The sequence below is a fragment of the Cyanobium gracile UHCC 0139 genome, assembly GCF_034931325.1.
Classification (GTDB): Bacteria; Cyanobacteriota; Cyanobacteriia; order PCC-6307; family Cyanobiaceae; genus Cyanobium; species Cyanobium gracile_B.
The window spans coordinates 388,355-608,291 of sequence record NZ_JAYGHX010000001.1; the positions used below are offsets into that span (position 1 = coordinate 388,355).

227 protein-coding genes, 2 tRNA genes and 1 pseudogene (1 of these 230 only partly in view) are annotated in these 219,937 nt (G+C 69.4%); 128 read left to right on the top strand and 102 right to left on the bottom strand.

Annotation, left to right across the window (positions count from 1 at the left end; translation table 11 throughout):
- The first annotated feature begins 58 nt into the window (after window positions 1-58).
- The 3 genes from urtC to urtE all read left to right on the top strand — a co-directional run bounded on the left by urtC (window position 59) and on the right by urtE (window position 2,739).
- Complete coding sequence (gene urtC / locus VB738_RS01895; RefSeq protein ID WP_323304125.1) at window positions 59-1,165, top strand: urea ABC transporter permease subunit UrtC; 1,107 nt, start codon at window positions 59-61, stop codon at window positions 1,163-1,165.
- 70 nt (window positions 1,166-1,235) lie between these two features.
- Window positions 1,236-1,982, top strand: coding sequence for an urea ABC transporter ATP-binding protein UrtD (gene urtD / locus VB738_RS01900; RefSeq protein ID WP_323304126.1), 747 nt, complete (start codon window positions 1,236-1,238; stop codon window positions 1,980-1,982).
- Window positions 1,983-2,013: 31 nt separating this feature from the next.
- On the top strand, window positions 2,014-2,739 hold the full coding sequence (gene urtE / locus VB738_RS01905; protein ID WP_323304127.1) for an urea ABC transporter ATP-binding subunit UrtE: 726 nt from the start codon (window positions 2,014-2,016) through the stop codon (window positions 2,737-2,739).
- 79 nt (window positions 2,740-2,818) lie between these two features.
- Here the strand turns inward: urtE and VB738_RS01910 are convergent, their stop codons facing one another.
- From VB738_RS01910 to queC, 6 genes are all read right to left on the bottom strand, one after another.
- The gene (locus VB738_RS01910) at window positions 2,819-3,091 is read right to left on the bottom strand and encodes an FmdB family zinc ribbon protein (protein WP_323304128.1); all 273 of its coding nucleotides are present in this window, start codon (window positions 3,089-3,091) and stop codon (window positions 2,819-2,821) included.
- Between the two features lie 104 nt (window positions 3,092-3,195).
- A complete protein-coding gene (gene fmdA / locus VB738_RS01915) occupies window positions 3,196-4,401 on the bottom strand; it encodes a formamidase (RefSeq protein ID WP_323304129.1) in 1,206 nt (401 codons plus the stop codon).
- 165 nt (window positions 4,402-4,566) lie between these two features.
- Entirely contained in the window at window positions 4,567-4,962 is a 396-nt protein-coding gene (locus VB738_RS01920; RefSeq protein ID WP_323304130.1) for a hypothetical protein, read from the bottom strand.
- A 128-nt stretch (window positions 4,963-5,090) separates the two neighbouring features.
- Window positions 5,091-5,963 carry an aminotransferase class IV gene (locus VB738_RS01925; protein WP_323304131.1) on the bottom strand — a complete coding sequence of 291 codons (873 nt, stop codon included), beginning with the start codon at window positions 5,961-5,963 and terminating at the stop codon, window positions 5,091-5,093.
- A complete protein-coding gene (locus tag VB738_RS01930; protein WP_323304132.1) occupies window positions 5,960-7,276 on the bottom strand; it encodes an anthranilate synthase component I family protein in 1,317 nt (438 codons plus the stop codon). The genes VB738_RS01925 and VB738_RS01930 overlap by 4 nt, the downstream gene beginning before the upstream one ends.
- Window positions 7,273-8,109 carry a 7-cyano-7-deazaguanine synthase QueC gene (gene queC / locus VB738_RS01935; protein WP_323304133.1) on the bottom strand — a complete coding sequence of 279 codons (837 nt, stop codon included), beginning with the start codon at window positions 8,107-8,109 and terminating at the stop codon, window positions 7,273-7,275. The genes VB738_RS01930 and queC overlap by 4 nt, the downstream gene beginning before the upstream one ends.
- Before the next feature lie 39 nt (window positions 8,110-8,148).
- Between queC and VB738_RS01940 the strand changes: the two genes are divergently transcribed.
- Entirely contained in the window at window positions 8,149-8,685 is a 537-nt protein-coding gene (locus VB738_RS01940; protein ID WP_323304134.1) for an ecotin family protein, read from the top strand.
- 30 nt (window positions 8,686-8,715) lie between these two features.
- Here VB738_RS01940 and VB738_RS01945 read toward each other — a convergent pair whose 3' ends face one another.
- The 5 genes from VB738_RS01945 to gcvT form a co-directional block, all read right to left on the bottom strand.
- The gene (locus VB738_RS01945; RefSeq protein WP_323304135.1) at window positions 8,716-9,363 is read right to left on the bottom strand and encodes a 7-carboxy-7-deazaguanine synthase QueE; all 648 of its coding nucleotides are present in this window, start codon (window positions 9,361-9,363) and stop codon (window positions 8,716-8,718) included.
- Window positions 9,338-11,017: a CTP synthase gene (locus tag VB738_RS01950; protein WP_323304136.1), complete on the bottom strand. Its 1,680-nt coding sequence runs from the start codon at window positions 11,015-11,017 to the stop codon at window positions 9,338-9,340. The genes VB738_RS01945 and VB738_RS01950 overlap by 26 nt, the downstream gene beginning before the upstream one ends.
- Window positions 11,018-11,198: 181 nt before the next feature.
- Entirely contained in the window at window positions 11,199-11,684 is a 486-nt protein-coding gene (locus VB738_RS01955) for a Dps family protein (protein ID WP_323304137.1), read from the bottom strand.
- An 89-nt stretch (window positions 11,685-11,773) separates the two neighbouring features.
- Complete coding sequence (gene aspS / locus VB738_RS01960; RefSeq protein WP_323304138.1) at window positions 11,774-13,597, bottom strand: aspartate--tRNA ligase; 1,824 nt, start codon at window positions 13,595-13,597, stop codon at window positions 11,774-11,776.
- 85 nt (window positions 13,598-13,682) lie between these two features.
- Complete coding sequence (gene gcvT, locus VB738_RS01965; RefSeq protein ID WP_323304139.1) at window positions 13,683-14,798, bottom strand: glycine cleavage system aminomethyltransferase GcvT; 1,116 nt, start codon at window positions 14,796-14,798, stop codon at window positions 13,683-13,685.
- Window positions 14,799-14,975: 177 nt separating this feature from the next.
- Here gcvT and VB738_RS01970 point away from each other — a divergent pair, with 177 nt between their 5' ends.
- Complete coding sequence (locus VB738_RS01970) at window positions 14,976-15,215, top strand: hypothetical protein (RefSeq protein WP_323304140.1); 240 nt, start codon at window positions 14,976-14,978, stop codon at window positions 15,213-15,215.
- A gap of 184 nt (window positions 15,216-15,399) precedes the next feature.
- The gene (locus VB738_RS01975) at window positions 15,400-15,759 is read left to right on the top strand and encodes a cyclic nucleotide-binding domain-containing protein (protein WP_043325820.1); all 360 of its coding nucleotides are present in this window, start codon (window positions 15,400-15,402) and stop codon (window positions 15,757-15,759) included.
- Here the strand turns inward: VB738_RS01975 and speB are convergent.
- Window positions 15,753-16,616 carry an agmatinase gene (gene speB, locus VB738_RS01980; protein WP_323304141.1) on the bottom strand — a complete coding sequence of 288 codons (864 nt, stop codon included), beginning with the start codon at window positions 16,614-16,616 and terminating at the stop codon, window positions 15,753-15,755. The genes VB738_RS01975 and speB overlap by 7 nt on opposite strands.
- Window positions 16,613-17,509, bottom strand: coding sequence for a polyamine aminopropyltransferase (speE, locus tag VB738_RS01985; protein ID WP_323304142.1), 897 nt, complete (start codon window positions 17,507-17,509; stop codon window positions 16,613-16,615). Before speE ends, speB begins: the two co-directional genes overlap by 4 nt.
- Window positions 17,510-17,596: 87 nt before the next feature.
- Here speE and VB738_RS01990 point away from each other — a divergent pair, with 87 nt between their 5' ends.
- Both VB738_RS01990 and arfB read left to right on the top strand, forming a co-directional pair.
- Window positions 17,597-18,322 carry a carbonic anhydrase gene (locus VB738_RS01990; RefSeq protein WP_323304143.1) on the top strand — a complete coding sequence of 242 codons (726 nt, stop codon included), beginning with the start codon at window positions 17,597-17,599 and terminating at the stop codon, window positions 18,320-18,322.
- Entirely contained in the window at window positions 18,319-18,753 is a 435-nt protein-coding gene (gene arfB, locus VB738_RS01995; protein WP_323304144.1) for an alternative ribosome rescue aminoacyl-tRNA hydrolase ArfB, read from the top strand. Before VB738_RS01990 ends, arfB begins: the two co-directional genes overlap by 4 nt.
- Here arfB and mazG read toward each other — a convergent pair.
- Together mazG and VB738_RS02005 are read right to left on the bottom strand one after the other, a co-directional pair.
- The gene (gene mazG, locus VB738_RS02000; RefSeq protein ID WP_323304145.1) at window positions 18,713-19,606 is read right to left on the bottom strand and encodes a nucleoside triphosphate pyrophosphohydrolase; all 894 of its coding nucleotides are present in this window, start codon (window positions 19,604-19,606) and stop codon (window positions 18,713-18,715) included. The genes arfB and mazG overlap by 41 nt on opposite strands.
- A 54-nt stretch (window positions 19,607-19,660) precedes the next feature.
- Window positions 19,661-21,364, bottom strand: coding sequence for a SulP family inorganic anion transporter (locus VB738_RS02005; RefSeq protein WP_323304146.1), 1,704 nt, complete (start codon window positions 21,362-21,364; stop codon window positions 19,661-19,663).
- A 637-nt stretch (window positions 21,365-22,001) separates the two neighbouring features.
- Between VB738_RS02005 and VB738_RS02010 the strand changes: the two genes are divergently transcribed.
- The 4 genes from VB738_RS02010 to arsS all read left to right on the top strand — a co-directional run bounded on the left by VB738_RS02010 (window position 22,002) and on the right by arsS (window position 26,032).
- Complete coding sequence (locus VB738_RS02010) at window positions 22,002-23,009, top strand: sodium-dependent bicarbonate transport family permease (RefSeq protein ID WP_323304147.1); 1,008 nt, start codon at window positions 22,002-22,004, stop codon at window positions 23,007-23,009.
- A gap of 34 nt (window positions 23,010-23,043) precedes the next feature.
- Window positions 23,044-23,358 (top strand): P-II family nitrogen regulator, encoded by a 315-nt coding sequence (locus VB738_RS02015; RefSeq protein ID WP_323304148.1) that lies wholly within the window; start codon window positions 23,044-23,046, stop codon window positions 23,356-23,358.
- 289 nt (window positions 23,359-23,647) lie between these two features.
- Window positions 23,648-24,988, top strand: coding sequence for a cation:proton antiporter (locus tag VB738_RS02020; RefSeq protein WP_323304149.1), 1,341 nt, complete (start codon window positions 23,648-23,650; stop codon window positions 24,986-24,988).
- A 69-nt stretch (window positions 24,989-25,057) separates the two neighbouring features.
- Window positions 25,058-26,032: an arsenosugar biosynthesis radical SAM (seleno)protein ArsS gene (gene arsS / locus VB738_RS02025; RefSeq protein ID WP_323304150.1), complete on the top strand. Its 975-nt coding sequence runs from the start codon at window positions 25,058-25,060 to the stop codon at window positions 26,030-26,032.
- Between the two features lie 3 nt (window positions 26,033-26,035).
- On the opposite strand, the gene VB738_RS02030 is transcribed toward arsS, so the two are convergent.
- From VB738_RS02030 to VB738_RS02055, 6 genes are read right to left on the bottom strand one after another with little or no spacing between them, the layout of a single operon-like run.
- On the bottom strand, window positions 26,036-26,812 hold the full coding sequence (locus VB738_RS02030; RefSeq protein WP_323304151.1) for a phosphate ABC transporter ATP-binding protein: 777 nt from the start codon (window positions 26,810-26,812) through the stop codon (window positions 26,036-26,038).
- A gap of 2 nt (window positions 26,813-26,814) precedes the next feature.
- Window positions 26,815-27,684 (bottom strand): phosphate ABC transporter permease PstA, encoded by an 870-nt coding sequence (gene pstA, locus VB738_RS02035; protein ID WP_323304152.1) that lies wholly within the window; start codon window positions 27,682-27,684, stop codon window positions 26,815-26,817.
- Window positions 27,677-28,558: a phosphate ABC transporter permease subunit PstC gene (gene pstC / locus VB738_RS02040; protein ID WP_323304153.1), complete on the bottom strand. Its 882-nt coding sequence runs from the start codon at window positions 28,556-28,558 to the stop codon at window positions 27,677-27,679. The genes pstA and pstC overlap by 8 nt, the downstream gene beginning before the upstream one ends.
- Complete coding sequence (locus tag VB738_RS02045) at window positions 28,524-29,369, bottom strand: phosphate ABC transporter substrate-binding protein (protein ID WP_323304154.1); 846 nt, start codon at window positions 29,367-29,369, stop codon at window positions 28,524-28,526. Before VB738_RS02045 ends, pstC begins: the two co-directional genes overlap by 35 nt.
- A 41-nt stretch (window positions 29,370-29,410) precedes the next feature.
- Window positions 29,411-29,938 carry a TVP38/TMEM64 family protein gene (locus VB738_RS02050; RefSeq protein WP_323304155.1) on the bottom strand — a complete coding sequence of 176 codons (528 nt, stop codon included), beginning with the start codon at window positions 29,936-29,938 and terminating at the stop codon, window positions 29,411-29,413.
- Entirely contained in the window at window positions 29,904-30,629 is a 726-nt protein-coding gene (locus VB738_RS02055; RefSeq protein ID WP_323304156.1) for a DUF6969 family protein, read from the bottom strand. Before VB738_RS02055 ends, VB738_RS02050 begins: the two co-directional genes overlap by 35 nt.
- A gap of 955 nt (window positions 30,630-31,584) precedes the next feature.
- Between VB738_RS02055 and VB738_RS02060 the strand changes: the two genes are divergently transcribed.
- The 3 genes from VB738_RS02060 (at window position 31,585) to VB738_RS02070 (ending at window position 33,529) form a co-directional block, all read left to right on the top strand.
- Window positions 31,585-32,157: a sigma-70 family RNA polymerase sigma factor gene (locus VB738_RS02060; protein ID WP_323304157.1), complete on the top strand. Its 573-nt coding sequence runs from the start codon at window positions 31,585-31,587 to the stop codon at window positions 32,155-32,157.
- 4 nt (window positions 32,158-32,161) lie between these two features.
- Complete coding sequence (locus VB738_RS02065) at window positions 32,162-32,896, top strand: anti-sigma factor (RefSeq protein WP_323304158.1); 735 nt, start codon at window positions 32,162-32,164, stop codon at window positions 32,894-32,896.
- 192 nt (window positions 32,897-33,088) lie between these two features.
- Window positions 33,089-33,529, top strand: a complete 441-nt coding sequence (locus VB738_RS02070; RefSeq protein WP_323304159.1) for an arsenate reductase ArsC — start codon at window positions 33,089-33,091, stop codon at window positions 33,527-33,529.
- A gap of 204 nt (window positions 33,530-33,733) precedes the next feature.
- On the opposite strand, the gene VB738_RS02075 is transcribed toward VB738_RS02070, so the two are convergent.
- From VB738_RS02075 to VB738_RS02085, 3 genes are read right to left on the bottom strand one after another with little or no spacing between them, the layout of a single operon-like run.
- Window positions 33,734-34,603: a DUF547 domain-containing protein gene (locus VB738_RS02075; RefSeq protein WP_323304160.1), complete on the bottom strand. Its 870-nt coding sequence runs from the start codon at window positions 34,601-34,603 to the stop codon at window positions 33,734-33,736.
- A 25-nt stretch (window positions 34,604-34,628) separates the two neighbouring features.
- Window positions 34,629-35,921: a hypothetical protein gene (locus VB738_RS02080; RefSeq protein WP_323304161.1), complete on the bottom strand. Its 1,293-nt coding sequence runs from the start codon at window positions 35,919-35,921 to the stop codon at window positions 34,629-34,631.
- Entirely contained in the window at window positions 35,918-36,652 is a 735-nt protein-coding gene (locus VB738_RS02085) for a glycosyltransferase family 2 protein (protein ID WP_323304162.1), read from the bottom strand. The genes VB738_RS02080 and VB738_RS02085 overlap by 4 nt, the downstream gene beginning before the upstream one ends.
- 116 nt (window positions 36,653-36,768) lie before the next feature.
- On the opposite strand from VB738_RS02085, the gene VB738_RS02090 reads away from it, so the two are divergent.
- A complete protein-coding gene (locus tag VB738_RS02090; protein ID WP_323304163.1) occupies window positions 36,769-38,958 on the top strand; it encodes an FAD-dependent oxidoreductase in 2,190 nt (729 codons plus the stop codon).
- A 42-nt stretch (window positions 38,959-39,000) separates the two neighbouring features.
- Window positions 39,001-40,092 (top strand): methyltransferase domain-containing protein, encoded by a 1,092-nt coding sequence (locus VB738_RS02095; protein WP_323304164.1) that lies wholly within the window; start codon window positions 39,001-39,003, stop codon window positions 40,090-40,092.
- Here VB738_RS02095 and VB738_RS02100 read toward each other — a convergent pair.
- Window positions 40,034-40,600: a metal-binding protein gene (locus tag VB738_RS02100; protein WP_323304165.1), complete on the bottom strand. Its 567-nt coding sequence runs from the start codon at window positions 40,598-40,600 to the stop codon at window positions 40,034-40,036. The genes VB738_RS02095 and VB738_RS02100 overlap by 59 nt on opposite strands.
- 89 nt (window positions 40,601-40,689) lie before the next feature.
- On the opposite strand from VB738_RS02100, the gene VB738_RS02105 reads away from it, so the two are divergent.
- The 6 genes from VB738_RS02105 (at window position 40,690) to VB738_RS02130 (ending at window position 43,596) form a co-directional block, all read left to right on the top strand.
- Window positions 40,690-40,761: transfer RNA gene (locus VB738_RS02105), tRNA-Val, on the top strand.
- Window positions 40,762-41,051: 290 nt separating this feature from the next.
- Window positions 41,052-41,474 carry a type II toxin-antitoxin system death-on-curing family toxin gene (locus VB738_RS02110; protein WP_323304166.1) on the top strand — a complete coding sequence of 141 codons (423 nt, stop codon included), beginning with the start codon at window positions 41,052-41,054 and terminating at the stop codon, window positions 41,472-41,474.
- Window positions 41,475-41,644: 170 nt separating this feature from the next.
- A complete protein-coding gene (locus VB738_RS02115) occupies window positions 41,645-41,881 on the top strand; it encodes a type II toxin-antitoxin system Phd/YefM family antitoxin (RefSeq protein ID WP_254972064.1) in 237 nt (78 codons plus the stop codon).
- Entirely contained in the window at window positions 41,881-42,309 is a 429-nt protein-coding gene (locus VB738_RS02120; RefSeq protein WP_323304167.1) for a type II toxin-antitoxin system VapC family toxin, read from the top strand. Before VB738_RS02115 ends, VB738_RS02120 begins: the two co-directional genes overlap by 1 nt.
- Before the next feature lie 92 nt (window positions 42,310-42,401).
- Entirely contained in the window at window positions 42,402-43,112 is a 711-nt protein-coding gene (locus VB738_RS02125) for a response regulator transcription factor (protein ID WP_323304168.1), read from the top strand.
- Window positions 43,113-43,248: 136 nt separating this feature from the next.
- Window positions 43,249-43,596, top strand: a complete 348-nt coding sequence (locus VB738_RS02130; protein ID WP_323304169.1) for a hypothetical protein — start codon at window positions 43,249-43,251, stop codon at window positions 43,594-43,596.
- On the opposite strand, the gene VB738_RS02135 is transcribed toward VB738_RS02130, so the two are convergent.
- Window positions 43,572-44,213 carry an isochorismatase family cysteine hydrolase gene (locus VB738_RS02135; protein WP_323304170.1) on the bottom strand — a complete coding sequence of 214 codons (642 nt, stop codon included), beginning with the start codon at window positions 44,211-44,213 and terminating at the stop codon, window positions 43,572-43,574. The genes VB738_RS02130 and VB738_RS02135 overlap by 25 nt on opposite strands.
- Before the next feature lie 50 nt (window positions 44,214-44,263).
- Here VB738_RS02135 and VB738_RS02140 point away from each other — a divergent pair, with 50 nt between their 5' ends.
- On the top strand, window positions 44,264-45,616 hold the full coding sequence (locus VB738_RS02140) for a glutamine synthetase (RefSeq protein ID WP_323304171.1): 1,353 nt from the start codon (window positions 44,264-44,266) through the stop codon (window positions 45,614-45,616).
- A 231-nt stretch (window positions 45,617-45,847) separates the two neighbouring features.
- Window positions 45,848-46,648, top strand: a complete 801-nt coding sequence (locus tag VB738_RS02145) for a DUF1036 domain-containing protein (RefSeq protein WP_323304172.1) — start codon at window positions 45,848-45,850, stop codon at window positions 46,646-46,648.
- Window positions 46,649-46,802: 154 nt separating this feature from the next.
- On the opposite strand, the gene VB738_RS02150 is transcribed toward VB738_RS02145, so the two are convergent.
- Complete coding sequence (locus tag VB738_RS02150) at window positions 46,803-47,627, bottom strand: GGDEF domain-containing protein (RefSeq protein ID WP_323304173.1); 825 nt, start codon at window positions 47,625-47,627, stop codon at window positions 46,803-46,805.
- Between the two features lie 138 nt (window positions 47,628-47,765).
- On the opposite strand from VB738_RS02150, the gene VB738_RS02155 reads away from it, so the two are divergent.
- The 3 genes from VB738_RS02155 (at window position 47,766) to VB738_RS02165 (ending at window position 49,609) form a co-directional block, all read left to right on the top strand.
- Window positions 47,766-48,197, top strand: coding sequence for an NUDIX hydrolase (locus VB738_RS02155; protein ID WP_323304174.1), 432 nt, complete (start codon window positions 47,766-47,768; stop codon window positions 48,195-48,197).
- Between the two features lie 184 nt (window positions 48,198-48,381).
- On the top strand, window positions 48,382-49,404 hold the full coding sequence (locus VB738_RS02160; RefSeq protein ID WP_323304175.1) for a restriction endonuclease: 1,023 nt from the start codon (window positions 48,382-48,384) through the stop codon (window positions 49,402-49,404).
- Window positions 49,405-49,423: 19 nt separating this feature from the next.
- On the top strand, window positions 49,424-49,609 hold the full coding sequence (locus VB738_RS02165) for a hypothetical protein (RefSeq protein WP_323304176.1): 186 nt from the start codon (window positions 49,424-49,426) through the stop codon (window positions 49,607-49,609).
- 26 nt (window positions 49,610-49,635) lie between these two features.
- Here the strand turns inward: VB738_RS02165 and VB738_RS02170 are convergent, their stop codons facing one another.
- Complete coding sequence (locus tag VB738_RS02170; protein WP_323304177.1) at window positions 49,636-50,061, bottom strand: hypothetical protein; 426 nt, start codon at window positions 50,059-50,061, stop codon at window positions 49,636-49,638.
- Window positions 50,062-50,168: 107 nt separating this feature from the next.
- On the opposite strand from VB738_RS02170, the gene VB738_RS02175 reads away from it, so the two are divergent.
- A complete protein-coding gene (locus VB738_RS02175) occupies window positions 50,169-50,996 on the top strand; it encodes an MOSC domain-containing protein (protein WP_323304178.1) in 828 nt (275 codons plus the stop codon).
- 15 nt (window positions 50,997-51,011) lie between these two features.
- Here VB738_RS02175 and VB738_RS02180 read toward each other — a convergent pair whose 3' ends face one another.
- The gene (locus VB738_RS02180) at window positions 51,012-52,202 is read right to left on the bottom strand and encodes a pyridoxal phosphate-dependent aminotransferase (RefSeq protein WP_323304179.1); all 1,191 of its coding nucleotides are present in this window, start codon (window positions 52,200-52,202) and stop codon (window positions 51,012-51,014) included.
- Complete coding sequence (locus VB738_RS02185) at window positions 52,199-53,275, bottom strand: NAD(P)/FAD-dependent oxidoreductase (RefSeq protein ID WP_323304180.1); 1,077 nt, start codon at window positions 53,273-53,275, stop codon at window positions 52,199-52,201. Before VB738_RS02185 ends, VB738_RS02180 begins: the two co-directional genes overlap by 4 nt.
- A 384-nt stretch (window positions 53,276-53,659) precedes the next feature.
- On the opposite strand from VB738_RS02185, the gene VB738_RS02190 reads away from it, so the two are divergent.
- Genes VB738_RS02190 through VB738_RS02205 form a run of 4 tightly spaced genes read left to right on the top strand, consistent with a single transcriptional unit; the run spans window position 53,660 to window position 58,241 of the window.
- Window positions 53,660-56,857 (top strand): GGDEF domain-containing protein, encoded by a 3,198-nt coding sequence (locus tag VB738_RS02190; RefSeq protein WP_323304181.1) that lies wholly within the window; start codon window positions 53,660-53,662, stop codon window positions 56,855-56,857.
- 4 nt (window positions 56,858-56,861) lie between these two features.
- Window positions 56,862-57,149, top strand: a complete 288-nt coding sequence (locus VB738_RS02195; RefSeq protein ID WP_323304182.1) for a MoaD/ThiS family protein — start codon at window positions 56,862-56,864, stop codon at window positions 57,147-57,149.
- Between the two features lie 3 nt (window positions 57,150-57,152).
- Window positions 57,153-57,638: a molybdenum cofactor biosynthesis protein MoaE gene (locus VB738_RS02200; RefSeq protein WP_323304183.1), complete on the top strand. Its 486-nt coding sequence runs from the start codon at window positions 57,153-57,155 to the stop codon at window positions 57,636-57,638.
- A 21-nt stretch (window positions 57,639-57,659) separates the two neighbouring features.
- The gene (locus tag VB738_RS02205; RefSeq protein ID WP_323304184.1) at window positions 57,660-58,241 is read left to right on the top strand and encodes a pyridoxamine 5'-phosphate oxidase family protein; all 582 of its coding nucleotides are present in this window, start codon (window positions 57,660-57,662) and stop codon (window positions 58,239-58,241) included.
- Window position 58,242: 1 nt separating this feature from the next.
- Here the strand turns inward: VB738_RS02205 and VB738_RS02210 are convergent, their stop codons facing one another.
- Genes VB738_RS02210 through VB738_RS02240 form a run of 7 tightly spaced genes read right to left on the bottom strand, consistent with a single transcriptional unit; the run spans window position 58,243 to window position 65,051 of the window.
- Window positions 58,243-59,499 (bottom strand): molybdopterin molybdotransferase MoeA, encoded by a 1,257-nt coding sequence (locus VB738_RS02210; RefSeq protein WP_323304185.1) that lies wholly within the window; start codon window positions 59,497-59,499, stop codon window positions 58,243-58,245.
- Window positions 59,492-60,007, bottom strand: coding sequence for a cyclic pyranopterin monophosphate synthase MoaC (gene moaC / locus VB738_RS02215; RefSeq protein ID WP_323304186.1), 516 nt, complete (start codon window positions 60,005-60,007; stop codon window positions 59,492-59,494). Before moaC ends, VB738_RS02210 begins: the two co-directional genes overlap by 8 nt.
- A 41-nt stretch (window positions 60,008-60,048) precedes the next feature.
- Entirely contained in the window at window positions 60,049-61,911 is a 1,863-nt protein-coding gene (gene modB, locus VB738_RS02220; RefSeq protein WP_323304187.1) for a molybdate ABC transporter permease subunit, read from the bottom strand.
- A complete protein-coding gene (modA, locus tag VB738_RS02225) occupies window positions 61,911-62,729 on the bottom strand; it encodes a molybdate ABC transporter substrate-binding protein (RefSeq protein WP_323304188.1) in 819 nt (272 codons plus the stop codon). Before modA ends, modB begins: the two co-directional genes overlap by 1 nt.
- Window positions 62,730-62,749: 20 nt before the next feature.
- Window positions 62,750-63,559 (bottom strand): uroporphyrinogen-III C-methyltransferase, encoded by an 810-nt coding sequence (gene cobA / locus VB738_RS02230; RefSeq protein ID WP_323304189.1) that lies wholly within the window; start codon window positions 63,557-63,559, stop codon window positions 62,750-62,752.
- 18 nt (window positions 63,560-63,577) lie between these two features.
- Window positions 63,578-64,234: a sirohydrochlorin chelatase gene (locus tag VB738_RS02235; protein ID WP_323304190.1), complete on the bottom strand. Its 657-nt coding sequence runs from the start codon at window positions 64,232-64,234 to the stop codon at window positions 63,578-63,580.
- A 58-nt stretch (window positions 64,235-64,292) separates the two neighbouring features.
- Complete coding sequence (locus VB738_RS02240) at window positions 64,293-65,051, bottom strand: type 1 glutamine amidotransferase (RefSeq protein WP_323304191.1); 759 nt, start codon at window positions 65,049-65,051, stop codon at window positions 64,293-64,295.
- A gap of 63 nt (window positions 65,052-65,114) precedes the next feature.
- On the opposite strand from VB738_RS02240, the gene VB738_RS02245 reads away from it, so the two are divergent.
- The 5 genes from VB738_RS02245 to VB738_RS02265 are packed head-to-tail and all read left to right on the top strand — an operon-like array spanning window position 65,115 to window position 69,977.
- The gene (locus VB738_RS02245; protein ID WP_323304192.1) at window positions 65,115-65,336 is read left to right on the top strand and encodes a hypothetical protein; all 222 of its coding nucleotides are present in this window, start codon (window positions 65,115-65,117) and stop codon (window positions 65,334-65,336) included.
- Between the two features lie 3 nt (window positions 65,337-65,339).
- Window positions 65,340-65,885 carry a DUF924 family protein gene (locus VB738_RS02250; RefSeq protein ID WP_323304193.1) on the top strand — a complete coding sequence of 182 codons (546 nt, stop codon included), beginning with the start codon at window positions 65,340-65,342 and terminating at the stop codon, window positions 65,883-65,885.
- 8 nt (window positions 65,886-65,893) lie between these two features.
- Window positions 65,894-66,982, top strand: a complete 1,089-nt coding sequence (locus tag VB738_RS02255) for an oxygenase MpaB family protein (protein WP_323304194.1) — start codon at window positions 65,894-65,896, stop codon at window positions 66,980-66,982.
- 38 nt (window positions 66,983-67,020) lie between these two features.
- Window positions 67,021-68,379, top strand: coding sequence for an APC family permease (locus VB738_RS02260; RefSeq protein WP_323304195.1), 1,359 nt, complete (start codon window positions 67,021-67,023; stop codon window positions 68,377-68,379).
- Window positions 68,376-69,977 (top strand): glycine betaine ABC transporter substrate-binding protein, encoded by a 1,602-nt coding sequence (locus VB738_RS02265; RefSeq protein ID WP_323304196.1) that lies wholly within the window; start codon window positions 68,376-68,378, stop codon window positions 69,975-69,977. Before VB738_RS02260 ends, VB738_RS02265 begins: the two co-directional genes overlap by 4 nt.
- On the opposite strand, the gene VB738_RS02270 is transcribed toward VB738_RS02265, so the two are convergent.
- The 3 genes from VB738_RS02270 to VB738_RS02280 are packed head-to-tail and all read right to left on the bottom strand — an operon-like array spanning window position 69,938 to window position 72,806.
- The gene (locus VB738_RS02270; RefSeq protein WP_323304197.1) at window positions 69,938-70,456 is read right to left on the bottom strand and encodes a universal stress protein; all 519 of its coding nucleotides are present in this window, start codon (window positions 70,454-70,456) and stop codon (window positions 69,938-69,940) included. The genes VB738_RS02265 and VB738_RS02270 overlap by 40 nt on opposite strands.
- A 30-nt stretch (window positions 70,457-70,486) precedes the next feature.
- Window positions 70,487-71,179: a hypothetical protein gene (locus tag VB738_RS02275; RefSeq protein WP_323304198.1), complete on the bottom strand. Its 693-nt coding sequence runs from the start codon at window positions 71,177-71,179 to the stop codon at window positions 70,487-70,489.
- Window positions 71,180-71,186: 7 nt separating this feature from the next.
- Window positions 71,187-72,806 (bottom strand): ferredoxin--nitrite reductase, encoded by a 1,620-nt coding sequence (locus VB738_RS02280; RefSeq protein ID WP_323304199.1) that lies wholly within the window; start codon window positions 72,804-72,806, stop codon window positions 71,187-71,189.
- 232 nt (window positions 72,807-73,038) lie between these two features.
- On the opposite strand from VB738_RS02280, the gene VB738_RS02285 reads away from it, so the two are divergent.
- The 5 genes from VB738_RS02285 to VB738_RS02305 all read left to right on the top strand — a co-directional run bounded on the left by VB738_RS02285 (window position 73,039) and on the right by VB738_RS02305 (window position 79,508).
- Entirely contained in the window at window positions 73,039-74,181 is a 1,143-nt protein-coding gene (locus tag VB738_RS02285) for an anthranilate phosphoribosyltransferase (RefSeq protein ID WP_323304200.1), read from the top strand.
- A 219-nt stretch (window positions 74,182-74,400) separates the two neighbouring features.
- Window positions 74,401-75,714, top strand: a complete 1,314-nt coding sequence (locus VB738_RS02290; RefSeq protein WP_323304393.1) for a CmpA/NrtA family ABC transporter substrate-binding protein — start codon at window positions 74,401-74,403, stop codon at window positions 75,712-75,714.
- A gap of 43 nt (window positions 75,715-75,757) precedes the next feature.
- Window positions 75,758-76,591, top strand: a complete 834-nt coding sequence (gene ntrB, locus VB738_RS02295) for a nitrate ABC transporter permease (protein ID WP_323304201.1) — start codon at window positions 75,758-75,760, stop codon at window positions 76,589-76,591.
- Window positions 76,592-76,593: 2 nt separating this feature from the next.
- Complete coding sequence (locus tag VB738_RS02300; RefSeq protein ID WP_323304202.1) at window positions 76,594-78,636, top strand: nitrate ABC transporter ATP-binding protein; 2,043 nt, start codon at window positions 76,594-76,596, stop codon at window positions 78,634-78,636.
- A 38-nt stretch (window positions 78,637-78,674) separates the two neighbouring features.
- Window positions 78,675-79,508, top strand: coding sequence for a nitrate ABC transporter ATP-binding protein (locus VB738_RS02305; RefSeq protein WP_323304203.1), 834 nt, complete (start codon window positions 78,675-78,677; stop codon window positions 79,506-79,508).
- Between the two features lie 29 nt (window positions 79,509-79,537).
- Here the strand turns inward: VB738_RS02305 and VB738_RS02310 are convergent, their stop codons facing one another.
- Window positions 79,538-81,706, bottom strand: coding sequence for a nitrate reductase (locus tag VB738_RS02310; protein ID WP_323304204.1), 2,169 nt, complete (start codon window positions 81,704-81,706; stop codon window positions 79,538-79,540).
- Window positions 81,707-81,833: 127 nt separating this feature from the next.
- Between VB738_RS02310 and VB738_RS02315 the strand changes: the two genes are divergently transcribed.
- From VB738_RS02315 to VB738_RS02325, 3 genes are all read left to right on the top strand, one after another.
- On the top strand, window positions 81,834-82,442 hold the full coding sequence (locus VB738_RS02315) for a histidine phosphatase family protein (RefSeq protein ID WP_323304205.1): 609 nt from the start codon (window positions 81,834-81,836) through the stop codon (window positions 82,440-82,442).
- Between the two features lie 110 nt (window positions 82,443-82,552).
- Window positions 82,553-84,985 carry a phosphoketolase family protein gene (locus tag VB738_RS02320; protein ID WP_323304206.1) on the top strand — a complete coding sequence of 811 codons (2,433 nt, stop codon included), beginning with the start codon at window positions 82,553-82,555 and terminating at the stop codon, window positions 84,983-84,985.
- Window positions 84,982-86,073 (top strand): acetate kinase, encoded by a 1,092-nt coding sequence (locus tag VB738_RS02325; RefSeq protein WP_323304207.1) that lies wholly within the window; start codon window positions 84,982-84,984, stop codon window positions 86,071-86,073. The genes VB738_RS02320 and VB738_RS02325 overlap by 4 nt, the downstream gene beginning before the upstream one ends.
- 4 nt (window positions 86,074-86,077) lie before the next feature.
- On the opposite strand, the gene VB738_RS02330 is transcribed toward VB738_RS02325, so the two are convergent.
- Window positions 86,078-86,821: a succinate dehydrogenase/fumarate reductase iron-sulfur subunit gene (locus VB738_RS02330; RefSeq protein WP_323304208.1), complete on the bottom strand. Its 744-nt coding sequence runs from the start codon at window positions 86,819-86,821 to the stop codon at window positions 86,078-86,080.
- Between the two features lie 221 nt (window positions 86,822-87,042).
- Here VB738_RS02330 and VB738_RS02335 point away from each other — a divergent pair, with 221 nt between their 5' ends.
- Window positions 87,043-88,836, top strand: coding sequence for a putative bifunctional diguanylate cyclase/phosphodiesterase (locus tag VB738_RS02335; RefSeq protein ID WP_323304209.1), 1,794 nt, complete (start codon window positions 87,043-87,045; stop codon window positions 88,834-88,836).
- Here the strand turns inward: VB738_RS02335 and VB738_RS02340 are convergent.
- On the bottom strand, window positions 88,793-90,703 hold the full coding sequence (locus VB738_RS02340; RefSeq protein WP_323304210.1) for a fumarate reductase/succinate dehydrogenase flavoprotein subunit: 1,911 nt from the start codon (window positions 90,701-90,703) through the stop codon (window positions 88,793-88,795). The genes VB738_RS02335 and VB738_RS02340 overlap by 44 nt on opposite strands.
- A gap of 8 nt (window positions 90,704-90,711) precedes the next feature.
- Window positions 90,712-91,359 carry a succinate dehydrogenase gene (locus VB738_RS02345; RefSeq protein ID WP_323304211.1) on the bottom strand — a complete coding sequence of 216 codons (648 nt, stop codon included), beginning with the start codon at window positions 91,357-91,359 and terminating at the stop codon, window positions 90,712-90,714.
- Window positions 91,360-91,461: 102 nt separating this feature from the next.
- On the opposite strand from VB738_RS02345, the gene VB738_RS02350 reads away from it, so the two are divergent.
- The 7 genes from VB738_RS02350 (at window position 91,462) to VB738_RS02380 (ending at window position 100,606) form a co-directional block, all read left to right on the top strand.
- Window positions 91,462-92,454, top strand: coding sequence for a glycosyltransferase family 2 protein (locus tag VB738_RS02350; protein WP_323304212.1), 993 nt, complete (start codon window positions 91,462-91,464; stop codon window positions 92,452-92,454).
- A 64-nt stretch (window positions 92,455-92,518) separates the two neighbouring features.
- Window positions 92,519-93,823: a glycosyltransferase family 4 protein gene (locus VB738_RS02355; RefSeq protein ID WP_323304213.1), complete on the top strand. Its 1,305-nt coding sequence runs from the start codon at window positions 92,519-92,521 to the stop codon at window positions 93,821-93,823.
- Window positions 93,824-93,830: 7 nt separating this feature from the next.
- Window positions 93,831-95,111 carry an MFS transporter gene (locus VB738_RS02360; protein WP_323304214.1) on the top strand — a complete coding sequence of 427 codons (1,281 nt, stop codon included), beginning with the start codon at window positions 93,831-93,833 and terminating at the stop codon, window positions 95,109-95,111.
- A gap of 55 nt (window positions 95,112-95,166) precedes the next feature.
- The gene (gene ppk1, locus VB738_RS02365; protein ID WP_323304215.1) at window positions 95,167-97,308 is read left to right on the top strand and encodes a polyphosphate kinase 1; all 2,142 of its coding nucleotides are present in this window, start codon (window positions 95,167-95,169) and stop codon (window positions 97,306-97,308) included.
- A gap of 117 nt (window positions 97,309-97,425) precedes the next feature.
- Window positions 97,426-98,451, top strand: coding sequence for a sigma-70 family RNA polymerase sigma factor (locus VB738_RS02370; protein WP_323304216.1), 1,026 nt, complete (start codon window positions 97,426-97,428; stop codon window positions 98,449-98,451).
- A 20-nt stretch (window positions 98,452-98,471) separates the two neighbouring features.
- On the top strand, window positions 98,472-99,143 hold the full coding sequence (locus tag VB738_RS02375; protein ID WP_323304217.1) for a dolichol kinase: 672 nt from the start codon (window positions 98,472-98,474) through the stop codon (window positions 99,141-99,143).
- Window positions 99,143-100,606, top strand: coding sequence for a mechanosensitive ion channel family protein (locus tag VB738_RS02380; RefSeq protein ID WP_323304218.1), 1,464 nt, complete (start codon window positions 99,143-99,145; stop codon window positions 100,604-100,606). The genes VB738_RS02375 and VB738_RS02380 overlap by 1 nt, the downstream gene beginning before the upstream one ends.
- A 16-nt stretch (window positions 100,607-100,622) precedes the next feature.
- Here VB738_RS02380 and VB738_RS02385 read toward each other — a convergent pair whose 3' ends face one another.
- Together VB738_RS02385 and VB738_RS02390 are read right to left on the bottom strand one after the other, a co-directional pair.
- The gene (locus tag VB738_RS02385) at window positions 100,623-100,979 is read right to left on the bottom strand and encodes a hypothetical protein (protein ID WP_106219721.1); all 357 of its coding nucleotides are present in this window, start codon (window positions 100,977-100,979) and stop codon (window positions 100,623-100,625) included.
- A 149-nt stretch (window positions 100,980-101,128) separates the two neighbouring features.
- Complete coding sequence (locus VB738_RS02390; protein ID WP_323304219.1) at window positions 101,129-102,202, bottom strand: 3-deoxy-7-phosphoheptulonate synthase; 1,074 nt, start codon at window positions 102,200-102,202, stop codon at window positions 101,129-101,131.
- Window positions 102,203-102,348: 146 nt separating this feature from the next.
- Between VB738_RS02390 and acnB the strand changes: the two genes are divergently transcribed.
- Entirely contained in the window at window positions 102,349-104,991 is a 2,643-nt protein-coding gene (gene acnB / locus VB738_RS02395; protein WP_323304220.1) for a bifunctional aconitate hydratase 2/2-methylisocitrate dehydratase, read from the top strand.
- Between the two features lie 22 nt (window positions 104,992-105,013).
- On the opposite strand, the gene VB738_RS02400 is transcribed toward acnB, so the two are convergent.
- From VB738_RS02400 to VB738_RS02425, 6 genes are all read right to left on the bottom strand, one after another.
- Window positions 105,014-105,433 carry a hypothetical protein gene (locus VB738_RS02400; RefSeq protein WP_323304221.1) on the bottom strand — a complete coding sequence of 140 codons (420 nt, stop codon included), beginning with the start codon at window positions 105,431-105,433 and terminating at the stop codon, window positions 105,014-105,016.
- 172 nt (window positions 105,434-105,605) lie between these two features.
- On the bottom strand, window positions 105,606-105,839 hold the full coding sequence (locus tag VB738_RS02405; RefSeq protein WP_323304222.1) for a hypothetical protein: 234 nt from the start codon (window positions 105,837-105,839) through the stop codon (window positions 105,606-105,608).
- A gap of 307 nt (window positions 105,840-106,146) precedes the next feature.
- Window positions 106,147-108,579, bottom strand: a complete 2,433-nt coding sequence (locus tag VB738_RS02410; protein WP_323304223.1) for a tetratricopeptide repeat protein — start codon at window positions 108,577-108,579, stop codon at window positions 106,147-106,149.
- A gap of 312 nt (window positions 108,580-108,891) precedes the next feature.
- Window positions 108,892-109,263 (bottom strand): HEPN domain-containing protein, encoded by a 372-nt coding sequence (locus VB738_RS02415; protein WP_323304224.1) that lies wholly within the window; start codon window positions 109,261-109,263, stop codon window positions 108,892-108,894.
- Entirely contained in the window at window positions 109,250-109,669 is a 420-nt protein-coding gene (locus tag VB738_RS02420) for a nucleotidyltransferase domain-containing protein (RefSeq protein ID WP_323304225.1), read from the bottom strand. The genes VB738_RS02415 and VB738_RS02420 overlap by 14 nt, the downstream gene beginning before the upstream one ends.
- Before the next feature lie 68 nt (window positions 109,670-109,737).
- Window positions 109,738-110,832 carry a calcium/sodium antiporter gene (locus VB738_RS02425; RefSeq protein WP_323304226.1) on the bottom strand — a complete coding sequence of 365 codons (1,095 nt, stop codon included), beginning with the start codon at window positions 110,830-110,832 and terminating at the stop codon, window positions 109,738-109,740.
- Between the two features lie 147 nt (window positions 110,833-110,979).
- Between VB738_RS02425 and VB738_RS02430 the strand changes: the two genes are divergently transcribed.
- A complete protein-coding gene (locus VB738_RS02430) occupies window positions 110,980-112,593 on the top strand; it encodes a radical SAM protein (protein ID WP_323304394.1) in 1,614 nt (537 codons plus the stop codon).
- Here the strand turns inward: VB738_RS02430 and VB738_RS02435 are convergent.
- Together VB738_RS02435 and purU are read right to left on the bottom strand one after the other, a co-directional pair.
- Window positions 112,520-113,800 (bottom strand): O-antigen ligase family protein, encoded by a 1,281-nt coding sequence (locus VB738_RS02435; RefSeq protein ID WP_323304227.1) that lies wholly within the window; start codon window positions 113,798-113,800, stop codon window positions 112,520-112,522. The genes VB738_RS02430 and VB738_RS02435 overlap by 74 nt on opposite strands.
- Before the next feature lie 49 nt (window positions 113,801-113,849).
- A complete protein-coding gene (gene purU / locus VB738_RS02440; RefSeq protein WP_323304228.1) occupies window positions 113,850-114,704 on the bottom strand; it encodes a formyltetrahydrofolate deformylase in 855 nt (284 codons plus the stop codon).
- A 124-nt stretch (window positions 114,705-114,828) separates the two neighbouring features.
- Between purU and psbQ the strand changes: the two are divergent.
- Together psbQ and VB738_RS02450 are read left to right on the top strand one after the other, a co-directional pair.
- A pseudogene (psbQ, locus tag VB738_RS02445) lies at window positions 114,829-115,284 on the top strand (photosystem II protein PsbQ); the annotation flags it as partial.
- Window positions 115,285-115,469: 185 nt separating this feature from the next.
- Window positions 115,470-116,606: an FAD-dependent oxidoreductase gene (locus VB738_RS02450; protein ID WP_323304229.1), complete on the top strand. Its 1,137-nt coding sequence runs from the start codon at window positions 115,470-115,472 to the stop codon at window positions 116,604-116,606.
- A gap of 77 nt (window positions 116,607-116,683) precedes the next feature.
- On the opposite strand, the gene dnaK is transcribed toward VB738_RS02450, so the two are convergent.
- Window positions 116,684-118,588, bottom strand: a complete 1,905-nt coding sequence (dnaK, locus tag VB738_RS02455) for a molecular chaperone DnaK (protein WP_323304230.1) — start codon at window positions 118,586-118,588, stop codon at window positions 116,684-116,686.
- Window positions 118,589-118,764: 176 nt separating this feature from the next.
- Here dnaK and VB738_RS02460 point away from each other — a divergent pair, with 176 nt between their 5' ends.
- The 4 genes from VB738_RS02460 to VB738_RS02475 all read left to right on the top strand — a co-directional run bounded on the left by VB738_RS02460 (window position 118,765) and on the right by VB738_RS02475 (window position 121,427).
- Window positions 118,765-119,679: a shikimate dehydrogenase gene (locus VB738_RS02460; RefSeq protein ID WP_323304231.1), complete on the top strand. Its 915-nt coding sequence runs from the start codon at window positions 118,765-118,767 to the stop codon at window positions 119,677-119,679.
- A 36-nt stretch (window positions 119,680-119,715) separates the two neighbouring features.
- Complete coding sequence (locus VB738_RS02465) at window positions 119,716-120,183, top strand: Tic20 family protein (RefSeq protein WP_323304232.1); 468 nt, start codon at window positions 119,716-119,718, stop codon at window positions 120,181-120,183.
- Between the two features lie 80 nt (window positions 120,184-120,263).
- On the top strand, window positions 120,264-120,626 hold the full coding sequence (rpsF, locus tag VB738_RS02470) for a 30S ribosomal protein S6 (RefSeq protein ID WP_323304233.1): 363 nt from the start codon (window positions 120,264-120,266) through the stop codon (window positions 120,624-120,626).
- A 57-nt stretch (window positions 120,627-120,683) separates the two neighbouring features.
- Window positions 120,684-121,427, top strand: a complete 744-nt coding sequence (locus VB738_RS02475; RefSeq protein WP_323304234.1) for a hypothetical protein — start codon at window positions 120,684-120,686, stop codon at window positions 121,425-121,427.
- Here VB738_RS02475 and VB738_RS02480 read toward each other — a convergent pair.
- Both VB738_RS02480 and VB738_RS02485 read right to left on the bottom strand, forming a co-directional pair.
- On the bottom strand, window positions 121,390-122,646 hold the full coding sequence (locus tag VB738_RS02480; protein WP_323304235.1) for an argininosuccinate synthase: 1,257 nt from the start codon (window positions 122,644-122,646) through the stop codon (window positions 121,390-121,392). The genes VB738_RS02475 and VB738_RS02480 overlap by 38 nt on opposite strands.
- Before the next feature lie 45 nt (window positions 122,647-122,691).
- A complete protein-coding gene (locus VB738_RS02485) occupies window positions 122,692-122,904 on the bottom strand; it encodes a hypothetical protein (protein ID WP_323304236.1) in 213 nt (70 codons plus the stop codon).
- A 53-nt stretch (window positions 122,905-122,957) separates the two neighbouring features.
- Here VB738_RS02485 and VB738_RS02490 point away from each other — a divergent pair, with 53 nt between their 5' ends.
- The 3 genes from VB738_RS02490 to VB738_RS02500 all read left to right on the top strand — a co-directional run bounded on the left by VB738_RS02490 (window position 122,958) and on the right by VB738_RS02500 (window position 124,630).
- Complete coding sequence (locus tag VB738_RS02490) at window positions 122,958-123,209, top strand: DUF3134 family protein (RefSeq protein WP_216907275.1); 252 nt, start codon at window positions 122,958-122,960, stop codon at window positions 123,207-123,209.
- Between the two features lie 34 nt (window positions 123,210-123,243).
- The gene (gene mraY / locus VB738_RS02495) at window positions 123,244-124,320 is read left to right on the top strand and encodes a phospho-N-acetylmuramoyl-pentapeptide-transferase (protein WP_323304237.1); all 1,077 of its coding nucleotides are present in this window, start codon (window positions 123,244-123,246) and stop codon (window positions 124,318-124,320) included.
- A 61-nt stretch (window positions 124,321-124,381) separates the two neighbouring features.
- The gene (locus VB738_RS02500; RefSeq protein ID WP_323304238.1) at window positions 124,382-124,630 is read left to right on the top strand and encodes a hypothetical protein; all 249 of its coding nucleotides are present in this window, start codon (window positions 124,382-124,384) and stop codon (window positions 124,628-124,630) included.
- Here the strand turns inward: VB738_RS02500 and VB738_RS02505 are convergent, their stop codons facing one another.
- Entirely contained in the window at window positions 124,631-124,837 is a 207-nt protein-coding gene (locus tag VB738_RS02505) for a 5'-phosphoribosylglycinamide transformylase (RefSeq protein ID WP_323304239.1), read from the bottom strand.
- A gap of 61 nt (window positions 124,838-124,898) precedes the next feature.
- On the opposite strand from VB738_RS02505, the gene purT reads away from it, so the two are divergent.
- Together purT and VB738_RS02515 are read left to right on the top strand one after the other, a co-directional pair.
- Complete coding sequence (gene purT / locus VB738_RS02510) at window positions 124,899-126,104, top strand: formate-dependent phosphoribosylglycinamide formyltransferase (RefSeq protein WP_323304240.1); 1,206 nt, start codon at window positions 124,899-124,901, stop codon at window positions 126,102-126,104.
- 135 nt (window positions 126,105-126,239) lie between these two features.
- The gene (locus VB738_RS02515) at window positions 126,240-127,169 is read left to right on the top strand and encodes an LCP family protein (protein WP_323304241.1); all 930 of its coding nucleotides are present in this window, start codon (window positions 126,240-126,242) and stop codon (window positions 127,167-127,169) included.
- 4 nt (window positions 127,170-127,173) lie between these two features.
- On the opposite strand, the gene VB738_RS02520 is transcribed toward VB738_RS02515, so the two are convergent.
- From VB738_RS02520 to VB738_RS02535, 4 genes are all read right to left on the bottom strand, one after another.
- Complete coding sequence (locus tag VB738_RS02520; protein WP_323304242.1) at window positions 127,174-127,668, bottom strand: hypothetical protein; 495 nt, start codon at window positions 127,666-127,668, stop codon at window positions 127,174-127,176.
- 3 nt (window positions 127,669-127,671) lie between these two features.
- Window positions 127,672-130,698 (bottom strand): excinuclease ABC subunit UvrA, encoded by a 3,027-nt coding sequence (gene uvrA, locus VB738_RS02525; RefSeq protein ID WP_323304243.1) that lies wholly within the window; start codon window positions 130,696-130,698, stop codon window positions 127,672-127,674.
- Window positions 130,699-130,749: 51 nt separating this feature from the next.
- On the bottom strand, window positions 130,750-131,685 hold the full coding sequence (locus VB738_RS02530; protein WP_323304244.1) for an oxidoreductase: 936 nt from the start codon (window positions 131,683-131,685) through the stop codon (window positions 130,750-130,752).
- A 71-nt stretch (window positions 131,686-131,756) separates the two neighbouring features.
- Window positions 131,757-132,344: a DUF4334 domain-containing protein gene (locus tag VB738_RS02535; protein WP_323304245.1), complete on the bottom strand. Its 588-nt coding sequence runs from the start codon at window positions 132,342-132,344 to the stop codon at window positions 131,757-131,759.
- Between the two features lie 48 nt (window positions 132,345-132,392).
- On the opposite strand from VB738_RS02535, the gene VB738_RS02540 reads away from it, so the two are divergent.
- Together VB738_RS02540 and VB738_RS02545 are read left to right on the top strand one after the other, a co-directional pair.
- On the top strand, window positions 132,393-133,460 hold the full coding sequence (locus VB738_RS02540) for a sulfotransferase family 2 domain-containing protein (protein ID WP_323304246.1): 1,068 nt from the start codon (window positions 132,393-132,395) through the stop codon (window positions 133,458-133,460).
- A complete protein-coding gene (locus VB738_RS02545; RefSeq protein ID WP_323304247.1) occupies window positions 133,457-134,854 on the top strand; it encodes a glutamate decarboxylase in 1,398 nt (465 codons plus the stop codon). The genes VB738_RS02540 and VB738_RS02545 overlap by 4 nt, the downstream gene beginning before the upstream one ends.
- On the opposite strand, the gene recN is transcribed toward VB738_RS02545, so the two are convergent.
- Window positions 134,820-136,544, bottom strand: a complete 1,725-nt coding sequence (gene recN, locus VB738_RS02550; protein WP_323304248.1) for a DNA repair protein RecN — start codon at window positions 136,542-136,544, stop codon at window positions 134,820-134,822. The genes VB738_RS02545 and recN overlap by 35 nt on opposite strands.
- Before the next feature lie 104 nt (window positions 136,545-136,648).
- Between recN and VB738_RS02555 the strand changes: the two genes are divergently transcribed.
- The 8 genes from VB738_RS02555 to VB738_RS02590 all read left to right on the top strand — a co-directional run bounded on the left by VB738_RS02555 (window position 136,649) and on the right by VB738_RS02590 (window position 147,895).
- Complete coding sequence (locus tag VB738_RS02555) at window positions 136,649-138,589, top strand: AarF/ABC1/UbiB kinase family protein (protein ID WP_323304249.1); 1,941 nt, start codon at window positions 136,649-136,651, stop codon at window positions 138,587-138,589.
- Between the two features lie 36 nt (window positions 138,590-138,625).
- Window positions 138,626-139,246, top strand: a complete 621-nt coding sequence (locus VB738_RS02560; protein ID WP_323304250.1) for an alpha/beta hydrolase — start codon at window positions 138,626-138,628, stop codon at window positions 139,244-139,246.
- A 95-nt stretch (window positions 139,247-139,341) separates the two neighbouring features.
- Window positions 139,342-140,400, top strand: a complete 1,059-nt coding sequence (gene thrC / locus VB738_RS02565) for a threonine synthase (RefSeq protein WP_323304395.1) — start codon at window positions 139,342-139,344, stop codon at window positions 140,398-140,400.
- A gap of 394 nt (window positions 140,401-140,794) precedes the next feature.
- Entirely contained in the window at window positions 140,795-141,952 is a 1,158-nt protein-coding gene (dnaN, locus tag VB738_RS02570; protein WP_323304396.1) for a DNA polymerase III subunit beta, read from the top strand.
- 4 nt (window positions 141,953-141,956) lie between these two features.
- Window positions 141,957-142,859, top strand: a complete 903-nt coding sequence (locus tag VB738_RS02575; protein ID WP_323304251.1) for an RNA methyltransferase — start codon at window positions 141,957-141,959, stop codon at window positions 142,857-142,859.
- A gap of 28 nt (window positions 142,860-142,887) precedes the next feature.
- Window positions 142,888-145,257: a phosphoribosylformylglycinamidine synthase subunit PurL gene (gene purL / locus VB738_RS02580; protein ID WP_323304252.1), complete on the top strand. Its 2,370-nt coding sequence runs from the start codon at window positions 142,888-142,890 to the stop codon at window positions 145,255-145,257.
- The gene (purF, locus tag VB738_RS02585) at window positions 145,257-146,789 is read left to right on the top strand and encodes an amidophosphoribosyltransferase (protein ID WP_323304253.1); all 1,533 of its coding nucleotides are present in this window, start codon (window positions 145,257-145,259) and stop codon (window positions 146,787-146,789) included. Before purL ends, purF begins: the two co-directional genes overlap by 1 nt.
- A 20-nt stretch (window positions 146,790-146,809) precedes the next feature.
- Window positions 146,810-147,895 carry a glycosyltransferase family 4 protein gene (locus tag VB738_RS02590; RefSeq protein WP_323304254.1) on the top strand — a complete coding sequence of 362 codons (1,086 nt, stop codon included), beginning with the start codon at window positions 146,810-146,812 and terminating at the stop codon, window positions 147,893-147,895.
- Here VB738_RS02590 and VB738_RS02595 read toward each other — a convergent pair.
- From VB738_RS02595 to VB738_RS02615, 5 genes are all read right to left on the bottom strand, one after another.
- Window positions 147,828-148,583: a phytochelatin synthase family protein gene (locus VB738_RS02595; protein WP_323304255.1), complete on the bottom strand. Its 756-nt coding sequence runs from the start codon at window positions 148,581-148,583 to the stop codon at window positions 147,828-147,830. The genes VB738_RS02590 and VB738_RS02595 overlap by 68 nt on opposite strands.
- A 117-nt stretch (window positions 148,584-148,700) precedes the next feature.
- Window positions 148,701-149,033 carry a type II toxin-antitoxin system HicB family antitoxin gene (locus tag VB738_RS02600; RefSeq protein ID WP_323304256.1) on the bottom strand — a complete coding sequence of 111 codons (333 nt, stop codon included), beginning with the start codon at window positions 149,031-149,033 and terminating at the stop codon, window positions 148,701-148,703.
- 249 nt (window positions 149,034-149,282) lie between these two features.
- Window positions 149,283-150,188 carry a GNAT family N-acetyltransferase gene (locus tag VB738_RS02605; RefSeq protein WP_323304257.1) on the bottom strand — a complete coding sequence of 302 codons (906 nt, stop codon included), beginning with the start codon at window positions 150,186-150,188 and terminating at the stop codon, window positions 149,283-149,285.
- Window positions 150,185-150,586 carry a type II toxin-antitoxin system VapC family toxin gene (locus VB738_RS02610; RefSeq protein ID WP_323304258.1) on the bottom strand — a complete coding sequence of 134 codons (402 nt, stop codon included), beginning with the start codon at window positions 150,584-150,586 and terminating at the stop codon, window positions 150,185-150,187. The genes VB738_RS02605 and VB738_RS02610 overlap by 4 nt, the downstream gene beginning before the upstream one ends.
- Complete coding sequence (locus VB738_RS02615; RefSeq protein ID WP_323304259.1) at window positions 150,570-150,824, bottom strand: type II toxin-antitoxin system prevent-host-death family antitoxin; 255 nt, start codon at window positions 150,822-150,824, stop codon at window positions 150,570-150,572. Before VB738_RS02615 ends, VB738_RS02610 begins: the two co-directional genes overlap by 17 nt.
- 102 nt (window positions 150,825-150,926) lie before the next feature.
- Here VB738_RS02615 and VB738_RS02620 point away from each other — a divergent pair, with 102 nt between their 5' ends.
- The 10 genes from VB738_RS02620 (at window position 150,927) to VB738_RS02660 (ending at window position 158,927) form a co-directional block, all read left to right on the top strand.
- Window positions 150,927-151,898, top strand: coding sequence for an integron integrase (locus tag VB738_RS02620; protein WP_323304260.1), 972 nt, complete (start codon window positions 150,927-150,929; stop codon window positions 151,896-151,898).
- Window positions 151,899-152,160: 262 nt separating this feature from the next.
- Window positions 152,161-152,787: a transglutaminase family protein gene (locus VB738_RS02625; RefSeq protein WP_323304261.1), complete on the top strand. Its 627-nt coding sequence runs from the start codon at window positions 152,161-152,163 to the stop codon at window positions 152,785-152,787.
- A gap of 111 nt (window positions 152,788-152,898) precedes the next feature.
- The gene (locus VB738_RS02630; RefSeq protein ID WP_323304262.1) at window positions 152,899-153,777 is read left to right on the top strand and encodes a hypothetical protein; all 879 of its coding nucleotides are present in this window, start codon (window positions 152,899-152,901) and stop codon (window positions 153,775-153,777) included.
- 120 nt (window positions 153,778-153,897) lie between these two features.
- A complete protein-coding gene (locus VB738_RS02635; protein ID WP_323304263.1) occupies window positions 153,898-154,785 on the top strand; it encodes a hypothetical protein in 888 nt (295 codons plus the stop codon).
- A gap of 182 nt (window positions 154,786-154,967) precedes the next feature.
- Window positions 154,968-155,684, top strand: a complete 717-nt coding sequence (locus VB738_RS02640) for a GIY-YIG nuclease family protein (RefSeq protein WP_323304264.1) — start codon at window positions 154,968-154,970, stop codon at window positions 155,682-155,684.
- Window positions 155,685-156,111: 427 nt separating this feature from the next.
- Entirely contained in the window at window positions 156,112-156,510 is a 399-nt protein-coding gene (locus VB738_RS02645) for a YybH family protein (RefSeq protein ID WP_323304265.1), read from the top strand.
- Between the two features lie 131 nt (window positions 156,511-156,641).
- Window positions 156,642-157,010 carry a bleomycin resistance protein gene (locus VB738_RS16425; protein WP_416233139.1) on the top strand — a complete coding sequence of 123 codons (369 nt, stop codon included), beginning with the start codon at window positions 156,642-156,644 and terminating at the stop codon, window positions 157,008-157,010.
- A gap of 102 nt (window positions 157,011-157,112) precedes the next feature.
- The gene (locus VB738_RS02650) at window positions 157,113-157,634 is read left to right on the top strand and encodes a GNAT family N-acetyltransferase (protein WP_323304266.1); all 522 of its coding nucleotides are present in this window, start codon (window positions 157,113-157,115) and stop codon (window positions 157,632-157,634) included.
- A 415-nt stretch (window positions 157,635-158,049) separates the two neighbouring features.
- Window positions 158,050-158,466 (top strand): DUF3592 domain-containing protein, encoded by a 417-nt coding sequence (locus tag VB738_RS02655; protein ID WP_323304267.1) that lies wholly within the window; start codon window positions 158,050-158,052, stop codon window positions 158,464-158,466.
- Window positions 158,463-158,927: an AAC(3)-I family aminoglycoside N-acetyltransferase gene (locus VB738_RS02660; protein ID WP_323304268.1), complete on the top strand. Its 465-nt coding sequence runs from the start codon at window positions 158,463-158,465 to the stop codon at window positions 158,925-158,927. Before VB738_RS02655 ends, VB738_RS02660 begins: the two co-directional genes overlap by 4 nt.
- Here VB738_RS02660 and VB738_RS02665 read toward each other — a convergent pair.
- The 5 genes from VB738_RS02665 to VB738_RS02685 are packed head-to-tail and all read right to left on the bottom strand — an operon-like array spanning window position 158,903 to window position 161,995.
- On the bottom strand, window positions 158,903-159,487 hold the full coding sequence (locus VB738_RS02665) for a DUF1349 domain-containing protein (protein WP_323304269.1): 585 nt from the start codon (window positions 159,485-159,487) through the stop codon (window positions 158,903-158,905). The two genes, VB738_RS02660 and VB738_RS02665, sit on opposite strands and share 25 nt — an antisense overlap.
- Window positions 159,484-159,927, bottom strand: coding sequence for a VOC family protein (locus VB738_RS02670; protein ID WP_323304270.1), 444 nt, complete (start codon window positions 159,925-159,927; stop codon window positions 159,484-159,486). Before VB738_RS02670 ends, VB738_RS02665 begins: the two co-directional genes overlap by 4 nt.
- A complete protein-coding gene (locus VB738_RS02675) occupies window positions 159,899-161,053 on the bottom strand; it encodes an MFS transporter (RefSeq protein ID WP_323304271.1) in 1,155 nt (384 codons plus the stop codon). The genes VB738_RS02670 and VB738_RS02675 overlap by 29 nt, the downstream gene beginning before the upstream one ends.
- Entirely contained in the window at window positions 161,046-161,495 is a 450-nt protein-coding gene (locus tag VB738_RS02680) for a DMT family transporter (protein ID WP_254971955.1), read from the bottom strand. Before VB738_RS02680 ends, VB738_RS02675 begins: the two co-directional genes overlap by 8 nt.
- The gene (locus VB738_RS02685) at window positions 161,492-161,995 is read right to left on the bottom strand and encodes a DMT family transporter (protein WP_323304272.1); all 504 of its coding nucleotides are present in this window, start codon (window positions 161,993-161,995) and stop codon (window positions 161,492-161,494) included. Before VB738_RS02685 ends, VB738_RS02680 begins: the two co-directional genes overlap by 4 nt.
- 67 nt (window positions 161,996-162,062) lie before the next feature.
- On the opposite strand from VB738_RS02685, the gene VB738_RS02690 reads away from it, so the two are divergent.
- From VB738_RS02690 to VB738_RS02710, 5 genes are all read left to right on the top strand, one after another.
- On the top strand, window positions 162,063-162,563 hold the full coding sequence (locus tag VB738_RS02690) for a MarR family winged helix-turn-helix transcriptional regulator (protein ID WP_094586312.1): 501 nt from the start codon (window positions 162,063-162,065) through the stop codon (window positions 162,561-162,563).
- A 15-nt stretch (window positions 162,564-162,578) separates the two neighbouring features.
- Window positions 162,579-163,109, top strand: a complete 531-nt coding sequence (locus tag VB738_RS02695; protein ID WP_323304273.1) for a GNAT family N-acetyltransferase — start codon at window positions 162,579-162,581, stop codon at window positions 163,107-163,109.
- Window positions 163,110-163,148: 39 nt separating this feature from the next.
- Entirely contained in the window at window positions 163,149-163,739 is a 591-nt protein-coding gene (locus tag VB738_RS02700) for a GrpB family protein (protein ID WP_094586316.1), read from the top strand.
- Between the two features lie 107 nt (window positions 163,740-163,846).
- The gene (locus VB738_RS02705; RefSeq protein ID WP_198960140.1) at window positions 163,847-164,908 is read left to right on the top strand and encodes a dihydrofolate reductase family protein; all 1,062 of its coding nucleotides are present in this window, start codon (window positions 163,847-163,849) and stop codon (window positions 164,906-164,908) included.
- Window positions 164,908-165,213, top strand: a complete 306-nt coding sequence (locus VB738_RS02710; protein WP_094586318.1) for a hypothetical protein — start codon at window positions 164,908-164,910, stop codon at window positions 165,211-165,213. Before VB738_RS02705 ends, VB738_RS02710 begins: the two co-directional genes overlap by 1 nt.
- A 45-nt stretch (window positions 165,214-165,258) precedes the next feature.
- On the opposite strand, the gene VB738_RS02715 is transcribed toward VB738_RS02710, so the two are convergent.
- Window positions 165,259-165,798, bottom strand: coding sequence for a DUF3592 domain-containing protein (locus VB738_RS02715; RefSeq protein ID WP_216915689.1), 540 nt, complete (start codon window positions 165,796-165,798; stop codon window positions 165,259-165,261).
- Between the two features lie 231 nt (window positions 165,799-166,029).
- On the opposite strand from VB738_RS02715, the gene VB738_RS02720 reads away from it, so the two are divergent.
- From VB738_RS02720 to VB738_RS02755, 8 genes are all read left to right on the top strand, one after another.
- Window positions 166,030-166,608, top strand: coding sequence for an O-methyltransferase (locus tag VB738_RS02720; protein WP_190612031.1), 579 nt, complete (start codon window positions 166,030-166,032; stop codon window positions 166,606-166,608).
- Between the two features lie 257 nt (window positions 166,609-166,865).
- Window positions 166,866-167,486, top strand: a complete 621-nt coding sequence (locus VB738_RS02725) for an FMN-dependent NADH-azoreductase (RefSeq protein WP_323304397.1) — start codon at window positions 166,866-166,868, stop codon at window positions 167,484-167,486.
- Window positions 167,487-167,576: 90 nt separating this feature from the next.
- Window positions 167,577-167,885 (top strand): NIPSNAP family protein, encoded by a 309-nt coding sequence (locus tag VB738_RS02730; RefSeq protein WP_106222216.1) that lies wholly within the window; start codon window positions 167,577-167,579, stop codon window positions 167,883-167,885.
- Between the two features lie 49 nt (window positions 167,886-167,934).
- Window positions 167,935-168,150, top strand: coding sequence for a 4-oxalocrotonate tautomerase family protein (locus tag VB738_RS02735; protein WP_323304274.1), 216 nt, complete (start codon window positions 167,935-167,937; stop codon window positions 168,148-168,150).
- A 116-nt stretch (window positions 168,151-168,266) separates the two neighbouring features.
- Window positions 168,267-168,905, top strand: coding sequence for a TetR/AcrR family transcriptional regulator (locus VB738_RS02740; RefSeq protein WP_323304275.1), 639 nt, complete (start codon window positions 168,267-168,269; stop codon window positions 168,903-168,905).
- A gap of 5 nt (window positions 168,906-168,910) precedes the next feature.
- A complete protein-coding gene (locus tag VB738_RS02745; protein WP_323304276.1) occupies window positions 168,911-170,191 on the top strand; it encodes a 4Fe-4S dicluster domain-containing protein in 1,281 nt (426 codons plus the stop codon).
- 36 nt (window positions 170,192-170,227) lie between these two features.
- Complete coding sequence (locus tag VB738_RS02750) at window positions 170,228-170,716, top strand: GNAT family N-acetyltransferase (RefSeq protein ID WP_323304277.1); 489 nt, start codon at window positions 170,228-170,230, stop codon at window positions 170,714-170,716.
- A gap of 78 nt (window positions 170,717-170,794) precedes the next feature.
- Window positions 170,795-170,977, top strand: coding sequence for a DUF4177 domain-containing protein (locus VB738_RS02755; protein WP_094586332.1), 183 nt, complete (start codon window positions 170,795-170,797; stop codon window positions 170,975-170,977).
- On the opposite strand, the gene VB738_RS02760 is transcribed toward VB738_RS02755, so the two are convergent.
- From VB738_RS02760 to queG, 3 genes are all read right to left on the bottom strand, one after another.
- On the bottom strand, window positions 170,974-173,442 hold the full coding sequence (locus VB738_RS02760; RefSeq protein ID WP_323304278.1) for a DNA topoisomerase (ATP-hydrolyzing): 2,469 nt from the start codon (window positions 173,440-173,442) through the stop codon (window positions 170,974-170,976). The two genes, VB738_RS02755 and VB738_RS02760, sit on opposite strands and share 4 nt — an antisense overlap.
- Window positions 173,443-173,506: 64 nt before the next feature.
- The gene (locus tag VB738_RS02765) at window positions 173,507-174,421 is read right to left on the bottom strand and encodes a tetratricopeptide repeat protein (protein WP_323304279.1); all 915 of its coding nucleotides are present in this window, start codon (window positions 174,419-174,421) and stop codon (window positions 173,507-173,509) included.
- A gap of 24 nt (window positions 174,422-174,445) precedes the next feature.
- Window positions 174,446-175,417, bottom strand: coding sequence for a tRNA epoxyqueuosine(34) reductase QueG (gene queG / locus VB738_RS02770; protein ID WP_323304280.1), 972 nt, complete (start codon window positions 175,415-175,417; stop codon window positions 174,446-174,448).
- Window positions 175,418-175,456: 39 nt separating this feature from the next.
- Here queG and VB738_RS02775 point away from each other — a divergent pair, with 39 nt between their 5' ends.
- From VB738_RS02775 to VB738_RS02805, 7 genes are all read left to right on the top strand, one after another.
- Window positions 175,457-176,107, top strand: a complete 651-nt coding sequence (locus VB738_RS02775; protein ID WP_323304281.1) for an HpsJ family protein — start codon at window positions 175,457-175,459, stop codon at window positions 176,105-176,107.
- 51 nt (window positions 176,108-176,158) lie between these two features.
- The gene (locus VB738_RS02780; RefSeq protein WP_254947056.1) at window positions 176,159-176,890 is read left to right on the top strand and encodes a DUF502 domain-containing protein; all 732 of its coding nucleotides are present in this window, start codon (window positions 176,159-176,161) and stop codon (window positions 176,888-176,890) included.
- Complete coding sequence (gene nusB, locus VB738_RS02785; protein WP_323304282.1) at window positions 176,890-177,516, top strand: transcription antitermination factor NusB; 627 nt, start codon at window positions 176,890-176,892, stop codon at window positions 177,514-177,516. Before VB738_RS02780 ends, nusB begins: the two co-directional genes overlap by 1 nt.
- An 11-nt stretch (window positions 177,517-177,527) precedes the next feature.
- Window positions 177,528-179,174, top strand: a complete 1,647-nt coding sequence (ftsY, locus tag VB738_RS02790) for a signal recognition particle-docking protein FtsY (RefSeq protein WP_323304283.1) — start codon at window positions 177,528-177,530, stop codon at window positions 179,172-179,174.
- 45 nt (window positions 179,175-179,219) lie between these two features.
- Window positions 179,220-180,629 (top strand): PP2C family protein-serine/threonine phosphatase, encoded by a 1,410-nt coding sequence (locus VB738_RS02795; RefSeq protein ID WP_416233140.1) that lies wholly within the window; start codon window positions 179,220-179,222, stop codon window positions 180,627-180,629.
- A gap of 38 nt (window positions 180,630-180,667) precedes the next feature.
- Complete coding sequence (gene argH / locus VB738_RS02800; protein ID WP_323304284.1) at window positions 180,668-182,068, top strand: argininosuccinate lyase; 1,401 nt, start codon at window positions 180,668-180,670, stop codon at window positions 182,066-182,068.
- Between the two features lie 93 nt (window positions 182,069-182,161).
- Window positions 182,162-182,722, top strand: coding sequence for an RNA-binding protein (locus tag VB738_RS02805; protein ID WP_323304285.1), 561 nt, complete (start codon window positions 182,162-182,164; stop codon window positions 182,720-182,722).
- Between the two features lie 6 nt (window positions 182,723-182,728).
- Here VB738_RS02805 and dusA read toward each other — a convergent pair whose 3' ends face one another.
- The gene (gene dusA / locus VB738_RS02810; protein WP_323304286.1) at window positions 182,729-183,751 is read right to left on the bottom strand and encodes a tRNA dihydrouridine(20/20a) synthase DusA; all 1,023 of its coding nucleotides are present in this window, start codon (window positions 183,749-183,751) and stop codon (window positions 182,729-182,731) included.
- 6 nt (window positions 183,752-183,757) lie between these two features.
- On the opposite strand from dusA, the gene VB738_RS02815 reads away from it, so the two are divergent.
- Window positions 183,758-185,065, top strand: coding sequence for an NAD(P)/FAD-dependent oxidoreductase (locus tag VB738_RS02815; RefSeq protein ID WP_323304287.1), 1,308 nt, complete (start codon window positions 183,758-183,760; stop codon window positions 185,063-185,065).
- 3 nt (window positions 185,066-185,068) lie between these two features.
- Here VB738_RS02815 and VB738_RS02820 read toward each other — a convergent pair whose 3' ends face one another.
- From VB738_RS02820 to VB738_RS02830, 3 genes are read right to left on the bottom strand one after another with little or no spacing between them, the layout of a single operon-like run.
- Entirely contained in the window at window positions 185,069-186,322 is a 1,254-nt protein-coding gene (locus tag VB738_RS02820; protein ID WP_323304288.1) for a type II secretion system F family protein, read from the bottom strand.
- An 8-nt stretch (window positions 186,323-186,330) separates the two neighbouring features.
- Entirely contained in the window at window positions 186,331-187,410 is a 1,080-nt protein-coding gene (locus tag VB738_RS02825) for a type IV pilus twitching motility protein PilT (RefSeq protein ID WP_323304289.1), read from the bottom strand.
- Between the two features lie 5 nt (window positions 187,411-187,415).
- On the bottom strand, window positions 187,416-188,873 hold the full coding sequence (locus VB738_RS02830) for a GspE/PulE family protein (RefSeq protein WP_323304290.1): 1,458 nt from the start codon (window positions 188,871-188,873) through the stop codon (window positions 187,416-187,418).
- A gap of 135 nt (window positions 188,874-189,008) precedes the next feature.
- Here VB738_RS02830 and grpE point away from each other — a divergent pair, with 135 nt between their 5' ends.
- Genes grpE through rsgA form a run of 4 tightly spaced genes read left to right on the top strand, consistent with a single transcriptional unit; the run spans window position 189,009 to window position 192,226 of the window.
- A complete protein-coding gene (gene grpE, locus VB738_RS02835) occupies window positions 189,009-189,746 on the top strand; it encodes a nucleotide exchange factor GrpE (RefSeq protein WP_323304291.1) in 738 nt (245 codons plus the stop codon).
- Window positions 189,746-190,870 (top strand): molecular chaperone DnaJ, encoded by a 1,125-nt coding sequence (gene dnaJ / locus VB738_RS02840; RefSeq protein WP_323304292.1) that lies wholly within the window; start codon window positions 189,746-189,748, stop codon window positions 190,868-190,870. The genes grpE and dnaJ overlap by 1 nt, the downstream gene beginning before the upstream one ends.
- Window positions 190,871-190,875: 5 nt before the next feature.
- Window positions 190,876-191,124: a sulfurtransferase TusA family protein gene (locus VB738_RS02845; protein WP_323304293.1), complete on the top strand. Its 249-nt coding sequence runs from the start codon at window positions 190,876-190,878 to the stop codon at window positions 191,122-191,124.
- Window positions 191,114-192,226 (top strand): ribosome small subunit-dependent GTPase A, encoded by a 1,113-nt coding sequence (gene rsgA / locus VB738_RS02850; protein ID WP_323304294.1) that lies wholly within the window; start codon window positions 191,114-191,116, stop codon window positions 192,224-192,226. The genes VB738_RS02845 and rsgA overlap by 11 nt, the downstream gene beginning before the upstream one ends.
- On the opposite strand, the gene VB738_RS02855 is transcribed toward rsgA, so the two are convergent.
- Genes VB738_RS02855 through murC form a run of 3 tightly spaced genes read right to left on the bottom strand, consistent with a single transcriptional unit; the run spans window position 192,183 to window position 194,922 of the window.
- On the bottom strand, window positions 192,183-192,524 hold the full coding sequence (locus VB738_RS02855) for a YbaB/EbfC family nucleoid-associated protein (protein WP_094587050.1): 342 nt from the start codon (window positions 192,522-192,524) through the stop codon (window positions 192,183-192,185). The genes rsgA and VB738_RS02855 overlap by 44 nt on opposite strands.
- A gap of 27 nt (window positions 192,525-192,551) precedes the next feature.
- Window positions 192,552-193,445, bottom strand: coding sequence for a UDP-N-acetylmuramate dehydrogenase (gene murB / locus VB738_RS02860; protein WP_323304295.1), 894 nt, complete (start codon window positions 193,443-193,445; stop codon window positions 192,552-192,554).
- Window positions 193,446-193,449: 4 nt separating this feature from the next.
- A complete protein-coding gene (gene murC, locus VB738_RS02865; protein ID WP_323304399.1) occupies window positions 193,450-194,922 on the bottom strand; it encodes a UDP-N-acetylmuramate--L-alanine ligase in 1,473 nt (490 codons plus the stop codon).
- Between the two features lie 181 nt (window positions 194,923-195,103).
- Here murC and VB738_RS02870 point away from each other — a divergent pair, with 181 nt between their 5' ends.
- The gene (locus tag VB738_RS02870) at window positions 195,104-196,126 is read left to right on the top strand and encodes a type I glyceraldehyde-3-phosphate dehydrogenase (protein WP_323304296.1); all 1,023 of its coding nucleotides are present in this window, start codon (window positions 195,104-195,106) and stop codon (window positions 196,124-196,126) included.
- Window positions 196,127-196,141: 15 nt separating this feature from the next.
- Here VB738_RS02870 and thiL read toward each other — a convergent pair whose 3' ends face one another.
- Complete coding sequence (thiL, locus tag VB738_RS02875) at window positions 196,142-197,161, bottom strand: thiamine-phosphate kinase (RefSeq protein WP_323304297.1); 1,020 nt, start codon at window positions 197,159-197,161, stop codon at window positions 196,142-196,144.
- A complete protein-coding gene (locus tag VB738_RS02880) occupies window positions 197,154-198,257 on the bottom strand; it encodes a peptidylprolyl isomerase (RefSeq protein ID WP_323304298.1) in 1,104 nt (367 codons plus the stop codon). Before VB738_RS02880 ends, thiL begins: the two co-directional genes overlap by 8 nt.
- A 111-nt stretch (window positions 198,258-198,368) precedes the next feature.
- Here VB738_RS02880 and efp point away from each other — a divergent pair, with 111 nt between their 5' ends.
- Together efp and accB are read left to right on the top strand one after the other, a co-directional pair.
- Window positions 198,369-198,929, top strand: a complete 561-nt coding sequence (gene efp / locus VB738_RS02885; protein WP_015109877.1) for an elongation factor P — start codon at window positions 198,369-198,371, stop codon at window positions 198,927-198,929.
- 5 nt (window positions 198,930-198,934) lie between these two features.
- A complete protein-coding gene (gene accB / locus VB738_RS02890) occupies window positions 198,935-199,429 on the top strand; it encodes an acetyl-CoA carboxylase biotin carboxyl carrier protein (RefSeq protein ID WP_323304299.1) in 495 nt (164 codons plus the stop codon).
- Here the strand turns inward: accB and pdxA are convergent.
- Window positions 199,416-200,444 (bottom strand): 4-hydroxythreonine-4-phosphate dehydrogenase PdxA, encoded by a 1,029-nt coding sequence (gene pdxA / locus VB738_RS02895; protein ID WP_323304300.1) that lies wholly within the window; start codon window positions 200,442-200,444, stop codon window positions 199,416-199,418. The two genes, accB and pdxA, sit on opposite strands and share 14 nt — an antisense overlap.
- Window positions 200,445-200,471: 27 nt before the next feature.
- Here pdxA and VB738_RS02900 point away from each other — a divergent pair, with 27 nt between their 5' ends.
- Window positions 200,472-200,654 (top strand): hypothetical protein, encoded by a 183-nt coding sequence (locus VB738_RS02900; RefSeq protein ID WP_323304301.1) that lies wholly within the window; start codon window positions 200,472-200,474, stop codon window positions 200,652-200,654.
- Here VB738_RS02900 and VB738_RS02905 read toward each other — a convergent pair.
- A complete protein-coding gene (locus tag VB738_RS02905; protein ID WP_323304302.1) occupies window positions 200,612-201,547 on the bottom strand; it encodes an SDR family oxidoreductase in 936 nt (311 codons plus the stop codon). The two genes, VB738_RS02900 and VB738_RS02905, sit on opposite strands and share 43 nt — an antisense overlap.
- Before the next feature lie 35 nt (window positions 201,548-201,582).
- Between VB738_RS02905 and VB738_RS02910 the strand changes: the two genes are divergently transcribed.
- Complete coding sequence (locus tag VB738_RS02910) at window positions 201,583-201,834, top strand: serine protease inhibitor (RefSeq protein ID WP_323304303.1); 252 nt, start codon at window positions 201,583-201,585, stop codon at window positions 201,832-201,834.
- Here VB738_RS02910 and VB738_RS02915 read toward each other — a convergent pair.
- On the bottom strand, window positions 201,780-202,217 hold the full coding sequence (locus VB738_RS02915; protein WP_323304304.1) for an HNH endonuclease: 438 nt from the start codon (window positions 202,215-202,217) through the stop codon (window positions 201,780-201,782). The two genes, VB738_RS02910 and VB738_RS02915, sit on opposite strands and share 55 nt — an antisense overlap.
- Window positions 202,218-202,313: 96 nt before the next feature.
- On the opposite strand from VB738_RS02915, the gene VB738_RS02920 reads away from it, so the two are divergent.
- Complete coding sequence (locus tag VB738_RS02920; RefSeq protein WP_323304400.1) at window positions 202,314-203,900, top strand: DEAD/DEAH box helicase; 1,587 nt, start codon at window positions 202,314-202,316, stop codon at window positions 203,898-203,900.
- Between the two features lie 15 nt (window positions 203,901-203,915).
- On the opposite strand, the gene VB738_RS02925 is transcribed toward VB738_RS02920, so the two are convergent.
- From VB738_RS02925 to VB738_RS02935, 3 genes are all read right to left on the bottom strand, one after another.
- A complete protein-coding gene (locus VB738_RS02925) occupies window positions 203,916-204,317 on the bottom strand; it encodes a hypothetical protein (RefSeq protein ID WP_323304305.1) in 402 nt (133 codons plus the stop codon).
- Window positions 204,301-204,753 carry a DUF6554 family protein gene (locus VB738_RS02930; RefSeq protein WP_323304306.1) on the bottom strand — a complete coding sequence of 151 codons (453 nt, stop codon included), beginning with the start codon at window positions 204,751-204,753 and terminating at the stop codon, window positions 204,301-204,303. The genes VB738_RS02925 and VB738_RS02930 overlap by 17 nt, the downstream gene beginning before the upstream one ends.
- Window positions 204,754-204,816: 63 nt before the next feature.
- Window positions 204,817-205,338: an AbrB family transcriptional regulator gene (locus VB738_RS02935; protein WP_323304307.1), complete on the bottom strand. Its 522-nt coding sequence runs from the start codon at window positions 205,336-205,338 to the stop codon at window positions 204,817-204,819.
- 112 nt (window positions 205,339-205,450) lie between these two features.
- Between VB738_RS02935 and VB738_RS02940 the strand changes: the two genes are divergently transcribed.
- From VB738_RS02940 to VB738_RS02950, 3 genes are all read left to right on the top strand, one after another.
- Window positions 205,451-205,735, top strand: coding sequence for a hypothetical protein (locus VB738_RS02940; protein WP_323304308.1), 285 nt, complete (start codon window positions 205,451-205,453; stop codon window positions 205,733-205,735).
- A 48-nt stretch (window positions 205,736-205,783) separates the two neighbouring features.
- Complete coding sequence (locus VB738_RS02945; protein WP_323304309.1) at window positions 205,784-206,035, top strand: hypothetical protein; 252 nt, start codon at window positions 205,784-205,786, stop codon at window positions 206,033-206,035.
- A 263-nt stretch (window positions 206,036-206,298) separates the two neighbouring features.
- Complete coding sequence (locus VB738_RS02950; RefSeq protein WP_323304310.1) at window positions 206,299-206,496, top strand: hypothetical protein; 198 nt, start codon at window positions 206,299-206,301, stop codon at window positions 206,494-206,496.
- Between the two features lie 189 nt (window positions 206,497-206,685).
- Here VB738_RS02950 and VB738_RS02955 read toward each other — a convergent pair.
- From VB738_RS02955 to VB738_RS02965, 3 genes are all read right to left on the bottom strand, one after another.
- Window positions 206,686-206,757 (bottom strand) — tRNA-Gly (locus tag VB738_RS02955).
- A 76-nt stretch (window positions 206,758-206,833) separates the two neighbouring features.
- Window positions 206,834-207,301 carry a hypothetical protein gene (locus VB738_RS02960; protein WP_323304311.1) on the bottom strand — a complete coding sequence of 156 codons (468 nt, stop codon included), beginning with the start codon at window positions 207,299-207,301 and terminating at the stop codon, window positions 206,834-206,836.
- Window positions 207,302-207,361: 60 nt separating this feature from the next.
- The gene (locus tag VB738_RS02965) at window positions 207,362-208,513 is read right to left on the bottom strand and encodes an alanine--glyoxylate aminotransferase family protein (RefSeq protein WP_323304401.1); all 1,152 of its coding nucleotides are present in this window, start codon (window positions 208,511-208,513) and stop codon (window positions 207,362-207,364) included.
- 89 nt (window positions 208,514-208,602) lie between these two features.
- On the opposite strand from VB738_RS02965, the gene cbiD reads away from it, so the two are divergent.
- From cbiD to mrdA, 5 genes are all read left to right on the top strand, one after another.
- Complete coding sequence (cbiD, locus tag VB738_RS02970) at window positions 208,603-209,727, top strand: cobalt-precorrin-5B (C(1))-methyltransferase CbiD (RefSeq protein ID WP_323304402.1); 1,125 nt, start codon at window positions 208,603-208,605, stop codon at window positions 209,725-209,727.
- Window positions 209,728-209,775: 48 nt separating this feature from the next.
- Window positions 209,776-211,395 carry a glutamine-hydrolyzing GMP synthase gene (gene guaA, locus VB738_RS02975; RefSeq protein WP_323304312.1) on the top strand — a complete coding sequence of 540 codons (1,620 nt, stop codon included), beginning with the start codon at window positions 209,776-209,778 and terminating at the stop codon, window positions 211,393-211,395.
- A 65-nt stretch (window positions 211,396-211,460) separates the two neighbouring features.
- A complete protein-coding gene (locus tag VB738_RS02980) occupies window positions 211,461-212,102 on the top strand; it encodes a hypothetical protein (RefSeq protein WP_323304313.1) in 642 nt (213 codons plus the stop codon).
- Window positions 212,103-212,154: 52 nt separating this feature from the next.
- Window positions 212,155-212,565, top strand: coding sequence for a hypothetical protein (locus VB738_RS02985; protein ID WP_323304314.1), 411 nt, complete (start codon window positions 212,155-212,157; stop codon window positions 212,563-212,565).
- The gene (gene mrdA, locus VB738_RS02990; protein WP_323304315.1) at window positions 212,565-214,346 is read left to right on the top strand and encodes a penicillin-binding protein 2; all 1,782 of its coding nucleotides are present in this window, start codon (window positions 212,565-212,567) and stop codon (window positions 214,344-214,346) included. Before VB738_RS02985 ends, mrdA begins: the two co-directional genes overlap by 1 nt.
- Window positions 214,347-214,352: 6 nt before the next feature.
- Here the strand turns inward: mrdA and VB738_RS02995 are convergent, their stop codons facing one another.
- From VB738_RS02995 to VB738_RS03010, 4 genes are all read right to left on the bottom strand, one after another.
- Window positions 214,353-215,489, bottom strand: a complete 1,137-nt coding sequence (locus tag VB738_RS02995; RefSeq protein WP_323304316.1) for a glycosyltransferase family 1 protein — start codon at window positions 215,487-215,489, stop codon at window positions 214,353-214,355.
- Window positions 215,490-215,499: 10 nt separating this feature from the next.
- The gene (locus tag VB738_RS03000) at window positions 215,500-216,696 is read right to left on the bottom strand and encodes an NAD-dependent epimerase/dehydratase family protein (RefSeq protein ID WP_323304317.1); all 1,197 of its coding nucleotides are present in this window, start codon (window positions 216,694-216,696) and stop codon (window positions 215,500-215,502) included.
- Between the two features lie 68 nt (window positions 216,697-216,764).
- Window positions 216,765-216,929, bottom strand: coding sequence for a photosystem II assembly protein Psb34 (psb34, locus tag VB738_RS03005; protein ID WP_323304318.1), 165 nt, complete (start codon window positions 216,927-216,929; stop codon window positions 216,765-216,767).
- A gap of 57 nt (window positions 216,930-216,986) precedes the next feature.
- On the bottom strand, window positions 216,987-217,808 hold the full coding sequence (locus VB738_RS03010; protein WP_416233141.1) for a thiazole synthase: 822 nt from the start codon (window positions 217,806-217,808) through the stop codon (window positions 216,987-216,989).
- A gap of 66 nt (window positions 217,809-217,874) precedes the next feature.
- Here VB738_RS03010 and VB738_RS03015 point away from each other — a divergent pair, with 66 nt between their 5' ends.
- Entirely contained in the window at window positions 217,875-218,462 is a 588-nt protein-coding gene (locus VB738_RS03015) for a hypothetical protein (RefSeq protein ID WP_323304319.1), read from the top strand.
- An 18-nt stretch (window positions 218,463-218,480) separates the two neighbouring features.
- On the opposite strand, the gene VB738_RS03020 is transcribed toward VB738_RS03015, so the two are convergent.
- From VB738_RS03020 to rpmI, 3 genes are all read right to left on the bottom strand, one after another.
- Complete coding sequence (locus VB738_RS03020; RefSeq protein ID WP_323304320.1) at window positions 218,481-219,044, bottom strand: tetratricopeptide repeat protein; 564 nt, start codon at window positions 219,042-219,044, stop codon at window positions 218,481-218,483.
- 37 nt (window positions 219,045-219,081) lie between these two features.
- A complete protein-coding gene (gene rplT, locus VB738_RS03025) occupies window positions 219,082-219,429 on the bottom strand; it encodes a 50S ribosomal protein L20 (protein WP_323304321.1) in 348 nt (115 codons plus the stop codon).
- A gap of 74 nt (window positions 219,430-219,503) precedes the next feature.
- On the bottom strand, window positions 219,504-219,704 hold the full coding sequence (gene rpmI / locus VB738_RS03030; protein ID WP_015109851.1) for a 50S ribosomal protein L35: 201 nt from the start codon (window positions 219,702-219,704) through the stop codon (window positions 219,504-219,506).
- Window positions 219,705-219,775: 71 nt separating this feature from the next.
- On the opposite strand from rpmI, the gene VB738_RS03035 reads away from it, so the two are divergent.
- Window positions 219,776-219,937, top strand: the 5' end (the start) of a protein-coding gene (locus tag VB738_RS03035) for a SpoIID/LytB domain-containing protein (RefSeq protein WP_323304322.1). Its footprint extends 1,428 nt past the window's final position; 162 of the gene's 1,590 nt are visible here — the first part of the coding sequence; the start codon lies at window positions 219,776-219,778; its stop codon lies off the right edge, out of view.

Genomic DNA, 219,937 nt, shown 5'->3' on the forward strand with positions numbered 1-219,937 from the left:
CGATCAGTCCCACCCTCTGCAGATTCCCGTTCCATCTCCCCACCAGGAGGCCCTACCTGTGAAACTCTTCCAACGACTCGTCCCCTGGATTCTGCTGGCGATCGCCCTGTTCATCCTGCCGGCTGCGCTGGATGATTTCCGTCTCAACCTCTTCGGCCGTTATTTCTCGCTGGCGATCACGGCCCTGGCGATCGACCTTATCTGGGGATTCACCGGTCTTTTGAGCCTGGGACAGGGCATCTTCTTTGCCCTCGGGGGCTATGCCGTGGCCATGTACCTGATGCTCAACACCAAGAGCCTCGCCGGTGGCAACGGGATTCCCAAGTTCTTCGAAAACTACGGCGTCGACCAGCTGCCGTTCTTCTGGCAACCCTTCTGGTCGCCTGTGTTCACCCTGATCGCCATATGGGTGATTCCGGCGGTGGTGGCGGGCCTGGTGGGTTGGCTGATCTTCCGAAACCGCATCAAGGGGGTGTACTTCTCGATCATCACCCAGGCGGCTCTGATGGTCTTCTTCCACTTCTTCAACGGCCAGCAGAAACTTTTCGACGGCACCAACGGCCTCAAGACCAGCACCAGCGAACTGTTCGGCCAGCTGGTGGGCTCCCCCGACATGCAGGTGTGGTTCTACCGCCTCACCGTGGTGATGCTGCCTCTGGCGTTTCTGGTCTGCCGCTACTTCACCAATGGTCGCTTCGGCGATGCCCTGATCGCCATCCGCGACGATGAGAGCCGCCTGCGCTTCGCCGGCTTCAACCCCGTCCCGTTCAAGACCATCGTCTTCCTGGTGGCTGGAGCCCTGTGCGGCATCTCCGGAGCCCTCTACACCGTCCAGACCGGCATCGTCTCGCCCCAGTACATGTCGATCTCCTTCTCGATCGAGATGGTGATCTGGGTGGCCGTGGGCGGCCGGGGGACCCTGGTGGGCCCGATCATCGGCGCCACCCTGGTCAACTACCTGCGCAGTCTGGTGAGCGAAGCCCTGCCCGAAGCCTGGCTGTTCGTACAGGGGGCGCTGTTCATCTTCGTGGTGGTTCTGATGCCTGATGGCATCTACGGCTGGATCACCAAGGGAGGTTTCCGCACCTTCCTGGCCGCCTTCGGCATCGCCCAAAAGGCCAAGACCTACCCCCAGCTCGACAAGGAGGCCGTTCCTGTCGATTAGTCCTCCAGGAAGCTGCTTCCTGGCCCGTCTGCTGTGACCGCTCCTCTGATTCCGCACCCTTCCGAAGTCCATGTCCGAACCTCTACTTGAGCTCAATGACGTCAGCGTGAGTTTCGACGGCTTCTATGCCCTCACCGACCTCAGCCTGAAGCTCTACAAGGGTGAGCTGAAGTCCATCATCGGCCCCAACGGTGCCGGCAAGACCACCTTCCTGGATGTCATCACCGGCAAGGTGCGGCCCACGAAAGGGTCGGTGACCTTCAAGGGCAAATCGCTGCTGGGCGTCTCCGAGCAGCAGATCTCGCGCGATGGCATCGGTCGCAAGTTCCAGACCCCGCGGGTGTTTGAGAATCTCACCGTGCTGCGGAACCTCGAACTCTCCGCCTCACCGTTCAAAAACGCCTTCAGCCTGCTGGGTTCCGGCCTGCCCCAGTCCTCCAAGGACGAGGTGCATCGGATCATGAACTACGTGGGTCTGACGCCCTTCGCCACCGTCAAGGCGGGCTCCCTTTCCCACGGCCAGAAGCAATGGCTGGCCATTGCCTCCCTGGTGGCCCAGGCTCCCGAGGTGCTGCTGCTGGATGAGCCCGTGGCCGGCCTCACCGATGAGGAAACCCTGCGCACGGCCGAGCTGATCAAGTCGCTCGCCGGTGACCACACGGTGGTGGTGATCGAGCACGACATGGAGTTCATCCGCGATCTCGGCTTCGATGTCACCGTGCTGCACCAGGGACAGGTGCTGACCGAAGGTCCGCTGGAGAAGGTCAAAGCCGACCCGCGGGTGATCGAGGTCTACCTGGGGCCGCCCGAACAGTAATCGCTACCCGACCATCACCCACCGCGAGCCCATGTCCACCACCAGCGCCCAGCCCCTGCTTCAGGTCTCCGACCTCAATGTGTATTACGGGGAGAGCCACATTCTCCGCAACGTGGATCTGACCATCCACGAAGGCAAGATGGTCTGCCTGATCGGCCGCAACGGCGTCGGCAAGACCACCTTTCTCAAGACCATCATCGGCCTGTTGCAGCAGCGATCCGGGACGATCGCCTACCAGGACGGCCAGCTCACCAACCAGCCGCCCTACAAGCGGGCCCGAGCCGGCATCGGCTATGTGTCCCAGGGCCGGGACATCATTCCCCAGGTATCGGTCAAGGAGAATCTGCTGCTGGGCATGGAAGCCCTGCCCGGAGGTCTGGAAAAGAACCGCCACATCGATCCGCTGATCTTCGATCTTTTCCCGATTCTCGAGAAGTTCCTCAAGCGTAAAGGTGGCGACCTCAGTGGTGGCCAGCAGCAGCAGCTCGCCATCGCCCGCGCCCTGCTGGGCAAACCCAAGCTGCTGCTCCTCGATGAACCCACCGAAGGCATCCAACCCTCCATCATCCTCGACATCGAACATGCGGTGCAGCGGATCATGAAGGAGACCGGCATCAGCGTGCTGCTGGTGGAGCAGCACCTGCACTTCGTGCGCCAGTCCGACTTCTACTACGCCATGCAACGCGGCGGCATCGTCTCCAGCGGCCAGACCGACCAGCTCTCCGACGACGTGATCAAGGAATTCCTCACCGTCTGAGGACTCCGGCGCAACAGCAAGTCCCGAACCGATGCCACCTGCGGTGGCGCGGCCCGGGACTTTTGCTTTGGTATCGCGCTCAGCAGCCGCGATTGAGCATCCAGGGTCGGGTGCCGCTTTCCTTGAGCCGCGGCTTGCCGGTGACTTCCTTGGTTTCCTTGCGAACCAGTCGCGGTTCGGACTGCTCCTGTTTCAGGCGAAAGGGGCCACTGAGTGACATGACCGGCGTGAACACGCGGACGCCCTCGGCGGTGCAGGTGGGGCAGTTGGTTTCCTTGTGGCGCTCATCGATGCTGCGCCAGACCTCATAGTTCTCGCAGCCATTGCTGCAGCTGTATTCGTAAACAGGCATCAGAAGACGAGGGGGAACGACGGGGGCGAAAATGGGGCCGGCAGCAAAAGCGAAAGGCAAGAAAAAGGGGCCTGGTGTCCAGGCCCCTCCCTCCAGCCGGCCGATCAGCAGGGCAGGATGTCCTTGTCGAAGATCCCGGTCGGGATGGCCAGGGTGCAGCAGGCGTTGGGGATGTCGACGATGCCGCTGATCCTGCCCTCCACCGGTGCACAGCTCAACAGCAGGTAGGCCTGCTCGCCGGTGTAGCCGAACTTCTTGAGGTACTCGATGGCGTTGAGGCAGGCACGCCGGTAGGCGATGTGGACGTCCATGTAGTACTGCTTGCCCTCGAATTCATCCACAGAGATGCCTTCGAACACCAGGTAGTCGGTGTAATGGGGTTCCACCGGGCTGGTCTTGAACATGGGGTTGACCATCCCATACTTCGCCATGCCGCCCTTGATGATCTCGACGTGGAGGTCGAGGTAGCCGGACATTTCGATGGCGCCACAGAAGGAGATTTCCCCATCCCCCTGGGAGAAGTGGATATCGCCCATCGAGAGCTTGGCCCCTTCGACATAGACCGGGAAATAGATCCGGGTGCCCTTGGTGAGGTTCTTGATGTCGCAGTTGCCGCCGTGCTCCCGGGGCGGCACCGTGCGGGCCGCTTCATTGGCCACCCGCTCGAACTCACTGGCGGGGAGGGTGCCCAGGATGGCGCTGTTGGGATTGGGCAGGGCCGCCAGCACCGGCTCGCTGCCGGAGAGGCCGGCACCGTAGGTGCGTCGGTCGGGAGCGGTCTTCACCAGTTCCGTCTCACGACGGTTCCACTCATTCAGCAACTCCTGGGAGGGGGCGCAGCCGATCAGGCCGGGGTGGGTGATGCCGGCGAAACGAACGCCGGGAATGTGACGGGAGGAGGTGTAGATGCCCTCCAGATCCCAGATGGCTTTGGCGGCCTTGGGGTAGTGATCGGTGAGGAAACCGCCACCGTTCTCCTTGGCGAAGATGCCCGTGAACCCCCACTCATCCCCCTGCAGCGCACCGACATCAAGGATGTCCACCACCAGGATGTCGCCGGGCTGGGCACCGTTGACCCAGATCGGGCCGCTGAGAACGTGAACGACCTCGAGATTCACATCCTCGATGTCCTTCGGGTCGTCGTTGTTCTTGATCTGGCCGTCGGTCCAGTCCTTGCATTCGATCCGGAAGACGTCACCAGGATTCACCGATGCCACGGCAGGAATGTCCGGATGCCAGCGGTTGTGCCCGGGCATGTCCTGCTGATCCATCGGCTTGGTGAGATCGACGGAGAAGAGTGTTTTGGGCATCGAGGAACCGAGACGCAATTTCCCATCCATCCAAAAGGATGGCCTGCGGCTCGAAAGTGTCGATTGCTACAGGAAACTGGCGGCCCATCTCCGCTTCAATGAATGGAACTAGGAATCATTCTCAAGACAGGATCTGCGTTTCCCTGCCCGTGGACTGCCTAGCGATCAGGTGTCGTCGAAATCCCCTTTTCGGCAGAGATTGTCCTTCAATCGCGAAACCCAGACGCTGGGATCCAGCTTGCCGATCTGTTCCGTGCGGCCATCAAAATGGAACAGAAACTGCCAGCGATCCTTGACAGGGAATGTTCTCTTCGCATTGAGATCGCTGATCGGATCTCCGAAGACGTTGTCATAGGTTTGCCAGCCCGGCTCTCCCTTGACGCTGCAGATTGCCGTGGTTTCGTACATCTGTCCCTTGGCATCCCCACCACCTGATGTGACCTTCACCACCCCCTTGTGCAGTCCGTTGGCAACGCCCGGGGTGAACGCCCGCACCAGCTCCACCCGGCTGCCATCCACCTCCACCAGCAGGTCACCCGGTTTGGCGTTCTGAATCGCCACTTCCTTCGGGGCGGAGCCGCAACCGGCCAGGGCGAGGCCCGCACAGGCCAGCAGTCTTGCCAGGTGCTTCCGGGACACCAGGCCCCCCACAGCGTCGGACAACGTGATCGATCGACTCTGGGGCCAACCTATGACGACGCCAGCAGATGCCCCCAGAGGTCCCCGGCCCCGGCCGGCACGGTCAGGTCGGTGGCGCCGCAGCGCCGGATCGGCCGGCAGCCCAGGCTGTTGATCAGCAGGGCCGCCTCGCTCGCCAGCAGGTTCGCCACAGACAGCCGCTCCTCCCGCACCAGCCCCAGGGCCAGGCCGCGGCCCCGCATCACCCCCGGCAGGCAGCCACTCTCCAGGGGCGGTGTGATCCAGGCGCCCCGCCGGCGCAGCAACAGGTTTGCGCTGGTGCCGCAGCAGAGGTCGCCGCCGCTGCCGAGCAGCAGGGCGTCATCGGCACCGGCGGCCCGGGCCTCCCGCAAGGCCGCGATGGCGCCTCCGTAGGCGAAGGTCTTGCAGCGGCTGACCAGGCTGCCTGCGTTCCGCCGCTCCACCCCGCTGACGATCACCGCCACCGGCGTGGAGACGGGCGTCCAGGGGCTCAGCTGCAGCCAGAAGCGGGGGCGGCCCTGGGGTTCATCCGGCCCCGGCAGCGCCAGGCCCCGGCCGGCGCCGCTGCCCCGGCTCCAGTTGAGCCGCAGGGCCCCGGTGCCGGTCAGGCCGCTGCGGGCCACGGCCTCGGCCAGCAGCGGCCGCACCCGATCGGCCCCAGGCGGTGGCGCCATGCCCAGGCTGGCGGCCGAGACGCGCCAGCGCTCCAGGTGCTCCGCCAGCAGCCGGGGCGTCCCCGCTTCGATCAGCACCGTTTCAAAGAGGCCATCGGCCAGCAGCAGACCCCGGTCGCTCAGGGGCAGGCAGAGCCGCTCCGGATCCCCCCAGGTTCCCGGCGGCGTCGGCCCGTCGATCCAGGCGATGGCCGATCCGGCCGGGTGCCTGCCGCCGCCACCGCTCATGCCAGGGCCTCCAGCAGCGGCTCGATCTTCCATCCCATCTCCCGGGCTTCCCCGGCCGGGTCGGAGTCGGCCACGATGCCGCCGCCGGCATGGAGCCGCAGGCGCCGGCCCTTCTGCAGCAGGGTGCGGATCAGGATGCTGCTGTCGAAGCCACCGTCGGCGCCCAGGTGGAAGAGGGATCCGCAGTAGGGCCCCCGCGGCACCGGCTCCAGCTGGTTGAGGCGCCGGCAGGCCCGCACCTTGGGGGCGCCGGTGATGGAGCCCCCCGGCCAGCCGGCCCGCAGCAGGTCGACCAGGCCGCGGCCGCCGGCGAGCCGGCCCATCACCACCGAGGTGAGATGGTGCACGTGGGCGTAGCTCTCCAGCCCCAGCAGCTGGGGCACGTGCACCGACCCCGGCACGCAGACCCGGCCCAGGTCGTTGCGCAGCAGGTCGACGATCATCACGTTCTCGGCGCGGTCCTTGGGGTCGCAGATCAGCTCGGCGGCACTGGCGGCATCGGCGTCGGGATCGATCCGGCGGGGCCGGGTGCCCTTGATCGGCCGCGTTTCCACCTGGCCGTCAGGGTGCAGGCGCAGGAAGCGCTCCGGAGAGGCCGAGATCACCGCCTCCCCGCCGGCGACCGCCAGCCCGGCGAAGGGGGCCGGACCGTGGCCCACCAGGCGGCCGTACAGCACCAGCGGGTCGGGCGGCTCCGGCCGCAGGCTCTCGCAGCAGGCGGTGAGGTTGGCCTGGAACAGATCACCGGCGGCGATCCACTCCCGCAGGATCCCCACCTGGGCGGCATAGGTGTCCGGGGGGGTGTGCCAGTGCCAGTCGTCCCGGGCGATGCCGGCCCCATCGGCCGACCGCACCTCGGCCCCGGCCACCGCCGCCCCTGTGGCGGGATCCTGCAGCAGCCGCAGCATGGCCGCGAACCGGGCCGGGGCCTGGCCCTCCAGCCACAGCCGCCCCTCCCCCCGGTCGAAGTGGATCAGGGGGTCGTGGCGGGCCGCCCACAGGGTGGCCATGTCGGAGGCCTGCCAGTGCTCGGCCGGCTCCACCCAGGCCCCGGCCTCGTAGCCGAGCCAGCCCAGCCACGGCCCCCCCTGGCGCTCCAGGTCCGCCAGGACGTCGAAAGGGTCGGCCGCCCCCGGGTCGCCCGGCAGCCCCCGGCAGGACACGGTGGCCACCGGATCCACCCCGAGCACGCCGCGGCAGCCGAGGGGGCTGCCGTCGCCGTCGAGCAGCACCAGCCCGTCCCGGCCGAAGCGTTCCGCCAGGACCCGGGCCAGGGCCCGGGGCTCCAGCCAGGGAAGCGGGTCGCTCCTCAACAGTCGGCTCCGGCGCGGGGGGCGGCTCCGGCGCGCACGGCGGCGCTGGTCAGGTCGGGCCGGCCCGCGGCGACCAGGGCGGCATCGCGGATGCGGCAGCTGTCGCAGCGGCCGCAGGGGAGATCCTCGCCGCTGTAGCAGCTCCAGGTGGCCGCGATCGGCACCCCCAGCCGCAGGGCCTCGCGCACGATGGTGGCCTTGTCCCAGGCCACCAGGGGGGCCCAGAGGCGGGCCCCACGGCCCTGGCGCCCCGCCTTGGTGGCCAGGTCGGCCAGGCTCTGGAAGGCGGCCAGATAGTCGGGGCGGCAGTCGGGATAACCGGAGTAATCCACCGCGTTGACCCCGAGCACGAGGCTGCCGGCGCCGCGGGCTTCGGCCAGGCTCAGCCCCAGGGCGATGAACACCGTGTTGCGGCCGGGCACGTAGGTGGTGGGGATCACCCCCTCGACCACGCCGCCGTCGGGGACGGGGATGGCCGGATCGGTGAGGGCCGAGCCGCCCCACGCCGCCAGGTTCACGGCGATCACGTGGTGCTCCTCGAGGGCCAGGGCACCGGCCACCGCGGCGGCGGCGGCCAGCTCGCGCCGGTGGCGCTGGCCGTAGTCGAAGGAGAGGCCGATCACCCGGTGGCTCGCCTCGATCGCCAGGGCCGCGGCGGTGGCCGAATCCAGGCCGCCGGAGAGCAGGGCGATGGCGAGCGGCCTGGCTGGGGGGGCCGTGGCTGGAGAGGCCGTGGCAGGGGGGCGCGTGATGGGACGGACTGTCGCGACGGCCCCTCCATTGTGGAAGCGGCCGGAGGGCACGCAGGGATCGGAAGCGACGGAGGATGCCATGGTGGTTCCTCCGGATTCCGGTCCCTTCCGAGGTTCCCCATGGCCCATGCCCTGCGCCGCGCCACGGCGGTCGCGGCCGCCCTCAGCCTGCCGTCCCTGCTGGCACTCGCGCTGGCGCCGGCCCGGGCCATCCCCCGGCTGGACCTGACGCCTTACCCGAAGCCCACCGCCGCCCAGACCCGCTGGGTGATCCAGCTGAGCGGGGTGCTGCCGCCCACGGCCGATCCGCGCCTCTCCCCCAACCCGAGCGACTGGAGGGTGCAGCTGATCGCCGGCCGCGAGGTGGAGGCCGACTGCAACCAACAGGCCTTCCGCGGCCGCTTCCGCGCCAGCAAGGTGAAGGGCCCGGGCGTCAGCGTCTACACGGTGAGCGATGTCGGGCCGATGGTGTCAACCCTGATGGCCTGCCCCCCCGGCCAGGCGACACGCAAGGTGTTCATCCCGATGGGCAGCAAGCCCTTCGTGGTGCCCTACGACGCCAGCCGGCCAATCGTGGTGTACACGCCGAAGGATCTCCAGCTGCGCTGGCGGCTCTGGAAGGCGGAGAAGGTGCAGCAGCCGGCCCTTGCCCTCTGAGGCCCAGCGGTGAGGGTCCGCACCGGGGCCTCATCGCACCCCGAGCCACTTGTGGCTCTGCAGGCTGAGGCGCCAGTCGGGGTGGGCGCGCACGTAGGCCACCGCCAGCTCCCGGGCGGCCGGCTCGTCCCAGACCGGCTGGAGCAGCCGCGCCGGGCCGGGGGTGGCGGGCGGACGCAGGCGAACAGCCTCGGCGGCCATGGCTTCGGCGAAGTCCAGGTCGGCCGGGGAGGTCACCACCACCTTGAGCTCATCGCAGCGGGCCAGGAGGTCGGCGGCCGGGGGGCGGTGGGGCTTGGGCGAGAGGGTGACCCAGTCGAAGCGGCCGCTGGGCTGCCCCACGCCACTGGTTTCCAGGTGCAGCGGCAGGCCCGCCGCCGCCAGGGCCGCGCACAGGGCATCCAGGGGCTGCTGCAGGGGCTCGCCGCCGGTGATCACCACGAAGGCGGCACCGGCGGCGGCGGCGGCGCTGGCCGCGGCCGCCAGTTCGCCCAGGGGGCGCAGGGGATGGGCCGCCTGGGGCCAGGAGTGCTTGGTGTCGCACCACGAACAGCCCACATCGCAGCCCGCCAGGCGGATGAAGAAGGCGCTGCGGCCGGCATGGAGCCCCTCCCCCTGCAGGGAGTGGAAGGTTTCCACCACCGCCGGGCCGTCAGCCGTAGATGGGGCTGGCGACACGGTCCACGGCCTCGCTGGGGGAACCGGGCAGCCGCTGCTGGGCCGCCTCGATCAGGCCCCGGAAGAGTGGATGGGGCTTGCCGGGACGGGAGAGGAATTCCGGGTGGTACTGGCAGGCGGTGAAGAAGGGGTGGTCCTTCAGTTCGATCAGCTCCACCAGGCGGCCGTCGGGGGAGGTGCCGCTGATCTCGTAGCCCGATTCCAGGAACAGGGAGCGGTAGGCGTTGTTGAACTCGTAGCGGTGGCGGTGGCGCTCGTAGACCACCTCCTCGCCGTACAGGCGCTGGGCCATGGTGCCCGCCGTCAGCCGGCAGGGGTAGACGCCCAGGCGCATGGTGCCGCCCAGATCCACCACGTCCTGCTGCTCGGGGAGCAGGTGGATGACGGGGTGCGGCGTGGCGTTGTCCAGCTCGGCGCTGGTGGCCCCCTCCAGGCCGGCCTGGTGGCGGGCCCACTCGATCACGGCGCACTGCATGCCGAGGCAGAGCCCCAGGAACGGCACCCGCTGCTCGCGGGCCCAGCGGATCGCCGCCACCTTGCCGTCGACACCGCGGTGGCCGAAGCCGCCGGGCACCACCACCGCATCCATGCCCCGCAGCAGGACGTCGGCGCCCTGGCTCTCGATCTGCTCGGCGCAGACCCAGTGGAGGTCGAGGGAGGCGTCCCGCTCCAGGCAGGCATGGCGCAGGGCCTCCACCACCGAGAGGTAGGCGTCGTTGAGCTGCACGTACTTGCCCACCAGGGCCACCTTCACCGCCGGGCCGGGGTGGCGCAGCTTCTCCACCAGATCCGCCCAGCGCGCCATGTCGCTGTCGTGGTCGACCAGGGAGAGGACATCGAGCACCTGACGGCAGAGGCCCTCGCTCTCCATCGCCAGGGGCACGGCGTAGATGCTGTCGGCATCGAGGGCCTGGATCACGGCGCTCGCCGGCACGCCGCAGAAGCCGCCGATCTTGGCCTTGAGGTCGGTGCTGATGGGCCGGTCGCTGCGACAGACGAGCACGTCAGGCTGGATGCCGATCGAACGCAGCTCCTTGACCGAGTGCTGTGTGGGCTTGGTCTTGAGTTCGCCGGAGGTGCCGATGTAGGGCAGCAGGGTCACGTGCACGTAGGCCAGGTCCTGGCGGCCGACGTCACCACGGAACTCGCGGATGGCCTCCAGGAACGGCAGCGACTCGATGTCCCCCACCGTGCCGCCGATCTCGGTGATCACCACGTCGGCGCCGCTGTTGGCCGCCACCCGGTGGATGCGCTCGCGGATCTCGCCGGTGATGTGGGGAATCACCTGAACGGTGCCGCCGTTGTAGTCGCCGCGGCGCTCCTTGTTGATCACCGCCTGGTAGATCGAACCGGTGGTCACGCTGTTGAGGCGCGACATGGCCGTGTCGGTGAAGCGTTCGTAGTGGCCCAGGTCCAGGTCGGTCTCGGCGCCGTCCTCGGTGACGAACACCTCGCCGTGCTGGTAGGGGCTCATCGTGCCCGGATCCACGTTGAGGTAGGGATCCAGCTTCAGGATCGAGACGCTGTAACCGCGGGATTTCAGCAGCCGCCCGAGGCTGGCGGCCACGATTCCCTTGCCGATGCTGGACACCACCCCGCCGGTGACGAAGACGAACTTCGCGGCATGGCCCCGCGGGGCGGACGGTGCGGTCATCGGGGGCAGCGCTGATCCCCCAATCTACCGACCCCTTCCAGTCCGCCCGCCCTCAGGGACCTCTGTCCCAACACGCCCACCCCCCGCGCCCAGCCTCCTTGGGGGGGCGTCAGCGGGGCGGCCGAAGCCGGCCGTTGCCCGCACCGCGGGCGCGGAACGGCGCAGGCCGCCCCGCTGACGCTCACCCCTCCAGGAGGCTCCGGAGCATCCAGGCCGTCTTCTCGTGGATCTGGAGCCTCTGGGTGAGCAGGTCGGCGGTGGGCTGGTCGTTGGCCTCGTCGGCCAGGGTGAACACGGAGCGGATCGTGCGGGCCACGGCCTCATGGCCCTCCACCAGCTCCCGCACCATGGCCAGGGCCGCGGGGACACCTTCCGCCTCGGGGATCGAGGAGAGGCCGGCATAGAGGGTGCCGCCGTAGGGGGCAGGACAGCCAAGGGCCCGGATGCGCTCGGCGATCAGGTCGAGGGCGGTCCAGAGCTCGGTGTACTGGTCCATGAACATCAGGTGGAGCGTGTTGAACATCGGTCCGGTCACGTTCCAGTGGAAGCCGTGGGTCTTGGCATAGAGCACGGTGCTGTCGGCCAGCACGCGGCCGAGTCCCTCGGCGATCTGCAGGCGCTGGTCCGCCGGGATGCCGATGTCGATGGGGGGAGCGGTGATGGCCATGGCGGGGGAGCGGAAGTCGCCATTCTAAGGCGAAGTGATTCCGCTTAATGGCGGCATCATGGCGGTAACGGCGCGGCAGCGGCGGCCCCTCAGCCCTCCTCGTCGCTCCAGGTGCTGGCCACGTGCAGCTCCTCCAGCTGCTTGGGCGCCACGTCGGCCGGGGCCTGGGTCATCAGGCAGCGGGCCTGCTGGGTTTTCGGGAAGGCGATCGTGTCGCGGATCGATTCCTCCCCCGCCAGCAGCATCACCAGCCGGTCCATGCCGAAGGCGATGCCGCCGTGGGGCGGGGCGCCCATGTCGAGGGCCTCCATCAGGAAGCCGAACTGGCGCTCGGCCTCCTCCAGCGGCAGGCCGATGGTCTGCAGCACCTGGCGCTGCAGGGCGGAATCGTGGATGCGCAGCGAGCCACCGCCCAGCTCCAGACCGTTGAGCACCAGGTCGTAGGCCTGGGCCCGGGCCGTGGGGAGTGTGCCGGCCCAGGCGGCCGGATCGCTGCCCAGATCCCCGGCGTTGGGGGCGCAGAAGGGGTGGTGCAGGGCTTCGAGGCGGTTTTCGCCGGCGTTGAACTCGAACATCGGGAAGTCCACCACCCAGAGGAAGTTCCACTGGTCGTTGTCCCGCTCGGCCGGCACCAGGCCCAGTTCGCGGGCCAGGTACTGGCGCACCCGGTCGAGGGCCTTGTGGACGGTGGCGGTGTCGCCGGCACCGAACAGCAGCAGGGTGCCTTCCGTGGCGCCGGTGCGCTCCAGCAGTTCCGCCTTCATCTCGGCCGTGAGGTTGTCCTTGATGGCGCCGATCGTGTCGATCTCGCCGCCGGCCCGCACCCGGATGAAGGCCAGGCCGCCGGCTCCCGCCTTCTGGGCCTCGCTGAACACATCCCCACCGGGCTTGATGCGCACGTTGCTGACGGCCTCGTTGCCGCCGGCCACGGCGATGCACTTCACCGAGCCCCCGGCCGCCACGGCGCCGGAGAACACCTTGAAGCCCATGTCCCGGACGATGTCCGAGGCGTCGGTGAGCTCCATGCCGTAGCGGGTGTCAGGCCGGTCGGTGCCGTAGCGCGCCATCGCCTCCTGCCAGGTGAGGCGGGGGAACGGCCGCGGCAGCTCGATGCCCTTCACCTGCTTCCAGATGGCGGCGATCAGGCCCTCGTTGAGCGCCAGGATCTCCTCCTGGTCCATGAAGCTCATCTCCATGTCCAGCTGGGTGAACTCCGGCTGGCGGTCGGCCCGCAGGTCCTCGTCACGGAAGCAGCGGGCCAGCTGGTAGTACCGCTCGATGCCCCCCACCATCAGCAGCTGCTTGAACAGCTGGGGCGACTGGGGCAGGGCGAACCACTCACCGCCGCAGACCCGGGAGGGCACCAGGTAATCGCGGGCGCCCTCGGGGGTGGAGCGGGTGAGCACCGGTGTCTCCACTTCGATGAAACCCTCCCCCTCCAGATAGCCGCGGGCAGCCTTGACGGTGGCGTGGCGCAGCCGCAGGTTGCGACCCATGCGCTCGCGGCGCAGGTCGAGGTAGCGGTGCCGCAGGCGCAGTTCCTCGCGGGTGTTCTCCTCGTCGTGCACCGACACCGGGAAGGGCAGGTTGCCGCGCACCTCGTTGAGCACGGTGATGCCGGCCGCGAGCACCTCGATGGCACCGGTGGCCAGGCGTTCGTTGAGGGACGCGGCCGGCCGGGCCCGCACCTTGCCCTCCACCCGCAGCACCGTCTCGTTGCGCAGCCGCTCGGCCACGGCGAAGGCGGCGGGGGCCAGGTCGGGATCCACCGTGATCTGCACGGTGCCGCTGCGGTCGCGCAGGTCGATGAAGATCACCCCGCCGTGGTCACGGCGCCGGTCGACCCAGCCGCCCAGCTGAACGGCCTCGCCGATGGCGTCGTTGCGCAGATCGCCGCACCCGTGGCTGCGCATGGTGGCAAGCAGAACGAATCCGCGAGTTTCCCACAGGGCGCCTGCGGGTGGTTCCGGAGGGGCTGGGCCAGGGCCGGAAGGGCGTTCAGCCGCGCCGGTAGAACGGCCGCTTGACCACCACGGCCGGCTCGGCCCGCCCGCGGATCTCCACCGCCAGCACGGTGCCGGGCTTCGCCGCCGCCGCCGGCACGTAGGCCAGGGCCACCGCTTCCCCAAGTGTTGGGGACCAGGTGCCGCTGGTGACCTCGCCCACCGGCTCACCATCGAGGAGCACCGGATAGCCGTGGCGGGCGATGGCCCGGCCCTGCAGCTTCAGGCCCACCAGCTTGCGGCCCACCCCCTCGGCGGTCTGGCGCTCCAGGGCGGCGCGGCCGATGAAGTCGGCGGGCATCTCCAGGTGCACCAGCCAGCCCAGGCCCGCCTCCAGGGGGGTGGTGGCCGCGTCCATCTCGTTGCCGTAGAGGTGCATCGCCGCCTCCAGCCGCAGGGTGTCGCGGGCGCCGAGGCCGCAGGGGGTGACCCCCTCGGCCAGCAGCCGCTGCCACAGCGCCACGCCGGCCTCGCGGCCCAGCAGCAGCTCGAAGCCGTCCTCACCGGTGTAGCCGGTGCGGCCCACGAACACCGGCGCGCCGTCGATGGCCAGCTCCCGGTGGCCGAAGCGGGGCAGTCCCGCCAGGCTCGTGCCCACCAGGGCCTCGAGGCGGGCGGGGGCCTCCGGGCCCTGCAGGGCCAGCAGCACCCCGTCGCCCTTGCGGTCGGAGATGGTGATCCCCTCGGGCTCCAGCTGGCTGGTGATCCAGGCCGTGTCGGCCTCGGCGCAGGCGGCGTTGATCACCAACACCACTTCATCGCGCTCCCCCTCGGGGCCACTGACGCGCCCGCGGTCGTAGACGATCAGGTCGTCGCGGATGCCGCCCGCATCATTGAGCAGCACCGTGTAGCAGGCCTCACCGGGGCCGATGCGGAACAGGTCGGTGGGGACCAGCCGCTGCAGGGCGTCCTTGGTGCCCTGCCCGCGCAGGGTGAGCACGCCCATGTGGGAGATGTCGAAGAGGCCGCAGTGCTGCCGCACGGCGTTGTGCTCCTGCACCAGGCCGGCGAACTGGATCGCCATCTGCCAGCCGGCGAAGGGCACCATGCGGGCCCCGGCTTCGGTGGCGGCGGCGTCCAGGGGGGTGCGGCGCAAGGGGGTGGGATCCATCGGAAGCGACCGGCCGGCCAGGGGGACGCCGGAGCAGGGTGGCGCGATCCTATGGACTGAGCGCCGCCAACCCTGGAGGTGGGGCCGCCAATACCGAAGAAAGCCTGTGATTCGGCTTCCACCCCTATCACACCGGCGAGGAAATGCGTACCTTGAATGGCCCAATGGGTCAAGAGGATGGGCAACCGTCCCAACTGCCGCAGCTGCCGCCACTGCACCCCTCCCACCGGGGTGGAGATGGGATGGTGCCAGCTGCGTCAGCTCCCGATCCACCCCGAGCTGGTGGCCGAGCTCTGGTGCCACCACTGGACGGCGCGCCCGCCCCGGCTGCCGGTGGTGTCGCCTGAGGCCCTTCTGAGGCAGGCTCGCCTTCCGGTGGCCAGCCAGCAGCTGAGCCTGGCCCCAGGGCTATCCTGAAATCTGTTGTTCAGTGGAAATGGGTGACGGATGCTTCCGTTTCGCCTTTCTTCTGCCTATTCTCCCTGCCTTCCAGTAGCGGAACGGTCCGTTTGGCCCTAGGAAGGCAGGACCCCGTCCACCCCGACCACGGAGGTCCCCTGCATTGATCAGAACCGCCACATCCCCATCACCCCTCGAGCTGATGGCCGTTCATGTGGACTGTGAAACCTTCACCCTCCCCACGGGAGCCCACGTCTTCAGCCGCGGCGCCAGCGCCAACGCCATCTATGCCGTGCGTCGCGGCATCGTCGAGCTGGTGGGCGAGCAGGGCGAAAAAACCTGCTACCGCCCCGGTGAGCTGTTCAGCTACCAGGACATCACCTGGCGCGAACTGAGCCACCGCAGCGACGCCTTCGCCCGCACGCCCGTGGAGGTGCTGCGCCTCGATCGGCTCCGTTTCCTCAACCTGCTGCACAACCACCCCACCCTGGCCGTGCAGCTGATCGGGCAGCAGCACACCCGCCTGCGGGAGCAGCGGGCCAGCGGCACCTGCTGCTACTGAGCCCGCCCCAGCAGCAGCAGCAGGCTGCGGGTCACCTTGGCGGCGAGCACGGCGCTGACGCCGCTGGGGTCGAGCTGGGGGGCCAGCTCCACCACGTCGGCGGCCACGAGCCGGTGCTGGCGCAGCTCCTCCACCAGCTCAGCGAACCGGGGCCAGTGGAAGCCGCCGGGTTCGGGCGTGCCCGTGCCCGGCAGCACCGCCGGATCGAACCAGTCGAGGTCGACGGTGAGGTAGATGGGGCGGCCCCGCAGCGGTGCCAGCGCCGCCGCCATGGCGTCGATCGGCACCAGCCGGCCGGTGGCGTGCAGCTCCTGGAATTCCTCGCGGGTGCCGCTGCGGATGGCGATCTGGCGCAGTTCGCCGCTGGGCAGCACCTCCAGACAGCGGCGCATGGCGCAGGCGTGGCTGTGGCGGGCGCCGAGCCACTCCTGCCGCAGGTCGGCGTGGGCATCGAGCTGCACCAGCACCAGATCCGGATGGCGCCGCGCCACCGCCGCCACCGCCCCGCTGCTGATCGAGTGTTCGCCGCCCAGCATCAGCGGCGCCAGGCCCAGGTCCAGCACCACCTCGGTGGACCGGCCCACGGCCGCCACCACCGGCTCGGGGGCGCCGAAGGGGATCGCCACGGCCCCGAGGTCGGCGAAGGCCAGGTCCTCGAGGTCGAGGTCGAGCTGGGGGTCGTAGCTTTCCAGGCCGCTGCTCACGTCCCGGATCGCCGCCGGGCCGAAGCGGGCACCGGGGCGGAAGGAGGTGGTGCCGTCGTAGGGAACACCGAACAGGCCCACGGCGCAGCCCGTGGGCTCACGGCGGGCGCCCATGTAGATCGCCCCTTCGGTGTCGAACAGCTCCGGGGTCATGGCTGGGCCGCCGCATCGGCCAGGGCGCGCTCCACGAAGGCCGGCACCGCCTCGAAGGCCCCCCGCTGCCAGCGGGGCGACCAGATGCTGCAGCCCGGCGCCACCGCCGCGGCCCGCTCCGGCAGAGGCTCGCGGTAGCGGGGGCCGTCGGGGCAGGCGAAGGTCCAGCTCCACCAGCCGCTCGGGTACATCGGCACCCAGCCGTACATCGGATCGGCGTGAGCGAACACCTCGCGCAGCAGCCGCACGGTGTCGATGTGCACCTGGCGGAAGGCCTCGGGGGATTCGCTCTGGGTGGCAAAGACGCCGCCGGGGCGCAGCAGCCGGCGGCAGTGCTGGAAGAAGGTGCGGTTGAACAGGCCCTCGGCCGGCCCGGCCGGATCGGAGCCGTCCACCAGCACCACGTCGTAGCTGGCATCGGGGGCACTGGCTGCCCAGGCGATGCCGTCGCCGACGGTGAGGTGGAAGCGCGGGTCGCTCCAGGCGTCGCCGCCCAGGCTGGGCAGGTGCCGGCGGGAGAGCTCCACCACCAGCCCGTCGATCTCCACCATGTCGAGGTGGGCGACACCGGGGTGGCGCAGGCACTCCCGGGCGGTGCCGCCGTCGCCGCCGCCGATCACCAGCACCCGCTCGATGGCGGCGGCGGCGCAGAGGGCGGGATGGACCAGCGGTTCGTGGTAGTGCCGCTCCTGTCGTTCGGCCGTCATCCAGCAGCCGTCGAGCAGCAGCCCCTTGCCGTAGGTCTGGCTGTCGATGATGGTGATCCGCTGGTAGGGGCTGGTGCGCTCCTCCACCACGGTGGCGGCCAGGCCGTAGCGCACCCCGCCCAGCTCCTCATCCACCCAGGCGCCCGGGGGGCAGGCGTCATCGGCCGGTGGCTGTTGCGGTCCCATGCGGTTGGCTCGTGGCTTTCCAGCTAAACCTTCGGCAGGACCCCTTGTCACGGCGCCATGGCACATTCCAGACGCCACCTGCTGAGGATGCTCGCTCTGGCAGGCGCCGGGGTGGCCCTGGACACCCTGGGACCCCGGCCGGCGGTGGCCGCGGAGGCGGCGGCGGAGACGGAGGGCACCCTGGTGGAGCGGCTCTCGGTGTGCCGCCCCGGCGGCGACCCTCTCCAGGAGCTGCTGCGCCGCAACCGGGACTTCTGCCGCACCTGGCAGGCGGCCGAGCGCAGCGAAAATCCCCTGGACCGGGCCACCCTGCTGCACGACACCTGGCCGCTGCACTGCCAGGTGCGGCCCGATGCCCTGGCGGCCGGCCAGCGGCCCTGGGCCTCGGTGCTCTGCTGCGCCGATTCGCGGGTGGCACCGGAGTGGATCTTCGCCTGCGGTGCCGGGGAGCTGTTCGAGGTGCGCAGCGCCGGCAACACGGCCTTCGCTGCAGGGGTGGCCTCGCTGGAGTACGCCGTGGCGGAGCTGGCGGTGCCCCTGATCCTGGTGATGGGCCACAGCGGCTGCGGCGCGGTGACCGCCGCCATGGCCAGCAACCCGCTCACGCCCCTGCTGGAGGAGCTGGTGGCACCGATCCGCGCCAGCCTGGAGCCGGGTGCCGACCTCGCCCAGGCGGTGCGCCGCAACGCCGCCGCCGCCGCTGCCGCCCTGCCCCGACGCAGCGCCCTGCTGAGCCAGGCGGTGACGGAGGGGCGGCTGGCCATCCAGGCCGCCTACTTCGACATCGGCAGCGGCGAAGTGAGCCTGGTGTGAGCGGCGATCTGCCCCTGGGGAACGGCCTGGTGATCCCGGCGGCCGAGCTGGGCTGGCGCTTCTCGCGCGCCTCCGGCCCCGGGGGCCAGGGGGTGAACACCACCGACTCCCGGGTGGAGCTGGTGTACGACCTGGTCGCCAGCAACGCCCTGCCCCCCGCCCTGCAGGAGCGGGCCCTGCGGCGGCTGGCCGCCCGGCTCACCCCGGCCGGGCTGGTGGTCGTGGCGGCGGAACACCGCTCCCAGTGGCAGAACCGTCAGGCGGCGCAGAAGCGCCTGGCGGAGCTGATCCAGGCGGCGATCGCGCCACCGCCACCGCCCCGCCGTTCCACCAAACCCAGCCGGGGCTCGGTGGAACGGCGGCTGAAGGCCAAACGGCAGCGGGGGTCGCTCAAGAGCCGCCGCCGGCAGGGTCCGCCGGAGGAGTCGTAGGACCGGGATCCTGCTCGGCGCGGATCTGTGCCTTGGCCGCCTGCCAGTGACCCTCCAGCTCGGCGATGCCGCGGCCGCCCAGATCGCCGCCCAGAGCCGCCTCCACCCGGGAGAAGCGGTCGAGGAAGCGGCGGTTGGTGCCGGCCAGGCCCTCCTCCGGGTCGAGGCCGCACCAGCGGGCCACGTTCACCAGGGTGAACAGCACATCACCCAGTTCCTCCTGGGCGTGGGCCCGGTCGCCGCTGGCCACGGCCTCCCGCAGCTCGTCCATTTCCTCCTGCACCTTGGCCCACACCCCCTCGATGGCGTCCCACTCGAAACCGGCGGCGGCGGCCTTGCGGGAGATGGTCATGGCGCCGGCCAGGGCGGGCTGGCCGCGCACCTTCTCCGCCAGCCGGTCGCTGAGGGGGCTCGTGGTGGCTGGCGCCTGGCGCTCAGCGGCCTTGATCGCCTCCCAGCTGCGGCGCACGGCCTCCGGATCGTCGGCCCGCTCCGCCTCCGGATCGAACACGTGCGGGTGGCGGCGCACCAGTTTGGCCGCGATGACGCGGGCGACGGCGGCCAGATCGAAGCGTCCCGCCTCGCCGGCAATGCGGGCGTGCAGGACCACCTGCAGCAGCAGGTCGCCCAGCTCTTCGGCCAGATGATCGTCGTCGCCCCGGCGGATCGCATCGGCCACCTCATGGGCCTCCTCGATCACATAGGGGATCAGGGTGCTGTGGGTCTGGGCCAGGTCCCAGGGACAACCGTCCCGGGGATCCCGCAGTCGGTCCACGATCGCCACCAGCTCGGCCAGGGCCTCCAGCGCGGCCCCATCGGCATCAGAAGCGGAAAGCGGCCGGGGACCGGACATCGCAGGGAAGGAGCACCACGGGGACCATCCTTGGTGATGGGGCCCGGAACGGGGTCAGGCCAGGGCAGCGACGGCCTGTTGGAGGGCGTCGTGGCGGCTGAGGGTGGTGCGCTCCAGCGGCAGCTTGGCGTACAGACCGAGCTTCTCGAGGCGCTGGCGGGTGGTGCCGCTGGCGCCGACCACGAACACCTGGCGGCCCTTTTCGATCGCCTCCTCGACGGCCAGCTCCACCGCCAGTGCTGCCGTGACACCCAGGTGGGAGACCTCGGTGAGGTCGAAGACCACCGCCTTGCAGACGCCGATGGCGTTGTGCTCGCGGCCGATGGCCTTGGCCACGCCGAAGATCATGGCCCCGGTGAGCTGGAACAGCAGCACCTCGCCCTTGCCCTGGTCCAGCAGGGTGCGCTCCTCCGGGTTGAGCAGCAGATCACCGTCGCCGGTGGATACCGACTTGACCGACTTGCTCTGCAGCGCGCTCATCTTGTCGATCGTGAGGATATTGGCGATGAACACGCCGATGCCGACGGCGGCGATCAGATCCACCAGCACGGTGAGGGCGATCACCAGATACATGATCAGCGCCCCGGTGATCGAGATGCGGTGGGCGCGCTTGAGGAAACCCCAGTCGACGATGTCGAAGCCCACCTTCAGGGCGATGCCGGCCAGCACGGCCTGGGGGATCTGGCTGGCCAGCCGGGCGCCTGCCAGGATCACGAGCATCAGGATCAGGGCGCGGCTGATGCCGGAAAGGGCACTGCGTCCCCCCGCCTGGATGTTGACCACGGTTCCCATGGTGGCGCCGGCACCGGCGATGCCGCCGAAGAGCCCGGAGGCCAGGTTCCCCAGGCCCTGGCCGATCAGTTCCTTGTTGGAATCGTGCTCGGTGCGGGTGATGCTGTCGGCGATCACGGCGGTGAGCAGGGCATCGATGCAGCCGAGCATGCCCAGCACGGCCGCGTCGATCAGCATCACCCGGAGCTGGGGCAAGGCGAAATGCGGCAACTGAAGGGTGGGGAAACCGGAGGCGATCTCACCGATGCGGCGGATGCCCTCGCCACCGGCTTCAACTCCGGCACCGCCGGTGAGCAGGGTGAGGGAGAGGACCGTGCCCAGCACCAGGGCGATCAGCTGGGGCGGGGCCACCTTCTTGACCTTGCCCGGCGTGAACCAGAGGATCGCCAGGGTGACCACCGCCAGCGTGACCTCCGTCGGGCGGGCGTTGGCGAACAGGGAGGGCAGGGTGGTGAGGGTGCCCATGACACCCCCCTTGGGGATGGCCTGGCCGAGAAAGGGGCCCAGCTGCAGCACCATCAGGATGATGCCGATGCCGCTCATGAAGCCCGAGATCACCGTGTAGGGCATCTGGGTGATGTACCGACCCAGCTTCAGCAGCCCGAAGATGATCTGGAACACCCCGGCCAGCATCACCACCGTGAAGGCCATCGCCAGACCGTTCTCCGGATCCTGGGCCGTGAGGCTGGCGATGACGGCCGTCATCACCACCGTCATCGGTCCGGTCGGCTCGGAGATGAGGGTGGGGGTTCCGCCGAACAGGGCGGCGAACAGACCGACCAGCACCGCCCCCCAGAGGCCGGCGGCGGCACCCGCACCGGAGGCCACACCAAAGGCCAGGGCCATCGGCAGGGCGATCACGGCCGCCGTGACCCCACCGAACAGGTCCCCCTTGATGTTGCTGGTGCTGATGTGGTTGAGCAGGCGGAAGCTGGGCGGCCGAGGGGCCGCCGAATCGGTTGCCATCACTACAGACAGGTGTGGTGGGCGTAACCATAGGTGTTACTCACGCCCTCTGGGTGTCCTCGACCGTTTCAGGGCCAGGGCCGACGGGAATCGCAATCTTCAGTCGGCAGCGTCCGCTCTCCCTGCCGACAAGTTCCCGCCTGTCTCCACCGACAGGCCTGCCGCCAGGGTCGCACAGCGCCGCTCCTGATGGCGGACGATCCGGGAGAGCGCAAGCCTCCCTATTCGAGCCCAGCAAACGATCGTCCTTTCATGTCATTCCTGGGGCTGAAGCAGGCCCCATCTACGGCCAGAGACACTGGTATGACTAGGGTCATGGGCCCAGAAGGAGGACCACTCCAGATCGGGGCCAGCCTCACTTCACCCCGTCTCGGAGAGGATGCACAGCAGACCTGGAGAGGCACCGGATCGATCTCCTGATTCCCCCTGTTGTCGGAACAGCCAGGGTTATCCCATCCCAGAGCTCAGCAACACGATGACGATCCAGAGTGGGCGCATTTCTGTTGAGTGACTTGTTCGCCTTTTGTTAGCCTGAGGGAAGCCGATAACAATGACTTATGGCTGTGATTGCCCAGACATCGCCTGTCCGAGCCTGCTAACTTCCTCGGACCAATTCAAGGAGCTTCAACTTCACAACGTGACATTCCTCTCCGACTTCCTGCCGCTCTTCCTGAAGCAGCTTCAGTCCCCCACCCTCGGATTCCTGATCGGGGGGATCGTCGTCGCCGCGCTGGGCAGCCAGCTGGCCATCCCCGATTCGATCTACAAGTTCATCAGCTTCTTCCTGCTGATGAAGATCGGCCTGACCGGCGGGATTGCCATCCGCAATTCCAACCCTGCCGAGATTTTCCTGCCGGCCCTTGCGGCCGTGTTGGTTGGCATCGTCATCGTCTTCATCGCGCGCTACACCCTCGGGAAAATGCCGGGCATCTCCGTGCCGGACGCCCTGGCCACCGGTGGCCTGTTCGGCGCGGTGAGCGGCTCGACTCTGGCGGCAGTGCTGCCACAGCTTGACTCCGCCAAGATTCCCTACGAGGCCTGGTCGGCGGCCCTCTACCCATTCATGGACATCCCGGCGCTGGTGACGGCGATCGTCGTGGCCAGTGTCTATCTCAGCAAAAAGTCAGGACACACGTCCGAAAAAGTCGAGATCTGGCCGATCATCAAAGAAAGCATCCAGAGCTCGGCCGTCACCTCGCTGCTCTTGGGCGTGGCCCTCGGCATCCTCACCAAGCCCGAGCCCGTCTACGAGAGCTTCTTCGACCCGCTGTTCCGCGGCTTCCTGTCGATTCTGATGATCATCATGGGCATGGAAGCCGCCCAGCGGATGAATGAGCTGCGCAAGGTGGCCCAGTGGTTTGCCATCTATGCCTTCATTTCCCCGATCCTGCACGGTTTCCTGGCCTTCGGTCTCGGCCTGATCATTCACAAGATCACCGGCTTCAGCATCGGTGGAGCCGTGGTGTTGGCGGTGATCGCCGCCTCCAGCTCGGACATCTCGGGCCCGCCAACCCTGCGCGCCGGGATCCCCTCGGCGAATCCCTCGGCGTACATCGGTGCCTCCACGGCCATCGGAACACCCGTGGCAATCGCCATCTGCATCCCGCTGTTCATCGGGATTGCCGAGGTGATGCTGGCTCAATAAAGTACACAATCACAAACCTTCGGAGCCCAAGAACATGAGTCAACAGGTCTGGAAACTGGTGATCGTTGCAGAGGAAATCCTCTCCAAGAAACTCATCAAGCTGATCAAAGCAGCCGGTGCCACGGGTTACACCGTCAACGCCGCCGGTGGCGAAGGTAGCCGCAATGTGCGCTCCACAGGTGAGCCCAGCGTCTCCCACACCCTCGCGAACGTGAAGATCGAGGTCCTCACCGGCACCCGCGAGCTGGCGGACACCATCACCCGTGAGATCGAAGCCAAGTACTACGCCGACTTCTCGATCATTACCTACATCTACCCGGTAGAAGCCCTGCGCGATCACAAGTTCTGATCCACCCGTGTGACTGAGCCGTCCCTCCCTACCCGGAAGGACGGCTCCACCTTGTTCCAGGCCACAGGCCGCCGCGACAGCCTGCGGCTCCCACGCCGATGGGGTTCCTGGCCCCAGAGCGCTGACGGGGCCCGTCAGCGAACCTGCTAAGGGGCCTGTCAGGGCCCTTACAGGCCAATGATCACAACTGCTGATCGAAGCAATCACCGAAACCTGTGGATTCGGACGTGTCCCAGGCAACCGATCGCTCTGGATTCCACTAAAACTGCTGCCACTCCTCCCCCCCTTAATGGATTTCTTGCCAACGCTGCTGATGGAAGTCGGCAGCCACCAGGTTGAAGTGACGGAAACCCTGATCGGGGTTGGCCGTTTTCTCGTGATTTTCGTGGCGGCCCGCTTCATGGCGGAGCTGATGGTGCGTCTGCAGCTGCCCACCATCCTCGGCGAACTGGTCGCCGGGGTGATCATCGGCGCCTCCGGTCTGCATCTGGTGGTGCCCCCGGAGGCCCAGGCCCAGCTGAGCGGCGCCCTCCTCGGGCTGGTGGGCTCCCTGGGCGGTGTGACGCCCGACACCGTCTCCTCCCTCTACAACGAGACCTTCTCCAGCCTGCAAGTGGTGGCCGAGATCGGCCTGTTCTCCCTGCTCTTCCTCACCGGCCTTGAAAGCGAGCTCGACGAGCTGGTGGCCGTCGGCATCCAGGCCGGCACCGTGGCGTTCACCGGGGTGGTGCTTCCCTTCGCCCTCGGCACCGCCGGTCTCTACTACGTCTTCCATGTGCCGTTCATCCCGGCCGTGTTCGCCGGTGCCGCCATGACGGCCACCTCGATCGGGATCACGGCGAGCGTGTTCGGGGAGCTGCAGTGGCTCAAGCGCAAGGAGGGCCAGATCGTCATCGGCGCCGCCGTGCTCGACGACATCCTGGGCATCGTCATCCTGGCGGTGGTGGTCTCCCTGGCCGGTGGTGGTTCCTTCACCCTCGGGCCGGTCGTGAAGCTGTGCGTCGCGGCGGTGATCTTCGTGGCCGTCGCCCTGGTGCTCAGCCGTTTCGCCGCCCCCGCCTTCGACTGGGTGGTCGACCACCTCAAGGCCCCCGGCGATGTGGCGGTGGCCAGCTTCGTGGTGCTCACCCTCTGCTGCTTCGCTGCCCAGGCCATCGGCCTGGAGGCCGCCCTGGGCGCCTTCGCCGCCGGCCTGATCCTCAGCGCCTCCAAGCACACCCACGACATCGAAGCCGCCGTCAAACCCCTGGTGGCGCTGTTCGCCACGGTGTTCTTCGTGCTGATCGGCACCGGCATGGACCTCTCGGTGCTCAACCCCTTCGATCCCGCCAACCGCGAGGGACTGGTGGTGGCCCTGTTCCTGCTGGTGGTGGCCGTGGCCGGCAAGGTGGCCGCCGGCTGGACCTACACCAGCAAGGAACCCACCAACCGGCTGGTGGTGGGTCTGGGGATGATGCCCCGTGGGGAGGTGGGTCTGATCTTCCTGGGACTCGGCACCCAGGCCGGCATCCTCACCCCGGCCCTGGAAGCCGCCATCCTGTTGATGGTGATCGGCACCACCTTCCTGGCCCCGGTTCTGCTGCGGCTCGTGATCGGTGGTCAGGCGGAGCCCGCGGCCCAGACCACCTGAGCCGTCCAGCCTCCAGGCCCATCCGATTCGCCGCCCTGCCGGTAACTCCGGTATCCATCCCCTCCATCCATGGGCGTTGCCGATCTGAACGGCCCCACCACCACCCTGGCCCCGCCGTTCCCGGCCCTGCGCCGCGGCCGGCTCGACACCCTCCAGGTGAACCTGGGCTACCGCTGCAACCAGAGCTGCAGCCACTGCCATGTGAACGCCGGCCCCAGCCGCACCGAGATGATGGATCCGGCCACCATCGCCCTGGTGCCGGCGGTGCTGCGGGCCCGGGCGATCGCCAGCCTCGATCTCACCGGCGGCGCGCCGGAGCTGCACCCCGGCTTCCGTGACCTGGTGCGCCAGGCCCGGGTGCTGGGGGTGGCGGTGATCGACCGCTGCAACCTCACCATTCTCAGTGAACCCGGCCAGGCGGACCTGGCCGCCTTCCTGGCCCAGCAGGGGGTGAAGGTGGTGGCCTCCCTGCCCTGCTACCTCGCCGACAACGTCGACCGGCAGCGCGGTGATGGGGTGTTCGAGCGCAGCCTCGCGGGCCTGCGCCAGCTCAACGCCCTCGGCTACGGCGATCCGGACGCAGGGCTGGAGCTGGATCTGGTGTACAACCCGCAGGGCCCCCGCCTGCCGCCGCCCCAGGCCGCCCTGGAGGCCGACTACCGGCGGGAGCTGGCCGATCGTTTCGGCCTCCGCTTCAACCGCCTGTTCACGATCACCAACATGCCCATCCAGCGCTTTGCGGCGGTGCTGCGGCAGCAGGGGCAGCTGGAGGGCTACATGACGCTGCTGCGCCAGCACCACAACCCGGCCAACCTGGCCCAGGTGATGTGCCGCAGCACCCTCAGCGTCGACTGGCAGGGCTTCCTCTACAACTGCGACTTCAACCAGATGCTCGGCCTGCCCATCGGCCAGGGCAGCCCCCGGGCCCACCTGCGCCAGTTGCTGGAGCGGGAACCCGATGGGGAGCCGATCGCCGTGGCCGACCACTGCTTCGGCTGCACCGCCGGCGCCGGCTCCAGCTGCGGGGGGGCTTTGAGCAGCTGAACCTCAGCCCCGGGCCCCAGCCAGGTAGGCAGCGGTGATCAGGGAGCAGGGCGCGGCGAACACCGCATCGGCGCTGCCCTGCTCCTCCAGATAACCCACGCCGTCCCGGTTCCAGAACACGGCCACGTCGTCGGCCAGGCGGCGGGCCTGGGCCAGGTTGTGGGTCACGATCAGGATCGTGACGTTGCCCCGCAGCGACGCCACCAGCTCCTCCACCACGGCGCTGGCGAGCGGATCGAGGGCACTGCAGGGTTCGTCGAGCAGCAGCACCTCCGGCTCCAGCACCAGGGCCCGGGCCAGGCAGAGGCGCTGCTGCTGTCCCCCGGAGAGTTCGCTGGCCGGCCGGCCCAGGCGATCCTTCACCTCCTCCCACAGGCCCACCCGCTGCAGGGCCCGCCGGGCGGCGTCCTGGCGATCGACGCGGCGGCCCATGCCGTGGTGGCGCAGGGGAAAGGTGAGGTTGCGACCGATCGAGAGCGGCAGCGAATTGGGCCGTTGCGCGATCAGGCCGACGCGGCGGCGCAGGGCGAGCACGTCGAGCCCTGGGCGCAGGATCTCCTGGCCATCGAGGCGGATGCTGCCCCGCAGCTCGCAGGCGGGGTTGAGGTCGTGCAGGCGGTTGAAGCAGGCCAGCACGGTGCTCTTGCCGCAGCCCGATGGCCCCACGATCGCCAGAATCCGCCCCCGCCGGGCCCGGAGGCCCACGCCGCTGACGGCCAGCCGGCCGCCGTAGCGCACCGACAGGTCGCACGCTTCCAGGCAGATCTGCGGGTCGGTCATGGTCAGAACGTGGTGGAGTGGAGGGAGCCAAGCCAGCGGCGGGCCGCCCAGCCGGTGAACGCGTTGATCAGCAGCACCAGGGCCACCAGCACCAGGGCCGTGGCCGAGGCCTGGGAAGCACCGCCCGGCACGTTCATGGCCAGGTCGAAGATGTGCACCGACAGGGCCCGGCCCGAGTCGAGCAGGGAGTCGGGTAGCCGGTCCACATAGCCACTGGTGAACAGCAGGGCAGCGGTCTCGGCCAGGGCGCGGCCGATGCCCAGCACCAGCCCCACCGCCAGGCCGGGCGCGGCCGCCGGCAGCACGATGTGCAGCAGCGACACGTGCTGGGGCAGGCCGAGGGCGGCGGTGGCCAGACGGTGCTCGGCCGGCACGGCGCGCAGGGCCGTCTCCATGCTGCGGATCAGGAGCGGCAGCACCATGCAGGCCAGGGTGAGCCCGCCCGAGAGGATCGAGAAGCCCAGCCCCAGGGTGATGCTGAAGAAGGCATTGCCGAACAGGCCGAACACGATCGACGGCACCCCGGCGAGGGTGTCGAGCGAATAGCGCACCAGCGGCCCGAAGCCCCGATGGCCGCGCTGGAACTCCGCCAGGAACACGGCCGTGGCCAGGCCGATCGGCACGCTCCCCGCCAGGCACACGCCCAGGATCAGCAGGGTGGAGATGAGGATCGGCCGGATGCCGCCGCTGCGGCCGGCGTCGCCAGGCAGCTCGACGAGAAAGGCCCAGCTCAGCCGCGGCAGGCCCTGGCGCAGCAGGTCGGCCACGATCCAGCCGACCATCCCCACCACCAGCAGGGCCACCAGCCAGGCCAGCAGGGCCAGGGCGGTGTCGATCACCCGGTCGCAGCGGGCGGAGCCGCACCTAGCCATGGCCGGGGCTGCTCCGCAGGCCGGCCGCCAGGGCCATCACCACCGCCACCACCCCCATCAGCACCAGCCCACCCACAAACAGCACCGCGCGGTGCAGGTCGAGGGCATAGCCGAGCTCGAGGGCGATGTTGGCCGTGAGCGTGCGCACCGGATCGAACAAGGAGGCCGGTACCTGAATCACGTTGCCGGCCACCATCAGCACGGCCATGGTTTCCCCCAGGGCCCGGCCACTGGCCAGCACCACCGCACTGAGCAGCCCGCCCCGGGCGACGGGCAGCACCACCCCCTCCAGTGTGGCGCGGCGCGACAGCCCCAGGGCGGCAGCGGCCTGCAGCGAGGCGGCGGGCACCTCTCGCAGGGCCTGCTCGCTGAGCAGGGCGGTGGTGGGCAGGATCATCACCGTCAGGCAGAGAATGCCGGCCAGCAGGCTCTGGCCGGGCGGATGCCACTGGCGGATCAGGGGGGTGAGCACCACCAGCCCCCAGAACCCCACCACCACCGAGGGGATGCCGCCCAGCAGCTGGAGCAGCTGCCGGTGCGGCCCGCGCAGCCTGGGTGGGCCATAGCTGGTGGCGAACAGGGCCGAGCCCAGACCCAGGGGCGCGGCCAGCAGCACGGCCCCGCCGCTGGAGAGCAGGGTGCCGGCCAGCATCGGCAGCAGGCCGTAGCCTGCCTCGCCATCCCCGCTGGCGGGATGCCAGCCGGGATCGCGCAGGAAGCGCGTCGGCCCGAGCTGCCCCAGGGCGGGCCAGGCCTCGCGCAGCACGAACAGCAGGATCAGGGCCACGATCAGGGCCGCCAGCGCCGAGAGCAGCCTCAGGGTCCACAGCAGTGGCCGATCAGCGTGCCGGTGGAACGAAGAACTGGGCTTCAACAAGATCGCGGACCTCAGGGGTGCGGGCAAAGGCAAGGAAGTCGGCCACCCCGGCTGCCACCGGCGGCTGGATCACCAGATTCAGGGGGCGGGAGAGCGGATAGCGCCCGGAGCGCACGTTCTCCAGGCTGGGGGCGACGCCGGCCAGAGGCAGCAGCCGGATGGCCGTCCCCGCCTTCGCCTCCTGGCTGGCGGTGCCGATCGACACGTAACCGAGGGCGTGGGGATCGCCAGCCACCGTAAGGAGGCCCTGCTGGTTGTCGCCGATCACCACCGACGCCTTGATCCGGCGGTTGTCGAGCCGGAAGTGCTCAAGGAACAGCTCCAGGGTGGAGCGCCCCTCCGCCTTGGTCACCACCGTGATCGCCGCATCCGCACCGCCCAGCTGCCGCCAGTTGGTGATGGCCCCGGTGTACACGGCCCGGACCTGGTCGTCGCTGAGGCTGCGCACCGGATTGGCACCGTTGACGATCAGGGCGATCCCGTCGATGGCGATCGTGGTGGCCTGCAGATCCGCCTCCTGCGGCTTGAGCGCCCTCGACACCAGACCGATCTGGGCGGTGCCGCTACGCGCGTCGGCGATCCCCCGGGAGGAGCCGCCGGCCTGCACATCGACGCGGATGCCGGGATGGCGGGCCTCATAGCGCTTGGCGATCTCGGCGGCCAGGGGGGCCACCGTGCTGGATCCGCTGAGGCTGAGCTTCTGATCAGGGACGGTGCCGCAGCCGGTGACTGCGACGGTGAGTCCCATGGCCAGCACCAGGAGCCATGGAGGATCCCCGGGAGGTTGCCGCGCAGGGCGTGGTGCCATGGCCCGTCGCTGAATGGTGCTGGAAGCTGGTGGTGGAAGCGTCACGGCTGGCCCGGCGGCTGAGGGGATCTGAGGGCGGGCAGCAGCCTGCGAGCCAACAACAGAGCGCAGGCGAGCGTGGCCAGCAGTCCGACCATCTGAAACCCCGTGACATCAGAACCGGAAACGGCCGTGCCCAGGCCCACATACAGCACGGCGCCGGGCACGATGCCAACCAGGCCAACAGCGAAGGTGAGGGGTCGGATGTCGCTCAGTCCGTAAGCCACATTGAGAAGATTGAAAGGAAGCACCGGCGAAAGGCGAGCCAGCACCATCACCCGCAGGCCTTCCTGGCTCACCACCAGTTGCAGGGCCTCCAGGTGCCTGGACCGTTCCAGCCAGTGGCTGGCCTGGGGGCGGAGCCAGCGGCGCGTCATCACGAACACCGCAATGGCGCCAAGGGAAGCTCCCAGCACCACCAGTGCGGACCCCAGCACAAGGCCATAGAAACGTCCTGCCAGGAGGGTGGCCGGTGCCGCTGGAAGCAGGAATGCCTCAGCGATCGCGTAGGTCAGCACAAACAGCACCATCCCGGCTGGGTGATGCAACAGTGCCGGATCGAAGCTTCTCCCCATGGGATCGCCATTGCTGTTGAACGTCATCCAGATCGGCGCCCCAGTCGATGGGCAACTGGCTGGGAATCTCCAGGTCCCGGTTCTCGAGCGCCTGCTCTAGGGAGCAGCCGGAATCCGCCAGGACCCGGTCGCGATCCAGCAGCAGGTGCCAGATCATTGGCCTGTAGAAGCGCAGGAACTGATCCAGCCAGGCGCTGGCGTGCCGATCGGCATCGCTGGCCGCGAGGCTGAACCTCTGGACCAGCGCAAAGGTGGGCTCTGCCGCTAGCCAGGCGTCGTTAGCGACCCAGCGGTTCAGCGTGAACAGGCTGAGTGGCAACCCCCGGGGGTCGAGGCCGATACCCAGCAGATGGGTCAGCTCGGCACCGGGCTCCGCGGGCATGAACAGATGCAGGTGGCCGTGCTCGTCGCCCGGGCGGTGGCAGTGGTAGTAAGCCTGGCCACCGCTGAGCAGATCGCGCCAATCGTCCTCGGGGTAATGGCGCTCGGCCAGCACCACCGAATCGCCGGTGCAGGCGCGCACCAGCGATCCATGCCGCTGGTTCACCAGGAGCCAGTGGCGAAGGCTGCGGCAGCCCGCCTGGTAGCGCTGGCGCAGGAGCATCAGCGAGCAGCGCAGCAGCCAGCAGGCTTGGAGGCGCCGCACCCTTTCGGCTTGGCGGCGCCACAACCCCCAGGCTTGGCGGCACCGCAGCCACCGGACCGCAGGAGCTGCTTCTTGCTGCCACAACAACCTCCGCGCGGGCCACAGCCCGCGGCGTAGGCCGGCAGGCTGAGAGCGGCCGCCGTGATGGCGGCGACTCCGAGACCGGCGCGAAGGCGGGAAGAGAGGGAAGGCATGGATCGATCCAAAGCGGACAGAGGACGTACCTGCAGCCCTGGTGATTGGATTGCCTGGCAGCGTCGCCAGCAGCGGAAGCAGCAGAGTCCCTATGCGGGCACTGATGAGAGCCCCGGGAATGGCACGGGAACGGTGGCGAGATGAAGACCTGGCGCCAGGGTGCATTCGATCTGAGCGCCGGCGATCGGCGAGCGGCACAGCCAACGGCTACAGCCAGGAGTCAGTCGGCCAGCAACGGCGGGTTGGGTCTGGATGGTGCCCCCGTCTCATGACGACGGAGATCCCTGCGCATGCCACGGCACTCACGCACTGAGGAGTGGGGCGGAGGCCGGATCGCCGCGCCTGGGCACCCGCCCATCCACCGAAGAAAGCCGCCGGGGATCCCAACCGATCCAGCGATGCATTGAAGTGCCAGCCGATCGTGCTGGGATCCAGCCTCTCGACACCGGAAACCACGGTATGGGCAGCCACGCAGTAGGGACAGGAATTCTGGGCACTGGAAACCAGCAACGACAGCTGTTGCTCGGCCGGTGAGAACCCAGATGCACCGACCAGCTCCGTGCAGCGAGCTGGGGTGGCGTCGTTCCGCCGATTCACCAGGCCACCTGCGTCCGGTGGCCTGGTGAATCGGCCGACGGGAGGCTCCCAGGATGCAGTCGTGCCTGCAACGCCCGGGGGCCGGCAACCCTCGAAGGCGGAACGCCTCGGCAATCCGTTTCTGCCGCCCGCCGGTAGTGGCTGCATGGTCGCCCACCAACCGATGGACCTCGACGTCCCAGACCCCTCTCCGCCGCCCCGCGATCTGGGCGGGCTGTATGACGCCTACAGCCCAGCGGTCTACCGGCTTGCCCTGCGGCTGTGCGGGGACCGCAGCAGTGCTGAGGATCTCCTGCAGGACGTGTTTCTGCGCTACTGGCACCAGGACCGCTATGACCCGCAGCGCGGGCCGGTGCTGGCCTACCTGCTTTTGCTCACCCGATCGATGGCCATCAACCGGATTCAGCAGCAGCGCAACCGCTGGCAGCTCCTGCAGAAGTGGTCGAGTCAGCTGCTGGGCCGTGATGAACACGGCCCTCAGCACTGGGCTGAAGTCGGTGACCTGGGTGACCGTATGCGGCGGGCGCTGGCCGAGATCCACCCCAACCAACGGACGGTGCTCGAGTTGGCGTACTACGAGGGAATGAGCCAGTCAACCATCGCCGAACACCTACAGATCCCTCTGGGCACCGTGAAAACCCGCTCGCGACAGGGCTTGCTTGCCCTGCGCCGGCACATGATCGACTTCACCCATTCGCCTCTCGCTTCCTCCTTCTGCCCCGGCCTTCAGCCGTAATGCCATGACCCCCGCTGATCAACCCTCACTCGATGAACTTCTGGCCGGACATGTGCTCGGCGATCTTGAGGAAGCAGAGCAGCAGCGCTTCCGTGCCGCCTTGGCCGACGACCCCTCCCTCCAGGCCCATATCGAAGAACTACAGGTGACGCTGAACTTGCTGCCTCTGGCCATCCCCGCAGGTGTAGCACCGCCGCCCCGTTTGCGAGACGCGCTGATGCAGAAGGTGGATGGGCGCCGGCGGCAGGCCACGGAGGCTCGCAAGCCCTGGATACGCGATGGCACGCAGGTAGGGATGGCGGCAATGGCCTGCGCTGTGCTTGTGATGGGTCTGCAGGTTGTGCAACTGCGCGGCGAACTCGCGAAGCAGAAGGGCAGCGCCCCTGCCATGGCCGGGCTGACCGCTGACATGAAGGCCAGCCGCACCCTGCTGCTGCATGGAAGTGGTGGGCAGCAGGGGCTCTCCGGCCAGGTGGTGGTGAATGCCGGCATGGGCTACAACCTTCTGCTGATCAAAGGACTCCCGCCGGCGCCACCCAACCATGTGTACCGCCTGTGGGCCGAGGTGGGCGGTCAATCGGTGGGCTGTGTGCGGTTCGTCCCGAATGCCGACGGCATCGTTTCCATGCCCATTCCGTCAGAGCCCTCCAGCCACGCCAAATCCCTCAGCATCAACATCGAGAGCCTGCGTGCCGATGACGCCGGACCGGATGGTCCCCAGGTCCTCACCAGCGTGTAGGGACGCCTGCAAGCAGCACCCCCTGGCGCTGACGCGCGGCCTCGGCGTCCCCGGCCTGATCGGCAGCACCTCTTGCGGCGGGACCCCTTGGGGAACCCGATGGCGACTGGTGCTCACTGCTGATGACCTGAATTACCTGTGGAACCGCCTCTCCCAGCAATGACGAACCAGTTCCCAACCAGCACCATGAACATGAGAACCAGAAAGCGGGTCCTGGTGGTGTGCACCGGCAACTCGGCGCGCAGCATCATGGCCGAGGCCCTCCTCCAGACCCTCTCTCAAGGGGCCTTGGAGGTCGCCAGCGCCGGCAGCGCCCCGACCGGACGGGTCCATCCGCTGGCGTTGGAGCAGATCAGCCGACTGCCGGTGGATCCCAGCCAGTACACCAGCAAGAGTCTGGCGGCGGTCCTGACGACGGCAGCGACCCCTTTCGATCTGGTGATCACGGTGTGCGACCACGCAGCGCAGCACTGCGGCCCTCTCCCCGAGAACGCGGCACGGCTCCATTGGGGACTGCCCGATCCGGCCGCCCATCAGGAGGTCGAGGAGGCCCGTCGAGCCTTCGCCGCCTGCTTCGACGATCTGGCTGAACGGATCAGTGACCTGCTCGAAGCCAACTTGAAACTGGCTTGATCACGACATGGCCACCATCGTGGCTGGAAGGGTCATCAACGCAGCCGATGCAAACAGACGGCTCAACGATGGGCCCTCAGCAGATCTCCAGTCCATGGCGATCATCGGAAGGTCGCGCTGCGGTTCCAGGGCCGCGAGATCCAGGATCGCCGTGGGAAGGGCCGAACTTGTGAGCGGTCCAAAGGCCATCACCACGTCGGCGCCTCAAGGGCTCTGGCGATTCAGGTCCCAGTTGTAGGGGAGGTAGGCGAAGCGGTAGTCGCCGCCCAGGATCAGGTCGCGCTCCGCGGCGGGGCGGTAGCGGGCGATGAAGCGCAGCACGGCGCTCTGCTTCGCGTGGCCCGGCACAGGCGCCGCCTGCGGATCGGCCCGCGGCCAGTCCTCGGCGAACCACTGGAAGATCTGGGAGATCCGCACCGTGCCGGCGGCCCGGTCGATCGCCAGGCCCACGGGGCTGGCCAGCCAGCGGGTCGTCTGATCCTCCAGCTGCCGCTCCAGCGCCGCCCCCGTGAAGGCCTCCTGCCGCAACGGCGGGCAGCTGATGGCGGCGCACACCAGGGCCGCGTGGATGCGGGGTTCGTTGTACTCGCGCCGCAGGATCTCGTGCTCGATGCCATCGAGGGTGAGGCCGCGGCCCATCAGCTGGTGGCGGCGGAACTTCCAGACGCCGGGAATCGCCTTGATGCTGGGCCGGATCGGATCGTTGTCGATGATCGCGCGCAGGGTGAAGGCGTTGTAGGCGTTGATCAGCAGGGCGATCTGCTCCGCCTCCGGCCAGGAGGCGAAGCGCTCGGGGGCCAGGGCACCCAGCGCCTTGATGTAGCGATCGAGCTGGGCCGGATCCCGCTGCAGGGCGGCGTAATCCACCAGACCCTGGCCATCCACCACCGACCGCAGCACCGCGTTGTAGGGGCCGGGATCGAGGGGCGGCTGGGGGGCGGTGGCCACCATGGACGAACGGCTGGCCTCGGCCGCCGTCCACGGGGCCGGCCCGCCGCTGCAGCCCGTGGCGGTGATCAGCACCAGGCCGCAGGCCAGCAGCAGCAGCGGGGTGCGGGAGCGGACACGGACCATGGCGCAACGGAGGAACACCAGGGGTTTACCGGCCAGGGGCCGATTCGGTTCGATCCCGGGCGCTGAGCAGCAGCCCCAGCAGCAGGGGCAGCCACAGCAGCAGCCGCTCCGGGGTGGTGAGCTGCCAGTCCGGCAGGCGCGAGGGGAGCACGAAATAGACGAACGCCGAAAGGCTCACCAGCCGCGCCCCCCAATTCTGGCTGGGCACGGCGAAGGGCATCAGCCAGATGAAGTACCAGGCGTGCACCACCGGGGAGAGCAGCAGCAGGGCCAGCAGGTAGCGCCAGGCGAAAACGCCCAGCCGGGCGCTGGTGACCAGCAGCACCAGGAGCACCGGCAGCAGCAGCCACCCATGCACCGCATTGGTCTGCAGGGTCCAGGGCCAGAGCTGGCCGATCCAGTGCGGCAGCCACTCGGCGCTGCGGCCGTGGCGGATGAAGCTGGAGCCGGTGGGCAGCAGCGGGCAGCTGCGCAGGCCGCAGAACAGGGAGGCCCCCAGCAGCAGCGGTGCCAACCCCAGCAGCAGGGTGCTGAGCAAGGGCCAGGGCCGCCGGAACCGGCGCCAGCGGCTCCAGGCCCGCTGCAGCAGCAGCGGCAGGGTGATCCACTTGAGAGCCACGCTCAGGCCCAGCAGCAGGTCGATGCAGGCCTGGGGGCGTTGGCCCTGGGGCGGGGGCTCCCGCTCGGCCAGCAGCCAGCCGGCCACCAGCGGCAGCAGGAACCAGCTGTCGTAGTGCCCGCCGCCGCTGAGGCCAACGATCACCAGGGGGTTCCAGGCGTAGAGCGCCGCCCGCGCCGTTCCGAAGCGGGCGGCGAGCAGGCCGGCGATGGCCAGGTCGGCGGCCGTGAACGACAGCTTGAACAGCAGCACCTGCTGGGCCACGGCGGCATGCAGCCGGAACAGCAGCTGCGTCAGGGGCGGGTAGATGGCGGTGGTGTCGGGGTGGTTGATCAGGGGCCACCAGGACGTGCGCAACCCCTCCAGCGCCGCCGCGTCCGGGGGCAGCGCATAGGGGCTGAAGCCATGCAGCTGGATCCCCCCCTCCCAGATGTATCGCCAGATGTCGTCGCCGGGCTCCATCGCCAGCAGGGCCAGCCGCGTCAGCACCGCCACGGCCCAGAACAGGGCGCCGGGGATGGTGGGCAGCGACCAGGAGAGGGCGAAACCCAGCCCCATCACGGCGGCCGCCCGCCAGAACGGCAGCAGCTGGGCGGCGTCGAACAGGTCGCCGTGGGAGCGCATCAGCAACGCCCCGCCGATCAGCAGCAGGGCACTGGCCGGCAGCTGCAGGCGCCGCAACCGGGACGTCACCGTCATCGCCGCTGCCCCCGCCGCAGCACTCGCCGCATCCACAGCCCGCCGAGGGTGGTGAGGATCACCCATCCGGCCCGGAGGCTGGCCCCCCAGCGCCCGGAAATCTTCGAGGCGCCGGCCAGGCGCGGGCGATGGGAGATCGGCACCTCGCGGATGCGCAGGGCCAGCTCGATGGCCCGCACCTGCATCTCCAGGGTCCAGCCATAGCCCCGGTCGCGCAGGGCCATCGCCGCGAAGGCCTCACGCCGCACCAGCCGCAGCGGCCCCATGTCGCGGTAGCGGAAGCCCCAGCCCAGGCCGATCAACGTCGTGGCCAGCCGGTTGCCGCCCCGCTGCAGGGGCGTGAGCGAGGCGCGGCCCACGGCGGTGGCGGTGCGGTCGCCGAGCAGCAGGTCGTGGTCGTCGATCAGCTCCAGGAAGCGGGGCAGTTCCTCGAGCGGGTCACCGCCATCGCCATCGCAGAACAGCAGCCAGTCCACGTCGGGGGCGAGATCGAGGCACCCCAGCCAGCAGGCCCGGCCGTACCCGGGGCGGGGTTCCCTGAGCACCTCCGCCCCCAGCTGGCGGGCGATGGTGGCGGTGCCATCGCGGCTGCCGTTGTCGACCACCCGGATGCGGTCGAGCCCCTGGCGGCGCAGCTGGCCGATCACGTGGCCGATCGTCTCGCGCTCGTCGCGCGCCGGAATGACCACCTGGATGGCCCCCATCGCCATGGCCGATCCCGGGTTGGGCATGGACGTCCCCTGTTGATGAACGTACCGGCGAATCGGGCGAATGGATGGCCGCCCCCCTGGGGCCGGGGCCATCCGAACCGCCGGTTCGCCGGTAGGAGGGGGGAACGGCTTCCCCCATGGCCCCACCACTCTCCCCGTCCCGCTGGCGCCAGCTGCTGCTGATCGCCGCCATCGCCCTGGTGGTGGTCCTGTTCTTCGCGCTGGGCCTGCACCGCCAGCTCACCCTGGAGGCCCTGCAGGCGGCCCATGGCGCCCTGCTGGAGCAGCGCCGCCAGGCCCCCCTGCTGGTGGCCGGCGCCTACCTGATCCTCTACGTGCTGGTGGCGGCCTTGTCGCTGCCGGGGGCCGCGGTGCTCACCCTGGCCGGCGGGGCGCTGTTCGGCGTCGGGCTCGGCACCCTGCTGGTGTCGTTCGCCTCCAGCATCGGCGCCCTGCTGGCCTTCCTGGTGGCCCGCACCCTGCTGCGGGGTCCGGTGCGGCGACGGTTCGCCCGCCAACTGGCGCCGATCGAGGCCGGGGTGGCCCGCGACGGGGTGCTCTACCTGCTCAGCCTGCGGCTGGCGCCGGTGTTCCCCTTCTTCCTGGTCAACCTGCTGATGGCGCTGACGCCGATCCGGGCCGCCAGCTTCTACCTCACCAGCCAGATCGGCATGCTTCCAGGCACTTTCGTCTACGTGAACGCCGGCACCCAGCTGGCCCAGCTGCGCGGGATCGGCGGCATCCTCAGCCCGCCGCTGCTGGGGTCCCTGCTGCTGCTGGCCCTGTTCCCCTGGCTGGCCAAGGCGGCCCTGGGCCGCTGGCAGACCTGGCGGCTGTACCGCCGCTGGCCGCGGCCGCGCCGCTTCGATCGCAACCTGATCGTGATCGGCGCCGGAGCGGCGGGGCTGGTCACGTCGTACATCGCCGCCACCGTCAAGGCGCGGGTGACCCTGGTGGAGCGCGGCGCCATGGGCGGCGACTGCCTCAACACCGGCTGCGTGCCCAGCAAGGCCCTGATCAGCTCGGCGCGGCTGGCGGCGCGCCTGCGCCGGGCCGACCGCTACGGACTCGAACCGCAGGAGCCGCGGCTGAACCTGCGCCGGGTGCTGGAGCGGGTGGCCGCCAAGGTGGCGGCCGTGGCCCCCCACGACAGCGTCGAGCGCTACGAGGGCCTGGGGGTGGAGGTGCTGCGCGGCCAGGCCCGTCTGCTCGATCCCTGGACGGTGGCGATCCGCAGCGATGCGGGCAGCGAGCAGCGGCTCACGGCCCGGGCGATCGTGCTGGCCACCGGCGCCGAACCGGTGCGGCCCGACTGGCCGGGCAGCGAGGCGGTCCCCCTGCTCACCAGCGAAACCGTCTGGGACTGGCTGGCCCAGTGTCCGCTGGAGCGGCCGCGGCTGGCGGTGCTGGGGGGCGGGCCGATCGCCTGCGAACTGGCCCAGGCCCTGGCCCAGCTGGGCCTGCCGATCACCCAGATCCAGCGCAGCGACCGCCTGCTGCGCAAGGAGGACGCCGATGTGGCCGCCGAGGTGCGCCAGGCCCTGGAGGAGGACGGCGTGACCCTGCACCTGGACACCGAGGTGCTCGGCTTCGAGCGGGATCCCGCCCCCGGCGGGGCGGTGACGGTGCTGGTGCGGCAGGGGGAGCGGCGGGAGCGGATCGCCTGCGACGCCGTGCTCTGCGCCCTGGGCCGCCGTGCCCGGCTGCAGGGCTACGGCCTCGAGGAGCTGGGGATTCCCACCGGCGCCACGATCACCACCAACGCCTTCCTGCAGACGCTCTACCCGAACATCTACGCCGCCGGCGACGTGGCCGGGCCGTTCCAGTTCACCCACACCGCCGCCCACCAGGCCTGGTATGCGGCGGTCAACGCCCTGTTCGGCCAGCTGCGCTCCTTCCAGGTGGACAACCGCGTCATCCCGCGCACCACGTTCACCGACCCGGAGGTGGCCACGGTGGGGCTCACCGAAGCCGAGGCGTCGGCGCGGGGGCTGGCGGTGGAGGTGACCCGCTTCCCCCTGCACGAGCTCGATCGCGCCATTGTCGAGAGCGCCGAGCGGGGGTTCGTGAAAGTGCTCACATCACCCGGCAGCGACCGGATCCTGGGCGCCACGATCGTGGGCGAGCATGCCGGCGAACTGCTGGCCGAGATCGTGCTGGCCATGAAATGGGGCCTGGGACTGGGCAAGATCTTCGGGACGATCCACGCCTACCCCACCCTGGCCGAGGCCAGCAAATACACCGCCGCCGCCTGGAAGAAGCAACGGGTGCCCCAGCACCTGCTGCCCTGGCTGCGCCGCTATCACGCCTGGCGGCGCCGCGGCTGAGCCCGACACCGTCCCCACCACCCCCCCTGCGACCCCTCCCCGATGACCAGCGCCGCCGATCTGCACCGCAGCGTTCAGGAGTACTACGGCTCCACCCTCAGCAGCAGCGACGACCTGCGCACCAGCGCCTGCTGCGATGCCAGCAGCGTGCCGCCGGCGCTGCGGCCCCTGCTGGCCCGGATCCACCCCGAGGTGCTGAGCCGCTACTACGGCTGCGGCCTGGTGGCGCCGCCGCTGCTGGAGGGCCTGCGGGTGCTCGACCTGGGCTGCGGCAGCGGCCGCGATGTGTACCTGCTGGCCCAGCTGGTGGGGGCCGGCGGCGCAGTGGTGGGCGTCGACATGACGCCGGAGCAGCTGGCGGTGGCCCGGCGCCACGTCGACCACCACGCCGAGGTGTTCGGTTTCGGCAATGTGCAATTCCTGGAGGGCCGCATCGAGCAGCTGGAGGCCCTGCCCCTGGAGCCCGGCAGCTTCGATCTGGTGATCTCCAACTGCGTGGTCAACCTCTCGGCCGACAAGCTGGCGGTGCTGAACGGGGTGCGGCGGCTGCTGAAGCCCGGCGGTGAGCTCTTCTTCGCCGACGTCTACGCCGACCGGCGCGTGCCCGAGGCCCTGCGCCACGACCCGGTGCTGCACGGCGAATGCCTCAGCGGTGCCCTCTACTGGAACGACTTCCTGCGGCTGGCGCGCCAGGCCGGCTTCGCCGATCCGCGCCTCGTGGCCGACAGGCCCCTGGAGATCACCGACCCGGAGCTGGCCGCCCGCACCGGCGCGATCCGCTTCTTCTCAGCCACCTACCGGCTGTTCCAGATCGAGGCCCTGGAGGACGCCTGCGAGGACCATGGCCAGGCGGTGGTCTACCGCGGCAGCATCGCCGGCCACCCCGACGCCCTGCCCTTCGACAAGCACCACCACATCGAGACGGGGCGGGTGTTTCCGGTCTGCGGCAACACCTTCCGCATGCTGGCCGAAAGCCGCCTGGCGCCCCACTTCGAGTTCCTCGGCGATTTCAGCCGCCACTACGGCCTGTTCGAGGGCTGCGGCAGCGCCCTGCCCTTCGACGGGGGGGTCGCCCCTACCGCCGACGCCCCCGCCGCCGCGCCGGCCCCAGCGAGCGGCGGCTCCTGCTGCTGAGGCGGCTGAGCCGGCGCCCCAGGGCGCGAAGGGGCCGGGGCAGTCGCGGGATCGGATCGCCGTCCTGGAGCAGGTGCAGCCAGCTGCTGGCCTCCAGGCCCACGAAGGCCGCCAGCAGCAGGGGGCGCTGGGAGCCCCAGAGCTCCCGGCCCCGCTGCAGCAGCTCGGCCGGCGCTGGGGCGCCCAAGGGACCGAGGGCGGCACAGGCCGCCAGCACCAGCGCCGCCAGCCACAGCAGCCGCAGGCTGGTGCCCAGCAGGGGGCTGTGGGAGAGCAGGGAGCGGTGGCTGAGCAGGCGCCGGTAGGGCCACCAGAGCAGCCGCAGGGGACCCCAGCGGCGGGTGGCGTTGGAGCGGGTGTCGAGGTCGGGGGAGAGCCAGAGGCCGCCCAGCAGGAAGGCGCCGCTGGCGACGGCCACCCCCGCCGGCCCCAGGGCCGGCCCCCAGAGCAGCCCGAAGGGCAGCGCCAGCCAGCGGGTGGCGCGATCGTGGCGGCGGCCGCTGGCCATGGCCGGGCTCCGGACGCTGCCGGCAAGGTACCGGCCGGCGGCCCCCGATGGCCGGGCCGCGCCGCCCCCTCCGCCAGAATGAGCCCACCGCCCGATTAGCTCAGCGGTAGAGCGCCTGCCTTACAAGCAGGATGTCGCTGGTTCGAAACCGGCATCGGGCATCGCTCAGATCCCAGCAAAGGCGGGGATCCATGTCACTACGGCCACCAGGAAGGTTGACGATCATGGCTAGTGTCAATCCACTTAAACCTGAACTACCAGCAGTGGCTACCGATGCCTCCCCGATCTGGAAGAGCAAGGTTGCCGGTCAGAGCAGCGTGCCTTCTGTTGAGCCTCCCCGGCCAGGCGCTCTCCCGCCCCTGACGACGCGGAATGGAGTGCGCCCGGAACTCATCGATGACGCTCTGGCGTTCATGGATGAGTACGACGACGTGTTCCGTTCGCTGGCTCAGTGAGGATTGCGCCTGGGACCCTGATCCTCCCAGGCCCTTTTGAGATTGCACGGGTCCATGCGGCGACGATCAACAGGCATGGTGTTCTCCAGGTAACGCCGGATCTACGCAAGATCGAAACCGCTCTGGCGGAAGTCCTGGCATTCCACACCTTCAGGCCTGAGGCGGACATCGCTCTTCTGGCTGCTGTTGTGGCCTACGCCTTCGCCAAGGGCCACCCCTTACCCGATGGCAACAAGCGGGTGGCGTTTTTCTCTGTGAAGATGGTGCTGCGGGCGAATGGGTTTGAGTGGAAGCCCCGCCATGAAGAGGCGGAGCAGCGCATGTGGCGGCTCGCAGAAACCTCCCCTCCACAGCGTGATCAGGTGCTTGAAGAACTCTCGATCTGGATACGGCAAAGCTGCACGCCGCTGTCCAGCTGATCTCGCCATTTTTGCGCTGGCAGAGGCAAGGGCAGCATCTCCTCTCCGACCCTGCCGCTGGCGCGGCTGGTGGCCTGAGGGGGCATAAACAGACGGCGCACGTTGGCCACTTCTGCCGGGGCGCCGTCCCACGGACCCGCTTAAAGTTGGTCATCTCGATGACCAACACCATGCGACAGGTCACGGTGGCGGAGGCCAAAGCCCAGCTGTCGAGCCTGCTCGACGCAGTGGAGCAAGGCCAGCCGGTGGTGATCACCCGCCGCGGCAAAGCCATCGCTGAGCTGGTTCCGCGGCAGGCCGTGCGCGATCTCCTGCCCCAGCTCCAGGCACTGCGGGACTCCCTGCCCCATCAGGCCACCAGCGGCGTGGAGACGATGCGCGCCCTGCGGGATGACGTCGGCTCCTGATGCTGTATGTGGACACTTGCGTGCTGCTGGCGGCCCTCACACCGGAAGCCCACTCCGACGCCGCCGCGACCTTTCTCGAGCAGGCCCCTGCGCCACTGGCGATCAGCCCCTGGTGTGCCACCGAGCTCCATTCCGCTCTCGGGCTGAAGGTGCGCACCGGGGCCCTGAGTCCCTCGCAGGCCGAGGCGGTGCTCGATGGCTTCGAACGCAGCCTGGCCCCAGGGTTCCTGATGCTGGAAGTGCAACCCCTGGACTTCCGCAATGCCGACGCCTGTCTGCGCGGCTGGACCACGGCCCTGCGGGCGGCCGATGCCCTGCACCTGGCCATCGCCGCCGGACGGGGCGCCATCCTCTGCAGCCTTGATGGGCCCTTTGTGATGGCCGCCCGGCAACTGGGACTAGCGGCCCAGCTGATCGGGGCTGCCTGACGCCTATCGGGCGGCACACCCCGCCGCGAAGGACCTGCAGGCCCAGACGGACCCAGTGCCAGCCATCATGGGCGCCGGACGCTCCTCAAGCCGTGGACCTCACGGATCTCATCCCCGGGATCCCCGCCCTGCTGGAGGAGCTGGAGGGGATCCTGGCCGGGCTGACCACGGTGGCCTGCCTGGAGCACATGAAATGGCTGGGGGCCTTCATGTGCATCACCCCGGTCCAGAGGAGCCTGGTGGGGGCCGCCACGACGGAGGAGGAGGGCTTCCGGCTGGTGGAGCGGCAGCGGCCGTCCCTGCTGGTGGTCAGCCAGAGGCTGCAGGAGGGCACCGGGCTCTCGCTGGTGGAGCGCACGGAAGCGCTGGACCCGGCCATCCGGACCCTGCTGATCGCCGACGACGCCAACGAGGACCTGGTGCGGGAGGCCCTGGCGCGGGGCTGCAACGGCATCTGCTTCGAATCGGGCCTGTTCATGCCGGCGCTGCGGGTGGTGGCCGGCGGCGGCATCTACTACCCCGAGCCGGTGGCGGCGGTGCTGCGGCAGCAGCCGCCCGTGGCCCTGATCGAGCCGCTGACCGAGCGCGAACGGGTGGTGCTCAACCATCTGATGCTGGGCCTGACCGACCAGCGGATCAGCCAGGAGCTGGTGGTCAGCCCCGAGACCGTGCGGACCCACGTGAAGCACATCTTCCAGAAGCTCCAGGTGGACAACCGCACCAAGGCGGTCGTCAAGTCGATCGCCGCCGGGCTGATCAACCTGGAATCGGCCCTGGAGGGTCGCACCCCGGTCGCCGGCTGAGCCGCCGGGTCAGCCGCAATCCCCTGTTCTGGGGATGCGGACCGAGGGGCCTCCACGGGAAGGTGGACGTGTCAGGGGATGACCCGAGCAGCCTCCCGGCACCCCCCGCACGACCCCAGAAGCAGATCAGCGCACCATGGCCGTCCACCTCAGCTTCGCCGCGGCCGGGCACTCCCGTGTGTCCGAGGTCATCCTGGCCGGCCGCACCGGCTACTGGCTGTGCGACCCGGACCGGGTCCTGGCCCATGGCGTCGTCAAGCTCTACGAGCGCCACCCTGAAGGCGGCGACTTCGATCTCAACGACGACGTCGTGGGCCCCTGGGTGGCCACCCTGACGGTCACCGGCGCCGACCGGGTGCAGTGGCTCGACCGGACCCGGACGATCATCGCCTTCGACCCCGCCAGCCTGACAACGGAGTACGTGACCAGCGTGCCCCCGTTCAACGCCTCCGGCGTCTACTACGACCCGGAGCCGATCGCCTGAGGGCGGGGCTCTGCGTTGAGTACCGCCACGAACTCCCCACAGCTGATCTGCTCGCCATAGCCGGCGAAGCAGGCCAGGGCGGCGGCATGGCGTTCCGGGGTCACCGCCTGGCAGGCGTCATGGACGCACACCACCCGGTAGCCGCGGTCGGCGGCGTCCTTGACGGTGTGGTCGATGCATTGGTCGGTGAGCAGGCCGATCACCACCAGGGTGCGGACGCCCAGGTTGCGCAGCAGGTAGTCGAGGACGGTGGAGCTGAAGGGCGAGGAGGAGCTCTTGGGGAGCACCAGCTCATCGGCCAACGGCGCCAGCTCGGCGATCACCTCGGCGGCGCGGCTGCCGGGCGGGAAGCCCATGCCGCAGCGCTTGTAGTCGACGCTGCGGTCGCGCCCGTCGGCGGTGAGGTTGGCGATCACGGTGTGGATCACCTCCAGCCCGCCGCGGCGCGCCGCCGCCAGCACCCGCTGGGCGTTCGGCAGGGTGGTGGCGCGGAATCGGCGATCAAATTCCAGATCCGGCCGGGGCTGGGCGTCACCGCAGGTGCCCTGCTGCAGATCCACCAGCAGCAGCGCGGTGCCGCCGGGGTGGAGCCACTCCGCGGGTGAGCTCGACGGCATGCAGGCCCCGGCGATCCGTCCAATCATGGCGGCAGACGCTTGCCGGGCCCGTGTCCATTCCCCCCGCCCCCATGGCCGCGGCGCTGGCCGCCCAGGGGATCCGCTGGGTGGCGATCACCTGGGTGAACCACGCCGGGGCGCCGCTGGTGAAGGTGGTGCCCCTGGCTGGTTTCGAGGCGGCGGTGGCGGTGGGGTTGGGCTTCTCACCGGTGTCCGATGCTTTCGGCACCGACGGCGGCATCGCTGCCGGCCATCGCCTGGCCCGGCCCGACGGCGACCTGCGCCTGCGGGCGGATCCGGCGGCCCTGGCGCCACTGGAACCGGCCAGCGGCTGGGCCTGGGCGCCGGGGGAGCGCTTCGAGCGCAGCGGCGTGCCCTACGCCGGCGACCAGCGCCACCTGTGCCGCCGCCAGATGGAGCAGCTGCGGCGGGCCGGGGTGGAACTGCGGGCCGGCTTCGAGCTGGAGTGGCTGGTGGCGACCCCCGCTACCGATGGCACGCCGGCGCCCGCGATTCCCGGGGGGCCCTACGGGGCCGATCGGCTGGTGGAGGGCCTCGACTACGCCACCGCCCTGCTGGAGGCCCTGGAGGCGGCCGGCCTGCCCTGGCTGCAGTTCCACCCGGAGTACGGCGCCAGCCAGTTCGAGCTGTCCCTGGCACCGGGCTCGGCCCTGGAGGCCGCCGACCGGCTGGTGCAGGCGAAGTTGCTGATTCAGCGGCTGACACGCCGCTTCGGCTGGCGCTGCAGCTTCAGCCCCAAGCCCAGCCTGGGGCGGGTGGGCAACGGCGGCCACCTGCACCTGAGCGTCCGGCAAGGCGGGACGGCGCTGCTGGAGGGCGGCGATGGGGAGGCCGGCCTCAGCGACGCGGGCGCCGGGGTGCTGGCGGCCCTCCTGGAGGAACTGCCGGCCCTGCTGGCCCTGGCCTGCCCCCTGGCGGTCTCCTACCGGCGGCTGGCCCCGGGCTCCTGGTCGGCCCCGTTCCAGGTGTGGGGCGTGGAGAACCGGGAGGCGGCCCTGCGCCTGGTGCCCGCCGCGGCCGATGGAGCCCCGGCCCACCTGGAGCTGAAGGTGGCGGACCTGGCCGCCAACCCCTACCTGCTGCTGGGGGCCGTTCAGGCCGTGGTGGCCGACGGCCTGGCCCGCGCCCGGCCCCTGCCGCCACCGGTGAGCGGCGATCCGTCCCTGCTGCCCACCGGGACGGCGGCGCCCCTGCCCGCCAGCCTGGCGGCGGCCGCGGCCGCCTTCGCCGCCAGCGACCTGCTGCGCCAGGCCCTGGGGGAAGCCCTGCACGGCTCCCTGTGCGACAGCCAGGCGGCGGAGGTGCGGCGGGCGGCGGGCTGCAGCGAGGCGGAGCTGGTGGCGGCCGCGGCCTGGTGGCCGGTGGTGGGGGGGATCGACTGAGGGGCTGCGGAGCTTCACCGAAGCAGCCTTCGGTAGCTCACACCGATGGCCCCATCGGCCATTCCTGGTCAAGTGAAGACTGCCAATCCGTTGGACCAAGGTGCCCATCCCTTCGCAACAGGCGCCGCCAGTACCACGGGAGGGGAAAGCTGATCAGAATGGGCAGGAGAACGGACAAGGACTTCCATGGACCCTTCTGGCCAGGGGCTCCACAGGGTTACGCCCCAGGCCATGGGGCTGTTGCTGTCACTCGGGGTGGGGGGCAGCCTCCTGTGGGCCGCTCCAGCTTCCGCCGTCGACGGGGTCTTCTGCATCGTCAATCGGGCCAACAGGTCGTTTCAGATCGTGCGCGGATCGAAGTTCGAAACAGTGGCTCCCGGACGCCAAGCCTGCTGTCAGTCGAATTGTCGTTCTCCCGTCGCGATTGGCATCGACGTCTCGAGGGATCCAGACCTCAAGGAGATCCTGTTGAAGCTGGGGCTCAAGCTGGCCAGCCGCGGACGCAGCCTCGTACCCGGCCAGCCCAGCGGCGTTGGCAACTGGATTTCGATCTGCCGGGCCAACTGGCGACGGGGCGACAAGATTGAGGTCTACGCCCCAAACGGCAAGTGGCGGTGCGACGTGGTGGATGCACGCGGCAACCTCAGGGAGACGATCGCCGCCAGTGGGCAGCAGCGTCCAGCCCAGACGGCCCTGCGCGTCTGCAACAGAGCCGGCGACGGATCGGCCTATGTCGCCAAGGCATTGACAGACAGAAATGGCCGCCTGACCAGTAAAGGCTGGTATGAGGTTGCCCCGGGTGAGTGCGACAGTCTGACGCTTCCCCCAGGCTACCGAGGCAGAGTCTATGTCTATGCCGAAACCAGGAATCTATCCTGGAAAGGGACAAGGCGAGTTTGTGTCGACCCTGAACAGAAGTTTGAGATCCCCGATGCTGGTCGAGGGAGCTGCGGTTGGCGCTATCAGCACTATCTTTTCCTCGATCGGAACGTGGATGGTCGCGGGGCCAGCATCACGCTCACCCCTCAATGAGCCGATGTTTTGTCTGACGTGCTGCCTTGGATTTACACGCTCGTCATCGGAGGGCCTCGCTCAAGTGGCACCCTCAAGATTGGGCACCCAGGCGTTGGCGCGAATTGGGCAAGGATCCGTCCATGCACCACCGCTCCCGGGTTCCCCCCGCCCCTCAGCCCGCCACCATCACCCGGTTACGACCGGCGGCCTTGGCGGCGTAGAGGGCGCCGTCGGCGTTGCGCAGGCCGCTCTCCAGCGCCACAAGGCCCGTGCCCTGCACCACCGCCACGCCGGCGGAGAGGGTGACGCGCTGCCCCGGCGCCCCGGGATGCGGCACTGACGCAGCGGCCGCCCGCAGCCGCTCCAGCAGGGGCCCGGCCCCCCTCGCATCGACACCGGGCAGCAACAGCGCGAATTCCTCGCCGCCGACGCGGGCCAGCACATCGCCGGGGCGCAGCACGGCCCGCATGGCGGCGGCCACGTCGCGGAGCACCAGGTCGCCGGCGCCATGGCCCCAGCCGTCGTTGATGGCCTTGAAGTGGTCGATGTCGAGCATGGCCCCCGCCACCGGCCGGCCGTCGCGGGCGGCGGCGGCCAGGGCCAGCGTGGCCGCCTCGGCGAAGCCCGTCCGGTTGGGCAGGCCGGTGAGCGGATCGCGCCGCACCGCGGCGGCCAGCTCGGCCTCCAGCCGGTCGCGCTGGCGCAGGGTGCTCAGCACCGCCAGCACCTGGGCGGGGATGGAGAGATCGAGAATCACCCATACCCAGCTGCGCCAGCGCAGCGGCTCGCCCGGCCGGCCCAGGGCCTCACCCACCCCGTCTTCGAGGGCAAACACCCCGAGGGCCAGCAGCACCGCCGCGGCGAATCGGACCCGCCAGCGACGCCGCCGCGGCTGACCCGGCAGGCGGGCGCGTTTCAGCGCCTCCCGCGCCGCCACCCCGCACAGCACCGCCGTGGCGGCCCGCAGCAGCAGGAAGATGAGATCGGGGGCGTTCACGGGCTGGGGCAATTCCCCGGAAAAGTAGGAGGGGAACGGCGACGCCTGGTGTCCGCGCAGCCACCCCGCGGCACCCCGCCACCCGGCCAGAATCCCCCCATCGCCACCTGGCCTGCGCCCCATGGACCGCCCCCACCCATGAGCTTCGCGGTGGCGCTGGCGATGCTGGAGCGCGAAGGCCGCTGGCTCCTGCAGCTCCGGGACGACATCGAGGGGATCGTCCATCCGGGCTGCTGGGGCCTGTTCGGCGGCCACCTCGATCCGGGCGAGGGGCCAGAGCAGGCGATCCTGCGGGAGCTGGGCGAGGAGATCGGCTGGGAGGCGCCAGACCTGCCCCCCTGGTTCGAGCACCACGACGACCAGCTCAGCGCCTTTTACTTCCGCGGCCCCCTCACCGTGCCGCTCACGGCGCTGCAGCTGCACGAGGGGCAGGACATGGTGCTGGCCGGGCTGGAGGAGCTGCGCAGTGGCCGGATCTGGAGCCCCAGGCTGCAGCAGCGGCGTGGTCTGGCCCCGTCCCTGGAGCGGGCCGTGCACCGCCTCGACCCGAAGCTCGGCTCAAAGAACTAAAAAATGGTGAGTGATGCCTTAAGATGGGAGGTATCAGACCGTTCTCCTGCGTCTCAGGGTTGATGAGGATGCGCTTCCCGGCAAGATTCGCGACAATCTCAAGGATCTTCCCTGCGGAAGCTGTCAGCGCCGTCACCCCTTCCATGGCGCCCGCAGGCCTGCCCCCCCGACCCGCGTCCCTTCGATGACCAACGTCTGGTGCGTTCGGGCGGGCGGCGGCATCTATGCGGACAACTTCCTCAGCGGCGGCTTCGTCGGCATTGGCTGGCGGGAGATCACCGAGGACCTCGGCCCACTCCGGAACCGGGAGCAGCTGTTTTCTGTGGTGCGGCGCTACTTCCCGGACATTCAGAGCGCCATTCTGCTCTCCAACTACGTCAACGAAATCCACCGCTTCCTGTTCGAGATCCGCCCCGGCGACCACGTGATCATCCCGGCGGCGGAAGCCGACCTGCTGCGCTTCGGCGTCGTGGATGAGGGGACCGCCTACTACGACCCCACCGGCGACGACGGCTGTCCCCTGCGCCACCGGCGCCCCGTCACCTGGTCGCCCGACCCGCTCCGGCTCGACCACTTCTCGGCCCCGTTCCGCAATTCCATCCGCACCCTGCTCACCGTTCCGGCCCACACCCGGATGCGTTCCCTGCTGACGGTGTTCCTGGTGGAGCACAAGGCCGAGTTCATCCGCAGCATCGGCCGCCCGGAGACGACGGCCCCGGCCCGGGCGACCACCCGCAAGGAGGAGGCCCACCGCAGCGTCCTTGAACAGCTCCTGCAGCTGAATCCCGCTGAATTCGAGCGGCTGGTGGTCCACCTGCTTGATGCCCTCGGCTTCCAGGACTGGGAGCGGGCCGAGCACCGCGGGGCGCTGCGCGATGTGTTCGATGCCTGCGGGGACATCAACCTGTCGCTGCCGGCCCGCATCCGCATCCATGCCCGCTTTCACCGCGGCAACCTCGGCGCCCGGATCGGCGCCGACGCGGTGCGGGAGCTGCGCCAGTTCATTCCCTTCGGCGGCCATGGGATCTTCATCACCACCGCCGATTTCCAGCCGGCGGCGACCACGGCGGCCGGCGAGGAGGGCTTCGCCAGGATCAGCCTCGTCAACGGCCACCAGCTGGCCGAGCTGATTGCCCGCCACTGGACCCACCTGCCCGGTGACATCCGTGATCGTCTTTCGCTCGAGCAGGTGCTGGTGAAGAATTAGGGCCCCACCACCGCAGTCCATGGCCTCGCGATCGCGCCGACGCCCGCCCGCCCATGGCAAGGGGACGCCCCCCCGGCAGGAGGTCGCCCGGACCGCATCGGAGACCACCGGCCTGCGGCCGCGGCTGCAGATCCTGGCGGGGTTCCTGCTGCCGCTCGTGGTGCTCGGGCTGTGGCTCAACTCCCGCGGCTTCTGGAGCCCCTGACGGGGCGCGCCCAACCAGGCGCCAGCTCAGGGGCCCCCCAAGGGGAAATCGGGCCCGCTTCCCAGCAGCTCCACCTCCGGATCCTCGCGGAAGATCGCCAGCAGTTCCCCGTGCAGGGCCTCGGCCCAGGGGGCCGTGTCGATGAAGCGGAAGCGGCGCCACAGCCAGATCCGCCCGGCGAAGGCCCCGTCGGTGCAGCAGAACTCCATGGCCTCCCCTTCGGCCGGCTGGCTGTAGATGCAGACCCCGAATCGGAAGGGGGCGTCGGCCAGCTCCAGCCACCAGCCCCAGTCCTCGCAGCAGAGGAAGGGAACCTGCCGGCCGTTCGCCTGCAGCCGCTGCTGCAGATGGAGCGCCAGGGCCTTGCCCACCGTGCCCGGGTTCACCATCTCCACGGCCTCGCCCGGCAGCTCGGGGAACTTGGCGGATCTCAGGTGGATGAAGTTCTTCATGGCCCAGGAGAGCGGATCCCGGCGTGCGCCCAGCGGACGGTAGGTGCTGCTACCGGCGTTGTCGCACCTCCGCCCCCAGAGTGCGCCGGCAACGACAGGCAACGGGCGTGCAGGATCTGGTGGGAACGGTGCAGGCGCTCTGGCGCTACCCGGTGAAGTCGATGCTCGGGGACTCCCCCAGCCAGCTCGAGGTCGACCCCCGCGGCATCCGGGGGGACCGGGCCTATGCCCTCTGGGACCACGCCAGCGGCCGGGTGGCCAGCGCCAAGAACCCACGGCTCTGGCAGGGGCTGCTGGGCTACCGGGCCCGCTTCCGGGAGGAACCGACGCCGGCGGCGCCTCTGCCGCCGGTTCTGATCGGCCCCCGCGAGGACGACAGCAGCGCCGGTCTCTGCAGCGGCGAGGACGATGTGGACGCCTTCTTCAGCGAGCTGTTCGGGCGTCGGGTGAGCCTGCTGGACACCCCCCCGGAGGGCGCCAGCCTTGACCAGTACTGGCCGCCGGTGGAGGAGCGCGCCTTCCAGGACGTGACCAACGCCCTGGAGCTGCCCGAAGGCACCTTCTTCGATGCCTGCCCCATCCACGCCATCACCACCGCCACCCTGGAACGGCTGCGGCAGCTTGAACCCCAGCTGGATTTCGCCGTCGAGCGCTTCCGCCCCAACCTGCTGATCAGCACGCCGCCGGAGTCCACCGGCTTCGTGGAGGAGGGCTGGAGCGGCGCCTGTCTGCAGATCGGCGAGCAGCTGGTGCTGCGGGTCGACGGCGGCTGCCCCCGCTGCGTCGTCACCACCCTGGCCCAGGGCGCCCTGGAGGAGAACCTGGAGATCCTGCGGGCCACTGCCCGTCACAACGGCGTGGTGGCCGGCATCCGCCTGAGTGTGGTCAGCCCCGGCCCGGTGGCGGTGGGGGATCCGGTGCGGCTGCTGCCCTGAGCGGCTCGCCGCTGGCTAGGGGGCCGACGCCAGCCCGGCCGCCAGGCGCTCGAGGGCCTCGCCCAGCAGCGCCTCGGAGGTGGCGAAACTCAGCCGCAGGTGGCCCGCCGCCCCGGGGCCGAACCAGCGGGGAATCCCTGGCACCACCGCCACCCCGTGCTCGCGCCTCAGCCGCTCCACCAGTTCCTCGACGCTCTCCTGCAGCGGCGGCAGGCCGACGAACAGCACGAAGGTGGCCGCGGGGGGCCGCACCCGCAGGCCGGGGATCGCCGCCAGCCGGGTGACGGCCTGGTCGCGACGGGCCCGCAGATGCTCCAGAAAGGCCCCCAGCCAGGCCAGGCCGTCGGGGCTGTAGGCCGCCGTGGCCGCCACCTGGCTGAGGGTGGCGACGCCATCGACGGTGGAGGGCAGCTCGCTGTCGGCCAGCAGCCGGGCCGCCGCCTCCGGATCCGCCATCGCCACGTAGCCCACCCGCAGACCGGCCAGGCCGAAGGACTTGGAGAAGCCATGCACCACGGCCCCGAGGCCGGACAGTTCCGGTTCCAGGGCCAGCCAGCTGGTGAAGGTGGCCGGCGGGTAGACCACATCGCTCCACACCTCATCGCTCAGCACCCGCAGGCCCCGCTCCAGGCAGAAGCGACCCAGGGCCTCGAGTTCATCGCGGCGGAAGCAGCGGCCCAGAGGGTTGTGGGGGTTGCAGAGGCACAGCACCCGGGTGCGGGGGGTCACCAAGGCCTCCAGCGCCGCCAGATCCAGGGGGGCCTCGGGATCGATGCGCCACAGCACCGGCACCCCACCGGCGCTCCGAACCGTGTGGGCGAAGAGGAAGTCGACCGGATCCCACACGATCGCCTCGTCGCCGGGCGCGAGCCAGTGGCGCGTCACCAGGGCGAGGCCAGCGGCGGCACTGTTCACCGCCAGCACCGCTTCGGGGGGCACGGGCGCCCCCCGCTGCCGCTGGTAGCCGGCCACCGCCTGCCGGAAGGAGGGCAGCCCGCCGGCGGGGCCGTAGCTGAACACCCCGGAGCGGGCGTAGTCGGCGATGGCCTCGCGGATGACCGGCGCCGCCGGGAAATCGGGATCGGCGGCGGTGAGCGGGATCACCCCGGGGGGCAGCTCGGCCCAGCGCAGGTTGTGGGCCCGCTGGCGCAGCAGCTCGAGCGGCACCGCCCCATCGCGGAAGCTGTCGGCGAAGCGGTGGCTCATGCCATCAGCGGCAGCTGGAGCCGGGTGGCCGACGGCTGGACAAACGACCGGGCCATCTGGCGACCGGCCTCCACACAGCCCAGCAGCGCCGGCCGCCGCTGCCGTTCGTAGGCCCTGAACAGCTCCGGCACATCATCCGGGTCGCGGCAGCCGAGCAGCAGATCGCTGAGCAACACCGCATCCTCCAGGGCCGTGTTCACCCCCTGGCTGGTGAACGGCAGCAGCGGGTGGGCCGCGTCCCCCGCCAGGGCCACGTTGCCCTTGCTCCAGCGGGTGGCCGGATCCTCGTCGACCGTGTGCCAGACATGGGCGCGGGCTGGATCGGTGGCACCCAGCACGTGGCGCACCACGGCGGGGAACCCGCGGAAATGCTCCTGGAGGAAGGCCCCCACCTCCGAGGGCTGCGGGGCGGCGAAGCGGTGGCTGTCGAACTGCACGAACCAGACCAGCCGGTCATCACCCAGGGGCACCAGCCCGACCGCCAGCCCTCCGGAGGGATCGAGCGCCTTGAGGAAGCGATGACCCAGTTCGGCCGCCACCAGGGGCTGGCGCACATGGGCCACGATCTCCTTGACCCGGCCGGGGTTGGTCATCGCCCCGCATCCGAGGGACAGCCGGCAACTGGAGCGCACCCCATCGGCCGCGACGAAGGCATCGGCGGGGTGGGAACGGCCGTTCTGGAAACACACCGCCCGGGCCCGCTCCCGGTCCCAGTCGAAGCGTTCGAATGGGTGGTTGTACTGAACCAGCTCGTCGGGGGCGCCGTGCAGCAACACATTGAGCAGGTCGTGGCGCAGCATCGCCACCGCCCCCTCGAGCGGGTGCTCCACCAGCACCTGCCCCGAGCAGCAAAGAATCCTCACTGACGTGATCGGATGGCCCAGGGTGCCGTCCGGGTCGCAACCGAGCCGGCGCAGGGCGGCGAGACCATTGGCCAACAGAAGAAAGCCATGCCCATGGAGATGGGACGCCATGGCCCGTTCGTAGACACGCACGGCGCGACCCTGCTGCCACAGCCCCCTGGCCACGGCCAGCCCGCAGGCGCCACCACCAACGACAGCTGTATGGATCACGGCTGAAGATCCATCGGCAAGGAGAGAACATGCCCGGTGATCAAGCGGGGATGTGCTGACACAACCGGTGGATTTGTGATCCGGGCGGCGCCCACGGCCTGAAAGGATGCATGCCCGCGGATGTTAGGGGCGACGGCAAACCTATCGACGTCGCCGTAGTCACCTTCGAGCGCTCAGCAAGCAAGCCTGAGTTTTCCCTGAGCGATGGTGAGGGTACCCAGGGAAAAGCGCGGCCAGGAAGAAGATGGAACAGCGCTCCGCGAAGACGGCGCACAAGCCAACCAGCCACCCCACCGCGCCGTTTCGGTGGGCGGGGAACAGCGGACGAGGGCTGGAGGCTCACCATGGCTCCGGTGGCTAAGGTGAGGCTGGTGAGGGAGGAACATGCGCCGACGCACCACATTGATGATCATCAGTGGAGCGCTTCTTTCGGGCACCTCTCTTCTGATCTTCACCCATCTGCTGGATCAGCGCAGTTCCAACGACTTACGCCGTCAGAATGATCGGATCGCCGGGCGGCTGTGCACCGCCCTGCAGGGCGTCGAGCGCAGCTTCGCCAGTCCAGGGCCGCCCATGGCCCCCCTGGGGCTGCAACCGGTCGCCGAGGCGGAGCTGGCGCCTCCCCCCGTTCCGGCGGTGATGGCCTCGGGGTCCGTTGCCCGTCTGGGCAGGCCACTGGTCTGCCCTCGACGGTTTTCCCGGCTGGCTCTGGTGATGGCGGGCGAACGGGGCCGGAGGAATGCCCTGCTCTTCACCACCGGGCCCACTCGCCGCCAGGCCCCCGAATGGATCAGGCTCTCCGGCACCACCCTGATCCACCCAGATCAGGATGGCGACAGGCAGATCCGGCTGGCCCCATGGACCGCCATGGAGGCCAAGGGGATGGCGAAGGGGCTGCCGGCCGGTTCGCTCTACCGGGTGGGCTTCGGGGATCTGGTGGTAGGGCTGACCCTGGCGCCGGCCCTGCCGACCAAGGCGGATCGCTTCCGCAACCTCGCCCTGACCCTGGGGCTTCTGGGGATCGGACTGAGCGTCGCCATCGGCTGGCGTTCCAGCCAAAACCGGAGGAAGGAGCAACTGGCGTCCGGAAGTTTCCGCAACCACGGGCAGACATCCTTCCTGACGCACTACGCCCTGGTCAAAGATCTTGAAGCTTCAACCCTAAGGAAGCACGCAGCACGCGGCGAAGACGGCTTCCTGGTGACGATCGACTTTCGCTACCTGGAACGGCAACGCGGCTATCTCAGTGAAGTGGAGATCAACGACATCCTCACGAAAGCGTGTCGCGCCATCAACAAGGGATGGGCCGTACATCCCGGCTTCAACTTCTACCACGTCTCGAAAAACAAGATCGCTCTGATCGTGCGGGCCTCCGGTAGCATTCCTATCGACGATAATGCCGCCTGCGAAGCGCTCCTGGCCCGTCTACTCGGCATTGTCTCGGGGTCGATTCAGATCTCCAGCGATTCGGTGCTCGCCTGGGACGATGTGATCATCACCGGGCAGCGATTCCAGCTGGATGCGCCACCCGGCACCCTGCTGACAATGCAGGCCTTCGGAGAGATGCTGGCCGCCGAAGATAGGCGTTCCTATCGCCTGGTGAAGAGCGGTGATGATCTGCTCGTCAAAGATAAGGGCGAGATCAGAAGCCAACTGACGTCCCTGAAGGCCAGTGATCTGGAGTTGCGCTTCCAGCCGATTCTTCAGCTCAGCAACCCAGGCCATTTTGGGCTCGAGCTGCTGGTCCGATTCCTGCCTCCGGCCCTCAACAAGCTCGGCACGGGAAATGTGATTCAACTGGCCCATGACATTGGCATTACCCACAAAATTGATGCGCTGGTCGTGAGCCGGCTCGCCGAGGTGCAACAGCAGCTCAATGCGTCGGAGTTTTTACGTCATCGCATTGAGTATGTCTCCGTCAATATCAGCTCTGATTCCGTGTCTACCGATCAACGCCTCAACCAGCTGATCGGCCTGTTCAAGCACCATGGCATCGACAGCTCGATTGTCTGCATCGAGATCACGGAGATGGCCGCCACAGACATCCTGGCGGGATCGGAAGGCGTGACGACGGCTTCGGAGCGGCTGATGCGGGAGCTGAACTTCCGAATCTTCATCGACGACTTCGGCTCCGGGCTTTCCAACTATCGGCGGATCAGCGAAGCCTGGTACGACGCCATCAAGCTCGACATCGATCTGATCAAGGGGATCGATCGTTCCTTCCGGCTGCAGCGCTATGTCGGCTCCTTCATCGACACGGTCCATGCCCTCGGCAAGACCGTGGTCTGCGAAGGCGTCGAAACCCACAACGAACTCACTGCCGTCATCCGACTGGGAGCCGATGCCCTGCAGGGCTTCCTCGTCTCGCCTCCACTCCCTTTGGAAGCGGTGGAGTCATTCATCCGGTCCTCCGACTGGGCGGACCGCGATTCCCTCCAGCAAACGCTGGAGCAGATCCATGCCACTTCAAGGCTGCGTGATTCCGGGCATGGCGAGGATTTCAAGACGTCCGACAAGAAGATCCCACTGGAGCGTTACATCATTGACAACTGGTCGAGGCTGCGCAGTTTTGAGGAGTTCGTGCTCCTGTTTGTCAATGAGCTGAAATCATGGGGCCTGGAGATCTACCGCTTCTCCCTGGCATTTCTTCCGGACCAGGATGACATCGACTGCAGTCAGTATGTCTGGGTGAGCTCCAGGCCCGGCCTTGTCAGCACCCTGCGCATGGAGCGGGACTTCCTGGAACAGGATGAGCACCTGCGCAGCCCACTGCATTTCATCGCCACCAGGAGCAAGGTGTTTCGGCAGCAGCTGATCGCCACGAAAGACAACGGCTTTCCTTTTCTGGACTCCCTCAAGGATGTGGGCTGCAGCGATTACCTCGGCATCCGACTGGACTCGCGCGGTGTTTCCATCCCAGTGCTCACGATTGCCCTGCATGAAGGCAGCGTCTTCAGCGACCAGGAAGTGCAACGCATCGAAGCGATGAGCAGCCTTCTCAGCCTGCTGTTCTATGCCTTCGAGAGCGAGCGCTCGAAGCGGCTGGCGATGCTGGACCCCCTCACCCAGCTCGCCAATCGCCGCAGCTTCGATTCCTTCCTCAAGGGGAATGTCTCCGCCTCCAGAGCCGCCCAGGTCAACCTCTCCCTGGCACTGATCGACATCGATCAGTTCAAGGTGGTCAATGATGTTCTGGGCCACGCCTACGGCGACCGATGCCTCAAGGAGATTGCCGATGCCCTCCGGATCGGCCTGCGTCGCAAAAGCGACTTCGTGGCCCGGCTGGGGGGCGAGGAATTCGCCATCATCCTACCCAAGACCGATGCCGAGGCCTCCCTGCTCCTGTGCGAGAAGCTGCGCGAGTCGATCCAGGACAAGGGCATCTACCACCCGGGAATCGCCACGGGTAACATCCTCACCATCAGCATCGGCATCGCGGCCTGGGATCCGCTTTCGATGGCCGAGTGCGACGCCGACCGGTTGCTGCAGCTGGCCGACGACTGCCTCTACGAAGCCAAACGCCATGGCCGCAACCGGGTGGTCTGCCGGTCCCTGCACAGCGAGGTCGGCCTCTCCGCCTGACCCCATGACCCACCAGAGCGTCCTTTCCGTGCACGTGCGCCTGTTCGCCGGCCTACGCGAACAGGCCGGCTGGGGCGAGCGCCTCATCCAGCTCGACGCGCTTCCCGACTCCCAACGCGCCACCGCCGCGGATCTCTGGCGGCAGCTGGCCCTGGACGCCGGCCCCGTCGAGCAGAGCGCCGCGCTGCCGGCCACGGTGCGGGTGGCCATCAACCAGGCCTTCGCCGCCCCCGACAGCCCCCTGTCCCCCGGCGACGAGGTGGCCTTCCTGCCCCCGATCACCGGAGGCTGACCCATGTCCAGCACCAGCCCCGTCCGCCCGGCTCCCCCGATCGAAGTGCAGCTCCTGGAGGCCCCCTTCCAGCCGCTGGAGCGCCTGGCGGCCTGGCAGCGGCACCTGGCTGCCGACGAGCCCGACGCCACGGGCTCAGCTGCCGAAAGCCACTTCATCGGCCGCGTGCGCCCCACCACCGCCGCCGGCGCGCCCCTCGAGGCCCTGGAACTGGAGCACTACCCCGGCATGACCGAGGCCCAGCTGGGCGCCCTCGCCGAGGCCAGCGCGGTGCGCCACGGGGCAGGCGCGGTGCTGGTGGCGCACCGGGTGGGGTGGGTGCGGCCGGGGGAAGCCATCGTGCTGGTGGCCGTCCAGGCCGACCGCCGCGGTCCCGCCCTGCGCTGCGTCCAGGAGCTGCTGGAGGATCTCAAGCACCACGCCCCCTTCTGGAAACGGGAGTGGAGCGGCGGCCGCGGCACCTGGGTGGCCGGCAACACCCCGCTGTGACCCCCCCGAACCACCCCTCCCATGGGCCAGTCCACCAACGCCCTCAGCACCGACCACGTCGCGTTCATTGAGAGCCAGAAGCTCTTCTTCGTCGGCACCGCCACCGCGGACAGCACGGTGAACGTGTCTCCTAAGGGGCGCGATGCGCTGCGGGTGCTCGACGCGCACCGCGTGATCTGGCTCAACCTCACCGGCAGCGGCAACGAGACCGCCGCCCACGTGCAGGTGTGCCCGCGCATGACGCTGATGTTCTGCGCCTTCGAGGGCCCGCCCCAGATCCTGCGGCTCTACGGCCGCGCCCGCACCATCCAGCGCGGTGAGGACGGCTGGGACGCCCTGTTCAGCCACTTCGAGCCCCTGGCCGGCGCCCGCCAGATCTTCGATCTGGCCATCGAACGGGTCCAGACCTCCTGCGGCATGGCGGTGCCCCGCTACAGCTACGCCGGCGACCGCACCGAGCTCGACACCTGGGCGCGCCGCAAGGGGAACGACGGCCTGGAGCGCTACTGGAAGCGCAAGAACCGCCGCAGCATCGACGGCCTCCCCGCCCCGATCCCGGCACCGATCGCCGCCCCCGGAGCGCCGGACGCCACCGGCGACTGACTCAGAGCAGCGGCAGCCGCAGCAGCTGGGCCCACAGCTCCGTGCCGGCCGCCAGGGATCCGGCCTCGGCGGGGATCTCCAGCAGCAGGTCGGCCCCCTGCAGCGAGCCGATGCGGGAGGAGGCCTGGCTGCCCTCCACCTGGGCCAGCAGGGCCCCGTCGCCGGCCACCGCCAGCCGGGCCCGGGCCAGCTCGGGCCGGCCGGCGCCCCGCTTCAGCGCCGAGGCCAGGCGCACCTTCAGCCGGGGTAGCGGCACCACCTCGCCCCCCTCCAGCTGCTGCAGGGCCGGCCACAGCAGCTGCAGGGCCGTGACCGCCGCGGCCACCGGGTTGCCGGGCAGGCCGAAGAAGGGCCGCGGCCCCAGCCGGCCGAAGGCGAAGGGCCGGCCGGGCTTGAGGAACAGCTTCCAGAAACCCACCTCCCCAAGCTCGGCCAGCAGGGGCCGGATCCAGTCGCTGTCGCCGGCCGAGACGCCGCCGGTGCTCACCACCACGTCGCAGTCGGCGGCCAGCTCCAGCAGCGCCTGGCGCAGGGCGGCGGGATCGTCGGCCACCACCCGCTGCTCGCTGACGGGGTAGCCCAGGCGCTCCAGCAGGGCCCGCAGCAGGGTGCCGTTGCTCTCCCAGATCTGGCCCGGCCCCCGGGCCGCGCCGGCCGCCACCAGCTCATCGCCGCTGATCAGCAGACCCACCCGCGGCTGGACGCTCACCGCCAGCGACGCCACGCCGCAGCTGGCCAGGCGCCCCAGGGCGGCGGCCCCGAGGCGGACCCCGGCCGGCAGCAGTTCGTCGCCGGCGGCGGCCTCCTCCTCGGGGGCGCGGATCCAGGGGTTGGGACCCGCCTCTCCGGTCATCCGCAGGCTCTCGGCCCCACCGCCGGCGCCGGGGCTCTCGGGGCTCACCAGCTCCTGGGGCAGCACCCGCTGGGCCCCCTCCGGCAGGGGGGCGCCGGTGAGGATCCGGATCGCCTCCCCCTCAGCCAACACCCCTCCGTAGGGGGCTCCGGGGGCGGAGCGGCCCACCAGGGACCAGCGGCGGCCGGGGCTGGGGGCCTCGGCGTCGGTGATGGCGTAGCCATCCATGATCGAGGCCCGGAATCCGGGCACGGCCTCGGGCGCCCTCACCGGTTCGGCACTCACCCGCCCCAGGCAGCGCCCCAGCGGCAGCCGCTCACGGCCCGTCAGCGGGGTGATCGCCGCCAGCACCCGGCGGCGTGCCTCCTCCAGGGGCAGGCCCTCCCGGGGGAATGGCTCAGCCATCGCTCTGCTCCCCCAGGCGCCGCACGGCGGGGTGCTCCCAGGGGCCCCGGCGCCCCCCCTCCTTGCGCAGCAGCCGCACCGGGCCGATGGTCATGGCCGGATCGGCCGACTTGACCATGTCGTAGAGGGTGAGCAGGCCCACCTGCACCGCCGTCAGGGCCTCCATCTCCACGCCGGTGGCGCCGTTGGTGCGGGCGCTGGCCTCCAGCCGCAGCCCGCTGCCGTCGGCCATCGGCTCGATCCGCACCTCCAGGCCCGTCAGGGCGATCGGATGGCACAGGGGGATCAGCTCCCAGGTGCGCTTGGCGCCCTGGATCGCCGCCACCCGGGCCACCGCCAGCACGTCGCCCTTCGCCGCCCGGCCCTCCAGCACCAGGGACAGCACCTCGGGCGCCATGGTGATGCAGCCCTCGGCCACGGCGCGGCGGTCGCTGGCGGGCCGGTCGCCCACCTCCACCATGTGCACCTGGCCGGCGGCGTTGAGGTGCGAGAGGCGGGGCTGGCTCATGCCGAAGCGAGGGCGGCGGGGGGGTGCACCCAGCATGGCGCTCATTGCAGCGTCAGCAGGCAGCCCGCTGGCAGGGAGAGCACCAGGGGGCCGGTGGCGGCGGCCGGGCCCAGGGCCTTCCACGCCCGTCGGCGCAGTTCCACCAGGATCGGCTCCACCGCCCCGACCCCGTCGATGCGGACTTCCGGCACCACGAAGACGGTGACGTGCAACGGTCCCTCGCTCACCCGCACCACCCGGCAGGGCCAGTGGTGGGACGCCCCGGGCACGGGGGCTGCGGCCAGCTCCAGGTGGTTGGCCCGCATCCCCACGTGGCTGATGGACGCCTCCAGGGGCTCCGGCGAGTCCAGCTCCATCCCCCAGGACAGGGCCCGCAGCCGGGTGGGCCCGATCCGCTGAACCGCCGAGATGTTCTTGCAGCCCGTGAGTCGCGCCACCGCCACCGCCCCGGGCCGCTCGAACACCTCCCACCGGGGCCCCTGGCGCAACCGCGCCCCCCGATCGATCACCAGCAGCTCCTCGCACAGCCGGTAGGCCTCCTCCATGTCGTGGGTGACCAGCAGGGTGGGCACGGCGGAGCGGGCCAGCAGGTCCTCCATCAGTTGCTGCAGGCGGCGGCGGCGATGGGCGTCCTGGGAGGAGAGGGGCTCATCCAGCAGCAGCAGATCCGGTTCGGTCACCAGGGCCCGGGCCAGGGCCGCGCGCTGCTGCTGACCGCCCGAGAGCTGGGCGGGGAACAGGCGCGCCTGCTCCTGCAGCCCCACCGCCGCCAGCTGGGCGGCCACCCGGGCGTGGCGTTCCGCCGGCGGCAGGTGGGCCAGGCCGAAGCCGACGTTGGCGGCCACGCTCAGGTGGGGGAAGAGGGCGTTGTTCTGGAGCATCACGGCGATGCGGCGCCGCTCCGGCGGCAGATCGAGGCCCCGCTCCGCATCGAACAGCACCCGGCCGTTGAGCTCGATCCGGCCGGCCCGGGGGCGCTCCAGCCCGGCCAGCAGGCGCAGCAGCAGGCTCTTGCCGGCCCCGGAGGGCCCCAGGATCGCCAGCCGGCGGCAGGAGGTGTCGAGGGCCAGCTCGAGGCGGAAGTCAGCGTGGCACTGCTGGAGCGTGAAGCGGAGGCCGAAGGGGCGGGCAGGCGCCAGCGGGGGCACCGGAGGCCTCGGGGACGACGGAGGGCTGGGCAGAGGCGGCTGGGGCAGGGCCGTAGCGGGCGCTGCGGCGGTGGTGCCCGGCCGGCGGGGCCGGCGGGAGCGGCTCAGGAACAGCTGCACCAGCCCCAGGCAGAGCCCGTTCAGCAGCAGAACCTGGCCGGTCCACACCCAGGCCCGGGGCAGATCGCCGGCATCGACGGCCGCGAAGATCGCCAGGGGCAGGGTCTGGGTGCGGCCCGGGATGTTGCCCGCCAGCATCAGGGTGGTGCCGAATTCCCCCAGGGCCCGGGCGTAACTCAGGCTCAGGCCCGCCCCCAGCCCCGGCAGCACCAGGGGCAGGGTGATCCGCCGCCACACCCGCCACGGCCCCGCCCCCAGGCTGCGGGCCACCCCCTCCAGGCCGGGATCCAGCTGCTCCAGCGAGGCCAGCAGGGTGCGGTACATCAGGGGGAAGGCCACCACCGCCGCGCTCAGCACCGTGGCGGGCCAGCTGAACACCAGCTCCAGCCCCAGCCGCGCCAGGGGCTCCCCCAGGGGGCCGTAGCGGCCCAGCAGCTGCAGCAGCACGAACCCCAGCACCGTGGGCGGCAGCACCAGGGGCGAGAGCAACAGCAGGTCGGCCGTGGCGCGCCGTGCGCCCCGCCAGCGCCGCACCCGATCGGCGGCGAGGAACCCGGCCGGGGCCACCAGCAGCACCGCCAGGGTGGCGCTGCGCAGCGACAGCAGCAGGGGCGACAGGCCGGGGTCGGCCTCCATCAGGGGGCCCGACCGGGCAGGATTTCGAAGCCCTCGCGGCGGAACAGGGCCCGGGCAGCCGGGCTGCCCAGGGATCGCAGGTAGGCGCGGGCCAGCTGGGGCTGGCGGCTGCCGCGCAGCACCGCACCGCTGTAGCGGATCGGGGCATGGCTGGCGAGCGGAGCGGTGGCCACCACCCGCAGGCCCCCCAGTTGCACCGCATCGCTGCGGTAGACGAAACCGGCGTCGACGTTGCCGTCCGCCACCGCCCGGGCCACGGCCCGCACCGACCCCAGGGGCACCAGCTTCGGGGCCACGGCCGCCGTGAGTCCTTTGTGGGCCAGCACCTGGCGGGCGTAGTCGCCGGCCGGCACGGTGCCGTCACCGATGGCGATGCGCCGCACTCCGGGGCCCGCGAGTCCGGCGATGTCCAGGGGGCGCCGTGGCGCCCGGGCCGGCACCACCAGCACCAGCCGGTTGCCCAGCACATCCCGCCGGCTGCCGGCCAGCAGCAGGCCCGCCCGCTCCAGGCTGTCCATCGGCCGGACGCCGGCGGAGAGAAACACATCCGCCGGTGCCCCCTGCTGGATCTGCTGTTGCAGCAGGCCGGAGGCGCCGACGTTGAATTGGGGCGGCGCCGCCCCCTGGCCTCTGGCGAAGGGAACGGCCAGGGCCTGCAGCGGCCCCGAAAGGCTGGCCGCCGCACTCACCAGCAGCGGCGGGGCCGCGGCCCTGGCCTCGTCCTCCCGTCCGCCCGCCGCGGCCACCAGGGCGCCGACGAGCAGGGGTCCGGCCAGCAGGGCCGCGACCGCTGCACGCCGGGGCAGGGGGGTGGCCATCGGCGGCGCAGTCGGCGGCCTCAGAAGGGTATCGGCATCGCCACATCGGCCGGCGACGGGGCGCAGGACGGCACCCGCTCCTGCACCACGGCCCCCACCACCACGATCGAGGGGGAGGCGAAGGCCTCAGCCTCCACCCGGTCGGCGAGCACCTCCAGGGTGGCCACCAGCTGCCTCTGGCCCCGCACGGTGCCCTGCTGGATCACGGCGGCGGGGGTGCTGGGGGCCAGTCCGCCCGCCACCAGCTCCGCGACGATGTGGCGCAGGTTGTGCAACCCCATGTAGATCACCAGGCCATCGCTGCTGCGGGCCAGGCCGCGCCAGTCGACGCCAGGACGGCGCTTGTCGATCTCCTCGTGGCCGGTCACGAAGGTGACGCTGGATCCGGCCCGCCGGTGGGTCACCGGAATGCCGGCATAGGCGGGGGCGGCGATGCCGGCCGTGACCCCCGGCACCACCTGCACCGGGATCCCGTGGGCCGCCAGGTGGGCCGCCTCCTCCCCACCGCGGCCGAACAGGAAGGGATCGCCGCCCTTGAGGCGCACAATCAGCCGCCGGCGGCCGGCCAGCTCCCGCAGCACGGCGTTGGTGCTGGGCTGGGGCACCGAATGGTGGCCGCGGCGCTTGCCCACGAAGTGCCTTTCGCACCCCTCGGGCACCAGATCCAGCAGGGCCGTGGGCACCAGGGAGTCGTAGACGAGGGCATCGCACTGCTGCAGCAGCCGGTGGGCCCGCAGGGTGAGCAGGTCCGGATCCCCCGGGCCCGCCCCCACCAGATACACAGTCCCGGGGCCGTCGTCGGCGCAGGGGGCCAGGGTCTCGTCCGTCATGGCTCCGTCATGGCTCCGTCATGGCAACGCCATCAGGGCCTCCAGCACCACGGCCCGGAACCGGGGCCGCTGCAGCAGCGGCAGGCCCAGCGACGGCGGCAGGGCGTCGGTGAGCCGGTTGGCCGCCAGGGCCAGGGGCAGGGCGGGGCCAGGCAGGGGCAGCGGAGCGTCCTCAGGATTGGGGGCACTGTATGGAGTGGCGCGGCAGCGGGCACCGGTGACCCCCTCCAGGTGGGCCAGGAACGCGGCACCCAGCGGGCCCTCCAACGGATGGTGCAGCAGCCAGGGTTCTGCCGGGGCAGGGGCTCCGGCCGCCTGGGTCGGGGCCGGCAGCTCCGCCAGCTCGGCGGCCAGGGCCCGCTGCCAGGCGGGCCAGGCCCCCAGGAACGGCAGGCGCCGAACGGGCCCGTGCCGGCGGCAGCGGTCGGCGATCCGCGGCACGTCCCGGCGCACATGGCTGCCGGGCAGAAGGAACAGGGGCACCAGCGCCAGGGGGACGGCGCCACTGCCGCAGGGGGCGGCCGGCGGTTCCCCCGCCGTCAGGGCCTCCAGTCCCACCGGAGCGCCGCGCCCCGCCTCCAGCTCCCTGGCCAGGGCCTGCAGTTCGGCGGGGATGACGCCACCGGCACGGCCATGCACCACCAGCAGAAGGGGGCTTGTGACGATCCCGGGCATGCCCATCACCCTACGGAGGCCGCCGCGCCTATCGACGCCGAGTTCCAGGAGCTGGTCCTCAGCGCAGGGGATCGCCGCCCAGCAGAGCGCCCACCTGATCCAGCAGGTTGTTGATCAGCCGACGCCCCAGGCGCTCCCCCTCCTCCCCCCAGCGCGCCCGGCCGGCCCGCACCTGCTCCACCCCATCGGGTCCGAGGGCCTGGCGCACGTAGTCGCCGTCCTCCTCGAGCCAGACCTCCACGGCGGCGTCCGTCACCTCCACGTGGAACTGGAGCCCGTGGGCGTGGTGCCCGATGCGGAACATCTGTTCGGCGCAGAGGGGCGTCGACCCCAGCAGGGTGGCGGCGGCGGGGAGCCGGATCCGGTCCCCGTGCCAATGCAGCGCCGGCAGGCCCGCTCCGAGCCCCGCGAGCACCAGTTCCTGCCCCTCGGGCCGTGTCCAGTCCACCAGCCCCCAGCCCACTTCGTAGGCCCGCACGGGCGGTTCCCCCACGGTCAGCGGCACCACCTGCCCGCCGGCGGCGAAGGCCAGCAGCTGGGCCCCCAGGCACAGCCCCACCACCGGGCGCTCGCGCGCCAGGCACTCCCGCAGCAGGGCCACCTCCGCCTCCAGCCAGGGGAAGGACGGCGATCCGATGTCGCCCACCCCCATCGGTCCCCCGAGCACCAGCAGGGCCTGATCGGGATCGAGCCGGGGTATCGGCTCCCCCAGGTCGGGACGGCAGACCGTCACCGCCCAGCCCCGACGTCGGGCCTCCTCCCCGAAACGGCCCGGGCCTTCCCGCTCCAGGTGCTGGAGCACCACCAGGTGGGTCATGGATGGGCGGGACGGCGATGGGAGCCCCAGCATGGGGGCGTCCGCCGCTCCGGGCCAGGTTCCATGGGCAGCGATCCCAGCCTCCGCCAGCTGCTGACGTTGGTGATCGGATCGGTCGGACTGGGCTACATGCTGTACGGCAAGAAGCAGGCCCATGCGGTGGCCCTGGGCTGCGGGGTCCTGTTGGTGGTGATCCCCTTCGGCTTCAGCCACCTCCCGGCCCTGACGGCGGTGGCCCTGCTGCTGATGGTGCTTCCATTTCTTCTGCACCGATTCCTCGTCTGAGCCATGCCGACCCCACAGGAGGTGTTGCGCTTCTGGTTCGAGGAGACCCCCTCCTCCGCCTGGTTCCGGTCCGGCCCCGACCGCGACCGGATCGTGCGGGAACGCTTCGGGGCCCTCACCGACCAGGCCCTGGCCGGCGAACGGGCCGCCTGGGGCGAGCGCGCCGCCGACGCCCTGGCCCTGCTGCTGGTGCTCGACCAGTTCCCCCGCCAGATCTGGCGCGACCAGGCCCGCGCCTTCGCCGGCGATGGGCAGGCCCAGGCCCTCACCCTGCGGGCCCTGGAGTCCGGCTGGGTGGAGGCGGAGCCGGCCCCGGAACGGCGGCCGTTCTGGCTGATGCCCCTGATGCACAGCGAGGAGCTGGCACTGCAGGAACTGGGTCTGCCCCTGTTCGAGCGCCTCACCGACGCCCGCACCGCGGACTTCGCCCACCGCCACCAGGCGGTGATCGCCCGCTTCGGTCGTTTCCCCCATCGCAACCAGGCCCTCGGGCGGACGAGCAGCCCCGAGGAGGAGGCGTTCCTGCAGCAGCCCGGCTCCCGCTTCTGAGTCCCCCGATGCGCTCCCCCACCAACCCTGCCGACGCCGCCGCGACCCTGCGGGCCGCCGAAGCCACCGCCCATCGCCTGGCCGGCGAGCTGTTCCCCTGGGACCTCACCCGGGCCCTGGAGCTGGCCCTGCTCAAGACCTTCTGTGTGCCCTCCATCTCCGGCCTGCTGGCCCGCACCGGGGAATTCGAACGCCGGCCCCGCAAGCGCTACGACGACACCGGCCTGATGGTGGCCGAATTGCTGCGCCATGGCCTGGACAACCCGGCCGGAGCGGCAGTGATCGCGCGCATGAACCGCATCCACGGCCACTACGCGATCAGCAACGACGATTTCCTCTACGTGCTCTCCACCTTCGTGGCCGAGCCGATCCGCTGGCTGGCGCGCTATGGCTGGCGGCCCCTGACCCCCCTGGAGCAGGAGCACCTGTTCCTGTTCTGGCGCGGGGTGGGCGAGCGGATGGGGATCGCGGCGCTGCCCCCCAGCCTGGAGGCGTTGCTGGCCCTGAACGAGCGGGTGGAGCGGGAGGCCTTCGCCCCGGCGGCCACCAACCGGCGCATCGCCGAGGCCACCCTGGCCATGCTCCTGGCCGACTGGCCCGCCCCCCTGCGCCCCGCGCTGCGTCGGGGGCTGCTGGGCCTGCTCGACGGCCAGACCTGCGCCGCCCTGGGCTGGAGCACCGCGCCCGACGGGCTGCAGGCGCTGGTGGTGCAGGCCCTGCGGGCCCGCAGCCGGGCCGCCGCCCTGGTGGCCGCAGGCCGCGCCGGCCTGGGCCGGCCCGCCGCGGCCCGCTTCTATTCCCAGCGCCCCACCCCCAGCTACGGCGCCAGCTTCCGCCTCGAGCAGCTGGGGCCGCCGCCGCTGCTGGCGGACCTGGCGCTGCCCGCCCCACCGGCCCTGGCTAAGCAGGAGGTACTGCCCGCCTCCCGCCAGCCCATGGCCGCCCCCTTCCAGTCCCCCCACTTCGCCGTCGTGCGCACGGAGGACGGCTGGATCCTCGAGGCCCGCGTCACCAAGGATCTCGACGGCGACTGGCTGCTGAGTCGCCACGAGCTGGAGGAGCTGCACGGGCTCCTGGAACAGGTGATCGCCTCCTGACCCCCGCCCCTCCCCCCGATCCGGTGGTCCCGGACCAGGTGTCGACCGCCCAGACCCCGGGCCGCCTGCTCAGCGTGCTGGGGGTGAGCTTCGGCATCGCCGGAGCGGTGGGGGGCACCATCGGCGCCGGCATCCTGCGCACCCCAGGCCTGGTGGCGGCCCAGCTGGGCAGCGGCCCCTGGGTGGTGGCGGCCTGGCTGGCCGGCGGCCTCTACGCCCTGCTCGGCGCCAACGCCGTGGCGGAACTGGGGGCCAGCCTGCCCCTGGCCGGCGGCTGGTACGTCTACGCCCGCCGCTGTTTCGGGGATGCCGCCGGCTTCACCGTGGGCTGGATGGACTGGGTCGGCCACTGCACCGGCATCGCCTGGGTGGCGGTCACCATCGGCGAGTACGCGGCCTTCCTGCTGCCGGGGCTGGAGCCCCACGGGAAGCTGGTGGGACTGGCGGTGCTGCTGCTGTTCACCCTGATCCAGCTGCTGGGGGTGGAGGCCGGCAGCGGCAGCCAGAAGCTGCTGAGCCTGGCCAAGGCGGTCGCCTTCCTGGCGGTGGTGGCGGCCTGCTTCCTGCTGGGCGGCCCCGACACCCGGGCCGCCGCCGCCGCGGCGATCCCCACCGATCCGGCGGGTCTGACCCCGGTGGGCTGGACAGGCCTGGCCGTGGCGCTGGTGTTCTCCCTGCAGGCGATCGTCACCACCTACGACGGCTGGCACAGCCCCATCTACTTCTCCGAGGAGTTCAGCGAGCCCCAGGACGACCTGCCCCGCTCCCTGATCGGCGGCGTGCTGGCGGTGATCGCCCTCTACACCCTGTTCAACCTGGCCCTGCTGCGGGTGCTGCCGCTGCCGGTGATCGCCGTCTCCAGCCTGCCGGTGGCCGATGCGGCCGCCCTGCTGTTCGGCGCCTTCGGCGGCCAGGCGATCACCGTGCTGGCGCTGCTGTCCCTGGCGGGGCTGATCAACGCCTCGATCATGGGCGCCCCGCGCATCCTCTACGGCCTCAGCCGCGACCGGCTGTTCAGCCCCCTGGTCGACCGGGTGAACCGGGGCGGCACCCCCACCGTGGCGCTGGTGCTCACCAGCCTGGCCTCGGCCCTGCTGGTGCTCGGCGGCGACTTCACCGTCCTGCTGGGGCTGGCGGCCTTCCTCTACGTCAGCCTCTACCTGGTGGGGATCGTCTGCCTGTTCGTGCTGCGGCTGCGGGAGCCGGAGCGGCCGCGGCCCTACCGGGCCTGGGGCCACCCCTGGAGCACAGCGATCGTGCTGCTCGGATCGGTGGCGTTCCTGGTCGGCGCCCTGCGCAACGACACCGCCAACAGCGGCTGGGCCCTGCTGCTGATCGGCGTCAGCGTGCCCCTGTTTCAGGCCACCCGGGCCCTGACGCCGGCCGAGGCGCCATGACCTCCCGGTGGCCGCCGGCCTGGTGGGACGGCGCCCTGGCGGGAGAGATCCTGCAGCGCAGCGGCGAGCACCTGCTGCTGGTGGGCAGCGCCATCGGCCTGGCCCTGGCGATCAGCCTGCCCCTTGGCCTCTGGATCAGCCGCCGGCCCCGCTGGGCCGGGCCGGTGCTGGCGGCCGCCAGCACGGTGCAGACGGTCCCCAGCCTGGCGATCTTCGGCCTGCTGCTCACCGTGCCGCTGCTGGGGGGCATCGGCACCACCCCGGCGATCGTGGCCCTCACCCTCTACGCCCTGCTGCCCCTGCTGCGGGGGCTGGTCACCGGCCTGGCCCAGGTGCCCCAGGGGCTGAAGGAGGCGGGCCGGGCCCTGGGGCTCAGCGACCGCCAGGTGCTGCTGCGGGTGGAGCTGCCCCTGGCCCTGCCCACCCTCATGGCGGGCATCCGCGTGGCCACGGTGATCGGCGTGGGCGTGGCCACCATCGCCGCCGCCATCGGCGCCGGCGGCCTGGGGGTGTTCATCTTCCGGGGCATCGCCACGGTGAACAACGGCCTGATCCTGGCGGGGGCCCTGCCGGCCGCCGCCATCGCCCTGCTCGCCGATGGCGGCCTGGGGTTGCTGGAGCGGCGGCTGGGCCGGCGCCGCAACGGGAACAGCCCCGGCCGGCGGCGGGTCCTGCGGCTCGCCTGGGGCCTGGCGGGCCTCACCCTCGTGGCCGTGCTGGCCCTGAAGCTGCTGCCGCCCGCCGGCGCCGGCACGGTGCGGATCGGCAGCAAGAGCTTCACCGAGCAGCTGATCCTGGGCGAACTGCTGGCCCAGCAGATCGAGGCCAACACGCCGCTGAAGGTGCGACGTGATTTCGGGCTGGGGGGCACCGGCCTGATCCATGCCGCCGTGCGCAGCGGCCGCATCGACGGCTACGTGGAGTACACCGGCACCGCCTGGACCACGCTTCTTGGCCAGTCCCCTCCTCCGCCGGACACGCCCGATCCAGCGCGGCGGGTGTTCGAGCAGACGCGCCGGCTCTATGGCGAACGCTTCGGGCTCACCGTGTTCCCCTCGCTGGGGTTCGAGAACAGCTTCGCGATCCTGGTGCGCCGCGCCGAGGCCAGGCGGCTGGGGATCGCCACGATCAGCGAGGCGGCCCCCCACACCCCCAACTGGCGGGCGGGCTTCGGCTACGAATTCCTCAACCGCCCCGATGGCTTCGCCGGCCTGGCCCGGCGCTACGGGCTGCGCTTCGCCCAGCCGCCCGAGGCCATGGATCTGGGCCTCACCTACCGGGCCCTGGCCGAGGGGCGCGTCGACCTGATCGCCGGTGACACCACCAACGGCCTGATCCCCGCCCTCGACCTGCAGCAGCTGCGGGACGACCGCCACTACTTCCCCCCCTACGACGCCGTGCCCGTGTTCCACGCGGCCACACTGCGGCGGCGCCCGGAGCTGGTGCCCGTGATCGAGGGGCTGGCCGGCCGGATCTCCGCCGCCACCATGCAGCGCCTCAATGCCCAGGTCGACCTCGACGGTCTGGACGTGGCCGAGGTGGTGCACCGCTGGCGCCTTCAGCAGGCCGGCGCGGCCGGGGCCGAGGGCGCGTCCTGAGCGTCGCCGGCGGCGGGCCCGGGGCGGCGGAACACCAGCACCGGCAGCTCGGTGTGGGTCAGCACCCGCTGGGTCTCACTGCCCAGCAGCAGGCCGGCGAGCCCGCGGCGGCCGTGGGAGGCCATGAAGATCAGGTCGCAGCCGTGGCGGGTGGCGGCGTCGATGATCGCCTCGTAGACGACCGGATGCTCACCGACGGCGGTGTCGCAGGGGACCCCGGCCTCCTCCGCCACGGCCCTGGCCCGCCCCAGCAGCTCGTCGGCATAGGCCCGCTCCGCCTGACTGAAATGCTCCACCACGGCCGGATCGAGCAGCACCGGATCGCCGTAGAGGGAGCCCTGGGGCGGCAGCGCCAGGTTGGCGAGCACGTGCAGGAAGGTGATGGTGGCCCCCGCCTCACGGGCGAAGCTCACCGCCCGGCGGATCGTGCCGTCGGAGAGATCGGAGCCATCGGTGGGCACCAGCAGGTGACGGAACATCGGCCTCGCCTCGAGCGCGCTGCGGTGCGCTCATGATCGCCCGGCGGCCAGGCGCCGCTCCACCCGCCGCGCCAGCTCCGGGGCCAGGCGGCGGCGATCCAGGGCGGCCAGGTCCTGGGCTCCCCCCGGCAGACGGGCCAGCAGATCCACGGCCGTGGCGGCCAGGGCGGGGTCCAGATCCCCCACCAGGGCGCCGAGCGCCTGCCGCAGGGGGAGCAGCGGCCAGGCCCCGAGACCCACGGCCAGTCCCTCCAGGGCCGCCCGCCGCTGCAGCAGCGGCAGCGGCGCCAGCGCCCGGTCCCGCAGCAGCGGAAAATCGTCCGGGTGACGCTGGTGGCCCAGCAGAGGCAGCAGCAGAGCGGCCCGCGCCCCCGCGGCCGAGCCGTCGGCGAGGGCGGCGGCGCTCGGGGCCAGGGCCTGCCGCAGCAGGACCCGGCAGCGGGGATGGCGGTGGCGGCCGATCACGGCCAGCAGGGCAGGGTCGGCGGCGGGCTGGGCCAGCCACCCGGCCAGCAGCCGTGCCGCCGCCGGGCCGTCGAGCCGCTCCGCCAGGGCGGCGAGCAGGTCGGCGGCAGGCAACAGCGATCCCGCCTCCACCGCCTGCAGCCAGGGCTCCAGGTCGAGGTCCCGGGCCCGCCGCAGGCCCTGCAGCCAGGGCCAGCGCTCGGGGCTGCCGCTGGCCGGCAGTGCCCGGGGATCCCAGGCGGCGCGGGAGGCCGTCACGGGGCGCTCACGGCGCGGCCCGCCGCCGGGCACCGAAGTGTTCCACCAGCAACCCCTCCAGCACATCCGGGAGCTCGGAGAGGGGCACCGCCTTCCCGTGCAGCTCGGCCAGCTGCGGATCGTGATCCAGGCGGCCCCCCAGGAAGATCTTGGCCGCCTCCACCATCTGGCCGTCCTGGCGGGCCTTGGCCCCCATCAGGCCGATCTGGCCCATGTAGGGCTGGCCGCAGGCGTTGGGGCAGCCGGTCCAGTGGCTGCGCACGGCCTCAGGCAGCTCCAGCCGCTTCTCCAGCTCATCGATCACCGCCTGGGCGGTGCGTTTGGTGGGGATCAGGGCAAAGCTGCAGTAGCGGCTGCCCGTGCAGCTCACCGCCTCGGCCTGCAGGGCGCCGGGCTCCAGGCGGAACCGTTCCAGCAGCGGTTCGGCCTCCAGGGCCGCGAGGCGATCGGTCGGCACGTTCACGATCAGCACGTTCTGGGCCTCGGTGAGGCGCAGCTCACCACTGCCGTAGGTGCGGGCCAGGCGGGCCAGCTCCACCATCGTGGCGGCGTCGAGGCGCCCCATCGGCACGTGCAGGCCTGCCCAGTGGAGGCCCGCCTGCTTCTGGACCTGGAGCCCCAGGCCGTCGCGGGGGGGCCGCACCACCAGATGGTGGCCGTCGTGGGGCAGCGGAGCCTGCGACGACGCCCCGGCCAGCTCCCGGTAGGCCGCCACCACGGCATCGCGGTAGGCGACCAGCCCCAGCCCATCGACCAGGTACATCAATCGGCTCTTGTTGCGCTGGACCCGGTTGCCGTGGATGTCGTAGTGCCGCAGCAGGGCCAGGGTGAAATCGGGCAGCTGGTCGGCCCGCAGCCACAGGCCGAGGGGAACGGCCAGCTCGTTGCGCTGGGCCGAGAAGAAGCCGCCCACCATCACCGTGAAGCCGAGCGGTGCGGCCGGATCCTGCGGGTGGGGCGCCGGCAGAAAGGCGAGGTCGTTATGGAGCACGAAGCTGTCGGGAGCCCCGCCCACGGCCACGTTGAACTTGCGCGGCAGGTTGCGGGGGCCGTCGTCGGCGAGCAGCCGGGCCTGGATCGCCGCCACCAGCGGCCGGGTGTCGATCAGCTCCTCCGGGTCGAGGCCGGCCAGGGGGTTGCCAGTGATGTTGCGGGGGTTGTCATGGCCCGACTGGCGGCTGGTGAGGCCGACCCGCTCCATCCCCTCCAGCAGGGGCGGCATGTCCTCCAGCAACAGACCGCGCAGCTGCAGGTTCTGGCGGGTGGTGATGTCGGCGCTGCCGTGCTCGCCGCAGCGGTCGACGGCGTCGGCCAGCAGCTCCAGCTGTTCGGCACGGATGACGCCGTTGGGCAGCCGCAGCCGCACCATGAAACGACCGGGGGTGACGGGACGGAAGAAGATCCCCAGCCACTTGAGGCGGATCGTCAGGGTGGCCTCATCGAGGGACTCCCAGCCCGCGGCAGCCAGCTCCGCCAGCCGGGGGGCCAGGTCGAGGCCACAGAGCTCCGCCTTGGCCCGTTCGACCTTGCTGAGGCCCTCCAGGGGCGGAGCGGAACGGCCGCTGGCTGGGGCGCTGGCGGTGTGAGTGTCGGTGTCGGTGTCGACGCTCGTGTCGATGCTGTTCATGCGAAAACGGCGGCCCGCATGGCAAGCCATGCGGCGAATCCCTGCCAGGCAGGTGGGGGGGAAGCGGGGCTTCGGGGGAGCGCGTCTCGAGCCGGTCTGGCGAGACAGGAACCCGGGACGCCGATGAGAGCTGCGTCGTCCGGACAGATCGTTGTGTCGGGGAGCGCCGGGGAAAGCTGCGCGAACCCACCGATCGGGAAGGCTTTAGTTTCCGGCATGGAACCGTCCGCCCATGTCGTCCCTGTTACCAGAACCGACCAGCCCGGGCCCTGACGCCTCCCCGCCGCGGACGACCCCGCCGCGGAACGGGGCCGAGGATCGGCGTGTGGTGCGCCTGCAGGCGCTCGGCCCCGAACGGGCCCGGTTCCGTGAGCTGATCGGCAAGGTGGGCAGCGGCGAGCACACCAGCACCGGCCTGGATCGCCAGGAGGCCGCCGAGGCCATGGACCTGATGCTCCAGGGTCGGGTTGCGGACGCCCAGATGGGGGCCTTCCTGATCGCCCACCGGATCCGCCGCCCCCATCCCACCGAGCTCGCCGGCATGCTCGACAGCTACCGGCGCTGCGGGCCGGTGCTGGAGACCCCCGGCCGGCAGCCGCTCTGCTTCGGGGTGCCCTACGACGGTCGCAGCCGCACCGCCCCCCTGCTGCCCCTGGTGGCCCTGGTGCTGGCCAGCGACGACGTGCCGGTGGTTCTGCACGGCGGCGACCCGATGCCGGTGAAGTTCGGCGTCACCCTGGCCGAGTTGTTCGAGGCGATCAGCATCCCTTCGACCGGCCTGCCGCTGAGCGAGGTCCAACAGCGCCTCGACCGCCATGGGCTGGCCCTCACCCACCAGCCCGACCATTTCCCCTGGGCCGAGCGACTGGTGCCCGTGCGGGACGCCATCGGCAAACGGCCACCGGTGGCAAGTCTGGAGTTGCTGTGGACACCGCACCGTGGGGAGCACCTGCTGGTGAGCGGCTTCGTCCATCCCCCCACCGAGACCCGCGCCTGGCAGGCCCTGCAGGACTGCGGCGAGATCGACCTGCTGACGGTGAAGGGGCTGGAGGGCTCCACCGACCTGCCCACCTCCCGCGCCGGCATCACCGCCCGCGTGCGCCATGGAGCCACCGAGCGGATCCTGCTCCACCCCCGCGACCACGGCATCACCAGCGCGGAGGTGCCCTGGCAGGGCCTGGAGGCCTGGCGGACCCAGGCCCTGAAGGCCCTCTGCGGCGAAGGTGACCTGGTGCCGGCGCTGCGCTGGAACGTGGCGGCCTACCTCTGGTTCGCCGGCCGCTTCGAACGCCTCGAGGACGCCCTCGATCAGGCGACGGCGCTGCTCGTGGCCCGCAGTGGCGAGCGGCTGCGGCGCCAGCTGGCCAATCCGTAGGAGCGGGCCCGAGCCGAAGCGGCTCCAACTTCAGAATCGGTAACCGACGCGACTCTTGCGTGGGCCGTCGCCGTGGTCTCTTGATGCGTGTCTGGTCAGCCTGCGCGCCAGCAATCGAAATCTTCGCCAGCACGGTGCCCTTTGTTGTGAGGCCCGTCCTGAGAACACGTGCACCCGAAGGTGCCCTCCTCGGTCCTCCCTGGCTCTCCCTCAGGCTCCATGTCCAACCTTTCCCGTCGCAAGTTCCTGATCACCGCCGCCGGCACCACGGCAGGCGCCATCTGGCTGAGTGCCTGTGGCGGCAAGCCATCCAGCACCAGTTCGACCCCGGCCGCCTCCGGCGCCGACGGCGACACTGAAGTGAAGGGTGCCACCCTCGGCTTCATCGCCCTGACGGATGCATCGCCCCTGATCATCGCCAAGGAAAAGGGTTTCTTTGCCAAGCACGGCATGCCCGATGTCAAGGTCGTCAAGCAGACCTCCTGGGCCGCCACCCGCGACAATCTGGAACTGGGCGCCGATCGCGGCGGCATCGATGGGGCTCATATCCTGACGCCGATGCCCTATCTGCTCACGGCAGGAAAGATCACCAAGAGCTCCCAGCCGTTGCCGATGTACATCCTGGCTCGGCTGAATGTGAATGGTCAGGCCCTATCCCTGTCCAACGAATTCCTCAAGGAGAAAGTCACCATCAGCGATCCGAAGATCAAGGCGATCGCCGATCGCAAGAAGGCCAGCGGCAAGCTGCTCAAGGCCGCCATGACGTTCCCTGGCGGGACCCATGACCTCTGGATGCGGTACTGGCTGTCGGCCAACGGCGTCAATCCCGACACCGAAGCCGATCTGGTGGTGGTTCCTCCCGCCCAGATGATCGCCAATCTCCAGACGGGCACCATGGACACCTTCTGCGTGGGTGAACCATGGAACCAGCGGGCTGTCAACAAGAAAATCGGCTACACCGGAGCGATCACCGGTGAGCTGTGGAAAGATCACCCGGAAAAAGCCTTCGCCATTCGTTCGGACTGGGCGGACAAGAACCCCAAGGCCACCCTGGCCATGCTGAAGGCCGTGCAGGAAGCCCAGATCTGGTGCCAGGATCCTGCCAACCTGGATGAACTCTGCGAGATCACTTCCAAAGATAAGTATTTCAAAACAAGTGTCGAAGACATCAAACCTCGCCTGGCCGGCACCTTTGACTACGGCGATGGCCGCAGCGTTACCGATTCTCCGCTGCGGATGCACTTCTGGCAGGAGACCAACTCCCATTCCTTCCCCTACAAGAGCCATGACCTCTGGTTCCTCACCGAGGACATCCGTTGGGGCTATCTGCCCGAAAACACGGACACCAAGGCGCTGATCGACAAGGTCAACCGTTCCGATCTCTGGCGGGAGGCCGCCAAGGCCATCGGCCAGGAAAAGGCCATCCCCGCCTCCGATTCTCGGGGCAAGGAAACGTTCTTCGATGGCGTGGTCTTCGACCCAGAGGATCCCAAGGCCTATCTCGCCAGCCTCAAAATCAAAGCTCTGAAGTGAGTTTTCGTTCCATGATGCTCACCCTTACGATCAGGCCCTGGCCATGAGTGTTTCCGTCTCCAAAGGAGCCCAGGCCCGCAAGACGCCACTGGCGCCCATCATCAAACAGTCCATGCCCTACGTGGTTTGCGTAGGTGCGTTTCTGATCGCCTGGCAGATCCTTTCTTTCATCCTCGGCGAATCCAGACTTCCGGGGCCCATCAATGTGGTCGCCCAAACGTGGGATCCCTATATCAGCCAGCCGTTTTTTGATGATGGCGGCACAAGCAAAGGGCTGGGATGGCAAATCTTGATCTCGCTGCAGCGGGTTGCCATTGGCTACAGCCTTTCCGCCATCGTCGGCATTACGGTCGGTGGCATTCTTGGAATGAATCGCTTCATCGGGAAGGGCTTCGATCCCGTGATCCAAGTGCTACGCACAGTGCCGCCACTGGCTTGGTTTCCGATCTCGCTGATGGTCTTTCAGGATGCCAATACATCCGCCGTCTTTGTGATCTTCATTACCGCCATCTGGCCCATCATCATCAATACGGCTGTGGGCATCCGTGAAATTCCTCAGGATTACACCAATGTCGCCCGCGTTCTGAAGCTCCGCAAAGGCGCATACATCCGGGAAATCGTTATTCCAGCCACTGTGCCCTACGTTTTCACGGGCCTGCGGATCGCGGTCGGTCTTGCCTGGCTGGCCATCGTCGCCGCCGAGATGTTGAAGGCTGACGGCGGAATCGGCTACTTCATCTGGGATGCCTACAACGCGGGCGGAGATTCAAGCTCCAGTCAGATCGTCCTCGCCATCATCTACGTGGGCATTGTCGGGCTGCTTCTGGATCGCCTGGTCGCCTTCGCCGGCCGCAAGCTCAGCAAGGGAGCTGCCTGACCATGGCCGCCCTGTTCACCGTCGACCACGTCACCCAGGCCTTCCCCCTGCCCGGCGGGGGTGAATACGTGGCCCTCAAGGACATCTTTCTCGATATCGCCGAAGGCGAATTCATCTCCCTCGTCGGCCACTCCGGCTGCGGCAAGTCCACCCTGCTGAACCTGCTGGCCGGCCTCACCGCCGCCACCCAGGGGGGCATCCTCATGAACGGCCGGCAGGTCACCGATCCGGGGCCCGATCGGATGGTGGTGTTCCAGAACTACTCCCTGCTCCCGTGGCTCACGGTGCGCCAGAACATCGCCCTGGGCGTCGACAACGTGATCGCCTCCAGGGACCGCCAGGAGCGGGACGCGATCATCGAACAACACATCCAGCTGGTGGGCCTCAAGGCCGCCGCCGACAAGTACCCCCGGGAGATCTCCGGGGGAATGAAGCAGCGGGTGGCCATCGCCCGTGCCCTGGCCCTGCGGCCGAAGCTGCTGCTTCTGGATGAGCCCTTCGGCGCCCTCGACGCGCTCACCCGGGGCAATCTGCAGGAGCAGCTGATGCGGATCTGCCAGGAGGCGAAGGTCACCGCCCTGATGGTCACCCACGACGTGGACGAAGCCCTGCTGCTCTCCGACCGAGTGGTGCTGATGACCAACGGCCCCGAGGCCCACATCGATCAGGTTCTTGAGGTGCCCCTGCCCCGACCCCGCACCCAGCTGGGGACGGTGGAGCACCCCCGCTACTACGGGCTGCGCGCCGAGATCGTCAGCTTCCTGTCGGACCAGCGCCGGGCCCGGCAGCAGCGGCTGAAACCCGCCGAGGCGATCGCCGCCAATGGCCTCGAGAAGGTGAACATGGATCTGGGCTTCATTCCCCTCACCGACTGCCTGCCTCTGGTGGTGGCACAGGAGAAGGGGTTCTTCGCCCGGCACGGTCTCACCCAGGTGCGGCTGCGGCGCGAGAGCAACTGGAAAACCCTCGAGACCCACGTGCGCCAGGGCGTGCTCGACGGGGCCCTGATGGTGGCGGGGATGCCGATCGCCATGACCCTCGGCTGCGGCGGCCAGCCCCCCCTGGCGATGGTGAGTGCCCTCACCCTCAGCTGCAACGGCAATGCCATCACCCTGCATCGCCGCTTCCACGACGCCGGGGTCAACACCCTGGCTGACTTCAAGGCCTGGATCGCCGCCCACCCGGACGCCAGGCCGGTGCTCGCCGTGGTGCATCCGGCCTCGATGCACAATCTGATGCTGCGGGCCTGGCTGGCCTCGGCGGGGATTCACCCTGAGCGCGACGTGGAGCTGCTGGTCATCCCGCCGCCCCAGATGGTGGCCGCCCTCAAGGCGGGCACCATCGATGGCTACTGCGTCGGTGAACCCTGGAACTCCCGCGCCGTGCTGGAGGGCCTCGGCACGGTGATCGCCACCGATGTGGAGCTGTGGAACGGCCACGGCGAGAAGGTGCTGGGGGTGAGGGAGGCCTGGGCGGCCGCCTACCCCCGCACCCACCGGGCCCTGGTGCAGGCGCTGCTGGAGGCCTGCCGCTACTGCGAAAATCCAGCCCACCGCAATGAACTGGCCGACCTGCTGGCCCAGGGTCCCTATGTCGGCACCGACGTGGCGACGATCCGGCCGGGCCTCGTCGATGCCTACGACCGCGGCACCGGCACACCCACCGCCATGCCGTCCTTCAACCGCTTCTACGGCCCCGAGGTCAACGAGCCCAACCCGGCGGAGGCTGTCTGGATCCTCAGCCAGCTCGGCCGCTGGGGCCTGGCCAGCTTCCCCAGCAATTGGCAGGAGGTGGCCGACCGCGTGCAGGATCGGGCGCTGTTCCGGAGTGCGGCCGACGCCCTTGGGCTGCCGGGTGCGGAGCGCCCCCCATCGGCAGTGGCGGCGGTGGCGGCATTCGATGGCGATCGCCTCGACCCGGCCGATCCCCTCAGCTACCTCGACCGCCTCCGCATCAAGGGCCAGGTGACGGTGGCCCCGGCGCCCCTGCCGCCGCCGACACCCCGGGTTCCGGACGCGCCGGTGCCCGCCCCGGCCAGCCGCTGACCCCTTCTGCTCCCCTTCCCTCCCGCTCCTCCGACCGCATGCAGACCTTGACGTCCCCCCAGCCCAGCGCCACCGGCGCCGCTGAACCGTTCCTGGTGATCGATGGGGTGAGCAAGGTCTACCCCACCCCCAATGGGCCGTACCCCGTGCTCGACAACATCAGCCTGGAGGTGGCCGAAGGGGAGTTCATCTGCGTCATCGGCCATTCCGGATGCGGAAAATCCACCCTGCTCGACCTGGTCTCCGGCTTCGGCCAGCCCACCAGCGGCGAGGTGCGACTGGAGTCGGTGCCGATCCGGGAACCCGGCCCTGACCGGATGGTGGTGTTCCAGAACTACTCGCTGCTGCCCTGGATGTCGGCCGCCGAGAACGTGGCCCTCGCGGTGAACACCGTGTTCCCCCACCTCAAACGCAATGGCGACGCCAGCCGGATCGTGGAGAGCCATCTGGCGATGGTGGGGCTGAGTGAGGCCGCCGACAAGAGACCCGCGAGCCTGTCGGGGGGTATGAAGCAGCGGGTCTCGATCGCCCGGGCCCTGGCGCTGCAGCCCAAGGTGCTGATCCTCGATGAGCCTTTCGGCGCCCTTGATCCGATCACCAAGGAGGAGTTGCAGGAGGAGCTGCTCAGGATCTGGCAGGAGCACAGGGTGACCGTGCTGATGATCACCCACTCCATCGATGAGGCCCTGTTTCTGGCCGACCGGGTGGTGATGATGACCAACGGCCCGGCGGCAACGATCGGCGAGATCCTCGAGCTGCCCTTCCCGCGTCCCCGCCAGCGGGCCCAGCTGATGGAGATGCCGGAGTACTACGACTATCGCAACCACGCCCTCGACTTCCTCTACCGCCGTTTCGCCCACGACGACCAGTGATCCACTGCTGAGCCTCCCTCCGCAAGGGCTCAGATCCCCGGGGCCTCCTCACAGGGACGCACGGTCACGGCGGCGGCCTTGAGTTCCGGCTGCTGGGAGATGGGACAGCCCAGGGCGTGCATCAGCCGGTTGGCCTCACAGGCCTGCTCCTGGGCCGCCCCCCAGTGCATGGGCAGGAACACCGTGCCCTGGCGGATGCGGTCGGTGACAAGCACCCGGGCCGTCACGGCGCCCCTGCGGGAACTCACCTCCGCCTGGCCGCCATCGACCAGTCCGTGGTCCCGGGCGTCGGCAGGATGGACCTCCAGCAGCGGCTGGCCGTGGGGTCGCAGCAACCGCTCGACCTGGCCCGTGCGGGTCATCGTGTGCCACTGCTCCAGATAGCGGCCCACGGTGAGCACCAGGGGGTAGTCGCCATCGGGGGGTTCCCCCAGGCCCATGGGCTGCTCGCTGATCAACCGGGCCCGGCCCGAGGCCGTGGGGAAGCGGCCGGAGGTGTGCAGGCGCGGGGCACCCCCTCCGGGCGGCGTGCCGACGGGGAAGGGCCATTGCTGGGGACCGTGCTCCTGCAGCAGCCCATGGCTGAGGCCGCTGAGATCGCACAACCGGCCGGCGGTGATCGCCGCGAACTCCGCGAACACCTCGGCCGAGGAGCCAAAGCGGAACTGCTCCTCGAAGCCCAGGCGCCGGCCCAATTCGGCGAAGATCGCCCAGTCCGGGCGGGCCTCCCCCGGAGGCGCGCGGAAGGCCGGGCACAGGGTGACCCGGCGCTCGGAATTGGTCATCACCCCGGCCTTTTCGCTCCACTGGGCCGCCGGCAGCACCAGGTGGGCGATGGCGGCGGTTTCGGTGCCGGCATAGGCCTCGCTGAGCACGACCATCGGGCAGCGGGCCACCGCGGCCCGCACCCGGTCGAGCCAGGGAAGGCTCACCAGCGGATTGGTGGCCGCCACCCACCAGAGCCCCAGGGCCCCCCGCTCCATCGCCTCGATCTGCTCCCACACGGTGAGACCCGAGGTCGGAGCGATGGTCCCCGGCCCCAGGCCCCAGTGCCGCTCGATCTCGGCGCGGTGGCCGGCGTCGGTGACGGAGCGGTAGCCCGGCAGCAGCCGAGCCAGGCCACCGGCCTCCCTGCCCCCCATCGCATTGGGCTGGCCGGTGAGGGAGAAGGGGCCCGCCCCGGGCCTGCCCAGCTGGCCGCTCACCAGATGCAGGTTGATGATCCCCGCCACGGTGGCGGTTCCCTCCACGCTCTGGTTCACCCCCATCGACCAGAGACTGACCACGCCCGTGCTGGCGGCCCAGCGGGCGGCCAGCTGGCGCAGTTGCTGCTCCTCGATGCCGCAGAACAGGCTCACCGTCTCGGGCGTCCAGCCTGACCAGAGCTCCGCGAGCGCCTCGAAGCCCTCGGTGGACGCCTCCACGTAGGCCCGGTTCACCCCGCCCTGCTCCAGCAGCAAGTGGCCGAGGCCGTGCAGCAGCGCCAGATCGGTGCCCGGCCGGATGGCCAGGTGCAGGTCGGCCGCGTCGCTGGTGGCGGTGGCGCGCGGATCCACCACCACGATCTGCAGGTCCTGCTTCTGCTTGCGCTTGCGCTTCAGCAGCCGCTGGAACAGCACCGGGTGGCACTCGGCCGTGTTGGTGCCGATCAGCAGCACCGTGTCGGCCTGATCGAGATCGTCGTAGCAGCAGGGGGGGCCGTCACTGCCGAAGCTGCGCATGTAGCCGGAGACGGCCGAACTCATGCACAGGCGCGAGTTGGCATCGAAGTTGTTGCTGCCCAGGGCCCCCTTGATGAGCTTGTTGGCCACGTAGTAGTCCTCGGTGAGGAACTGCCCGGAGCCATACATCGCGATCCCTTCGGGTCCCTGCGCGGCCAGGGTGCGGCGCACCCGTTCCTCCAGCAGGGCGAAGGCCCGCTCCCAGCCGATCGGCTCGAAGGGCTGGTCGGTGCGCGGCCGGTAGAGCGGGGTGGTGAGGCGGTTGCGGTGCAGGGTCTCCCCCACGGTGGCCCCCTTGACACACACCTGTCCCAGGGAGGAGGGGTGGTGGCGGTCGCCGCGGGCCGTCCAGACCGCCTCGCCGGCGGCCGTGGGTGCCGCAGGGGGCTTCATCTCCAGGCCGCAGCCCACGCCGCAGTAGGGGCACTGGGCCCGGGCAGGGCCGTCGGCGGGGAGGGGCGCGGGGGGGTGGCTCAAGGTGACGGCCGGACGGCAGGGATCGGGCGACGGGCCGCTGCCGGGCCGTTGCGAACCACCATCACCACCTTGGCCGGAAGGCCGAGCTTAAGTGAGCGGGCCGTCTCCATTGCGTGGGAGCCCAACCGTGACCACCCTCCAGCCCGAGCCCGCCGCCCGCCGCGAGGTGATCCTGATTCGCCATGGCGAGACGGAATGGAGCCTCTCGGGCCAGCACACCGGCAGCACCGACATCCCCCTCACCGCACAGGGGGAGGAGGCGGCCCGTGGCCTGGCGCCGCTGCTGGCGAGACACCCGTTCTCCCTGGTGCTGTGCAGCCCCCTGCAACGGGCCCGGCGCACCTGCGAACTGGCGGGACTGGGCGCTCAGGCCCGCCTCGAGCCCGATCTGGTCGAGTGGGACTACGGCGCCTACGAAGGTCTGACGACAACGGAGATCCAGGCGCAGCGCCCCGGCTGGATGGTCTTCCGCGACGGCTGTCCGGACGGGGAGAGTCCCGCCCAGGTGGGGGAACGGGTGGATCGGGTGATCGGCCGGCTGCGGCAGGAGGGCGGCCGGGTGGCCCTGGTCGCCCACGGCCATCTGCTGCGGGTGTTCGTGGCGCGCTGGATCGGTCTGACGCCCGGCCATGGCGCCCATTTCCTGCTCGACACCGCCACCCTCACAGTGCTCTCCGATTACCGGGGTCTGCCGGCGGTGCAGTGCTGGAACGCTCCCCTGGCCCCGGGCCCCTGAGGGCGGTCCATGTCGGATTCCTGACCCTCGCCCGGGCGGATCGCTGAATCACCTGCTTTTCCACGCAGGCAGGCGAAAGTTGAGGTCAGAGCCCCCTGCATGTGCCGGTCATGACCGCCTCGACCATGGCCCCGTTCGAGACCCATGCCCCTACGCCGGAGGACGAGCAAGAACTGTCGCTGATCGACGCCTGGTGGCGCGCCGCCAACTACCTGGCGGTGGGCATGATCTACCTGCGCAACAACCCGCTGCTGGCCCAGCCGCTGCGGCATGAGCACGTCAAGGCGCGGCTGCTGGGGCACTGGGGCTCCTCCCCCGGCCAGGCCTTCCTCTGGGCCCATGCCAACCGGGTGATCCGCCGCCACGACCTCGACATGATCTACCTGTCGGGGCCGGGTCACGGCGCCCCCGGCGTGCTCGGCCCCACTTACCTCGACGGCAGCTACAGCGAGGTCTACCCCGACAAGAGCCAGGACAGCGAGGGGATGCGCCGCTTCTTCAAGCAGTTCTCCTTCCCCGGCCACATCGGCAGCCACTGCACCCCGGAAACCCCCGGCTCGATCCACGAGGGCGGGGAGCTCGGCTATGTGCTCTCGCACGCCTGTGGGGCGGTGTTCGACAACCCCGACCTGATCGCCCTGGCCTGCGTCGGTGACGGCGAGGCCGAAACGGGCCCCCTGGCCACCTCCTGGCACATCAACAAGTTCCTCAACCCGATCGGCGACGGGGCGGTGCTGCCGGTGCTGCACCTGAACGGCTACAAGATCGCCAACCCCACCCTGCTGGCCCGCATCCCGCGCGAGGAACTGGCCAGCCTGATGCGCGGCTACGGCTGGGAGCCGCTCTTCGTCGAAGGCCACGAACCGATGGCCATGCACCGGGCCATGGCCGCCGCCATGGACCAGGCGATCGGCCGCATCCTGCAGATCCGCGCCGAGGCCCGCGCCAGCGGTGAAGCGGTCCGCCCCGCCTGGCCGATGATCGTGCTGCGCTCGCCCAAGGGCTGGACCGGGCCGGCCTCCCTGCACGGCAAGAAGCTGGAGGGGTTCTGGCGCTCCCACCAGGTGCCCCTGGCCGCGCCGAACACCGACCCCGAGGAACTGCTCCTGCTGGAGGAGTGGCTGCGCAGCTACCGGCCCTGGGAGCTGTTCGACGAGCACGGCACCCTGCGGCCGGAACTGCAGGCCCTCTCCCCGCAGGGACACCGGCGGATGGGCTCCAACCCCCATGCCAACGGCGGCCTGCTGCGCCGCAAGCTGCAGTTCCCCCCCCTGGAGAACTATGCGGTGGAGGTGGCGGCCCCCGGCACCACGGAGGTGGAGAACACCTACCCGCTCGGCGAGCTGCTGCGCGACATCATCCAGGCGAATCCCGTGTCGATGCGGGTGTTCGGCCCCGACGAAACCGCCTCCAACCGGCTGCAGGCCATCTACGAGGTGAGCAAGAAGGTGTGGATGGAGGAGTTCCTGCCGGAGGACCTCAACGGCAGCGAACTGGCCCGCAACGGGCGGGTGGTGGAGATGCTCAGCGAGCACACCCTGGTGGGAATGATGGAGGGCTACCTGCTCACCGGCCGCTACGGCTTCTTCCACACCTACGAGGCCTTCGCCCACGTGATCGCCTCGATGTTCAACCAGCACGCCAAATGGCTGGAATCCTGCCTGCTGCATGCCACCTGGCGGGCCCCGATCGGGCCCTGGAACTGCCTGATCTCCTCCACGGTGTGGCGGCAGGACCACAACGGGTTCACCCACCAGGACCCCGGCTTCATCGACCTGGCGGGCAACAAGAGCGGTGACGTGGTGCGGGTGTACCTGCCGGCCGATGCCAACTGCCTGCTGGCGGTGGCGGAGGAGGCCCTGCAGGAAACGAACGTCTGCAACATCATCGTCTCCGACAAGCAGAAGCACCTGCAGTACTTCACGCTGGAACAGGCCCGGCGCCATGTGGCCAAGGGGGTGAGCATCGTCGGCTGGGCCAGCAACGACGACTGTGGCACCACCCCCGATGAGCCGGATGTGGTGATGGCCTGCGCCGGCGACATCCCCACCAAGGAGACGCTGGCGGCGGTGGAGATCCTGCACCGGGAGATCCCCAGCCTGCGGATCCGGGTGATCAACGTGGTCAAGCTGTTCGCCCTCACCGAGCCCAACGAACATCCCCATGGCCTCAGCGACCGGGACTTCGACACCCTCTTCACCACGGACCGGCCGGTGATCTTCAACTTCCACGGCTATCCCTGGCTGATCCACCGCCTCACCTACCGCCGCACCAACCACGCCAACATCCATGTGCGCGGCTACAAGGAGAAGGGCAACATCAACACGCCCCTCGAGCTGGCGATGAACAACCAGATCGATCGCTTCAATCTGGTCATCGACGTCGTCAACCGGGTGCCCTTCCTGCGTTCCCGCGCCGCCCACGTCAAGGAGCGGATGCAAGACGCGATCCTCTCCCACCGGGCCTATGCCCACACCCACGGCACCGATGCCCCTGAGGTGACCGACTGGCGCTGGACGCCCCCGGCGGCCGAGCACGCATGATCTCGCCGGCCACGGCGACGCTGGCTGGCGAGGTGGCTGGCGAGGTGCTGGTGCTGAACGCCGGCAGCTCCAGCCTCAAGGTCTCCGTGCACAACCGCGCCGGGGACTGCCTCTGGAGGGAGCAGCGCAGCTGGAGCGTCGGTGCCGCGGAGGGGAGGGCCCCTGAGGAACGCCTGGAGGCGGTGCTGGACGCCTGGCTGCCCGGCGTCCTGGCCGGCCGGGTGGCGGGTCTGACCGTCGCCGGCCACCGGGTCGTCCATGGCGGGGAGCGGTTCACAGCCCCCGTCCGGCTCGATGCCGCGGTGCTCGCGGCCCTGGAGGAGCTGGTGCCCCTGGCTCCGTTGCACAACGGTCCGGCCCTGCGGGTGATGCGCTGGCTCAGCCGCTGGCAACCGGAAATCACGCAGTGGGCCTGCTTCGACACCGCCTTCCACGGCACCCTGCCGGAAGCCGCCCGCACCTACGCGATTCCGGCCCGCTGGCGCGCCGAAGGCCTGCGACGCTTCGGCTTCCACGGCCTCAACCACCAGCACGTGGCCGAAACCGTGGCCCGCCGGGGTGAAGACCTGCGGCTGATCAGTTGCCACCTCGGGGCCGGCTGTTCCCTCTGCGCCATCCGGGGGGGCCGCAGCATCGCCACCACCATGGGCTACACCCCCCTGGAAGGACTGGTGATGGCCACCCGCAGCGGCTCCGTCGACCCCGGCCTGCTGCTGCACCAGCTGCGCCGAGGGGTCACGGCCGAGGAACTCGACCACGCGCTGCAGCAGGACAGCGGCCTGCTGGGCCTCTCGGGACTCAGCGCTAGCATGAAGGATCTGCGCCAGGCCGCCGCCGAAGGCCACGCCGGTGCCCAGCTGGCAATTGATGTGTTCCGCCACCAGCTGCTCCAGGGCATCGGGGCCATGGCCGCCAGCCTTGGCGGGGTCGATGTGATCGCCCTCACCGGCGGCATCGGCGAGCACGATGGGGCCCTGAAGCGGGAACTGGAGGAGGCGCTCGGCTGGCTGGCGCCGTTCGAGATGCTGCAGATTCCGGCCGATGAGGAGGGCGTGATCGCCCGGCACTGCGGCGCGGCCGTGATCTGAGGGCTCAGGGGCGCCGCCAGGATTCGCGGTGCATCCAGCTGATCCAGTCGGCGGAGATCTGCTTGGGGCAGGCGGCCTCGCATTCCAGGTGGCTGCTGCAGCTGCCGAAACCCTCGCTGACCATCCGGTCCTGCATGGCGCGGGCACGGTCCCGGCGCTCCGGCTGGCCCTGGGGCAGCTGGCCCAGGTGCGCCAGCTTGGCGGCCACGAACAGGCTGGCGGAGGCGTTGCGGCAGCTGGCCACGCAGGCGCCGCAGCCGATGCAGGCAGCGGTGTCGAAGGCCTGGGCCGCCTGCTCCCGGCCGATCAGCAGGGCGTTGGCCTCCGGCGCGCTGCCGGTGTTGATCGAGCAGTAGCCGCCGCTGGCGATGATCCGATCGAAGGCGGAACGGTCCACGGCCAGGTCCTGCAGCACAGGGAAGGCCCTGGCGCGGAAGGGCTCCAGCGTCAGCGTGGCGCCGTCGCGGAACTGACGCAGGTAGAGCTGGCAGACGCTGGTGGCCCGCTGGGGCCCCTGGGCCTGGCCGTTGACAAGAAACCCACAGGATCCGCAGATGCCCTCGCGGCAGTCGTGCTCGAAGCCCACCGGCCGGCCCCCGGTGGCGATCAGCCGTTCGTTGAGCAGGTCGAGGGCTTCCAGCAGGGACAGGTCGGTGGACACCCCCTCCAGCCTGTGAGCCTCGAAGCCGCCGTGCTGGTGGGGACCGGCCTGGCGCCAGATCCTCAGGGTGAGGGAAACGGTTCTCATGGAAACGGCCATGGCCCGGGGCCGTTGGCGGGCCCCGGGCCACGCCGGGGACGGCCCCGATTCTGCCGCTCCGGCGGCAGGAATGTTGTCATTCCGCTTCATCCCCGCGGCAAAGGCCCCAGCGGCGAGGCGAAAGATGCAAGACTCAGGCAATTTTCAGAAATGGGGTTCCGGCGCCCCATGCCCGATCTGGTCCCTGCTGCCCCGTGATCGACCCGTGAATGACCCGTGACCGCCCTGTGAACGACCACCGAAAACTTGTCGTGGAACTTCGCCGGTCGATGGGGCGTCTTGAGGCGGCCCTTGGCACGATCAGCGATGCCCTGGTGATCACCAGCTGCGAGGGGCGAGTGCTGTGGTGCAACGCCAGCTATGCGCGGCTGGTGGACCGCACCCCCCCGGCGGTTCTGGGGGAATCGATCTACGACCAGCTACCCCGCGACTGCGACAGCGCCCCCCTGCTCAACCCGGAACTGGTGCAAGCCGGCGGCGACCTGGGGGGGCACTTCACCCGGGTGCTGAACCGCAGCGAGCTGCGGGCCATCGAGATCGAGTGGAAGCCCATCCGCAGCGAGCGGCTGCGGCCGCTGATCTTCTGCTTCCGGGATGTCAGCGCCCTGCTCTCCTACGAGCAGCTGCGCGTCGAGGCCGAGCGGATCGAGCGGCGACGCCAGCAGACCGAGAACCTCAACCGGGCCCTGGAACTGGAACGCCTCGCCCTGGCCACCAAGGTCATGGAGTGTCCGGTCACCGGTCTGCCCAACCGCCGCGGGCTGCACGTCAGCATTCGCGCCGCCCTCAAGACCCAGCGTCAGAACGGGGGCCGGATCAGCATCCTGTTCTGCGATCTCAACAGCTTCAAGGAGATCAACGATCTGCACGGCCATCAGATCGGCGATGACCTGCTGATCGAGATCGGCCGGCGGCTGCAGCGCTCCCTGCGCTTCGGTGACATTCTTTCTCGCCTCGGTGGCGATGAATTCGTGGTGCTCACGATGGGCATCTTCAATGAGGCTGATGCCCTGCAGCTGGCGATGCGTCTCAATGACACCGTCGGTCAGGCGTGGTCGGTGGAAGACCACACAATCCGCCCGTCGATGAGCATTGGTATCACCATCTCCGATGATCCGGACATCTCCGTCGACGAGTTGATCCGGCGGGCAGATCTGGCCATGTACGAGGCCAAGACCAACGACCAGCACATCTCTTTTTACCATCCCTCCATCGACAAGAAGGTCAGGAAGAACATCCATCTGCGCCATCAGCTGGAGGGCGCGATCCAGCACGAGACCATGTTTCTCGCCTATCAGCCGATCGTCGGGCTTGAGGATCGGACGGTGGTGGGGATGGAGGCGCTGCTGCGCCTCGGGGCGATCACGGCTCCGATCGCCACCCCCTCGGAATTCATCCCCCTCGCCGAGCGCACGGCCCTGATCCTGCCGATCGGCCGCTGGGTGATCAGCGAAGCCCTCCGGCGCCTCGCCGAGCTCCGCGCCAAGGGATCAGAGGTCACCATGGCGATCAATGTGAGTCCCCTGCAGCTCAAGGAAAGCGGCCTCAGCGACTACTTCCTCACCCAGGCGGAACGGGTCGGGGTGGATCCCAGCTGGACCGTGATCGAGGTGACCGAAAGCATCCTGATCGAACACCCTGAACTCGCCACCTCCGAGCTGAGCCGGTTACGGGAGGCCGGCGTCAAGGTGCATCTCGACGACTTCGGTACGGGATACTCCAGCATGTCCTGGCTGGCGCGACTGCCGATCGACTCGATCAAGGTCGACCGCAGTTTCATCGCCGACTTTCTCAACGACCACCGCAAGGCCGTGGTACTCGACGCCATGATCCGCCTCTCCCACGACCTGGGCCTCGGCCTGATCGCCGAGGGCATCGAGACCGCCGAGCAGCACGAAGGCCTGCTCGCCATGGGCTGCGACCAGGGCCAGGGGTTCTTCTTCGGCCGGCCCGAACCGCTCAGCCGTAGCTTCGCGGTCCCGGCACAACGGATCGGTAGGTGAGCGGCTCGCTGTGGCGCAGGGGGGTGGCGCCGGGGCGGTGCTCCCAGGCCGCGATGTGGGCGAAGCGCTCGTCGTCCCGCAGGGCTTCCCCGTCCGAAGTCTGATGCTCCTCGCGGAAGTGGGCGCCGCAGGATTCCTCCCGCGCCAGGGCATCCCGCAGCATCAGGTCCGCCAGGCCGAAGAAGTCTTCCAGCCGCAGGGCCTTCTCCAGCTCGCCGTCGAGGACACCGTCCTGGTCAGGGAGGCGCAGATCCCCGAGGAAGTCCTGGCGCAGGGCCTCCAGCTCGGCGAGCGCCGCCGTGAGGCGATCGGCGCGGCGGCTGATGCCGCAGGCGTCGATCATCAGGTGGCCCAGCCGGCGGTGGAAGACATCCACGGGCTGGGTTCCCCCCGTGCTTCGCAGGGCCCCGATGTGGGCCTCCACGGCCGCCACCGCCCCGCGGCAGGCCGGGTGATCCTCCGCCAGGGCGCCGGCACCGGCTCCGGCCAGCCAACCCGTCACCGTCGCCGGGGCAATGAAGTACCCGTCAGCCAGGGCCTGCATCAGGGCACTGGCCCCGAGCCGGTTGGCGCCATGCTCGGAGAAGTTGGCCTCCCCGAGCACGAACAGGCCGGGGACGGTGCTCATCAGGTGGTAGTCAACCCACAGACCGCCCATCGTGTAGTGGGGGGCGGGATAGATCCGCATCGGCGTGGCCCTGGGGTCGTCGCCGGTGATGCGCTCGTACATCTCCAGCAGGTTGCCGTAGCGGGCGTCGATCACCTCGGTGCCGTCCCGGGCGATGGCCCCGGCCAGATCGAGGTAGACGGAGCGACCGCCGGGTCCGACGCCCCGGCCCTGCAGGCAGAGCTCGCGGGCGCGGCGTGAGGCCAGATCCCGCGGCACCAGATTGCCGTACCTGGGGTACTGGCGCTCGAGGAAGTAGTCGCGCTCCGCTTCCGGAATCGCCGCCGGCGGCCGGTCGTCGCCGGGGCGCAGCGGCAGCCAGATCCGGCCGTCGTTGCGCAGGCTCTCGCTCATCAGGGTGAGCTTGCTCTGGTGGGCGTCGCCGCTGGGGATGCAGGTGGGGTGGATCTGGGTGAAGCAGGGGTTGGCGAACCAGGCTCCCCGCCGGTGGGCCTGCCAGATCGCCGTGGCGTTCGACTTCAGGGCATTGGTGGACAGGTAGAAGACGTTCGAATAGCCGCCGGTCGCCAGCAGCACCGCATCGGCGCTGAGCACCTCGAGCGCGCCGGTGAGCTGGTGGCGGCAGACCACCCCCCTGGCCCTGCCGTCCTCGACGATCAGGTCGAGCATGTCGCGGCGGCAGAGCAGCTCCACCCGCCCGGCGGCGACCTGGCGCAGCATCGCCTGGTAGGCGCCGTAGAGCAGCTGCTGGCCCGTCTGGCCCCGGGCATAGAAGGTGCGGCTCACCAGGGCGCCGCCGAAGCTGCGGTTGGCGAGGGTGCCGCCGTACTCCCGGGCGAAGGGCACCCCCTGGGCCACGCACTGGTCGATGATCGCGCCGCTGATCTCGGCCAGCCGGTGGCAGCCGGCTTCCCGGGCGCGGAAATCGCCGCCCTTCACCGTGTCGCGGAACAGGCGCTCGACGCTGTCGCCGTCGTTGGCGTAGTTGCGGGCGGCGTTGATGCCCCCCTGGGCCGCCACGGAGTGGGCCCTCCGGGGGCTGTCGTGGTACGTGAGCACCTGCACGTGGTAACCCTGCTCGGCCAGGCTGGCGGCCGCCGAGGCCCCCGCCAGGCCACTGCCCACCACCAGGATCCGCAGCCGCTGCTTGCGGTTGGGGCTGATCAGCGGCAGGCTCTCCCGGCACCGCTGCCAGGCGGTGGCGACGGGACCGTCGGGCAGGCGCGGATCCAGCAGCATCGGCGCGCTCATCCGCCGGCCGGGAGCGGAACCGCGGGCCGCAGCACCAGGGCGATCGGGACCAGGGTGAAGCCGGCCCCCAGCAGCAGGGCCAGGCCCCGGCCCCCCAGCCGCAGGGCGGCCGCATTGGCGGGCTCCAGCAGCCCCAGCCGGCGCACGGCGCTCTCGGTGCCGTGGATCAGGTGCAGCCCCGCCGCCACCCCGGCGGCCCCATAAAGGGCCAGGCACCAGGGCGACGCGAGCACCTCCAGCACGGCGACCAGCTCAGCCCCCGCCGCAGGGCGAGGCCAGCGCAGCTGGGCGAGGTGCAGGCAGAGAAACAGAAGCAGCAGCGACCCACTCCAGGGGATGGCCCGGCCCGCCAGGGCCGCCACGGGCTCCCACGGCCCCTGGCGGCGGCTGCGCAGGGGGCCGGCTGCCGGGCCGCGGGCCTGACGATTGACGTGGGCCCGATGCAGCGAGAGCAGCGGATGGGCCAGGGCAGCCGCCAGCAGGGCGACCTCCAGCCAGGGAAGCCAGCCCTGCTGGTGCAGGGAGGCGGCATAGCGCTCGAACGTCGGCGGATCCACCAGGGCCAGCAGCACGCCGCCGAGGTGGACGGCGAGGAACAGCACGAGCGCCAGCCCGGTGACGGCGATCCAGAATCCGACGATCATTCAGCTGCAGGTCAGCGCCCCTGGAGGCAAGGTGGCAGAAGGCATCGGGGCAATCGGCCGGGGCGGGGCAGTCGGCCGCAGGAAGCGAGGCGGGGCGCCGCCATGAAGCGGTCCGACCAGTCGCCCTTGGTGAGTGTCATCGTACCCAACTTCAACCACGGGGCCTTCCTGGGGGAGCGGCTGCGATCGATTCTCGACCAGACGTTTCAGGACTTCGAGCTGATCGTTCTCGATGACGCCTCCAGCGACGATTCCCTTGCGGTGATCCGGGAGCGGCTGCGGGCCCATCCCCACCGGCTGGTCTGCCATGCGGTCAACTCAGGCCAGCCCTGCGCACAATGGCTGCGCGGCATGGCGATGGCCACAGGTCGCTACATCTGGATCGCCGAATCCGATGACACCTGCGCGCCGCTGTTTCTCGAACGGATGGTGCGCCACCTCGAGGACGGCAGCGTGCTGGCGTACTGCCGCACCACCTCGATTGACGCGAAAGGCGATCCGATCGCCGACCAGAGTTTCTGGCCGGATCACATCGATCCCGAGCGCTGGCAGCGCTCCTTCACCCTCGAAGGGTCGCAGCTGTGCCGCACCTACATGGACCGGGGCAACGTCATCGCCAATGCCAGTGGCGTGGTGTTCCGCAAGCCCGATCCCGCGAGCCTGCGGGCCCTGGGCCCGCTGACCGCCGGCCGGCGCTGCACCGGCGACTGGCTGTTCTGGAGCCACTACCTGATGCGGATCGGTGGAACCGTGGCCTTCGACGCCGAGGCCCTCTCCGGCTTCCGCTGCCACGACAGGACCACCCGCAGCACCGCCAGCCGCAGCCAGGAACGACTCCGTTTCGCGGAGTACTCCTCCGCCATCGCCTCGGTGCTGCGGATCACCCGGCCGAAACCTGTCTGGCGCTGGCATGCCGTGGCCACCAGCGGCGGCTGGGACTGGATTCTCTACGAATATCTCTGGCGTTACCGGCCCTCGCTGGCGGAAAAGCTGCTGATCCGGATCCTGCACGGCCCCCTGCGTCTGGGGCTGTACGCGCGGCTGCTGCAGTCACCGCCGCTGCGTCGCCGCTACCTGCGCTGGCCCACCAACTGAGGCGACAGCACCGGGCCGGCCCGGGGGCCGCGACTATCGTTGACCCGGCAGCCCTGGGTGGTCATTGCGCGTCGCCTTTGCCCACTACAGCCAGGCGGATGACATCAGCGGCGTCACCACCTGGGTGCTGGGACTGGCCCGCCGACTGGCGGCTGATGGCGTCAGCGTCGCCATCCATTTCGTGATCGCCCCCGGCACCGGAGACCGGGAAGGGAGCGGGGAAGGGAGGGGCGAACCGGCGCTGTTCGCGACCCTCCGGCGTCAGGGCATCGAGGTGTTCGCCACGCCCAGGCGGGCCAGCCTCGCGGCGGACGCCCGGGACACCCTGGTCTTTCTGAACCACTGGCGGCCCACGGTGTTCCTGCCCCAGTGCAAGCCGGCCCACTACGCGGCGGCGGCCCAGGCCGGCCGCCGGGGGCTGCCCTGGGCGCTCACCCTGCATTCGGATGACCCCGACTACTGGGCCACCGTGGGGGCCTTCGGGGGGTCCCGCCAGGGCAGCGTCCTCGTCTGCGTGTCGCGCCACATCCGCGAGGCCTGCACCGCCCAGGGCATCGATCGGCCGGCGCGGGTGATTCCCTATGGGGTCCAGGTGCCGGCGACGGCGACGGACTTCCGCGCCGATCCCTTCCGGGTGGTGTTCAGCGGCAGGATCTGGGAGCACCAGAAGCGCGCCTCCCTGGTGATCCGGACGCTGATCCGGGCCTGCCGGTCGAAGGCGTCCATCCGCGCCACCCTGGTCGGCGATGGCTATGCCCGGGAGACCTGTGAACGGGAGGTGGCCGAGGCCGGCCTCGCCGCGGCGATCGGCTTCACCGGATCGCTCCCCCCCGAGCAGGTCAAGGCCCGGCTGCTCGACGCCCAGGCCATCCTGCTGATGTCCGACTTCGAGGGGCTGCCGATCGCCCTGCTGGAGGCGATGGCGGCCGGGGTGGTGCCCGTGGTGCGGCGCATCCCCAGCGGCATCCCCGAGCTGGTCGACGATGGACGCACCGGCCTGCTGGTGTCAGAGGATCCCGAGGAGGCCGCCGCCGCCCTGTTGCGGCTGGCCGACGATCCCGCCCTCTGGCGGCGCTGCTCGACGGCGTCGCGGGAGCTCGTCAGCAGCCACTACAACGCCGACGCCAGCTACCTGCTGTGGCGCCGGCTGCTGGAGGAGCTCGATCAGCAGGGCAGAGCCGCCCCGTCCAGCCCCTACCCGCTTCCGCTCGGAAGGATCGGTGGCCTGCGGGGGATCCCGCCCTCCTTCCATCAGGAGTACCGGGCCCCCCAGCCACGCTCGGCCGCCCTGCGGCAGGCCCTGCGCACGGCCGTCGCCAGGGCCAAGCACCGGATCAGGGGGATCCTGGACCGTCGACGGGGCGGGTGACCCCGGCATGGGAGGGTGCAGGGATCCCCGGCTCCCGGCCGTGCGACTCTCGCGCCCCTCCACCCTCCTCTGCGCCTTCCTGACGCTCCTGAACGACCGGCTGGGGGAGAGCATCGTCTTCCCGCTGCTGCCGTTCCTGCTCGCGGACTTCACCACCGACGGCCGCACCCTGGGCCTGCTGGCCGGCAGCTACGCCATCGCCCAGTTCACCTTCACCCCCCTGATCGGGGCCCTCAGCGACCGCTACGGCCGCAAGCCCGTGATCACCGCCTGCGTGGCCGGCTCGGTGCTGGGCCTGGGGATGTTCGCCCTCACCGTGGTGCTGCCCTGGAGCCGCGTCTGGCCCGAAGCCACCGCCGCCGGCCTGCCCCTGGCCCTGCTGTTCGCCGCCCGCCTGATCGATGGGGTGAGCGGCGGCACCGCCGCCACCGCCGCGGCCGTGCTGGCCGACATCTCGACGCCGGAACGGCGGGCCCGGGCCTTCGGCCTGATCGGCGTGGCCTTCGGCCTGGGGTTCATCCTCGGCCCGGCCCTGGGCGGCCTGCTGGGTCGCATCAACGTGAGCCTGCCGCTGCTGCTCGCTGTGGGCTTCGCCGCTCTGAACCTGGTGGTGGTGGTGACCCTGCTGCCGGAAACCCACCCGCCCCAGGCGCGGCTGCCCCTGCCCAGGGTCTGGGAGCTGCAGCCCTTCGGCCAGCTGCAACGGGTGTTCGCCGATCCGAGGGTGCGCCGCCTCTGTGCCGCCTTCTTCCTGTTCTTCCTGGGGTTCAGCGGGTTCACCGCCCTGCTGGTGCTGTACTTCAAGCAGGCCTTCGGCTGGGGCCCGGGCCTGTCGGCCGGCGCCTTCCTGGTGGTCGGCGTGGTGGCCACGGTGGTGCAGGGCGGCCTGATCGGTCCGCTGGTGCAACGGCTCGGAGAGTGGCGGCTCACCCAGATCGGCCTGGGCTGCGTCGTGGCGGGCTTCCTGCTGGTGCCCCTGGCAGATGGGGGCAACGCCGTGCCCCTGGTGTTCACGGCGGTGGCGATCCTGGCCCTGGGCACCGGCCTGGTGACCCCCAGCCTGCGCAGCCTGGTGTCGCGGCGCCTCGCCGACAGCGGCCAGGGTGCCGCCCTGGGCAGCCTGCAGGGACTGCAGAGCCTGGCCAGCTTCCTTGGTCCACCCCTGGCGGGGCTGGCCTACGAGACCATCGGCCGCCGCAGTCCGTTCTGGCTCGGGATTCTGCTGATGGCCGTCGTGGTGTGGCTTGTGGCGGCGGGATCCCACCGTCAAGCAGAGGCGACACCCTGACGGCGGGTTCGCCATTGCTACGTTGCCGTCTCTCATGCCCGCGGAGCCCCGCCGTATGTCGTCGCAGCCGGTCGTCGCTCCCGATCTCTACATCAACCGCGAACTGAGTTGGATCGACTTCAACCATCGGGTGCTGGCCCTGGCGCTCGATGAGCACACGCCGTTGCTGGAACAGGCCAAATTCAGCGCCATCTTCAGCAACAACCTCGACGAATTCTTCATGGTGCGGGTGGCCTCGCTGAAGTCCCAGCTGGAAGCGGGGGTCACCGGCCGCAGCGACGACGGCCGGACGCCCCAGGAGCAGCTGGAGGCGATCCAGACGAAACTGCGGCCCCTGCTGGAGATGCAGCAGCAGCACTACCGCCACTCCCTCAAGACCCATCTGGCCGAGTACGGGGTCCAGCTGCTCGACTACCTGCGCCTGAACGAGGCCCAGAAGGCCTGGGCCGACGACTACTTCCGCAAGGCGATCTTTCCGGTGCTCACCCCCCTGGCGGTGGACCCGGCCCACCCATTCCCGTTCCTGAGCAACCTGAGCCTCAACGTGGCGGCCCTGATCCGCGACCCGGACACGGGCCGCCAGCAGTTCGCCCGGGTGAAGGTGCCGCAGAAGATCCTGCCGCGCTTCGTGCCGATCCCCACCGAGCTGAGCGGCGTGGTGCCCACACCGGGCTACACGGCGGTGCCGCTGGAGCAGCTGGTGGCCTTCAACCTGCGCTGGCTGTTCCCCGGCATGACCATTGAGGGGCATTACTTCTTCCGGATCACCCGGGACGCCGACCTGGAACTGCGGGACCTGGAGGCCGACGACCTGATGGAGGCCCTGCAGGAGGGCCTGCGCAAGCGCCGGGTGGGTGGCGAGGTGGTGCGGGTGGAGGTGGCCGACGAGATGCCCGAAGAGGTGGTGCACCTGCTGATGGAGGGCACCGACGTGGAGCCGGCGGACGTCTACCGCACCAACGGCCCCCTGGGCCTGGACGATCTGATGAGCCTGATGGCGATCCCCCTCAGCCAGCTGCGGGACGCTCCCCACAAGGGACGGACGGCGCCGGCCCTGGTGCGGGCCCAGCGCAGCCAGCTGGAGGACGGTTCGATCAAGCAGGAGGAGTTCGAGAGCATCTTCTCGGTGTTGCGGCGCGGCGATGTGCTGCTGCACCATCCCTTCGACCTCTTCTCCACCTCGGTGGAGGAATTCCTCAGCCAGGCCGCCGCCGATGCCTCGGTGCTGGCCATCAAGATGACCCTCTACCGCACGTCGAAGGATTCGCCGGTGGTGGCCTCCCTGATCCGTGCCGCCGAGAACGGCAAGCAGGTGATGGCGCTGGTGGAGCTCAAGGCCCGCTTCGACGAGGACAACAACATCCAGTGGGCCCGCCAGCTGGAGCGTTCCGGGGTGCATGTCGTGTACGGGGTGCTCGGACTCAAGACCCACACGAAGGTGCTGCTGGTGGTGCGGCGGGAGAAGGGATCGCTGCGCAGCTACGTGCACATCGGCACCGGCAACTACAACTCCAAGACCTCCTCGCTCTACACCGACGTCGGATTGCTGACGGCGCGGGAGGATTTCGGCCAGGATCTGGTGGAACTGTTCAACTACCTGACCGGATTCTCCAAGCAGCAGAGTTTCCGTAAGTTGCTGGTGGCACCCGTCACCCTGCGCAAGGGCATGGAGGGATTGATCCGGCGGGAGATCGACCATGCCAAGGCCGGTCGCGGCGGACACATCAAGGCCAAGATGAATGCCCTGGTCGATCCGGCGATCATCGCCCTGCTCTACGAAGCCTCAGCCGCCGGGGTGCGGATCGAGCTGATCATCCGCGGGATGTGCTGCCTGCGGCCGGGGGTCGAAGGGGTCAGCGAGGGCATCACGGTGGTGAGTGTCATCGGTCGCTTCCTTGAGCATTCGCGGCTGTTCTGGTTCGCCAATGACGGCCATCCGGAGATGTTCTTCGGCAGCGCCGACTGGATGCCCCGCAACCTCGACCGACGGGTCGAGGCGGTGGCGCCGATCGAGGACCCGCGTCTGCAGCAGCAGATCGAGGCCTTGCTTGAGCTTTACCTCACCGATACGGGCGCCTGGCACATGCACAGCGATGGACACTTTGCACAGCGTCAGCACTCCGGCGAGCCAAAACTGACCCAGAGCCTGCTGATGGAACGCTGGCGCGGCGGCCTCGTTCCAGAGGCCAAAGCGTAGCCATCACGACATAAGCTACATCTCTCAGACAAAATACATACAATCCACCGCCGGATCCGGGTTTCAACCATCCTGCGGTGCTACATTCCGGCAAAATTCATTCGGGAGCCTGGGGTGATGGGGACACCTCTGCATTCCGCCCTCTCGCTGCTGAAGAGCAGTGCAGACGGGGCTTCGTCCAGCAGGACGAAATCCAGCGGCGGTTCAGCCAGTTCCAAGCCAACAGCCACAGCCAAGACCACGGCCCGCCAGGGGGGGCGTATCAGCGCCGACTCCATCGGTTGGTATCTCAGCACAATTGGCCGTGTGCCTCTTCTCACACCGGCTGAGGAAATTGAACTTGCCCACCACGTCCAGGCCGGCAAGAAGCTCCAGGCCCTCGTCGACGGTGAGCTCACGGCTCGCCAGAGGCGCCAGCTCCGCATGGGTCAGCGGGCCCGCGACCGCATGATGGCCGCCAATCTGCGGCTGGTGGTGAGCGTCGCCAAGAAATATCAGAATCAGGGTCTCGAACTGCTTGATCTGGTCCAGGAAGGGGCGATCGGCCTGGAGCGGGCCGTCGACAAGTTCGACCCCGCCATGGGCTACAAGTTCTCCACCTATGCCTACTGGTGGATCCGCCAGGGCATGACGCGCGCCATCGATAACAGCGCCCGCACGATTCGCCTGCCGATTCACATCAGCGAGAAGCTCTCGAAGATGCGACGCATCACCCGCGAGCTCTCCCACCGGCTCGGGCGCCAGCCCAACCGTCTTGAGCTGGCCCATGCCATGGGCATGCAGCCGGAGGAGCTCGAGGAACTGATGACCCAGAGCGCCCCGTGCGCCTCCCTCGACGCCCATGCCCGGGGGGAGGAGGATCGCAGCACCCTGGGCGAGCTGATCGCGGATCCGGCCAGCAACGAGCACTTCGACTCGATGGACCGCCATCTGCAGAAGGAGCACCTCGGCGCCTGGCTCTCCCAGCTGAACGAACGGGAACAGAAGATCCTGCGGTTGCGCTTCGGCCTCGAGGGCGCCGAGCCGCTCACCCTCGCCGAGATCGGCCGTCAGATCAACGTCTCCCGCGAACGGGTGCGGCAGCTGGAGGCCAAGGCGATCATGAAGCTGCGCCTGATGAGCAACCTCCACCAGGCCGCCTGACCCGAGCTTCCCTGCTGGCGTTGGTCCTTTCACCGGAGCATGACGACCTGGCCCGGCTGACCGGTGTGCTGGCCGTGGGCCTTTGGCTGGCCCTGCTGAGCGCCGGAGCCCTGCTGCTGCGCCGCCGCTGGCCCGCCCAGCGGGAATGGAGCCGCAAGCTGGTGCACATCGGCGCCGGGCCGGTCGTGCTGATCGCCTGGGCCTTCGGAGTCGAGCGGCTGATCGCCGTGCCCGCCGCCGCCGCCATCACCCTGCTGGCCGCCCTCAACCACCGAGTGAAGGTGCTGCCGGCGATCGAGGACGTGGAACGGCACAGCTACGGCACGGTCGCCTATGGCGCCTCGATCACCGTGCTGCTGTGGCTCTGGTGGCCCGCCCACCCCGACACGGTGGCGGCAGGGGCGCTGGTGATGGCGTTCGGCGACGGCCTGGCCGGTCTGCTGGGCCCGCTGATCCCGTCGCCGAGCTGGACGGTGTTCGGCGAGCGCCGCTCCCTGGCGGGCACCGCCGCCATGGGGATCGCCAGCCTGGCCGTCCTGCTGACCCTGGGGCTGCTGGGCGGTGGCCCGACGCCGGCCTCGATCGTCCTGATCGCCCTGGTGGCAACGGGGCTGGAGCAATGGGCCCTGCTGGGCATCGACAACATCAGCGTGCCCCTGGCGGTGGCCGGGCTGTGGCGGGTGCTGAGCTGATGGGACCGATCGAGCGGATCCTGGTCGGCCTGGCCCTGGTGGCGGTCCTGCTGGCCCTGAGGCTGGTCACCCGCCGCTTCCAGCTGCCACCGCCGCCGCTGCTGCTGCCGCTGGTGGCGGTGCTGCTGTGGTGCGTCCTGGGCGGCGCCACCCGACCGGCCGGGGTGCAGTGGCTCGGCGCCGTCGACGAGCTGGCCACCGCCTACGCGCTCATCGCCCTGGGGGGCTGGCTGGCCCTGGAGTGCCCGGAGGCCCTGGGCTGGTGGCGGCCCACCGCCAAGATCCTGCGCGACCTGCTGATGCTGGGCCTGTCGGCCCTGGCCACGGTGCTGGTGCTGCAGCGTCTAGCCAACCTCAACCTGGTGGGTCTGCTGACCACCTCGGCGGTGCTCACCGCCGTGATCGGCCTGGCGGCCCAGGAATCGCTCAAGGACCTGTTCGCCGGCATCGAGCTGCAGCTGGATCCCCCCTTCCGGGAAGGGGACTGGATCAGCGTCAGCGAGGAGAGCGGCACGGTGGAATCCCTGCACCTGATGAGCACCCGTCTGCGCCGCAAGGACGGCTCGACCGTGAACCTGCCCAACAACACGGTGGCGGACAACCCGATGCGGCGCTTCAGCCAGCACGAGCCGGTGGGGAACCGCTTCGAGGTCGCCCTCGGCTACGAGATCCCGCCGGCCCGGGCCCGCCGGCTGCTGCTGCGGGTGATGGTGGACAACCCCCTGGTGCTGAACGATCCACCGCCGGAGGTGCTGGTCAGCGCCTACGAGGACTCCTGGATCCGCTACGAGCTGCAGGCCGCCCAGCGGGGGCCTTCGGAGGGGGACCGGCTGCGGCTGCGCAGCGAGCTGCTGGAGCAGATCTGGTACGCCCTGGAGCGGCAGGGCTGGGAGCTGCCCTATCCGGTCAGGGAGCTGAAGCGGCGCCAGCCCCAGCGGGATCCGGCCCACCCCACCGGCGTGGACGCCTCGCTGACGGCGCAGCTGCTGCGGCGCAGCTGGCTGTTCGCCCAGCTGGATCCCGAGCAGGTGGATCGGCTGGCCGGTTCGGTGCGCTGCCTGCGCTTCGGCTCCGGCGAAACGATCGTGGGGGAAGGGGAGGAGGGCGAGGCCCTGTTCCAGGTGGTGGATGGCGAGGTGGAGGTGTTCAAGGCCGACGGCTCGCCCCTGGGACGCTCGGTGGTGGTGCTGGGCCGGGATCAGATCTTCGGGGAGATGACGGTCTGCACCGGCGAACCCCGCACGGCCACGGTGCGCTCACGGGGGGAATGTGTGCTGCTGGAGGTGGAGCGGGACGACTTCATGCCCCTGGTGGAGGACGATGCCGGGGTGCTGGAGGCGCTGGCGGCGATCGTGGGCCAGCGGCGCTCCGAACTGGAGAAACTCTCCTCGCCGGATGCGGCCCGCCGCCAGACCTCGATCCTGGAGCGCATGCGGCAGCTGTTCGGCCTCGAGGGCGACTGAGGGGCGCCCCAGCAGCTCAGGCCCGCAGGAGCTGCTCGCAGCGGAGCTCCCAGTCGCGCTGGGTGCCGATGCCCGCCACCAGCACCCGCTCGGCCGGTTCCTCCCGCAGCCGCAGCTGCCACTGGCGGATCACATCGGCCCGCTCCATCCAGACATCGATCACCAGGCGCTGGATGGCCTCACCGTCCCAGCAGCGGCCCCGGGCCGTGTCCAAGGCCCAGCCCAGCAGGTCGTCCAGCTGGAAGGGGCGGAAGCCGCCGTAGATCGGGCCGGGGGCCGGGGTGCCACCGGCGGGGGCGGCGGCCGATTTCTGTTCGAGATAGAAGAGCTGCAAGGGGTCGGACAACCCGCAGAACTGCAGGAGATAGGTCATCAGCGGCCCACCACGATCTTGCTGGTCCCAAACGTACCCAGGGCGCACCAGTCAGCTGTTCACCAGGAACACTCTGTTGCAGAAGATGGAATCAGCACTCTCACCTTCAGAGTGCTGATTCTGCTGCCTGGGAGAAGACCGGAGCCCCCTCAGGCCAGGGCCAGGCTGCGGGCCTGGGTCTGTCGCACGGCTTCGGCCAGCTCGACGAGCAGATCCAGGGTGGTGGCCAGATCGATGCAGGCATCGGTGATGCTCTGGCCGTAGGTGAGCGAGGCCAGGTCGGCGGAAATCTTCTGATTTCCTTCCACCAGATGGCTCTCCAGCATTACCCCCATCACGTGGACGGAACCGCCCCGCACCTGCTCGGCGACCTGGCGCAGCACCTCCCCCTGGCGGCGGTAGTCCTTGTTGGAGTTGCCGTGGCTGCAGTCCACCATCAGCCGGGCCGGCAGGCCGTCCCGGGCCAGCAGGGCCGCCGCGGCCTCCACAGCCTCGGCGTGGTAGTTGGGGCCGCTCTTGCCGCCGCGCAGCACCAGGTGGCCGTCCGGGTTGCCGGTGGTGGACACGATGGCGGCCTGGCCCTCCTTGTTGATGCCCAGGAAATGGTGGGGCCGGGCGGCGGCCTCCATGGCATTGATGGCGGTGGCGGCGCTGCCGTCGGTGCCGTTCTTGAAGCCGATCGGCATCGACAGGCCTGAGGCCATCTCCCGGTGGGTCTGGCTCTCGGTGGTGCGGGCGCCGATCGCGGTCCAGCTGATCAGGTCGGCAAGGTACTGGGGCACCACCGGATCAAGCACCTCGGTGGCCGCCGGCAGACCCATCTCCGCCAGGTGCAGCAGCAGGGAGCGGGCCCGGCGCAGGCCGGTGTTGATGTCGTAGCTGCCGTCGAGGTGGGGGTCGTTGATCATCCCCTTCCAGCCCACGGTGGTGCGGGGCTTCTCGAAGTAGACCCGCATCACGATCTCCAGCTCGTCCCGGTGGCGGCGCTGGGCCTGGGCGATGGCCTCGGCGTACTCCCGGGCGGCGGCCACGTCGTGGACCGAGCAGGGGCCGACGATCACCAGCAGGCGCTGGTCGCCGGCGTGCAGGATGGCCTTGATGCGCTCCCGGGCCTGCTGCACGGTGCGGGCCGCCTGCTCGGAGAGGGGCAGTTCCCGGTGCAGCACCGCCGGCGGCACCAGCGGCCGGGTTTCCACCACATGGAGATCGGAGGTGGGGATCATGCGGCCGACGGCGGGGAATGGTCAGACCCACAAGCCTACGAACTGACGGCGCCGATGCCAGCGCCGACTTCTGCAGCCGTCGTCACCAGAGGGCGGACCCGCGGGGAAGAACAATGGACGGGATGCCCATGCGGTCCTGCGTCCATATGTCCGTCTCCCCGAGCCCCGCCCCCCTGTCCCCCGCCGAACTGCTGCCCAGCTACCGCGAGGCCGCCGCCGCCCGCGAGGCCCTGGGCGTGCCGCCCCTGCCGCTCACCGCCCCCCAGGCCCAGGCCCTCACCGAGCTGCTGGAGCAGCCGCCCGCCGGCGAGGAGGCCTTCCTGCTGCACCTTCTCAGCGACCGGATTCCGCCGGGGGTGGATGAGGCCGCCTACGTGAAGGCCGGCTGGCTGAGTGGGATCGCCAAGGGAACGGCCACGAGCCCCCTGGTGAGCCCCCTGGAGGCCACCCGGCTTCTGGCCACCATGATCGGCGGCTACAACGTCGGCGCCCTGATCGCGCTGCTCTCCTGCCCGCAGGCGGACGTCGCCGAGGAGGCTGCCCGGGGGCTGAGCCGCACCCTGCTCGTGTACGACGCCTTCCACGACGTGCTGGAGCTGGCCGAGACCAACCCCCTGGCCCGCCAGGTGGTGGACAGCTGGGCGGCGGCGGAATGGTTCCACGCCCGGCCGCCCCTGCCGGAGGCGATCACCGTCACGGTATTCAAGGTGCCGGGGGAAACCAACACCGACGACCTCTCGCCGGCCACCCACGCCACCACCCGCCCCGACATCCCCCTGCATGCGATGGCGATGCTGGAGACGCGGATGCCCGAGGGGCTCGGCCTGATCGCCGAATTGAAGGCCAAGGGCCACCCGCTGGCCTATGTGGGCGATGTGGTGGGCACGGGCAGCTCGCGCAAATCGGCGATCAACTCCGTGCTCTGGCACATCGGCACCGACATTCCCCATGTGCCCAACAAGCGCAGCGGCGGGGTGGTGCTGGGCAGCAAGATCGCGCCGATCTTCTTCAACACCGCCGAGGATTCCGGCGCCCTGCCGATCGAGTGCGACGTGAGCGGGCTCAACAGCGGCGACGTGATCACGATCCGGCCCCACGCCGGCACGATCGAGCGGGCCGCCGGCGAGCCGGGGGCCGGGGAGGTGCTGGCCCGCTTCGAGCTCAAGCCCAGCACCATCGCCGACGAGGTGCGGGCCGGCGGTCGCATCCCCCTGCTGATCGGCCGCTCCCTCACCGACAAGGTGCGCCTGCAGCTGGGCCTGCCCCCGTCGGAGGCCTTCATCCGGCCGGTGGCCCCGGTCGACACGGGCAAGGGCTTCACCCTGGCCCAGAAGATGGTGGGCAAGGCCTGCGGCCTGGCGGGGGTGCGTCCGGGCACGAGCTGCGAACCGCTGATGACCAGCGTCGGCAGCCAGGACACCACCGGGCCGATGACCCGCGACGAGATGAAGGAGCTGGCCTGCCTGGGCTTCTCCGCCGATCTGGTGATGCAGAGCTTCTGCCACACCGCCGCCTACCCCAAGCCGGTGGATCTGAAGACCCACGCCGAGCTGCCCGACTTCATCAGCTCCCGGGGCGGCGTCGCCCTGCGCCCCGGCGACGGCATCATCCACAGCTGGCTGAACCGCCTGCTGCTGCCGGACACGGTGGGCACCGGCGGTGACAGCCACACCCGCTTTCCCCTCGGCATCTCCTTCCCGGCCGGCTCGGGCCTGGTGGCCTTCGCCGCCGCCATCGGCGCCATGCCCCTCGACATGCCCGAGTCGGTGCTGGTGCGCTTCTCCGGTTCCCTGCAGCCCGGCGTCACCCTGCGGGACGTGGTCAACGCCATTCCCTACGTGGCCATCCAGCAGGGCCTGCTGACGGTGGAGAAGGCCGGCAAGAAGAACATCTTCAGCGGCCGGATCATGGAGATCGAAGGGCTCCCCGACCTCAAACTGGAGCAGGCGTTTGAACTGACGGACGCCACCGCCGAACGCTCCTGTGCCGGCAGCACGATCAAGCTGAGCGTCGAGACGGTGAGCGAGTACCTGCGCAGCAATGTGGCGCTGATGCGCAACATGATCGCCCGGGGCTACAGCGATGCCCGTACCCTGGCGCGGCGGATCAAGGCGATGGAAGCCTGGCTGGCCGATCCGGTGCTGATGGAGGCCGACGCCGACGCCGAGTACGCGGCGGTGATCGACATCAACCTGGACGAACTGAGCGAACCGATCCTGGCCTGCCCCAACGATCCCGACAACGTCAAGCTGCTGAGCGAGGTGGCCGGCGACCGGATCGATGAGGTGTTCATCGGCTCCTGCATGACCAACATCGGCCACTACCGCGCCGCAGCCACGGTGATGGACGGGGCCGGCACCAGCGCGGCCCGGCTGTGGGTCTGCCCGCCCACCCGCATGGATGACGAGATGCTGCGGGCCGAGGGCTACACCGCCAAGTTCGAGACCGCCGGCGCCCGCATGGAGCTGCCCGGCTGCTCGCTCTGCATGGGCAACCAGGCCCGGGTGGAGGACAACACCACCGTCTTCTCCACCAGCACCCGCAACTTCAACAACCGCCTCGGCAACGGCGCCCAGGTGTACCTGGGCAGCGCCGAACTGGCGGCGGTGTGCGCCCTGCTGGGCCGCATCCCCAGCCCGGCCGAATACCTGGAGATCGCGGCGGCCAAGATCGATCCCCTCTCCGACCAGCTCTACCGCTACCTCAACTTCGACCAGATCGATGGCTTCGAGGATGTGGGACGGGTGGTGAGCGTGGAGGAGGAGGAGAAGGTGCTGGCGGAGGTGTAGAGGGGCGGGACTGACTCAGAGGTCAGCGACGGCGAGACGCCACCGCGATCGCGGCGAACACCGCCACCCCGCCGACCGCCCAGACCAAGGGAGACCGCAGCAGGTAGTCGGGACGGCAGGTCTTCACTGTGGCCTCAAGCCAGGCCCCGACACCGGATCGGCCTTCCAGCGCCAGCTTGTCGTTTTTGACGGCCATGGCCTTTTCCCCGGGGCTGGGGCCGGTCGGTCTTTTCGCTGGCCCGGAATACATCGCGCTCTTGATGAGGTCGTTTGGCGTCGCGCCCTCGTAGGTGCGGATGGTCCTGTCGGAGCAGGGGTAGGTGCCTCCTTTGCCCTGGTTCATGAGCGAGGGCAGATTCTCCATGGAGGCGTCCGGCGCGGCCTTCGCCTGGGCGGTGGCAGGGGTTGCTGCCGCAAGCAACGAGGCGAACCACAGCGCCATGGCGAAGACCTTGGCCCTCTGAGCAGGGTGGAGGCGGCGAGGCGCGGCGATGAATCGCGTCATCCTGACTGCCTCTCTCAGGTCAGATTCCCTGCCAATCAATCCGCAGCGGCCTATCGCTGTCAACAACAACGCGGGAATGTAAAAGCTTGAATCATCGTCACAGCGCGATCTAAAGGCGCCACCAGTTCAATGATTTCGTCTTGCGGTACCAGAAGATGTGAATCGGGTCACACCCACCGCCGCTCAGCCGGAGGCCCTGGCAGGTCTTGGATCGAACGAATCCATCGATGTTGCCCATGGATTTTTTGGGGTCAACATCGAGCGATTCAACTTCCAGTTTTGCCGGTTCTGAGCAGATGGCCTCCTGCACGTTCGGGTTGACCGAGAACTCCAGCAGATCCACCTTGGAGCTGTTCCTGAGGCGAAGCCCACTAAGTCTCTCCCCTTGAACCGGCCCAGATAGGCATGATCGCTGCGGCCGTCGCAGTCGCAATCGAGGGTGAGCGCTTGTTTCTCCCACTGAATGCCTGGAAGCAGATCGCGAAGCTTCTTTGGTGGAGCTGCTGAGGCTTGCATCGGTAGTGATAGCCCGAGAAGCAAGATCATGAACGGAGTGCTCTTCTGCAATGCACCCAACGATGTCATCACCTTAAAGCCATAATCCAGCGGAGCGGTGGGTATCTTTAGCTATATGGTGGATAGCAGTGGACTCAGGCATCTGGATTCAGCTTCTCCTGGCACCGCTTCAGGTTCTCCTGAACTCTTGCCGCTGATGGATGAACTGGGCCATAGGCTCTAAGCAGTAACCCGAGAGCGCGTTCATATAAAGGAACAGCTTCCTGGAACTTGGCCTGAAACTCATTCATTCTTGCTAGGTTATTCAATGAGAAGACTATGCCTGGGTGATCAGGGCCGTATGCCCCTTCATTGATAGCAATAGCGCGGCTGTAGAGTGACTGGGCTTCCTCAAAGCGAGATAGCATTGTTAGTAGCGCTGCCAGGTTGCTCAAGGTGATGGCCACAGATGGGTGGCCAGGGCCGTAGACCGCTTCCTTGATTTCAAGCGCACGGCGATAAAGCGGCTCCGCCTCCTCGTAACGCGACAGGTCGTCTAGAATCAGTCCCATGTTGTTTAGGCATTTGGCAACTTCCAGGGGATCGTGGCTGCTTTCAGCTTCACTTATCGCCAATGCTCGCCGGAAAAGCGCCTCAGCTTCCGAATAGAGGCCACGCGACCTCAATAATAATGCTAAGCCACTAATTGACGAACCGACTTCTGGGTGATCAGGGCCGTAAGTCGCTTCCTTCATTGCGAGAGCACGGCGATAAAGTGTCTCAGCTTCTTCTAAACGCGACATGTCATGCAGAAGAATCCCCAAGTTGTACAAGCAGGTTGCAACTTGTTGGAGATCAGGGTTCCTTGCAGCCTCATGGATCGCCAATGCTCGCCGGAAGAGCAGCTCGGCATCCTCGTTACGCGAAAGTGTTCGCAGCATGTACGCTTGATAGCAAAAGGTGGTCGCCACCTCTGGGTGATCATGCCCGAACGATTCTTCCAGCCACTGCTGGTGGTCTTCCAGCACAGGAACGAGAACGCGCCAGATCGTTCCCTTGGCCAGATGCTCACTCCGTTTGTTGAACCAGCAGCACAACTCCTTGGGATCGTGAATGTGGCGAGCATGGGCCAGGGCCCGGCGAAGCCGTTCGCCATCCTCAGGCGTGATGTCTTTCGCCTCCCGCACAGCCAGAGGCCCATCGAAGCGCTCGAATCCCCACCGATGCCAGGCAGCAAAAGTGTCCGCGCGGGTGCGTTGATCGTGTTGCTGCAGATGCAGCAACATCTCGTTGTGGAGCTGCCACTGGCCCGGCGCTGGTTGCTCGATCGACCAGCCCTGTGCGAAGCGATCGCAGGCGCTGGGGGGATAGCCGGTCCCGAAGTGTTGGACGGCGTCATGGAACAGCGCTGCATCCCAAGTCCCGAAGCTGGCCATCAGGTGCATGGTTTCAGCCTCTGAGATCTCCAGGTGGCTGAGCAGCCGCTCGATCACCAGCTCATGGCTCCCCCCGAAGGCCTCCGGCAGGCGCTGCTCGGGCGAGAGCTTGTCGTGGAGCTGGGTTTCCAGCTCCAGGTAGAAGGGCACCCCGGCGGCATGCTCGAGGATGGTGGCCACCAGATCTGGATCGGTGATGCCCCGCTTGGCCAGAAAGGCGCTTGCATCGCCATTGGAGAGGCTTCCCACCAGGTGCTGCTCGCAGCACGCCTCCCAGGCCGGGTCGTAGGGCTGCCAGTGCAGCCGGTTGCGGCCGGTGATCACCCACAGCACCTGGGGCAGTTCCCCCACCAGGCTCACCAGCCATTCCTCTCGCAGCTGCCGGTGCTCCCCCTGCCGCCCGAGGCCGCCGTGCCACAAGGTCTCGTAGGTGTCGAGAAAGATCACCGGCGCGGGCAAGGAGCGGGCCAACTCCTCGTTATAGAGCTCATCGGGGCTTGACATCGCCACCAGACCATCCCTGAAATCCTGGGCCCAGAGCTGAGGCAGCAGTTCAATCAGCTCCTGCTGGGTCTTGCCGGAAAGATTGCGCAGCAGGGGTTCAGCTCGATGGAGATACCAATTCCTGAGAATCTGTGAGGTATCAGTGACGCTCTTGACGACATTGAGAGTGAGGCCGATAAGCGGGGCCTCCTTCGCCACAGTCAAGGCCTTTTTGAGCAGCTCATCCAGCACACCGGCATAGGGCCCGGCCCGATCCAACAGTGGGGCTGTTTGGGTGATCACGGGAGCCTCAGGATGGAAGCGACCGGCGTAATGAATCAGCGCAAGGGTGAAGGTGGGGAACGGAAAAGCAGGAAAACACTGCCTGAGCCGAAACAGGGCGGTGTCGGGTTCGGTGGTGCCAGCAGTGGCAAAGTCGAGCCGTGCGCAGGGGTGTTTACTGTGCTGTTGGATGAGGAGTTGATGGAGTTTCTGGGAGAGGGTGGTTTTACCGATGCCACCTTCCCCGTAGAACACGAGAACATTGTTCTCTTGGGGTTGTTTCGCAGCCAACAGACGCTCGAACGCCTCAATCAGGCCCGTTCGATCGGTGAAGACATCCAGGGCATTGGGCCGTACTGGATCGTGTCGCCTGGAGACCTGGGGCATGGCTCAGGGCGCTGCGGAGCAGCCACGGACACGAGAGCCGATTTTAGGTGGTTAAAACAGAGGCTTTTTCAGTAACCCCGTGGGGCTTGGGTGATTCGGCCTGTCTGACACGTCATGGACGGAACCGGATAAGCCCCACGCCTGCCGCCTCCAGCAGAAGAAGAGTGCGGTCAATCTCTGGCAGGGATTCAGCCTTCGGCGCCTGGAAAGACATATGACTCAAGCAGATCTGCAGAACCCTCATGCTGCAGTGGCCCCAACCTTGCCCGGTGGAGCCCTCCACCCAAGAGGTGGCCGACGCCCGTGGGCTGCTCAGCCCAACCCAACCACAGCCCGCTCGCAGCGTTCCAGTTCGGCCTCCAGCAGAACCAGCAGCTCTGATCGCTCGGCCGGCAGCGGGAAGGGACCTGCCTCGTAGCGGGCCTCCACGGCGAATTCCTGCAGCGCCGCCAGGCGGGGCTCCAGAACCTGTCCCGCCACAGACGCCAGGTCGCTCAGCTCATGCACCCGAGGTGGCCGGCGATCGCTCAGCACGATCCAGGCCTTGAGCAGCTTCTCCACCACCTGCTGGGCGGTGAAGCCCCAGTCCTCCTGCGGATACGCAGGATCCAGCCCGATCCGCAAGGTCCTCAGATGGCGGCGCACGATCGCGAGCAGCAGGGCCGCGTCCTCAGCCGGCGACATAGAGCACCTTCCCCTCGCGGGCCACATCGCCGAACACGTGCCAGCGCGAGCCACTCAGCCGTTCGGCGTCGGCGGCCCCGGCCACCACCAGGTCCACCCTGACGCCGAGGGGCCCGAGGGCCGCTCGAAAGCGCTGCCAGCAGGCGGCCTTCTCCGCGGGGGGGAGCTGGGGGCGGTCCACGATCACGGCCAGGTCCAGGTCGGAATCAGGACGCGCCTCGCCGCGGGCCCGCGATCCGAACACCAGCACCGCCATCACCTCGGCGTCGGCGCAGAGGCGTGCCAAGGCCAGGCGACAGGCCTCGGGATTCAGGCCGGGGCCGAGATCCGGCAGCGGCGCCAGCCCCCGGGGCTCACGCCAGGGAATCGCGGGCGGTACGAATGGCTGTGCGGAGGCGGAAACCATGGCAAAACGCTACCGCCGCTGACCGCAAGGACCTGTCGACGCGGCCACACCAACCCGTCTCCCCGTTCCTAGTCGCCGCCCTGAACGGCCAGGAGCTTGCGCTGCTGCTTCCAGCGCAGCACCTGCCAGACCATGAACACCATGAGCAGAGGAAGCACCGCCACCAGCACCACGAACCGATAGGCGTTGTCCATGATCTCTCCGCCGGCGGTGGCCGCCAGGACCTGCTCCACCAGATAGAGCCCATAGAGACCGAGCAGCAGCCAGCCCTCGAGGCGGGAAATCGCGCCATTGGTCCAGAAGATCGGCAGGCAGGCCAGGGTGGTGGCCACCATGATCGGCAGGTCGCGGCTGATCATCACCGGGTCCACCGCCAGCCCCTTGCCTCCGGAGACCACGGCGCACAGCCCCAGGATCAGCACCTGGTTGAGCAGGTTGCTGCCCACCACGTTGCCGATGGCCAGGTCGGCCCGGCCCCGGTAGGCGGCCACCAGCGAGGTGACCAGCTCGGGCATCGAGGTGCCTGCGGCCACGATCGTCAGGCCGATCACCGTCTGGCTCACCCCCAGGGCCACGGCGGCGGTGGTGGCCCCCTTCACCAGCAGCTGGGAGCCGAACACCAGCAGGGCCAGGCCGGCCGCGAGCTTGAGGGTGGCCACCATCGGGGTGGACCGGCCCTCTTCAATCTCTTCCGCAGCTTCGGGCGGATCTTCCGAGGCGGTGCGCATCTCCCAGACGACGTTGGCCACCAGGGCGAACAGCAGTGCCACCCCCGCCTGCCACGTGAGCCGGCCCCCGGAGGCCATGCCCCAGACGGCCATCGAGATACCCAGCAGCAGGGGCACGTCTCGGCGCACCAGGCGGCTCTGGACCCGCAGGGGAACAATGGCCGCGCTGGCGCCCAGCACCACGAGGATGTTGAAGATGTTGCTGCCCACCACGTTGCTGACCGCCAGGTCGGCATCCCCCTGGATGGTGGAGAGCAGGCTCACGAACAGTTCCGGGGCGCTGGTGCCCAGGGACACCACCGTCAGGCCGATCACCAGCTGGGGAATGCCGAGCAGCAGCGACAGGGCGACAGAACCTGCCACGAACAGTTCACCGCCACCGAACAGCACCAGGATCCCGAGAATGATCTCGACGACGCTGGGCAGCGTGGGCATGGCGGCTGGTCGTTGAACTCCCGACTCTAGGGAGAAGCCAGCGTGTCCCTGGAAGTGACACGCTGGATCTCCCCTTCCCGCGCCCCCCTGGACCAGGAAACGCTGCTGTTCGAGCCGGCCCGACCCGCCGCCGATGCCCTGCGCACCGTGCTGGCCTTCCCGAGCAGCTATTCGGTGGGCATCACCAGCCTGGGCTATCAGGTGGTGTGGGCCAGCCTGGCGCGCCGCAGCGACCTGGACGTGCGGCGGCTGTTCACGGATCAGGGGGATCCGCCGCACCGCTCCTGCCACCTGTTCGGCCTGTCGCTCAGCTGGGAGCTGGACGGACCGGTGCTGCTCGACCTGCTCGCGCGGCAGGGCATCCCCCTGTGGAGTCATCAGCGGGGGGAGAACGACCCGATCGTGTTCGGTGGCGGCCCGGTGCTCACCGCCAATCCCGAGCCCCTGGCCCCCTTCTTTGACGTGGTGCTGCTCGGTGACGGCGAGCTGCTGCTGCCCGCCTTCATCGACGCGCTCCAGGCCAGCCGCGCCCTGCCCCGCCCCGAGCGCCTGCGGCAGCTGGCCCGGGTTCCCGGGGTCTACGTGCCATCGCTGTATGCCCCCCGCTACGACGCCGATGGGGCCCTGCTGGGGGTGGAGCCCACCGCCACCGAGGTGCCGGCCACCGTCGCCAAGCAGACCTGGCGGGGCAACACGCTCAGCCATTCCACCGTGATCACGCCGGAGGCGGCCTGGCCGTCGATCCACATGGTGGAGGTGGCCCGCAGCTGCCCGGAGCTCTGCCGCTTCTGCCTGGCCAGCTACCTGACCCTGCCGTTCCGCACCGCCTCCCTCGACGACGGCCTGATCCCGGCGGTGGAAACGGGGCTGGCGGTGACCCAGCGGCTCGGCCTGCTGGGGGCCTCGGTGACCCAGCACCCCCAGTTCCCCGACCTGCTCAGCTGGCTGGATCAGGACCGTTTCGAGGGCACCCGGGTCAGCGTCAGCTCGGTGCGGGCCGCCACGGTGACCCCCCAGCTGGCGCGGATCCTGGCCCGGCGGGGCAGCAAGTCACTGACGATCGCCATCGAAAGCGGCAGCGAGCGCATGCGCCGGGTGGTGAACAAGAAGCTGAACAGCGAGGAGATCTTCGCCGCGGCCCGCTACGCCAGGGAGGGTGGCCTCAGCAGCCTGAAGCTCTATGGCATGGCGGGGCTGCCCAGCGAGGAGGACGCCGACATCGAAGCCACCGCCGACCTGCTGCTGGCCCTGAAGAAAGCCACCCCTGGCCTGCGGCTCAGCCTTGGGGTGAGCACCTTCGTGCCCAAGGCCCACACCCCCTTCCAGTGGCAGGGGGTGCGCCCGGAGGCGGAGAAGCGCCTGCAGCGGCTGGCGCGGCGCCTGCAGCCCAAGGGCATCGAGCTGCGTCCGGAGAGCTACGGCTGGAGCGTGATCCAGGCCCTGCTCTCCCGCAGCGACCGCCGCCTGGCGCCGGTGATCGCCGCGGCGCGGGGCCAGCACGACAGCCAGGGCGGCTGGAAGAAGGCCTACCGGGCGGCCCGTGCCGGCGAGGTGGCCGCACCGGCGGATCTGCCGTTCCCCCTGCCGCTGCCGCCCCCCTGGGAGGAGGTGGTCCACGCCACCTGGGGAGAGGAGACGGTGCTGCCCTGGACCCACCTGGAGGGGCCCCTACCCCCCGCCACCCTGCTCAGGCACCGGCAGGAGGCGCTGGCTGGCGATAGCAACGCAGACCCGCCAGCAGCACCCAGCCCGCCACGTTGACGCGGCTGTCGTAGAGGGGAATGTCGGTGGCGTGCAGGGCCACCAGCACCAGGGTCGCCGCCCACCAGGCCCGATCGAACAGGCTGCCGCCGGCCATGCCCAGCCAGCCGGCCCGGCCCAGCAGCCACAGCACCAGCCCCACCACGAGCACCGCGACCGGCACCCCGTGGCTCAAGGCCAGATCGATCGGCAGGTTGTGGGGGTGGCCGTGCCAGAAGCCGGTGCGCATCGGGTAAATGATGCTGAAGGCGGCCGCACCCCAGCCCAGCCAGGGCCGTTCGGCGATCAGCCCCAGCGCCACCTGCCACTGGGCGAGGCGGGTGATCGCCAGCGGTCGCTGACCGCCGTGCTCCAGGTCGATCAGCCGGCCCCAGATCGCCTCGGGCACCACCTGCCGGGCCAGCTCCTGCGGAGCCGCCGGCACCCAGGGCAGGGTGGACAGGCCGATCACCGCCAGCACCACCAGCAGCACCGGCAGCAGCCACAACCAGCTGCCGGGCCCGGCCACCACGGGCACCGCCAGCAGCAGGGCCCCCCAGGCATTGCGGGAATCGGTGAGGAACACCGCCGCCACCAGGCCGGCGGCGATCACCAGCACCACCCCCCGGCGTCGCCAGCCGAGGCCCGCCTCCATCAGGGCCGCCAGGGTCAGGGGCCAGGCCAGTACCATCCAGGCCCCGGCGATGTTGGCGTAGTCGAACAGTCCCGCCAGCCGCTCCGGCGGGTTGCCGCCGGCCTTGATGTGCCAGATGATCAGACCCCCCAGCCACTGGAAGGGTCCGCTCCAGCCCCACCAGAGCTGGCCCAGGCCGGTGAGGATCACGGGCACCGTGCCGGCCACCAGGGCCAGGGCCACCCGGCGGCGGGCGGCGGGGGTGCCCAGATACACCTGGAAGCCCCAGAAGCCCCAGAAAAACGGCAGCCAGTTGCCCATCCCCAGCCAGGCCAGTTCGTTGCTGGCGGCCCGGAAGCAGCCCAGCACCATCAGCACCGCCGCCACCAGAAGCACGACGTTGGCCCGGTCCGCCAGGACGGAGCGGCGGCCGCGGCTGCCCAGGATCAGGGCCAGCAGCAGGGCCAGGCCACCCAGAAAGGCGCTGCTGGCCAGCAGGAACAGCCCCAGCTGGAAGCAGCGCCAGCCCAGGGGGGTGGCGGCGGCCGGCTTGGGCGCCATCAGGCGCTCGTCGAGGGCGGAAAAACGGATCACCGGAGCGGTGGCAGTAGCGGAGGACCGGCAGCGGGTCCCAGGGGAAGGCTCAATCAAACACGGCGGTTCGGCCCCTGTAGACCATCACCTGTCGCCGCAGAAACAGGCGCACCGCCCGGGCCAGGGCCAGCCGTTCGGTATCGCGGCCCTTGCGGATCAGGTCCTCCACCTCGTCGCGGTGGCCCACGTGCATGGTGGCCTGCTCGATGATCGGCCCCCCGTCCAGCTCCTCGGTCACGAAGTGGGCGGTGGCGCCGATCAGCTTGACCCCCCGCTCCCAGGCCCGGTGGTAAGGCTGGGCCCCCTGGAAGGCCGGCAGGAAGGAGTGATGGATGTTGATCACCTGGGAGAAGCGGGCCAGGAAGGCGGGGCTCAGCACCTGCATGTACTTGGCCAGCACCACCAGCTCGATCCCCTCCTCCTCCAGCAGGGCCAGCTGGGCCTGCTCCACGTCTGCCCGGGAGGCCGCCGTGATCGGCAGATGCACGAAGCGGGCACCGAAATCAACCGCCAGCACCTCCAGGTCCGGGTGGTTGGAGACCACCAGGGGCACCTGCATCGGCAGCTCCCCGGAGCGGGTGCGCCAGAGCAGGTCCACCAGGCAGTGGTCCTGGCGGCTGGCGAAGATCGCCACCCGCGGCAGGGCGTCGGAGACATGCACCTGGCCCTCGCCGCCGAGCCGCCCCGCCAGGGCCGCCACGGCCGGAACGATCGCCTCACGGGGCAGGCCGAACCCTTCCAGCTCCCATTCGATCCGACTCAGGAACAGCCCTGCCCCCGCATCGGTGTGGTGGTCGGCATGGAGGATGTTGCCGCCGTTGGCGGCCACCCAACCCGAGAGTTCGCTCACCAGCCCTGGCCGATCGGGGCAGATCAGCTGCAGGATCGCCGTGGGGGAACGCATCGATGATTCCGGAACGGATCGGTCAGAACCGTCATGGTGCCGCAGGCGGGCCGGTAAAGTCACGGCGCCAGCCACGTCACAGCACCGTCCCATGGCCGTCGCGTCGATCTCCACGCCCCTCTCCCTGATGGGTGTCCTGCGCCGCCTCAGCCTGCTCGCCGTGGCCCTGGTGCTCAGCGTTTCCCTGGTGTCCTGCTCGGGCGACCAGACCCGCAAGGCCCCGACGATCAGCCCCGAGGACATGACCCTGATCGCCCGCCAGACCGAAGGGTTCCTGGCCGCGAAGGAGCGCCTGCCGGAACTGGCCGACCTGGTCAACGAACGCAACTGGGTGTTCACCCGCAACCTGATCCACGGCCCGATGCAGGATCTGGGTCGCCAGATGCTTTACATCAACCAGCGCCTGCTGCCCGCCGACCGGGCCGAGGCCGCCAAGCGGGCCACCAAGCTGAAGGCCTCCCTGGCCAAGCTCGATGAGGCCGCCCGTCTGCAGGATGGCGAGAACCTGCGCAAGGACTACATCAAGGTGGCCACCGGCTTCAGCTCCTACGCCGAGGTGATTCCGGCCGAGGCCATCGCCCTGGCCGAATCCTTCAGCGCCGAGGCCAAGGTCTCCAACGCCGTGCCACCCGCCCCCTCGCCCAGCACCCCCGCGCCCCAGCCGATCGCCACCGGCGACGCCGACGCCTGATCCGCACCCCGGCGGGCACCACTCCCGTCCCTGCTGAGGCTGGACGGTCCCCGCTGACGGCGTCCGGCAGCTCCGTGATCGTGGTGGGCGGGGGCATCGTCGGCCTGGCCTGCGCCTGGTGGCTGCAGGCCCGCGGCCATGCGGTGCTGCTGCTCGATCCGGCCCAGGCAGCCGCTGCTGACGAGGGCCCCGCCGATGGCGCCGGCCCAGGGGAGGGCCCCGAGCGCAGCGGCAGCCTGGCCGCCCTCGGGGTGCTGATGGCCGACAGCTTCCACAGGGAGCGCGGCCGGGCCTGGGACCTGCGTCAGTGCAGCCTGGAGCGCTGGACCGAGTGGCGCCACGAGCTGGCCGAACGGGGGCATCCGATCCCCTACCGCTCCGGGGTGTTGCTGCTCGCGGCCGATGGGGACGAGGAGGAACGCCTCGCGGCGCTGGGTGCCCGCAAGCGGGCCCTGGGTCTGCCCCTGGAGCCCTGGGACCGGCGCCGGCTGGAGCAGCTCGAGCCCACCCTGCCCCAGCCGTCGCTGGCGGGGCTCCACTCCGGCCGCGACGGCCAGCTCGACCCGGGATCGGCCCTGGCCGCCCTGGCGGCGGATGGCCGAGCACGGGGCCTGAGCCTGCGGGAGGAGGCGGCCGTGGCCCTGCGTCCCGATGGCGGCGGCTGGCGGGTGGAGCTGGCCGGTGGCGGCGTGGAGCGGGCGGCGTGGGTGGTGCTGGCGGCGGGGACCGCCAGCGGCGCGCTGCTCGAAGCAGCCGCGGGGGGGGCTGCAGGGCTGGACGGTGGCCGCCGGGTGCTGGAGCCGGTGCTGGGTCAGGCCCTGGAGCTCGAGCTGGACACCCCTCTCCCCACCCACTGGCCCGGGGCAGTGGTGTGGCGGGGCGTCAATCTGGTGCCCCGTCCCGACCTGGAGGGGGGCCGCCGCCTGTGGCTGGGGGCGACCCTGGAGCCGGGCCGCCGGGCCGACCCGGACCAGCTCCGGGAGCTGCGCGACCTCGGGGGTGCGGCACCGGAGTGGCTGCGGCAGGCGCGGGTGGTGCGCCGGTGGCAGGGCCTGCGCCCCCGCCCCCTCGGCCGGCCGGCCCCCCTGCTGGAGCAGGTGGCCCCGGGTCTGCTGCTGGCGAGCGGCCACTACCGCAACGGCATCCTGCTGGCGCCGGCCACCGCCGCCTGGGTGGCGGAGCAGATCGAGGCCCGCCCCACCGACGGCTGAACATTGCGGCCGCCATGAAAAAGCCCCCCTGGAGAGGGGGGCCGTGGCTGTCTGAACCGCGGCGCTCGGCCGCCGGATCACTTGCTCTCGGTGAACTCGGCGTCGATGACGTCATCGGCGGCCGAGGCGGTGCCGTTGCCGTTGCCACCGGGGGCGGCGCCGGCGGCGGCACCCTCGGCCCCGGCCTGCTGGTACACAGAGGCACCGGCGGCATAGAGCGCCTGCTGGAGCTGCTCGAGGCTGGCCTTGATGGCCGGGGTGTCGTCCTTCTCAAGGGCCTCCTTGAGGTCCTTGGCGAAGCCCTCCACCTTGGCCTTGTCCTCGGCGCCCACCTTGTCTCCCAGTTCGCCGAGCTGCTTCTCGGACTGGTAGATGAGGGTCTCGGCCTGATTCCTCAGGTCGATCTTCTCGCGCTTCTCCTTGTCGGCGCTGGCGTTGGCCTCGGCGTCCTTCACCATCTTGTCGACTTCGTTGTCGCTGAGGGTGGAGGCCCCGGTGATGGAGATGCTCTGCTCCTTGCCGCTGCCCTTGTCCTTGGCGGTGACGCTGAGGATGCCGTTGGCGTCGATGTCGAAGGTGACCTCGATCTGGGGCACGCCGCGGGGGGCGGGGGGGATGCCGTCGAGGCGGAAGGTGCCCAGCGACTTGTTGTCGGAGGCCATCTCGCGCTCACCCTGGAGCACGTGGATCTCCACGTTCGTCTGGCCGTCGACGGCGGTGGAGTACACCTCCGACTTCTTGGTGGGGATGGTGGTATTGCGGGTGATCATCTTGGTCATCACGCCGCCGAGGGTCTCGACGCCCAGGGAGAGGGGGGTGACGTCGAGCAGCAGGATGTCCTTGACCTCACCGGCGAGCACACCGCCCTGGATGGCGGCACCCACGGCCACCACCTCATCGGGGTTCACCGTCTGGTTGGGGGTCTTGTTGGTGATCCGCTTGACCAGCTCGAGCACCGCGGGGATGCGGGTGGAGCCGCCCACCATGACGATCTCGTCGAGTTCGCTGGTGGAGAGCTTGGCGTCCTTGAGGGCCTGTTCCACCGGCACCCGGCAGCGGTCGATCAGCTTGGAGGCGAGCTCCTCGAACTTGGCCCGGGTGAGGGTGAGGTCGAGGTGCTTGGGCCCTTCGGGGGTGGCGGTGATGAAGGGCAGATTGATCTCGGCCTGGGTGGCGCTGGAGAGCTCGATCTTGGCCTTCTCGGCCGCCTCGGTGAGGCGCTGGAGGGCCTGCTTGTCCTGGCGCAGGTCGATGCCTTCGTTGGACTTGAAGTTGTCGGCCAGGTGATCGACGATGACCTTGTCGAAGTCGTCGCCGCCCAGGTGGGTGTCACCGCTGGTGGAGAGCACCTCGAAGACGCCGTCACCCACTTCCAGGACGGAGACGTCGAAGGTGCCACCGCCGAGGTCGAAGACGAGGATGCGCTCGTTGCTCTTGCGATCCAGGCCGTAGGCCAGGGCCGCGGCCGTGGGCTCGTTGATGATCCGCAGCACTTCGAGGCCGGCGATCTTGCCGGCGTCCTTGGTGGCCTGGCGCTGGGAGTCGTTGAAGTAGGCAGGGACGGTGATCACCGCCTGGGTGACGGTTTCGCCCAGGTACTTGCCGGCGTCCTCGGCCAGCTTGCGCAGCACTTCAGCCGAGATCTCCTCGGGGGCGAACTGCTTGCTGAGCACCGGGCACTTGACCTTGACGTTGGAGCCGGCCTTCTCGACGCCGTAGCTGACTTCCTTCGACTCCTCGTTCACCTCATCCACCCGGCGGCCGATGAACCGCTTGACGGAATAAAAGGTGTTCTCCGGGTTCATGACCGCCTGGCGCTTGGCGATCTGTCCGACCAGCTTGTCCTGGTTCTTCGTGTAGGCCACCACCGACGGCGTCGTGCGGAAGCCCTCGGCGTTGGCGATCACCGTGGGCTTGCCGCCCTCCATCACGGCGACGCAGCTGTTCGTGGTGCCGAGGTCAATACCGACGACCTTGCCCATGGATGACCACCTCCTGGTGTGGATGAAGTTCTGACTGGAGCCATCTTCCGCATCCGGGGTTCACCCAGGCGAGGGGTGGTTCCCGAACCGGTGCCGTACCGGGACGGGGGCGAGGGCCTGTCGGGGCCTGGGATCCGGGGGATCTACGGTCGGGCGGCAGCTGCTCTCGCGAGCCCATGGCGACCCCACAGGCAGCACCGACGATCGGTGGCGGCACCGCCCTGGCGGGGGTGCTGGGCGATCCGGTGCGCCACTCCCTCTCGCCGGCGATGCACAACGCCGCCATCGCGGCACTCGGCCTTGACTGGGCCTACCTGGCCCTGCCGGTCGCGGCGGCGGACCTGGCCGTGGTGCTGCAGGGCCTGGAGGCGATCGACTGCCGCGGGCTCAACGTCACCCTGCCCCACAAGCAGGCCGCGGCCGCCCTGGCGCAGGAGCTGACGCCGCTGGCCCGGCGGCTGGGGGCGGTGAACACCCTGGTGCGACGGGACGGCGGCGGTTGGCTGGGCGCCAACACCGATGTGGAGGGGTTCCTGGCGCCGCTGCGCGCCCTGGCCGCCCGCGAGGCGCTGGTGCTGGGCTGCGGCGGCAGCGCCCGGGCGGTGGTGGCGGGCCTGGTGGAGCTGGGCCTGGACCGCATCCGGGTGGCGGGCCGTGACGGCACCCGCCTGGAGCACTTCCTCGCCTCCTGCGCCGACTGGGCCCCTGGCCTGGAGCCCCTGGCCTGGGCGCCCGGGGCGGCCGGCCAGCCGGACCCCCTGGCCGAGGCGCTGGCGGCCGCCGATCTGGTGGTCAACACCACCCCCCTGGGCATGGCCTCCGGCCGGGATCCGGCGGCGGCGGCCCGCTCGCCCCTGGATCCCGCCCAGGTGGCCCTGCTGCGGCCGGCGGCCACGGTCTACGACCTCATCTACATCCCGCGACCCACGACCCTGCTGCGCCAGGCCGGCGAGAGGGGCTGCCGCACCATCGACGGCCTGGAGATGCTGGTGCAGCAGGGGGCCGCCTCCCTGCGGCTCTGGAGCGGCCGGCGGGAGATGCCGGTGATCGCCATGCGGGACGCCGCCCTGGCCAGGCTGGGGGACCCCTAGCCTGCGGGACATCTCCGCACCCCAGTCAGCCCCCCCATGGAAGGTCCTCCGATCTGGCAGCGGCTGCTGGGAGCCCTGGCCTACCTGCTTCCCCTGAGCGACGCCCTGCGCTTCGGTCAGGCCCTGTTCGACATGTTCCCGCTGCTGCGTTGGCTGGCGCTGCCTGCCCTGCCCCTGGTGGTCCTCGAGCAGGTCATTCCCTTCGGCGGCCTGGTGCTGTTCCTGTTGCTGTTCCTGCTGGTGGTACGCAACCCCCGGGTGCCCTACCCGATCCGCTTCAACGTCCTGCAGGCGATCCTGATCGACATCGTGCTGGTGCTCCTCGCCCTGGCCTTCGACACGGTGCTGGCGCCCCTCGGCGCCGGGTTTGCTGTCCGCACCCTGTCCAACACGATCTTCCTGGGCACAGTGCTGCTGGTGCTCTTCTCGGTGGTCCAGAGCCTGCGGGGCAAGGAGGCCGACATCCCCACCGTCTCCGAAGCGGTGCGCATGCAGCTGTTCTGAAGGGGGCTACGGCGTTGCGATAAGGTCTTGGATCCGTCGCTGACGGGCCCCGGTGCCCTTCAGCCCCTCCACAGGCGACCATGACGCAGCCCTACTACGAAACGATGTACATCCTCCGGCCGGACATCCCGGAGGAGGAAGTCGAGACCCACGTCGCCAAGTACCGCGACATCGTCGTCGAGGCCGGTGCCGAAGTGCTCGACACGCAGATGCGCGGCAAGCGCCGCCTGGCCTACCCGATCGCCAAGCATCGCGAAGGCATCTACGTGCAGCTCAACCACAGCGGCGACGGCCAGCAGGTGGCCCTGCTCGAGCGGGCCATGCGTCTCTCCGAGGACGTGATCCGTTACCTGACCGTGATCCAGGACGGTCCCATGCCCCCGCCCCGCAGCGTTCCCGGCGCGGCGGTCGAAGTGGCGCCCACCGAAGCTGCCACGGCCTGAGCCGGCTTGTTCCCGGCTGATCACTGGGCCTACAGTCCGCCCAATGGGTGCTAGGCGATGACTGCGACGGACAAGTCCACGGGCGGCGAGGAGGCCGGCCCGGAAGGCAGGCCAGCGTCGCGAGGCCTCCCGGCCCAGCCGGCCTTTACCACTTCCAGCTGGCCCGCCAAGCCGGCGCCGCCGCCGGCGAGCGTGTTGACGCCCGGCCAACCGGTGGCGCCCGTCCCGGCTCCGCCCCCGGCCAGCTTCAGCTTCGGCGAAGTTCCTGCCCCTGCGCATCCGGCCCCCCTGGCCGCCGAGCCCGTCGTTGACGACCTGGGCCCTCCCGTGGCGGCCGTCCCCCCGACGTCAGAGACGCCTCAGGCCGTGATCGCTGCTGCGGCGCCGGCGGCCACCGCCACCCCCAGCAGCCTGGCGATCACCACCACGGGTCCCGATGCCCAGCAGCTCGAAATGGAGTTGGCCGCCGCCCGGGATGAGCTCAAGGCCCTGCACGAGATGCTGGAGGACCTTCCTGAGATCTTCGAGCGCAAGTTCCAGCAGCGCCTGGCGACGGTGATGGAGCACCAGAAGCACCTGCTCGCCGACAACCAGGCCCTGCGAGACCGGCTCTACAGCCTGAACCCTGCCGCGGCCGATGGGCCGCCCCCGGGCTCAGGACGCCCCCAGCCGCTGCTGCTGCCCACGGTGGCCAGGAAGCAGGGCTGGGGCCAGGCCCTCAAACGGGCCCTGCGGCTGGGCGGCGAGGGAACGCCCCAGAAGATCAGTCGCCACGACGACGGGCGGCCCATAACCGCGTAGGCATCCCCCACACGTAGATGAAGCCCTCGGCGGCCCGGTGGTCGAAGAGGTCCTCGGCGCCGTAGGTGGCCATGTCGGGCACGTAGAGGCTGTCGCTGGCGCTGGAGCGCCCCACCACGGTGGCGCTGCCCTTCTGCAGCCGGATCCGCACCAGGCCGTTGACCGTGGCCTGGGTGCGGTCGAGGAAGCCATCGAGGGCGTCCTTGAGGGGGCCGAACCAGAGGCCCTGGTACACCAGATCCGCCCAGCTCATCTCAATCTGGCGCTTGTAGCGGAGCACGTCGGCGGCCAGGGTGAGGCTCTCCAGCTCCTGGTGGGCCCGGATCAGCAGCAGCAGGCCCGGGGTCTCGTAGATCTCCCGGCTCTTGATGCCCACCACCCGGTTCTCGATCATGTCGAGGCGGCCGAAGCCATGGGCCCCCGCCAGGGCATTGGCCCGGCGGATCAGGGCCACCGGATCGAGGCGCTCGCCGTCGATGGCCACCGGATTGCCCTGCTCGAAGGCGATCTCCACCACCTGTCCCTCGGCCGGAGCGTCCGCCACCGAGCGGGTCATGGCGAAGACCTCCTCGGGCGGCTCCACCATCGGATCCTCCAGGGGGCCGGCTTCGATGCTGCGGCCGAGCAGGTTGAGGTCGATCGAATAGGGGGATTTCTTGCTCACCGGCGCCGGGATGTCGCAGCGCTCGCCGTAAGCGATCGTCTCCTCCCGGCTCATGCCCCACTCCCGGGCCGGGGCCAGCACCTTGAGGTCCGGGGCCAGGGCGCCGATGGCGATGTCGAAGCGCACCTGGTCGTTGCCCTTGCCGGTGCAGCCGTGGGCCACCGCGTCGGCCCCCACCTCCCGGGCCACCTCGACGAGGCGGCGGGCGATCAGGGGGCGGGCCAGGGCCGTGGACAGGGGGTAGCGCCCCTCGTAGAGGGCATTGGCGCGGATGGCCGGGAAGGCGAACTCGCGAATGAAGGGATCGATCAGGTCGTCCACCAGGGAGCGGCTGGCGCCGGCCGCCAGGGCCTTGAGCCGGATCGGCTCGAGTTCGTCGCCCTGCCCCAGGTCGGCGGCGAAGGTGATGACCTCCTTCACGCCCCACTCGCGCATCAGGTAAGGGATGCAGACGCTGGTGTCGACACCACCGGAATAGGCGAGCACCACCCGCTCGGCACGCGGCGTGCCCACGGGCGGTTCAGCGCCCGCCCCCTGCTGCCCCAACGTCGCCATCCGTGCCGCTCCTGCGCTGTGGCGCCCGATTCTGGCGCCTGGAGGTCATTCTCCCCCCTGGTCCGCCGGCGGCAGCCGCCAGCGCAGCAGCACCACCAGGGCCAGCAGCAGGGGCGGCCCCAGCACCAGGGCGGCCACCAGCGCCGGCTGGACCGGCAGCGGCTGGGGCCAGCGCAGGCCGGCGGCGGCCAGCAGGATGCTGAGCACCAGGGCCGCCGACCAGAGACGGCCCACCTCCAGGAACTTGGACGGGGTCATGGGGGCGGCGCGATAGTGTGGTGAGTCGGTCCTTGACGACCCAGCCTGACGGCATGAGCATTCTCGACACCATCAACCCCTCCCTGACCCGCTACCGGCGCAACGAGCCCGCGCCGGTGCTGCCGTTGCGGGATGAGCCCGATCTGCTGAGCCTGCTCGAGGCCAGCGGCCGCCTGGTCGCCGACGAGGAAACGGCCAGCACCGATGTGAGCACGGTGGAAGAGGAGGAGCTGTCGGCGCTGATGGGCGAGAAAGAGGATTACAGCCCGGCCGATGAGCCCTCGGAGGAAGACTGGGAGGACTGACGGTCCGATCCGTCGCCACCCTGCCGCCTCTCCGATGGCCTCCCGCGACGGCCGCACACCTGCGGCCCTGCTCGCCCTGATCCTGCTGGCCGCCTGCCTGGCCAGTGATGCCCTGGTGGCCAACTCCCTGCTGACCCTGCCGCTGGTGGTGGCGGCCCTGGTCAGCGCGGGGGTGGCGGCCCTCGGGGTTCCCCGCCTGAGGGCCTTGAAACTGGGCCAGGTGATCCGCGATGAGGGGCCCCAGGCCCACCACAGCAAGGCGGGCACCCCCACCATGGGCGGCCTGTTGGTGGTGCCCGTGGGGGTGCTGGTGGGGGGGCTGATCAGCCCGGAGGATCCCCGCCCGCTGGCGGTGGCGGCGGTCACCCTGGCCTACATGGCGATCGGTGCCGTCGACGACTGGCGCAGCCTCACCCGCCGCACCAACACGGGCCTGAGCCCCCGGGGCAAGCTGCTGCTCCAGGCCCTGGCGGCGGTCGGCTTCCTGGCCTGGGCCCACCAGGGCGGCTGGCTGGGGGGCGGCCTGCCCGGCGACCTGGGTCTGCCCTTCGGCCGGGTGCTGACCCTCGGACTGCTGATCTGGCCCCTGGCCCTGTTCGTGTTCCTGGCCGAGAGCAACGCCACCAACCTCACCGACGGGCTCGACGGCCTGGCCGCCGGCTGCGGCGCCATCGTGTTCACCGGCATGGGGCTGCAGCTGATGCTGCGGGGCCACGGGGGAGATCCGGTGCTGGCCGCCTTCTGCACGGCCATGGCGGGCTGCTGGCTCGGCTTCCTCAGCCAGAACCGCCACCCGGCCCGGGTGTTCATGGGCGACACGGGCTCCCTCGCCATGGGGGCGGCCCTCTCCTCGGTGGCCTTGCTCACGAACAGCCTCTGGCCCCTGCTGCTGATGGGAGGCGTGTTCCTGGCCGAATCCCTCTCGGTGATCCTGCAGGTGGGGGTGTTCAAGGCCACCAAGGGCCCCGACGGCCAGGGGCGGCGCCTGTTCCGCATGGCGCCCCTGCACCACCATTTCGAGCTCGGCGGACTGCCGGAGCAGCAGGTGGTGCTCGGGCTCTGGGGCGCCAGCCTGATACTGGTGCTGGTGGGACTGGTGCTGCTGCCCTGAGCAGCCGCTCCCTGTCGTCGATTGCGGCGACCCTGCCGACCGATCCGTCGCACCCCCGGCCATGGCGTTTTTCACCTGGAAGGAAACGGGCCTCACCGCCGACTGCGTCAGCCTGGAGGCGATGGCGGCTCGGTTCGAGGAGGCGGCCGCCCTGATGCGCCGCATGGCCGATGAGGGCTTCAAGGTGGAGCGCCACCCGGAGGGGCAGCGCATCACCCACCCCGACCCGGCGGTGTTCGGGGCCTATGGCTTCGTGAGCGAGGAATCGGCCGAAAGCCAGCTCACCCTGCTGGAGGAGCCCGGCGCCTGATCAGCGGCGCAGGTACCCCACCACCCACACCAGCACGAAGGCCAGGGACGACACCCCCAGGTAGACCAGGGTCCAGGTCTGGAAGTCCGTGACGCTCCAGCCGAAGGGCAGCAGGCCGTTGGCCGCGTCACCGGCGGTGCTGAAGGCGAGGATTCGGGAGGCCAGGGGGCCGAAGCCCTGGGAGAACACGGGGAGAGCCGCAGGCATCGCGGCAGGTTAGGGGAAAGGGCGTGCGCCGCGTCAGGATCGCCTGATCCGCACCCCAGCCATGGCACCAGGCCCTTCCCCCTTCCCGCGGACGGTGATGCTGCTGGGCAGCGGCGAACTGGGCAAGGAGGTGGCCATCGCCGCCCAGCGGCTCGGCTGCCGCGTGATCGCCGTCGACCGCTACGCCGGTGCCCCCGCCATGGCGGTGGCGCAGGTGAGCGAGGTGGTGGCCATGGCCGACCCCGAGGCCCTCAAGGCGGTGGTGCGGCGCCATCGCCCCGACGTGGTGATTCCGGAGATCGAGGCCCTGGCGGTGGATGCCCTCGCCGAGCTGGAGGCGGAGGGCCTCACGGTGATTCCCACCGCCCGGGCCACGGCGGTGACGATGAACCGCGACCGCATCCGGGACCTGGCCGCCGGCGGGCTGGGGCTGCGCACCGCCCGCTTCGCCTATGCCGAAAGCGCCGCCGAGCTGGCGGCGGCGGCGGCGCCCCTGGGCTGGCCCGTGGTGGTGAAGCCGGTGATGAGCTCCTCCGGCAAGGGGCAGAGTGTGGTGCACGGCCCCGAGGGGATCGACGCCGCCTGGGAGGCGGCCATGGCCGGTGCCCGCGGGGAGGGGACGCGGGTGATCGTGGAGGAGTTCCTGCGCTTCAGCCTGGAGATCACCCTGCTGACGGTGCGCCAGTGGCAGGGCCCCACCCTGTTCTGCCCGCCGATCGGCCACGTCCAGGAGCGGGGCGACTACCAGTGCAGCTGGCAGCCGGCCCGGCTGGGGGCGGAGCAGCTGGCGGCGGCCCAGGCGATGGCCCGGGCCGTCACCGACGACCTGGGCGGCGCCGGCCTGTTCGGGGTGGAGTTCTTCCTCTGCGGCGAACCCGGCGCCGAGGAGGTGGTGTTCTCCGAGCTCTCGCCCCGGCCCCATGACACCGGCCTGGTGACGCTGGTGGGCCAGAACCTGAGCGAATTCGAGCTGCACCTGCGGGCAGTGCTGGGGCTGCCGATCCCGGAGATCCGCAGCCTCGGAGCGGCGGCCTCACGGGTGATCCTGGCCGGAGCGGACGTCCCTACGGGAGCCGGTACTCCCACCTACCTGGGGCTCGATCAGGCCCTGGCGGTGCCGGACACCCAGGTGCTGATCTTCGGCAAACCGGAGGCCCGGCCCTGGCGGCGCCTGGGTGTGGCCCTGGCCCGCGGCGACGATGAGGCGGACGCCCGCCGGCGCGCCGATGGGGCCGCGGCCCTCGTGCAGGTGCAGACCAGCCGATAAACCGTCGCCACCACTGGTTTTTCGCCGCTTCGAGCCCTATGGTGCGCCCCTGCGGGTAGCACAATGACTCAGGCCCATTCATCCTCGAGGCTCTCGCGCTCCCGGAAGAACCGGCAGAGGAGGGAGCTCGGGGCCGTGGCTCTGCCTGAGAAGACCGGCACCAGGCCCGATCCGAAGCAGCGGCCTTCCGCCCCGCAGCGCTCCCGCCGTCGCCCCCTGGTCACCTTCGGGATCGGCGTGGCCGTCGGTGCCGTGCTGGCCGGGCCCCTGCCGGCGCGGATCGCCCCCTTCCTGGCGGGCCTGATTCCCAGTTCGCGCAGCATCGGGGCGGTGCTGAATCCCCTCACCGTCGAGAACCGCCCGATCCTCGTGCTCGGCCGCGATTCCGTGGGCGAGAACACCGACGTGATGTTCACCGTGCGCCTTGATGGCGACATCACCCACATCACCCAGGTGCCGCGGGACACCTTCATCGAATCGCCCGAGCTGGGGGTGGTGAAGGCCAACTCCCTGTTCGCCCTCGGCGGCATCCAGACCGCCAAGGCGGAAGTGGGCAACCTGCTCTCCACCCCGGTGGAGCGCTACCTCAAGGTCAACCTCGACGCGGTCAACAAGGTGGCCGAGGCCCTCGGGGGCGTCGAGGTAGATGTGCCCAAGCGCATGTACTACGTCGACAACGCCCAGGGCCTCTACATCGACCTCTACCCCGGCAGGCAGCTGCTGAAGGGCAAGGAGCTGGAGGGCTTCCTGCGCTTCCGTCACGACGAGCAGGGCGACCTGGGCCGGATGGAACGCCAGCGCCTGGTGATGGCCCAGGTGTTCAGCAAGCTGGCCCAGCCGGCCACGATCGCCAAGCTGCCGGCCCTGCTGGAGATCGCCGGCAACGACATGGTCACCGACCTCTCGCCGATCGAGATGACCCAGCTGATGTCCGCCCTCGGCAAGACGAAGCTGAGCACCCAGCGGGTGCCCGGCCGGCTCTACTGGCACAACGACCTCAGCTACTGGATGCCTGACAGCAACCAGGCCCACGCCAGCGGCAGCGGCGAGGAGCCGCTGCCCTGAGGCTTCAGGCCACGGGGCCCCGGCCGTCGTCCGGGGTGCGCCAGCCGGCGGTGAGCTCGGCCAGCAGCTGGGCCAGCCCCTCCTTTTTCGGCAGGTCGGCCTCCGCCGCCCACTCGATCTCCTGGATGCGGGCGTCGGCGAGGCCGAGCAGCTCCACCAGATGGCGGTAGGCCACCCGCTCCTGGGCGTTGATGCTGGGCTCGCCTGGTGAGCGCCGGCCCACCCGCACCATCATGTAGCTGAGCTTCAGGGCCAGCTGGCGGTCGTCGGAGCCGGGGAGCTGGGCCACCAGGGCATCGAGGCCGGCCAGCGGCAGCCGCTCGGCCAGAAAGGCCTCCAGCTGCGCTTCAGCGAGGCTGTCGGGGCTGCCGCCGTGCAGCTGCGTGGCCACCTGTTCGGCCAGCAGCTCCCGCTCGGCCCTGGAGCATTCGCCGTCGGCCCAGGCGACGGTGCAGACGATGCGCAGCAGGGCCGCCTGGGCGGGGGTGAGTTCAGCCATGGGTCAGGCCGCGAGGGGAATGGGGGGATGCTGCTCCAGCACGTGCCGCAGGTAGCGGCCGGTGTGGCTGGCGGCGTGCTGGGCCACGGTCTCGGGGGTGCCGACGGCCACGATCTGGCCCCCCTTGTCACCACCTTCCGGCCCGAGGTCGATCAGCCAGTCGGCGCAGCGGATCACATCGAGGTTGTGCTCGATCACCAGGATCGAATTGCCCTTGTCCACCAGACGCTGCATCACGTCCATCAGCTTGTGGACGTCGTAGAAGCTCAGGCCAGTGGTGGGCTCGTCGATCAGGTAGAGGGTCTTGCCGGTGGCGCGGCGGGAGAGCTCGGTGGCCAGCTTCACCCGCTGGGCCTCACCGCCGGAGAGGGTGGGCGCGGGCTGGCCCAGCTTGATGTAGCCAAGACCCACATCCACCAGGGTGCTGAGGCGGTCGCCCGCCTGGGGGATGGCGGCGAACACCTCAGCGGCCTGCTCCACGGTCATCTCCAGCACGTCGGCGATGGTGTGGCCCCGGAAGGTCACCTGCAGGGTCTCGCGGTTGTAACGGGCCCCCTTGCAGACGTCGCACTGGACGTAGACGTCGGGGAGGAAGTTCATCTCGATCACGTTCACCCCCTGGCCGCTGCAGGCCTCGCAGCGGCCGCCCTTGACGTTGAAGCTGAACTGGCCCACCTGGTAGCCGCGGGCCTTGGCCTCCACCGTGGCGGCGAACACCTGGCGGATCGGATCGAAGGCGCCGGTGTAGGTGGCGGGGTTGGAGCGGGGGGTGCGGCCGATCGGCGACTGGTCGATGACGATCACCTTGTCGATCGCCTTGATGCCCCGCAGCTCCTCGAGCCCCGAAGGGAAGGGCACCTTCATGCCGAGGCGGTTCTCCAGGGCCGGGTGCAGCAACTCGTTCACCAGCGTGCTCTTGCCGCTGCCGCTCACCCCGGTGACGCACACCAGCCGGCCGAGGGGGATCTCCACGTCGATGCCCTGGAGGTTGTTGCGGGTGCAGTTGGCCAGGGTGAGCCGGCGGCTGCCGGCATCGCGGCGCTCGGCGGGGGTGGGGATGGAGCGGCGACCGCTCAGGTAGGCGCCGGTGAGGGAGGCCTCGGCGCTGAGCAGATCGTCGAGGGAGCCTTCGGCGACGATGTGGCCGCCATGGACGCCGGCGCCGGGGCCGATGTCGACGAGGTAATCGGCGGCGCGGATCGTGTCCTCGTCGTGCTCCACCACGATCAGGGTGTTGCCCAGGTCGCGCAGCTTGGTGAGGGTGGCCAGCAGGCGGTCGTTGTCGCGCTGGTGCAGGCCGATGCTGGGCTCATCGAGCACGTAGAGCACACCGGTGAGGCCGGCACCGATCTGGGTGGCCAGGCGGATCCGCTGGGCTTCTCCGCCTGAGAGGGTCATGGCGGGTCGATCCAGGCTCAGGTAATCGAGGCCGACGTCGAGCAGGAAGCGCAGGCGCATGCGGATCTCCCGCAGCACCAGATCGCCGATCTGGATCTGGCGGCTGCTGAGCAGGGGCTCGGCCCCTTCATGGGTGCCCACGCCCATCAGGGCCTCGATCCGCTCCAGGCTGTCGGCCACGCTCACGGAGGTGAGCTCGTGGATGGCGTAGGGGCCCACCCGCACCGCCAGGGCTTCCGGGCGCAGCCGCAGGCCGTGGCAGCTTTCGCAGGGCACCAGCTCCAGGTACTTCTCCAGTTTCTGGCGCACGGATTCGCCGCTGGCATCGCGCAGCTGACGCTCCAGGATCGGCAGAATCCCCTCGAAGGGACGTACGTAGCCCTCGCTCTTGCGGTAGCGGCTGTCGGCCTTGATGGCAATGGGCTCCTGGCTGCCGTGCAGCAGCACCGTGCGCTGCTCCTCGGTGAGCAGGTTCCAGGGGGTCTTGAGCTCGAAGCCGAAGGCCTCGCCGACGCTGAACAGCAGGGAGAAGTAGTAGCTGTTCTCCTTGTCGCTCCAGGGGGCGATGGCGGCGTACACCGGCAGGGAGGGATCGGGCACCACCCGCTCGACGGTGAACTTGCGCAGATGGCCGATGCCGTGGCAGTCGGGGCAGGCGCCGTAGGGGCTGTTGAAGGAGAACAGGCGGGGCGATAGCTCCTCCATCACGGCGCCGTGCACGGGGCAGGCGAAGTTCTCGGAATAGAGCCGCTCGCGCTCCACGCCCTCGGGCAGGGGTTCGTCGGCCTTGGGCACCACCTCCACCAGGGCCAGGCCCTCGCCGCGCTTCAGGGCGGTGCGCAGGGAATCGGTGAGGCGCTCATTGATGCCCTCACGGGCCACCAGCCGGTCGACCACCACCTCGATGTGGTGGGCATGGTTCTTGTCGAGCTCGATGTTGTCGGCCAGCTCGCGCACCTCGCCGTTGATCCGTACCCGGGCGAAGCCCTCCGCCACCAGGCCGGCCAGCAGCTTCACGTGGGTGCCCTTCTTGCCCCGCACCACGGGCGCCAGCAGCTGATACCTGGTGCCCTCCGGCAGGGTGAGGATCTGGTCCACCATCTCGTCGATGGACTGGGGCTTGATCGAGCGGTCGCACTGGGGGCAGTGGGGTTCGCCGGCGCGGCCGTAGAGAAGGCGCAGATAGTCCTGGATCTCCGTCACCGTGCCGACGGTGGAGCGGGGGTTGTGGCTGGTGGACTTCTGGTCGATCGAGATGGCGGGCGAGAGCCCCTCGATCGCATCGACATCCGGCTTGTCCACCTGGCCGAGGAACTGGCGGGCGTAGGCGGAGAGGCTCTCCACGTAGCGCCGCTGGCCCTCGGCGAAGATCGTGTCGAAGGCGAGGGAGCTCTTGCCGCTGCCGCTCACGCCGGTGAACACCACCATGCGGTTGCGCGGGATGGTGAGATCGACGTTGCGCAGGTTGTGCTGGCGGGCCCCGCGGACCCGGATCACGTCCTCAAGGCTGCCGCCGGTGAGGGTGCGCAGGGCCTTCTCAGGCGTTGGGACGGCGTCCTCCGGCAGCGTGCCGGAGGTGCCGTTGCCGGGAGCCGCGCTCTTGCTGGAGGATCCGACGCGGGCACGGGGCATGGGGGGCGGTCGGCAGCCGATGAGTCTACGGGGGATGGCCCTGGGACAGGCTCAGGCCAGGGCCGGCAGGGGGGCGGCGGCGGCGCAGAGCTCCAGGCTCACGTCCCAGAGGCGCCGGCACTGGTCGGCATCGAGGGCCGCCGGGGCGATGCGCACCTCCGTGGGCCAGCCCCGCAGGCCGCCCCACTGGTCGGGGCCGTAGTGGCCGCCCGGCTTGGCCTCGGGGGCGGTGGCGGCGAACAGCTGGGGCAGGGCCCCCATGGCGGCGCTCTGGAAGAGCGGATCCATCAGCCGGTAGGCGATGGGCTCGAAGCGGGAACCGGTGGCTTCGATCGAGGCGGGCTGGAGGTTGGTGCGGGCGAAGCCGGGGTGGGCCGCCAGGGACAGGACGGGGCTGCCCTGGTCGGCGAGGCGCCGCTGCAGCTCGAGGGCGAACATCACGTTGGCCAGCTTGCTCTGGCCATAGGCCCGCCAGCGGTCGTAACGGCGCTCGCCCTGGAGGTCGTCGAAGGCGATGCGGCCGAAGTACTGGGCCCCGGAGGTCACCGTGACCACCCGGGCACCGGGGCGGTCGCGCAGCAGGGGCAGCAGGGCGAGGGTGAGGGCGACGTGGCCGAGGTGGTTGGTGCCGAACTGGAGCTCGAACCCCTGGCGGGTGAGGCGGCGGGGCGGCGCCATGACGCCGGCATTGTTGATCAGCAGATCGAGGCGGCCGTAGCGCTCCGCGACGGTCGCGGCGGCGGCGGCCACGCTGGCCAGGTCGGCCAGATCCAGGGGCAGCAGGTCGAGGGCGCCGGTGGAGGAGGCGGCGGTGAGCAGCTCCTCGCGGGCCTGCTCCGCCTTGGCCAGGGAACGGCAGGCCAGCAGCACGGTGGCGCCGCGGGCCGCCAGGGCCCGGGCGGTTTCCAGACCCAGGCCACTGTTGGCGCCGGTGACCAGGGCGATCCGGCCGGACTGGTCAGGGATGTCGGCGACGGTCCAGCGCATGGCGGTCAGGGGGAGAACAAGGGCGGGAAAACGACGATCAGGAGGGGGGCCTTCACCCGGAGAGGTCCCGCTCAGGGAATCGTAACGGAATGTGACGGGTCCGGTCCCTCGCGGCGAAGCAGGAAGAAAAAGGGCATCTCCATGCCCTTGAGGTCCATCACCCCCAGCACGGTGTCGTCGTCCACCCGACGGAAGACATCGTTGATGGGGAGGTGGTCGTACTGCATCGTGGCGCTCTCCACACCGCGGTAGCGGGTCATCCGCAACCGGGCTCCGGAGCGACGGGTGCTGAACAGGGGCAGCAGCAGCTGGAACAGGCGACCGGCCAGCGGCGAGGTGGGGATCGGCACGCGCCCGCTCAGGCGCAGCCCCGGCCCCATGGCCCTCGGCTCCAGGCAGGTGCGGCCGCCACCGAGGGTGCGGAACACCAGCGGATGGACCTCCTCAGCGCTGTCGAAGCGCTTGCCATGCCAGTGGAAGGCCTCCAGGGCGCCGTCCAGCGGGTGTCCGGTGCGAACGCTCTCTCCCGTCCAGGCCCCGAGCATGAAGGCGATCTCCACCGGGGGGAGGGCATCGAAGCGGGCGAAGGCCTGCTCCGTGGTGGTGATGGCGGGGGGGATGAAGGAGCCAGTGGGCTTCGGGCCTGGAGCGTTTCCCATGGCAGGCACGGCACGATCCGAACGGGTGCGAATCGCAGGGTATCAATAATGAAGAACTGTGACGAGATAAAGGTAAAGATCAGGTTAAGAGAGTTAATGAATTTCAGATTCTGCTCACCTGTCCTCGCCATCGAGCCGTCGTCCGCGCCGTTGACAGGCGTGATCCAAGGCTCGCCATTCCGTGCCCTCGATGAAGTCGGCAACCGGCCCATCCAGGGGTGTACTCCGTGCCTACGGCGACCGATGCTGCCGCATGCGTTAAAACGAAGGGCCTTGAACGTGACGAAGGAGTGTCGCTATCGACTCTCGTCATCACCGCCCGAAAAGGTGCTGTTTGATCACCTCCCCAAGTGTGGAGGAACCACGGTCACGAGATACCTCACTGGGCACTATCCCGACCGTCTGATCTTCCGCAGCTGCAGCCTGATGCCACTTGAGTCTGTGGAGAGGTTCGGCAGGCAATCAGAGAATCTGCGCCAGTCCTATTCACTCATCACAGGACATCTTGTCCGCCATCTGATCGGCTTGGTGGATCCCGCCTGCCTGACCGTGACCTTGCTGAGGGACCCTATCGAGCGGATCACGTCCCACTATTTCTATGCAAGGAGCTCCCCCCAACACTACCTTCATGAACAGATTCATTCCCATCAGATGACACTCGAGGACTATGTTTCCTGTGATCTGAGCGAAGAACTGAGAAACTGGTATACCACCTATTTTACCGGCCTGAGCATCGATCAGGCCGAAGCGAATCCCGCCAGTTCTGTGGCCGCTGCCCTGGAGATTCTCAACACCAGCTATGATATGGTTGGCACTCTTGAGTCCTTCAGGGACTTCATCGAAAGCCTCAAAAAACGGGTCAGACTTTGGCATACCTATCGGGGCAGCATTCGAAATTCCACGCCCAACCGGCCGCGGACGTCCCAGCTGCCACCGGCGACCATTGAGGCCATCCAGACCACCAATCATCTTGATATCGCGCTCTATGCAGCGGTGAGGAATCGTATCGCTGCCGAAGCCAACTGCGCCGCCGCGCTGCCGCCGGACTGGGCGATGCACCGCGCCGGCGTGCCTCCTAGCCTGAATCCGCCAAGTGAACGCCGTTGCGATCGATGACCCCCCAAGAACGATCGACGGCAGGATATTCCCTGGAGGACGACATCTATTCGTCCTCTGATCTCTCGGTCACGCTGCCCAAGGCCCATTTCCCCAGCAGGGAACACAATCCCCGCGCCGTGTTCGCCGCGATCCGCGACGAGCTGATGCTGGATGGCAATTCCCGCCAGAACCTGGCCACCTTCTGCCAGACCTGGGTGGAGGACGAAGTCCATGCCCTGATGGATCTCTGCATCAACAAGAACATCGAGGACAAGGACGAATATCCCCAGACCGCCGAGATCGAAGCCCGCTGCGCCCGCATGGTGGCCGATCTCTGGCACGCCCCCGCGGTCGATGACGCCATCGGCTGCTCCACCACCGGCTCCAGCGAGGCCGCCATGCTCGGGGGCCTGGCGATGAAGCGCCGCTGGGAAGCCCAGCGCAAGCGTCAGGGACGACCCAGCGACAGACCCAACCTGGTGACCGGGCCGGTGCAGATCTGCTGGCACAAGTTCTGCCGCTACTGGGACATCGAGCACCGCGAGATCCCGATGGAGCCCGGCCGGCTGATCCTCAGCCCCGAGGCGGCGCTGCGCTACTGCGACGAGAACACCATCGGCGTGGTGCCCACCCTGGGGGTCACCTTCACCGGCCAGTACGAACCGGTGCAGGAGCTGGCGGCCGCCCTCGATGACCTGCAGGCCCGCACCGGCCTCGACATCCCCATCCATGTGGATGCCGCCAGCGGCGGCTTCCTGGCGCCCTTCTGCGCTCCCGACCTGGTCTGGGACTTCCGCCTGCCGCGGGTGCGCTCGATCAATGCCTCCGGCCACAAGTTCGGCCTGGCGCCGCTGGGGGTGGGCTGGGTGCTGTGGCGCCAGACCACCGACCTGCCCGAGGAGATGGTGTTCTGGGTGAACTACCTGGGCGGCAACATGCGTGATCTCACCCTCAACTTCTCCAGGCCCGGGGGCCAGGTGGTGTGTCAGTACTACAACTTCCTGCGCCTGGGCCGGGAGGGCTACCGCAAGGTGCATGCCGCCTGTTACGCCACGGCCCAGTACCTGGCGAGGGAGATCGGCAAGCTGGGGCCGTTCGAGATTCTTTTCGGCGGGGAGGATCAGGCGGGCATTCCCGCCCTCACCTGGAGGATCCGGGAGGGAAGCGACGTGACCTTCAACCTCTACGCCCTCGCCGACCGCCTGCGGGTGCGCGGCTGGCAGGTGCCGGCCTACAGCCTGCCGGCCCACTGCGAGGGGATCACCGTGCAGCGGATCCTGGTGCGCCATGGCGTCAGTCGCGATCTGGCCGATCTGCTGCTGGAGAACATCCGCCAGTCCCTCGATTTCTTCGCCAGCCACCCTGGCCACAGTGCCCTCAGCGAGGCGACGGCCTCGGGGTTCCACCACTGACCGGGGGCGCGCCCGCGCCCAGCAGGCTGGCGGCATAGCTGTGGGCCTCGCCGGAATCGCCGCCGGCCAGTTCCGCCAGCTCCGCCTGGCGCTCCTGAGTGTCCCGCAGGTGGGACACCCGCGTGTGAGTGAGCCCGGCCTCGACGCTCTTGCTGACCCGGAAGTGGTGCTGGGCGGCGGCGGCCACCAGGGGCTGGTGGGTGATGCAGAACACCTGGCGCCGCTCGGCCAGGCGCCGCAGCAGCTGGGCCATGGCGCCGCTGACACGGCCGCTCACGCCCGCATCGATCTCATCGAACAGCAGGGTGACGTGGGGGTCGGCCGCGGCCAGGCAGGTTTTCAGCGCCAGCAGGAAGCGGCTCATCTCGCCGCCGGAGGCCACCTCCACCAGGGGCGCCGGCGGCTGGCCCGGGTTGGCGGAGAACAGGAACTGCACCGCATCGGCCCCCTCCTCGCCGGGCTCGGCGGCAGTCAGGTCGACGGCGAAGCGCACGTTGGCCAGGCCCATGGGCCGCAGGGCCTCCATCAGCTGGTCCTCCAGGCGGCGGGCGGCGGCGGTGCGGCCCTGGGTGAGCGCGGCATTGGCCCGGTCGCGTCGCTGGCGGGCGGCGGCTTCGGCGGCCTCGAGGCCGGCCAGGGCGGCCTCGGCATGCGCGCCGGCCAGCTGCTCGCGCAGCTCGTCGCGCCGGGCGATCAGTTCGCTCAGGCTCTGGCCATGGCGACGCTCCAGGGCTTTGAGCTGGGCCATGCGCTCCTGCAGCAGGGCCAGGCTGTCGGGGTCGCTCTCCAGCAGGGAGCCGTAGCGGTCGAGGTCGCGGGCCAGATCCTGGAGCCCGGCGAGGGCCTCGGCGCAGGCCCCGTGCAGCGCCGCCACACCGGCATCGAGGCCGGCCATGGTCTGCAGCTCCTGGTCACAGGCCGCCAGGTGATCCAGCACCGACGGGGCCCCCTCGGCCCCCTCCACCAGCCGGCCGATCAGGGTCATCACCCCCTCCTGCAGGCGCACCCCGTGGGCGAGCCGGTCCTGCTCGCCCTGGAGCCGCTGGCGCTCGGCCGGATCCTCCAGGGCCGCAGCCTCCAGCTCCGCCAGCAGCTCCTCCTGCCGCTGGCGATCCCGGGCGAAGCGGTCGCGGTCAGCGCGGGCCCGCGCCAGGGCGTCGGCCTCCCCCTTCCAGTGCTGCCAGGCGGCGCGGCTGGCCTCCAGGGCCCCGGCCAGCTCCTCGCCGGCGAAGCGATCCAGCCAGCGGCGCTGCTGGCCGGGGCGGCCCAGCTGCTGGGTCTGGCCCTGCACGGTGAGATCAAGGAGCAGGGGGCGCAGCTCCAGCACCTGGCTGCGGCTGACCACCACCCCGTTGAGGCGGTGGCGGCTGGTGAGCCGGTCGTCCTGGAGGCGCCAGTCGCGGCTGAGCAGCAGTTCGTCGTCCTCGGCCTCGAGTTCCTGGCGTTCCAGCCAGTCGCGCACGGGGGGAGCCAGGCTGAAGCTGGCCTCGATGCGGCCCCGCTGGGCGTCGCGACGCAGCAGGCGAGCCCCCTGGCTGCCCTGGGCGCCGCCGAGCAGGGCATCCAGGGCATCGAGCAGGATCGACTTGCCGGCACCGGTCTCGCCGGTGAGCACGGTGAAGCCGGACGAAAACACCAGCTCCAGGCGCTCGATCAGGGCGATGTTCTCGAGGCGCAGACCCGTGAGCACCCAGGCCTCCGGCGAGCGATCGGTACGTGCCCCGACCGTAGCGGCTGTGACTTTCGTTTAGAAGGGGGTTCCGCCTGCCGGCGCCGCGGCGGTGCACCCCAGCCATGGTCTCCTCCCCCCCAGCCCCTCTCCCGACCCCCGAGCGGGTGGCCGCCGACGTCGAGATGGGGGATTTCCTGGAGGCGGCGGGCCTGCTCAGCTACGACCCGGCCGCCATCACCCGCATCTACGCCGGCCACCCGATGCGCCTGGCCCGGCGGGTCTGGCAGACCCTGGTGCCGATCGGCCTCTATCTGCTGGGGGTGGGCTTCGACTGGTTCACCGGCCAGCTGGCCAACCCCGGCCGGGCGCGGGAACGGGCCCGGGAGTGCGCCGAACTGCTGGTGGCCCTCGGCCCCGCCTTCATCAAGGCCGGCCAGGCCCTTTCCACCCGGCCGGACATCATTCCGCCGGTGCTGCTGGAAGAGCTGGCCCAGCTGCAGGATCAGCTGCCCGGCTTCGACAGCGCCCTGGCCATGGCCTGCATCGAGGAGGACCTCGGCGCACCGGTGGAGACGATCTTCGCCTCGCTGGAGAAGGAGCCGATCTCCGCCGCCTCCCTCGGCCAGGTGCACCGGGGCGTGCTGATGAGCGGCGAACGGGTGGCGGTGAAGGTGCAGCGGCCGGGCCTGCGGGAGCAGATCACCCTCGACCTCTACATCGTCCGAAACATCGCCGGCTGGCTGAACAAGAATGTGGGCCTGATCAAGAGCGATCTGGTCGGTCTGATCGATGAACTCGGCAAACGGGTCTTCGAGGAGATGGACTACATCAACGAGGCCACCAACGCCGAGACCTTCGCCCGGCTGCACAGCCACAACCCCCGCATCGCCGTCCCCGCCATCTACCGCCAGGCCACCAGCCGCCGGGTGCTGACGATGGAATGGATCGACGGCGTCAAACTCACCAACCTCGACGCGGTGCGCGCCCTGGGGGTCGACCCCGACCAGATGGTGGAGGTGGGGGTGAACTGCAGCCTGCAGCAGCTGCTGGAGCACGGCTTCTTCCACGCCGATCCCCACCCCGGCAACCTGCTGGCCCTGCCCGACGGACGCCTGGCCTACCTGGATTTCGGCATGATGAGCGAGGTGTCGCGGGAGGCACGCACCGGGCTGATCCAGGCGGTGGTGCACCTGGTGAACCGTAACTTCGGCGCCCTCTCCAAGGACTTCGTGCAGCTGGGCTTCCTGGGGGAAGCGGTGGACCTGGAGCCGATCGTGCCGGCCTTCGAGACGGTGTTCGGCCAGGCCCTGGAGATGGGCGTGAGCCGCATGGACTTCAAGGCGGTCACTGACGACCTCTCCGGGGTGATGTACCGCTTCCCCTTCCAGGTGCCGCCGTACTACGCGCTGATCATCCGCTCCCTGGTCACCCTGGAGGGCATCGCCCTGAGCGTCGACCCGGACTTCAAGATCCTCGGCGCCGCCTACCCCTACTTCGCCCGCCGGCTGATGGAGGATCCCGATCCCGAGCTGCGCCGCAGCCTGCGGGAGATGCTCTACGACGGCGACGAGTTCCGCTGGCAGCGGCTGGAGAGCCTGGTGGCCAGCGCCTCCCTCCAGGAGCAGCTGGACCTCGACGGCCTGCTCGACCAGGTGCTCGATTTCCTCTTCTCCCCCAACGGCGGCCTGCTGCGCCAGCAGCTCGTCGATGCGCTGGTGCAGCAGATGGATGCCCTGGCCTGGAACACCACCCTGCGGCTCGGCCGGCGGTTGCCGCCCCGCCTGCTGCCGCCGGGGCTGCGGGCCCTGCCCCCCAGCGCGGCCACCCCACCGCTGATGGACCTGGAGCCGATCCAGGAGCTGCTGGCCATCCTGCGCGACCTGCCCGGCTTCGAGCCGTCCCTGCTGCTGAAGCGCCTGCCGCGGGTGCTGGGGGAACCGGATCTGCGCCGCATGGGGCTGCAGGTGGCCAAGGGTCTGGCGGAGAGGGGCGTGGTGCACCTGCTGCGCGATGTACTGGTCACACCGGCGGTGCGCCAGGCGGCCGGTGTCGCTGGTGCCTGAGATCCGTAGAGTCAATCGGACCCGAGGGAGACAAGTGTGAACAAGCGGCGAAGGCTCGTGGCCGCTGTCCTGGGTCTGGGGCTGTGCTGCTCGACTCCCGCGGCCATGGCCACCGAGAACCTGGTGTTCACCAGCGGGGCCTTCCGGCGCTCGATCCCGGTGGCCGACCTGGAGCATCTGGCCACCACCGGGGAGGCCCGGGGCCTGCTGGCCGACGTGCTGCGGCTGGGCCGCCAGGACCCCAAGCAGGTCAGCAAGCTGCTGAATGAATCGGTGCGGCTGCCGATCGTGCTGATGAGCCGCCTGCTCAACACCCGCATCGGTGAAGCGATCCTGGCCCGCCTGGCACGGATCCTGTTTCCCCTTCGGGCCCCGGAAGCCGGTGTGCCCGCGCTGCGCGCCGCCATGGTGCTGGGCACCTACGAGGGCAAGGGGTCGTTGTCGGCCATCACCTTCCTGCGGGCCTACCCGACCCGGGAGCTGGAGGTGAGCATCCCGGCCCTGATGGCGCTGGCGTCCAAGGCCTCCTCGATCAGCGAACTGGTGCGCTTCTTCTCCGAGTCGCCGCTGGACGGGCTGCGGGGCAGCGACCCCCAGGCGGCTCCAGCGCCTGCTCCCGCACCCGCCTCGCCAGCCCCGAACGCCCCCGCCCCCTGAACGCCCCAGACCGGAGCCCTACATTGACGTCAGCCACGCCGCTGTCCCCCGTGCCCCTGCTACGAGCCCTGCGACGCCTGGGCCGGCAGCCCACCATGCAGGACTGGCCGGGGCTGATCGAGGCCTACCGCAGCTGGCTGCCCGTCAGTGACGCCACCCCGGTGGTGACCCTGCGCGAGGGGGCCACGCCCCTGATTCCGGCGCCGGTGATCGCCGAACGGGTGGGCCGGGGCGTGAAGGTGTTCCTCAAGTACGACGGCCTCAACCCCACCGGCTCCTTCAAGGACCGGGGCATGACGATGGCCATCAGCAAGGCCAAGGAAGCGGGCTCCGAAGCGGTGATCTGTGCCAGCACCGGCAACACCTCGGCGGCGGCGGCGGCCTACGCGCGCCGGGGCGGGATGCGGGCCTTCGTGCTGATCCCCGACGGCTACGTGGCCCAGGGGAAGCTGGCCCAGGCCCTGCTCTACGGCGCCGAGGTGCTGGCGGTGCAGGGCAACTTCGACCGGGCCCTGGCGATCGTGCGGGACGTGGCCGACCGCTATCCGGTCACCCTGGTGAACTCCCTCAACCCCTACCGGCTGCAGGGGCAGAAGACGGCCGCCTTCGAGGTGGTCGATGCCCTCGGCGAAGCCCCCGACTGGCTCTGCATCCCGGTGGGCAACGCCGGCAACATCAGCGCCTACTGGATGGGCTTCAAGGAGTACCGCCAGGCGGGCCACAGCACGGTGCTGCCACGGATGATGGGCTTCCAGGCCGCCGGTGCCGCACCGATGGTGCTGGGGCACACCGTGGAGCAGCCCGACACCATCGCCACGGCGATCCGCATCGGCAATCCGGTGAACAAGGAGAACGCCCTCAACGTGCGTAAGGAGAGCAACGGCGACTTCATGGCCGTCACCGACGCCGAGATCATCGACGCCTACAAGCTGCTGGGCCAGGGGGAGGGGATCTTCTGCGAGCCCGCCAGCGCCGCCTCGGTGGCGGGCCTGATCAAGCGGCGGGAGGAGGTGCCGGCCGGCGCCACGGTGGTGTGCGTGCTCACCGGCAACGGCCTCAAGGACCCGACGACGGCGATCGAGAACAACGACGCCACCTTCCACACCGGCATCGCCCCCGAGACCGAGACCGTCGCCAAGGTGATGGGCTTCTGATCGCCTGACGCCGCGCTCACAGGCGCTGACGCTGGGCCAACCGTCTGGGGAAATCCTGGGACATTCCCCACCGCCGACCGGGAGAGCGCAGGGAGAGAAAACCCCCGTGGGCGGGCCGCGGATTCCCCAGGACCGGGAATCGGTGGAAAACCCCTGGAAACGGCCCCGTTGCGGCGCCATTTCCCCAGCCGTCGAGCCCAGACAACCCAGTGGTGCCAAGGGAAGAAAGCCTGTTTACCCGTTTTCCCCCGCCCCTACGACGACGGGCTGTTTTTCTTCTTCTCAATCCTTGATTGATCCTCTGAACAGTCGGGAGACCACCCGTTGCGCTTTGGCGCGCCCTGTGAAACCGTGGGGCCTCACGAACGCCGTGCCGCCCTCGCCGGCCCCCGCCATGAAGCTGGTCTGCTCCCAGGCTGAACTCAGCGCCAGCCTCCAGCTGGTCAGCCGGGCGGTGGCGACCCGCCCCACCCATCCGGTGCTGGCCAACGTGCTGCTCACCGCCGATGCGGGCACCGGCCGCCTCAGCCTCACCGGCTTCGATCTCAGCCTCGGCATCCAGACGAGCCTGCCCGCCGCCGTCGAGACCAGCGGCGCCATCACCCTGCCGGCGAAGATGTTCGGTGAGATCGTGGCCCGCCTGGCCACCGACAGCCCCATCAGCCTCAGCTGCCCCGAGGGCGAGGAGCAGCTGGAGCTGACCAACCTCTCGGGCAGCTACAAGATGCGCGGCATGCCCGCCGACGACTACCCGGACCTGCCCCTGGCCCAGAGCGGCACGCCGATCCGTTTCCACGCCGAGGCCCTGGTGAAGGGCCTGCGGGCCACCCTGTTCGCCAGCAGCCCCGATGAGAACAAGCAGCTGCTGACCGGCGTGCACCTGCGCCTGGATGGCGAAGGCCTGGAGTGCGCCGCCACCGACGGCCACCGCCTGGCGGTGCAGCGCCTTTCCCACGCGGTGGAGGCCACCGACCAGCCCGCCGCCGATGGCGAGGATTTCGCCGTCACCGTGCCGGCCCGGTCCCTGCGGGAGCTGGAGCGGATCCTCTCGGGCCGCGGCTCCCAGGAGCCCCTGAGCCTGTTCTGCGAGCGCGGCCAGGTGGTGGTGCTCTCCGCCGACCAGGTGCTCACCAGCCGCAGCCTCGACGGCACCTACCCCAACTACCGCCAGCTGATCCCGGCCTCCTTCCAGCGCCGCATGGTGCTCGACCGCCGCGCCTTCATCGCCGCCCTCGAGCGGGTGGCGGTGCTGGCCGACCAGCACAACAACGTGGTCAAGATCAGCGCCGACCCGGCCGCCGGCACGGCGACGATCCGGGCCGACGCCCAGGACGTGGGCAGCGGCTCGGAATCGCTGGCGGCCACGATCGAGGGGGAGGCGATCGAGATCGCCTTCAACGTCCGCTACCTGCTCGATGGCCTCAAGGCCATGGGCTCCGACCAGGTGGTGCTGCAGTGCAATGCCGCCACCACGCCGGCCGTGCTGGCGCCGGTGGGGGCCGATGAGGCGTTCACCTATCTGGTGATGCCCGTCCAGATCCGCACCAGCTGAGCCCGTGGGTCTTCCCGACCAGCTGCTGCTGAGCGATCTGCTGCGGCGGCAGGTGCGGTGCGATCAGGGCCTCGAGCGCGGTGCTGGCGTGCTGGCCTGGATGCACCCGCCGGTGCACCGGCTGCTGGGCTGGGCCAGCCGGCCCTCGGCCTTCGCCCAGCGGCGGCTCGTCTGGCGGCTGGACCAGCTGCGGGGCCTGGGGGAGCAGGAGGTGTTCGTGAAGGGGGAGCCGGCGGAAACCGACGCGGCCACCCTCGAACGGTTGCCGACCCTGATCGATGCCGCCCTCACCGGCGCCGATGACGTGCCCCTGGGGCTGGTGGCCGACGCCGCCGTGGAGCTGCGCAGCGGCCGCATCCTGCACTACCTGGTGGCCCGCAGCGACCCGCGGCTGCCCGGCACCAGCCGCTGGCGCCTCAGCCCCGACCGGATCGTCGACCAGCAGCCCGGCCGGGTGTTCACCGCCCTGCGGGGGCTGGATGATCTGCCGGTGGCCCGCGCCAGCGTGCGCCAGCAGCTGCTGCGCCGCTCACGGCGCTGGAAGGAGCAGGTGCAGGAGGTGGGCGGCCGCGTCGAGGAGCGGCTGGAGGGCTGGCTGGAGGAGCCCCCCTGGCCGGAGGCCTTCCGCGAGGAGCGGCCCTGGCCCGATCGCGACCCCGACCCTGCGCGGGAGCGCCGCGACCCCTACGACGAGGACCCCGCCGGGCCCGACCCCTATGGGGAGGAGCGCTACGTCGGCGAGCCGGACGAACCCGACCCCCTCGAGGACTGGCCTGAGGAGGAGGAGCCGCTGGAGGAGCCCCGGGAGTTCCGGGAGCCCCGCCAGGTGCCGCCGGAGGAGCCGCCACCGCGCCGCGATCGCTACCGGGGCCGGGAGCCCCACCGGGACGACGACCCCTGGATCTGATACTGGAGGGCCGTTGCCGCGCCCCCCGGTGGTTTCTGCCTCGACCCCGTCATTCTCGGTGCCCGAGGCCCTGCGCAAGGAGGGCCTGAGCCAGGGCGACTACGACGAGATCGTGCGCCGTCTGGGGCGCGCCCCCAACCGGGCCGAGCTGGGCATGTTCGGGGTGATGTGGTCGGAGCACTGCTGCTACCGCAACTCCCGCCCCCTGCTGGGCCAGTTCCCCACCACCGGCCCCCGCATCCTGGTGGGACCGGGCGAGAACGCCGGCGTGGTCGACCTGGGCGAGGGCCAGCGGCTGGCCTTCAAGATCGAGAGCCACAACCACCCTTCGGCGGTGGAGCCCTTCCAGGGGGCGGCCACCGGGGTGGGGGGCATCCTGCGGGACATCTTCACCATGGGGGCGCGCCCGATCGCCCTGCTCAACGCCCTGCGCTTCGGGCCGCTGGAGGACGAGCGCAACGTGGGCCTGATGGAGGGGGTGGTGGCCGGCATCGCCCACTACGGCAACTGCGTCGGCGTGCCGACGGTGGGGGGTGAGGTGGCCTTCGACCCCAGCTACGGCGGCAACCCGCTGGTGAATGCCATGGCCCTGGGCCTGATGGAGACCGACGACATCGTCTGCTCCGGGGCGGTGGGCGTGGGCAATCCGGTGGTCTACGTGGGCAGCACCACCGGCCGTGACGGCATGGGCGGCGCCAGCTTCGCGTCCGCCGAGCTCACCGAGGCCTCCCTCGACGACCGGCCCGCCGTGCAGGTGGGCGATCCGTTCCTGGAGAAGGGGCTGATCGAGGCCTGCCTGGAGGCCTTCCAGAGCGGTGATGTGGTGGCGGCCCAGGACATGGGCGCCGCCGGCCTCACCTGCAGCTGCTCGGAGATGGCGGCCAAGGGGGGCCTGGGCATCGAACTGGATCTGGATCGGGTGCCCGCCCGTGAGGCCGGCATGAGCGCCTACGAGTTCCTGCTGAGCGAATCCCAGGAGCGGATGCTGTTCGTGGTGGCGGCGGGCCGGGAGGAGCCGCTGATGGAGCGCTTCCGCCGCTGGGGCCTGCAGGCGGCGGTGGTGGGCCGGGTGCTGCAGGAGAACGTGGTGAGGGTGCTGCAGCACGGCGCGGTGGCGGCCGAGGTGCCCGCCAGCGCCCTGGCGGACGACACGCCGATCAACCACCACGAGCTGCTGGCCGAACCCCCGGCCGAGATCCAGGCCCACTGGACCTGGAGCGAAGCCGAGCTGCCGCCGGCCTCGAATGCCGGCGGCCTGGAGCTGGCCGCTGGAGCGCTGGGCTGGGGTGACGTGCTGCTGCGCCTGCTCGATGACCCCACCATCGCCAGCAAGCGCTGGGTGTACCGCCAGTACGACCACCAGGTCCAGGCCAACACGGTGGTGCTGCCCGGCGGTGCCGATGCGGCGGTGGTGCGACTGCGGCCCCAGCAGGGGGAGGGGGCGATGGCGGCGGCGACGCGCGGCGTGGCGGCGACGGTCGACTGCCCCAACCGCTGGGTGGCCCTCGATCCGGAGCGGGGCGCCATGGCGGCGGTGGCGGAGGCGGCCCGCAACCTCTCCTGCGCCGGCGCCGAGCCCCTGGCGGTCACCGACAACCTCAACTTCCCCTCCCCCGACACCGCCACCGGCTATTGGCAGCTGGCGATGGCCTGCCGGGGCCTGTCGGCGGCCTGCAGCGCCCTGGCCACGCCGGTCACCGGCGGCAACGTCTCCCTGTACAACGAGACCCGCCTGCCGGACGGGCGCATGCAGCCGATCCACCCCACCCCGGTGGTGGGCATGGTGGGCCTGGTGCACGACCTGGTCCACGTGACGGGGCTGGCCTGGGGCCAGGCCGGTGATGCCATCTGGCTGCTGGGGGTGCCGCTGCAGGAGAGCGGCGACGAACGCCTGGGACTGGGGGCCAGCAGCTACCTGGAGGTGGTCCACGGCCGGCTCACCGGTCGCCCGCCGCTGACGGATCTGGCCCTGGAGGGCCAGGTGCAGGGCTTCCTGCGCCAGGCCATCGCCGCCGGTCTGGTGCGCTCCGCCCACGACCTCTCCGATGGCGGCCTGGCGGTGGCGCTGGCGGAGGCCTGCATCGCCTCCGGCCTGGGGGCCGCGCTGGAGTTGCCCGCCGGCGCGGGGCGCCCCGACCGGCTGCTGTTCGCCGAGGGCGGCGCCCGGGTGCTGGTGAGCGTGGCGCCGGAGCAGGAGGCGGCCTGGCGGGCGGCCCTGGCCGAGGCCGGTGAGGCCGTGCCGGCCGAGCGCCTGGGGGTGGTCACGGCGGATTCCCGCCTGGTGGTGGCGCGGGGCGGCGAGCCCCTGCTGGCGCTGGCGGTGGAGCAGCTGCGCCACACCTACGAGCAGGCGATCCCTGCCCGCCTGGGCAAGGCTGGCCCCCCACCCGACAGGTAATGGGCCAAGATGAAGCCGGTCCTTGGTCTGAACCTCCCGTGCCCTTCGCCGATCACCGCGATGCGCACGCTTCCCTGACCGACCCTGACCGCCCCGACAAGCCGGAGGAGGCCTGCGGCGTCTTCGCCGTGCTGGCCGCCGAAGAGGCGGTGGCCAACCTCACCTATTTCGGGCTCTACGCCCTGCAGCACCGGGGCCAGGAGTCGGCCGGCATTGCCGTCTTCGACGACGTCAAGGTGCGGCTGCACAAGGACATGGGCCTGGTGAGCCAGGTGTTCGACCAGGAGGTGCTGGAGCGGATGCCGGGCCAGCTGGCCATCGGCCACAACCGCTATTCCACCACCGGCAGCAGCAAGGTCTGTAACGCCCAGCCCGTGGTGCTGATGACGCGCCTGGGGCCGCTTGCCCTGGCCCACAACGGCAACCTGGTGAACGCGGCGGAGCTGCGGGATTCGCTGGCGCACCTGGCCGGGGAGTTCACCTCCACCACCGACTCGGAGCTGATCGCCTTCGCGCTGCAGGAGGCGGTGGATTCCGGCCTGGGCTGGAACGCGGCGATCCGCCAAGCCGCCGGCCGCTGCCGCGGCGCCTTCAGCCTGGTGATCGGCACCCCCGACGGCCTGTTCGCCCTGCGGGACGGCCACGGCATCCGGCCGCTGGTGTTCGGCCTGCTGGGGGAACCGGAGCAGGGCCAGTGGGTGGCCAGCAGTGAGAGCTGCGGCCTCGACATCATCGGCGCCAGCTTTGTGGATGACGTGCAGCCCGGCGAGCTGATCCACTTCCGCCAGGCCGATCCGATTCCCGAGCGGCAGCGCTGGTGCGAGGAGCCCAGCAAGCTGTGCGTCTTCGAGATGATCTACTTCGCCCGGCCCGACAGCCGCTTCTTCGGCGAGTCGCTCTACAGCTACCGGGTGCGGATCGGTGAGGTGCTGGCCCGGGAAACGCCCGTGGAGGCCGACATCGTCATCGGCGTGCCCGATTCCGGCATCCCGGCGGCGATCGGTTATTCGCACGTGAGCGGCATCCCCTTCGCCGACGGCCTGATCAAGAACCGCTATGTGGGCCGCACCTTCATCCAGCCCACCCAGGCGATGCGCGAGGCGGGCATCCGGGTGAAGCTCAACCCCCTGCCCGATGTGCTCGCCGGCAAGCGGGTGGTGGTGATCGACGACTCGATCGTCCGCGGCACCACCAGCCGCAAGCTGGTGGCGGCCCTGCGGGATGCGGGCGCCACCGAGGTGCACATGCGGATCAGCTCGCCGCCCGTCACCCACCCCTGCTTCTACGGCATCGACACCGACACCCAGGACCACCTGATCGCGGCGCGGCTGACGCTGGAGGAGATCGAGCGGCACCTGGGGGTGGATTCGCTCGCTTACCTCACCAAGGCCGGCATGGTGGAGGCGGCCCAGGCCAACTCCAGCCATTTCTGTACCGCCTGCTTCGACGGCCAGTACCCGATCGAGATGGATGAGGAGGTGCGCAACAGCAAGCTGATGCTCGAGCCCACCGGCCTGGCGGCGCGGGTGTAGGCCCGGCGGCCGGCCGCACCATGCGCATCGCCTTTCTCGATTCCTGGCTGCAGGACGTGGCCGAGGGCAGCGGCACGGCGGCGGCCATCGGCGGCCTGGCCGGGGCCCTGATCGCCCGGGGCCACACGGTGGAGCGGCTGGTGCCCGAGGGGGCCTGGCCCCGCAATCTGCTGCTGCGCCGCCTCTGGTTCAACCTCACCCTGCCCAAGCGGTTGGCCGCGGCAGCAGGCCGCTACGACCTGGTGGTGGGCTTCGACATCGACGGCTTCCGGGTGGCGCACCGCTGCCCTGTGCCCTACGTCTGCTGCATCAAGGGGGTGCTGGCGGAGGAGTCGCGCTGCGAGAGCGGTTGGCCGCGGCTGATGCTCTGGGGTCTGTCGCGGCTGGAGCGCCTCAACGCCCGCCGGGCGCCTTTGGTGCTTTCCACCAGCCGCTACTGCTGCGAGCGCATCGAAGAGCACTACGGCGTGCCGGCCGGCCGGCTGCGGCTGGTGCCGGAGGGGATCAACACCGGGCTGTGGAACCCGGCGGCCGAGGACACCGCCCCCCGCGAGCCCCACACGGTGCTATGCGTGGCGCGCCAGTACCCCCGCAAGCGAGTGGGGGATCTGATCACCGCGTTCCAGAGCGTGCAGCAGCGGCTGCCGAGCGCCCGACTGGTGGTGATCGGCGACGGGCCGGAGCACGGGACGCTGCGGGAGCTGGTGGAGCGGCTGGGGCTGGGGAAGGTGGTGCAGCTGCTGGGGGCCCTGCCCGACGACGCGACCGTGCGCGAGTGGTACCGGCGCAGTGCGGTGTTTTGCCTGCCGTCGATCCAGGAGGGCTTCGGAATCGTGTTCCTTGAGGCGATGGCCAGCGGGCTGCCGGTGGTGAGCACCAAGGCCACGGCGATTCCCGAGGTGGTGCCCCATGGCCAGGCCGGCCTGCTGGTGCCGCCGCGGGATCCAGCGGCGCTGGCCGAGGCCCTTCTCAAGTTGCTCACCAATCCCGAACTGCAGGGCCGCTGCCGCGCCTTCGGCCGCGAGCACGTGGGGCCGTTCAGCTGGGACCGGGTGGCGGAACGCTTCCTGGAGGCGGTGTCGCCCCCGGCAGCCGCCGGATCGTGACCAGGCCGCGGCTGCGGCCGGAGGTGGAATCAAGGGTGCGGATCGCGGCCCAGAGGTCGGCGATCGGGACCCACACCGAGGGGTAGCGGTAGCGGGCCACGTCGAGGATCAGCACCCGGTCGGAGGGGGCGTGGAAGGCGGCCAGCGGGGCGATGTGGCCGCCGCCGGCCTGGCCGAGGGTCGGCCGCAGGTAGTTGGCCAGCAGGCGATCGCCGGGCTGGCTGAGGTTGGCGCGCAGCAGGGCGCGGAACTGCTCCAGGCTGAGCTGGTCGCCGTGGATCGCTTCGGCCTTCACCCCGTGGGCCCCCAGCAGGCCGGCCAGCTCGGCCAGGGTCATGCCCTGGCGCCGCACCACGTCAGCGCTCACCACCTGGCTGCCGGCCGGCACCTCGAAGACGTTCTCCTGGGTCCAGAAGCGGTAACGGCCGTAGCCCGGCACGGCCGGGGCGGGCACGGCCAGGCTGTTGAGCACCATGGCGGCACTGGCCACACCGCAGTAGGCGAGGTTGGCCTGCGTGAGGAACTGCTCGGCCAGGGGGCCGTAGTCGGCCCTGGCGGCGCCGTTGGCCACCAGCAGATCCATGCCCGCAGGCTCCATCAGGGGGATGGGGGCCGCCCGCAGCGGTGCCGCCACGGCCAGCGACAGCAGCACCAGGCCGGGGAAGGGGAGGGTCGAGCGCGAAGGCATGGGATCGAAGGTAGGGGAGCCATCGCTGGGGTGGGGCTGCCGGGCCCGTGATCAGCCGAGCTCCAGGCACGGAACCGGTGATGGATCGTGCACTCCAATGCTGTGCTGTCCGCTCGTCTATGTCGTCACACTTTTCTGAAGTGCTTCCTGGGCGAGCCTGTTGAGACTCTTTCCCTGTATTTCCGCAGTGATCGCCAGGGTCTTGTGAAGCTCAGGAGGAATTCTTAGATTGAATCTTCCGGAAAAGTGTTTACGGGGCTCGATTCCCTGCTCCTTGCAGACCTCAAGGAAAACCTCCAAAGAATTCTTGAACTCACGGCGAAGCTCATCCGGAGTGGAGCCATAGAAGTCGGCTCCTCCAGATAGACCAAGAATTTCCCCACGAAATTGATCCGTGTCCGCGTCGTATTCAATTTTGGCCTGGTAGCCATCCACTGTCATGAGATTCATGGGGTCACTCCGTGTTCTTCAGGGTGGCTGGGGTCGATGGAAGACCCTGACTTCACCAAACAGAACGACCGCGACGCGGCTGCCTGCTCTCTCGGTGACATCCCCACCCAGCTCCTGAAACAGCGCTTCAACGTCCCTCCACGGCACATTGCCGCTCACAGGTCGGGAAAAGATCAGCTCAAGAGTGCGCTGGTTCTTCCGCTTCATTCCAGCATGGTACTGATTAACGGTACCACTTGTGGGTAGCAATCAGCCGAGCTCCAGGCAGGCCAGCCCGTACACGTCCGCCAGCGACACCGCCGGCGGCACGCCTCGGTACATGCGCAGCGTGCGGGAGGCCGGGCTGAACCCCAGCGATGCCAGCAGCGGCGCGGCGGCGGCATTGGCGCCGGGGGCATCGATCAGCACCGTGCCGGGATGGCGCTGCAGCAGGCCCTCCAGCAGGGCCCGGGCGGCGGCGGGACTGTCCGCCACCAGGGGCCCGAGGCGCCAGCCGTCGCCGTCGGCCAGCAGGCAGGGCCGCACCCGCCCGAAGCCGTGGCAGGCGCCGGCCCGGTCCACCAGGGCCAGCACCGTGCCGGCCGGATGCCGTAGCCACTGGCGCAGGAAGTGGGGGCGGGGCGAGGGTTCCCGCTCGGCATCGAAGCGCTGCACGGCGGTCGCCGGGATGGCGCCGCCCTCCAACAGGCACCAGGGGGGCTCCGGCGCGGCGGTTAGCGGGGCTGGTTTCTCGCCCGCGTGGAGCCGCTGCCAGCGGGTGGTGGGGGAGGCGGGCGCGAAGCCCCAGCCGGCGTAGTCGTCGATCCGGTCGGGGGCGGCCTCCAGGCCGACGCAGGGCACGTCGGCCAGATGGTCCAGCGCCTGCTTCCACAGCTGCACCCCGTAGCCCCGGCCCCGCTGGGCGGGCACCACCAGGAACAGGCCGATGAAGCCGTAGGAGGCGTTGTAGCGGACCCCGGCGATGCACCCCACCGGCTCGTCGCCGAGCCAGCCCACCCAGAGGCCCTGGCGGTCGGTCTGGCGGTAGATGGCCACATCGCCCACCCCCGGCGCGAAGCCCTCCTGGCGGGCCCAGCCCGTGATGGTGGGGATGTCGGCGCTCTGCAGGGGGCGGATGGTGAGGGGGGAGGGACGGCTCCGGTCGGGCGTGTTCACCAGATCGTCTCCAGCTCCGGAATGGCGCGGAGCTTCTCGTCGGCGCTGATCAGGGGCCGGCGGCCCTGCAGGGCCGTGGCGGCGATGAGGCGATCGGCTGGGTCGCCATGGCGGAACTGGGGGCCACGGGAGAGCAGGGCGATCTCGGCGGTGATCGGCAGCACCTCCAGCCGCAACGCTTCGAGCAGGCGGCTCAGGTAGAGGGCCGGGGGCACGGCTTCCGGGAGGGTCAGCCGTCCGCGTTCGTGCAGCAGGGCCAGCTCCCAGAGGCTGATGTCGGCGATGGCCAGCTGCCCCTGGGCGCGCCCCTGCTCCAGAGCCGCCGCGGCACGGCGGGACAGCCGGGCCGGCTCATGGGCCCAGAACAGCAGCACATGGGTGTCACAGATGGTCAGCATCACCGGTGCCTTCGAGATCGGCGTCGCCATCGGCGATCGGGGCGACGACATCCCCCAGGGTGACGCTGCCGCCCAGCCCTTCCAGCCAGAGGCGGGCCTCCTCGGCCGGGTCCTGTTCCGGCTCGATGCGGGCAATCACCCGGCCATGAGAGGTGACCTGAATCGCTTCTCCGGCCTGCACCCGCTTGAGCCAGGACGGCAGGTTCTGGCGCAGGTGGGTGACGGAGACGCGCGCCATGGTGGGCGTCTGTACATGGGGTCTGTACAGATTAGAGAGCGTGTGGATGGGGAGTGGGCCCGGCTGGGGAACCCTCAAGAGACCACCCACACGCTTGAGCCCATGGCTGACGCCAGCAGCGCCCCCGGCCTGATCCAGCGCTATCGCGAGGAGCTGCAGGTGCGCCATTACGCCCGCCGCACCGTGAACACCTATGAGCAGTGGCTGCGGCGGTTCCTGCGGTTTCACCGCCTGCGACACCCTCGGACGATGGGAAGCACCGAAGTGAATGCCTTTCTGAGTTACCTGGCCGTGGAGCGGAAGGTGAGCGCCTCCACCCAGAACCAGGCGCTGGCGGCGCTGCTGTTTCTGTACAGGGACCTGCTGGGGCACGACCTGGTGCTGGAAGATCTGGTGCGGGCGCGGACAAGGCGGCGGCTGCCGGTGGTGCTGACGCCCCAGGAGGTGAGGGCGGTGCTGGAGCGGCTGGCCGGCGTGGAGGGACTGGTGGCCGGGTTGCTCTATGGGAGTGGCCTGCGGCTGATGGAAGCCCTCCGGCTGAGGGTGCACGATCTCGACTTCCACCGGCATGACCTAGCGGTGCGCGACGGCAAGGGCGGCAAGGATCGCCGCACCCTGCTTCCCACCAGTGTGGGCCAGCAGCTACAGGCACATCTGGTTGCCGTGCGGGAGGTGCATCGTCAGGATCTTGCCGAGGGCTGCGGCCGTGTGTCGCTGCCCCAAGCGCTGGCAAGGAAGTACCCCAACGCTGCCGCGGAATGGGGCTGGCAGTGGGTGTTTCCGCAGCGGCAACGCTGGCGCGATCCAGCCAGCGGAGAGCAGGGCCGGCACCATCTCGATCCCAGCCTGATCCAGAAGGCTGTGCGGCGGGCGGTGCTGGCGGCGGGGATCATCAAGCCGGCGACACCGCACACCTTTCGCCATTCGTTTGCCACCCACCTGCTGGAGCGGGGCCAGGACATCCGCACGATCCAGGAACTGCTGGGGCATCAGGATGTGCAGACAACCATGATCTACACCCATGTGCTGAACCGCGGGCCCCTAGGCGTCAGCAGTCCGGCCGACTTGCTGTAGCCCACTGAACGGTCTTCTGCGGGTCCGCCTAAGGCTTGGGACCTGTGGCTGGATGAGCCCGGCATCGTTTGCCGTCAGGCTGTGGATCAAGGTCTTCTACACACATGCCTTAACTGGTTTAGGCTGATGGGGGTTGAAGCATGGACGCTTTAACCGGGTCCGCCCATTTAGCGTTAGCTGGCTTCGGCTTCAGGTGGTGGCAGCAGTTTGGAATTACTGGTAAGGTGCTTAAAGTTGAAAGCGCAATATTTGTCCAATTGATATGAAAGAGTATTTGAAGGTTAGTGAAATCATCGACTGGCAGCATCCAGAAGTTATGGAACGTGCCAAACAGATCGCATTGAAGTTTGAGACACCAATGGTGATCGCAAAAGCATGTTTTGAGTGGGTGCGAGATGAAATCTGTCACAGTGTTGATTATCAGATGAACCCACTAACCTGTTGCGCTTCTGACGTTCTCAAGTATAAGACAGGCTATTGTTTCGCTAAAAGCCACTTGCTGGCAGCCTTGCTGCGGGCAAACCAGATCCCGGCAGGATTTTGTTATCAGCGATTGAGTATTGATGATAAAGGTGCGCCGTACTGTTTGCACGGTTTCAATGCGATCTATCTACCTGAAATTGGTTGGTATCGGGTTGATGCCAGAGGCAATAAAGCAGGGATCAATGCTCAGTTCAGTCCACCTCACGAGCAGTTAGCGTACAAAGTTCAGCTTCCTGAAGAGGCGGATTTTCAGACAATTCTTGCCGATCCTCTTGGGATAATTGTAGAGGCGTTGCACACGCAGGTTACATGGGATAATTTTCTTCGTAGTCTTCCAGATGTTTCGTTGGAATCTGCAAAAAATTATGGTCTTGTAACAGATAACGAGTATGCGCCAGCCAGCTAACACGGCGTTGGAGCGGATCGACGAGAGATCTGGGTGCTGAGTTCGAGGTTATCTGCAACCGCTCAACTCTGACGTTATACGCACTAGAGTGCTCGCCAAGGCTCCACTAAAATGATTCTCAATCAGAAGACACTCGAAAAGCTACGACAACTAATAAACGAGGAGACTGAATATAGGTCAGGGCCGAAACTTGTGCAGTTTTTTAACAGCCTTGGATTTAGTGACAACTATGGCCAAGGCTTCCCGTCGCGATGGGCATACACCGATGAAAGGCTTGCCAGGCTAAACGGAACTCCTGGGATTGACCAATGCATACGCGCAGTATTCGCTCCGGTTAACTTTGTCGGCCAGTTTGACAATCTTGATCGGCTACTGGAGGAGTTCAACCAGTATCTGGCTTTTGACAGCTGGAAAGTTGTGAGAGAGGGAGCCGATCTTCGGTTTGTGCGTGTTGATAAGAATCAGGCTGCGACCAACACTGTTAAAGCTGAGGTGAACGAAGAAGATCAGTTCCTCAAGCGCGAGTTTTCTAATTTATCCATTGATGCGCTTGGACTTGAGGGAGGCTTGGTTGATGTTCTTAATGAGCGGGTTAAAGAGATTGAACGATGCTTCCAGTCTGGCGCATATCTGGCTGTACTTATACTAGCTGGTAGCACCTTAGAAGGCCTATTGCTTGGCATTGCGGGAAAGCATCCACGCCATTTCAATCAAGCCCAAGCATCCCCCAAAGACTCAGATGGAAGGCCTATGAAGTTTCATCAGTGGAATTTGAATGCTTTGATTGATGTCGCGGCCGAACTTAAGTTAATTGAGCACGATACAAAGAAGTTTAGTCACACACTGCGTGACTTTCGAAACTACATCCATCCGTTTGAGCAGATGAGCGTTGGATTTAGCCCTAGGGAAGGCACGGCAAAGATATCATTGCAAGTCCTAAAGTCTGCAATATACGACATTACACAAGGCATCACCATGCTGGGCGTATAACATTGCCATTCACCTGGGCCGCCTCCTCAAGGCCTTCTTATGCAGCCGTTACTCACTGCGGCCAGGTGATGGCAAGCGTTCGAAAGATCAGAGAAGGCCAAGTGATGAGTAACCTAGGACATGATCATTGCGTGGCAGTCAATGGATGACTTATTCACGGATACAGACATTACCGAGTATCATCCAATCTATGCAGCTATTCGCGATAGCGAGTATCTTCGTGGTGACAAAGATAGATTAGAAGCAATGTGGGGAAAATACCATCCTTATGCAGACAAGCATTTTCTCCGTGAGATCAAGACGAACTTCATTCAGCGGTATTGGGAGATGGCGACAACCTTGGCACTGCTACATTCAGGATGCCTACTTAGGAGCGATGACACTGGACCAGACATAGTTGTTATTGACGGGGATGATGCGCCTTTGCTTTACGTCGAATGCGTTGCTCCAACTGGAGGCAATGGAACAGATAAGATTGAGGAACCAGACAAGGATGTCTTCTGGGTGCCTCATGGTGACATAATCCTGAGATATCTTTCAGCAGTAAGAGAGAAGCAGAAGCGCTACCGCTGCTGGTTAGAGAATGGCCTAATTGATTCATCCCTTCCCTTTGTGATCGCTTTAAACTCAAGAGATATACCAATGGCAGTCTCTGAAGCAAATCCGCCAAGGCTAGTGCAGGCATTTTATGGGATTGGAACAGCTTATGTTCAGCTTGATGCTCGAACCCTGAGAGTTATGGAAGACGGCTATACCTCTAAGCTCACGACTCATAAACGATCCGGAAGCGAAGTCAGCCTTGGCAGTTTTCTAACCAAAGAACTTGAAGACGTAAGTGCCGTTCCTTATGCCTGTCTTCCTCAGAACTGGATTCCCGATGATCCAAGGGAGGAAATGACTATCGCTCATAACTTCATGGCACGCAACCCACTGCCAAGGGGCTGGATAGGTAGAGCTAGTGAAATATGGTATACAGGAAGCAGAGTGGAAAGAACCTCATATTCCTGACAAGAATAATGCTATAGAATGCAGTCCAGTTAGGGAAGACTTTCGAACAAGCCCCTCGAGTGGACAGGCCACCGCAAGCTCTCTGCTGCGCCACCCCAAACTCCCTGCCTGCCACTCAGGGGCAGCGTTATGCGTAGCAACTACAGCTGGCTAGCATTTGTATCTCCCAGGGAGCTGCCACAATGATTCAAGATGAAGAAAGCTATAGGTACAAGGGAGTGCCACTAACTGCAGCTGTCGTAGAGTACATTGCAAAATCGCAGCTTGCAGGGCAACAGCTCAAAAGAAGCCAGATCGTAGATTACGTGGAAAAGTATCATGCTCAACATGGAGGATTCCCCTGCCAGGCTGCTGATCTTTCGCGGACTGTCAAAAAAGCACTAGACAATCTCAAAGCGAATAAGGACGCCGAGAATCCATCAACAGGATGGTGGAGAATTTCTAGGGGCGTGGAAGGCGAGCAATCAGGTGAGTCGAAAGACGATGTAGCTCACGCTGGCGAGGTTGACGAAGAGGAAACCCAGGCCTTTCAGCCATTACTGCTTCTGGGTGAGGGCGACGAGACAATCTATCTCTATTACTATCCTGCATACAAAGCAGCCGCACATTCTATCAGCCAAGACAAGTGGCTTTGCAAAATAGGAAGGACAGACTCAAGCGCAAGACTTAGAATCTCATGTCAGTCAACAGGAATGCCTGAACGACCAGAAATTGGGCTTGTCTATCGTACTAACGATTCTAGGACTCTTGAAAGCGTCCTTCATGGCGTTCTCACCCTCAGGAACCAATGGAGTGAGAGTTCACCTGGCGTTGAATGGTTTATCACTTCGGCAGAGGACGTGCTTTCAATTATTGAATTTGTTCTAGGTCATCCTGTCATAGCAGAAGCTCACGCATAACATCCAGATACAGAAGACGGGAGCTGAGGATGGGGTCTACGCTGAGAGCTCTACCCGCTTCTGATCTGGAGCGTTCGTGGTGCGGAGCTCGCTTTCTGGGCGGATGACGTGGACGCTGCCTTTCAGCGTGCGCTCGACTCAGGGGCCCTATCACTTACTCCACCACGAACAATGCCGTGGGGCCAAACGGTCGCGTACGTGCAGGCGCCCGAGGGGACCATCGTTGGGTTCATAACTCCAGTCGGTACGTAGGCTCCTGCTGGTCGCGACACGTCCATCCTGCACTGGGCGCCCAACGCATATCAACGCTTGCTGCTGACGGCTACGGATGCGATGGCGCAGGTACAACCTGAGCATTCTATTAGAGTGTCCGCAGCAGAAGCTAACGTTATGCGCCTGAAAGGCATACCCATCTGAAGATCCAACGATGACAACAGCTGATGCCGAAGTTCGCACCGTACTCGAAGAATGTGCTGCTGCAACAAGGCTAAGCCGAAGGGATGAAATCCTGAAGCAAAACTCAGCGAACTTGGTGATCTTCGATGTTTTGCCTCCAATGAAGTACGAGAGTGCTGAATCATACAGACGCAGTTGGGACGAGTGGCAGCCAGACGCAGAGGGAGAAGCTGTGTTCAATCTTGAGAATCTGACCATCACTGCTGGTAACGATGCCGCTTTCGCCCATAGCTTCATACGCTGCGGTGGCACGTTGCCGGACGGGAGAACGTTTCAGGATTTGGTGCGGGCGACATTCTGCTTGAGAAAGGTCGATGGCTCATGGGTGGTTGAGCATCAGCATGTGTCAAAGCCCTACGTGCATTCGTGAACAATGTGCTCGCGCAGGCGCATAACATCAAGATACAGAAGACGGGAGCGGATAGTGTCGCCAATGCCAAAGCCACTGCCCGCTTCTGATCTTGAGCGTTAGGCGGCGCAAACAAAGAGAGTCCCACCACGATGCAGAACTACGATCTCGCCATCCCTACGCTGCCATCTCGATCAGTCGCCTCGACTACAGAGTTCTATCGACGACTCGGCTTCGAAGGCGGAGCGCACCCCTTCAACAGCGATTACGCTATCTTCAGGCGTGGTGCAGTCGAACTGCATTTCTTCACGCACATGGATCTCCAACCTGCAGAGTCCTCATCTGGCTGCTATATCAGAGTCCAAGACGTAGATACTTTCTACAAAGCGTGCTCAGCCCTTGGGTTACCACGCACAGGTATCCCACGCATGGACAGACTCGAAGACAAGCCGTGGGGTCTCCGAGAGTTTGCCATCGTCGATCCTGACGGCAATCTCCTGCGCATTGGCCAAGTCATCTAAGGCCAGGTGCACGCCTTGCCGGACACAGCGCCGCCTAACCCCTCGTTGAACCACCGGACCCGCTACGGCCGGCCGGTTCACTCGAACGTTTTACCGACGCGCGTGATCGACGAGTTCATTATCCAGCCGCTTGTCCGCAGCCCGCGCCACGACGCGGCGCTTGAGCAACTGCTCCACGACGCCTACGTCCCCGCCGGCTTCACGGAGGCGGCCCGCGCCACCGCGCTCTTCCGAGCGGACGCGGTCCATGCGCGTGGGTTCACGTTCGGCGCACACGATGCGTCGGGCACGCTGCTCGGCACCGTCACCCTCGTCCCCGGTGGCGGGCCCGCGTGCCGGATCGCCGCCGCACATGAGCTCGAGGTGCATCTCTTGGCCGTGCGAGCCGATGCCCGCGGTCGTGGCGTCGGCGAAGCGTTGGTCACCGCCCTCCTCGACGCCCCTGAGGCGCAGCGCTCCACCGTTGCCTGGCTGTGGACGCAAGCCGCGATGACCACCGCCCAGCGCCTCTACCACCGGCTCCAGTTCGAGCGGGTGCCGAGCCGCGACTTCCGCGAAGGAACCCGAGAGTTCCTCGTGTACGCCCGGCCGCTCAGCGGGCGCGCCGACTTGGGTGCGGTATGACGCCGCTTGCTGCAGCAGCAGAAGCAAACGTTAGGCAGATTAGTGGCGATTGACGATGAACCACGAGCGACTCGAAACTCACCGCAAGAGCGGTTCACAGCCCCTACACGCGAATGGCATCCCACTAGGCGTCGCCTTTCAGGAGTTCTGGACATGGTCAGGCTCGGATCTCATCAGCAACGCGCCGCGCGGGATTCTTGCTGCGTTTCTGGTCGCCCATGCGCTGGGGGTCGATGGATCCGCTCAACGTCAATCACGTTCTCGCCTTGCTTCAGAAGCTCTGCCCGAGAGCGGTGCCGCTCGATGGTCCCTGCGACGCTCTGGCCGAGGTAGCCAGCTGCATCCCGTCTGCTCCAGGCAGTACGGCGTAACCCGCTACTGCGTAACCTCAAGAGCTGGCTTCGCATCTGTACCCATGGTGTTCGCTGCGTTCTCGCTCCTCGCAGGCGCCGCCCTGGTGTGGTTGTCTGTGTGGTTGAAGCTGCGCTCCCAGCAGTGCCGGCAGTGGCCCAGCGTCATGGGTCGCGTCACCGAATCTCGCGTGGACGACGCCCGCCTGGAAACGACCAAGCCCATTCTTCGCTATCACTATGAAGTTGGCGGCCAAATCTACGTTGGCTTCCGCGCTTCGTTCTCCGGCTACGGCGTCAGCCGTGCGGCGATGGAGTCGGTCATCAAGCCCTACCCCCAGGGAAGCAGGGTCAGGGTCTACTACAACCCACGCCATCCGGCATCCGCCGTCCTCGACAACACCGCTCCGTCGGATTGGCCCTATTGGTTGTCGTTTGGTGTCGGCTTCCTGGTCCTCGCTGTCTATCTGGTTCTGCGATGAGCCACCGCCCCGCTTCGATCCGGGTCCTCGGCCCCACGGATGCCCCGGCGCTTCGTCAGATGCTGGGCCTCTTCAGCGACGCCTTCGACGACCCCGAGTCCTACCTCCACCATCAACCCAGTGACGCCTACCTCACCAGGCTCCTGGCCAGCGACACCTTCATCGCTGTCGCCGCCTTCGCGGCAGACCAGATGGTCGGCGGCCTGGCCGGTTACGTCCTTCTCAAGTTTGAGCAGGAGCGCAGCGAGTTCTACATCTACGACCTGGCCGTCGCGGAGGAGTTCAGGCGCCAGGGCATCGCCACCGCACTCATCAACACCATCAGGCGCATCGCCCAGCAGCGCGGCATCCATGTGATCTACGTCCAGGCCGACTACGGCGATGACCCAGCGGTCGCGCTCTACACCAAGCTCGGCACCCGGGAAGACGTCATGCACTACGACATTCTTCCCGGCGCGTAGGCGACGAGATCGAATTCCGCCTGGAATCCCGCCGCCGTGGGGCTGCAGGCATACAGCCCCACCTGTGCCGGTCCCGTCTCGCCCAGCTCCTGCAGCCGGGCCATCCGCAGTTGCTGCCAGTCCTCCCCATCCAGGCTGGCGTCGGCGATCACATCGCGGCCCTCGCGGCGCAGCCGGAACCACACCGTGCGGATCTCCCGGGCCAGGGGCTGGGTCGACCAGTCGGAGGCCTGGGCGTTGGTCACCACTGCGCCGAGCCGGTTGGGGCCGTCCGGTTCGAATTCCACCGAGGTCTTGATCCAGCAGGCCGGCGACAGCCGCAGCAGCAGTCCGGCTTGGTCGTAGCGGTGGCGCGGATGGGCCGTCACCCGGCAGGTGAGCAGCCCATCACCGTCCATCTCCCGCAGCAGGGCATGGCCGTTGTCGGCCTCGAAGCCGTAGTGGGTGCGCTGCCAGAAGTCGGTGCGGCCCGCCGGCCAGAGCCGCAGGCGGCCGGTGGCGGCCTCCCGTTCCCATCGCGGCGGTTCGTTCAGCCACTGCAGGTCGTTGTCGAGGTTCATGGTGTCTCAGGGGTGGGGGTGGTGGCCAGGCCGATCTCCTGGCCGTAGGAGAGCTCCAGGGTGTGGCCGTCGGGATCCCTCAGGAAGGCCCAGAGCCCCACGGGCGGGCCATCGTCCCGCGGCTCTGCGATCAGCACCCCCTCGCTGCGGGCCATTGCGCAGAGCTCCAGCAGTCGCTCCGGACTGGCGCAGCCCACCCCGAGATGGCCCAGAGGCCGCAACGGCGCCTCCACTACGCCGCTCTCGATCAGCACCACGACGAAGGGCCGGGTGCCATCGCCGATCCAGGCGACGCGCAGCCCCGTGCCGCTGTCCCGCCGGTGGACGGGACGCAGGCCGGTGTAGGTGGCATAAAAGGCCAGGCTCCGCTCCAGATCCGTGACGGGCAGGGCCACATGGGTCAGTCCGATGTCAACCATGGCGAGGCAGGAGAAGGACATGGAGGCCGGCCAGGGCCAGCCCCACGGGGATCAGCAGGGCGGGCACGGCGGCCAGCCCCAGGTCAGCGGCGATCCAGCCCAGCGAGCTGGGCACGGCCACCGCACCGGCGCTGGCGGCACTGGTGGCCAGGCCGACGGCGGCCGGCACCAGGGCGACGGGCAGGCGCCGCGGGATCAGCAGGATCGTGGCGGGAAAGATCCCGGCCAGGCCGAACCCCGCCAGCGGCAGGGCGAGCCAGGGCGCGGCCCCACCGGACCAGCCGATCAGGGCCGCCAGCAGCAGGGCCAGCGAGCCGCTGATCCACCGGATCACCCCCAGCCGCCCCACCAGCCCGCCGAAACCGAAGCGGCCCGCCGTCAGCCCCAGCCAGTAGAGACTGACGCCGATGCCGGCTGCCACCGCCGCCTGGGAGCGGCCCAGGTGCTGAACGCTGAAGGCCCAGGTGCCGATCGAGGCCTCGAGGCCCACCGCCGCCAGCAGCACCAGCCCGCACAGCCCCACGGCCGGCCGCCGCAGGGCCTGCCCCAGCACCCGCCAGTCGCCGCCGGCGGCCCCGGCGGGACGCGGCCCCGGGCCGGCCCGCCGTTGCTGCCAGAGCCGTAGCAGCACCAGGCCGCCCAGGCCGGCCAGCACCAGATACACCTGGCGCCAGCCGCCCCCCAGGGCCAGCACGGTGGTGGCGATCGCCGGCCCCGTGACGGCGCCGACGCCGTAGAAGCCATGCAGCGGGCCGATCAGCCGGGCGCCGGCCGCGTGCTGCGCCACGGCCGTGTTGAGGCCGGCGTCGACCAGGCCGATGCCCAGGCCCACTACCAGTCCCGTGGCCACCATCAGGTCCCAGCGGGGGGTGAGGGCGTAGAGCAGCAGGGCCGAGGCCAGCAGCGTGAAGGCCACCAGCAGCAGCTGGTCCAGCCCCAGCCGGCTGCTCACCACGCCGTTCAGCAGGGCCGCCAGCAGATAGCCAACGATCTGGCTGACCAGCAGCAGCGTCACCGATCCGGTGCTCAGCGTGAAGGTGTCCAGCAGGGAGGGCACCAGCACGCCGAGGGCCGCCTCCACCGCGCCGATCACCACAAAGGCGGCGCAGGCCACCCCCATCCGCAGGTCGCTCGCTGTGTCAGCCATCACGGCGGCGCAAGGCGACGGCGACCAGCAGCAGCAGCACCGCCAGCCAGCGGGCGGGCCCGTTCGGCTGCTGGGGGACCCCCAGCCAGCCCCAGTGGTCGATCAGCAGCGAGCCGACCAGCTGGCTGCAGACCACCGTCATGGTGGTGGCGGTGAGCCCGAGCCGGGGAATCACCAGGGTGGAGAGGGTGACGTAGAGGGCGCCGAGCATGCCGCCGCCCAGGGCCCAGGGCGGGACAGCGGCGAGCCGCTCGATGGGGCCGGCACGGAAACCCCCCAGGCCCAGCAGCAGCCCGAGGGCGGCGGCACCCACCAGGAAGTTGACCGTGGCGGCGGCCACGGCGGAGCGCAGCGTGCCGCCCAGGCGCGCATTGGCGGCCCCGCCCAGCGACAGCAGGCTGCCCGCCGAGAAGGCACAGAGCACGGCGGAGAGGGGGTTCATCGCCCACCCCCCGACTGGGTGAGCAGGACCATGGCCGCCAGGAACAGCGCCATCGCCGCCCAGCCCCGGGTGCCGAGGCGCTGGCGGCGCACCCCCAGCCAGCCGTGGTGATCCATCACGAGGCCGGCGACCGCCTGGCCGGCCACCACCAGCCCGAGGGTGAGGGTGGCGCCGAGACGGGGGATCACCAGGGTGCTGGAGCTCACGTACCAGGCGCCGAGCACCCCGGCCAGCAGGGTCCAGCGTGGCGCCGTGCCGATCGCCCGCCAGTCGGGGGCCGGCAGCAGGCCGCTGAGCAGCAGCCCGATCAGGGTGAGCGAACCCAGCAGGTAGGAGTGGAGGGCGGCGAGGGGAACGGACTGGAGCGACTGGGCCAGCCGGGCGTTCATGGCCGCCTGCACCGGCAGCAGGGCACCGGCCAGCAGGGCCAGGGCGATCGCCAAGGCCGAGGAGACGGGGACGACGGGCGCCCGCGAGCGGTGCAGGGACAGGCAAGACATCTCGACATCAAGAGACTTGATCCGAAGCTAGGGGTGAGTTGTCTTGACGTCAAGCTATCCTCGGGCCATGGCCTCCGACCGCATCGACCTGATCCAGGGCCAATGGCAGCAGGCCTCCCCGGACCTGGATGTCTCCGCCCTGGCCGTGGTGGGGCGGATCCTGCGCATCGCCCGGCTGCTGGAGCGCCAGCGCGAAGCCCTGCTGGCTCCCCATGGGCTCAGCCTCTGGTCCTTCGATGTGCTGGCCACCCTCCGGCGCCAGCCCCCACCGCACCAGCTCACCCCCACCGAGCTCTACGGCGCCTTGATGCTGTCCTCCGGCGCCATGACCAACCGGATCGATCGCCTCGAGGCCGACGGCCTGGTGGAGAGACACCGTGAAACGACCGACCGGCGCAGCGTCCTGGTGCGGCTCACGGCCAGGGGCGCCCAGCTGGTGGAGACGGTGCTGCCTGTGGTCGTTGGCAACGAGCGGGAACGGCTGGAGCACTGCACCACCTCCGAGGAGCGTGAGCTCCTGGCCGGGCTGCTGCGCCGCCAGCTCCTGGCCCTGGACGGCGGCGACTGAAGCCTCCGCAGCACCATGGCTTCAGCACTCTCCTTCAGGCCCCTCACGCAGGCCGATCGCCAGCGCCTCGAGAGCCTGTGCATCGCCTGCAGCGACTTCTTCGAGTGCATCGAAGCTCAGCCCGGTGGCTGTGAAACGGCAGCCGAGCTGCTTGGTCCCCTCGCGCCGGACGTGGGCAGCGGAGAGAAAAGCCTCGTTGGCGTGGAGTTTGGCCGTGAACTGGTCGGGGTGGTGGAGCTGTTGGCTGGTTTCCCTGGGCCGCAGGAGTGGTACGTCGGTCTGCTGCTGCTTCATCCCGAGCGGCGCGGTGCGGGAGCCGGAACGGCCATCTGGGAACACCTGCGGCAACAGATGACCCAGGAGGGGGCCACCACGGTGCGACTCATCGTCCAACAACAGAATCCCCGTGCTCGTCGGTTCTGGGAGCGGCAGGGATTCACCGTGGAGAGGGAGATGATGGCCACAGCCGGCAAGCTGGAAAGCCCCGTCTGGCTGTTGCGTCGTGATCTTCAGGCGCCGGCCGCCCATGCCGTGGCAGCCCAGTAGGGCTCACCTTGCCGCTGAGCGAAAGCGCCCGACACGACCATGAAGATCAGGCTCGAACCCCCCAACCCGGCCTGGACGGAGGCCTTCGAACGGCACAGGGAGCGCCTCCTGGAAGCCCTGCCGATAGCGGGGCTTTTCGTCGATCACATCGGCAGTACCTCCCTGGGCGACATCAGCGCCAAGCCGATCATCGACATCCTTGTCGGCCTGCCGGATCCATCCCCACTGGATGCGGTGATCGATCCCCTGCTGGCCGCCGGCTACACCTATGTGGAAGCGTTCACGGGCGCCATGCCGTACAGGCGCTTCTTCGTCAGTCTCCAGGCCCTGTCGGCCGGGCCCCTGCCTCGCGTCATCGGTCCAGCAGATGCGCTGGCCTTCGGCCGTGATTACGACTCCATCGCGAACATTCATGTGATGGAGCGCGGGACTGATCACTGGAGGCGACACATCGCCTTCCGTGACTACCTACGGGCGCATTCTGAGGTGAGACTTGCGTATGAGAGCTTGAAACTCAGGATTGCGAAAATGGATTTCGAGGACCCACTTGACTACAACAGCTTCAAGGCGGATTTCATCCGTGAGCATCAGGGGAAGGCGATGGCCTGGTTCCTGCAAAGAGGGCAGTAGATCTGGGTTGTAACTCAGAGCTGTCGATCAGGACTTTGGTTGCCTCTTGGGCTTACCGACGGATGAGATAGCCTGTTTAACTCTTTGGTCCCTGCGTCAGTTGATCGATGAAGGTCATCATTCTTGGCAATGCCGGGGCCGGCAAGAGCACCCTGGCCAGGAAGCTGATCGCCAGGCAGCCGGCCGCCCGGTTATCGCTGGATGAGGTCGCGTTCCAGGGCGGCACCGAACGGCGTCCCCTTCAGGAGAGTGTCGAGGACGTGAGGCGTTGGATCTCCGAGCAGGACAGCTGGATCATCGAAGGCTGTTACGCAGACATCCTGGAGCCCGTCCTGGCCAGTGCCGATGAACTGATCTTTCTGAATCCCGGCGTTGAGGCCTGCCTGGCCCACTGCCGCTCCAGGCCCTGGGAGCCCGAGAAATTCAGCTCCCGCGATGAACAGGACGCGAATCTCGACAACCTCCTGCAGTGGGTTGGCTCCTACGAAACCCGATCCGACGAATACGGACTCGCCAGGCACCGGGCCCTGTATGAATCCTTTGAGGGGAAGAAGCGGGAATTCTGCCATCCTGAAGCGTATGCATCCTCCAGGTGCTCCGTCTATATCGCCACCAGTCTCGATGGCTGTATCGCCCGCAGCGACGGCTCCATCGATTGGCTGGAGCGCGCCAACGCCGCCGTGCCCGCCGGTGAAGATTGCGGCTACGCCGACTTCATCCAGACGGTCGATGCGATCGTCATGGGACGGGCCACCTTCGACAAGGTCCTCAGCTTTCCTGAATGGCCCTATGGCAGCCTGCCGGTTTATGTGCTCAGCACCACCTTGCGAAGCCGTCCTGCCGGAGTGCCGGACTCGGTCCAGGTGCTTTCTGCCACGCCCCACGAGGTCGTGGAACGGGCCGCTGCAGCGGGCCACCACCATCTCTACATCGATGGCGGACGCACCATCCAGGGCTTCCTGAAAGCTGGGCTGATCACCGAGCTGACGATCACGCTCATCCCGCTGCTGCTGGGCTCAGGGATCAAGCTGTTTGGTGATCTGCCAGCCGACACGAATCTGCGTCTGTTGTCATCCAGAGCCTTTCCGTTCGGTTTCGTTCAGTGTCACTATGCGCTATGCCAGCAGGCCTCGCCTCCAATGCCGACCCTCGAAGGACAGCCGCTGTGATGGTCCCTGAGGATCACTCGCGTATTCCGATCGAGCGATGGCGCCGTTGGCTAGGCGGCGTCCTGCTCGTACCACTCCTGGCGATGTCGGGCGGGTTTGTCTTCCTCCTCTGCCATGCACTGGTGCGTGGTGAAATCAGCATCGTCTCCAGGGGCTATCACGTGTCCAGCAGTGCCTACACGATCAGCACGAATCCGATCGCGTTCTTCTTTTTCTTCCTGCTCAACGCTCTGCTGGCTGCCTTTCTACTTTTCGTCACCGTGGTGGTGGGTCGAAGGGTGGTCACGGGGACCAGGCCCAGGTGAGGGGAACTTGAGCGAATCGGGGGTGAAGCCCTTGAAAAGCTGGCTTCAGGCCTGCCGCTTTCTGCGACGCCTGGCATGGTACGAGTGCAGATGCAGTCCGATCGCGACCAGCGCCATACCGGTGGCCACCAGCATGGCGCCGAAGAGGCTTCCCAGAACGCCGGAAACCGGTACTCCCGGTTTCAGCAGCGACCTGCTGGGGTCGCGGGGATCGTAGAAGATGGGTACAGGGCGACCTACGGGTAAGGACTCAGCCTCGCGTTGAGCCACCTCAGCGCTCTTGATGATTCCCACGTCGTCAAGGCTTTGGCGCGTGCCTGAGTACGTGCGCCCCCACACGGTAAACGCGTAGTGCAGCCGCACGACATGGGTTCCTACAGCGCCCCGCCTTGAATCGATGATGATGGGCTTAGCCACCGCCTCCGATTTCTTCACTTCCCCCACCACCGCAGGCCAGGACCGTGATTGCCATCCCTCGACGATCATCGGCACGTTGCGCACCAGTAAGAATCCCCCGCCCCCGAGAGTGGTGGCGAGGATCAAGCCAAGAACCACCGCAATGAATGCAGCCTGCAGCACACGCATGATGGTGGGAGCCTAGCTGAACCACCCCCGCCTGGCCTGACTCTCCGTCCAGGTGACTGCTGAGAAGCAGATGGCGACCAGCCGATTTTCCCGGTCGTCGAGGATGGTTGGATCAGCGGTGTTCATCGTTGACCTTGAAGGTATCGCTGCAATCCAGGCCCAGTCCCATCCGACGCAATCACGGGAAGACATTGGATGACGCCATCGGTAGCCATCCATTAAGGTCGTGCGATGAACGACCAGGAGAAGCTGAACCAACCCAGGGCCATGGAGGGCCTGTGGCATGACACGGTGGCGTCAGGCTTTTCGATGGCTTCAGACCCATTGACCTGCTCGCTGTTGAGGACCCTGGCCGCTTCAAAGCCGTCCGGTCGCTTTCTTGAGCTGGGCTCGGGAACGGGTCTTTCGACGGCATGGATTCTTGATGGGATGGATCAGACGTCGTCTTTGACGACTGTGGACAATGACGCGTCCTTCCTGGGGATTCTCGACAAGCACCTTGGCTCGGATCCTCGGCTGGAGATCGTCTGCGCCGATGGCGATGCGTTCCTGCAGTCGCAGGGGGATGCCCAGTACGACTTCATCTTTGCGGACACATGGTCTGGCAAGTATCGGTTGCTTGATCAAACCCTACAGTTGCTCAGCAAGGGTGGCCTCTACATCATTGACGATATGCTTCCGCAGGCCAACTGGCCTGATGGCCATGCCTCCAAAGTCGACGACTTAATCCATCAGCTCGTCTCCGACACCAGATTCCACGTGACCAAGCTGTCATGGGCGAGTGGCATCATCGTTGCCACTCGGCTTTGAGGTTTCGTATGGATGGATTCGCCTCGCGTCCCAGCTCCCCAAAGCGAAGGGCACCATCGGTCTCAAGAATCCAGAGGATAGAGACCGTCCATTGGCCGGAGATGTTTTTCAGCAGGCTTTCCAGCGGACAGCACTTGGGCTCAGTCATGGGGATGGACTGGTTTCCTTTTGGTAACGAGTGACCTTCTGGTTGCTGCTTTACGCCAGCGAGTGACCGGCTTAGTCTCTGGCAGTTGACCAACAACATGGCTGACGCGATGGCAAACATCCTGCATGTTGACTCCAGCCCACGGAGTGAACGATCCAGGTCTCGAAGATTGGCGCGGGAGTTCATGGATGCCTGGCTGAACAGCCATCCTGATGACGCCGTGACGTATCGGGACTTACGCCTGACACCTGTTCCCCACATCACCGAAGAGTGGATCGCCGCCGACTTCACACCCCCGGAAGCCCTGACAGGTGACATGGCTGAGCTGCTGGCCTTTTCCGATGAGCTGGTCAATGAGTTTCTGGCGGCGGATCATTGTGTCTTCAGCGTGCCCATGCACAACTTTGGAATGCCATCCAACTTCAAAGCCTACATTGATCAGGTGGTTCGCGTGGGCCACACGTTCCTCCTTGAGAACGGCCAGTTCAGCGGGCTGGCCGAGGGCAAGAAGGTGCTTCTCATCACGACCCGCGGTGTCGAGTACGGCCCTGGCTCGCCCTTTGAAGGGTGGGATTGCCTGGAGCCTGGGCTGCGCTATGCGTTTCGATTCATGGGTGTGAAGGATTTTCAATTCATCCAGGCCACCGGGCTGGATCTTGGTGACGATGCCGAGAGAAGGGGGTTGAACACCGCACAGTCAAGGCTCCGGGAACTGGTGTCCAGTTGGTAGCGCCAGCGAGGCACCACCTCGATTCTGTGAAGGTTCAAGCCTGAGCGCCTAGTCTTGCTGGGGTGGCCCCTGTTGTGCTCTGCAGCGTTGATGATCACCTGTTCGCTCCGCTACATCATCGATCCCTACAAGCTCAAGGAATTCGAGCATTACGGCAAGAGCTGGATTCCGCTCGTCGAGAAGTATGGGGGCCAGCATCACGGCTACTTCCTCCCCTCGGAGGGTGCCAGCAATGTCGCCCTGGCCCTGTTCTCGTTCCCAAGTCTGGCCACCTACGAGACCTATCGCGCCAGGTCACTGGACGATCCGGAGTGTCAGGCGGCCTTTCAGTATGCGGAGGATACCCGCTGCATCATCAGCTACGAGCGCAGCTTCTTTCGCCCCGTCTTCGGCGACTGAGTCTGTCGGCGGCCCTGTCTTCCCGATTTCTCTTCACTTTCGAAACGCCATGCCCTACGTCAATGTGCAGATCACCCGTGGGGCCACCCGGGCGCAGAAGGCCCAGCTGGTGAAGGAGATCACGGCGTCCCTCGTCACGGTCCTGGCGAAGAAGCCCGAACACACCCATGTCGTCATTCAGGAGATCGACGAAGAAGACTGGGGATTCGCCGGCGTGCTGACCGACGACTGGAAGGCCGGCCAGGGCCGGGCCGAGCAGGCCTGACACCTGGTCCCAAGGCCACGCCCCGTCCATGGAGGGTCGCTTGCCCCGAGGCGCCCCTCAACTCCGTCTGAGTAGTACGGTACGGTACCGTATCTTGCGTCGGACGCCCCCTGTCGATGGCCGCCCCACCCCGAGACCGCCTCCTCTCGGCCGCCCGGGAGCTGTTCTTTCAGCAGGGTTTCGCCAGGGTCTCCACCGACGCCCTGGCGAAGGCAGCGTCGGTTTCGAAGGCCACGCTCTACAAGCATTTCCCCAGCATGGAGGCCGTGCTGCGGGCCGTTGTCGAGCGTGAGGTGGATGGGTTCGAGCGGGGCGTCCCCATCACCGTGGCCACCGCGGCAGCGTTCCGAGCCGCCCTGGTGCGGTACGGCACCAACCTGCTCGACTTTCTCAACCAGCCCGACATCATCCGGTTCGCCCAGCTGATGTTCGAGGAGGCGCGCGGCAACAGGGGACTGGCCGGCGACTTCTACGACTCCGCCTACGGGCGCACCCAGAACGACCTGGCCCAGCTGATCCAGCAGGGGCTCGACCGCGGCGACCTGCGCTCCAGCCTCCCGGCCGCGGAGCTGGCCGAGCAACTGCTGGGTCTGTGGGAGGGCTTCGGCTTCATCCGTGCCCTGCTCGGCCTCACCCCGCAACCGTTCCCCGACCCCGGGGCCTGGAGCGAGGCCTGCGTGGGCACCTTTCTGGCGGGCCAGGGTTCCGCCCCGCCGCAGGGCGACGACCCCACCCCTTCCCGAGCGGACCCCTGAGCGCCATGGCCATGCACAAGTTCGTTCCACCCACAGGTCCCGGGGACGTCCTCGCCGATCGCCGCCGGCTCTGGATCCTGGGGGCCAGTCGCCTGGCTTTCAGCATCGCGGTGGCGATCGCCACCCACACCGTGTTTCCCCTGCTGCGCTGGATGCAGCAGCGCCGGATTCACCGCGGCGATGTGATCTGGCTGGAGGACATGCCCGGGCCACCCCAGAGCCAGCGCTTCGACCATCTGGCCTTTGTGCCGGCTGACATCACCCCCAATCCCGGTCCGGTCCGCAAACGGGCGCGGTTCATGAAGGTGGAGTATCCCGCCGCCGCCTATCCCTTCGCCTTTCGCCAGCCACCCATCTCCGGGAACGCCATCAATGGCCTGGGGGAGGAGCGCCCCCGCCGGCCCGACCACGTGTTCTTCGGTGATTCCTACAGGCGGGCCTGGGGAAAGCTCGACTGGTATTTCCAGGTGATGGAGCCCACCGCCATTCATCGGCTGATCGTGCGGATGTTCTGGCAGGACCGGGCCCGGGTCGGACCTGTGGCGCCCGGTGTCACCACCCTCGGCACCCCCGAAGAGGCCTCCGCCCACATCAAGGCCCTGGCCACCCGGATCGGTGCCGGATTGGTGGGCATCACCCGCCTGCGTCCGGAGTTCTGCTACCACGACTCCAACCCTGACTTCGCCTACGCCATTGCGGTCGCCGTGCCGATGGATCGGGAGGAGATGCTGCACACCCCCAGTGAGCGCTCCAATCAACAGATCATGCGGACCTACCTGGACGTGAACCGGGTGGCGATCCGGTTGGCCCACGCCATCCGTGCCCTGGGCTATCCGGCCCAGGCGTCCACCAATCTGGCGCCGGGTTCCAGCACGGAGGTGCTGCATGTGCCCATCGCCATCGCGGCCGGCCTTGGCCAGCTGGGCAAGCACGGCTCGATGATCACGCCCGAATTCGGCTCGAATGTCCGTCTGGCCACCGTGCTCACGGATCTGCCCCTGGCCGTCGATCAGCCGAGGGACATCGGTGTGGACGACCTCTGCGCCCACTGCCGCATCTGTGAAACCAACTGCCCCCCGCACGCGCTGTTCCCGGAGAAGCAGCTGGTGCGTGGCCAGCGGCGCTGGTATGTGAATTTCGACAAGTGCGTTCCCTACTTCGCCGAAACCCGCGGCTGCGGCATCTGCATCGAGGTCTGCCCCTGGAGCACACCCGGCAAGGGCCAGGAGCTGATGCGCACCCTGCTCGAACGTCGGCAGGGGCCCGGGGGAGCCGCCCGGACCTGACGTGTGCCACGTTGGCCGGTGTTGTGGTGAGGTGGTGTGCACGAACCGCTCCTGACGGTGCGCCGGGCGACGGCCATGGACGTGCCGGTGCTGGCCCGCTATGGCGTCGCCCTCGCACGGCTGCATGTCGGCTTTGATGCCGACCGTTTCGCCGTTCCGCCGGGTGGCGAGGGCGCCTATGCGGCGTTCTTCCAGGCGGAGCTTCAGCGTCCGGAGGTGGTACTGCTGATCGCCGAGGCCGGTACCCAACCGGTGGGCTACGCCTTCGTGCGGATGGAGCCGATGAGCCTGGTGGAGCTGCGCGGTGCCGGAGCCTGGCTGCACGACATCTACGTGGATCCCGAGGCCAGGAGCGGCGGGATCGGTCGCCGGCTGCTCGAGGCGGCCAAGGAGGCCGCCATCGCCCTGGGCTCCGGCAGCCTGATGCTCAGTGCATCGTCACAGAATGCCGCCGCCCGGCGCCTGTTCGAGGGCGCCGGACTGCGCCCCACCATGGTGGAGATGCGGATCGAACTGGAGGGGTGAAAGCGGCATCGCTGCAGACATCAGCGCTGACGGCCGCACCGCCACCATGGCCGAACAGCTCGCTCGGCTGGCTTCTCCATGAACACCTACACCTTCCTGAGGGTCCCGGTGGCCTACACCGCCGGCCAGATCGATCCGTCCCCGTACGAACAGGCCATCCATGACCAGGCCGCCCGTGGCTGGGATCTGGTTCAGATTTTCGTGGAGAACCCCGCCGCCATGGCCAGCGAGCACGTGCTGATCTTCCGGCGGCCGGCCTAGGGCCCCCCGAGCAGTGGCACCAGTTCCCGCACCGCATCGCCGGCCTTCAGCTCCAGCGCCACGCCGGAACCGCCGCAGTCCTCCGCTGGCAGCTGGTCGGCGCCCAGCCGCAGGCTGCGGCCCTCGCCGCCCTCCAGGGTCACGCCGATCACGCCGGCCTCACCCGCCTGCAGGTCCACCAGGGCGTCGTCGCGCTCCAGGAAGCGCAGGCCGATCTGGCCCATGGCGCCCCGCTGGCAGGGCCGCAGGCTGTCGAGATGCAGGCGCTTCACCTGGCCGCGACGGCTGGCCAGCAGCACGTTGCCGCCCGCCGCCGCCCGCGCCGCCCCCACCACCCGTTCGCCGGGCAGCAGCCGCAGCAGCATCGGCCCCTGGGCCGTGCGGCCCAGCACCGGCAGGTTGGTGTCGTTGATCGCCAGCCGCAGCATCCGTCCGGTGCTGGTGGCCACCACCAGATCCTCCCCCTCCCGGCAGGGCACCACCCGCTGCAGCGCCACCCCCTCCTTCAGCTTCAGCACCGTGGCGGGCCGGCCCGAGAGCTCCAGGAAATCCTCGATCGGCAGCCGCTTGAAGCGCCCATCGGTGCTCAGCAGCCCGATGCTTCCCGACGGCGGCTGCGGCAGCGGCAGCACCTGCACCACCGTCTCCCCCTGCAGGCTGTCGGGGAGGAAGCGTTCCAGCTTCCCAGGGTTCTGGCCGGCGAATTCCCAGCGCAGCAGGGCCACCTTGCCGCCGGCGCTGAAGGCCAGCAACGCCGGCTGCTCGGCCACCGGCAGGATCAGCCGCGCCGGCGGCGGCAGCTCCCCCAGCTCGGCCGCCTGATCCAGGTGCAGCCGGCCCAGCATCTGGGGCGTGACGATCCGCACCGCCCCGTCGGTCTGGATCAGCAGCCGGCCATCGCCGGCCAGGGCCTCGAAGGCCTGCTGGCGCTGCAGCTCGGTGTTGGGCCGCACCGCCGCCGCCCGCTGGGCCACCAGGGCGTCGCCCCCCTCCACCAGCCGGGTGCGGCGCGGGGTGGCGTAACGCTTCTTCAGCCCCTTCAGCTCGCTCACCATCGTGTCGAGCAGGGTGCTGCGGTCGTCGATCAGGTGCCGCAGCCGGGTGCGCTCTTCTGCCAGATCGGCCGCCTCCTTGCGCAGCCCCTCCTGCTCCAGCCCCGTGAGCCGTCGCAGCGGCATCGCCAGCACCGCATCGGCCTGACGCTCGCTCAGATCCAGGTGCACCTGCAGGCTGGCCCGGGCCGTGGCGGCATCCCTGGCCTCGCTGATCATTTCGATCACGCGCTTGAGGTCGTCGAGGGCCTTGATCAGCCCCTGCACCACCTCGAGACGGTCTTCGCAGCGCTTCAACGCATGGGTGGTGCGCCGCAGGATCGTCAGTTCCCGGTACTCCAGGAACTGCTGCAGCATCTGGCGCAGGTTCAGCTGCTGGGGCTGGCCGTTCACCAGCGTCAGCAGGATGGCGCCGAAATTGCTCTGCAGGGCCGTGCGCCGCTGCAGTTCCTCCAGCACCTTCTGGGGTTCGGCGTCGCGCCGCAGCTCGATCACCACCCGCATCCCCTCGCGGTCGCTCTCGTCGCGGATGTCGGCGATGCCGCCGATCTTGCCGTCATTGACCTGCTCGGCCAGCTTCTCGATCCAGCCCGCCTTGCTGAGCTGGTAGGGCAGTTCCGTCACCACCACGGCGCCGCGGCGGTGGCGGCCCTTGCCGGGCTGCACCTCCTCGATGTGGGCCACGCCCCGCATCGGGATGCTGCCCCGGCCGGTGGCATAGGTGTCGCGCACGCCGCTGCCCAGCAGCACCTCGCCGCCGGTGGGGAAATCCGGGCCCGGCACCATCGCCAGCAGCTTCTCCTCCGCCAGGTCGGGCTTGCGGATCAGGGCGATCAGGGCATCCACCACCTCGCCCAGGTTGTGGGGCGGAATGCTGGTGGCCATGCCCACGGCGATGCCGGTGCAGCCGTTGAGCAGCAGGAAGGGCAGCTGGGCCGGCAGCACCGTCGGCTCCTGCTGGGAGCCGTCGAAGTTGGAGGCGAAATCGACCGTGTCGCTGCCGATCTCATCGAGCATCGCCTCGTTGGCGATCGGCGCTAGCCGGGTTTCGGTGTACCGCATCGCGGCCGGCGGGTCGTCGTCCACCGAGCCGAAGTTGCCGTGGCCGTCCAGCAGCGGGTGGCGGCTGGCGAAGGTCTGCACCAGCCGCACCAGGGCGTCGTAGACGGCCTGGTCGCCGTGGGGGTGGTACTTGCCCAGCACGTCGCCCACCACGCGGGCGCACTTGCGGTAAGGCCGGTCCGGGGTCAGCCCCAGCTCGTGCATCGCATAGAGGATGCGCCGCTGCACCGGCTTGAGCCCGTCGCGCACGTCCGGCAGGGCCCGCCCCACGATCACGCTCATCGCGTACTCGAGGTAGGAGCGCTGCATCTCCTGATGCAGGGCGATCGGTTGGACGCGCTCGTCCGGCATCCGGTCCTTTGGCTCAGCGGCTCAGGGCGCTCAGCCTACAGATGGCGCCCGGGGCCCCCCGGGCTCAGGACTCGTCGCCGTTGCCGCCGTCAGCGTCGGTGGCATTGGCCAGGGCCCGCTCCACCGCCGCCTTCAGCTCCGGCAGGGCCAGCAGCTGGGCGGTCACCGCCCGCAGCTTCGGCCCCCACAGCTGCTCCTTCTGGAACTTCTCCTTGACGTAATTGGGCTCCTCCGCCAGGGCCGTCTCGGCCAGCTTCAGGGCCTGGGCCCGCTCCGCCGGTCCCCGCTCGAACAGGGCCGCCGCCAGGGCCAGGGAGGTCTCGGCGATGTCCGGCTTGATCTTCAGCACCCGCTGCCAGCGGCCGATGGCGTCGTTGACGCGGCCGCTCTCGTAGAGCACCAGCCCCTGGTTGTTGATCGCCTCCCAGAAGTCCTTGCGCAGCCCCGACGCCCGCTCGAACGACCCCAGGGCCTCCTGGGTGTTGCCCAGCAGGATCTGGGCATTGCCCAGATCGAAGTAGGCGCCGGCATTCTTGCTGTCCAGCTCCAGCCCCCGCCGCAGCAGGCCGATGGCGTCCTGGGGCTTGCCGTCCCGCAGCGCCAGGGAGCCCTCGGCGAACCAGATGCCGGCGTTGTTCGGATCCAGCTCCTTGGCCCGGGCCAGGGCCACCTTGGCCTTCTCCATCTGGTTGCTGCGCAGCTCCGCCTCCGCCAGCAGCACCCAGCCGCGGGGGTCCTGCGGCAGCAGCCGCACCGTCAGTTCCGCCAGCCGGGCCGCATCCTCCGCCTGGCCGAGGCGCAGCAGCCGCGCCGCCGCCTGGGCGATGCCCAGTCCCGCCCCCTCCAGTTCCTTCTCCTGCGGCAGGTACACGAACGGCACCAGCGCCCGCGCCGGCAGGGCGTAGCCCACCAGGGGGGTGGCCGTCAGCGGCATGGCCAGGCACAGGGAGGAAAACAGTCGCCAGAACCGCCGGCCCACGGAATCACCCCGAATCGCCCCAGCCTAGGGAGCCGTCCCCCGTTGTCCCCAGCCGCCCGCCAGCGCCGCCCGGATATTGCGCCGCCACATGGCCGGCCGGATCCGCCGCAGGGCCGAGGCCCGCAGCCGTTCGTCCCAGTCGCCGTCGCTCCAGCCCAGGGCCTCCGCGCCGCCCAGATCCAGCAGCCATGGGCGGGGCTGCACGTCGTTGTCGGTGGCGACGGGCAGGGGCCGCCGGTTCCAGGGGCAGACCTCCTGGCAGATGTCGCAGCCGGCCACCCAGCCCTGCAGCCGCCCGGCGATCGCCGCCGGCAACGCCGCGTCGCGGTTCTCGATCGTGTGGTACGCGATGCAGCGGCGGGCATCCACCACGAACGGCTCGTCGAGGGCGCCGGTGGGGCAGGCGTCGATGCAGGCCGTGCAGGCGCCGCACAGGGGCTCGGCCGGGCGGTCGGGGGGCAGATCGAGGCTGGTGAGCAGGTGGCCCAGCAGCATCCAGGAGCCCCGCTGGCGATGGATCAGGTTGCCGTTCTTGCCGATCCAGCCCAGGCCCGCCTCCTCCGCCCAGGCCTTGTCGAGCAGGGGGGCGCTGTCGACGCAGGCGCGCCAGGTGGTGCCCGGTGCCACCTCCTCGAGCCAGCGCCCCAGCTGCCGCAGGCGGCCGTCGATCACCCGGTGGTAATCGCGACCCCAGCCGTAGCGGGCCACCCGCAGGCTGCCCGGCGCCCGTTCCCGGGCCACGTGGTAGTTCCAGCCCACCGCCAGCACGCTGCGCACCTCCGGCAGCAGGGCCTCGATCCGGTGGCGGCGGGGATCCTCCATCCAGCCCATCCCCGCCTGGTGCCCTGCCTCCAGCCACCGCTCCAGGGCGGCCGTGCGCAGCGGCAGCCGCGCGCTTCCCGGCACCGCCGCCAGGCCCACCGGTGCGAAGCCGAGCCCTTCGGCCCTGGCCCGCAGTGCCGCCGCCAGTGCGCTAAGGGAAGACGGCGTGCTCAAGGGCTGCCGGTAGAGTCCCACGAATCCGACCTCCCTTGTGTGGCAGCCAGTTCCTCCTCCCGCTTCAGTCCCCTGCTGCGCTGGATGGGCCTCACCCTGGTGGTGCTGCTCGTCCTGCAGCTGGTCGCCGTGCTCACCCTCTGGGACTGGCAGGAGGAGGCCTTCCGCCAGCTCGTGGTGGAGCGACTGATCGGCCAGGCCCCGATGGGTCTGATCGGGCTGCTGCTCATGTACCTCTCCTCCCGCCTGGAAGACCCGTCGGAGGAGCGCACCCCCGTCCTCTGGACCGTCTGCATCATCAGCGGTCTGCTGGCCGTGCTGCTGACCGCCTCGCTGCCGATCACCTTCGGCGGTGACCAGCAGATGCAGCAGCAGGCCGACCAGCAGCTCGCCGCCAAGCGCGGCCAGCTGGAGATGGCCCGTCAGCAGAGCAAGGATCCCGCCCTGCTCCAGCAGCTGATCAAGCAGGCCGAAGCCACCGGCCAGGTGCCCCCGGGCGCCACCGATGAGCAGAAGACCCAGTCGGCCCGGGCCTTCGTCGATCGCCAGCTCGACCAGCTCGAGACCCAGTTCAAGCAGACCGAGCAGACCAGCAAGGTCACCCTCAGCCAGCGCCGCTACGGCGGATCCCTCGGCGCGGTGGTGCTGATCATCGCCTTCACGATCCTTTGCCTCGGCAGTGTCCTGTAAGACCCCCGTGGATCGTTACCGTTAGGGTTTCGCCCCTCCGGACCCCATCCATTGGTCCCATCCAGTAGTCCCAGTTCCGATCAGCCCCTGGGCAACCGGCTGCAGCAGGATCTCAAGAACGATCTGATCGCCGGTCTGCTGGTGGTCATTCCGCTGGCCACCACGATCTGGCTCGCCACCACGGTGAGCCGCTTCGTTCTGGCCTTCCTGACGTCGATCCCCAAGCAGTTCAACCCGTTCAACACCCTCAACCCCCTGCTCCAGGACCTGATCAACCTGGGGGTGGGACTGCTGGTGCCGCTGCTGGGCATCCTGTTGATCGGTCTGATGGCCCGCAACATCGTCGGCCGCTGGCTGCTGGAGTTCGGTGAGGGCACCCTGCTGCGGATCCCCCTGGCGGGCTCCGTCTACAAGACCCTCAAGCAGCTGCTGGAAACCTTCCTCCAGGGCAATTCCGCCCGCTTTCGGCGGGTGGTGCTGGTCGAATATCCCCGCGAGGGGCTCTATGCCGTCGGCTTCGTCACCGGGGTGCTGGGCACGGCCATCCAGGCCGATTTCGGCGAGACCATGCTCAGCGTCTTCATTCCCACCGCCCCCAACCCCACCACCGGCTGGTATGCGGTGGTGCCCGAGCGCCTGGTGAAGGACATCGACCTGAGTGTCGAGGATGCCTTCCGCACGATCATCTCCGCCGGCATCGTCAGCCCCGACGAGCGGGAACCCACCTCCAACCGCAGCTTCGCCAGCCTCCTGGCCCAGCTGCGCGCCCCCCAACCCTCCTGATGCAGAGTCGCACCCTTGCCCGTGAACTGGCCCTGCTGATGCTGGCTCAGGTCAGCGACCGCGGCAGCGGCGCCGAGGCCCCCTCCGGCTCCTTCGATCTGCTGCTGCAGCAGGCCGTCACCAGCCTCAGCCAGCACGTGCGCGAAGCCCTCGACCGCTCCGCCGAGGATCTCCAGCAGGCCCAGCAGCGGCTGCTCGACAGCGAGCTGCAGGACCAGGGGGAGAAGCAGCTGCCCACGGTGCGGCGCCATCTGCAGGAGGGCCTCACCCACGCCGAGCACGCCCTCAACCGGCTCTCGGCCAGTCTGGAACTGCCGCGCCTGCTGCTGCTGGCCGACCAGGAGGCGGTGCAGCGCGACGCCATCGGCCGCATCCGGGCCGTGCTGCGCGACCGCGAAGCCCTCGACGGCCGCATCGATGCGGTGATGGAGGGCTGGCGCCTCACCCGCCTGCCCCGGGTCGACCGGGACATCCTGCGGCTGGCGGTGGTGGATCTGGAGGATTTCGGCACCCCCGCCGCCGTGGCCTGCAGTGAGGCGGTGGAGCTGGCCAACCGCTACAGCGACGAGCAGGGGCGACGCATGATCAACGGTGTGCTGCGGCGCTTCACCGCCGCCCGGGTCTGATCAGGAACGCGATGGTCTTCGATTGGTTCAAACGGGCCCTGGCCCAGCCCGCCCCGGCGCCCGCCGCCGCACCGACACCTGCGCCCCCACCGGAGCCGGAGCCCCCCGCCGAGCCAGAAGCCGCCACGGTTCCGGCCGAACCTGAAGCCGCGGCCCCGGTAGCCGTTCCCCCGTCCGAGGCTGCGCCGGCTGTCGCTGCTGCTGCGCCCCCTCCTGCCCCCGCCACCCCTGCCGGCCCCGGGGTCGACGAGGACGCCCTGGCCTGGGCCCGCCAGGCCTACGCCCGGCTGAAGGCCCAGCAGGAGGCGGCCAGCCAGGCCACGGCGCCGGCCCCTTCCCCCGCACCGGCCCCGGCCGCCGAAGCACCACCGGCCCCGGTCGCCGAGGCACCACCCGCTCCCGAAGCCGATCCCGAGCCGACAGCGGCCACCGCACCCGAACACGAGCCGGCCCCCGAACCCGCCGCCCCGCCCGTGGCGAGCGGCCTTTCCCTGCTGGAGCAGGCCGCCGCCCAGCGCCAGCAGCGCCTCCAGGAGATCACCGCCCCCGCCGAGCCCGCCCCGGTCGCGCCGCCGGCCGCCGCCACACCGGCCACCCCTGCGGCCACCCCCACGGCCCCAGAGGCCGATGCCGCCGACCCCAGCCTCGGCGCCTTCGATGACACCTTCACCTGGTCGGCGGAGGTGCTGGCGGCCCAGGGGCGCAGCGTCGAGGAGGTTTCCCTGGAGGAGATCGACTGGCTGGGCCGGCTGCGGCGCGGCCTCGAGAAGACCCGCAAGGGTTTCGTTACCCAGCTGCTCGAGAACCTCGGCGACGACCCCCTCACCCCGGCCGTTCTCGACGACCTTGAGTCCACCCTGCTGCGCGCCGACGTGGGCGTGAAGGCCACCGACCAGGTGCTGGAAGCCCTGCGCCGCCGCCTCAACGAGGAGGTGGTCGACCCGGCCGAAGGGCTCCGCTTCCTCAAGGAGCAGCTGCGCGGCCTGCTGGAGGAGCCGATCCGCGCCGGCGGCACCGCCCTGCTGGCCCCCCAGCGCGACCGGCTCAACGTCTGGCTGCTGGTCGGCGTCAACGGGGTCGGCAAGACCACCACCCTCGGCAAGCTGGCCAACCTGGCGGTGCGCAGCGGCTACAGCTGCCTGATCGCCGCCGCCGACACCTTCCGGGCCGCGGCGGTGCAGCAGGTGAGCGTCTGGGGGGAGCGCAGCGGTGTGGCCGTGGTGGCCAACCCCAGCGCCAACGCCGACCCGGCGGCCGTCGTCTTCGACGCCATCGGCGCCGCCCGCTCCAAGGGCACCGAACTGGTGCTGGTGGACACGGCCGGCCGGCTGCAGACCAAGCACAACCTGATGGAGGAACTGGGCAAGGTGCGGCGCACCATCACCAAGCTGGCCCCGGAGGCGGCGGTGGAATCGCTGCTGGTGCTCGATGCCAGCCAGGGCCAGAACGGCCTGCGCCAGGCCATGGCCTTCGCCAGTGCCGCCGGTCTCACCGGTGTGGTGCTCACCAAGCTGGACGGCAGCGCCCGCGGCGGCGTCGCCCTGGCGGTGGCCTCCGAGGCGGGCCTGCCGATCCGCTTCATCGGCGCCGGCGAGGGCATCCGCGACCTGCGGCCCTTCAACAGCTTCGAGTTCGTCGAGGCCCTGCTCGCCTCCTGACGCCAGCCTGCCGCTGCTACCTTGCGTGTCCTTTGCGGCCGCTCGGTGAGCAGCCTGCCGCCCCCGCAGCCCCATCCCACCCCCACCACGGCGTCCCGTCCCGGTCAGGGGCTGTCCGTCGCGGCTTCGCTGCGCCAGCTGCTCGACAGCCTGGGCCGGGAGCAGCGCCGCAACCTGGAGCTGCTGGCGTCCCTCTCCTTCGCCCTGCGCAGCTACACCAACCTCAAGCGCTTCCTCGAACTGGTGCCCCTGGTGGCCGCGCGGCTGGTGGAAGGGGAGGGCAGCCTGCTCGTGGTGTTCCACGCCGATGGCCGGCTGTGGCGCGAGCAGCTCCAGGCCACCCCAGGCGAGCGCAGCGCCGAGGTGCTGCGCCAACTGGCCGCCCTGCCCGATGGCCAGCTCCAGAACCAGGACGGGGACGAGGCCGTCGCGGTGCTGCTCGACCCCCTGATCCAGCGCCTGCTCGGCGCCCACCAGGTGTTCGCCACCTCCGTGGTGGCGCGCAGCCGCCAGCGGGGCCGGCTCTATGTGTTCAGCGACCGGCGCGGCTACAGCTGGAGCGACGTGCGCCGCCGGCACCTGCAGCTGGTGGCCGACCTCACCGGTGTGGCCCTGGAGAACGAGCTGCTCCAGCAGGACCGGCGCCGCCATGAGCGGCTCGACCGCCAGCTGAGCATCGGCGCCGAGGTCCAGTCCCAGCTGCTGCCCGACCACTGCCCCGTGATCGACGGCGTCGAGCTGGCGGCCCTCTGCCGCCCCGCCTTCCAGGTGGGCGGCGATTACTACGACTTCATCCCCACCCAGCCCCAGCTCACCGGCCACCGGCGCGAGCAGGCCCCCTGGGCGCTGGTGATGGGCGATGTCATGGGCAAGGGGGTGCCGGCCGGCCTGCTGATGACCCTGCTGCGGGGCATGCTGCGGGCCGAGGTGCTCAGCGGCCTGCCGCCCGACCGCATCCTCCACGACCTCAACCAGCTGGCCCAGGAGGACCTGGCCCACTCGCACCGCTTCGTCACCCTCTTCTATTCCGACTACGACCCCCGCACCCGCCTGCTGCGCTACGCCAATGCGGCCCACAACCCACCCCTGCTCTGGCGCCGCCAGTCGGGCCGGGTGGAGCGGCTCGACACCCCCGGCCTGCTGATCGGCCTGCAGAGCGAGGCCGAGTACGGCTGCGGCGAGCTGCAGCTGGAGCCCGGCGACGTGATCCTCTATTACACCGACGGGGTGACCGAGGCCAGCGGCTTCAGCGGCGAGCGCTTCGACGAGGAGCGGCTGCTGAAGGCCTTCCAGGGCGCCTGCCGGGCCGCCCAAGACGCCCAGGCGATCCTGGATCGGCTGTTCGAGCGCCTCGACCGCTTCGTCGGCAGCGACCGCCGGCTCGAGGACGACGCCTCGATGGTGGTGCTGAAGGTGCGGGACGGGGTGGTGCTGCCCACCCTGCCCGCCACCTGAGACGAATGGCAAGCTGAGGGGCTGAGCGGAATGCCCTGATGGTCGCCGACCCCTCCCCCACCACCTGGAGCGATCGCTTCGAGCAGGGCCTGCATCCGGCGATCGAGCGGTTCAACGCCTCGATCGGCTTCGACATCGCCCTGCTCCAGGAGGATCTCGACGGCTCCGTCGCCCACGCCCGCATGCTGGGCCGCTGCGGAGTGATCAGCGAGCCGGAGGCGGAGCGCCTGATCGAGGGGCTCGAAGCCATCCGCTCCGAAGCGGCCGCCGGGCGGTTCACGCCCGGCCTGGAGGCGGAGGACGTCCATTTCGCCGTCGAACGGCGCCTGATCGAACTCCTCGGTCCCCTGGGCAAGAAGCTGCACACCGGCCGCAGCCGCAACGACCAGGTGGGCACCGACCTTCGCCTGTGGCTGCGGCGCCGCATCGATGCCATCGACGCCGCCCTGGTGCGCTTCGAGCGGGCCCTGCTGGTGCGGGCCGAGGCCCACCCCGACACCCTGATCCCCGGGTACACCCACCTGCAGCGGGCCCAGCCGGTCTGCCTGGCCCACCACCTGCTCGCCTACGTCGAGATGGCCGAGCGCGACCGCCAGCGCCTGGCCGACGTGCGTCGCCGCGTCAACATCTGCCCCCTCGGGGCGGCGGCCCTGGCGGGGACGCCGGTGCCGATCGATCGCCGCCAGACCGCCGCCGAGCTGGGCTTCGAGGCGATCTACGCCAACAGCCTCGATGCGGTCAGCGACCGGGACTTCGCCGTCGAGACGATGGCGGCCCTGTCCCTGGTGATGGCCCACCTGAGCCGTCTGGCGGAGGAGGTGATCCTCTGGGCCAGCGAGGAATTCGGCTTCGTGGGGCTCACCGACCGCTGCGCCACCGGCAGCAGCCTGATGCCCCAGAAGAAGAATCCCGATGTGCCCGAACTGGTGCGCGGCAAGAGCGGCCGGGTCTTCGGCCACCTGATGGGGCTGCTGACGATGATCAAGGGTCTGCCCCTCGCCTACAACAAGGACTTCCAGGAGGACAAGGAAGCCCTCTTCGACGGGGTGCGCACCTGCCTCGACTGCCTGGAGGCGATGGCCGTGCTGTTCGAGGAGGGGCTCGACTTCCGCCCCGCCCGGCTGGAGGCCGCCGTGGCCGCCGATTACTCCAATGCCACCGATGTGGCCGACTATCTGGTGGCCCGCGGGGTGCCGTTCCGGGAGGCCTACCAGCTGGTCGGTGGGCTGGTGAAGGCCTGCCTGCTGGAGCAGCGGCTGCTGGCCGATCTGCCCCTGGAGCGCTGGCAGCAGCTCCATCCCGCCTTCGAGGCGGACATCCACGCGGCGATCGCCCCGCGCCAGGTGGTGGCGGCCCGCCGCAGTGAGGGCGGCACGGGCTTCGAGCGGGTGGCCGAGCAGCTGGCTCTGGCGCGGCAGCGCCTCGATCGCACCCCCTGAGCTCCCCCGATGGGCGTTGGAATCGCGGGTCTACGTCTAATCTTGGGGGGTCTCGGGCGCCTGCGCGCCCCATCGGTTCCCCCTCATCGGTCAGTGAGTATTTTCGTCGGCAATCTTCCCTTCCGCGCCGAGCAGGAAGACGTGGCTGAACTGTTCGCTCCCTTCGGCGAAGTGGTCAACTGCTCGCTGCCGCTGGAGCGCGACACCGGCCGCAAGCGCGGCTTCGCCTTCATCGAGATGGCCGACGCCGACACCGAGACCAAGGCCATCGATGCCCTGCAGGGCGCTGAGCTGATGGGTCGTCCCCTGCGCATCAACAAGGCGGAACCCCGCAGCGGGGGTGGTGGCGGCGGCGGCGGTCCGCGTCGCGGTGGCGGTGGTGGCTACGGCGGTGGTGGCGGTGGCGGTGGCGGTTATGGCGGCGGTGGTGGCTACGGAGGTGGCGGTGGCGGCTATGGCGGGGGTGGCGGCGGCTACGGCGCCGACCGCGGTTCCGGGGCCAGGGGCTGGGAGGACCGCAGCTACGGCGGCGGTGGAGCTGGTGGTGGCGGTGCCGCCCCCGATTCCTTCGAGGCGGGCCGCTCCCGCCGGCGCCGCAGCGGCGGTGGCGGTGGTGAGTACGGCGGCGGCGACTACGGCGGCGCCGAGGTCTGAGCCGCCTTACAGGCCCCGTTCCTCCAGCTGGCGGGCGGCCGCCTCCAGCACGGCGGGGCCGGCGCCCGCCTGGCCGGCCTCCCGGGTCAGCCAGCCGCGCCAGTGGCGGGCTCCGCTGACCCCCTCCACCACCTGCACCAGGTGCCGGGCAATTGGCCACAGCCGCCCCCCCGAGGCGCACCAGCGTTCGGCGTGGGGCAGCACCCCCCGCACCACCGTCGAGGCCCGTGGCTCCCCGCCGCCGGTGTCGCCGAAGATCCGGCCGTCCACCCCCGCCCAGCGCAGCGGGTGGGCGTAGGCGGCCCGGCCCACCATCACCCCGTCCACCAGGGCCAGCTGCTCCTGGCAGGGGCCCAGGTCCTCCAGGCCGCCGTTCAGTTCGATCGTCAGCTGCGGCCGCTCCCGTTTGAGGCGGTGCACCAGGTCCCAGCGCAGGGGCGGCACGGTGCGGTTCTGCTTCGGGTCGAGGCCGTTCAGCCAGGCCTTGCGGGCGTGCACGGCGAAGCGGGCGGCGCCGGCCGCCGCCAGGTTGTCGACGAAGGCCAGCAGTTCCTCGTAGGAGTCCCGCTCGTCGATGCCGATGCGGTGCTTCACCGTCACCGGCAGCGGGGTGGCCGCCGCCATCGCCGCCACGCAGCGGGCCACCCGCTCCGGCTCCGCCATCAGGCAGGCGCCGAAGCGGCCCTGCTGCACCTTTTCACTCGGGCACCCGACGTTCAGGTTGATCTCGTCGTAGCCCCAGTCGGCCCCCATGCGGGCGGCCTCCGCCAGCAGCTCCGGGTCGTCGCCGCCGAGCTGCAGGGCGAGGGGGTGTTCGCCCGGGTCGAACCCCAGCAGCCGCTCCAGCCGCTGCTGCCGCTCCCCCATCCGGGAGGGGGAGCCATCGCGGGCGATGTGGTGCAGGGCCCGGGCCACCACCATCTCGGAGTAGAGCAGGCAGTGCCGGCTGACCTGCCGCATCAGCACCCGGAAGTGCCGATCGGTGCAGTCCAGCATGGGCGCCACACTGAAGCGGTAGTTGTGCTCCATCGCCCCATGCTGCCCAGCCGTGCCTCCGTGGTGGTGGTGGGAGGGGGTCCGGCCGGCTTCATGGCCGCCATCGCGGCGGCGGAAGCGGCTGCCGGCCACCTCTCTGGCGGGGTGCTGCTGCTGGAGTCCACCCCCGAGCCGCTGCACAAGGTGCTCATCAGCGGCGGCGGCCGCTGCAACGTCACCCACGCCTGCTGGGATCCGCGGCTGCTGGTGGATCACTACCCGCGGGGCGGCAAGGCCCTGCGGGGCCCCTTCTCGCGCTTCGCGCCCGGCGACACGGTGGCCTGGTTCCAGGCCCATGGCCTGCAGCTGGTGGAGGAGCCCGACGGGCGCCTGTTCCCCCGCTCCAACCGTTCCTCCTCGGTGGTCGACACCCTGCGCCGGGCGGCGACCGCCGCCGGGGTGGCGCTGCACACGGCCGAGGCGGGCCAGACGGCGGAGGCCCTGCCCGGTGGCGGTTTCCGGCTGCGGCTGCGATCGGGGGCCGAGCTGCTCGCCGATCGCCTCGTGCTGGCGACGGGCAGCCACCCCAGCGGCCACCGCATCGCCGCCTCCCTGGGCCATGGCCTGGTGGCGCCGGTGCCCTCCCTGTTCACCCTCACCCTGGCCGACCACCCCCTGCTCGACCTGGCCGGGGTGGCGATGGACCCGGTGCAGCTGGAGCTGCTGCTGACCCCCCTGGCGGACCGCGCCACGGCCGCCACCGCCACGGCCCCCGCCTCGGCCAAGCCCCTGCGGCAGCGGGGGCCCGTGCTGATCACCCACTGGGGCCTCAGCGGGCCGGCCACCCTGCGGCTCACGGCCTTCGCCGCCCGGGCCCTGCGGGAGCGTCGCTACCGGGCCGAGCTCCGGGTCGACTGGACCGGCGGCCGCAAGCCGGCGGAACTGGAGAGCTGGTTCGCCGCGGCACGCCGGGAGCAGGCCCGGCGTCAGCTCGGCAACTGGCGTCCCTGGCCCGACCTCAGCCGCCGCCTCTGGCTGCACCTGCTGGCCTTGGTGGGACTCGACACCAGCCTGCGCTGGGCCGATCTCCCCCGCCGCGGGGAGCAGGCCCTGGTCACGGCCCTGCGGGACAGCCGCTACATGGTCTCCGGCCGCGGCCCGTTCGGCGAGGAGTTCGTCACCGCCGGCGGCATCCCCCTGGCGGAGGTCAACCTGGCCACGATGGAGAGTCGCCTGCGGCCGGGCCTGTTCCTGGTGGGGGAACTGCTGGACGTGGACGGGGTGACCGGCGGCTTCAACTTCCAGCACTGCTGGAGTTCGGGCTGGCTGGCGGGCCAGGCCCTGGCAGCCCAGATCACGGGCGCGTAGGCCTCAGCGGACGTGCTCGTAGATCGAGAACATTGGCAGATACATGGCCAGCAGCACCGATCCCACGATGATGCCCACCAGGACGATCATCGCCGGCTCCAGCATGGAGGTCATGGCCTTCACCATCGTGCTGACTTCGTCTTCGTAGAAGTCGGCCACCTTGGAGAGCATGGCGTCCATCTCGCCGGTTTCCTCGCCGATGGCGAGCATGTTCACGCACATCTCTGGAAACACGTTCTTCAGCCGCAGGGCCGCGCTGAGGGGCATGCCCTCGCTCACCTCATTCTTGGAAGAGATGATGGCATCGGAGATCACGGAATTGGTGGCTGTTTCCCTCACGATCTCCAGGGACAGCAGGATCGGTACGCCCGCCTTGGAGAGGGAACTCAGGGTGCGGCAGAACTGGGCACTGGCCGATTTCTGCAGCAGGTCCCCGAACAGGGGCAGCTTCAGCAGCAGGCCGTCGATCTGGCGGCGACCCATCGGTGTGTTGTAGGTGGACACCACCCAGAAGGCGAAGCCGACCAGGGCCGCCAGCAGGATCAGGGCCTTCCAGGAGCGCAGGAATTCACTCAGATTCAGCATCATCTGGGTGAACAGGGGCAGCTCCGCCCCCAGCTGCTCGAAGACGCTGGAGAAGGTGGGGATCAGGAAGATCGTCATGCCCAGGAACACCGCGATGGCGATCACCAGGACCGTGACCGGGTAGCTCATCGCCCCCTTGATCTGGTTCTGGAGCTTGGCGTTGTCCTCCAGCAGCTTGGCCAGACGCTTGAGGGTGTCGTCCAGGACGCCACCGGCCTCACCCGCCTCCACCAGGGCGATGCTGAGGTTGTCGAACACCTTCGGCCAGCGACGCATCGCATTGCCCAGGCTGTCGCCCTGGTTGACGTCCTGGGTCATGCCGGCGAGGGCCTGGCGCATCTTGTTGGAGCGCTGCTGGACCCGCATCAGGTCGAGGCTGCGCAGGATCGGCACGCCCGCATCCACCAGGGCGGAGAGCTTGTTGGCGAACAGGGCCTTGTCGCGGATGGTCACCGGACCCTCCAGCAGGTCGGCCAGGCCGCTGAAGGAGGAGGCCGGCTTCTTGGCGGCCGCGGCCTGGGGAACCTTGGGGGCCTCCTTGCGCACCAGGGTGTTGGCCAGGATGCCGCGGCGTCGCAGCTCCCGCCGGGCGACGGAGGGGCTGTCGGCGTTCAGCGTCATCTCCCGGCGCTGGCCCGACTTGGTGGTGTAGGTGACGACGAAGGCGGTCATGGCGGGCCTCAGCGGTCGAGCAGCCGTACGAGCTCCTCGGGTTTGGTGGTCTTCAGCATCGCCTCCTCGCGGGTGACCCTGCCGTCCTCCACGAGGTTGGCGAGCGCCCGCTCAAGGGTCTGCATGCCCTGGCTGGCGCCGGTCTGGATCTGGGAATAGAGCTGGGAGCTCTTGCCTTCCCGGATCAGGTTGGCGATGGCGGGGGTGTTGATCATGATCTCCTGGGCCATCACCCGGCCGAAGGCTCCGTTGCCGGTGGGCTCGGCGCTCCTGCAGAGGGTCTGGGAGAAGACCGCCAGCAGGCTGCCGCTCAGCTGCACCCGGATCTGGGTCTGCTGGCCGGCCGGGAACACGTCCACCATCCGATCGACGGTCTGTCCGGCGGAACTGGTGTGCAGGGTGCCGAAGACGAGGTGGCCGGTTTCGGCGGCGGTGATGGCCAGCTGGATCGTCTCCAGATCGCGCAGTTCCCCCACCAGGATCACATCGGGATCTTCCCGCAAGGCCGCCCGCAGGGCGTTCGAAAAGCTGCGGGTGTCCTCATTCAGTTCCCGCTGGTGAATGATCGATTTGTTGTTCCTGTAGGTGAACTCGATCGGATCTTCAATGGTGAGGATGTGTTCTGAACGGGTGGCGTTGATGTGCTCGATCAGGGCAGCCAGGGTGGTGGTCTTGCCGGAGCCTGTCGGTCCGGTGACGAGGACGAGCCCCTTCGGTTTGCTGCTGATCTCCTCGACGATCGGGGGCAGTCCGAGTTTCTCGAGGCTGGGGATGGAGTTGCCGAGCGCCCTCAGGCAGGCCGCATAGGTGCCTCTCTGGCGGTACACGTTGATCCGGAAGCGGGCCACGCCCTTGAGGCCGTAGGAGCAGTCGAGTTCCCAGTTCTGCTCAAGATTCTTGCGCTGGGCGTTGTTCAGCAGGGAGAAGATCAGCCGGTTGCAGCTCTCCTCGGTGAGCTGGGTGTCCTGAATGATGGGACGAAGCTGGCCGCTGAAACGGCCGTAGGGGGGATTGCCTGCGGACAGGTGCAGGTCGCTGCCTCCAGCCTTCACCAGTTCCTGCATCAGGTCTTCGATGAGGAGATCCATCCTGCTCAGCTCCGAACGCACAGACAGTAGGGACATTCCAACCATTCGTCCTCAAGGCCGGCCCCGCAGCTGCGGCAGGTGAGGGTGCTCAGGGCGCGGGCGCGCCGTTCCGATTCCAGGCCCGTGTCGGTGAGCAGCATGCGCTCCACCTCCTCGAGGGTGGTCAGCCCCTCCCGCACCAGGTCAAGGCCGTAGCCGAGCAGGGTTTTCATGCCGCTCTCCAGGGCCAGGCGCCGCAGCTCCTCGGTCGTCGCCCGCTTGGCCACGGCGGCGGAGAGGGTCTCGTTCATGCGCAGGATCTCGTAGACCCCCACCCGGCCCTTGTACCCCCGCCCCTGGCAGGCGCTGCAGCAGCCCTCCGAGCCCGGCAGCACCGTGTTGGCCCGGTAGAAGGAGATGTCGGTCTCGTCGGAGGCCACCAGGCCGAAACGGGCCAGTTCGCCGTGGTTCGGGTGGTAGGGGATCCGGCACTCGCTGCACAGGCGGCGCAGCAGGCGCTGGGAGACCACCCCCAGCAGCGAGGCGCTGACCAGGAAGGGCTCCATGCCCATTTCGTCGAGCCGGGCGAAGGCGCTGGCGGCGTCGTTGCAGTGCAGGGTGGTGAGCACCAGGTGGCCCGTCAGGGCCGCCTCGATGGCGGTGCGGGCGGTCTCCAGGTCGCGGGTCTCCCCCACCAGCAGCACGTCCGGGTCCTGCCGCATGAAGGCGCGCAGGGCGGAGCTGAAGTCGTAGCCCTTCTCCCGGTTCACCTGGGTCTGGGTGATGCCCTGGAGGGTGTATTCGATCGGATCCTCGACCGTGGAGATGTTGATCGAGGGGTCGTTGCGCTCCGAGAGCAGGGCGTAGAGGGTGGTCGACTTGCCGGAGCCCGTCGGTCCGGTGACCAGGATCATCCCGAAGGGCTTGGAGCCGATGTCCCGCAGGGTGGAGCGTGCTTCCTCGTCCGTGATCAGGGTGTCCAGGCCCAGCTGGGTGGCGCCGCTGTCGAGCAGTCGCAGCACCACCTTCTCGCCGTAGCGGCCGGGCAGGGTGCTGACCCGGAAGTCCATGGTGCGGCCGCGGAAGTTGCGGCGGATCCGGCCGTCCTGGGGCATCCGCCGTTCGGCGATGTCCAGGTCGGCCATGATCTTGAAGCGGGAGGTGACCGCGGGGATCAACGTGCGGGGCAGCTTGTCGATGCTGCGCAACACGCCGTCCTGGCGGAAGCGGACCAGGAGGCCATCCTCCTGGGGCTCCACATGGATGTCGCTGGCGCCGCTGGTGAGCGACTCGATCAGGATCCGGTCGACCAGGCTCATCACCGGGGAGATCCCCTCGCCTGAGCTGCTGGCTTCGAGGTCCTCGGTTTCCGGCGTGATCGGCCCCTGGGGGGTGGCGGCCTGACCCAGATCAAGATCGCGGAACAGGGAGGTGTGCTCCGCACCGGTGACCTGTGGGCGCTGGGTGAGACCTTCTGATGGCATCGACGGGAAGGATCGGAAGCGAAGCCGGGCTGAGGAGCCTTGGGTGGAGCGTGGCCGAGGTGCGGGCTTCCACCGCTTGTGGAGTGGGCTCCTGGCCATTCAACATAACGGCATCTGACATCCCTGCCAGAACGCATGACCGGCGACATCACTCCCCCCCATGAGGAACGGATCGATCCCCGGGAGGGCGCGGTCGACGCGGCCCGGGTGGAGGAGCTCCTCGAGACCCTGCCGGTGAACCCCGACGGCGCCCCGGACCCCACGGCCTCCGCCCAGGATCCAGGCTCACCGGCCGCCGCCCCCGCTGCAGCGTCGGACGCCACCGACCCCGGCGCTGATCGCGTCGGCCAGCTGGAGACCGAACTGGCAGCCCTCCGCAGCGAGAACGAGTCGCTGCGGGGCCAGTACATGCGCATCGCGGCCGACTTCGACAACTTCCGCAAGCGCCAGACCCGCGACAAGGAGGATCAGCGCCTGCACATCACCTGCACCACCCTCACGGAGATCCTGCCGGTGGTGGACAACTTCGACCGGGCCCGCCAGCAGCTCAACCCCCAGAGCGAGGAGGCCCAGAGCCTGCACCGCAGTTATCAGAACCTCTATAAACAGCTGGTCGACGTGTTCAAGCAGCTGGGGGTGTCGCCGATGCGGGTGGAGGGGGAACCCTTCGATCCCTCGCTTCACGAGGCCGTGCTGCGCGAACCCAGTGAGGAGCATCCGGAGGACGTGGTGATCGAGGAGCTGCAGCGGGGCTACCACCTCGACGGCCGCGTGCTGCGGCATGCCCTGGTCAAGGTGTCGATGGGTCCCGGCCCGGCCGGTGGGTCCCGTCCTGACGCCTCGGCGCCTCCCAGCGAGGGGACGTCCGACTGATGGCCGATTACTACGAGCTGCTCGGTGTCAGCCGGGACGTGGATGCCGACAGCCTCAAGAAGGCCTATCGGCGTCTGGCCCGCCAGTACCACCCGGATGTCAACAAGGATCCGGCCGCGGAGGACCGCTTCAAGGAGATCGGTCGGGCCTACGAGGTGCTCAGCGATCCCCAGGCCCGGGCCCGCTACGACCAGTTCGGTGAGGCCGGCCTGGGCGGCGGCGGCGGCATGCCTGACATGGGCGACATGGGCGGCTTCGCCGACCTCTTCGAGACCTTCTTCAGCGGATTCGGCGGGGCCGGCGGTGGCGCCGCGCCCGGGGCTCGCCGCCGCGGCCCCCGCCAGGGCGACGACCTGCGCCTGGATCTCACCATCAGCTTCAGCGAGGCCGTCTTCGGCAGTGAGAAGGACGTCCAGATCCGGCACCTCGAGACCTGCACCACCTGCAACGGTTCCGGGGCCAAGGCGGGCAGCGGCCCCACCACCTGCGGCACCTGCGGCGGTGCCGGCCAGGTGCGCCGCGCCACCCGCACCCCCTTCGGCAGCTTCACCCAGGTGGCCCCCTGCCCCACCTGCGACGGCACCGGCCAGGTGATCGCCGATCCCTGCAATGCCTGTGGCGGCCAGGGCCTGCAGCAGGTCCGCAAGAAGCTGCGCATCAACATCCCCGCCGGCGTCGACACCGGCACCCGGCTGCGGGTCGGCCAGGAGGGCAACGCCGGCCAGCGGGGCGGGCCGGCCGGGGATCTCTACGTCTTCCTCACCGTCCAGTCCCACCCCCACCTGCGCCGCGACGGCGTCACGGTCCATTCCGAGGTGTCGCTCAACTACCTCCAGGCGATTCTCGGCGACACGATCGAGGTCGAGACGGTCGACGGCCACGAGCCGCTGGAGATTCCCGCCGGCACCCAGCCCGGGGCCGTCATCACCCTCCAGGGCAAGGGGGTGCCCCGGCTGGGGAATCCGGTGGCCCGCGGCAACCACCAGTTCACCATCAAGGTGCAGCTGCCCACCAAGCTCAACGGCGAGGAGCGCCAGTTGCTCGAGCAGCTGGCCGGTCACCACACCAGCAAGGGCCAGCGTCACCACCACAAGAGCGGCCTGTTCGGCGGCCTGTTCGGTTGAGGGTCTTGGGCGGCTCGCCGGCGGTCCTCGATCTGCGGGGAACGCCCTGCCCGGTGAATTTCATCCGGGCGCGCCTGGCCCTCGAGCCCCTGCCGCCGGGGAGCTGGCTGCGGATCGACCTGGACGGGGGGGAGCCGGAGCAGATGGTGACGGAGGGTCTGCGATCTGAGGGCCATACGGTGCAGCGGGTCGACCCGTCGCCGTTCGCCCCCGGTGAAGGCGTGCGGCTGCTGGTGCGACGGGATGGGGGCTGAGCCGCTGCCGGGTCGGGTGGTGGCCCTGCAGGCCAACTACTGCCTGGTGAGCCTCGATGGGCCCTGCGAGCCCGGGGGCGACGGCGCCGAGTCCTGGCGAGACGGCTGCCTGCTCTGCACCCGTCGCACCCGCCTCGACAAGAGTGGCCTGCAGGTGTGCGTCGGCGACCGGGTGACGGTGGCGGCCGTCGACTGGCGGGCCCGGCGGGGGGCTGTGGTGGGTCTCGAACCCCGCCACAGCCTGTTGGAGCGGCCGGCGGTCGCCAACGTGAGCCGGGTCGTGGTGGTGGTGGCCGTGGCCGAACCCGGCCTCGACCCCCTGCAGCTGACCCGGTTCCTGATCACCGCCGAGGCCACCGGCCAGCCGGTGGAGGTCGTGCTCAGCAAGGCCGACCTGCTGCCGGCGGCCGAGGTGAGGGCTTGGTGCCGGCGGCTGGAGGGCTGGGGCTACCGCACCGTGGCGGTTTCGACCCGCAGCGGCGAGGGTCTGGCGGCGCTGCGCCACCAGCTGGCCATGCCGGGCATCGCCGTGCTCTGCGGCCCCTCCGGCGTGGGCAAGAGCAGCCTGCTCAATGCCCTGGCCCCGGCTTTGGAGCTCCGCGTCGCCGCCGTCTCCGGGCGGCTGCGCCGGGGACGCCACACGACCCGGCATGTCGAATTGTTTCCCGTGGCGCCGGGGGCCCTGGTGGCCGATTCCCCCGGCTTCAACACCCCTGCCCTCCCCGCCGACCCCCAGACCCTGGCGGCGGCCTTCCCGGAGTTGCTGGCCCGTCTGAGGGTCGCCCCCTGCCGTTTCGCCAACTGCCGCCACCAGGGCGACCCGGGCTGTGCCGTGGGGGATGGCTGGGACCGCCAGGCGATCTATGGCCGCTGCCTGGAGGAGGTGGAAGCCGCCGCGGCAGCCCGCTCCCGCGGCGGCCAGGGGCGCCAGGGGGAGCGGGGCCTCCGTCAGCGGGGCGACCGCCTCGAACCCCTGCTCGACCCCCAGCTGCGCCGATCGTCCCGCAGCACCCGCCGTCAGGGGCTGGAGCAGGACCTGCCGGAGCTGGAGGGGGACCTCAGTTCCCCAGACCGGGAAGATTCAGATCCAGACCCCCGGTGAGGGTTTCCATGCGCTCGCGCATGGTGCCGGTGGAGACCTCGTAGGCCTTGCAGAGGGCCGCCAGCACGGCCGCCTCCACCGTCTCGACGGGTTCGGCGAGCAGCTCGGGGCTCAGCTCGACCCGCAGGGGCTGCTGGTTGCCGGAGAGCCAGACGCTGGCGCGGCCCTCGGGGTCGCTGCCCTGCAGTTCCATCGCGTCGAGCTCCTCCTGGAGCTTCTGGGCGTCCTGCTGAATCTGCTGGGCCTTGCGGAAGGCCTCGGTCAGCTGTCCGAAATTGGGAAGTCCGAAGCCGGCCATGCCAGGAGGTCGTCGTAGGGAGTCAGGCTAGAACCCCAGCCGTTGGACCTCCGGGTGCAGCCGCACCCCGCGGCTCTCCAGCACCCGCTGCTGCACCAGCCGGATCAGGGCGTCGATGTCGGCGGCGGTGGCGGCCCCCGTGTTGACGATGAAGTTGGCGTGGATCGGGGACACCTGGGCCTCGCCGATGGCGAGTCCCTTGAGGCCGAGGGATTCGATCAGCTGGCCGGCCTTGAGCGGTTCGGGATTGCGGAACACGCTGCCGCAGCTGGGTTGCTGGTAGGGCTGGGTGCTGGTGCGGCTCTGCAGGTTGGCGCTGGTGCGGGCGGTGAGCACCGCCGGGTCGTGGCCGGGCTCCAGCCGGAAGCGGGCCGAGAGCACCAGGAGCGGCTCCTCCTGCAGGCGGCTGTGGCGGTAGGCGAAGGCCAGATCGCCGGCGGCCAGTTCGAAGGGGGCGTCGGGCCGGCGGGGATCCAGCACCCGCACCGACACCAGCCACTCGGCGGTGCAGCCCCCCTGGGCGCCGGCGTTCATCACCACCGCGCCACCCACCGTGCCGGGGATGCCGACGGCCCACTCCAGCCCCCGCAGGCCGCCACGGGCCGCCTTGCGGGCCAGGGTGGGGATCGGTTCGCCCGCCTCCGCCTCCACCCAGCCCTCACTCGGGTCCAGGCGGCTGCCCTGCAGCCGCCGGTTGCAGAGGGTGAGGCCGTCGAGGCCGCCGTCGGCGATCAGCAGATTGGAGCCTGCGCCGATGCAGCGGAAAGGCAGACCCGAGGCCGCCGCCCAGGCGGCATGGGCGATCAGTTCCCCCTGGTCGGCGGGTTCGGCGAACCAGGCGGCCGGCCCGCCCACCTTCCAGGTGGTGTAGTCCCGCAGGGCGACCCCTGCCCGGGGCTGACTGAGCGGGGCCGTCGCCATCCCCTCAGGCCACCAGCGCGGTGGGGCGACCCCGTTCATCGAGGGCCCCCAGACGGTCCCAGAGGCTGTTGACGTCGCCGGCCCCCATCGCCAGCACCAGGTCGCCGGGGCCGGTGTCGCCAGCCACCAGCTCCGCCAGCGCCTCCATGCTGGCGGCCACCGCCACCGGCAGGTCGGGGGCCAGGGCCCGGACCGCTTCGGCCAGGGCCGGGCTGGAGATCCCTGCCATCGGGGCCTCGCCGGCCGCATAGAGGGGTGCCAGCAGCACCGCGTCGGCCTGGGTCAGGGCGGCGGCGAAATCGTCCAGGAACTGGGCGGTGCGGGTGTAGCGATGGGGCTGGAACACCGCCACCAGCCGCCGGGGCACCAGGGGCAGCGGGCTGCGGCCGCTCTCCACCATCAGCCGGGCCATGGCGATCGTGGCGGCCACCTCGCTGGGATGGTGGGCGTAGTCGTCGACGATCGCCCGGTCCTGCCAGAGCCCGCGGCAGTCGAAGCGGCGTCCGGGGGGGCGCAGGCTCGCCACCGCTTGGCGCAGGTCCTCGAAGGGCACGCCCTCGAGCCGGCAGGCCGCCATGGCGGCCACGGTGTTGCTCAGGTTGTGGCGGCCGGGCAGGGGCACCTCCAGGGTGCCGAGCGCCTCGCCGTGCTCATACCAGGTGGCCAGGGTGCCGTCGCCCCGCTCCTCCAGGGGGATGGCGGCGAAGTCCACGCCTTCGCTGCTGCGGGTCGACCACCAGCTGGTGGCCTGGAAGTGCTCAAGCAGCACCGGGCAGTCGCGGTTGGCCAGCAGGGTCGTGCAGCCGCCGGCGAAGTGCTGCAGGGTGGCCACCAGGGCGGCCAGGTCCGGGTAGTGGTCGGTGTGGTCGAGCTCCACGTTGGTGAGCAGCCCCAGCCGGGGCCGGAACTTCACCAGGGAGCCGTCCGATTCGTCGGCCTCGGCCACCAGCAGCCGGCCCCGGCCATGGCGGCCGTTGCTGCCGAAGGCGGGCACGATGCCTCCGATCACGGCAGTGGGGTCCTCGCCGACGGCCTCCAGGAGCGTGGCGATCAGGGTGCTGGTGGTGGTCTTGCCGTGGCTGCCGGCCACCGCGATCGAGGGCTGGGCATTGATCAGGGCCGCCAGCACGTCGGAGCGGTGCACGATCGACAGCCCACGCCGCCGGGCCTCGGCCAGCTCCTCGTTGGCGGCGGGCACCGCCGAGCTGATCACCACCAGTGGATCCGGCGCCGTTGCACGGCCCGCCCCGCCTTCCGGCCCATCGAGGCCGGTGAGCACCGCGCTGATCGTGGCGGCCGTCTGCTCGTGGAACACCCGCACCCCGGCGCTTCCCAGCCGTTCCAGCACAGGACTGGGCCGGGGGTCGGAGCCGCTCACCAGGAAGCCCCGCTCCGCCAGGATCCCTGCCAGGGCGGACATGCCGATCCCCCCGGCCCCGATGAAATGGAGCGGCTGACGGCGATCGAGTTTCGGGATCAAGGGGGACTCCAGGCCACGCCGAAAATAACGGCAGATCGGCCCAGCCCCCTCTGCGAGATACTGCGCTTTGCCGACCGTCCGATCCGGGGCCTGTGGCTGCGGGAAAGAGCAGGACCCCATTTCTGTATGATCGGCAGCCAAAATCCCCCCTTGCTAGCGGGTTCCACCGCTTTCTGCCATGACCTTGCGCGTTGCGATCAATGGATTTGGCCGAATCGGTCGGAATTTCATGCGCTGCTGGCTGAGCCGCGGTGAGAACACCGGCATCGAAGTGGTCGGTCTGAACGACACCTCCGATCCGAAGACCAACGCCCACCTGCTCCAGTACGACACGATGCTCGGCCACATCCGCAATGCGGAAGTGAGCCACACCGACGACACGATCGTCGTGAACGGCAAGCACATCAAGTGCTTCTCCGACCGCAACCCCCTCAACCTGCCCTGGAAGGAGTGGGGGGTGGACCTGGTGATCGAGGCCACCGGGGTGTTCATTGACCAGAAGGGGGCCGGCAAGCACATCGAGGCCGGTGCCAAGAAGGTTTTGATCACCGCCCCGGGCAAGGGTGAGGGTGTGGGCACCTTCGTGGTGGGCGTCAACGCTGATCAATACCGCCACGAGGACTTCGACATCATCAGCAACGCCAGCTGCACCACCAACTGCATGGCGCCGATCGTCAAGGTTCTCGATCAGAGCTTCGGGATCGTCAAGGGCATGATGACCACCACCCACAGCTACACCGGAGACCAGCGGATCCTCGATGCCAGCCACCGCGACCTGCGCCGTGCCCGTGCCGCTGCGGTCAACATCGTTCCCACGTCCACCGGTGCTGCTACGGCCGTGGCGCTCGTCTATCCGCCGATGAAGGGCAAGCTGAACGGCATCGCCCTGCGGGTTCCCACCCCCAACGTCTCGGTGGTGGACCTGGTGCTCGAAGTGAGCCGCGGCACCACCAAGGAGGAGGTCAACGCCACCCTCAAGGACGCCGCCGAGAACGGCATGAAGGGGATCATCAAGTACTGCGATCTCCCCCTGGTCTCCACCGACCACGCCGGCACCGATGAGTCCACGATCGTCGATTCCGATCTCACCCTGGTGATGGGCGACAACATGGTGAAGGTCATCGCCTGGTACGACAACGAGTGGGGCTACAGCCAGCGCGTCGTCGACCTGGCCGAAGTGGTGGCCCGCAACTGGAAGTGAGCCCCCGGCTGATCCTCAGCCGAAATGCCGGAAGGCGGCAGTCGGGGAGGCGATAGGCCCTCCCCCCTCCGTCCAGCCCAGGGGCCCCCAGGGTTGGGGCTCCACCAGCCGGCCGATCCAGCGCGCGCCCTCCAGCTGCTCCACCAGGGCCTCGGCCCAGGCCGGCTCGAGGGCCAGCACCAGCTCGAAATCCTCCCCGCCCCAGAGGCACCAGTCCTCGGCCTGGGCCTGGCCCGCCAGTTCCGCCGCCAGGGGCAGGTCGCTCCGGGACAGCAGAGCCGTGCAGCGGCTGGCCACGGCCAGGCAGGAGGCCGCGGTCGCCAGGCCGTCACTGCTGTCGCAGCCGGCCACCCGCCAGTCCAGGGCCGCCGGGCGGCTGGCCCCCAGGGCCGCCACCGCATCGAACCGGGGCACGGGCCTGCGGTGGGCACGGATCGCCCGCTCCCGGCCGGCCGCCGGCAGGTCCGGCAGCGCCTCGCCCCGCAGCACGGCCAGGCCCAGACGGCTGATCCCATGGGCGCCGGTGCTGACCAGCACATCGCCCGGCCTGCCGTCCCCGCGGCGGATCGGGCCGCCCCCCGCCGGCAGCCGGCCCAGGGCGGTGACGGCCAGCAGGCGCTGGCGGCCGCCGCTGCAGTCGCCCCCGAGCAACACGCCCCCGTGGGACCCCAGCAGCTCCGCCATACCGGCGTAGGCCCCCTCCACCCAGGCCCAGGGGGTGTGGCCCGGGGCCACCAGGGCCACGGTGAGGCCCACGGCGCCGCGGCAGCCCATGGCCGCCAGATCGGAGAGGTTGGCCGCCGCCGCCCGCCAGCCCACGTCGGCGGCGCCCATCGTCGCCGCACTGAAGTGGACGTCCTCCACCAGCACGTCGGTGTTCAGCACCAGCGGCGGATCACCAGCCGGCCTCCCCCCCAGCAGGGCCGCTCCCAGAAGGGCGGCATCATCGTCGAACTGCCCCGGGGGGGCGAAGGCGCCGAGGCGCCGGATCAGCTCCCCTTCCCCCAGCTGGGCCAGGGTGGGCCCCTCAGGCATGGGGGCGCAGGTTGTCGGCCCCCTCGACCACCGTCGCCTTGACGATGCCGTCGTCGGCGGTGAGGTCCTCGAGCACATCGAAGCCGTCCACCACATAGCCGAAGGCGGCATAGCGCCCGTCGATGAGGTTGAGGCCCGCCGGGGTGAGCTCCGGTTCGAACAGGAAGAGGAAGAACTGGGAGGAGCCGTCGCCCAGGGCCTCGTCGGAGTGGGCCCACCCCAGGGTGCCCTTGCTGGCGAAGGGCAGCACCGGTTCGGCCTTGAACATCCCCAGATCCTCGAAGGTCTGGTTGTAGAAGGGGGCCTCCTCGCCCGGCACCATGATCTCCAGGGGCACCCGGCGCTCCTGTTTGGTGACCGGATCCACGAAGCCGGTCTGGGGGCCGGCGGGATCGCCGGTCTGGAGCACGTAGAAGTCCTCGGCGCGGTTGAAGGGCAGGCCGTCGTAGAAGCCCCGCTGCACCAGGTCCACGAAGGCGCCGGCGGTCAGGGGGGCGTTGTAGCCGTCCACGACGGTGGTCAGGTCACCCTTGGTGGTGGTCAGCCGCACGGTGGCGCGGCCCAGCAGGCGCGGCAGGGCATCGAACTCCTCAGGAATCGAGAACGGGAAGGGCCCCACCAGCAGGGCTTCGGCCTGGCCGATGTCGGCCAGGGCCTCCCGGCGGGCCGCCAGGAACCGATCGCGGTCCTGGGCCTCGCCGGCGGCCGCCAGCTCCTGCAGATGCACGTCCGTGTCGGCCAGCAGGCCCTCGGCGCTGGAGCGGTCGGCGGGATCGAAGCTGGCCAGGATCCTCTCGCGGCTGCCGCCGAGCTGGGACGCGGCCCGGCGCACGGAGCCGGTCAGGCTGCTCCAGCGCTTGGCCCGCAGGTCGTCGCTGGTGTCCTCGAGGCGGTGCTGCAGCGCCTGCAAGTCGGCCTGCTCCATGGGAAGGGCGTTGCGCAGCAGGGCGGTGGGATCGCTGACGGCGTTGCCCTGGGGCAGGTAGGCCCAGGCGGTGGGGACCGCCAGCAGCAGGGTGAGCACGAGGGTCAGGGCGGCCCCCAGCCGGGCGGCCAGCGTGGTGGTGAACCCGATGCGCCTGCGTCGCCGGTCCATGCTTCCCCTGTGACTGCCTGGACTTTGGCACAACCGGCCCGTCCCTCCGTCGCCGCTGTCCGCGGGTGGGCCTGTAGCCAGACGTACAATCCCCCGATCCGACCCGCCGGAATGATCTCCAGCAACGACTTTCGTACCGGCACAACGATTGAGCTGGATGGCCAGGTCTGGCGCGTCGTCGAATTCCTTCACGTCAAGCCCGGCAAGGGCTCGGCCTTCGTGCGCACCAAGCTCAAGGGCGTCCAGAGCGGCAACGTGGTCGAGAAAACCTTCCGCGCCGGGGAGACCATGCCCCAGGCCCTGCTGGAGAAGTCGACCCTCCAGCACACCTACATGGAAGGCGATGACTACGTCTTCATGGACATGGCCTCCTACGAGGAGACCCGCCTGACCGCCAAACAGATCGGTGACGGCCGCAAATACCTCAAGGAAGGCATGGAGGTGAGTGTCGTCTCCTGGAATGGCAAGCCCCTGGAAGTGGAGCTGCCGAATTCGGTGGTGCTCGAGGTCACCCAGACCGACCCCGGCGTCAAGGGCGACACCGCCACCGGCGGCACCAAGCCGGCCATCGTCGAGACCGGCGCCCAGGTGATGGTGCCCCTGTTCATCACGATCGGCGAGAAGATCAAGGTCGACACCCGCACCGACAGCTATCTGGGCCGGGAGTCCTGATCGCCATGCAGCTCGATCACGACCAACTGCGCCAGCTGCTGGCCCTCCTCGGGGACAGCGACATCCAGGAACTCAAGCTCGAGGGCGACGACTTCCGCCTGGAGGTGCGCCGCAATCTGCCGTCCCCCGCGCCGGCCACGGTCACCATGGTGCAGGCTCCGGCCGGGGCACCGCCGCCGCCCCCCGCCCCCGCGGCCCCGGTCGGCGCCGCCCCCGGTCCGTCGGCGCCCCCGCCCCCTGCCGCCTCGGTGCGCAGTGATCTGCAGGCGGTCACGGCGCCGATGGTGGGCACCTTCTACCGCTCCTCGGCCCCGGGGGAGGCCCCCTTCGTGGAGGTGGGCAGCCGCATCAGCGCCGGCCAGCCCGTCTGCATCCTCGAGGCCATGAAGCTGATGAACGAGCTGGAGTCCGAGTTCAGCGGCGAGGTGGTGGAGATCCTGGTGGAGAACGGCACGCCGGTGGAATTCGGCCAGGTGCTGATGCGGATCAAGGCGGGCTGACCGCCGCCGTCGTCGGGGTCTGACCCAGCTCCCAGGCGGTCTGGATCGCCGCTGCCATGCTGTCGGCCCTGGCGATGCCCTGGCCGGCGATCGCGAAGGCGGTGCCGTGGTCGGGGGAGGTGCGCAGGAAGGGCAGGCCCAGGGTGGTGTTGACGGCGGCGTCGAACGCCAGCAGCTTCACCGGGATCAGCCCTTGGTCGTGGTACAGCGCCAGGTAGCCGTCCGCTCCTTCGGCCTGGCCCCTCCAGGCGGCCGCCGCTTCCAGCCAGCAGGTGTCCGGCGGCACCGGCCCCTCCAGCCGCACCTGCGGATGCTGGCCACGCCAGTGCTCGAGGGTCGGAATCAGCCAGTCCTGCTCCTCCCGTCCCAGGTGGCCCCCCTCCCCCGCATGGGGGTTCAGGCCCGCCACCACCAGCCGGGGCCGGCTGCGGAAGCGGCGACAGAAGGCCAGCAGGGCGTCCAGCCGCCGGTGCACCAGCTCCGGGCCGAGCCGGGCGCTCACCTCGGCCAGGGGGATGTGGGTGGTGGCCAGCAGCGTGTTGAGCCGCCAGCCGCCGCCTGGGGCCACGGCGGTGAACAACATCCCGGCGTCGGCGGCGCCGGTCAGTTCCGCCAGCCGCTCGGTCTGACCGGGGTAGGCATGGCCCGCCGCCTGCCAGCTGGCCTTGGCGATCGGGGCGGTCACCAGGGCCCGGCCGCCACCGGCGCCCACCAGCGCCACGGCCTCGCTCAGCCAGGCGAAGCTGGCGGCACCGGCGGCGGGGCTGCTCACCCCCGGGACCACCGGCTGCTCCAGGGGGATGTCCACCAGGGCGAACGCATCGGGGTCGGCCAGGGGCGCGTCGCTGCAGGCCAGCAGCTGGCGGTGGCACTCCCGCAGCCAGCGGCCGCAGCCCACCAGCACCACCTCCTGGCCGGCGGGCCTTGGCCGGGCGAGGGCCTTGAGGGTCACCTCGGCGCCGATGCCGGCGGGATCCCCCAGGGCGATGACGAGGCGATCCGCAGTAGTTTTCATCCCATCGGGCGCTGTCGGGGTCGGTTCATGGTCCGCTTGCTGGTGCTGGGTGTTCTGCTGCTGGGAGGGGGGCTCGCCTTCCGCAACGAGTGGGTCGTGGTGGATTGGGAGAAGATGGGCAAGGACACGGGGCTGTCCTCCCTGATCGACCCCTCGATCTTCGGCGCTCAGAAGAAGTCGCCGCTGCAGGAGGCCAACCCCTCCCGATAGGTGGGGTAGAGCAGGCGGTAGCCGAGGTCGTCCCTGAGCCTCCGGCTGCTGGCCCGTCGATTCTCGCTCCAGAAGCTGCGGGCCATGGGGCCCATGGACGCGGCCACGTCCTCGTAGCGCTGCAGCTCCGGCAGCGGGCAGCCCAGCAGATGGGCGGCCAGGCCCAGGATCTCGCTGGAGGGGCAGGGGAAGGTGTCCGCCAGGATCAGCGTGTCCGGCCTGGCCTCAGGGGCGAGGGCGATGGTGTGCAGCACCGCGCCGACGATGTCGTCGACGTGCACCCGCGAGAACACCTGGCCGGGCTTGTGGATGAGCCGGGCCGTGCCGTTGCGCAGGCTCACCATCGGGTTGCGGCCTGGGCCGTAGATGGCGGGCAGCCGCAGCAACTGCACCGGCAGGCCGCTGCGGCGCCAGGCCTGCTCGCAGGCCAGCCGGGCCTGGCTGCGCTCCAGCAGCGGCCGGGTGGGGCTGGTCTCGTCCACCCAGTCGCCGCCGCTGTCGCCGTAGACCCCGGTGGTGGAGAGATAGCCCAGCCAGACCGGCGCCAGCTGACGCAGGCGGGTCTCGAGGGACTCCAGCACCGGATCGCGGCCGCCGGCATCGGGCGGGATCGTCACCAGCACGTGGCTGACCCCGGCCAGGTCGGCCTGGCTGGGCAGGGCCCCCTGGTCGGGATCGAAGTGGAGCCAGCCCCGGGCGTCGCCCGGCGGGGCCGGCTGGCGATGGGTGAGCAGCACCGGCACACCGGCCGCCTCCAGCGCCCGGGCGACGCGACGGCCGGTGTAGCCGCCGCCGAGCACCAGCATCCGGTCGATGGCGGCGGCGGCGGCGGGCAGGGCCGGGTGGTCGATCCGGCCGCCGTCGGCCCCCGGGTTGACAGAATCCTCCGCCATCAGTACATCTGTATCACTGTCCGTTTTCCCATCCCGTGACCACCTCGTCGTTCGGTGCCAGTCTCCCTGTCGGCCTCGCCCCATCCCGCCCCCTCTGTCGCCCCCTCGGCCAGTCGTTCGCCGGCCGCGGCCATCGGGCCCCGGCGCGCCACCACCTGGCCGCCGCCCCGCTGCTCCTGGCCGTGGGGCTGGTGCTGGGGGCCGTGGTGCTGGCGCCGGAGCAGCCCCTCGATCAGGAGGCCATCTGCCAACGCCACAACGGGGTGGCGGCCTGCCGCGTCTGGTGAGTCACCTCCGCTTCGGCGGCCGTGGCCGTCTCCGGTTCGGCGGGGTCCACCCACTGGAGCAGGCGCAGGGCCAGGCGCAGATCGCCATCGGTCCAGGCCCGCAGGGCCATCGCCCGGCGCGGGTCGTAGAAAGGCTGGCTCCGATACCAGACGAACGCATCGCTGTCGCCCTTGCGGCCGTTGCAGCCCAGGCAAGCCGGCACGCAGTTCTCGGTGATGCTCTGGCCGCCACGGCTGAGCGGATGCACGTGGTCGATGGATTCCGACGCCTCGCCGCAGTAGAGGCAGCGGCGGCCGGTCATCCGGTGCAGCGACTGTCGCCATCGTCGCGCTCGCAGCTTGGGGCAGAGATCTTCGAGAAAGACTCCATCCCTGGCCTGCATCAGCGCGCCTCGGTTGGCGGAAGTTTGCCCTCAGCGCCCCGGGTGTCAATGTGTTCTTGATTGCTTTTTGCCGCATTGGCCACCCCCCTGGTGCAGATGCGCCTGGGCGCCTCGGGTCTGATCGAGGTGGTCAGTCCCTTCGACGCGGTCACCCAGGCGCAGCTGCGGGCCATCCGCCCCCGGGGCCAGTGGCTCAGCCGCCGAGGCTGCTGGCAGTTCCCCCTGGAGGCGGCCACTGCGCTGCAGCAGCAGTGCGCCGGCCGCTTCCCGCTCACCCCGGAGTTGGCCCGCTGGTTCGGCTGGCTGGGTCAGCCCCTGCCGCCCCTGCCCCCCCACCGGGCCCTGGTGGCGGCGTCCGCCGCCGACGATGACCTTCCCGATGGCCGCCGGTTGTTCCGGCACCAGCGGCTGGCGGTGCGCTGGCTGCTGGCCCGCCGCGGTGCCGTGCTGGCCGATGCCATGGGCCTCGGCAAGACCCTCAGCGCCCTGGTGGCCGGCCGCGCCCTGGTGCGCCTGGCCGACTGCCGGCTGGTGGTGGTGGCCCCGGCGGGGCTGCATCACCACTGGCGCCAGGAGGCGGCGGCCCTTGGCCTGCGCCTGGAGCTGCACAGCTGGGCCCGGCTGCCGGCGGAGCTGCCGGCCGCCGGCACGGTGCTGATCGCCGACGAGGCCCATTTCGCCCAGACGCTCCAGGCCGCCCGTACCCAGGCGTTCCTGCGCCTGGCCCGCCATCCGCGCCTGCGGGCGATCTGGCTGCTCACCGGCACGCCGATGAAGAACGGCCGGCCGGTGCAGCTCTTTCCCCTGCTGGCCGCCATCGGCCATCCCCTGGCGGCCGACCAGCGCCACTTCGAGGAGCGCTACTGCCAGGGGCACTGGCGGGAGCAGGGCGGGCGGCGGATCTGGCAGGCCAGCGGTGCCAGCCAGCTGGAGGAGCTGCAGCGGCTGGTGCGGCCCCTGGTGCTCCATCGCCGCAAGGGCCAGTGCCTGGATCTGCCCCCGAAGCAGCGCCTCGAGCGGCCCGTCGCCCTCGACCCCGCCGGCGCCGAGGCCTTCGAGCGGGCCCTGCAGCAGCGGATCGACGACTACCGCCGCCGGGCCATGGCCGGCGAGGTGCGCCGTGACGCCGAAGCCCTGGCCGTGTTCACGGCCCTGCGCCAGATCGCCTCGCGCCACAAGCTGGACGCCACCGTCGCACTGGTGGCCGAGCTGTTGGCTGCCGGCGAGGCGGTGGTGGTGTTCACGGCCTTTGTGGCCACGGCCCAGGCGCTGCACATCCAGCTCGGCCGGCCGGGGGATGGGGGTCCCCTGGTGGGTGCCGTGCCGCCGCTGCACCGGCAGAAGCTGGTGGACGCCTTTCAGTCGGGCCGCTCCCCTGTGCTGATCGCCACCTACGGCACCGGCGGCCTCGGCTTCACTCTGCACCGGGCCCGGCATGTGGTGCTGGTGGAGCGGCCCTGGACCCCGGGCGACGCCGAGCAGGCGGAGGACCGCTGCCACCGCATCGGCATGGGGGCCGCGCTCACCAGCCATTGGCTGCAGCTGGGTGTGGCCGACCGACTGGTGGACGACCTGATCGCCAGCAAGGCCGAGCGGATCTCCCTGCTGCTGCAGGGCCAGGACAGCCTGCGTCGCCAGCGGGCCCTACCGGCGCTGGTGCGCCAGTGGCTCGAGAGCGGCTGAGCCCCTGCCGGGCCCTCAGCCCCCCGGCCGGGTGGGGGGCTCATCGGCGCAGCTGCTGCGGCGCACCTCCAGGTCCTGGCGCAGGATCGGATCGAGCTTGTCCTTCGGCACCGCGGCGGCCAGCACCGTGGCCCGGGCGATGTCCCGGCAGGCTGCGGTGGTGTTGCCGGCCAGGGTGTACAGCAGGAAGCGCTCGTTGAGCGGCCCCGGGTCCTTCGGGAAGGCCGCCACCACCCGGTCGCACTGGCGCAGGGCCCCGGGCAGGTCCTCCAGCTTCACGGTCCGCAGGCAGTCCTCCCGGGTGATCGGTCGCTGGGGCAGGGGCTCCTCCGCACAGCCGCCCAGCAGCACGATCAACAGCAGGCCCAGGGGCCTGGCAGTGGAACCCAGGCGGGCCCGTTCAGTTGTAACGCTCACTCCGGGTCATGCCGCTGCCACCAGCCTTACCACCGCCGACGACCGAGATGGAGGTGGGGCCGGGTTCCGGGCTGGTGGCGGTGCTGCCGGAGGAGCGCGGCGCATAGAGATCCCCCAGGAAGCGGCCGCAGTCGGGGAAGGTGCCGGGGTTCTGGACCACGGCCTCGGTGATCATCACCGCGGCGTGTTCGGGGGAGGTCTTGAACAGGCCGGAGCTCTGGCGCTTGATCAGGGCATAGGCGGCCGTCCAGCTCACTTCGTGCACGTTGCCGTTGTTGCGCATGAAGCAGTACACCTGGGCCCCCTTGCCCCCGGGGCCGTCGATGTCATTGCCTGCCCGGGCGCTCTGGGCCGTGCCGGCGCCGGCCAGCAGGACGGCCGCCGCCGCCAGGACGATCGGGCCCAGTCGGTGGGAGAGAGAGTGGCGTCTGGCCATCGGACCGCAAGGGAAGAACGAGGTGGCCCAACGTATCGACCCCTGCGGTCCTGTCCAGGGTGGTCAGCCGCCCGGTGGGGTGGCGGTCGCCGGTAAGACCAGCCGCACCACCAGGGGCAGGATCACCAGCACCGTGATCAGGCGCACGGCGTGCAGGGTGGCCACGGCCGCCCCGACGCCGAACTCGGCACCCACCAGGCTCATGCCGCTGATGCCCCCCGGGGCCGCCCCCAGCAGGGCCACCACCGGATCGACGCCCATCAGCCGGCTGCATCCGAGTCCCACCACCAGGCCCGTGAGCACCAGGGTGATCGTGATCAGGAGGGCGGGTCGCCACAGCTGGCGCAGTTCCAGCAGGGCCGTGCCGGTCAGGCCCGTGCCGATCACGGTGCCGATGCCGATCTCCAGGAGGGTGCGGGTGCCGACCGGCCACTGGGCCACATCCAGCCGCCCCGTCACGCTGACCAGGGCGGCCCCCAGCAGGGCTCCGGCCAGGGGCGCCGCCGGGATGCCGGTGCGCAGGGCCAGCAGGCCGCCGGCGAGCCCGGCCAGTGCATACATCAGCAGATGCCAGGCATGGTTCATCCGACGGGGAGCCCGATCAACAGGGCCCACTCTGGGAGATCAGGGCCACAGGTGCTTGAGGGGGTGCCGCGGGTGTGTTGTCATGCGGCACAGCCCAGTCGCTTTCCCCGCCATGGCCCCCGCCTCGGTGTCGTTCCGCATCAGCCGCAATGCCGAAGATCTCGCCGAAACCATCCATGCCCTCTCCCAGCGTCTGGTGAGCCTGGAGCAGCGCCTGGCAGCGGTGGAACTTCAGGCCTCCAACCAGGCCAGGCCGGACCCCCAGGAGCTGGCCAGTCTCGACAACGTCGAGCGACTGCTGCAGGACTGCCGCCATCTGCTGGAGATCGACGTCGCCTCCGAGGCGTCCCCCGCCTTCGAAAGCCAGGAGGATGTCGCCTACCCCAACGCCGCCTGAGGCCGCGGTCCCCTGGCCAAGGGTGTCAAAATAAAAAGAAAGCGGGTCATGGCCTTCCCCACTTCCCCTTACCAGGCATCATCCGGCGCTCTTCATGGGCAGGGTGCCGCCCCACGCGGCTCCAGCCCGGCTCCCCACTGCCAGCTCCGCACCCACTCCCAGGAGGAGGGCGACCACCAGCTCGAGAAGCTTGAGTTTGCCCTCGCCGTCGCCCTCACCCGTGGCGACCTGCAGCGTTCCGACCAGCTGCGCTCGCAGATCGCCGCCCTTGGCGGCAACCGGGAGGAGCCTGGTACCTGAGGGAAGGCTGGCGGGCCCGGCAGTGGCACGGACGCACCGATGCAGTGAGAGGGAGAACATCTCCTTTCCCCTGCGCTTCCGCCCATACGGGACAGGCTGTTATGTTCTGCCGTAAGATGTAAAGAGATAAGGGTCCGTTGGACGCCAATGGACCCTTCTTGCATGTCTTCGATGCTGCGAATTCCTCGCCGGCCATGATGGTTGCCAGCCCACTTGCCCCCGTCACCTTGACGCTGGAGACGCCCGCTCGTCCAAGGTCCAGCGTGTCGCCGCTGTCCGATCCGGGGGCGCGTCAGCGCCTTCTGCTGCAGGCAGCTTCCCTGAATGAGCAGGCGCGGGTGGCGGCCGGTGAGGGGGATATTGATGCGTCGGCACGAGCCATCCTTCAGGCCCTTGACTGCGAACGGCGGGCCGGCGGCCTCGGCCTGCAGGTGCTTCAGCTCATCAAGCCCCGGGCCTGATCACCGTCCCCACGAACCGGCAGGTTGCGGATCCAGGGTCTCGCCCACCCTTTCAGCCCAACGCCCAGGCTGAGAAAGGGCACCACGCCAACAACATCTGATGGATGGGTGCTTGATCTCTTGTTTTTTCCAGGTGACTGTCATTTCGGGACGTCACACTTAAGGGCTAGGTGCGGAACTTGCTGATCAAGCGGGTGACCGGATTCGAACCGGCGACGTTCAGCTTGGGAAGCTGACATTCTACCACTGAATTACACCCGCGTTCAATCACGCACGGTCTCACAGTAGCAAGGCTCCGGACACCGACCGGATGTACGGAGCCAGGGCGAAACCTTTGTCAGGGCTTGGCGGGGGCCGCTGCTGCCGGCTCCTCGCACTGCACGGCGGCGGAGAGCGCCCTGCGGGCGGCAATCACCGCCATGGCCTTGGGCTTGAGTTCGTTGGCGGCCTGCTCGAGGGTCTGCTCCTTGTTGGCGGAGGCTTTGGCCACCTCCTCTCGGAATCCCTGCAGCAGTTTGCGGAAGGCCTCCACCCGCAGCGTCTGCAGCTGGTTCTCCGAGGCCTGCAGGGAGGCGATCGCTTGCTCCAGCGTCTGCTGGGCCGCCCGCGCTTCGCCCACGGTGGAGGTGGGCGTCAGGGCGGCCACCTGCTCCAGGGCCTGGTTCACCGTGGCCAGCTCGGTGCAGATCCTGGCCTCGGTCTTTTTCGTCTGCTGGGTGAGGTCGGTGCGCTGGCAGCCGGAGGCCGCCAGGCCCAGGCAGAGGATGGCGGCCAGGGGAAGGCGTCGCATGGCAGCAAGGGTCATGGCGTCAAAACCGTTCACCATGAACTTAATCACCTTCCCCGGGGCTGGCCACGCCGCCGTTCAGGCGGCCAGCTCGACCGCTGCCGCCGCCACGCCGGCGCCGATCGGCGCCTTGGCCAGGCCCAGGCCCTGCAGGGTGGCTTCGATGGCCGCCACGGCCGTGAGCACGTCGCGGTCGCAGACGAAGCCCAGGTGGCCGATGCGGAACACCTTGCCCTTGAGGTGGTCCTGGCCGCCGGCCAGCAGGATGTCGAAACGCTCCTTCACCTGCTTGCGCAGGGCCTCGGCATCGATGCCCTCCGGCGCCACCGCCGTGATCGCCGGGCTGCCGTGGCCCTCGGCCGCATACAGGGGCAGGCCGATGGCCTTCATCGCCGCCTGGGTGGCCCGGCGATGGCGATCGTGGCGGGCGAAGATCGCCTCCAGGCCCTCCTTCTGCATCATCCCCAGGGCGGCCTCAAGGGCGAAGTAGAGGTTGATCGCCGGGGTGAAGGGGTTGCTGTCGTCGTCGGCCGCTTTGCGGTACTTGCCCAGATCCAGATAGAACTTGGGCAGGTCGGAGCGCTCGTAGGCCGTCCAGGCCCGCTCGCCCATGGCCACGAAGCTCAGCCCCGGCGGCATCATGTAGCCCTTCTGGGAGCCGGAGCCCACCACGTCCACGCCCCAGGCGTCCATGGGCACGTCACAGGCCCCGAGGCTGGTGACGCAGTCGGCGATGGTGAGGGCCGTGCCGTGGGCCTTCACATGGCCGGCAATGGCCTGGAGGTCGTTGATCACCCCGGTGGAGGTTTCCGAGTGGGTGAGGATCACGCCGCGGATCTCCTTGGCGGTGTCGGCCTCGAGGGCGGCGCGGAAAGCCTCCGGATCGAGGGGCTGGCCCCATTCCGCCTGGATCACCTCCACGTTCAGCCCGTAGGCCTTCGCCACCTTCACCCAGCGTTCGCCGAACTTGCCGTTGTCGCCGCAGAGCACCCTGTCGCCGCGGCTGAGGGTGTTGACGATCGCCGCCTCCATCGCCGCGGTGCCGCTGCCGGTGAGCACCAGCACGTGGCCCTTCGTCTGGTGCAGCCACTGCAGCTGCTCGGTGGTGCGGCGCACGATCTTCTGGAAATCGCCGCTGCGGTGGCCGATCGGATGGCGGGCCATGGCCTGCAGGACGGTCTCCGGCACCGGGGTGGGACCGGGGATCATCAGAGTGAGCTTGTCCTGCATGAGCGGTGGGGAACGAAGGAGCGCGGGCCCGGCGAAGGCAAGGCGATCGACCACCATAAAAAACAGCGTTCCCGCCGGCCATCGATTCCCTGCGCCCCCCCTCCGCGGCCCCGCGGGGCTTCACCCTGCCGGTGTGGCTGGCGGCGGCGGCCCGCGCCGCCCTCGGGGCCCTGCAGGAGGAGCCGTTCAGCGCGTCGGTGGCCCTGGAACTTCTGCAGCCGCCTGGGGTGGTGCCGATCCCGGTGCGGGCCGCCGCGCGTCTGGAGGAGGGTCTGGCCCTGGGGGAGAGCTGCTGTGATCCGGGCGAGGGGCTTGACCTCACCCGCGGCCTGGTGGTGTGGGTGCTGGCCCGCTGGCTTCCCGGCGACGGGCCCTGGCTGCAGCTGGAGCCGGGCGAGGGGGTGGGGGTCCAGGCGGCGACCGGGGAGGCCTGCCTGTCGGCCTATGCCCGGCGCCTGCTGGAGGCCAACCTGCGGCCCCTGGTGCCCTCCGGCCGCCGCCTGGGGCTCACCCTGGTGCTCCCCGATGGCCGCCGTCTGGCGGAGCGCACCAGCAATGCGGCCTTCGGGGTGGTGGACGGGCTGGCCCTGATCGGCACCCAGGCCGAGGTGCAGGCCGGCGCCGACCCGGACCAGCTGGCCCGCACCCTGGCGGCCCTGGCCGAACGGATGGCTGTGCCGGGGGCTGGCGCCGATCTGGTGCTGGTGATCGGCGAGAACGGCCTCGATCTGGCCCCCCGGCTGGGCCTGCCGCCGGAGCTGCTGCTGAAGGCGGGCAACTGGCTCGGCCCCGTGCTGGTGGCCGCCGCCGAAGCGGGGGTGGAGCGCCTGCTGCTGTTCGGCTACCAGGGCAAGCTGATCAAGCTGGCCGGTGGCATCTTCCACACCCACCACCATCTGGCCGACGGTCGCGCCGAGGTGCTCACCGCCCTGGCCGCCCTGGAGGGGGCCAGCGGCCCCACCCTCGCCACCCTGCACGGGGCCGCCACCGTGGAGGCCGCCCTGGCGGGGCTGGAGCAGGCCGATCCGGACCTCGCCGGGCGCCTGCGGGCGCGGATCGCCGCCGCCATCGAGAGCCGCTGCCAGGCCTATCTGGCCAGCCATGGCGCGCCGCCCGCCGCCGTGGGGGCGGCCCTGTTCGACCGCCAGCGCCGGCTGCGGGTCTGCGGGCCGGTGGGGGCGGCGCTGATGGAACGCTTCAGGGGCGCGACCTAGGGTGCTGGCACCGATGACCGGGCCCTGGTCCTGGCCGCCAACGAGCCGATGTCCGAAACGACGCAGACCGCACCACCGGGTTCGGAACGGGACCACGCCAGCGGTTCCCGCCGTCCCCCGGCCATCGTCATCCTGGATTTCGGCTCCCAGTACTCCGAGCTGATCGCCCGCCGGGTGCGGGAGACGGAGGTCTTCTCCCTGGTGATGGGCTACACCACCAGCGCCGCGGAACTGAAGGCCCTCAACCCGAAGGGGATCATCCTCAGCGGCGGCCCCAGCTCCGTCTACGAGGAGGGGGCCCCCTCCTGCGACCCCGGCCTCTGGGAGCTGGGCATCCCGGTGCTGGGGGTCTGCTACGGCATGCAGCTGATGGTGCAGCAGCTGGGCGGGTCGGTGGTGGCCGCCGGCCGGGCCGAGTACGGCAAGGCGCCGCTGCATGTCGACGACCCGGTCGACCTGCTCACCAACGTCGAGGAGGGCTCGACGATGTGGATGAGCCACGGCGATTCGGTGGAGTCGCTGCCGGAGGGCTTCGTGCGCCTCGCCCACACCGACAACACCCCCGAAGCCGCGGTGGCCGACCATGCCCGCCGTCTCTACGGGGTGCAGTTCCATCCCGAGGTGGTGCATTCCACCTGCGGCATGGTGATGATCCGCAACTTCGTTTATCACATCTGCGGCTGCATCCCCGACTGGACCACGGCCGCCTTCATCGATGAGGCCATCAGCGAGGTGCGCGCCCAGGTGGGCGAGAAGCGGGTGCTTCTGGCCCTCTCGGGCGGGGTCGATTCCTCCACCCTGGCCTTCTTGCTGCACCAGGCGATCGGCGATCGCCTCACCTGCATGTTCATCGACCAGGGCTTCATGCGCAAAGGTGAGCCGGAGTTCCTGATGGACTTCTTCGATCGCCAGTTCCACATCAACGTGGAATACATCAATGCCCGTGAGCGCTTCATCTCCAAACTCGCCGGCATCACCGATCCGGAGGAGAAGCGCAAGATCATCGGCACCGAGTTCATCCGCGTGTTCGAGGAGGAGAGCCGCCGCCTCGGCCCCTTCGACTACCTCGCCCAGGGCACCCTCTACCCGGATGTGATCGAGAGCGCCGGCACCAACGTGGACCCCAAGACGGGGGAGCGGGTGGCGGTGAAGATCAAGAGCCACCACAACGTGGGCGGCCTGCCGAAGGATCTGCAGTTCAAGCTGGTGGAGCCGCTGCGGCGCCTGTTCAAGGACGAGGTGCGCAAGGTGGGCCGCAGCCTGGGCCTGCCCCAGGAGATCGTGGGACGCCATCCCTTCCCCGGCCCGGGCCTGGCGATCCGCATCCTGGGGGAGGTCACCGACGACAAGCTCGACATCCTGCGGGACGCCGACCTGATCGTGCGGGAGGAGGTGCGCGATGCCGGCCTCTACGACGAGATCTGGCAGGCCTTTGCCGTGCTGCTGCCCGTGCGCAGCGTCGGGGTGATGGGCGACAAGCGCACCTACGCCTACCCGATCGTGCTGCGCTGCGTCTCCTCCGAGGACGGCATGACCGCCGACTGGTCGCGGCTGCCCTACGACCTGCTGGAGCTGATCTCCAACCGCATCGTCAATGAGGTGCGGGGGGTGAACCGGGTGGTGCTCGACATCACCAGCAAGCCCCCCGGCACGATCGAGTGGGAGTAGGCGGGACCCCCGGGCTGGCCCGCAGGGGCCGGCTTCGATAATCTCGGCACCCGGCCGTTCGCTCCGTGCCTCCCGTCTCCCCCGCCGTCACCGGCAGCCCTGCCGGGGCTGAGCACGACCCCCAGCTGCACCGCCGCCTGCAGCAGGACAGCATCCTGCTGGCCGGCAAGACCGTCTTTCTCAATCCTTTCCTCTACTGGCGTCGTTTCGATGCCAACACCGACCGCTGGCTGCGGGAACCCGGCCAGCTGCCGGAGGAGCAGATCCGCAGCAACCGCCTGCGCTTCTATCCCGAGGTCGACTGGGACGGCCTCGATCCGGCCGACCTGGCGATCAAGGAAGGGGCGGTGGAGATGTTCCTCAAGAGCCTGGAGCTGATCAGCACCTTCAACCCTGACCTCAGCGCCGGCCACCTGCTGGAGGTGGAGCGCAAGATGGCCGTCACCAAGAAGAAGGCCTTCGAGCGCTGGGTGGCCCGCGCCCTCGACCGCCGCGGCAAGGAGAGCCTCAGGGAGCGGCGCCGCTTCGACCGTGACCGCTGGCTGCGGGGCTGGCTGGAGTGGCTCTCCCTCGACGGCACCCGCCAGGCCCTGCTCCCCTTCAGCGTCCTGCTGGTGCTGGCCGTCGGAGGCGGCTGGTGGCTCGGCAGCACCCGCTTCTGCGGCCAGGTGATCGTCGATCCCGGGGTGCAGCGACCCGCACCCTGAGGCGGGCCGTTCCACACGTCAGACTGGAAAGCCCGGTCCGGGTTCCGACGTCATGGCTGCCGATCCCCTCGATTCCCTGCGCCTGGCCCTGATGCAGGACGTGCTGCCGGTGGGACTGGCGGTGGTGGAGCGGGTCCGCAAGGGCGGGCCGGCCGAGGTGCTGGCCGCCTTTGACGGCACCAGTGCCGATCCCCTCGGCCAGCTGCGCCAGGAGGGGGAGCCCGCGGCCAGCCAGGTGAGGGAGAACCTCGACCGCTTCCAGCCCGGCCTGGGCAACCCCGTGATGAAGGTGGAGGTGCGCGACGTCGGCGTCGAAGCGGGCCCCGTCGGGCCGGGCCCCGGGGCCACCCCACCCCCCTGGGATGCCGCCCCGCCGCCCAGTCCGGCGGATCCGGCCGAGCTGCTGGCGGCCCTGGAGCGCATCGAGGCCCGGCTGGCCCTGCTCCAGAGCCGACTGGGCTGATGGTGCGCGCTGCCGGCGCCGGGCTCGGGGCCTCCTCCACCCGCCACACAGGGACCGGCCACCAGGCGGCCCTGCTGCTCACGTTCATGCTGCTGGTGCTGGCGGCGATCCTGGGGCGCCTCGCCTGGCTTCAGCTGCTGCACGGGGCTGAGAACCGGGCCATGGCCGACGAGAACCGGATCCGCCTGCTGCCGCGCAATCCGGTGCGCGGCCGCCTGTTGGATCGCAAGGGCCGGGTCCTGGCCACCAACCGGCTCACCTACAACCTCTACCTCCAGCCCCTCCAGGTCGACGACCGCCGCTGGCCCGGGCTGCGCGACCGGCTCGCCGGCCTGTTGGGGATCCCCGCCGACCGGCTCGAGGCCAAGCGTCGGAGCGGCGCCAATGCCCAGGGCTTCCGGATCCCCCTGGCCCTCTCGCTGACGCCGGTGCAGGTGCTGCGCTTCCGGGAGCAGGCCGGATCCCTTCAGGGGGCGGAGGTGTCCGAGGACGTGCTGCGCGCCTATCCCGACGGCAGCCTGGGGGCCCACGTGATGGGCTACACGAGCAGCATCACCGAGGAGGAGTACGCCGCCCTCAAGGACCACGGCTACCGCATCAGCGATCGCATCGGCCGCAGCGGGCTGGAGAAGGTCTACGAAACCCACCTGCGTGGTGAGTGGGGCGGCCAGCAGCTGGAGGTGAATGCCGAAGGCCAGGTGCAGCGGGTGCTGGGGGACAAGCCCGCCAAGGCCGGCAAGGATCTGCGCCTCACCCTTGACCTCGACCTGCAGCGGGCGGCGGAGAAGGCCCTCGACGGGGTGCGCAAGGGGGCGATCGTGGCGATGGATCCCCGCACCGGCGCCGTGCGGGCGATGGCCAGCCGGCCCAACTTCGATCCCAACATCTTCTCCGACGGCCCCACCACCGCCCAGTGGAACAGCCTCAACCGGCCTGAGGCGCCGATGCTGAATCGGGCCTTCCAGGGCTTCCCACCGGCCAGCACCTTCAAGGTCATCACCACGATCGCCGGCATCGAGTCCGGCAAGCTCAACGAGAACTCCACCGTGCCGACGGTGGGCTCCTTCTGTTACTACGGCCAGTGCTACGCCGACCACGGCTCCTTCGGCAGCATCGGCTTCCCCTTCGCCCTCGGGGTGAGCAGCAACAGCTTCTTCTACAAGGTGGGGCTGATGGTCGGCCCCGATGAGATGTTCAAAGCCGCCCGGCGCATGGGTTTCGGCCGCCGCACCGGCAGCGAGCTGTCCGCCGAGGAATCCCCGGGCCTGCTGGGGGATCCGGCCTGGAAGAAGGAGGTGCTGGGTGAACCCTGGACCCCGGTCGACACGATCACCTCCTCGATCGGCCAGGGGGCGGTGACGGTGACGCCGATCCAGATGGCCCGCCTCTACGCCGCCGTGGCCAACGGTGGCTGGCTGGTGACGCCCCACCTGGTGGAGCGCGACTACCCGCGCCAATGGATCGGGCTGAAGCCGGCCACCCTGCGGGTGCTGCATGCCGGCCTGCGCCAGGCGGTCACCAGCGGCACGGCCACCATCCTCAACGACCCCAGCCTGCCGCCCGTGGCCGGCAAGACCGGCACCGCCGAGGATCCGCCCCGCCCCGACCACGCCTGGTTCGGCGGCTACGCCCCGGCCACCGGCACCCCCACCCTGGTGATCGTCGCCTTCGGCGAGAACTCCGGCGGTTACGGCGGCACCGTGGCCGCACCGATGGTCAAGGCCCTGATGACGGTCTGGTTCCGGGGCGTCAAGCCGCCGGTGGCGGTCCGGCCGGGCTGAGGGCCCTCAGGCGACCTGGGGCAGACGGCCCTGCTGGAGCACCTGGCGGTAGTAGCCCTGCAGCTGGGCGGTGGCACCGGCCCAGCCCCAGCGCTCGGCCTCCTCGCGGGCGGCCAGGCGCAGCTGGCGGCGAGCCGCCGGATCCCCCAGCAGCCGCTGCACGGCTGTGGTCAGGCTGGCGGGCTGGTCAGGGTCGTAGAGGCAGCCGTTGACGCCGTCGCTGACGATGTCGGGGATGCCGCCCCGGTTGGCCCCCACCACCGGGCAGCCGGCGGCCATCGCCTCCAGCAGCACCAGACCGAGGGTTTCGGTGCTGGAGGGGAACAGGAAGGCGTCGCCGCTGGCGTAGGCCGAGGCCAGCTCCTGGCCGGCCAGGTAGCCCACGAAGGTGGTGGCGGTGCCGTCGAAATGGCGCTCCAGCTGCTGGCGGTGGGGACCGTCCCCCACCAGGGCCAGCCGGGCCTGGGGCATGGCTTCGAGAACGGGCCGGATCCGCTCGATCTGCTTCTCCGCCGAGAGCCGGCCGATGTAGAGCAGCAGGTGGCCGGTATCGGCGTGGCCGCCGTGGAGTCGCTCACGCATGGTCCCGGAGGCCAGCTCGGGGCGGAACAGGTCGGTGTCCACGCCGCGCTGCCACAGGGCCGTGTGCTGGATGCCCCGGGCCGCCAGCTCCTCGACCATGGCGGTGGAGGTGCAGAGGTTGAGCTGGGCCTGGTTGTGGGCGGCCTTGAGCAGTTCCCACAGCAGGGGCTCCAGCATCCCCATGCCGTAGTGCTCCAGGTACTTGGGCAGATGGGTGTGGTAGCTGGCCACCAGCGGCAGCCCTCGGCTGCGGGCCAGCCAGATGCCCCCCAGGCCCAGCACGGCCGGATTGACCACATGGACCAGATCGGGGCCGAAGCGGTCAAGGGCTTCCGAGACCGCTGGCCGGGGCAGGGCGAGCTTCAGCTCGGGATAGAGCGGCAACGGCATGGCGGGCACCCCCACCACCCGGGCCCCCATGTAGCCATCGGGGGCGCCCTCGGGGCAGAAGATCAGCACCTCGTCGCCGGCGGCCACCAACTGCTGCACCGTCTTGGTGAGCCGCGTGACGATGCCGTCGACCTTCGGCAGGAAGGTTTCGGTGAAAAAGGCGATCTTCACGGGGGGGAGATCAGGCGAAGGCCTTGATCGCTTCGGCCTGGCGCTGGGTCCAGGCGGAGAGGCAGGGGATCTTGGAGCGGTCGCAGCGGTCGGCCCAGCGGCGGGCCACGTCCACCACCTCGGCCAGCAGGCCGTCATCGAGGGTGGTGGGCTTGAGGCCCAGCTCGATGAAGCAGCGGTTGTCGACGATCAGATCGTTCTCGATCGCCTCCTTGCGGGGGTTGGGCAGGTAGTTGATCTCGGCGTCGGTGAGGGCCGCCACCTTGCGCGCCAGTTCGCCCACCTGGTGGCTCTCGGTCATCTGGTTGAAGATCTTCACCTTCTCGCCGGGCTCGGGGGGGTGCTCCAGGGCCAGCTGGACGCAGCGCACCGAATCGCGGATGTGGATGAAGGCACGGGTCTGGCCGCCGGTGCCGTGGACCGTGAGCGGGTAGCCGATCGCCGCCTGCATCAGGAAGCGGTTGAGCACGGTGCCGTAGTCGCCGTCGTAGTCGAAGCGGTTGGTGAGCCGGGGATCCCGCTGGGTGAGCTCGGTGTTGGTGCCCCAGACGATGCCCTGGTGCAGGTCGGTGACCCGGATCGCGTCGTTCTTGTTGTAGTAGAAGAACAGCAGCTGATCCAGCGTCTTGGTCATGTGGTAAACGCTGCCGGGATCCGTGGGGTGCAGGATCTTTTCGGTGAAGCAGGTGCCGTCAGGCTGGGGCACTTCCACCGTCAGGTAGCCCTCCGGGATCGTGGCGCCGCGGTGGGACCCGTAGCCGTAGACGCCCATGGTGCCGAGGTGCACGATGTGGACATCGAGGCCGCTGTCGACGATGGCCGCCAGCAGGTTGTGGGTGCCGTTGACGTTGTTGTCGACGGTGTAGCGCTTGGTGGCGCTGCTCTTCATCGAGTAGGGGGCGGCCCGTTGCTCGGCGAAGTGGACGATCGCCGCCGGACGCTCGCTGCGCAGCAGCTCCAGCAGCCGGTCGTACTCCCGGGCGATGTCCAGGTGCACGAAGCTCATGGCGCGGCCACCGACCTGCTCCCAGGCCCGCAGCCGGTCCTGGATCGTGGCGATGGGCGTCAGGGACTCGACGCCCAGGTCGATGTCGATCTTGCGTCGACTCAGGTTGTCGACGATGACGACGTCATGTCCGGCCTCCGCCAGGTTCACGGCACAGGGCCAACCACAGAAGCCGTCGCCGCCGAGAACGAGAACCTTCACCCCAGACTCCTGAACGAGCAGTTGCTCAGACGGGCAAGCTACTACAGGCCTCAGAGGCCCCACCGGCCTCAGCTGATGCGGGCCGCCACCGCCACCAGGACGGCCACCAGCACCAGGCCGCCGATCAGCAGCATCCGGTTGGCGCCGCTGGTCTCCCCCTCCTCCTGGAGCACCATGCGGGGCTCCTTGGCGAAGGCGTTGAGCTTGCCGCCGTCTTCTTCCGTGACCTGCATGACTGGGGATCGGTTTGCGGCAAACCCTATGGAGCGGGCCGGCGATCGGCCCGATCGTCAATGGTTCGTCACACGGCCTTCGATCGGAGAACTGGCCCGGGCTTCGGCCCGCTGCGGCAGCCGGCCCGCCAGCAGGGCCGTGCGACCGGCTTCGGTGGCCAGGGCCATCGCCCGTGCCATGGCCGGCGGATCGCCCGCCAGGGCGATGGCGCTGTTGATCAGCAGGGCGTCGGCGCCCATCTCCATGGCCTGGGCGGCCTCGCTGGGCACCCCGAGACCCGCATCCACCACCACCGGCACGCGGGCGTTCTCGATGATCAGGCCGATGTTGGCGGCGTTGCGGATGCCCTGGCCCGAACCGATCGGCGACCCCAGCGGCATCACCGTGGCGCAGCCGGCCTCCTCCAGCCGCTTGGCCAGCAGGGGATCGGCGTTGATGTAGGGCAGCACGGCGAAGCCCTCCTTCACCAGCTGCTCGGCGGCCTCGAGGGTGCCGAAGGGATCCGGGAGCAGGTGGCGGGAGTCGGGGATCACCTCCAGCTTCACGAAATTGTTGTCCTCCTGGCCCGCCAGGCGCGCCAGCTCCCGGCCCAGCCGGGCCACCCGCACCGCCTCCTCGGCGGTGGCGCAGCCGGCCGTGTTGGGCAGCATCCAGATCCGGCCCCAGTCGATCGCCTCCATCAGGCCGCCGTGGCCGGGGGCGCCGCTCTGCACCCGCCGCACCGCCACGGTGACGATCTCGCAGCCGCTGGCCTCCAGGCTGGCCTGCATGGCCTCCAGGCTCGGGTACTTGCCGGTGCCGGTCATCAGACGGCTGCGGAAGCGGCGGCCGGCGATCACCAGATCGTCGCGGGAGGTCAGGGGGGCGATGGCGGTCACGGTCGGGGGCCTGCGGCGGACGGGCGCATCCCGATTAGTCTGCCTTCTGCCACTGAGATCCACGCCATGCCGGTGCCCCTGGCCGCCGTGCCCCTGCTGCTCGCCGCCAGCCCGGTCTTCGCCGCCAGCCCGGTGCTTGCCGCCAGCCCCCTGCCGGCCGATGGCTTCGTGCCCTTCACCCGCCCCGAGATCCAGGCCCTTGACCAGGACGGGGGCACCAACGGCGAAGTGGAGACCTTCGATCCGATCGCCCGGGCCCGGCTGATCGCCGAGCAGATGCCCCGTCGTTGGAGCGGCCGCTATCAGTCCTTCAGCGGCGGCCCCGCCGTGCCGGTCCAGCTGAGGATCGACGGGGCCACCCCGATCGGCCAGATGGTGGACCTGCGCGGAGCGATGGCCATCGGCGGGGTCGAATCCCCGGTGCAGGGCAACCTCAACGCCAAGTCCGACCAGCTCGACCTGCTGGTGCTGGGGGACCCCCTTGGTGGCGCCCTGGAGCCCGGTGGCGCCTTTCAGAGCGTGCAGGGCCTGTCGCTCAGCGGCTGGCGGGCGCCCCGGCTCACCACCCCCGGGGGGCGGCTGCAGCTGGTCCCGGAACGAACCGCCCAGGCCCCCGCCGCCGCACAGCCCGCCCCGGTGCGCGGCCTCTGGTGAGCCTGGCCGGGCTGGGTCTCAGGAGGCCTTGCCGCTCTCGCCAGCCTGGCGGCCGCTGCGCCGTTCCAGGATCGAGAGCCGCTTGAGGGCCGTCCTGTTGGTGGCCTCCAGCTGCAGCACCTTCTCGTAGAGGCTGCGGGCCTCGTCGGCCTTCGACTGCTTTTCGAGGGCGAAGGCGAGGTTGTTCAGGGCCACCGGGTAGTCGGCCTTGGCCCGCAGGGCGGCCCGGTAGTGGCGAACGGCGGCGCTGTAGTTGTTCTGGGCCGCCAGGGTGAAGCCGAGGGCGTTCTCCATCAGGGCCCGCGCCTCGGCAGGGGCGTTCTCGGCGTCAGCCAGCTTGAGGGCCTGCTTGAGGTTGCCCTGGGCCTCGACATAGAGCCGCTTGCGCAGCTGCACCGAGGCAAGCTCGTAGAGGGTGGAGGCATCCCTGGAGCCTCCACTGTCCTTGTCGTTGCCTCCGAGGCGGGCCAGGGCGAGTTCATCGCGCCGCACCCGCAGGATCTGGCGGCCGACCACGACGGCCGCCACACCCAGCAGGGCGATCAGGCCGAGCAGGTAGGCCTGGGGCAGCAGATCGGTCATCGGGGCCGGCCGGACGGACGGGGCTGGGTGGACGGCGTCAGTGGGCTGCCGTGGTGGCCACGGCGGTGAAGCTGGCGGGATCGGCCACGGCCAGCTGGGCGAGCATCTTGCGGTTCAGGCGCACGTCGGCCCGCTTGAGGCCGCCGATCAGCTTGCTGTAGCTGAGGCCGTTCATGCGGGCGGCGGCGTTGATGCGGGCGATCCACAGCCGACGGAAGTCACGCTTGCGGCGGCGACGGTCGCGGTAGGCGTTGCAGAGGGCCTTCATGACCCGCTGGTTGGCGGTGCGGAACAGGCTGCCGTTGCTCCCCTGGAAGCCGCGGGCGAGACGAAGGATCTTGTTGCGGCGTTTGCGGGCGACGTTGCCCCTCTTGACGCGGGCCATGGGAGGTGAGCTTGGGGTGGAAAACGGGTTGGAAAAACAGGAAGGCCGAGGCTCCGGAAGGAGCCAGGTCGGACTCAGCCGGCGTAGGGCAGCATCCGGGCCACGTTGTCGTGGTCGCGATCGTCAACCACCGCCATCGTCCCCAGGTAGCGCTTGCGCTTGGGGCTCTTGTGATCGAGCAGGTGGTTGAGGAAGGCACGCCGGCGCATGAATTTGCCGGTGCCGGTGGCCTTGAACCGCTTGGCGGCCGCTTTGCGGGTCTTGAGCTTCGGCATCTCGGTAGGCGCAGGCACAAACAAGCACACTACGACGCGGGTGAACCCTCCTCCAACCCCCCGCCCCCTCGATGCCCCTGCGTCCCCGCGTCCTGCCCCGGCTGCTGCTGGCCGCGGCCCTGCTGTTCCCGGCCGGCTGCCGGGCCGAGCAGGGGCCGCCCGCCCTGTCGCCGCCACCCCCTCCGGACGCCCCGTCCTCCGGACAGACCAGCCTGATGCACTGGCCGGTGGCC

Excerpts from the sequence above, each read along its gene's own strand:
- VB738_RS02085 (WP_323304162.1), bottom strand. The coding sequence starts at position 36,652 with ATGCCCAACCCGGGATCGGCCATGGCGATGGGGGCCATCCAGGTGGTC.
- VB738_RS01970 (WP_323304140.1), top strand. The coding sequence starts at position 14,976 with ATGGGCAACCGTCCCAACTGCCGCAGCTGCCGCCACTGCACCCCTCCC.
- VB738_RS02180 (WP_323304179.1), bottom strand. The coding sequence starts at position 52,202 with ATGAGCCACCGCTTCGCCGACAGCTTCCGCGATGGGGCGGTGCCGCTC.
- VB738_RS02410 (WP_323304223.1), bottom strand. The coding sequence starts at position 108,579 with ATGCCCCAGGTCTCCAGGCGACACGATCCAGTACGGCCCAATGCCCTG.
- rsgA (WP_323304294.1), top strand. The coding sequence starts at position 191,114 with ATGGGGGCTGAGCCGCTGCCGGGTCGGGTGGTGGCCCTGCAGGCCAAC.
- VB738_RS02080 (WP_323304161.1), bottom strand. The coding sequence starts at position 35,921 with ATGACGGTGACGTCCCGGTTGCGGCGCCTGCAGCTGCCGGCCAGTGCC.
- VB738_RS02640 (WP_323304264.1), top strand. The coding sequence starts at position 154,968 with ATGATTCAAGATGAAGAAAGCTATAGGTACAAGGGAGTGCCACTAACT.
- VB738_RS01950 (WP_323304136.1), bottom strand. The coding sequence starts at position 11,017 with ATGACCGCACCGTCCGCCCCGCGGGGCCATGCCGCGAAGTTCGTCTTC.
- VB738_RS02735 (WP_323304274.1), top strand. The coding sequence starts at position 167,935 with ATGCCCTACGTCAATGTGCAGATCACCCGTGGGGCCACCCGGGCGCAG.
- VB738_RS02680 (WP_254971955.1), bottom strand. The coding sequence starts at position 161,495 with ATGAACCCCCTCTCCGCCGTGCTCTGTGCCTTCTCGGCGGGCAGCCTG.
- VB738_RS02335 (WP_323304209.1), top strand. The coding sequence starts at position 87,043 with ATGACCCGTGACCGCCCTGTGAACGACCACCGAAAACTTGTCGTGGAA.
- VB738_RS03020 (WP_323304320.1), bottom strand. The coding sequence starts at position 219,044 with ATGACCGATCTGCTGCCCCAGGCCTACCTGCTCGGCCTGATCGCCCTG.
- acnB (WP_323304220.1), top strand. The coding sequence starts at position 102,349 with ATGTCCGTCTCCCCGAGCCCCGCCCCCCTGTCCCCCGCCGAACTGCTG.
- VB738_RS02710 (WP_094586318.1), top strand. The coding sequence starts at position 164,908 with ATGGTCCCTGAGGATCACTCGCGTATTCCGATCGAGCGATGGCGCCGT.
- VB738_RS02630 (WP_323304262.1), top strand. The coding sequence starts at position 152,899 with ATGATTCTCAATCAGAAGACACTCGAAAAGCTACGACAACTAATAAAC.
- mazG (WP_323304145.1), bottom strand. The coding sequence starts at position 19,606 with ATGTCCGGTCCCCGGCCGCTTTCCGCTTCTGATGCCGATGGGGCCGCG.
- urtD (WP_323304126.1), top strand. The coding sequence starts at position 1,236 with ATGTCCGAACCTCTACTTGAGCTCAATGACGTCAGCGTGAGTTTCGAC.
- VB738_RS02880 (WP_323304298.1), bottom strand. The coding sequence starts at position 198,257 with ATGGACCGGCGACGCAGGCGCATCGGGTTCACCACCACGCTGGCCGCC.
- VB738_RS02420 (WP_323304225.1), bottom strand. The coding sequence starts at position 109,669 with ATGGTTTCCGCCTCCGCACAGCCATTCGTACCGCCCGCGATTCCCTGG.
- accB (WP_323304299.1), top strand. The coding sequence starts at position 198,935 with ATGCAGCTCGATCACGACCAACTGCGCCAGCTGCTGGCCCTCCTCGGG.
- VB738_RS02100 (WP_323304165.1), bottom strand. The coding sequence starts at position 40,600 with ATGGCCAGCGGCCGCCGCCACGATCGCGCCACCCGCTGGCTGGCGCTG.
- VB738_RS02330 (WP_323304208.1), bottom strand. The coding sequence starts at position 86,821 with ATGAGAACCGTTTCCCTCACCCTGAGGATCTGGCGCCAGGCCGGTCCC.
- VB738_RS02645 (WP_323304265.1), top strand. The coding sequence starts at position 156,112 with ATGACAACAGCTGATGCCGAAGTTCGCACCGTACTCGAAGAATGTGCT.
- VB738_RS02145 (WP_323304172.1), top strand. The coding sequence starts at position 45,848 with ATGGGGCTGTTGCTGTCACTCGGGGTGGGGGGCAGCCTCCTGTGGGCC.
- guaA (WP_323304312.1), top strand. The coding sequence starts at position 209,776 with ATGTCCGAAACGACGCAGACCGCACCACCGGGTTCGGAACGGGACCAC.
- VB738_RS02915 (WP_323304304.1), bottom strand. The coding sequence starts at position 202,217 with ATGCAGGCCAGGGATGGAGTCTTTCTCGAAGATCTCTGCCCCAAGCTG.
- rpsF (WP_323304233.1), top strand. The coding sequence starts at position 120,264 with ATGACGCAGCCCTACTACGAAACGATGTACATCCTCCGGCCGGACATC.
- VB738_RS02340 (WP_323304210.1), bottom strand. The coding sequence starts at position 90,703 with ATGCTGCTGGATCCGCGCCTGCCCGACGGTCCCGTCGCCACCGCCTGG.
- thrC (WP_323304395.1), top strand. The coding sequence starts at position 139,342 with ATGCAGGACTGGCCGGGGCTGATCGAGGCCTACCGCAGCTGGCTGCCC.
- VB738_RS02620 (WP_323304260.1), top strand. The coding sequence starts at position 150,927 with ATGGCTGACGCCAGCAGCGCCCCCGGCCTGATCCAGCGCTATCGCGAG.
- VB738_RS01940 (WP_323304134.1), top strand. The coding sequence starts at position 8,149 with ATGGCCCATGCCCTGCGCCGCGCCACGGCGGTCGCGGCCGCCCTCAGC.
- VB738_RS02745 (WP_323304276.1), top strand. The coding sequence starts at position 168,911 with ATGGCCATGCACAAGTTCGTTCCACCCACAGGTCCCGGGGACGTCCTC.
- VB738_RS02535 (WP_323304245.1), bottom strand. The coding sequence starts at position 132,344 with ATGGGAAACGCTCCAGGCCCGAAGCCCACTGGCTCCTTCATCCCCCCC.
- dusA (WP_323304286.1), bottom strand. The coding sequence starts at position 183,751 with ATGGAGCACAACTACCGCTTCAGTGTGGCGCCCATGCTGGACTGCACC.
- VB738_RS01955 (WP_323304137.1), bottom strand. The coding sequence starts at position 11,684 with ATGGCCATCACCGCTCCCCCCATCGACATCGGCATCCCGGCGGACCAG.
- VB738_RS02385 (WP_106219721.1), bottom strand. The coding sequence starts at position 100,979 with ATGACCTATCTCCTGCAGTTCTGCGGGTTGTCCGACCCCTTGCAGCTC.
- VB738_RS02730 (WP_106222216.1), top strand. The coding sequence starts at position 167,577 with ATGATCACCTGTTCGCTCCGCTACATCATCGATCCCTACAAGCTCAAG.
- VB738_RS02300 (WP_323304202.1), top strand. The coding sequence starts at position 76,594 with ATGGCCGCCCTGTTCACCGTCGACCACGTCACCCAGGCCTTCCCCCTG.
- VB738_RS02520 (WP_323304242.1), bottom strand. The coding sequence starts at position 127,668 with ATGGCTGAACTCACCCCCGCCCAGGCGGCCCTGCTGCGCATCGTCTGC.
- grpE (WP_323304291.1), top strand. The coding sequence starts at position 189,009 with ATGACCGGCGACATCACTCCCCCCCATGAGGAACGGATCGATCCCCGG.
- VB738_RS02070 (WP_323304159.1), top strand. The coding sequence starts at position 33,089 with ATGAGAACCAGAAAGCGGGTCCTGGTGGTGTGCACCGGCAACTCGGCG.
- murB (WP_323304295.1), bottom strand. The coding sequence starts at position 193,445 with ATGGCGACGGCCCCGCTCAGTCAGCCCCGGGCAGGGGTCGCCCTGCGG.
- VB738_RS02465 (WP_323304232.1), top strand. The coding sequence starts at position 119,716 with ATGGAAGGTCCTCCGATCTGGCAGCGGCTGCTGGGAGCCCTGGCCTAC.
- VB738_RS02635 (WP_323304263.1), top strand. The coding sequence starts at position 153,898 with ATGATCATTGCGTGGCAGTCAATGGATGACTTATTCACGGATACAGAC.
- dnaJ (WP_323304292.1), top strand. The coding sequence starts at position 189,746 with ATGGCCGATTACTACGAGCTGCTCGGTGTCAGCCGGGACGTGGATGCC.
- cobA (WP_323304189.1), bottom strand. The coding sequence starts at position 63,559 with ATGACGGACGAGACCCTGGCCCCCTGCGCCGACGACGGCCCCGGGACT.
- VB738_RS02265 (WP_323304196.1), top strand. The coding sequence starts at position 68,376 with ATGACCTCCCGGTGGCCGCCGGCCTGGTGGGACGGCGCCCTGGCGGGA.
- VB738_RS02250 (WP_323304193.1), top strand. The coding sequence starts at position 65,340 with ATGCCGACCCCACAGGAGGTGTTGCGCTTCTGGTTCGAGGAGACCCCC.
- VB738_RS02960 (WP_323304311.1), bottom strand. The coding sequence starts at position 207,301 with ATGACCCTTGCTGCCATGCGACGCCTTCCCCTGGCCGCCATCCTCTGC.
- VB738_RS02485 (WP_323304236.1), bottom strand. The coding sequence starts at position 122,904 with ATGACCCCGTCCAAGTTCCTGGAGGTGGGCCGTCTCTGGTCGGCGGCC.
- VB738_RS02400 (WP_323304221.1), bottom strand. The coding sequence starts at position 105,433 with ATGGCGCTGTGGTTCGCCTCGTTGCTTGCGGCAGCAACCCCTGCCACC.
- VB738_RS02595 (WP_323304255.1), bottom strand. The coding sequence starts at position 148,583 with ATGCCTTCGCGCTCGACCCTCCCCTTCCCCGGCCTGGTGCTGCTGTCG.
- VB738_RS02700 (WP_094586316.1), top strand. The coding sequence starts at position 163,149 with ATGAAGATCAGGCTCGAACCCCCCAACCCGGCCTGGACGGAGGCCTTC.
- VB738_RS02160 (WP_323304175.1), top strand. The coding sequence starts at position 48,382 with ATGACCAACGTCTGGTGCGTTCGGGCGGGCGGCGGCATCTATGCGGAC.
- modA (WP_323304188.1), bottom strand. The coding sequence starts at position 62,729 with ATGGCCACCCCCCTGCCCCGGCGTGCAGCGGTCGCGGCCCTGCTGGCC.
- VB738_RS02095 (WP_323304164.1), top strand. The coding sequence starts at position 39,001 with ATGACCAGCGCCGCCGATCTGCACCGCAGCGTTCAGGAGTACTACGGC.
- VB738_RS02205 (WP_323304184.1), top strand. The coding sequence starts at position 57,660 with ATGGGCCAGTCCACCAACGCCCTCAGCACCGACCACGTCGCGTTCATT.
- VB738_RS02905 (WP_323304302.1), bottom strand. The coding sequence starts at position 201,547 with ATGGCGGAGGATTCTGTCAACCCGGGGGCCGACGGCGGCCGGATCGAC.
- VB738_RS02500 (WP_323304238.1), top strand. The coding sequence starts at position 124,382 with ATGGCGTTTTTCACCTGGAAGGAAACGGGCCTCACCGCCGACTGCGTC.
- VB738_RS02060 (WP_323304157.1), top strand. The coding sequence starts at position 31,585 with ATGGACCTCGACGTCCCAGACCCCTCTCCGCCGCCCCGCGATCTGGGC.
- VB738_RS02075 (WP_323304160.1), bottom strand. The coding sequence starts at position 34,603 with ATGGTCCGTGTCCGCTCCCGCACCCCGCTGCTGCTGCTGGCCTGCGGC.
- VB738_RS02280 (WP_323304199.1), bottom strand. The coding sequence starts at position 72,806 with ATGAACAGCATCGACACGAGCGTCGACACCGACACCGACACTCACACC.
- VB738_RS02740 (WP_323304275.1), top strand. The coding sequence starts at position 168,267 with ATGGCCGCCCCACCCCGAGACCGCCTCCTCTCGGCCGCCCGGGAGCTG.
- ppk1 (WP_323304215.1), top strand. The coding sequence starts at position 95,167 with ATGTCGTCGCAGCCGGTCGTCGCTCCCGATCTCTACATCAACCGCGAA.
- VB738_RS02165 (WP_323304176.1), top strand. The coding sequence starts at position 49,424 with ATGGCCTCGCGATCGCGCCGACGCCCGCCCGCCCATGGCAAGGGGACG.
- VB738_RS02930 (WP_323304306.1), bottom strand. The coding sequence starts at position 204,753 with ATGGCCAGACGCCACTCTCTCTCCCACCGACTGGGCCCGATCGTCCTG.
- VB738_RS02305 (WP_323304203.1), top strand. The coding sequence starts at position 78,675 with ATGCAGACCTTGACGTCCCCCCAGCCCAGCGCCACCGGCGCCGCTGAA.
- VB738_RS02320 (WP_323304206.1), top strand. The coding sequence starts at position 82,553 with ATGACCGCCTCGACCATGGCCCCGTTCGAGACCCATGCCCCTACGCCG.
- speB (WP_323304141.1), bottom strand. The coding sequence starts at position 16,616 with ATGACCCCGGAGCTGTTCGACACCGAAGGGGCGATCTACATGGGCGCC.
- VB738_RS02015 (WP_323304148.1), top strand. The coding sequence starts at position 23,044 with ATGAGTCAACAGGTCTGGAAACTGGTGATCGTTGCAGAGGAAATCCTC.
- fmdA (WP_323304129.1), bottom strand. The coding sequence starts at position 4,401 with ATGCCCAAAACACTCTTCTCCGTCGATCTCACCAAGCCGATGGATCAG.
- VB738_RS02415 (WP_323304224.1), bottom strand. The coding sequence starts at position 109,263 with ATGTCGCCGGCTGAGGACGCGGCCCTGCTGCTCGCGATCGTGCGCCGC.
- VB738_RS02115 (WP_254972064.1), top strand. The coding sequence starts at position 41,645 with ATGCGACAGGTCACGGTGGCGGAGGCCAAAGCCCAGCTGTCGAGCCTG.
- VB738_RS02090 (WP_323304163.1), top strand. The coding sequence starts at position 36,769 with ATGGCCCCACCACTCTCCCCGTCCCGCTGGCGCCAGCTGCTGCTGATC.
- dnaK (WP_323304230.1), bottom strand. The coding sequence starts at position 118,588 with ATGGGCAAGGTCGTCGGTATTGACCTCGGCACCACGAACAGCTGCGTC.
- modB (WP_323304187.1), bottom strand. The coding sequence starts at position 61,911 with ATGGAGGCCGACCCCGGCCTGTCGCCCCTGCTGCTGTCGCTGCGCAGC.
- VB738_RS02940 (WP_323304308.1), top strand. The coding sequence starts at position 205,451 with ATGGCCCCCGCCTCGGTGTCGTTCCGCATCAGCCGCAATGCCGAAGAT.
- VB738_RS02380 (WP_323304218.1), top strand. The coding sequence starts at position 99,143 with ATGGGACCGATCGAGCGGATCCTGGTCGGCCTGGCCCTGGTGGCGGTC.
- VB738_RS02505 (WP_323304239.1), bottom strand. The coding sequence starts at position 124,837 with ATGCCTGCGGCTCTCCCCGTGTTCTCCCAGGGCTTCGGCCCCCTGGCC.
- mraY (WP_323304237.1), top strand. The coding sequence starts at position 123,244 with ATGGCCTCCCGCGACGGCCGCACACCTGCGGCCCTGCTCGCCCTGATC.
- VB738_RS02050 (WP_323304155.1), bottom strand. The coding sequence starts at position 29,938 with ATGGTGCTGTTTGTGCTGACCTACGCGATCGCTGAGGCATTCCTGCTT.
- mrdA (WP_323304315.1), top strand. The coding sequence starts at position 212,565 with ATGGTGCGCGCTGCCGGCGCCGGGCTCGGGGCCTCCTCCACCCGCCAC.
- VB738_RS02045 (WP_323304154.1), bottom strand. The coding sequence starts at position 29,369 with ATGGCACCACGCCCTGCGCGGCAACCTCCCGGGGATCCTCCATGGCTC.
- VB738_RS02665 (WP_323304269.1), bottom strand. The coding sequence starts at position 159,487 with ATGAACCTCGACAACGACCTGCAGTGGCTGAACGAACCGCCGCGATGG.
- VB738_RS02170 (WP_323304177.1), bottom strand. The coding sequence starts at position 50,061 with ATGAAGAACTTCATCCACCTGAGATCCGCCAAGTTCCCCGAGCTGCCG.
- uvrA (WP_323304243.1), bottom strand. The coding sequence starts at position 130,698 with ATGCCCCGTGCCCGCGTCGGATCCTCCAGCAAGAGCGCGGCTCCCGGC.
- efp (WP_015109877.1), top strand. The coding sequence starts at position 198,369 with ATGATCTCCAGCAACGACTTTCGTACCGGCACAACGATTGAGCTGGAT.
- VB738_RS02755 (WP_094586332.1), top strand. The coding sequence starts at position 170,795 with ATGAACACCTACACCTTCCTGAGGGTCCCGGTGGCCTACACCGCCGGC.
- VB738_RS02690 (WP_094586312.1), top strand. The coding sequence starts at position 162,063 with ATGGCCTCCGACCGCATCGACCTGATCCAGGGCCAATGGCAGCAGGCC.
- VB738_RS02655 (WP_323304267.1), top strand. The coding sequence starts at position 158,050 with ATGGTGTTCGCTGCGTTCTCGCTCCTCGCAGGCGCCGCCCTGGTGTGG.
- VB738_RS02530 (WP_323304244.1), bottom strand. The coding sequence starts at position 131,685 with ATGCGCTGGACCGTCGCCGACATCCCTGACCAGTCCGGCCGGATCGCC.
- VB738_RS02870 (WP_323304296.1), top strand. The coding sequence starts at position 195,104 with ATGACCTTGCGCGTTGCGATCAATGGATTTGGCCGAATCGGTCGGAAT.
- moaC (WP_323304186.1), bottom strand. The coding sequence starts at position 60,007 with ATGAGCCAGCCCCGCCTCTCGCACCTCAACGCCGCCGGCCAGGTGCAC.
- VB738_RS02425 (WP_323304226.1), bottom strand. The coding sequence starts at position 110,832 with ATGCCCACGCTGCCCAGCGTCGTCGAGATCATTCTCGGGATCCTGGTG.
- VB738_RS02720 (WP_190612031.1), top strand. The coding sequence starts at position 166,030 with ATGAACGACCAGGAGAAGCTGAACCAACCCAGGGCCATGGAGGGCCTG.
- arsS (WP_323304150.1), top strand. The coding sequence starts at position 25,058 with ATGGGCGTTGCCGATCTGAACGGCCCCACCACCACCCTGGCCCCGCCG.
- VB738_RS01975 (WP_043325820.1), top strand. The coding sequence starts at position 15,400 with ATGGCCGTTCATGTGGACTGTGAAACCTTCACCCTCCCCACGGGAGCC.
- VB738_RS02660 (WP_323304268.1), top strand. The coding sequence starts at position 158,463 with ATGAGCCACCGCCCCGCTTCGATCCGGGTCCTCGGCCCCACGGATGCC.
- VB738_RS02625 (WP_323304261.1), top strand. The coding sequence starts at position 152,161 with ATGAAAGAGTATTTGAAGGTTAGTGAAATCATCGACTGGCAGCATCCA.
- pdxA (WP_323304300.1), bottom strand. The coding sequence starts at position 200,444 with ATGAAAACTACTGCGGATCGCCTCGTCATCGCCCTGGGGGATCCCGCC.
- VB738_RS02600 (WP_323304256.1), bottom strand. The coding sequence starts at position 149,033 with ATGAATCTCATGACAGTGGATGGCTACCAGGCCAAAATTGAATACGAC.
- queC (WP_323304133.1), bottom strand. The coding sequence starts at position 8,109 with ATGGCATCCTCCGTCGCTTCCGATCCCTGCGTGCCCTCCGGCCGCTTC.
- VB738_RS02540 (WP_323304246.1), top strand. The coding sequence starts at position 132,393 with ATGAAGAACTGTGACGAGATAAAGGTAAAGATCAGGTTAAGAGAGTTA.
- VB738_RS02820 (WP_323304288.1), bottom strand. The coding sequence starts at position 186,322 with ATGACCGCCTTCGTCGTCACCTACACCACCAAGTCGGGCCAGCGCCGG.
- VB738_RS02240 (WP_323304191.1), bottom strand. The coding sequence starts at position 65,051 with ATGACCCACCTGGTGGTGCTCCAGCACCTGGAGCGGGAAGGCCCGGGC.
- VB738_RS02020 (WP_323304149.1), top strand. The coding sequence starts at position 23,648 with ATGGATTTCTTGCCAACGCTGCTGATGGAAGTCGGCAGCCACCAGGTT.
- VB738_RS02360 (WP_323304214.1), top strand. The coding sequence starts at position 93,831 with ATGGGAGGGTGCAGGGATCCCCGGCTCCCGGCCGTGCGACTCTCGCGC.
- VB738_RS02760 (WP_323304278.1), bottom strand. The coding sequence starts at position 173,442 with ATGCCGGACGAGCGCGTCCAACCGATCGCCCTGCATCAGGAGATGCAG.
- VB738_RS02130 (WP_323304169.1), top strand. The coding sequence starts at position 43,249 with ATGGCCGTCCACCTCAGCTTCGCCGCGGCCGGGCACTCCCGTGTGTCC.
- VB738_RS16425 (WP_416233139.1), top strand. The coding sequence starts at position 156,642 with ATGCAGAACTACGATCTCGCCATCCCTACGCTGCCATCTCGATCAGTC.
- VB738_RS02825 (WP_323304289.1), bottom strand. The coding sequence starts at position 187,410 with ATGGATCTCCTCATCGAAGACCTGATGCAGGAACTGGTGAAGGCTGGA.
- argH (WP_323304284.1), top strand. The coding sequence starts at position 180,668 with ATGGTCGCCGACCCCTCCCCCACCACCTGGAGCGATCGCTTCGAGCAG.
- VB738_RS02120 (WP_323304167.1), top strand. The coding sequence starts at position 41,881 with ATGCTGTATGTGGACACTTGCGTGCTGCTGGCGGCCCTCACACCGGAA.
- VB738_RS02370 (WP_323304216.1), top strand. The coding sequence starts at position 97,426 with ATGGGGACACCTCTGCATTCCGCCCTCTCGCTGCTGAAGAGCAGTGCA.
- VB738_RS02610 (WP_323304258.1), bottom strand. The coding sequence starts at position 150,586 with ATGCTGACCATCTGTGACACCCATGTGCTGCTGTTCTGGGCCCATGAG.
- urtE (WP_323304127.1), top strand. The coding sequence starts at position 2,014 with ATGTCCACCACCAGCGCCCAGCCCCTGCTTCAGGTCTCCGACCTCAAT.
- purF (WP_323304253.1), top strand. The coding sequence starts at position 145,257 with ATGGGCCAAGATGAAGCCGGTCCTTGGTCTGAACCTCCCGTGCCCTTC.
- VB738_RS02390 (WP_323304219.1), bottom strand. The coding sequence starts at position 102,202 with ATGATCCCCACCTCCGATCTCCATGTGGTGGAAACCCGGCCGCTGGTG.
- VB738_RS02235 (WP_323304190.1), bottom strand. The coding sequence starts at position 64,234 with ATGCCCGGGATCGTCACAAGCCCCCTTCTGCTGGTGGTGCATGGCCGT.
- VB738_RS02555 (WP_323304249.1), top strand. The coding sequence starts at position 136,649 with ATGGTCTCCTCCCCCCCAGCCCCTCTCCCGACCCCCGAGCGGGTGGCC.
- VB738_RS02270 (WP_323304197.1), bottom strand. The coding sequence starts at position 70,456 with ATGTTCCGTCACCTGCTGGTGCCCACCGATGGCTCCGATCTCTCCGAC.
- VB738_RS02475 (WP_323304234.1), top strand. The coding sequence starts at position 120,684 with ATGACTGCGACGGACAAGTCCACGGGCGGCGAGGAGGCCGGCCCGGAA.
- VB738_RS01910 (WP_323304128.1), bottom strand. The coding sequence starts at position 3,091 with ATGCCTGTTTACGAATACAGCTGCAGCAATGGCTGCGAGAACTATGAG.
- VB738_RS02900 (WP_323304301.1), top strand. The coding sequence starts at position 200,472 with ATGGTCCGCTTGCTGGTGCTGGGTGTTCTGCTGCTGGGAGGGGGGCTC.
- VB738_RS02920 (WP_323304400.1), top strand. The coding sequence starts at position 202,314 with ATGCGCCTGGGCGCCTCGGGTCTGATCGAGGTGGTCAGTCCCTTCGAC.
- pstA (WP_323304152.1), bottom strand. The coding sequence starts at position 27,684 with ATGGCTAGGTGCGGCTCCGCCCGCTGCGACCGGGTGATCGACACCGCC.
- ntrB (WP_323304201.1), top strand. The coding sequence starts at position 75,758 with ATGAGTGTTTCCGTCTCCAAAGGAGCCCAGGCCCGCAAGACGCCACTG.
- dnaN (WP_323304396.1), top strand. The coding sequence starts at position 140,795 with ATGAAGCTGGTCTGCTCCCAGGCTGAACTCAGCGCCAGCCTCCAGCTG.
- VB738_RS02135 (WP_323304170.1), bottom strand. The coding sequence starts at position 44,213 with ATGCCGTCGAGCTCACCCGCGGAGTGGCTCCACCCCGGCGGCACCGCG.
- VB738_RS02350 (WP_323304212.1), top strand. The coding sequence starts at position 91,462 with ATGAAGCGGTCCGACCAGTCGCCCTTGGTGAGTGTCATCGTACCCAAC.
- VB738_RS02815 (WP_323304287.1), top strand. The coding sequence starts at position 183,758 with ATGCTGCCCAGCCGTGCCTCCGTGGTGGTGGTGGGAGGGGGTCCGGCC.
- VB738_RS02675 (WP_323304271.1), bottom strand. The coding sequence starts at position 161,053 with ATGGCTGACACAGCGAGCGACCTGCGGATGGGGGTGGCCTGCGCCGCC.
- VB738_RS02590 (WP_323304254.1), top strand. The coding sequence starts at position 146,810 with ATGCGCATCGCCTTTCTCGATTCCTGGCTGCAGGACGTGGCCGAGGGC.
- VB738_RS02670 (WP_323304270.1), bottom strand. The coding sequence starts at position 159,927 with ATGTCCTTCTCCTGCCTCGCCATGGTTGACATCGGACTGACCCATGTG.
- VB738_RS02615 (WP_323304259.1), bottom strand. The coding sequence starts at position 150,824 with ATGGCGCGCGTCTCCGTCACCCACCTGCGCCAGAACCTGCCGTCCTGG.
- VB738_RS02935 (WP_323304307.1), bottom strand. The coding sequence starts at position 205,338 with ATGAACCATGCCTGGCATCTGCTGATGTATGCACTGGCCGGGCTCGCC.
- VB738_RS02830 (WP_323304290.1), bottom strand. The coding sequence starts at position 188,873 with ATGCCATCAGAAGGTCTCACCCAGCGCCCACAGGTCACCGGTGCGGAG.
- VB738_RS02190 (WP_323304181.1), top strand. The coding sequence starts at position 53,660 with ATGCGCCGACGCACCACATTGATGATCATCAGTGGAGCGCTTCTTTCG.
- VB738_RS02685 (WP_323304272.1), bottom strand. The coding sequence starts at position 161,995 with ATGTCTTGCCTGTCCCTGCACCGCTCGCGGGCGCCCGTCGTCCCCGTC.
- VB738_RS02030 (WP_323304151.1), bottom strand. The coding sequence starts at position 26,812 with ATGACCGACCCGCAGATCTGCCTGGAAGCGTGCGACCTGTCGGTGCGC.
- VB738_RS02545 (WP_323304247.1), top strand. The coding sequence starts at position 133,457 with ATGACCCCCCAAGAACGATCGACGGCAGGATATTCCCTGGAGGACGAC.
- VB738_RS02965 (WP_323304401.1), bottom strand. The coding sequence starts at position 208,513 with ATGCAGGACAAGCTCACTCTGATGATCCCCGGTCCCACCCCGGTGCCG.
- VB738_RS02285 (WP_323304200.1), top strand. The coding sequence starts at position 73,039 with ATGTCGTCCCTGTTACCAGAACCGACCAGCCCGGGCCCTGACGCCTCC.
- VB738_RS01990 (WP_323304143.1), top strand. The coding sequence starts at position 17,597 with ATGCTCGCTCTGGCAGGCGCCGGGGTGGCCCTGGACACCCTGGGACCC.
- VB738_RS01925 (WP_323304131.1), bottom strand. The coding sequence starts at position 5,963 with ATGAGCGGTGGCGGCGGCAGGCACCCGGCCGGATCGGCCATCGCCTGG.
- VB738_RS02065 (WP_323304158.1), top strand. The coding sequence starts at position 32,162 with ATGACCCCCGCTGATCAACCCTCACTCGATGAACTTCTGGCCGGACAT.
- VB738_RS02855 (WP_094587050.1), bottom strand. The coding sequence starts at position 192,524 with ATGGCCGGCTTCGGACTTCCCAATTTCGGACAGCTGACCGAGGCCTTC.
- ftsY (WP_323304283.1), top strand. The coding sequence starts at position 177,528 with ATGGTCTTCGATTGGTTCAAACGGGCCCTGGCCCAGCCCGCCCCGGCG.
- VB738_RS02695 (WP_323304273.1), top strand. The coding sequence starts at position 162,579 with ATGGCTTCAGCACTCTCCTTCAGGCCCCTCACGCAGGCCGATCGCCAG.
- psb34 (WP_323304318.1), bottom strand. The coding sequence starts at position 216,929 with ATGCAGGTCACGGAAGAAGACGGCGGCAAGCTCAACGCCTTCGCCAAG.
- VB738_RS02460 (WP_323304231.1), top strand. The coding sequence starts at position 118,765 with ATGGCGACCCCACAGGCAGCACCGACGATCGGTGGCGGCACCGCCCTG.
- purU (WP_323304228.1), bottom strand. The coding sequence starts at position 114,704 with ATGCGTTCCCCCACGGCGATCCTGCAGCTGATCTGCCCCGATCGGCCA.
- nusB (WP_323304282.1), top strand. The coding sequence starts at position 176,890 with ATGCAGAGTCGCACCCTTGCCCGTGAACTGGCCCTGCTGATGCTGGCT.
- VB738_RS02210 (WP_323304185.1), bottom strand. The coding sequence starts at position 59,499 with ATGGCTGAGCCATTCCCCCGGGAGGGCCTGCCCCTGGAGGAGGCACGC.
- VB738_RS02985 (WP_323304314.1), top strand. The coding sequence starts at position 212,155 with ATGGCTGCCGATCCCCTCGATTCCCTGCGCCTGGCCCTGATGCAGGAC.
- VB738_RS02490 (WP_216907275.1), top strand. The coding sequence starts at position 122,958 with ATGAGCATTCTCGACACCATCAACCCCTCCCTGACCCGCTACCGGCGC.
- purT (WP_323304240.1), top strand. The coding sequence starts at position 124,899 with ATGGCACCAGGCCCTTCCCCCTTCCCGCGGACGGTGATGCTGCTGGGC.
- VB738_RS03015 (WP_323304319.1), top strand. The coding sequence starts at position 217,875 with ATGCCGGTGCCCCTGGCCGCCGTGCCCCTGCTGCTCGCCGCCAGCCCG.
- thiL (WP_323304297.1), bottom strand. The coding sequence starts at position 197,161 with ATGCCTGAGGGGCCCACCCTGGCCCAGCTGGGGGAAGGGGAGCTGATC.
- aspS (WP_323304138.1), bottom strand. The coding sequence starts at position 13,597 with ATGCGCAGCCACGGGTGCGGCGATCTGCGCAACGACGCCATCGGCGAG.
- VB738_RS02255 (WP_323304194.1), top strand. The coding sequence starts at position 65,894 with ATGCGCTCCCCCACCAACCCTGCCGACGCCGCCGCGACCCTGCGGGCC.
- VB738_RS02325 (WP_323304207.1), top strand. The coding sequence starts at position 84,982 with ATGATCTCGCCGGCCACGGCGACGCTGGCTGGCGAGGTGGCTGGCGAG.
- VB738_RS02200 (WP_323304183.1), top strand. The coding sequence starts at position 57,153 with ATGTCCAGCACCAGCCCCGTCCGCCCGGCTCCCCCGATCGAAGTGCAG.
- VB738_RS02005 (WP_323304146.1), bottom strand. The coding sequence starts at position 21,364 with ATGGCAACCGATTCGGCGGCCCCTCGGCCGCCCAGCTTCCGCCTGCTC.
- VB738_RS02290 (WP_323304393.1), top strand. The coding sequence starts at position 74,401 with ATGTCCAACCTTTCCCGTCGCAAGTTCCTGATCACCGCCGCCGGCACC.
- VB738_RS02345 (WP_323304211.1), bottom strand. The coding sequence starts at position 91,359 with ATGATCGTCGGATTCTGGATCGCCGTCACCGGGCTGGCGCTCGTGCTG.
- gcvT (WP_323304139.1), bottom strand. The coding sequence starts at position 14,798 with ATGGATCCCACCCCCTTGCGCCGCACCCCCCTGGACGCCGCCGCCACC.
- VB738_RS02725 (WP_323304397.1), top strand. The coding sequence starts at position 166,866 with ATGGCAAACATCCTGCATGTTGACTCCAGCCCACGGAGTGAACGATCC.
- VB738_RS02245 (WP_323304192.1), top strand. The coding sequence starts at position 65,115 with ATGGGCAGCGATCCCAGCCTCCGCCAGCTGCTGACGTTGGTGATCGGA.
- VB738_RS02155 (WP_323304174.1), top strand. The coding sequence starts at position 47,766 with ATGAGCTTCGCGGTGGCGCTGGCGATGCTGGAGCGCGAAGGCCGCTGG.
- VB738_RS02480 (WP_323304235.1), bottom strand. The coding sequence starts at position 122,646 with ATGGCGACGTTGGGGCAGCAGGGGGCGGGCGCTGAACCGCCCGTGGGC.
- VB738_RS02945 (WP_323304309.1), top strand. The coding sequence starts at position 205,784 with ATGGCCTTCCCCACTTCCCCTTACCAGGCATCATCCGGCGCTCTTCAT.
- speE (WP_323304142.1), bottom strand. The coding sequence starts at position 17,509 with ATGGGACCGCAACAGCCACCGGCCGATGACGCCTGCCCCCCGGGCGCC.
- VB738_RS02195 (WP_323304182.1), top strand. The coding sequence starts at position 56,862 with ATGACCCACCAGAGCGTCCTTTCCGTGCACGTGCGCCTGTTCGCCGGC.
- VB738_RS02715 (WP_216915689.1), bottom strand. The coding sequence starts at position 165,798 with ATGCGTGTGCTGCAGGCTGCATTCATTGCGGTGGTTCTTGGCTTGATC.
- rplT (WP_323304321.1), bottom strand. The coding sequence starts at position 219,429 with ATGGCCCGCGTCAAGAGGGGCAACGTCGCCCGCAAACGCCGCAACAAG.
- rpmI (WP_015109851.1), bottom strand. The coding sequence starts at position 219,704 with ATGCCGAAGCTCAAGACCCGCAAAGCGGCCGCCAAGCGGTTCAAGGCC.
- VB738_RS02705 (WP_198960140.1), top strand. The coding sequence starts at position 163,847 with ATGAAGGTCATCATTCTTGGCAATGCCGGGGCCGGCAAGAGCACCCTG.